The organism is Marinobacter sp. es.048, assembly GCF_900188435.1.
Taxonomy (GTDB): domain Bacteria; phylum Pseudomonadota; class Gammaproteobacteria; order Pseudomonadales; family Oleiphilaceae; genus Marinobacter.
This window is the reverse complement of record NZ_FYFA01000001.1, coordinates 1,654,406-1,885,091: the sequence shown is the minus strand read 5'-3', so window position 1 is coordinate 1,885,091 and position 230,686 is coordinate 1,654,406. Positions and strand designations below refer to the sequence as shown.

The window sequence follows — 230,686 nt, the reverse complement described above, 5'->3', positions numbered from 1 at the left end:
CAAACCACTGTACAAGACCCGGGGCTAAACTCGTCGCTCCATCTTGATGCACCGGAAGGGTCAATCACGCATTGCCAAGAACCCGCACTACTTCGCTCAAACCGAACAACAACCCCTGCAAGATTTGGGTGAGCATTGTCCCCCAAGGTCACCTGAATGTGACCTGAACCGTCAGCATTGACAGAACCAATGTCGGTAGCAGCGCTTCCATTTGTGAGCCGCGATGGAACATAGCCGAGATCCGTATTGGCGACAGCACCCCCATTGGCCACCTGAACCTCAAAGGCCGACTTGTATGCAGCCAACTCGCCCACCACCCTATTTACCTGTGTTTTCATGATATTACCTTGATAGAGCGGAATGGCCACTGCAGCCAAAATCCCAATGATTGCCACTACAATCATTACCTCTATCAAAGTGAAGCCAAAATGCTGCTCTTTCATAATCAACTCATTACCACGTTTCTTTGTCAGTTTCCTAACAAACAAGCAAAACCTCGGCCAAAAATCCGACGTTAGAGGCTTAATACTTATCATTGATTGTCGAATAGAATTAATCAATTTCAACGAGCGCATCAGATACCAAACTTCAAGTAAAGCTGGATAGCATCCGCTTCATTTACTCTTCCGGCGTTTCGCAATGCTCTTTCCAGCGCTTCAAAAATCGCCCTACCCTCCTCTTGCAGGACTTCCCTAAATCTAATTCGATCCACACCCGCATTCAGAATATCAATAGCCCGATTCGCATAACCTTCCCTTGTAAGAGCATCTGCCAGCACAACCCGTGCCTCAACGCAATCTGGCGCCTTCTCTAGATTATTTTCAAGCACTTCTATGGCCTTATCTTTCTCGCCAAGCATCCAATAAAGGCGGGCTTCCGTTGTGAACTGACTACAGTTTGGCGCTTTTAGTAACGATTGAAACTCGATTCGATGTATGGTCTTTCTCGCGAGCTCTAGCCCAAGATCCATATCCGCCATTGAAATAGCGGTGTTAGCCTCAGCTTGGATTAAATAATTCGATACCGAGGTATTCAGCGGAGAGAGGTAGGAGAAAGCCAGCAGCTTGTAATAGGCATCCCTTGATAAAGAGGGTGAGAGTTCCGACGAACCTGCACGCGCAATTTCTCTTTTTGCAAACTGATCCACTATTGATGAAACAAGCCCGAAAAATCCGATCGATAAAAACATAGTCAATGCCGCCCACTTCAAAACTTTCGAACTTTTAGACGGGGCAAGGAAAGCCTTTTTTTCAACAGCAAATTCAGCTACGCCTAAGCCAAGGAAGCTGCCAAAAATAAATGCGAGAAGTGGTTGATAAATAATAAAATTTACAAAAGAATGAGATGCGACAGTAAACAGAATAGCTACGACGAATAATCCGTCGATTCTACGATCATCATTCGCTTTTATAACTCCTGAAAGTGTCCTTGCAAAAGCGAGAATCGGTAAAATCAGACAAACCAAAAAAACCAGAAAACCTAGCTCTAAGAGAAGCTGTAAATAATCGTTGTGAGCAAAAAAACCGACACTGCCAACCTCACTGGGCTCGCGAACAGCCGGATAAAGCAGAGAGAAAGTTCCTAACCCTGACCCCACCCAGGGAGAATCAGAGAAAAGCTTTAAACTCGACAACCACATATCAAAGCGGTATGAAAGTGATTCCGGCCGACTCAGAGGATTGACACCTTCTGAGATCCCACCAGAAAAAATGAAAAATGACACCAAATAGCTTAAAAGAATCAGCCCAAAAACACTACAAATAGCCTTTTTGTATTTCTTTTCAGAAAAAACCAGAATTGCAAATAAAGATAGACTTAAAAGCAGTATCGCGGCCCTTGATTGCATTGAAAACATTGCAACACTTAACAGCAGCAACGAGGCCCAACACAAAAGGTTGAACTTTTGAGTCTTAACAACAGAGTTCGAAAGAGTCAGGATCGCAACTACCGATAGGTTTGCCGCTATATTAGCATCGGCAAACAGCCCCCCATTACGCCCATCAAAATTATACAACATTACCATCGCATATAGACCATTAAAAAGAGCAATGGTTACGATGGATATTTGAAAGTACTTTTTTGCATCCTCCCCGTCTTGGTTCAGAAAAAGCATAAATCCGACAGCAAGCAAGCTAAGCGAACAGGCAACCCAGAACGACACCCACATCCATTGACTGAAAACAACAGATAGGAAAATAACAAACAAAAAAATCAGGGCCCATACTTCAATCCGCTGGATGCTTTTTCCTTTTTTAAGCCATAACAAGCAGCAAACTGAGGTCAACCAGAAGATGGCGACCCAAACACCATCGGAAGGGATAGACTGAAAACCAACCAGGCCGGCTAAAAAAGCAAAAACCATAAGTTGTGGCCATCTCAGCTTCGACTCAAGCACCATCACCCCTCCGAGTACAGATTCGCTGACATTAAAAAGGGAGGGGCGAACCCCTCCCTTCAATCACAAAGCTCTGAAAGCTTGCAAAATGCTTACGGCACTGCAGGCGTACCATTCGAGCAGCTTGACGGACGGTAGTCTGCGTTTACGTCAGTTACGCATTCCCAGCTTCCGCCGGTGGTGCGCTGGATACCGATAACACTACCGTTAAGGATAGCGCTCGCATCCTGGCCAAATGTTGCGATGATAACGCCAGCGCCATTGTCCGCTGAGTTGAAGGTGATGGTGCTCGGAACGTCGCCGACCATCAGGTTGGACGAAGTCATACCAAGGTCTTGCGCATCTGCAGGGAATGAGCCACGGTTGAGCTGTTCTTCAGCGGCTGTTTTTGCAGCGGATATTTCACCTAAAACCCGGTTTACCTGTGAACGAGCAACGTAATCTTGGTACTGAGGAATGGCGATTGCAGCGAGAATACCAATGATCGCGACCACGATCATCAGTTCAATCAGGGTAAAACCCTTCTGAGCATGGTTGATTTGGATGTTCTTCATTCTTGACCTCTGTGTTTGTCGTTGATCAACGCTTTCTGGCCCGGGCCCGGTGGAGCATTGCCCCGCGACCGGAATTGAGAGCCTAACCCCAGTATGCACTACCCGTGCCAAGACCCAGAAATTTATTTTTATCTTTTTATTCCAGATAGTTAAAGATTCTCCTTATAACGGATCAGCTAAAAATGTTCTGCAAACCCTGCCTTCAAACGTCAGTGGGTGACAATTTGCGTCACCCGACTTTAAATACGGCCAACTTCAAACGGTTGGTGTTAACAGCCATCCTCTAGTGTTTTTCTTGCAGCAGGCATCCATGACCTCCTATGGAAAGAAACTTTCCAAAAGGCAGCCACCCATCTAAACTCTTCCCAATTGACAAAACATCCGTTTCAGTAACTTAGGCAGAGTTTTTTAATTAATTTATGTCTACCAACAAGAGCAACATCACGCTTACTGGTTTGGCGAGACGTTTCGTTGACGATGGACTCCTTGACGAGACAACTGCCAAAGATGCTTTTCTGCAAGCCTCCCAGAACCGCATTCCACTCATTACCTATCTTACGCAAAACAATCTTGCTGACAGCTCGAGACTGGCATTCTCAGCGGCGATGGAATTTGGGGTTTCAGTATTGGATCTATCATCCTTTCTGCCGGAGATGATGCCGGAAAAGGTGGTAGACGAGAAACTAGTGCGGAAGCACAACGCGCTCCCTCTATACAAGAGAGGCAATAGGCTGTTCATTGCTGTTTCCGATCCGACTAACATCCAGGCCTTGGATGAAATTAAGTTCAACACAGGCTTAAGCACCGATGCGATATTGGTGGATGATGCCAAACTTCGGGAAGCCATTGACAAGTATCTGGAATCCCAGGACACCACTATGGGTGATCTGGATGACTCCGATCTTGAGGGGGTTGAGACTGAAGGCGGTGAGCAAGAGGACGATGGCGCTGTTGTTGCCAGTGAGGTGGACGACGCCCCGATTGTAAAGTACGTCAACAAGATGCTTCTCGATGCGATTCGCGGCGGGGCGTCGGATATTCACTTCGAGCCCTATGAAAAAGTCTATCGGGTACGATACCGGACAGATGGCATTCTGAAAGAGGTGTCTAGGCCCTCTATCAAGCTCGCGCCCAAGATCTCAGCTCGAGTGAAGATCATGGCCCAGCTCGACATCTCTGAGCGGCGGGTACCCCAGGACGGCCGAATAAAGATGAAGCTGTCAAAAACCAAGGCTATCGATTTCCGGGTAAACACACTACCCACCCTTTGGGGCGAGAAGATCGTTCTGCGGATTCTTGACCCGAGTCAGGCAAAACTGGGCATTGATGTGCTCGGTTATGAGGCGGACCAGAAAGAGATGTACATGGATGCCCTAAAACAGCCACAGGGCATGATTCTTGTGACTGGCCCCACCGGCTCGGGTAAAACCGTTTCTTTGTATACCGGGCTGAATATTCTTAACACACCAGACATCAACATCTCCACTGCGGAAGACCCGGCAGAAATCAACCTGGAGGGCATAAACCAGGTCAACGTAAACAACCGCGTAGGGCTTGGCTTTGCAGAAGCATTGCGAGCCTTCCTGCGTCAGGACCCTGACGTAATCATGGTGGGTGAGATCCGGGATCTGGAAACGGCAAATATCGCGATCAAGGCGGCACAAACGGGACACCTGGTTCTATCGACGCTCCACACCAACAGTGCCGCAGAGACTCTCACGCGGATGATGAACATGGGCGTGCCATCTTTCAACATCGCTACCTCCGTAAGCCTGATTATTGCCCAGCGCCTGGGCCGGAGACTTTGCAGTGCATGCAAGCAGCCCTTTGAAGTCCCGAAAGACGTGCTTTTGGAGGAAGGGTTCACACAGGAACAAATTGATACAGGCTTCACGTTGTACCGTCCCAAGGGCTGTGATAAATGCAATGGAGGATACAAGGGCCGCGTCGGGATTTACGAGGTGGTCAAGATTACCGACGAGCTGGCGAGCATGATTATGGAAGAGGCCAGTTCCATTAAAATTGCAAAACAGGCTCAGGCAGAAGGCTTCCGTAATTTGCGTCAATCCGCACTTATGAAGGTGATTGAGGGCGTGACAAGCCTTGAGGAAGCCAATCGCGTGACGAAGGACTAAGCATGGCAGAGAAAGCACAGAAACTGGAAGCGTACGTTTGGGAAGGGAAGGACCGAAAAGGTAATAGGTCCAAGGGGGAACTCACGGGCTCGAACCTTGCCCTGGTCAAAGCGCAGTTACGCAAGCAGGGCATCATTCCAGATAAAGTCAAGAAAAAGCCCAAGCCGCTTTTCGGTGGCAGCAAGAAGATTACCCCCTTCGACATTGCCATGCTGACTCGTCAGCTTGCGACCATGATGAAGGCGGGCGTACCTCTGGTGCAGAGCTTTGATATTGTTGCGGATGGTTTGGAGAACAAGGGGCTTCAGGAATTGGTTATGAGTATCCGAAATGATATCTCATCAGGCACAAGTTTTGCCGGCGCCCTACGCAAGCATCCCAAATACTTCGATGATCTCTATTGTAATTTGGTCGATTCCGGTGAGAAGGCGGGGGCACTTGAAGCGATGCTTGATCGCATTGCAACCTACCTTGAGAAAACTGAAACTCTCAAGAAAAAAGTAAAAAAAGCGATGACATATCCGATAGCAGTAATTGTTGTGGCTATCATCGTGACGGCAATTCTGCTTGTAAAAGTAGTTCCGCAGTTCGAGAGTTTATTCAAGGGCTTTGGAGCAGAGCTTCCCGTGTTTACTCAAATGGTAGTAAATCTGTCTGAATGGCTGCAAAGTTGGTGGTTCGTGGTTCTTTTAGGAATTGTAGGAACAATTTTCTTGTTCAAAGAAGGGAAGCGCCGCTCTCGGAAGTTTTCTGACTTTGTTGATAAATACACACTCAAACTTCCTGTAGTAGGCGAAATATTGGATAAGTCGGCCGTCGCAAAATTCGGTCGTGTTCTATCGACTACGTTCGCTGCTGGTGTTCCGCTGGTCGACGCCCTCGATTCTGTTGCCGGAGCTACCGGCAACGCTGTCTATCGAGATGCTATCGACCGCATCAAAAACGATGTATCCAGCGGTACTCAATTGCAGGCCTCAATGCGCCAACAAGACGTATTCCCCGTGATGGCGGTCCAGCTAACGGCAATAGGCGAAGAATCCGGTAACCTGGATGAAATGCTGGCAAAAGTTGCCGAGCACTATGAAGCTGTGGTCGACGACATGGTCGATAACCTCACAGCACTCATGGAGCCGATGATCATGGCGGTGCTGGGTGTGCTCGTAGGCGGCTTGATCATTGCCATGTATCTGCCAATCTTCCAGATGGGCCAGGTTGTTGGTTAAACAGCCTTCTCTTACGCCCCTCAGCATTAAGGCGGGGTCAGAAGAAAGTTTCTGCTGACCCCGAGTTCGCCCGCCTGATTCTCGGATAATTGATGATTACTCTGGACGCCTTTCTCGCCACTCCCTGGCTTCTTTTCCTCTCTGTCACGCTCGTTTCCCTCTGCATCGGCAGCTTCCTGAATGTTCTCATTCTCAGGCTGCCGAAAATGATGCATCAGGACTGGCGCTGCCAATGCGAGGAGTTTCTGGAGCTGCCGGAGAAGCAGCGCAAGCAGGAAGATAGGATTACGCTCTCCAAGCCAGCGTCCACCTGCCCTTCCTGCGACCATGGCATTCGCGCCTGGGAGAATATTCCCGTGGTCAGCTGGCTGGTCCTGCGGGGCAAATGCGCTTCCTGCAAAGCCCCCATCTCGCCCCGCTATCCGATTATTGAGGCCGTTACCGCGATTTTCTCGGTAGCGACCATTGTCGTGATCGGACCGAACGAGTCGGCGCTCTGGGCTCTGCTGCTGGTTTGGTCTTTGGTAGCCCTGACGGTTATTGATTTCGACACTCAGCTTCTGCCAGACAGTATTACCCTGCCCCTGATGTGGCTGGGTCTGGTGCTGAATTATTTCGGCGCATTGACGGACTTCAACAGTGCCTTTTGGGGGGCGGTAGCCGGTTATCTCTCGCTTTGGTCGGTTTATTGGCTGTTCAAGCTGGTCACCGGCAAGGAAGGCATGGGGCACGGGGACTTCAAGTTGCTGGCCGCGCTGGGCGCCTGGCTGGGATGGCAGTTGTTGCCGGCGGTGATTCTGCTTTCTTCGGTGGTTGGTGCGGTTGTCGGTATCAGTTTGATGGTGTTCAGGAAGCATGGGCGCGAGGTGCCAATTCCGTTTGGGCCTTACCTGGCGACGGCGGGGTTGATTTGTTTGTGGTTTGGCAGTGAGATTCAGGAGTTTTGGTTTGGGTTTTTGGGGGTCTAAGTAATTTGTCGGATTACGCTTCGCTAATCCGACCTACGCCGAACTTGTAAAACATAATTCTAATTCGGAGATTCAATGGCAGTAATCGGCCTTACCGGCGGGATAGGTTCCGGAAAATCCACTGTTGCTCGCTTATTCGGTGACCTTGGCGTGCACTGGGTGGATGCGGATGATGTTGCCCGGGAGGTGGTTGAGCCGGGGACGCCTGCGCTGGCAAGGATTGCGGAGCATTTCGGGCATGAGATTCTTACTTCTGACGGCACCCTGGATCGCGCCCGGCTTCGCGGAATAGTCTTTCAGGAGCCGGAAGAGCGTGTTTGGCTGGAGTCGCTGTTACATCCCATCATTCGTGAAGAATTGATTCGGCAATTGAACCCGGAAAATTACCAGCTTCCCTATGTGCTTCTGGTCTCCCCTCTCCTCCTGGAGACCGACCAGCATGAGCTGGTTGATCGCATTATTGTGATCGACGTACCCAAGGACGTTCAACTTGAACGCACCATGGCCCGGGATACCAATTCCCGGGAACAGGTGGAGCGGATTATTGCGGCTCAGATGTCGCGTGAGGATCGGCTGGCGCGGGCGGATGAGGTGGTTGATAATAACCGACCTCTGGATGATGTAATGCGTCAGGTGCGGGAGCTGCATGAAAGGTTGCTGGTGGACTTTGGCTGACTGTTTTTTCCGGTATCGTTTTGCAGGTCTTGCGGCTGCGCTTGCTCTAACCCTTTCTCCCCCAAGCCACAGTATCGAGCCGGTGTTTGAGGTTCGGGAGCGCTCTGTGGCTGAGATTCTGTCTCCGGCCGACCTCCCGATCGGCTTCTACACGTTCGAGCCGGACGAATACTGGGCCGATCCTCGGGACTCCTACTGGCTTAAATTCAGTAACTGGGTGCTCCGCCAGGAACGTCTTCATGGGCAGAAGATCCAGTCTGTTGGCCAATGGGCAGACCGCACGCTTTCTGGCAGCTCCCAGAGCCTGCCAAACAACGAGAGCTATCTCCGAGTCGGCTTTGCGACGGAATCCGAGTACGGGGATCCTGCACAGTTTGAACCAGAGGCGCGATTCCGGCTGGACATTCCCACCACCCGGCGCAAGCTGCGCCTGGTTATCGAAAGCGAAAGCGAAGACCTGATTCCGCTGGGCGAACGTCAACGGGACCGCCAGCTTACCGAGCCGGAACGTTCCGACACGCAAGCCACAGGTGCACTGCGCTATCTGACACAAATTGGCGACGCCATCAATTTCTCCAACGATGTGGGTGTGCGCCTGCGGCTTCCTCCAGACGCCTTCTGGCGGGCAACAGCGGAGAAACGCTGGCGCCTGGACGATAAGTGGATTCTGAACGCCCAGCAACGGTTCTATTATTTTCATCAGGACGGTTGGGGCGAGCGGACCTGGATTGGCGTTGGGCGCCCGGTGGGCAATGACTGGTATTTCCGCTCGTCTTCGGAACTGGAGTGGGTGCACAACAACAAGGAATTTGTTGCGGCTCAGATATTCAGCATGCGTAAGCGCATGAATAACCGCTTGATTGTAACGCCCCGGCTGGGCGTACTCGGGGAAAGCAAACCTTCCTGGCGCACCACATCAGCGTTCGGGGATCTCACGTTTCGCTACCGTCTACACAGCAACTGGCTCTATGCGGAGCTGATTCCAGCACTGGAATTCCCCCGGGAGGAGAGCTTTAAAGACCGTGCTTCTGTGGTGTTTCGGGTGGAAATGTTTTTCTCCGGCATCATTGAGGATGATCGTTTGTAATGCCAAGACACCCCTCGAAACCCGCGACCGAGGCCCTCACTCTCACGCCTATCGCCATTACCCGGTCCTGCTTCCAGGACAAATTCGGGGTGCCGCGCCAGCCGGGGCTGACCCGTCATGCCCGGGCCGACCTGATCATCCAGCCACCGTTTGACCGGGAGGACGCGTTCCGCGGGCTGGAAACCGCCAGCCACCTCTGGCTGACCTTTCAGTTTCACGAGGCGGTGCGGGCAGAATGGCGGCCAGTGGTTCGTCCTCCCCGCCTGGGCGGCAACCGTAAGATGGGTGTGTTTGCAAGCCGTTCACCGTTTCGCCCCAACAGTCTCGGCCTGTCAGTGGTTCGCAATGAAGGGCTGATTCGCAGAGACGGCGAGCTTATCCTGCGCATCAGCGACCATGACCTCATCGAGGGCACACCGATACTCGATATCAAACCCTACCTGCCCTTCGCCGATTCCGTTCCGGAAGCCACCCTGGGCTGGGCAGACTCCCCGCCCACGGAAAGACTGGAGGTGGTTTTTCTGCCTGAAGCAGAGGCCCAGATCAGTGGGCTTTCACCCGAAGATTACCCGGAACTGCGCCCACTGATTGAGGATGTGGTGGCCTACGATCCACGCCCATCCTTTCGTCGAGGGCGGGAGGAAGAACGCATTTACGGCGCGCATCTATACGATCTGAATGTGCGATTCCGATTCGTGAATGATCATTCACGGAAACGTGTCGAAGTGCTGACGGTCTGTTAAACTGCTTTTGGTGATTTTGTAGTCGACACAGGGAATATGTGCCTTGCCTTCAAAGCGGTTCTTCAAACGATTGGGAATACGACCATTGGCGGCAAGGTTGCTCGCCTACGTATTGCTGTTCAGCATTTTTCTGTCTCTGGTGGCAACGGGTGTTCAGCTGATTGGAGAATTCGAGCGACGCAAGAACGATCTTCTGAACGACCAGACTCGAGCCGCAGAGCTGGTCTCTGGCAGTATGAGCAACAACGTCTGGCTGATGAATTTCAGCGAGGTGGCCAACAGTCTGGATGATATGAAGGCGGTGCCCGCTGTCCAGTACGGGCGGGTGGTGACCAGCACCGGTGAAACCTTCAGTACCGGCACTTACCCCGAGGGTCGGGTAATCTCACAGACCTTTCCACTGGTTTTTGACCGCTCCAGCACCCGCACTCCAGAGAACGTGGGCACACTGACGATTACCTCTTCCATCGACCAGATATACACAGACCTGCGCAATCGGGCCCTGGTGAACCTGCTGTTCCAATCCATTGTGGTCATGCTGGGCACCCTGGGGCTGCTGGTGATCGTGCGTCTGACGCTGTCCCGGCACCTGGAATCCATGGCCGATTACGCCGCCCGGCTGAACCTGGACGCCTTGGTGGATCCACTGAAACTCAAACGCAAAGCCCGGAAAACGCCGGATGAGCTTTCAGAGCTGGAACAGGCTTTGAACAAGATGCGCCTTCAAATTCTGGAAGACACCCGCTCCCTGCGCCAGACCACGATCCAGTCCCAGGGCGAGCGGGACGAGGCGGTGCGGGCCAACCATGCCAAGAACCAGTTCCTGGCCAATGTCAGTCACGAGCTGCGCATTCCGCTGCAGTCTGTACTGGGCTACGCCAACCTGTTAACAGACACGCCCCTGGATCAGGAGCAGCGGGAATATGTTCAGACACTGCTGAGCGCCTCCGAGAGCCTCTCTGCCATCATCAATGATCTGCTGGACATCTCCAGCATGGAAGCCGGCAAGCTGGTGCTGGATGACATTCCATTTGATCTTCGGGAAACCCTCAATGATCTGGTGCACATGCTCGGTGCCCGTGCTCGGGAGAAAGGGTTAGCGCTGGAGCTTCGGATTGACGAGAACCTGCCCTGGGCACTGAAGGGCGACCCGGTTCGAATTCGCCAGATCCTGCTGAACCTTACCTCCAACGCCATCAAGTTTACCGATTCCGGCCATGTGCTGATCAGTATCGAGGTGCTGGGCCGCCGGGACGACAGGGCACGTATCCGCATTGCCGTGGAAGATACCGGCGTGGGTATCAACCCGGAGGATGTTCCCCTGGTTTACGAGCCCTACGTACAGCTTGGCCAGCAGTTCCAGCGCCAGTTACCCGGGGCCGGCCTGGGCCTGACCATCTGCCGCCAATTGGTGGGCCTGATGGACGGCTCCATGGACCTGGAAAGCCGCCCCGGTGAGGGCTCGACCTTCTGGATCGAACTCACCCTGCCGGTGGCCCCGGAGAACGCAGCCCGGGTAAGGCCGGATACCCGAATGGTGAAAAACCGCCGGATTCTGGTGGTGGATTCCTACGAGCTGTCCCGCAAGATCACCCTGGAAATGCTGTCCCGCCACGAGGTACACATTGAAGCGGTGAAATCCGCCGGCGAGGCGCTGACGTCCCTGCGCACCGCGTTTGATGGTCAGCAGCCCTTCGACGCTATCATTCTGGATGGCTTTGTGCCGGATATGGACAGCGACCTGCTGTGCCGGCAGATCCGCAGCAATCCGCTGTGGTCGGATATGCGCCTGCTGATTCTTTCATCCAACCCTCAACGGGGCGATGCCGAACACTTCCGTCAGGCTGGCGCCGACGCTTTCCTCAGTAAATCGCTACGGGAATCCTGCCTGACCCCGATTCTTAACCAGTTGTTTGCCGATGCCGCCAAACAGGAACGACGTTTCCTTACCCGGTTTTCCCTGCAGGCAGTCACCGACACCGCCCGGCGCCGCGAGCTGCCCTGTGGCCGCATGAAAGTGTTGCTGGTGGAAGACAACCCGGTTAACCGTACCCTGACCCGTCGGCTGCTCGAGAAACTCGGTTGCGACGTGATGACCGCCAATGACGGCGAGGCTGCTGCCAGCCTATGGCAGTGGCATCCCTTCGACCTGGTGTTCATGGATTGCGTGATGCCCCGCGTGGATGGTTTTGAAGCCACCCGACGCCTCCGTGAATGGGAGAAAACCCACAACCGGGCCCACATACCCGTGGTCGCCCTGACCGCCAGTGCCATGGAAGAAGACGAAGAACGCTGCCGCCGGAGCGGTATGGATTCTTTTGTTGCCAAGCCTGTCAATATTGAAATGTTGCGGGCAGTGCTGGAACAATACTGTCAGGCGTCTGCTGCCTCCTGAAAGCTGTTTTCTTAAATCGGGGCACAGACATCCAGACACGTTTCCAATACCCGAAGGCAACCATGAACGTTGAATGCCCAACCTGTAAAAAGTCCGTGGAATGGACCGAGACCAACCCCTGGCGCCCCTTCTGTTCCGAGCGCTGCAAACTGATTGATCTGGGGGCCTGGGCCAACGAGGAATACCGGGTACCGGCAGAGAACGCATCACCGGAGGATCTGGACCAGGGCGGCGAGACCACCCGGCACTGATCTGCGAAAACCGAAAGTTAACGGGTACTTACTGGCATTTAAGTTGAGTGGTCCCGAACACCCCGTTAACATACCGCCAATCCTGCTAATCACGTAACGAAGGTGCACACATATGAAAGCGTCCCGGATTTCCCTGATGGTTCTCTCACTGGCTGCCGCGCCTGCCTTTGCAGGGGATGTCGACCTCAGCCTCACCAATGATTCGGTGAAAGGCCAGGTGAATTTCTTCGATACAAACAATGACGTCCAGCTTGGCACTGGTTACACCTATCACGAGGGTGGCCGCGACATCTTCAACGCGGATTTCCACGCCCAGGGCCGCACCGCTATCGGTAACCTGCCCACCACCGCCGGCATCGGTATGCGCGGTATCTTCTGGGATCAGAACCGCGCAGATGGCGGAGCTCTGGGTCTCGGCGGTTTCGCGACCGTGAACATCCCGAATGTTCCCGGCCTGTCGTTCACAGGCGGCCTGCATTACGCGCCCAGCATTCTCTCATTCGGCGATTCCGATGACATGACCAGCCTGGAGCTGCGGGGCAGCTATCGCGTGATCCGCAACGCTGAGCTCTTCGCCGGCTATCGTTACCTGAACACCGATATCGAGAACTCCTCGCGAGACGTCAACCTCGATGAAGGCATTATGGCGGGCATGAAGATTTTCTTCTGATTGCTGCTTTTTCCGGAACGGGCTCCCTCCTGGCGGAGCCCGTTCCGCACCCCTTCCATAACTCTTTCGTGCTTTCCCTCACGCTTTACCGAGAATCCGACTGTTAGACTGTTTGCCTGTTTTTTCTGCACGGATAGCCAGGCATGCGATTTACTCTCGGTTTACTGCTCTCTTCGACTCTGCTGCTCACCGCGGGATGCGGAAGCGGCGAAGATGCCATTGAGGGGGCAGCCAGTGAGCCCAATGACTTCGCCGGTAACAAAAACCCCGTTGACGATTTCAGCTCCGGCAGCACGGGCGATTCCACCAACGCCGGCGGCCTTGCCAGCAACGAAGTTCGGGTAACCATGGAGGTACCGGGTGGCGTCACCAGCGAGGGCGAGCCTACCCGGCGAAACCTGAGAATCGTAAAGCCGGACAGGGTGAGCGTTTACTACACGAATCAGGCCCTGTCGGTGCTGGGTGAACCCGCGGTTTCCACCCGAACCGACAGTGACGGCTTCACCATCATCGAATTCACCAACGGCCTGCCCCTGGGGCCGGATGTAATTATCGATGCCAGTTACGGCAATACTCGTATGCGCGCCCTGGCCGCCGATGCCGACCGGGATGTAAAGGTGAATCCTTTCTCCGAGTACCTGGTGCGCAATACCCTCAGCCGCTACACGGCTGGTGAGTTCCAGACCATTATGGATTGCGTTGCCGATGAGGGTGGTGAGCTGTGCCTGAACAAGTATGTATGGTCTACCCTGGCCGATCAGGTGCACGACTTTGAAATTGATATTCCCTCCAATGTTGGTCTGAGCGGTGCAATGGATGTGCTGGAGAATCGGGGAGACTTTGCCCGTTACGTGAGCGCCATGGCCGGCTATGCCGTGCTGGGTGAGGCTTCCTCGGGCAAAATCAGCGCCAGTTCCGCAGACTACAATTCGGTGTTCCTGGGCATTGAGCTGGGGCAGACGTTTCTGGAGCCTTCCGTCAGCGGATCGGGACAATGGGGTGTGCGTACCGCACAGGAGGAGGTGCTGACGGATGAGAACGGCACCGGTTACGTTTACCCAGCCCTCACGCTCACGAGTTTCGATGCATTCAATATTCGCGTCACCTCGCTTGCCAATGACATTCCCTATGACCGGGAAACGTTGATCCATCAGAGAGGCAATGACTTCTTTGTGCGCGGCTCAGAGCAATGGGAGCGGAACACCCACTCCTCATCACCCGGTGCAGCCACCCTGCTGGAAGATACTCGTCTGATGGCCGGTCGGGCGCTGTTCCAGAGCATTACCGGCCGGGGCAGCTCCAAGATCATTGGTTGGACTCGCAATCCCTACTACCTGGATGCCTTCACCAGCGCTCCCGTGGATGAGACAACCGGCCCAGACCGGGTTATCAGCGGCTATTTCAGTGCTGGCAAGGCGATCGGACTGGAGGCTGATGGTGATCAGTTGAGGCGGCTGGGTACTCTGGAAGATCACTATCTGTCGGTTCTTGAAGTCAACCTGCTCCGAAAGGAAGGCTTCGACGCCGACACCCTGAATGGCCGCGCATACAACGTGGTTTATCTGGGAACCCGGTTCAGCGATGAGACAACGCCCCTGGCCATTGAAACAGGCATTGGCCAGTGGCAGATCAGTGGCGGCACTGTCAGCCAATCCCAGAGCTTTACAACGGTAGAGCGCGGTAACTCGGGCACTGTCACCACTGACCCCACCGGCACCCGAACAGAATCCTGGACCCTGAGCAACCGAACCTCACGGCTCAGCAAGGGCGATGTGGATATCGGCCGATTGAATCTGGACATCTCCACCGCCTCCGGTGATTTCCGGGAGCCGGATATCGGAGTCGGTGCCAGCGCCCCCGATGGCAGCCTGATGGCGTTCAATCTGGACGACAGCCCCCTCGGTGACGGCATTTTGATCGCGGCCGAGCAAACCGCCAACGGCGCACCAGCCATGGGTCAGTTCCGGCTTCAGGGCGTCGCCCTTGCCCTGACAACGGACACCAACCGGCTCCGGCATTTTGACAATGCACTGCTGACCATCGATTCCACCAGCGCCGCGACACTCTCGCCGGTCTCGTTGACCAGCACCCATTCCGTCGACAACGAGTCGGTGACAAAACCCGCTCTTGACAGCCTTCCAGACATTGCCCTGACTTACAGTCAGTCCGGCGACGGTCAGGTGCAGTTCACTGCCGGAAACCTCGTACTCGAAGGCTTTCACACCGCCAGCCAGGACCAGTTCTACCTGCGTTTCCGAACCTCGGAGGGCAACGAGGAACAGATTGGCCTGGTGATTGCGACCCGCTTGCCCTGACCGCAGAAACAGCCAACGAAACCCAACAGGCAGACGCTCTCGTATAACCTGTTATAATCATTGGTATATCGATTTAAACGAGAGGTTTTATGTGTGCGGGTAAACGGGCGATCATGCTGATGGTTCCCTTGATCGCGTTTGCGATCGGGGGTGGCTTCTATATGCCACAGGCGAACGTTGACCGGGGCAATTCTGATAACTCGGGTTCCGAGCCTGCGCTGTCCTCCCTGCCTCCTCTGCCACGTTGGGCCAATGACGACCTCCCGGATTTCTCACAGTACCGGGACACCACCGAGAAAAAGGCCGCATTCTTTTCGTTTCTCTACCCAAGGATTGTTCTGGCCAATTCCCGGATTCTGATCGAACGGAATTACCTGGATAGCCTCGCCGACAAGGGAACCCTCACCAGCAAGGAGTACAACTGGCTGGCTCAGCAATCCGAACGGTTAAGGGTAGATGCCGAGCCCGGCAGCGACGAGCAATTTGCCCTGCTGCGCAAGCGCCTGGACGTGATTCCCCCGTCCCTGATCCTGGCCCAGGCCGCCAACGAATCTGCCTGGGGCACCTCGCGGTTTGCCACCAAGGGCAACAACCTGTTCGGGCAGTGGTGTTTTTCCAAAGGCTGCGGTCTGGTTCCCCTTAGTCGTGCCGAAGGCGCGAGCCATGAAGTGGCGAAGTTCTCTTCACCCTACCGGTCGGTTCGGGCCTACATCCAGAACCTGAATCGCCACCCCACCTACCAGCTGTTGCGGGATGTTCGGCTTAAAGACCGCCGCAACAATGCCCCCCTGTCGGGCCTGGAGCTCGCCGAAGGCCTGCTCGGCTATTCCGAACGGGGCGAAGACTATATAGAAGAGATCCGGGCAATGATTCATTACAACAACCTGGAATTCTATGATGACGATTTCCGTAGCGTGGTTCGCAACCTTGAACCTGGCAGCCTGGAGCAACTGGCCTCCACAGAAGCGGAAACCGGGTTGTTACCCCGCCAATCATCCCTGAACAACAACCCGGCTGAAGGTTAGAGACCCTACCCCATGCTCGATTTTCTCCCCGCGCCGCTAAAGGGGACTTTGGCGGCCCTGCTTATCCTGTGTAACACATTTGTGCTGTTTCCGGTTCTTCTGGTATTCGCCCTGCTTAAACTGGTGCTGCCGATTACCGCCGTTCGCAAGGGCTGCACGGTGATTCTGAACAACATCGCGTGGGTCTGGATCGGTTTCAACAACCTGCTGATGGATCTTCTGCACAAGGTCCACTGGGATGTGCGGGGCGTAGAGAATCTCAGCCGGGAGCACTGGTATTTTGTCACCTGCAACCACCAAAGCTGGGCCGACATTCCGGCCATTCAGTATGTGCTCAACAGCCGGATTCCACTGCTGAAGTTCTTCCTGAAGAAGCAGCTGATCTGGGTGCCGTTTCTGGGGATTGCCTGGTGGGCGCTGGACTTTCCTTTTATGCACCGCCATACCAAGGAACAGATCGCCAAACGCCCTGAGCTGAAGGGAAAGGATGTGGCCGCCACCCAGGCCGCCTGCGAGAAGTTCCGCTACACTCCGGTGACGATTTTCAACTTTATGGAAGGCACCCGGTTTACACCAGAGAAGCATGACCGGCAGAATTCGCCGTACAGGCACCTTTTAAAACCAAGAGCCGGTGGTACCGCGTCTGTGCTCGGCGCTATGGGTGAGATGATCCATACCATGTTGGATGTCACCATCGTGTATCCGGACGGCCGCGCCGGCTTCTGGGATTACCTGTGCGGGCGGATCCGCAGGATTATTATTGAGGTGCGGACGCGGGAAATTCCCGGCGAGTTTCTGGGGATGGATTACGAAAACAACCGGGAAACCCGAGTCGCGTTTCAGCGCTGGGTGAGTGAGATCTGGGCCGAGAAGGATGGGAGAATTGAGGAGTTGAAGACCGAGGGAAAAGCTGAAATTGGGGTCTGACCCCCTTGGGGTCAGACCCCGTCTTCAGAGCAAACCGAGTTCTCTGGCGCGCACAATAGCCTGAGTCCGGGATTTTACTTCCAGTTTGGCATTGATTCGGCGGGCGTGGGTTTTCACCGTGTGCAGGGAAATGTGCAGTTTGTCGGCAATTTCCTGGTTCGACAGCCCTTTGGCGATCAATTCAAGCACGCCCTGCTCCCGCTCACTAATGGGTTCGGCCAGGGCATCTACAACACCTGCCACCTCCTGCAGCTCGAACAGCTCACCCAGCGCCTCTTTGAACGCACTTTCAGGAAGCTGACCAAAGCCTTTCACCATCAAAACCTGGAGTTCGCTCCGAAGCTCCCTGAAGGGGCTGATAAAGTGCTCCTCGGACGCTTCAGCAACAACCGTGGACAAAATCTTCTGGGCAACCACCGGCCCCTTTTCATCCAGAACGATCACTGCCTCCAGCAAGCGCATATGCATTTCGACGCCCCAGGGAATAGCACCCTCATAGCGCTCGCGGATGCCCTGGAGTGTTTCTCGCGCCTTTATCAGGTCACCACGGGCCAGATCAACCCGTACCTGAAGGCAATCCAGCAGGCCCGGCATCATGGGGAAGAGCTCCGGTACACAGCCGGCTTCCCGATAGGGGGCCAGCTTCCGGACCGCCTGATCGGCACTATCGATCTGGTTCTGGGATAGCCAGCAATTGGCTTTCAGGGCCTCAAGAACGGGCACGAACAGTGATTCGTCGACTTGCCACGAGTGCATGGTGCGTTCCGCCCGGCCAATCCAGACAAAGGCATCCTCGAGCCGGCCCTGGGCGCGGCACATCAGTACGCGGATCGTCATCGCAAGCAACAGCCCCAGATCCCGGGTCTGTTCGGCATGGCGCCCGCAAGTAACCAGCAAGCGGTCTGCCTCTGCTTCCCTGCCCTGATGCCAGAGCACCAGCACCAGGTTCAACTGAAGCCGGGTTTCACCGATTCGGGCGGGACGGGAGAGTTCCTGCATCGCGGTATCCAGACCGGTACGTAACAGCTGCTCTGCGTGTTTGAGGGCGCCCTTGCCAAGCTCAATCCGGGCATGGGCGTAGACCGCCAGGGCTTCTGAACCGGAATCGCCAGCTTCCCTGGCAAGTCTCGACGCAGCCCGATTGGCTTCCCGCGCTTCCGGGAACCGACCCGCTGCGCACAGGGCACTGGAGCGTACCATCTGGGTAACCAACTGCCCCTGCGTACTGAGCTCGCCCTCGCCCAGGGCCCGGTCTGCCATTTCCAGGGCCGGGCCAACGCTGCCCTCACCCCGCAAAATAAAGGCTTTCAGAGCACAGATACGTGCAGCCTGTTCTTTCTGGTCAGGCTCGGCCAGACCGTCAATCAGGGCTCGCGCGTGACGAAATTGGCCCCCGATCGCATGAACCCAGCTATAGACAATCCTGAGCCGCACGCTCCGCTCCAGTAGCTGTGCCGGCAAGCTCTTGCGAAGACGAAGAAGTGAAGCGGTATCCTGCCCCAGCAACAGGGCCTCTGACCCTTCAGAGGCAATGCGGATAACCTCCTCGGCATCGCCAGCCAGCAGCGCGTACTTGAGCGCTTCCGGGAATTGGTCACGCACGCCAAACCACCGACTCGCCTGCAGCATTCGCTCCGAATAACCAGCCATTACCGGCGACTTCAGCCATTCCTGCAACAAGGGATTAATGCGGTACCAGCGCCCACGACCCGGCATGGGCTTCAGCGGCAGCCCCCGATCAACAGTCTGGGAGGGAACGAAACCGGTTTCTGGCAAGAGGGGCTCAAGCGCCAGGAACAGTTCATCGGAACACAGCTCTAGTTCGGCAATGCCGCGCATGGAGCGTATCTGACCCGGTGTCAGGTTGCCAAGAACCGATTCCTTCAGGAACCGCTCAACGCTTGGTGTTTCCTGAATCGGTTTTCGCTCAATATTCTGGAGAACCTCTCGGCGATACAGCGCTAACGGCGTCGCCCAGCCCTCAGTCATATAATACAGATTGTCGACAGCAACACTGGTGAGTTCGCTGTTCGCCGTGGCGGACCGGAAAAACTCGAAGGTTTCTGAACGAGAGAACTCAAGCGCTTCGGACCCCAGGCGTGTAAACCGGTTTTCCAGCTCGAGGCTATGTGTTTCGAAAGGCAGTGCCTTTCGCGAAATCAGAACAATGGATGAACCGGACGGAAAATCCACTACCAGTTGCTGAAGCAGATCTACAACGGCAGGGTTGCTGAGATTCTGGAGGTTATCCAGCACCAGAACCCGTGGCTGACCTGAATTTTTGCGGGCCAGCGCTACCTGCATCATCGAAAGGGTATCCGCGAAGGTCGCGCCACTCTGCAAACCCTGCTCAGGGGTTTCGGGCAGATCCAGGGCGATGGCAAGCAACGTCAGAAAACGGGAGGGCGCATTGTCCTGGGAGTTCAGTGCAACCCAGCGAACCTGATCAGCGTCCAGTTCTGCGCTGCCCAGAGCATTGACTATGGCATGGGATTTTCCGTAGCCACAGGGCGCCTCTATAAAAAGAACGCTTCTGGAAGTCAGAGCTTCAGAAATTTTGCCATCGAGCCTGGGCCGGGCCAGTGAGTCAGACGGAACCGGGGGGATTTGAACCCGCTGCCTGAGCAGGTCCCTGACCAGCTCACCTCGCTGAAGACCACTATTCGCCGACTGAAATTCATCGTTGGCTGCACAGCCATCATTGAATGGTTTCACGCACTGCCCCATTTAACTCCGGCCTGAGCTGCCTTGCACCGCCGGAAAAGTGGATCTTGCACTGACTTTTGAGTGGCGACCGTCAATGGGTACGCCTTTAGTATGACAGGAAGGTTAAACCAATTGAGGGGTGGGCTGCAAAATTTTGACGTGAAAGGATTTTCTCAGGTGTAAAAAAAACGGCGGGCCCGAAGGCCCGCCGTTTTCAGGTCTGCAGATCAGCGCTTACCGGGTACCGGCACGGCGCAGAGCAGAAGGCGTGTAATCCCTTGAGCGACGCTCAACGCCAAACTCATACGGGTTTTCTTCTTCGTTGGTCAGGCCAAGCGCAAGGTAGCGGCCAGACAGCAAGTCATACAGAGTTTCGATGGCGTACCAAGGTACGTTCTGATCGTAGAACTGCATGAAGTGGGCTTCAGCAACCCGCCAGAGCTCACCGCGACCATCATAGTGGTCAATGACGGCTGCCTGCCAGGAGTCCTCATCAATGTAGAAGTCACGCTGGGCATAGATGTGGCGGGAGCCTTCTTTCAGGGTTGCCCGAACATGCCATACGCGATGCAGTTCATAACGGGTGTACTCCTGATTGATATGGCCAGCCTGGATGATCTGATCATAGCTCAGGTTACGATCGCCCAGCTTGTAAGAGTTGTACGGGATGTACATCTCCTTCTTGCCGACCAATTCCCAGTTGTAACGATCCGGAGCACCGTTGAACATGTCGAAGTTGTCAGACGTGCGCATGCCATCCGACGCGGTACCCGGTCCGTCATAAGCAACCTGGGGAGCACGGCGCACACGACGCTGACCGGCGTTGTAAACCCACGCACGACGGGGCTCTGCTACCTGATCAATGGTTTCGTGAACCAGCAGTACGTTACCCGCCAGACGTGCCGGTGCGGTAATGGCCTGCTTGAAGTAAAACAGAACGTTCCCGTCTTCTCCTGGGTCGTAATCAGCGAGATAGGTCCGCCAGGTGAGCTCATCCTGGAACTTCACCACCGAGAAATCGCCACCTTCGGTCGGGGTTACCTGTCCCACTGTCCGTTGGACTGAACCACCCCGATATCGGGTGATGTGATTCCAGATCGCTTCAAGACCGTTCTGAGGGATCGGGAACGGAGTGGCAGATTGATAGTTACCCAGCCCGTTGCCATCTTTGATCAACTCAACCGAGGTTGCGTTCTCAACGGTCTTATCCATGACCTCTTTGGGGTAGGCGGCAGTACGATGGGTTTCGTACACCGGCATGAAGTAGTCATCGTAGCGCTCAATCATAGCAACCTGTCCAGGGGACAGATTGTCTTTGTACTGCTCGACGTTACTCTGATCGATGGTGAACTGGGGCTGCTCATCCGCGAACGGATTCACATAGATGCCATCGCCTTCATAACCGGCCGGCGGAGTCGTCAGACCGCCGGTCCAGGCCGGAATCGCACCACCGTTACCGGCTTTTTCTGCACCCATCGGTGTCAGTGTATCACCCAGTTTGGCCGCTTCTTCAGCAGAAACCGCACCCCAGGCCTGGCCGGCAAACATGCTCGCTGCCAGAACGCCTGTGGCCAGTAGTTTCTTGTTTAGTTTCATTTAAATTCCCTCGTTCAACGAATTCTTTCCGGGTTCAGAATGAGTATGAAACGCTAGCACTCACGAAATCGCGGTCAGTCAACTCGTTATACGGCTTGCCGCCGAAAAAGTTTGTGTAACCGATGTTGCCGGTAATCTTGTTCTGGTAAACCGCTTCCAGAGACAGACCGATGGCCTTGCTTCCCTCGTTGAAAGCGCCGCCAGGTTGCGGGCTGTAACCCTGCACGTCGTGGCTCCAGGCCAGCTGCGGTGACAGGTTAACACCGGCCAGCGCGTTCGGGTAATCCCAAACGAGGCGTGCACGATAACCCCAGGAGAAGTCGGTTGTGTAGCCATCGTTAGTACAATAACTGGCATTCAGATTAAGTTTTTGGCCAGTTGCCCCAGTGCCTGCACAGGCACCACCAGGAAGCTCACCGATCCCGAATGTACCTGAGCGGCCGTATCGTGCCTCGTCCGTATCCGGAAAGTCGTGGATATAAGTGGCACCAAATTCACTGATGAAAGAGAGCCGTGAAGCACCCATTACCTGATCGAAGAACTTGATCAAAGTGAACTGGGCCTGGGATACGTTGAATCGGTCATAGCCATCAACTTCGCTTCCGCGAAGGTCTACGCCAGGATTCTCAGCCTCACGCTGCTGCTGGAGCAGACTAGCTGGATCACCAGTCTCGTCGTTAATCTGTTGAATGCCTCCATAGATCAATTCAAAGGCGTTCCACTGCAGCGGCACTCCGTCCCGATAGCTGTATTCAGCACCGAGCGACCAACCTCCAGGGGTTGTGGTGTTGATACTCACACCGTATAGATCGATGTTTTCCGGGTACTCAATGAAGTAGCTCGGGAAACGCTCGCCCTCCCGGTCATCTCGAACCGTACCGCTAACGTATGGAAGGCGACTATTGTATTTGATGAAATAAAACCCAATCTCAGAGTCATTGAGTTGCGGGACATACCAACGCATGGCCACACCAAACTGATCTTTGGAATCGGCTTCACGATCCCCTAGCCGAGGAGCTATAAATTCGCGGTCATAGGCAACTTGATCAGGGAACTGGCCCGCCAGCAAAACTGGTCCACAACCGTCCGGCGCGAAGTCGTTTGTCGAGAAGAAGGTTCCACAATCGTCTGGCCGGATCGGTTCCCAATCCGCCTGAACAAAGGTTTCCAGGGTAATATTCTCAGTCACACCCGCCGACATGTAGAACATCTCAACCGGCAGAAGTGCGTCTTTTAATTCCGAACCAGGAGCCCGAAAGGCAGGGACATCAACTGGGTTAATGACATTGATACCGCCCGGAATAAAAGTACTTTCCCCCCAACTTACCACTTGCTTGCCGTAACGAAGGCTGACGGGAACATTGCCGAAGTACCAATCGGAGAATACGTAAGCATCAAGAAGTTCGCCTCCTGACGCATTGCCTGAGGCCTCTTCATTCAACTCAACATGCTCACGACTTTCGTCCTTCAGCTCAAAGTCATACCAATAGCGACCTCGGACGAGAGCTCCAACCCGCGTCAGGTAAGGGTTATCGACATAATAATTGAGATATAGCTCACTGTTACCCTTGACGATCTTTGAGTAGGTATCGCCCTTATCGAAATTGAGGTTGCCGTCATCATAGTTGTTGGTGGATGACCCAACAGTCGTGTTAACAAATTCGGGGCCCAGATTGCCCTGAGCGATCAAGCGGCTGTCCCGATCTTCTACCCGCCAACCCACACCTGCGGACAGCGTGGTGTTGAACTGGGCTTCCACATCACCCACATAGAACGAATAGGCGGTTGCCTGACCGGATACGCCGGCGGCAACTGCCACGGCCAGCGGTAATTTGGTCCAACGCTGCCATTGATGTGTTTTTCTTGTCATTGGAAGGCTACTCCATTGTTGTTCTGAGTCGCTGCTCTGATTATTGGTGTTCACGATGTATTGGAGGCTTCAAGCACAGTGCTCGTGATGTTGGCACTATAGCTAACGCCTTCAGGCGCTTTGATCAGTCAAAAGTATGATTTTGCTATCATCCCTCTGTTAACGCCGTTTGCCGCCGGGTTTCTTCGCACAGAATCACTATAGACAACAAATTTGGATGCAACCACTTTGGTTTTGGTGGTTTTTTTCGGCGGCTGTCAGTTGCGGGGAGCGCCAAGGTGGTGAGGGTTCCTCCGAGAACCGCTACTAGCACATCCATGTGCGCTTGGCGTCGGCCATCCATGGCCGCCGACATTCTCGGAGGAACCCTCGCCACCTTGGCATCGGGCTTTGGAGTTCGCTTTCAACCCCTTCCAAACTCCCGAGTTCAAAGCATCTCAATAGCCATGGCAGTAGCTTCCCCACCACCAATGCAAAGGGCTGCAATGCCCTTCTTTTTGCCGTAACGCTGGAGAGCGTACATAAGGGTTACCAGCAGACGGGAGCCGGTGGAACCGACCGGGTGACCCTGGGCACAGGCGCCGCCGTGGATGTTGACTTTCTCGGGGTTCAGGCCGAGTTCGCGGATGGGCATCATGGCGACCATGGCGAAGGCTTCGTTAATCTCGAAGAGGTCTACGTCGTCTTTGCTCCATCCGGTTTTGCCGAACAGCTTTTCGATGGCGCCAACCGGGGCGCAGGTGAACTCGGACGGATGCTGGGATTGGGTACTATGGCCAACGATGCGGGCCAGGGGTTTGAGGCCGCGTTTTTCGGCTTCGGATTCGCGCATCAGGAGCAGCGCGGAGGCGCCGTCGGAGATTGAAGACGCGTTAGCAGCGGTAACGGTGCCGTCTTTGGCAAAGGCCGGGCGCAGGCTCGGGATCTTTTCGATGTTAGCGTTGTGGGGCTGCTCGTCGTCCTCGACGACCACGTCGCCTTTGCGGCCTTTCACGGTTACCGGGACGATTTCGTCTTTCAACAGGCCCGTTTCAATGGCTTTCTTGGCCCGTGTGAGTGAAGTGATGGCGTACTCGTCCATTTCTTCCCGGGTGTAGCCTTTCTTGTCAGCCATTTCCTGAGCAAAGGCACCCATCAGGCGACCGGTTTCGGCGTCTTCCAGGCCGTCCAGGAACATGTGATCCTGGGGTGCCTGGCCCGGTCCCATGCGGTAGCCGCTACGGACGCCCTGCAGGATATAGGGTGCGTTGGACATGCTCTCCATGCCACCGGCAACCATGATGTCGTTGCTGCCCGCTTTGATGAGGTCGTGAGCAAACATGGCGGCTTTCATGCCGGAGCCGCAGAGTTTGTTGATGGTGGTGGCGCCGGTGTTATCAGGCAGCCCCGCCTTGCGCATGGCCTGGCGTGCCGGGCCTTGTTTGAGGCCGGCAGGCAGGACGTTGCCCATGATGACTTCCTGCACATCCGCAGGCTGCAGGCCGGCGCGTTTTACGGCTTCGGTGATGGTGAGTGCGCCCAGGTCGGTGGCGCTGACACTGGCCAGGCTACCCTGAAATCCACCCATGGGGGTGCGGACACCGCTTACGATTACGACGCTGTCTGTGCTCATTTCTGAATCTCTCTGTTGGTTGTCTGGTAGTTTTTTTGTCGGGTTACGCTTCGCTAACCCGACCTACTTTGAGTGAAACCTTGTAGGTCGGATTAGCGAAGCGTAATCCGACGCCACCTACGGTTTATGCGGTGCTTCGAGATATTCCCGGGACTGCATTTCGAGCAGGCGGGACTCGGTGCGCTCAAATTCGAAGCCAAGGCGACCGCCGGTATAGAGCTCGGTAATCGGGGCAGATGCCGAGATAATGACTTTGACGTTACGGTCGTAGAATTCGTCAATCATGTTAATGAATCGGCGAGCCTGGTCGTCTTTCTCTTTACCCAGAACCGGCACATTGCTGACGATGATGGCGTGAAACTGCCGGGCCATTTCGATGTAATCGTTCTGGCTCCGGGGGCCGTCGCAGACGTCTTTGAAATCAAACCAGACCACGTCGTCTGCGTGGGCCTGGGCCGGAATTTTACGGCCGTTGATTTCCATGGTTTTGCTGTGTTTACCGGCCTCAACCGCGAGGGCATCGAAGCTTTTGCGAAGGCTGACATCCGCGTCTTCATCCAATGGCGAGTGAAAGAGCTCCGCCTGCTCCAGGGTTCTCAACCGGTAGTCCACGCCGCCATCCACGTTGACCACATCGGTGTGCTTCTTGACCAATTCGATAGCCGGCAGAAACCGGGCGCGCTGGAGACCATCCTTGTAAAGACCATCCGGAACGATATTGGAGGTGCACACCAGGGTGACGCCGCGGCTGAACAAACCGTCCATGAGGGTTGCGAGGATCATGGCGTCGCCAATGTCAGACACGAAAAACTCGTCGAAACATATAACCCGGGTTTCATCGGCAAACTTCCTGGAGACCAGTTCCAGCGGGTTTTTCTCGCCCTTGAGGGATTTGAGTTCGCTGTGGACACGCTGCATAAAGCGGTGAAAGTGAACCCGCATCTTGCGATCAAAGGGCAAGGACTCGTAGAACGTATCCATCAGGTAGGTTTTACCGCGACCTACCCCGCCCCAGAAATACAGACCTTTGACCGGCTCCTCCTTGCCTTTCTTGAGCTTACGCAAAAGTTTGACCTTGGGCTTGCTGCGATCCCTTTCGGCTTCCACCAGTTTGTCGTACAGTGATTGAAGGCGCTTGACCGCATCTTCCTGGGCCGAGTCCTTCTGGAAATCCGGGCGTTCAAGATCCTTCTGGTAACGTTGCCAAGGGGTCATGGTCGCACTGGTTTCGGAGGACATCGCAGCTGTCATCAAGGTATTCCCGGAAGTTGATCGTAAATTTGGGCGCCATATTGTCTCGCATTTGGCGATTTTTCGCCACGTTGGCCGCCTCGGCAGCAATACGACGATTGGCTCAGGCCACAATCATGGGATGATGGAGCCTGGGGCGTTATACTCTTCTTACAGGGGCTTGGCTCACTTCTAGGTAATAAGGACGACACAGCATATGACAAACCTGATTCTGGCAGCGATTGCCGCATTGGTTGTTGGCATTGTCATCGGGGTAATTGTTGGCCGTTCCGGTCAGGGAACGTCGCTTCGGCAGCGTCGGGCGGAACAGCAGATTGAGGAACTGAGAAGCGAATATACCCGCTACCAGGCCCAGGTGAATGAACATTTCATGGAATCGGCCCATTTGCTACGCCGCTTCAACGATGCCTACCGCGATGTGAACCAGCACATGGCCCGCGGAGCCAACCGTCTTTGCAATGACGAAGACTGGATGGAGGAATTGGCGCAGGAGACTTCGAAGAAGCGCCTGGAGGAGGTTCGCGAGGACGCTTCCGAGCCGCCGCGGGACTATGCGCCGAAGACGGATCCCAAGGACTCTGGGACGCTTGCTGAGGACTTTGGGCTCAAGAAGGGTGATAAGGCTCAACAGGCCTGATTTATTGAAGGCCTGACCTTACTCTGGCGCTCGGGCCATTTTAAGACTTCTAGTTTCGGTGAACGGGCGGGGCGGACACCCCGCCCAGTCAGATTCTGTGCAATTCGCTTCGAGAATGAATCACCGCTCAGATGAAGGCTTCAATCTCAGTCCGTACTAACCTTTAAACCGGGTTATCACAGTCAATAAACTTGTGGGTTACCCCAAACTCCTTCACTAGCGCCTTTCCGAGAGCCTGAACGCCGTAGCGTTCGGTCGCGTGATGTCCGGCAGCGTAGTAATGAATGCCGCACTCCCTTGCCGTGTGTGTCGTCGGCTCGGAGATTTCACCGCTTATGTAGGCATCGAGGCCGGCATCCAGAGCCGTGTTAATAAACCCCTGTGCAGCACCGGTACACCACCCTACCCGTTTGATCGCAGTCGGACCGTCGCCGACCCAGAGCGGCTCGCGATGTAGCTGTCTGGCGATGTGAAGACCGAAATCCTCGGGAGACATTGCTTCTTCAAGCTCGCCTTCCCAGACCAGACCGCCGAGCGGGCGTGGATTCCTGATATCGAGAACGTCCGCCAGCTGACGATTGTTGCCGTATTCGGGGTGGTCATCCAGGGGAAGGTGATAGGCGACCAGATTGATATCGTTGTCGAGAAGCTGTTTCAAGCGTTCTCGTTTCATCCCCTGAATGCGCTGGTCCTCACCTTTCCAAAAGTAGCCATGGTGGACCAGGATCATATCGGCGTTTGCTTCAATGGCGGCTTCGATGAGCGCTTTTGAGGCAGTTACGCCGGAGATGACAGTATTAATTTCGGATTTGCCTTCAACCTGTAGGCCATTTGGGCAATAGTCCTGGAAATCTCCAGGCTGGAGCCACTCATTGATTTTCTTCAAGATGTCGTTTCGTTCAGCCATCAGTAATCGCTCCGGACTATTTCTGAGAAGTTCGACGAGCGAGGCAGGCACCCCTTTCCGGGAATGTCGGCGGCCAAGGATGGCCGACGTCAAGCGCAGATGGGTGAGGCCGAGCGTTTATGAAGCTAAGCTTCATGCGACAGCCGAACGACAGCAATCTGCGATTGCTGGCTGGACCCGCCTGCGGGTGCTCGTAGCGGTTCCCGGGAAGGGGTGCCTGCCTTGCGCTGCCCGCTAGCTCCAAAGGCTAGAGTGATTCGAGTCCAGCAATCAACGCATCATTCTGATCGACAGTACCAATCGTAATTCGAAGGAAGTCGCTAATCCGGGGCTTGTTAAAGTGCCGGACGATAATTCCCTGTTCCCTCAGGCCCTTTGCCAAAGCCTCACCCGGCTGGCCTTTATGACGGGCAAAGATAAAGTTTGCCTTTGAGGGTAACACTTCAAAACCCAGCCGCTCGAGAGCAGCCGTTACGCGCTCCCGCTCGGAGATCACGCCATCGCAGCACTTCCGGAACCAGGCCTCATCTTCATAGGCCGCCTTCGCACCGGCCAGGGCCAGGCGGTCCAGCGGGTAGCTGTTGAAGCTGTTCTTGACTCGGTTCAGGGCCTCGATAAGGTCCGGATGACCAACGGCGAAACCTACTCGCAAACCGGCTAGTGACCGCGCTTTGGAGAGCGTCTGGGAAACCAGCAGGTTGGGGTACTTGTCGACCAGGGTAATCGCCGACTCGCCACCAAAATCGATGTAGGCTTCATCCACCACAACAACGCGATCCGGGTTGGCAGCCAGGATTTCTTCCACATGCTGCAACTCGAGGTACCGACCGGTTGGCGCATTCGGATTCGGGAAGATGACGCCGCCGTTGGGTTGCTTGAAGTCATCCGGGTTGATTTCAAAGCTTTCTGTCAGCGGTACTTTTCTGCTCTCGATGTTGTAGAGACCGCAGTACACCGGGTAGAAGCTGTAGGTGATGTCCGGAAACAGGATCGGTTCGCCGTGCTGGAACAGGCCAAAGAAGATGTGGGCCAGGACTTCATCGGAGCCGTTGCCGAGGAAGATCTGTTCCGGCTTTACCTTGTGGTAGGCGGCGATGGTCTGGCGCAGGCCTTCGCCTTCCGGATCTGGATAGAGACGCAAGCCGTCGTTCAGTTCGGCCTGGATGGCTTCGATGACTTTTGGTGAGGGGCCGAAGGGGTTTTCGTTGGTGTTCAGCTTCACCAGGTTGGCCATTTTTGGTTGTTCGCCCGGGACATATGGAACCAGGTCGTTTACCAAAGGACTCCAGAATTTGCTCATAGATCAGTCCTTAATCCGATATTCCGCCGACCGAGCATGGGCGGTTAAGCCCTCGCCACGAGCAAGAACCGATGCCACTCGCCCCATGCGGTCAGCACCGGCAGCGCTGAAGCCGATGATGGAGGACCGTTTCTGGAAGTCGTAAACACCCAGCGGTGAGGAGAACCGTGCGGTGCCACTGGTGGGCAGCACGTGGTTCGGGCCGGCGCAGTAGTCGCCGAGGGCTTCCGCGGTGTAGCGGCCCATGAAGATGGCACCAGCGTGGCGGATGTCTTCGAGCATGGCCTCCGGGTCTTCGACCGACAGCTCCAGGTGTTCCGGTGCGATGCGGTTGGACACTTCGGCGGCTTGTTTAAGATCGGCGACCTGGATCAATGCGGCGCGGTCGGTCATGGAGGTGCGGATGATGTCAGCACGCTCCATGGTTGGCAGCAGTTTGTTGATACTGGCCTCAACGGCATCCAGGAATTCGGCATCGGGGCTGACCAGGATGGACTGGGCCTGTTCGTCGTGTTCTGCCTGGGAGAAAAGGTCCATGGCAATCCAGTCGGGATCAGTTTGGCCATCACTGATCACGAGGATTTCCGAGGGGCCGGCGATCATGTCGATGCCGACCACACCAAAGACTTCCCGCTTGGCGGTGGCAACAAAAATATTGCCGGGCCCGACGATTTTATCGACAGCCGGAATGGTTTCTGTGCCATAGGCCAATGCCCCTACGGCCTGCGCGCCGCCAACGGTAAATACACGGTCGACGCCCGCAATCGCCGCGGAGGCCAAAACCATGTCATTCACCACACCATCCGGTGTCGGGACGACCATCACCACTTCGCTGACACCGGCAACTTTCGCGGGAATCGCGTTCATGAGCACGGATGACGGGTAAGCGGCTTTGCCGCCGGGCACGTACAAGCCCGCACGGTCCAGAGGCGTTACTTTCTGGCCAAGCACGGTTCCGTCTTCGTCCTCATACTGCCAGGACTTCTGGTTCTGACGCTCGTGGTAATCGCGGATCCGCTCAGCCGCTTTTTCAAGGGCAACACGCTGGTCCTCGGGAATCGCGTCCAGAGCCTGTTGCAAACGGCCTTGATCCATTTCCAGCTCGGCGACAGAGCCAACCTTCAGGCGATCGAACTTCTCGGTAAACTCCAGAACCGCCTGGTCACCACGGGTTTTCACCTCATGCAGGATATGACGCACCGACTCGTTCACCTGATGATCAACGCTGTCGTCCCAGGCCAGCAGTTTGGCCAACGCATCATAAAAGTTACTTTGGGAAGCGTTCAATCTGGTGATCTTGGCGGTCATAACTCATATCCTGCTCTAGGTTACCGGGGGCAGAAGAACACTTTCTTCTGCCCCCTACTTCACTGAAGACCGGCTCTGACTCAGAGCCGGCGCTTGTCCACGGCAGCGGACATCTTTTCAATTATGGGGTTAATACGCTCGTGTTTCATCTTCATGGACGCGCGATTAACCACCAACCGGCTGCTGATGTTCTCAATCAGCTCACGGGCTTCAAGGCCATTCGCCTTCAGTGTATTGCCGGTATCAACAATGTCGACGATCTCATCAGCCAGACCCAGAATAGGTGCCAGTTCCATCGCGCCGTAGAGCTTGATGATGTCTGCCTGGCGTCCCTGGGCCGAGTAGTATCGGCGGGCCAGATTCACGAATTTTGTTGCCACCTTGATACGACCGGGTGGCGGAGTCTGATCTTTCGGGCCGGCGGTCATCAGGCGGCAACGGGAAATATTCAGATCCAGTGGCTCGTAAAGCCCTTCCCCACCGTGCTCCATCAGAACATCCTTGCCGGTGACGCCAAGGTCCGCCCCGCCATACTGAACATAGGTCGGCACGTCTGTGGCCCGGATGATCAACACCCGGACATTGGGATCCGTTGTCGGAAACACCAGTTTGCGCGACTTCTTGACGTCGTCGACCAGTTCAATTCCCGCTTCCGCCAACAGCGGCAGGGTTTCTTCCAGAATTCGCCCCTTCGACAAGGCGATGGTTATGGAATCTGTCATGGATTCTTCCGGTTTCCCGTATTGTCTGGATGGATGTCTTTCACGCTGGCAGGCGGCGGATGGTGGCACCCAGCAACTGCAGTTTCTCTTCAATACATTCGTAACCGCGATCAATGTGATAGATGCGGTCTACAATGGTATCGCCGTCAGCCATGAGCCCTGCAATCACCAGGCTGGCCGAAGCCCTCAGGTCCGTGGCCATGACCGGGGCACCGGTAAGGTGGTCTACGCCCTTGATGATGGCGGCGTTACCCTCAAGCGTGATATCCGCACCCATGCGGATCAGCTCCTGCAGGTGCATGAACCGGTTCTCGAACACGGTTTCCACGATGGTTCCGGTGCCTTCGGCCACGGCGTTCATGGCGGCGAACTGAGCCTGCATGTCCGTCGGGAAGGCCGGGTAAGGTGCTGTGCGAAGACCCACCGCTTTCGGGCGATTGCCCTTCATGTCCAGCTCAATCCAATCCGGGCCGGTGTTGATGTGGGCGCCGGCCTCTTCGAGCTTGAGGACAACGGCTTCCAGCAGGTCTTCCCGGGTATCCTTCAGCTTGACCCTACCGCCGGTTGCAGCCGCAGCCACCAGATAGGTACCGGTTTCAACACGGTCTGGCAGCACGTTGTAATGGCAACCGTGCAGGCGCTCAACACCGTTGATTTCGATGGTGGCAGTACCGTGGCCTTTGATGTCCGCGCCCATGGCGATCAGACACTCGGCAAGGTCAACAACCTCCGGCTCGCGGGCCGCGTTTTCCAGGATGGTTTTTCCGTCTGCCAGGGCAGCGGCCATCATCAGGTTCTCGGTGCCAGTTACGGTGACGGTATCCAGGAAGATGTGGGCGCCCTTCAGTCGACCGTTGGTCTTGGCCTTGATATAGCCATTCTCGACCTTGATATCCGCACCCATCATTTCCAGGCCGTGGATATGCAGGTTCACCGGACGACTGCCGATTGCACAGCCGCCTGGCAGGGATACTTCTGCTTCGCCGAAGTGAGCCACCAGCGGACCCAACACCAGGATAGAGGCGCGCATGGTTTTCACCAGCTCGTACGGCGCGTGGAAATGCTCGATGGTATTGGCGTGAATTTCCACGCTCATTTTCTCATCAATAATCACTTCAACACCCATGCGCCCGAGAAGCTCGATCATGGTGGTTACGTCGTGCAGGTGCGGCAGGTTGCCTACGGTCACCGGCTCGTCCGCCAGCAGGGTTGCTGCCAGGATTGGCAGTGCTGCGTTCTTGGCACCGGAAATCCGGATTTCGCCATCCAGAGGCTTGCGACCCCTGATCAGAAGTTTATCCACAATAAATATCCTGTTTTGTCCGGGCCGCTCAGCCCTGGCGCTCGGCCCATTCAGCCGGAGTAAAGGCTTTCGGATGCAGTGCGTGAATCGAGCCATCCATGATCTGTTGGAACAGCGCCTTGTTAATCAGCTGCTGGCGCTTGATGGTCGGCAGGCCTTCGAAGACATCACCCACCACGACGACCAGATAATGGGTACCATCAACCTGTACCTGAACTTCGCAGTCGGGCAATGCTTCTTTGACCAACTCGGTGACTTGGGCGGCATCCATAAAAAATCCTCGGGTGTTTTGAAATCAGGGGCGAGATTGTAACCAATTCCGGCGCTCGGGTCAGCTTTACCGTCCGGCAAACAAAGGGACCGGGGCCGGGAAAGTCAGTGGGCGGGATGGGCCGATTCCGGACCAAACCCCGCGAGCTGGTCATCGAGGTTGCTCAGGGCCGCCAGAGAGGCCAGGCGACCACTGACACCCCGGAATGACAAAGAAATACCTGTCTGATGTGCCAGGCGTTGCCAACAGAGCAGCATGGAAAGCACCACGCTGTGAGCGGTGACCAGACCATCCAGGTCGACCACCAGATCGGCGGATACCGAACGGATCAGCTTCTCACCCTCGTTTCTCAGGCTGATGACAGTATCTGTGGTCACCTCACCTGAAACCATAAGAGCTCCGTCAGAAAGCTGGACCCTGGGCACCGCTGTGGTCATGATTTGTCCACTTCCTGGTCCAGATTCAGGGATTCAACAGCGTCGCTCCAGCCGTCGATCACCGCCTGAATCTGTCCGCGGCTTTCTTCCATTTCCTGACTGAACCGATCCCGAAAGGCCAGACCGATGTTCACGCCCTCAACGATGACATTTTCCATCAACCATTTGCCGTCGGAGTTCTTGTACATCGAATAAGTTACCGGGTAGCGGGTACCGGATGCACTGATCACTTCCATCTGGACAGAGGCGCGTTCCTCACTCTGTGGATTGATGGTTGCCTCCTTGACCTGGATCTCAAAATTTTCCGCACTCACCAGAGCCTGGGCGTAGCTGTCAAACAGGCTGCGCTTGAACTTCACCACAAACTCGTCCCGCTGTTCGGGCGTCGTCTGGCGGGCGTAACGCCCCATCACCCGCGCAGCAATACGGCGGAAGTCCACGAAGTCCGTCAGGGTCTGATCCATGCTCTCATAAAAAGCTTCCGGGTCGCGCTCGTAAAGGCCGCGCTCTTCGTTGAGCTTTTCAACCAACCGTTGGGTATTCTCATCCACATACTTGCGGAGTTCCTCCGCTTCGCTCGCCTGTACCGGCGCAACCAGAACCAGGGCCATCATAAGGCCAAGCAGAATGTGGTGTTTCAGTGCAAACATCAGGATCTCCTGTTGAATCTTTCCGGCCCGAATCAACGGCCCGATGCAAAGTTGCTTATCAGTCGCTCCAGGTTCATGGCCGACTGTGTTGAATAGAAGGTATCGCCTTCTTTCAGCGAATCCATCTCGGCCCCAATCGATATATCAATGTACTGCTCACCGAGCAGGCCGGATGTACGTATAACTGCGGAACTGTCCGAAGGGATGTTGTCGACGTCCGAATGAATCGACATTTCCACCCGAGCCTGGAACGTCTCTTTGTTCAGACTGATGGTTTCAATGGTGCCAACAGTCACCCCGGCCATCGAGACCCGACCGCGTGGCGTGAGCCCGCCGGTATCGTTGAAATTGGCGTAAATAGTGTAGGTGCTCTCGGCCGATTTCGGCGACAGGCCGCTTACCTGCAATGCCAGGACCAACAAGGCTGCGCAGCCTGCGATCATGAACAGGCCAACAATGATTTCAGTGGTTCTCTGTGCCATTTCCGGCTCCGGTATTATCTCGTTGATCAATGAATCAGAAATCGCCAAACATGACAGCGGTCAGTACAAAATCCAGCCCCAGCACCGCCAGCGATGAATACACCACAGTCTTTGTGGTCGCCGAACTGATACCTGCTGATGTCGGCACACAGTCATAGCCCTGATAAACCGCAATCCAGGCGCAGACGAAGCCGAAAACGACGCTTTTGATGACCCCGTTGAGGACATCATCGACAAAATCCACCGACGATTGCATGTTGCCCCAGAAGGAGCCCTCAAACACGCCCAGCCAGTCTACACCCACCAACATGCCGCCCCAGATGCCGACCACCGAGAAGATGACCGCAAGCACCGGCATGGCGATAAACCCGGCCCAGAGGCGCGGGGCAATCACCCGTCGCAGCGGGTCCACGCCCATCATTTCCATACTGGATAGCTGCTCGGTGGCTTTCATCAGGCCGATTTCCGCCGTCAGCGCGGAACCCGCACGACCCGCGAACAGCAATGCAGTCACAACCGGGCCGAGCTCGCGCACCAGAGTGAGGGCAATCATCTGGCCTATGGCAGCTTCAGAACCGTAATCACTGAGAATCGTGTAACCCTGCAGCCCCAGAACCATGCCGATAAACAGGCCCGAGACCACAATAATGGCCAGGGAAAGAACGCCAACGGCGTAAAGCTGTTTGATCAGGAGGGGGAATCCGGTTGCCGGCCTGGGCACGCCACCCAGAACGCCCGCAAGAAACCGGCCTGAGCGGCCAAATGATGAGATAATGTTGAGCCAGAGACGCCCGAACGCTGCGATTCTGTCGATCAAGACGCACCCCCGGGAAGCCCGAAATCCTGGGCAGCGCCTTCGGCCGGATAGTGAAAGGGTACCGGGCCGTCCGGCTGCCCCTGCAGGAATTGCTGCACCTGCTGCGAGGGGTGCTCCCGAAGCTCTTCGGGTGTGCCTGCGCCGATCACTTTTCCGTCCGAAATGATGCAGGCGTAATGGCAGATGCTGAGGGATTCAGGCACATCGTGGGAAACAAGAACACTGGTCAGGCCCATGGAGCTGTTCAGATCCCGGATCAGTTTGACGAGCACGCCCATGGCAATGGGGTCCTGGCCGGCGAATGGCTCGTCGTACATGATCAGCTCCGGGTCTAGCGCAATACTGCGGGCAAGAGCAACCCGGCGGGTCATGCCTCCTGACAGTTCCGAGGGCATCAGGTGGCGTGCACCACGCAAACCGACCGCTTCAAGCTTCATCAGAACAATGTCGCGAATCATGTCTTCCGGCAGCTTTGTATGTACCCGAAGCGGGAAGGCGACGTTCTCGAACACGCTCAGATCGGTGAACAGAGCTCCGCTCTGGAACAGCATGCCCATCTTTTCCCGAAGGCTGTAGAGGGCCTTGCGCTTGAGCTTTGGCACTTCGTGGCCGTCCACCACAACGCTGCCGGAATCCGGCTTGAGCTGACCACCAATAAGACGCAGAAGCGTGGTTTTCCCGGTCCCGCTGGGGCCCATGATGGCGGTAATTTTCCCGCGGGGAATATCCAGGCTGACACCATCGAAGATACGGCGCCCAGAGCGGGAGAACACGACATCCTTGAGCGATATGTAAGCCGGTGAATCCATAGTCCCTACCTTTCAAAGAGGCGCTACATTATGCCATGGAGCGCCCGAGCTCAATCCAAAGAGCGCAAAATGTACTGATAGCAATGATCAGTTTGACTGAACTTTCGTTAACCGGGCATCGTTGCCGGATGAAAATGGTATACTCTGCCCCACATTTTCAATGTCCAGACAGCCAGGCCCAAAGCCCGATGACCGAACAGACTCCCAGCGACTTCAGAACCTCCGCCATCCGCGCCATTCGCATCGAGCGCGACGCCATTGACGCCCTGGAGAGCCGGATTGACGACCAGTTCACCCGGGCCTGCGAGGTTATCATGGGCTGCAAGGGCCGCGTGGTTGTGACCGGCATGGGAAAATCCGGCCACATCGGCAACAAGATCGCAGCAACCCTGGCCAGCACCGGCACACCCTCGTTTTTCGTTCATCCGGGTGAGGCAAGCCACGGCGACATGGGCATGATCACGCCTCAGGATGTGGTTATCGCCATTTCCAACAGTGGCAACACCAGCGAGGTGGTTACGATTCTGCCGCTGATCAAACGCATGGGCGCGCCGCTGATCAGCATGACCGGCAATGCCGGGTCCACCCTGGCCCGGGAAGCCGTCGCCAACCTGGACGTGAGCGTCATGGTTGAAGCCTGCCCGCTGGGCCTGGCACCCACTTCTTCTACAACGGCCACCCTGGTCATGGGCGACGCTCTTGCGGTTGCCCTGCTCGAGGCCCGCGGCTTCAGTGCCGAGGATTTTGCTTTCTCCCATCCGGGCGGCAGCCTGGGCCGCCGGCTGCTACTCCGGGTATCCGACATCATGCACACCGGTGATCAGATTCCGGTCGTCAACGAGGGCACCCCCCTCAGCGGCGCTCTCCTGGAAATTTCCCGCAAGGGCCTTGGCATGACAACCGTCGTCGATCAGGAAGGCACTCTCACCGGGATATTTACGGACGGTGACCTGCGTCGGACTCTGGATCGATCGGTGGATATTCATAATACGCCCATCAACGAGGTGATGACCCGGAATGGCAAAACCATTCAGGCCGATCATCTGGCGGCGGAAGCACTCAATATCATGGAAGAAATGAAGATCAATGCCCTGCCGGTAACCGACGAAAAGGGTGCTCTCATTGGCGCCATCAACATGCATGACCTGCTGCGAGCCGGCGTAATCTGAGGGGGCTATGAGGAGCTATTTGACATGAAGCACCAATGGTCGGACTCCCTGCTGGCAAAAGCCGCCAAGATCCGCCTGATTGCCCTGGATGTCGACGGCATCATGAGCGATGGCAAACTCTATTTCAGTGCCAAAGGCGATGAGCTCAAGGCGTTCAATATCCTGGATGGTCTGGGACTCAAGCAACTCATGGCAGCCGGCATTACCGTGGCCGTTATCACCGGGCGGCAGTCGCCGTTGACCGAGAAGCGCATGCGGGATCTGGGCATCCCGCATCTGATGCAGGGGCGTGAGGACAAGAAAGTGGCCTTGCAGGAACTGGTCAGCACTATGGATATCAGCCCCGAGGCCATCGCTTACATGGGCGATGATCTGCCAGACCTGCCGGCGCTCAGATTCGCGGGGCTCGGCATCACCGTGCCCAACGGTTATTGGCTGGTGCAGCAACATGCCGATTACTGCACCCGGGCCCGCGGTGGCGAAGGCGCAGTGCGGGAAGCCTGCGATCTGCTGCTGACTGCCCATGGCAAGCTGGACGCAGCGCTCGCGCCCTATCTGGAGCCTGAGGCGTGAACTGGGCCTCGGACCGGCCCTGGCTGCGCACACTGGCGCTGGCAGGCACCCTGGTGGCAGCGGTCTTTCTGCTCTGGCAAAGCGATGAGCCGCCGGTCATTGATGATGACGCAGCGGCTCTGCGAGGCGATGCGGAACCGGACGGCTTCGTGGTAAATGGCCGGTACACATCCTTCGACGAATCGGGCAACCTGAAGATCCGGTTCTCCAGCCCCCGCATTGAACAGTTTGAGGAAGGCAATCTGGCCACCATGGAATCCCCCCGAGCCGAGCTGTATGGCGGCGAGGATGCCCTTCCCTGGATTGTTGAAGCCGAGAATGGCAGCCTGCTGCAAAACCAGAATCTGGTGTACCTGACGGACAATGTCCGGATTCAGCGCACTATTGGCGAACGGGACGCCATCCTGACAACATCAACCCTGACCCTGGATAACGACCGGGGCATGGTATATACAGACGCACCCGTAGAAATACGCGACGTTACCGGTGTTACCCGGGCCACGGGCATGAAGGCGTGGATAGACGAGCGGATTCTGGAACTGAACTCCCAGGTGGAAGGACGCTATGAAACCGGAAACTAACCGATACCGGAGCCTGCTGGCTGCCCTGCTGACGGTCGCGATGGCCGGCCCGGCGGCCGCTTTCGACCTTGATTCCGACACCCCCATCAAGGTCACAGCCGACAACGCCCGCCTGGACGACGGCCAGGGCATTGCCACTTACACCGGGGATGTAGAGCTTGAGCAGGGCAATACCCGCCTGAACGCAGAACGGGTGGTGCTGTACCGGACAGAGGGCGGCCTCAGCCGGATCGAGGCCACCGGCACTCCGGCGAGATATCGGCAGCCGGCCCGAGAGGGCGAAGGCGAAACCGACGCCCGCGCACTGAACATTACCTGGTCTGCCACCGACAGCCGGCTGACCTTTGAACGGGAAGCGGTCATCGAGCAGAATGGCAATCTGTTCCGCGGCGACGTCATTCATTATGATACCGCTGGCCGGGTTGTGACCGCTGAAGGCGGCGCAGACACGGGCGAAGGCAGCGGCCGGGTAGAGATGGTAATTCAGCCACGCAGCGCCGACAGACGTTCTGACAGACAGGAATCCGATGGCAGTTCTGAGAGCCAGTAATCTGGCAAAGAGTTACAAGCAGAAAAAAGTGGTGCTCGATGTCTCCCTGGAGATCCGCAGTGGGGAAATCGTCGGACTGCTTGGCCCCAACGGCGCCGGCAAAACCACCTGCTTCTACATGATCGTGGGGCTGGTGCCCGCCGATCGTGGCCGGGTCACCATCGACAGCCGGGATATTACTCCTCTGCCCATGCACGGCCGTGCCCAGCAAGGCATCGGTTACCTGCCCCAGGAAGCCTCGGTATTCCGCAAACTATCGGTACGCGACAACATCATGGCCATCCTCGAAACCCGCCAGGGTCTGAGCAAGGCCGATAGGGAGAAAAAGCTCGAGGAGTTGCTGGAGGAGTTTCACATCACCCATATCCGGGACAGTGTTGGCATGGCACTGTCCGGCGGCGAACGCCGACGGGTCGAAATCGCCCGAGCCCTTGCCATGGAGCCGGCCTTCATCCTTCTGGATGAGCCCTTCGCCGGTGTCGACCCCATATCCGTGAGTGACATCAAACACATCATCCGGCACCTGCGGGACAAGGGTATCGGCGTGCTGATTACCGATCATAACGTGCGCGAGACCCTGGACATCTGCGAGAACGCCTACATAGTGTCCGGCGGCCACATCATCGCCTCCGGCAATGCCGAGGCGATCCTTGCCAACCAGCAGGTCAAGGAAGTCTACCTGGGCGACGAATTCAGGCTGTGACACCGAATGGCTCATTGTTTTGATGACCTGTAGCAAGTAAACTCGGCAAAGAACTTGCTAGGGTAAAGTTAAATCACGGCAAGTAACCGACATATAAAGATTTTTTTCACAACTTATGACACAAAGCGCTGATGAGTGACGGATCCTGAACCATGGTTATGAAAGCCTCCTTACAGTTAAAGCTGGGTCAGAGCCTGACCATGACACCCCAGCTGCAACAGGCGATCCGGCTTCTCCAGCTCTCTACCCTCGACCTCCAACAGGAAATCCAGCAGGCACTGGAATCCAACCCCATGCTGGAGACCTCCGAGGACGACGACCAGACAACAGACGCTGCTACCGCTAATGACGAGCGCGAAGCCAACGCCACCGAGTCTGCCGCTGAAACTGCGCCGGAACCGTCCAAAGACTGGGACGAATCCGAAAACGGCCCGGACTGGTCCTCTGAAAACGAAATTCCGGACAATATTCCGGACGATCTGCCGGTAGACACTGCCTGGGACGACATATACCAGTCCGCCCCTGCTCCTGCAGCCCGCAATGACGACGAAAACGATCACGATTTCGAAACCCGTAACTCGCCCACTGAAACGCTTCAGGATCACTTGGAATGGCAGCTCAATCTGACCCCACTGAGTGAACGGGATCAGGCCATTGCACATGCCCTGATGGACGCGGTGGATGAGCGCGGCTATCTGACAAGTGCCCTGGAAGAGATCCATGCCGGGATGCTGGATGAAAACGACGAGGACCCCCTTGAGCTGGATGAAGTGGAAGCGGTTCTTCACCGACTGCAGCATTTTGACCCTCCTGGCGTTTTCGCCCGGGATCTTCAGGAATGCCTGCTGATCCAGCTTAACCAGCTACCACCGGAAACGCCCTGGCTGGCCCAGGCACGACTGGTGATCACTCACTACATCAACCTGCTGGGCAACCGGGACTACGCCCAGTTGCTGCGCCGCAGCCGCCTGAAAGAAGACCAATTGCGGGAGGTCCTGGCGCTGATCACCGGCCTGAATCCGCGTCCGGGCGACGTTATTGACCGCGCCGAACCCGACTACGTCATCCCAGACGTCATCGTTCGCAAGCACAATGGTCGCTGGCGTGTTGAGCTGAATCCGGAAATTGCTCCGCGCATCCGGGTGAATGCCAGCTATGCTTCACTTATAAGGCGTGCGGACAGCAGTGCAGACAACACTTACCTGCGCGATCAGTTGCAGGAGGCCAAGTGGTTTATCAAAAGCCTGCAAAGCCGCAATGAGACCCTGCTAAAAGTGGCGACCCGCATTGTCGAGCACCAGCAGGGATTCCTGGATCACGGCGAAGAAGCGATGAAGCCGCTGATCCTTTCAGACATCGCCCAGGCGGTAGAAATGCATGAGTCGACGATTTCACGGGTAACGACCCAGAAATACATGCATACCCCCCGGGGCATATTCGAACTGAAGTATTTCTTCTCCAGCCATGTCAGCACTGACGAGGGCGGGGAATGCTCTTCCACGGCCATTCGCGCGATGATCAAGAAGCTGATTGCCGCCGAAACGCCGAAAAAGCCGTTGAGCGACAGTAAAATTGCAGCCATGCTAGGGGAACAGGGAATCAAGGTTGCGCGACGCACCGTTGCCAAGTATCGGGAGGCCATGCACATTCCGCCGTCTAACGAGCGCAAGCGATTGGTCTGAATACCCCTGGGGCGGGACGCAATACCATATTCGCCGGCGCACAATGCGTCAGCACCCAGACCGGCTCCCGGGAGCCGGCATGATGACAACAGGAGACGCCTATGCAACTCAATATTTCAGGCCATCACGTAGAACTGACTCCCGCACTGAAGGATTATGTTTCAGAGAAGTTCGAGAAGCTCGAGCGTCACTTTGACCACATCAGTAACTGCCAGGTAACCCTGGAAGTGGAAAAGGTGCGCCAGATTGCGGAAGCCACGTTGCACGTGGTTGGTGGTGAGATTCACGCAAAGGCAGAAAACGAGGATATGTATGCGGCCATCGACTCCCTGATCGACAAGCTGGACCGCCAGATCCTCAAGCATAAGGAAAAGAATGTAGACCGGATGCACGGAAACGGCTCTCGCTAACTGGTTGTTTTCATGCAAGTCATCTAATCGAGCTGCGACATGAGCAACGTGTCGCAGCCTTTTTTTTAACGGAAACGCAGTCGATCCATGAGCGACACATCCCTGACCATAGACAACATTCTTGCTCCGGAGCTCACCCTCTGCAGGGTACCTGCGTCCAGCAAGAAACGGGCCCTGGAGTTTATTGCCGAGCAAATAAACCATCAGGACAACACGCTCAGCGAGACCCAGCTCTTCAACAACCTGATTTCCCGTGAGCGCCTGGGCAGCACCGGCATTGGACAGGGAATCGCCATTCCCCACTGCCGCCTGGAGGGACTTGATCACGTGGTGGGCGTGCTGATGACGCTTGAAGAAAGCGTGGAGTTCGATGCAATCGACAATCAGCCGGTCGATCTGATTTTTGCCCTGATCGTCCCGAAAGAGGCTACCAGCGAACATCTGGAGCTGCTCAGCCAACTGGCCGAGAAGTTCAATGAGCGGTCGTTCTGTGATCGCCTCCGGCAATGCGAGGACGCCAGTACGCTGTACCAGCGCATGACCGCCTCGGGCGGATGATATTCATTGCAGTGGAGGTAAGGTGGTCATGAAGCTGATTATCGTCAGTGGCAGGTCCGGTTCGGGCAAGAGTACCGCACTTCATGTGCTGGAGGACCTCGGGTTCTATTGCATCGACAATCTTCCCATTGGTCTGCTCTTCCCCCTTACCCGGGAAGCAGCCAGCCAGACCAAGCCTGGTCGACTGGGCAAGATGGCGGTCAGTATCGATGCCCGCAACCTGTCCGGGGAGCTGGCCAATTTCGAGGAGATATACCGCCTCAGGACCGTATCATCTCTGACCCGACGAGCAGTCGCTCTGCACGTCCACGCACCGCAGAGCATCCGTAGTGACAGACCTCACTCCGGAGCCATACCAGCGAGATCTGCTGACCCTCTCCACTCCGACCTGTACACCACCGCATCCATGTACACTGCGGACATGTAGCACGTCGTCGTCGAAGATCAGACTGCCCTTGTAGTAGCCCCCATTTAAACCGGACACCTTGGTAGAAGCAAAGGCCTAGGCATAGACCTAGTGCAAAGGAGTGTCCAAGGTGGAGAGAATCGAAGTCATAACCGGAGTGCAACGTCGTCGCCGGTATTCCGCACAGGAGAAGGCATTCATGGTTGCTGAGTGTGAGCGGCCAGGCATGTCAGTGTCGCTTGTAGCGCGACGTCATGGTATATCAGCAAGTCTGTTGTTCCGTTGGAAGAAGCTGATGAAAGACGGTGGCATGTCCGCGATTGAATCCGGTGATGAGGTTGTCAGTGCATCCGAGGTGAAGGCCCTGAACAAAAAGGTTCGGGACCTGGAGCGGATGTTGGGCCGCAAGACGATGGAAGCTGAAATACTCCGGGAAGCTCTGGAGGTGGCTCAGTCAAAAAAGTTGATCTCGCGCATGCCGTTGCTGCCACCGGACGATACCCTCTGAAGCGGGTAGCGGAGGTACTGAAGGTATCGCGCTCCAACCTTCTGGATCGCCTTCACGGCCGCCAGAAAGGTAGATGTCCCAGATACAAAAAACAGGACGATGACCGGCATTTGCCGGTTATCAGAGAGCTGTGTGAAGTCCGTGCGGCCAATGGCTATCGAAGGATTACGGCACGCTTGAATCGGTTGCTTGCAGCCAACGATGAGCGAGTGAACCACAAGCGTGTGTACCGGCTGATGAAGCAGGATGGGCTGTTGTTGCCCCGTTACACGGGCCGGCCTCAGGAGCGTTGTCACAACGGCCAGGTCATTACGTTGAAGCCGGACCTCCGTTGGTGCTCAGACGGCTTCGAGATCCGCTGTTGGAATAAGGAGGTGGTTCGCGTGGCCTTCAGCCTGGACTGCTGTGATCGGGAACTGATGCGCTATGTGGCGACGACCGGGGGAGTCACCGCTGAGATGGTCCAGGACCTGTTGCTGGAAAGCCTGGAATACCGCTTCGGCCAGTCAGAGCATGTTCCACACCCGCTGGAATGGCTGACGGACAATGGCAGCTGCTACATTGCCAAAGAAACGCGAGCGTTCGCATCTTCTCTGGGCTTTGTGGTGTGCACTACGCCTGTGAGAAGCCCGCAGAGCAACGGCATGGCTGAGGCCTTCGTGAAGACGTTCAAAAGGGACTATATTTACCTGAACGATCTTCCCGACGCCGCCTCTGTGATGGCGAAGTTGCCGGAATGGATCGAGGACTATAACCGCAGTCACCCACACAAGGGACTGAAAATGAAATCGCCCTGGGAATACCGGGCGGAACTGGCATCAAATGAATGAGGTGGTGTCTGGTTTAGCGGGGGCAACACATCGAGGAGATACGCGCTCAGGAACGGTATCGTGAATCATCTTCTGACGCGACAGCGCTCTGCACGTCCACGCACCGCAGAAGCATCGTAGTGATGACAGACTCACTCGAGCATACAGCGAGAGATGCTGAGCTCTCAGCTTCGACTGTATGTAACACCGCATGTCATGTACGACTGCGGACATGTAGCAACGTCGTCGAATCAGACCCTTTTGTTCCAATCATTTGGCTTTAAACACGGGGTGCCTCTGGATTCCGACTACGTCTTTGATGTCCGCTGTCTGCCGAACCCTTACTGGGACACGAGCCTGCGCAAATACGTCGGTACGGATCAGCCGGTGATCGAATTTCTGGAAAAAGAACCGGCAAGCCGGAAGATGATCGAAGACCTGAAGGCATTTCTGGATACCTGGCTGCCCTCTTTCGCCGACAGCAACCGAAGCTATATGACGATTTCCATTGGTTGTACCGGCGGCCAGCACCGGTCAGTCTACGTATGCGAGCAATTGGGTGAATACTTCCGGCAACGGTACAGTAATGTGCAGGTTCGCCATACCGAACTGCCACACCTCCAGACCCGGGAAGAGATCTGATCGAACCATGATTCGCCGCCCGATTACAATTATCAACAAACTGGGCCTGCACGCGCGTGCTACGGCGAAGCTCGTCAACACGGCATCCGAATTCGACAGCGCCGTGCGAATCAGCGGCAAGGGCCGGGATGTCGACGCCAAGAATATCATGCAGGTGATGATGCTGGCCGCCAGCAAAGGGACTGATGTGGAGCTGATTGCCGAGGGACCGGACGAAGAACAGGCCATCGAGGCACTGGTGGAACTGATCAACGACTATTTCGGCGAAGGCGAATAATTAAGATGGGGCCAGTTCACTCTGACCCCTTTTTCATCTGTCCCCGAGTAAAAAAACCTACAACACAGCCTCACCGATTGCGCCTAACTCCGCTATAATACAGGCGTTTTCTGACGCCGGGTGATTCATGACCGATATTCTGGAAAAAAGCCAGGCCCGCCAGCGCCTTCGCTCCCTGAGCGAAGCCCTGGACAGTGGCGCACTGAAGCAGGTTGCCCGCATCCTGAACGGTGGCCTGAGCCCCAGTGATATTGCCCATTTGCTGGAATCCTCCCCGCCCCGGCAGCGCGCCCTGCTGTGGAACCTCGTCGACAAGCAGTTGGAAGGGGAAGTTCTCCAGTATCTGAGCGACGATATCCGTGGTTACTTCCTGAGCCAGCTGAACGCCCAGGAACTGGCGGATATCATCGAGGATTTCGAGTCGGACGACCTCGCCGACTTGCTGCAGCAGCTACCGGATACGGTGATCCAGGAAGTTCTGGACACCATGGACGAGCAGGACCGTCAACGGGTGGAGGAAGTGCTCTCCTACCCGGAGGACACCGCTGGCGGTCTGATGAACACGGACACCATTACGGTGCGTCCGGACATCAGCATTGACGTTGTGCTGCGTTACCTGCGCCGGCACCGCACTCTGCCACCCATGACCGACAGCCTGATCGTGGTCAGCCGGCGGGACGATTTCATTGGCATGCTGCCCATTACCAAAATGCTGGTATCCAACCCTGCCTCCACCGTGCGGGAAGTGATGGATACCGACATCGAGCCTATTCCCGTAAGCCTCTCCGACACCAAGGTAGCGACACTGTTTGAACGCTACGACCTGATCTCGGCGCCGGTGGTGAATGAGGAAGGCCGACTGCTGGGTCGCATCACCATCGATGACGTGGTTGACGTTATCCGGGAGGATGCCGACCATTCATTGATGAGCATGGCCGGCCTGGATGAAGACGAGGATACCTTCGCGCCGGTGTGGAAAACCACCCGTCGCCGTGCTGTCTGGCTTGGCATCAACCTGATTACGGCACTGACCGCATCCGCCGTGATCGGTCTGTTTGAAGAAACCATTGCCAAAGTGGTGGCGCTTGCAGTGCTGATGCCAATTGTTGCCAGCATGGGCGGTATTGCCGGCAGCCAGACCCTGACCCTGGTCATCCGGGGCATGGCAGTGGGTCAGATCAGCGGTGCTAACGTTGGCTGGCTGCTTAACCGGGAGTTCCTTTCCGGGATACTTAACGGCCTGCTCTGGGCCGCCGTGGTGGCAGGCGCCGCCATGCTCTGGTTCCAGGACGTGCTGATCGGTGCCATCATTGCAGCCGCACTGGTGATCAACCTGGTGGCCGCCGCGTTTGTGGGAACGGTTCTGCCACTGTTTCTCAAATCGCGCAATATCGACCCGGCCCTGGCCGGTAGCGTGATTTTGACGACCGTCACAGATGTGGTTGGCTTCATGGCCTTTCTTGGCCTTGCCACGATTTTCTACGCTTAAGCGGATCTCGGATTTATGAAAGACCATCAAGACAACGACGCGCCGGAATACGACGGCCCCAGCAAATCGCAGCTAAAACGGGAAATGCACGCCCTGCAGGACCTTGGCAAGCGGATGCTCGATCTGAGCAATGATCAGCTGGAAACGCTGCCGATCAGCGACACTCTTCGTGCTGCCATCGAAGAATCCCGGCGCATCCGCCAGAACGAGGCCAAGCGCCGGCACCTGCAATACATCGGCAAGGTGATCCGTCAGGAAGACGATCCAGAAGCCCTGGCGAAAGCCATCGACGCTTTTGATGCCGGTAGCGAGGAACATACCCGTCGGCATCATCTGGCGGAGCGCTGGCGGGACCGGATGATTGCCGATGGCGATTCCGTGGTTGGCGAGTTCTTCAGTTATTGCCCCAGTGCCGATATGCAGCACCTGCGAAACCTGGCCCGCAACGCCCGCAAGGATGTCGAGAAGCAGAAAAACACCGGCCAGGCCCGGAAACTGTTTCGCTATCTCCGGGAATGCATCGATGACGCAGAGGCAGCGTGAATTTGTGAATTACCGGGCATGAATCAGAGGGGCAGAAGAAACGTTCTTCTAACCCCACTTCCACTGCCTTCAACCTTTGAGCCGACGGTGCCCCCATACCGGCATCTGAGTGCGCAGCTTGGCCACCTGCTCCAAGTCCAGCTCGGCGGTAACCAGCCCCGGGCCTTCTCCCATTTCCGTCACCACACGGCCCCAGGGATCACAGATCAGGCTGTGGCCATAGGTCCGGCGCCGCGTGCTGTTCTGGCCGCCCTGCCCCGGTGCCACCACCCAAACCTGATTCTCGATGGCTCGTGCCCGGATCAACGGGTACCAGTGGGCATCGCCGGTCTGCCAGGTGAAGGCACTTGGCAGGCAAATCCAGTCCACCTCCTGCTCTCGCAATAACCGGAAAATTTCCGGGAAGCGCAAATCGTAACAGATAGCCAGACCCAACTTCCCCGCCGGCGTATCCACTGTGACCACCTGCTCGCCGGGCTCAAAGGTGTCGGATTCCCGGTACTGGCCATGGGCGTCTTCTACCATGGCATCGAACAGGTGAATCTTGTCGTAGCGGGCCACTTCCCGGCCCTGATCGTCAAACACCAGGCAGGTTGCGCGGACCCGGTCCGCGATCTCCGAACCGTCCGGGCGCTTGGCCACGGGCATTGATCCACCGACAATCCACATACCCAGTTTACGGGCCTGTTCCGCAAGGAATGTGCGGATAACGGGTTCTGTGCCGGCTTCCTTGCGGCCACACTCAATCATCTGGCTGGTTGCCAATACCGCGAAATTCTCTGGCAGCACCGCAACAGACGCTCCCTGTCCAGCGGCCTCCGCCAGCAACCGCTGTGCTTCCGCCAGGTTGGCTTCGATATCATGACCGCTGACCATCTGGATGGCTGCGACCCGGTTGGAAACACGCTTGCTCATGACTGCCTCCGATGTTGCCAAACGAAAAGTTATTCGCCGGTGTCAAATACCCTTTGCAGGTCCACTTCCGGTTCGTCCCACGTGCCGGTCACACTGTAGGTTGCGCTGGTCAGTCTGCTCAAAGGATCACCCAGAATCTTGTCCAGCACAAACAAAGCACCACCAATCGGCGCTCCTGCCCCCATGAGGAGTGCCGCCAATGGCAGGTTCTGGGTCAGCGGTAACACAACCACAAGCCGCATATCCAGCTCCTCGCTGGCCATATTGGTCGTGCCACTGAGCTTGAAGGCCCCTGACGGCCCCGCAATCTGCAGTTCCGGATCCATAGTCAGCAACCCATTGATAATCTGTGCCTTGCCCGAGATCGCGTCAAAAGCCACACCACGCTCATACAGATCGGAAAAGTCGAGCTTCAGCCGGCGCCATAGTGTATCGGAGTTCAGCAGGTTGAAGACCCGGAACAGTTGGGCCGTGTTGTTTCGTTCGAGGATCACACCCTCATCCAGTCTGAGGCTAACCGAGCCACTGAGCTCCGGTATGGAAAACTCATCCGGACGGCCGGGCCACTCCAGATCCAGCTCGATGTTGGTGCCCTGATTGGTGACCGGCATCTCGGTATTTAACAGTTTATTCAGATCTGCCAGCGCACCGCCGCTGATTGAGCCCTTGAACCGGCTCGTTTCACGGTCGCCGACGATGCTCCAGGTCATATCCCCCAACAGCGTCAAGGAATTCAGGCGACCTTCTATGTCATTCACTTTCAACCGGAAGGGTTCGGGGCGAAGCCGGAAAGCCCATTGACCGAGGGATTCCTCATTCAGCTGAAGTTCAACGATCGACACATCAATCTCGGGCCAGCTGCCCATATCCAGCGCCCGGAAGGCTTCCAACTGCTCTTCCAGCGTCAGTAATTCCGGCGAATCATCACGGGGTGCCTCGCTGCGAACAAGCCGAAGCCGCTGAAAATCGGCCTTCACGGTATCGCCGTTCTGCGGGATTACCAAGCGGCCTTCTGCGCGTTGCGAACTGGTGTTAACCACCCAACGATCATCAAGATCGAGCGCGTTTATATCGATGTCGTTCAGGACCTGTGTACCGACATGGAGGCGATCCAGGCGCAAATCAAATCCGGTCTCCTTCCACAACAGATCGAAAGTGGCCCGGTTCGCCCAGTCGCCGGCAATCCCAAGGCCGCCACTGGCGGATGGATTGATGGTCGCCCGCAACGGCGCCGCCTCACTCGCTGTTTTTGACAGCGGTTCTGGCCAGTCAACTGCCAAACCCTCGAGACTGGAGCGCACACGGATACCGGACGTTGACTGGGCCCCCACTTCCAGTTCCGCGGTATAGGCGACCTTGCCCTGCAGGCCAAAGCCGGAGTCGGTTGACAGCCCAGCCCTGGCGAAAACCTCGGGCACGAGGAGCGAGCCGGACTGGCGAATGCTGAGCGCATTCCCGGCGCGAGCCTTGCTGAAGGCTATGGTTACCGGCTCACCGAAAAATTCCGCAGCCAGGGGGCCGCCGGAGAATCCGTCTTCACTGTGATAGGTCAGCTCACCACGAACCGATTGCCAGGCTAGCCCTGCAGCCTGATAGGATACTGCCCCCTTCTCGACATCAATACTCGCCTCAACCACAGGCGGCTGTTCAGAACCCAGCGGCAGATCAATACCCAGATCCAGTCGATACTCACCGTCATACTGCAGTTTCTGTGCCTCAGTCCCTGCGATGTCACCCAATGGACTGTTCTCCATCCAGTAACCAACCGACTCACCGGGCACCAGAGCCGAGGCATCCACCTTTATCCGGGTACCTTGATCTGACGGAATAACACGGACGTTTCCGGATCCAAGGTCCAGGCCTCCGGTCCGGCCTGACTCGAGACGGACCAGGGTGTTTCCATTATGAACCCTGACATTGCCCCGGGCACCTGTGACTTCCGGCCAGGCGTCATCATAGCGGACGGATGCCTGATCAAATTCAAAGATCATCGAGGTCACGAAAGCCCCCTTCGGCGCATCCGGGCCTATCTGGCCGTGGCCGAAGAAGGTTCCCGAGGTGATATCTGCCTCGAGAATGGCCGTGGTGAGCCAATCATACAACCCCTGGTTGACCGCTTTGACCGGAACAAAATCTGCCAGCATTCCGGCGTTGCCGTTTTTCACCGAAACCCTCAGACCAAGGTTATCCTCGCCCTCGCGGTCCATCCTCAGATCAAAAGCACCGTCGAGTTCTGTGGTCTCGCCGTAACGCATCCGAACACCATCTGAAAACACCCGGGTAATGGCGCCATCCAGCTGCCAGGCCACCGCGCCCTCGAACACCGGGAATGACCAGGCGCCACCGAAAAGCCTGGGAAACTCGAGAGAGACAGGCGACTCTCCGGCCGCAACCCGAACATAACCCTTCTGCCGGTCCAGAAAGATGTCTCCGTTCACCGCGGTGACGCCCGGTGCGCCGCCGTGGGCTCTGACACTGACCTCACGCAAACGTCCGGAGAGCTCAAAGTCCTCCGGTGCGCCCTCGGGGAAGAAGATGTTCAATTGATCCAGATAGCCGCCGGGCCGATAGTCTCGCAAAGCCCTGAGTGCGCGCTCCGGCAATAACGGAAGCCGCGCTGCGAGGCGGCGGGTGGGCGCAAGCGGCAGGGCATCGGCAATAACGGACATACCTCCCTCCGAGGGCGCCAGGCGGAGACTGAAAGGAGAAACCACATCGCCGTCCCAGGTCCACTGGAGCTGCTTCAGATGCCACTCCCCGAGAGCAAATGCGCCGGACTCGACCAGGGTCTCATCGGTCATCACACTGTCGTGGCGACGCCAGCCAAATCTTGCCTGGATGTCTTCCAGGGGCGCCAGGGATTCATACCCGACACCCAATTGCAGATAAGGTGTTCGAACCGTTCCGGTCACCTGTTGCAGAAGGCCGTTGCGAAACGTTAGCCAGGCCTCACCGCCAAGATCGAACCCTTCCACCCGGAGCGTCCGCCACTGGTATTCGTCGATCAATCCGTCGAACAGCCGGCCCGAATCCACATCAAGATACAATTGGCCGGTGAAATCGCCCCGGAAAAAGTGCCGGCCTACCAGGGCAAAGCTGGCCAGCTGCTGGGTAGTACCGGACTGCATGGCCCGGCCTGAGGCATGGAAGAGCCCGCGCCGGTAGTCCAGATCCAGTTGGGGAATGTCCAGGTGGCGAAGATTGCCCTGATTGTCCCGGATACCCAGATTAACGCGGGTAATCTTGACATAGGGGTCGGACAGCCAGTTGCCGGCAAGCTCCAGCCATTCTTGAAGCTGGTTACTGACAGGTTCCGGAATCTCAGCACCCCGGACCGCCACATCGCCGCCGCGCTCCTGATTCACAGTGAGTTCCAGGCCGTCGGCCTGAAAATCCTCAAACACGATTCTCAGGCGCGTCAGCGAAGCGAGCGCATCAAAGCGGATATTCAGGTGCTGAAGGTCGGCAACAACAATTCCGGTATCAGGATGACTGATCTGGATGTCACTGACCGTGAACGAGGGATCCAGCCAGTACCATTGGGAGGAAAGCCCCCCGATGGTGACATCGTGACCCAGCCGATCTGAAAGCTCGCGCGCCAGATCTTCCCGGAAGTTGTCCACGTTCTGGGTCAACTGGCGACCGAGCCCTGCGTACAGGGCCAGCAACACGAGCAGCGTCAACAGCATCCACCAGATCAGGCTGGCCAGCCGCGCCAATAGCCGAACGGGAGGACTCTCGGGCAGGTTCTCCGGAAGCGGCGGTTCGTGATCAGCAGAGGACATCCGGGCCCCTTAATCCAGTACCCGGCACACGTTCCCGGGGTCAGAGCAGAACAACATCGTACTGCTCCTGGCTGTAGAACGGCTCCACCTGGAAGCGAATGGTCTTGCTGATAAAGGTTTCAAGATCGGCCACATTGTCCGACTCTTCATCCAGCAGGCGATCTACTACACTCTGGGAAGCCATCACAAGATAGCTTTCGGCATCGTAGGCGCGATTTACCCGCAAAATTTCCCGGAAGACTTCATAGCAAACGGTTTCGGTGGTTTTCAGGAAACCGCGTCCGTCACAGATCGGGCAGGGTTCGCAAAGCACCTGGCCAAGACTCTCGGTGGTGCGCTTGCGGGTCATTTCCACCAGGCCCAGCTCGGACACCCCGGTGATCTTGGTCTTGGCGTGATCCCGCTCCAGCATCTTTTCCAGCATCCGGTGCACCTGGCGCTGATGCTCCGGATCTTCCATGTCGATAAAATCGATAATGATAATGCCGCCCAGATTTCGCAGGCGCAGCTGACGACTGATGGACCGGGCCGCTTCCAGATTGGTCTTGAAGATGGTTTCTTCCAGGTTTCGATGCCCGACGAACGCCCCGGTATTGATATCGATGGTGGTCATGGCTTCGGTCTGGTCGATGATCACATAACCACCGGACTTGAGCTGAACCTTTCGGCTAAGGGCTTTCTGGATTTCGTCTTCCACCGAGTAAAGGTCAAAAATGGGCCGTTCGCCCGGGTAGTACTCCACCTTGTCGGCAAATTCCGTAACGAACTCTTCGACAAACTCCATCACCCTCTGGTGGCTCTCTCGGCTGTCGATTCGTACCTTTTCGGTCTGCGGCCTGATCAGGTCACGGATGGTACGAATGAACAGCGGCAGATCCTGGTACACAACTGCCGGCGCCTGAACCCGGGCAATCCGCTCATGGATGGACTGGCTCAACCGGTGCAGATAGGCCATATCGCCAATCAGGTCCTCAGGGGGAGCGGCTTCCGCGGCCGTCCGGATGATATAACCACCCTGAACATCCTTATCCTCCGCTGCGGCCTCTTCAACCAGGGTTTTCAGGCGCGCCCGTTCGGTGTCGTCCTCAATCCGCTGCGAAATACCAACGTGACTGACACCCGGCATAAACACCAGATACCGGGACGGAATCGAAAGCTGGGTGGTCAGGCGAGCGCCCTTGGTTCCAATTGGGTCCTTGGTCACCTGAACAACCAAAGACTGCCCCTCACGGAGCAGACTTCGAATATCGGGAACGGTTTTAGGGGTATCTGCAGGCTCATCGCCATTGGACTGACTCGGAACCACATCGGAGGCATGGATAAATGCAGCCCGTTCCAGACCAATATCGACGAACGCCGCTTCCATGCCTGGCAAAACACGCACCACTTTGCCCTTATAGATGTTACCGACAATGCCCTTCCTGCTGGTGCGTTCTATGTAAGCTTCCTGCAGCATGCCGTTTTCAACCAGGGCCACCCGCGTTTCCACCGGGGTGACGTTGATAAGAATCTCTTCGCTCATAATGTTTGGCTCTCCAGACTGCGCGGCCAGTTTTTCCAGACCGGGTAACCGGCACCAGCCAGCAATGCGGCGGTTTCCTGCAGCGGCAGACCAACCACGGCACTGTAGCTACCCCGGAGCTCACTAACAAAAATACCACCAAGGCCCTGAATTCCATAACTTCCGGCCTTGTCCATGGGTTCGCCGCTGGCAACGTAGGCTTCGATCTCGGCGGTAGAAAGCAGCCTGAAACAGACCTCGGTAATAACCAGGACTGACTCGCATTGCCCTTCAGTGGCCAGCGCCACGGCCGTCATGACCTGGTGGGTCGCACCGGAGAGGCGGGCCAGGGTTTCCCGGGCAACTGCCGGGTCTGTCGGCTTACCGAGTATCTTGCCGTCCAGCACCACGGAGGTATCTGACCCCAGAACCAGACATTCCGGCGAAGACCCGGCCACAGCCAGCGCCTTCTCCCGAGCCAGTCGCTCGACATACTGTTCCGGGGTTTCATCGGGCTCCGGTGTTTCATCAATGTCCGCCGGGCGAACCGAAAAATTCAGGCCAATTTGCTGCAACAGCTCCGCCCGGCGTGGCGAAGCCGAAGCGAGAATGATTGATGCCATGGCTAACCCAGTTTGCGGTTAATGTTGTCCAGCAGGATACAGAATACCGGCCACACCAGCGCACTGGTCAGGGCCGGCCAGAGATAGCTGAAACCGGCGTCATCGGCACCCAGCAGCTGCTTCACGAAATGCACCAGCATCTGGTTGATGCCCAGCAACAGGAACACCATCAGGCACTGCTGGGGCATCGGATACATGCGCAAACGTTGATGGATGGTTAACACCAGAAAGGCGATCAGCGCCATGGCCATGGCGTTCACGCCAAGGGGGGTGGCTTCCAGCACATCCAGCAGCAGGCCAAGACACCAGGCCAGCACGATGCCGAACTGGGCAGGCGCCCGGAACGTCCAATAGAAAACCACCAAGCCCAGCCACTCAGGGCGGAACTCGAACCAGCCCACCGGAAACAAGGAGATGCTGAACACGAGGGCAACGATCACGGAGAGTACGAAAACCGGATAGCTGATTACCGATAACATCAGTCCTGCCCTCCCTGACTGCTCTCTTCCCCAACATTGACGACCGGCTCGCCCCCATCCGTCTCGACTTCGATCGGGTCGGCGTTTTCAGGCGGGAAAACCACCAGCACCAGACGGCTCTGGTTCAGCTGAGCCTTGGGCGTGGCTTCAATGGAAACAAAGGGTTCGCCCGGCTCCTTGGAAATGCGGCTGACCTCGGCGACCGGATAGCCCCTTGGAAACCGGCCACCAAGGCCGGAGCTGACCAACAGATCGCCCTCACGGATATCCGCCGTGTCCGGCACATGAACGAGATCCAGGGTATCGGTATCGCCGGTACCCAGCAGTATCGCCCGCAACCCGTTGCGCACAACCTCCACGGGTACGGCGTGGCTGCTATCGGAGACCAGCAAGACGCGAGAGGTGATCTGGCTGCTCTGGACCACCTGCCCCATCAGACCATGGGCATCGAGGATGGCCTGACCCGGCGACAGGCCATCGCTACGGCCCTTATTGATGATAATTTCGTGGGAGAAAGGATCCGGGGAAACGCCGACCACCTCGCCAACGATGACGCGATCATCCAGCACTTCAGACGAGTTCATCAGGCGGCGCAGCTCGTTGTTCTCGGAAGCGAGAGCAGCGTATTTCAGGGCGCGACGCTCGAGGATAAGCAAACGGGCCCGAAGATCTTCATTCTCTTCCTGAAGATCCTGTTTGTTTTCGAACAATCCAGCGAACCAGTCGGAAAATTCGTAGGGCGCGTTCCCCAGCCAGTAAACTGGTGCCAGACCGGTTGCAATGGTACTTCGCACCGTTGAGAGCTTGTCGAAACGCGCATCGGCAACCACCAGGGCTGCCGATACGAGAAGAACGATGAGGAGTCTGAAGCCGGGAACAGGCCCCTGGACAAAGATGGTTTTAATGGCGAGCCCTCCCCACAGGATTATCCCTCCTGGGAGAACATTCCGATGCCACCCCGATCAATCACTTCCAGCGCCTTGCCACCACCACGGGCCACACAGGTCAGCGGGTCTTCAGCAATGATTACCGGCAGGCCGGTTTCCTCGCTGATCAGTTTATCCAGCCCGCGCAACAGGGCGCCGCCACCGGTCAGAACGATACCGCGCTCGGCAATATCAGATGCCAGTTCGGGCGGAGACTGCTCGAGAGCGCTCTTGACGGTCTGAACGATCTGCGCCAGGGATTCCTGCAGAGCGTCAAGAATTTCTTCGCTGTTGAGGGTGAACGCCCGGGGCACACCCTCGGCAAGATTGCGACCGCGCACATCAATCTCGCGGATGTCGAGACCCTCATAGGCGCAACCGATTTCATGTTTGATACGCTCGGCGGTCGAATCACCGATAAGACTGCCGTAGTTGCGGCGCACGTAGGTGACGATGGCTTCGTCGAACTTGTCACCGCCAACACGCACAGACTCCGCATAAACAATGCCGTTCAGGGAAATGATGGCGATCTCGGTGGTACCACCACCGATGTCCACAATCATGGAGCCGCTGGCTTCTTCAACCGGCAGACCGGCACCAATGGCAGCAGCCATGGGTTCTTCAATCAGGAAGACTTCCCGGGCGCCGGCACCAAGGGCGGATTCGCGAATGGCCTTGCGCTCTACCTGGGTGGACTTGCTGGGAACACACACCAGCACTCTCGGGCTCGGGGTAATGAAGCTGTTCTCATGCACTTTATGGATAAAGTGCTGCAGCATCTTTTCGGTTACCACAAAATCTGCGATTACCCCGTCTTTCATGGGGCGGATGGCAGTGATATTGCCCGGTGTGCGGCCAAGCATGCGCTTGGCTTCGGCGCCGACAGCGGCAACCATTTTCTGGGAGTTGTTGGTGCGAATGGCCACTACCGAGGGCTCGTTCAGCACGATTCCGCGCTCACGCACGTAGATCAGGGTATTGGCGGTGCCCAGGTCGATGGACAGATCGCTGGAGAAGATGCCTCGGAGTCTTTTTATCAACATTCGTGTAGTTTCAACCTGAGAGTTGCAGTCGCAAAGAAAAGATGCGGCAACTTTAGCAGTGAGCACCCCTGCAGGCAAGGCGCTAACGGGCCTCACGCCTTACGGTTCACACATTTACCTTATGGGCTGGGGCCTCCCGCCATTGTTCGAATCTGTTACCATACTCGCTTTGGTTTTCTGGCCCTGGTGAAGGGCCATTCGGGGAATCCTTTTCAAAACACGCTACGAGCACATCCCTGTGGGCTTGTTTCGGGCCATCCATGGCCCTCTACAGTTTTAAAAAGGATTCCCCGAACGGCCCCGAAGCTCAGGATTGGCCCGCGTTTTCAAAAGATTTATTACCGACATTTCACTTACCTGGGAGGCAATGCGTGACCATTTCCCGTGAGGACATTGAGAAAGTCGCTGTACTCGCCCGCATTCGTGTGGACGACGAGCAGGTTTCGGCGCTGGAGAAGGATCTGGGCAACATCCTGGATCTGGTCGATCAGTTGGGTGCCGCCGACACCGATTCGGTTGAGCCTATGGCCCACCCGTTGAATGCAGTCCAGCGTCTGCGAGCTGACGAAGTAACCGAGACCAATCAGCGGGAGGCGTTCCAGGCGATTGCGCCGGCTACCGAGAACGGCCTTTATTTGGTTCCGAGAGTGATCGAATAACCCTTTGGGTGAGCCATCGAATGATTCATGGGAATTGAACGATCTGACGAACAGCGATTTCAGGATTCATCATGCATAACAAATCCGTAGCAGAGCTTTCCCGGGACCTGGAGAGCGGCCAGGTGTCCAGCGTGGAGCTGACCCAGGAGTTCCTCGACCGCATCAAGCGGGAAGATTCGAAGTACAACAGCTTTATTACCGTGATCGAAGGGCAGGCTCTGGCCGATGCCCGGGTAGCGGATGAGAAGCGGGCAGCCGGAAATGCGACGCCGTGGACGGGGGTTCCGTTCGCGCATAAGGACATTTTCTGTACCAACGGCGTTCGGACCACTTGTGGTTCTAAGATGCTGGAGAACTTTGTTCCGCCTTACGACGCCACCGTTACGGCGAATTTCCGCCAGGCGGGTGCGGTGTGTCTGGGCAAGACCAACATGGACGAGTTCGCCATGGGGTCGTCCAACGAGAACAGTTATTTCGGTGCGGTGACTAACCCATGGGGATTGAGCGAGGGCAATAAGCGAGTGCCAGGCGGGTCTTCTGGCGGGTCGGCAGCGGCGGTTGCCGCTCGACTGATTCCGGCGGCTACCGCCACGGACACTGGTGGCTCGATCCGTCAGCCGGCGGCGCTGTGTGGTGTTACCGGGCTGAAGCCGACCTATGGCCGGGTGTCCCGGTACGGGATGATTGCCTTTGCCTCCAGTCTCGACCAGGGCGGTACGATTGCCCGGAGCGCAGAGGATAATGCGCTGATGCTGAATGTGATGGCAGGCTTTGATCCGAAGGATTCGACGTCGATTGACCGGGAGGTGCCGGATTACACCGCGACGCTGAACGAACCGCTTAAAGGTATGAAGATCGGCCTGCCCAAGGCGTATTTCAGCGATCAGCTAAGCCCGGCAATGGAGCAGCAGGTTCGCAACGCAGTAAAGGAATACGAGAAGCTGGGCGCCACGGTTAAAGAGGTGTCGCTGCCAAACGCGAAGCTGGCGATTGCTGCCTACTATGTAATTGCTCCAGCAGAGGCGTCCGCCAACCTGTCCCGTTTTGACGGGGTCCGTTATGGCTATCGCTGTGAAGATCCGAAGGATCTGATGGATCTTTACACCCGCTCCCGCGCGGAGGGTTTTGGCGCCGAGGTGAAACGTCGGATTCTCGTGGGCACCTACGCTCTCTCCGCCGGCTATTTCGATGCCTATTATCTCAAGGCCCAGAAGGTTCGGCGGCTGATCCAGCAGGATTTTATCAATGCCTTCAAGGAAGTGGACGTGCTGATGAGCCCCACCACGCCCTCGCCTGCGTTTATCCAGGGCGAGAAGACCAGCGATCCTGTGACCATGTACCTGGAAGACGTATTCACTATCGCCATCAACCTGGCGGGTGTTCCGGCCATGTCGGTACCGGCCGGTTTCGTGGACGGTCTCCCGGTGGGTCTTCAGATCATCGGGGATTATTTCTCCGAGGCCCGTTTGCTGAATGCCGCCCATCAATTCCAGCAGGTGACCGACTGGCACCAGCGTGAACCGCAATAAGCCCGGGACAGGAGAAAGACTATGCAGTGGGACATTGTGATCGGGCTGGAAATTCACGTTCAGCTCGCCACCAAGACCAAGATTTTTTCAGGCTCCAGCACCGCTTACGGCGCCGAGCCTAACACGCAGGCCAACGCCGTTGACCTGGCCATGCCCGGCACGCTGCCGGTCCCCAACGAGCAGGCTTTCCGCTACGCGGTCATGTTTGGCCTGGCAGTGAATGCGGAGATCGAGCGCCGCTCCATGTTCGAGCGGAAGAACTACTTCTACCCGGACCTGCCCAAGGGCTACCAGACCACGCAGCTGGAGCGGCCGATTGTCGGTCCCGGCTTCGTGGACATTGATCTGCCGAACGGTGACTCCAAGCGCGTTCGCATTCACCACGCCCACCTGGAAGAGGACGCCGGCAAATCCCTGCACGAGGACTTCCACGGCATGACTGGCGTCGACCTTAACCGCGCCGGCACCCCACTGATCGAAGTGGTCACCGAACCGGATATGAACAACGCGGAAGAAGCCGTTGCCTTTGCCAAGAAGCTGCACAGCATCGTGACGTCCCTGGGCATCTGCGACGGCGATATGTCCCAGGGCTCCATGCGTTTCGACGTCAATATTTCCCTGAAGCCCAAGGGCTCCGACACTCTGGGCACACGGACCGAGACCAAGAACCTGAACTCGTTCCGGTTCATGGAACAGGCCATCGCCCACGAAGTCGAGCGGCAGATGGACATTCTGGAAGACGGCGGCACTATTGTGCAGGAGACCCGCCTGTACAACGGCGACCGCGACGAGTCGCGCTCGATGCGCACCAAAGAAGAAGCCAACGACTACCGCTACTTCCCCTGCCCGGACCTGCTGCCGGTGGAAATCGATGATTCCTTTATTAAGGAAGCTCGCAACAGCCTTCCGGAACTGCCGGACGCTCGCAAAGCCCGCTTTATGGAGCAGTACGGTCTGAATGACTACGACGCCGGCCTGCTCAGCGGCGACTCGAAACTGGCCACTTTCTTTGAAGAAGCGGCCAGCCAGGGCAAAGACGCAAAACTGGTAGCCAACTGGATCCAGGGCGAATTCTCTGCCCGACTGAATGCGGAGGAGAAATCGGTGGCCGACTCGCCGATCACCGGCGCTCAATTGGGTGATCTGGTAGTGCGGATTGCCGACAATACGATCTCGTCTGCCGGAGCGAAGAAGGTGTTCGAGGCACTCTGGTCTGGCGAGAACGATAATGTCGACGCAATTATCGACGCCAAGGGCCTGAAGCAGGTTTCTGATACCGGCGCCCTGGAGGCGATGGTGGATGAGGTTCTGACCGGCATGCCGGATCAGGTGGCGCAGTATCAGAATGAAGAGGATCCGAAGAAGCGCAAGAAGATGCTTGGTGGCTTCATGGGGCCTCTGATGAAAGCTTCTAAAGGCCAGGGGAACCCCAAGCTGTTCAACGAGATTCTTGTTCGCAAGCTGGGGGGATAAGGCCGCCATCTTGGGTCGGGACTTCTTGTTTCGGCCCTAGCCTGATTGGTTGGGGGCAGCCCCGGCAGGTAACTTCTCCCGAAAAACGCTACGAGCACATCCATGTGCGCTTGGCTGTGGCCATCCTTGGCCACAGACATTTTCGGGAGAAGTCACCTGCCAGGGCGTGATACCCTCCGGAAAACGCATGAAAGAAACTACCGTAGGTCGGATTAGCGAAGCGTAATCCGCCATCGCTGAGTGACCCACTTCTTTGTCGGATTACGGCTTTGCCTAATCCGACCTACTAATCTGATCCATCCGGCCTGTTTATCCCCGATATCTGAAGATTCTGAGGCCTTGGTGGCCAACTCGATCATCATTAAAGAAGCCGAGCCCAGAGATCATGCTCATCGGCATGCTCAACAACCGCCTGAACAATTTCGCCTGGAACAAGGTCGGTCTCATCATTGAGGTAAACCATGCCGTCGATCTCCGGCGCATCGGCCTTTGAGCGACCAATCGCACCTTCCTCGTCAACCTCATCAATCAGCACGTCGATAGTCTGACCAATCTTGGCCTGCAGACGAGCTGCGGAGATCTTCGCCTGTTTTTCCATGAAGCGGGCCAGACGCTCTTCTTTTACTTCCTCCGAAACCGCGCCTTCCAGTTCGTTGGCCCTGGCGCCTTCCACCGGGCTGTACTTGAACGCGCCTACCCGATCCAACTGAGCCTCGTCGAGCCAGTCCAGCAGGTACTGGAAGTCTTCCTCGGTTTCGCCCGGGAAGCCGACAATAAACGTGGAGCGGATGGTCAGCTCGGGGCAGATTTCCCGCCACTTGCGGATGCGCTCCAGGGTTTTGCTGTCGTGGGCCGGGCGTTTCATGGCCTTGAGGACTTTCGGGCTGGCGTGCTGGAACGGGATGTCCAGGTACGGCAGGATTTTTCCCTCGGCCATCAGGGGAATGATGTCGTCGACATGGGGATAGGGATAAACGTAGTGCAGGCGTACCCACACACCCATTTCGCCGAGCGCTTCGCATAGTGACTGCATCTTGGTCTTGAGCGGTCGCCCCTGCCAGAAGCCGGTGCGGTATTTGGTGTCGACGCCGTAGGCCGAGGTGTCCTGGGAGATGACCAACAGCTCCTTTACACCGGCATCCACCAGGCGCTGGGCTTCGTCCATCACATCACCAATTGGCCGACTGACCAGATCACCGCGCATGGAGGGAATGATGCAGAAGGTGCAGCGGTGGTTACAGCCCTCGGATATCTTGAGGTAGGCATAGTGCCGCGGGGTCAGCTTGATTCCCTGCGGCGGAACCAGATCGGTGAATGGATCGTGCTGTTTCGTCTGGGGCACGAACTGGTGGACAGCACCAACCACTTCCTCGTAGGCGTGGGGACCGGAAACGGCCAAGACACCGGGGTGGGTGTCGCGGATCTTGTCGGCTTCAACACCCATACAACCGGTAACAATGACCTTGCCGTTTTCGCTTATGGCCTCGCCAATGGCGTCCAGGGATTCCTGCTTGGCTGCGTCGATAAAGCCGCAGGTGTTGACCACAACAACATCAGCGTCGTTATAAGTCGGCACAACATCGTAACCGTCGAGCCTCAATTGGGTGAGGATGCGTTCGGAGTCTACGAGGGCCTTGGGGCAACCGAGGCTGATGAAGCCGACTTTGCCGTTACCGGAGGCGGCGGGGTTCTGGGTGTTGTCTGTCATAAAAGGCTTGAAATTCCCGGAGCTCGGCATGAGCCCACAAATGAATGAAGGGCTGCATTTTACACCAGCTACGGGACCGGCTGCAGCAAAAGTCCGACCAATAAAACCAGTGGAATAATCTGACAGACATCAAATTTTGTGACACCTTGTTCAGAAAGATTTAACAATTCTGCCACTATAGACGGCAGGCTTCTTGCTGATCACAAAGTAAACAACTACACTTTTTTGCGCTTATCATGCGTTTAAGTGTTTTTCTGGAAGGGATTTATGGGAAAGGCAGCATCATTCGCAACCAGACACGCCAGAAGAGTCAAAATGAAACCTGTCGCCGCCAAACTGAATTTGCGCAACCAACAGCGAGTGGACGTAGCCACCGACATTACTATTGAGAAATCGGACGGCTGCTGCCTGACCTGTTCGGTATCCAACCTCTCCCGCACGGGCGTGATGATTTCCTGTAACCAGGAAACGGTGAAGGAGCTCATTCCCGAGCAAAAGGCTCCGGCGCCCGGCAACTGGATTGCCGTGAAGACACGATTCGCCGTACCGGTCGTTGCCACCCAACCGGTTTCCATTATTGCCGAGGGCAACATCGTTCACATGCGACGCATCGCACGGGATGAATTTCAGCTCGGCATCCAGTTCGCAGAGTTTGAAGGCAACGGCTTCGATTACGTCGACCGCTACGTGGCAAAATTACTGGCCGACTCCCGCAATCCGGCCTGAGCTTATCCCTCCGATACCCTGAGGCCGAGAGCCCGCCGCTGCTATATTGTTATAACGCCAATGTCTAGTTGGTCATCTTCTTATGCCCTTACCCCCTCTGATATAGTTGCCGTATTCATTCGCATAGCCAAAACGGCCCGCACGGCGGCAACGGATTATCATGACCTTATACAACCTCACGCACCTGAAACAGCTGGAAGCGGAAAGCATCCACATCATCCGGGAAGTGGCAGCCGAGTTCGACAATCCGGTAATGCTGTACTCCATCGGCAAGGATTCCGCGGTAATGCTCCATTTGGCCCTGAAGGCCTTCTATCCAGGCAAACCGCCCTTCCCGTTGATGCACATTGATACCACCTGGAAATTCCGGGAGATGATCAAGTTCAGGGACAACGTCGCTGAAAAATTTGGCCTGGACCTGATCGTGCACACCAACCAGGAAGGCGTGGATCAGGGAATCGGGCCGTTCACTCACGGTAGCGCGAAACATACCGATGTCATGAAAACCCAGGCCCTGAAACAGGCCCTGGACAAGTACAAGTTCGATGCGGCCTTCGGCGGTGCCCGCCGCGACGAGGAGAAATCCCGGGCCAAGGAGCGCGTGTATTCATTCCGGGATGAGTACCATCGCTGGGATCCCAAGAACCAGCGTCCCGAGTTGTGGAACATCTACAACGGCAAGATCAACAAGGGCGAGAGCATCCGTGTGTTTCCGCTGTCCAACTGGACAGAGCTGGATATCTGGCAATACATCTACCTCGAGAACATCGACATCGTTCCGCTCTACTACGCCGCCGAGCGTCCGGTCGTTGAACGCGATGGCACCCTGATCATGGTGGACGACGACCGCATGCCATTGAAGGAAGGCGAGAAACCGATGATGAAATCGGTCCGCTTCCGGACCCTGGGCTGCTACCCGCTTACGGGCGCCATCGAGTCCGAAGCCAACACGCTTCCAGACATCATCCAGGAAATGTTGCTGGCCAAGAGCTCCGAGCGTCAGGGCCGGGTGATCGATCACGATTCGGCCGGTTCCATGGAACAAAAAAAGCGGGAAGGGTACTTCTAAGATGTCACACCAGTCTGATCTGATTGCAGAAGATATTCAGGCCTACCTGAAACAGCATGAAAACAAGGAACTCCTGCGCCTGCTCACCTGTGGCAGCGTGGACGACGGCAAAAGCACCCTGATCGGTCGCCTGCTCCATGACACCAAGATGATCTACGAAGATCATATGGCCAGCCTGAAAACCGACAGCGCCAAGATGGGCACCACGGGCGAGAAACTGGACCTCGCCCTGCTGGTAGACGGCCTGCAGGCCGAGCGCGAACAGGGCATCACAATCGATGTGGCCTACCGGTACTTCTCCACCGACAAGCGCAAGTTCATCATCGCTGACACCCCGGGCCATGAACAGTACACCCGGAACATGGCCACCGGCGCATCCACCGCCCAGGTCGCGATCCTGATGATCGACGCCCGCCACGGCGTACTGACCCAGACCCGTCGCCATTCCTACATCGCCTCTCTGCTGGGCATTCGCCATATTGTCGTGGCGGTTAACAAGATGGACCTGGTGGATTTCAGCGAAGAACGCTTCAACGAAATCAAAGACGATTATCTGGCCTTTGCCGCCAAGCTGGGCCTGAAAGATATTCGCTTTGTGCCGCTGTCCGCCCTGGAAGGCGACAACGTGGTAAACAAAAGCGAGAACACGCCCTGGTTCACCGGCCAGCCCCTGATGGAGATTCTGGAAACCGTGGAAGTGGGCCGGGACAAGAATCTGGAGCATTTCCGCTTCCCAGTTCAGTACGTTACCCGCCCGAACCTCAATTTCCGGGGCTTCTGCGGCACCATCGCCTCCGGCGTGATCCGCCCGGGCGAACAAGTGATGGCCCTGCCCTCGCGGCGCACCAGTACGGTCAAAGAAGTCGTCACGTTCGATGGCAATCTCGAAGAGGCCTATATCGATCAGGCGGTTACCCTCACCCTGACCGATGAAATCGACATCAGTCGCGGCGATATGCTGGTTAAAGTGGAAGACGAGCCGGAAGTTGGCAACCGCTTCAACGCCAACATCGTGTGGATGACCGATGCACCCCTGGAAACCGGTCGCCTGTATGATATCAAGCTGGGACCAACCTTTGCCTCCGGTACGGTGAAAAAGATCCACCACCAGACCGATGTAAACACCCTCGACCAGCAGGCCAATCCGAGCCAGCTCCAGCTGAACGAGATTGGCCTTTGTGAGCTGACGCTGAATCAGCCGATTGCCTTTGATGCCTACCAGCGCAACCATGCCACCGGCAGTTTCATCGTGATCGACCGGCTGTCCAACGTCACCATCGGTGCAGGCATGGTGGCCGGCCTGGCCGATTCCGGCGAATCTCTCGATCCGGTTTCGGTAGAAGAACGCGAGCGCCGACTGGCCCAGAAACCGGCCATCATTGCCTGTAATGGCCGTCAGGCGCCGGCACTGGCCCTCGCCGTTGAGCGTGCGCTGTTCGACCAGGGCAAGACCGCCGTGGTGGTCACCGAAGAAAACGCCGGCGATGCCGACGAACGCCGCCGCGTTGCCCAGCTTCTGACCTCCCACGGTCTGATTGCCATTGCCGTTAACCTCGGCACTGACATCGCCAACGCGGCCACAACCGCCGACAGCGAGCAGGAGATTCCTGAGGCTGTGAACAAACTTGTGCAGGAGTTGATTCGCAGCAAGCGGGTTTGATTTCTGACTTCTGAGTACACGAGAGATATCCCTGCTTTGGTGGCTGGCGCCGGGGTGGGGATATCTTTTTCTTTGTGAAAAGCAACTCGCTTCGCTCAGACATTTTTTTCTACAGAAAAAGATACCCCCACCGCCGGCAAACTTTGTCGATAATCCCCAAAGCAAAAGCACGGCAAAGCATGCATTCCTTTTTAAGCGGACCACTGAAAGGCTCGTGGACCTGGGGTAGGTGATTCTTTTTCGGTAGAAAAAAATGTCTGAGCGAAGCGAGTTGTTTTTTCGGAAGAAAAAGAATCACCTGCCCTGCGGCCCACCCCAGAACCCGCAGACCAGGAATGAATCCATCACCAATACATGGCAGAATCCCGCCCCTCTGAGTCAACCGAAACAACGAACAGGAGCCAAAAATGGCCATCAAACACCTCCGCACTGCCTTCGCCAGCCAGTACCAGCCGGGTCAGCCTGCCCGCCTTGTGACCGGTGAGGCCCTGCAGGAGCCCGGTGGCGATTACGAGGGCCTGCACAAGCAGATGAAGCGCCTGTTCAACAGCAAACCCGGCAAGAAATACGGCCGGTTTTCCGAAGACCTGGGCGAGTGCCCGTTCAGTGCCTGGCTTAAGGACTACCTTGAAGACAAGCAAACCTTCGGCGCCATGACCGACCGCCTGTTCGGGCAATGGCAGGAACTGCTCACCGGCAGCCAGGAAGAGTTCGATGGCCATCTAATGATCGTCCACGATGCTCTGGCGGACGCCGAGGTGGTTTACCTGTTTATCCTGGAAACAGACAGCGCCATGCGCTTCGATGGCAAGCAATCATTGGATGCGACCGACGTTCTCAGCCTGTCCCGCCTTAACCTTGCCGTTCGCATTGAGCTGGACGACTGGCGGGGCAACAACCCGGCAGAGAACTATCTCACCCTGGTGCATGGCCGTGGAACGGGTGAGCCGGGCGAGCTGTTTATCCGTTTGTGCGGGTTTACCAATCAGGTAGATGTGGAAAAGGAAACCATGACCTTTCTAGATGCGGTGGAAGCTTTTGCCAAGTCCTCCGAGCCAGAGAAAGCCTGCGAGGTTCGCAACAAGGCTTATGAGTTCTGCAAGGAACAGCATGCCCTCGGGGAACCGGTGGAAATTGAGGCACTGTCCGGCTACCTGGATGAGAGCGAGCCGCAGCGATTCAAGGAGTTTGCCTCGAAAACCGCCGAACTTCCGGAAAGCGGTGTGCTGCACCCGGATCACCGCAAGGTGAAGAAGCTGGTGCGTATTGCAGGATCCGGTGGCGGAATGAGTGTGTCGTTTTCTTCCGACCTGGTGAATCAGGCGGTTTACTATGACCGTGACAAAGATGCTCTGACGATTACCCGGCTTCCCAAGGCTTTGCGGGAACAGCTTCAGCGGTATCTTGAGGCTCGCGAGGAGTGATGGGCTCGTCGTCCCATCGTGGTCGATTCGCCCGCAGTTTTCTGACCTCCTGCATCCAGCCTACGCCATCGATGAGCTCCCCGGTTTCCGGGTCGATCGGCGGGTACGGCAGGTTGCGGTCGTCACAGTAGCGTTTAACCGTGGGCTGACACCAGCGGAACAGTAAACGGTTGTATTCGTCATCAGGCAACCGGCGCTGGTCGAACATGCCGGCCAGCTTTCTTTGCCGCTGGGCTTCCGACAGGACGATTGCGCAGGCAGACGAGACATTGAGCGACTCCACCATCCCCATCATCGGGATCACGATGTGCTCGTCGGCCTGGGCCGCGGCGTCGGCGCTGACGCCGTCAACCTCGTTGCCCATAATCACCGTACAGGGCACCGTGTAGTCCGCCTCCCGGAAATCAATCGCCCGGTTGGAGAGCTGCGCGGCATAAAGCTTGTGGCCCTGCCCTTTCAGACTTTCAATCGCTTCGTCCATACTTCGATAGGTGTGGGTGGTCACCCAGTTGTAGCTGCCACCGGCGGTTTTGCGGAACGCCCTGAAGCCTTCCTTTGGCCAGACCACGTGCATGTTCGCCAGCCCGAAGGCGTCGCAGGATCGGATAATGGCGGAGAGATTCCGCGGTTTGTGGACCTGGTCGGTTAGGACGCTCAGGTCCGGTTGCCGGGTGTTCAGGGTTTCTTTGATTCGGGCGAGGCGTTCGGGGGTCATGATCTTCTTCGGGCTTGATTGTCGATTTAAAGAACCAAAAATAATACCACAAGCGGACTAGCAACTAGCCGAGACAAAGGTGGTTGAAGTTTAAGCACCCCGTTATAATACGCAGTTCCTTTTTGCTGGCGCCCCTTCAGACCATTCAGTTCCCGGCGCAACATCCATCAGATTACGTGAGACCCATGGCCAAGAAGCTGTACATCAAAACCCACGGCTGTCAGATGAACGAGTATGACTCTGCCCGCATGGCAGACCTGCTCAAAACCGGTGAAACCGTCGAAATGACCGATTCACCCGATGACGCCGACATCCTGCTGCTAAACACCTGCTCCATTCGGGAAAAAGCCCAGGAGAAGGTGTTCCACCAGCTTGGCCGCTGGAAAAAGCTGAAAAGCAAAAAACCCGAGATGATTATCGGCGTGGGCGGCTGCGTGGCTTCCCAGGAAGGTCAGGCCATTCTCGACCGCGCCCCGTATGTCGACATGGTCTTCGGCCCGCAAACCCTGCATCGCCTGCCCGACATGATTACCGAAGTGCGGGCGAAGGGTAACGGTGTGGGCGTGGTGGACGTCAGCTTTCCGGAGATCGAGAAATTCGACAACCTGCCCGAACCCGGCGCAGACGGCCCCTCCGCGTTTGTTTCGATCATGGAAGGCTGCAGCAAGTACTGCACCTTCTGTGTAGTGCCTTACACCCGAGGCGAAGAAGTCAGCCGCCCGGCCGACGATGTAATCGCCGAAGTGGCCCATCTGGCCAGCCAGGGCGTTCGCGAAGTGAACCTGCTGGGCCAGAACGTGAACGCCTACCGTGGCGAAACCCACGACGGCGACATCATGGACCTTGCAGAACTGATCGAACTGATCGCCACCATCGACGGCATCGACCGCATCCGTTACACCACCTCCCATCCGGTGGAATTCTCGGATGCTCTGATCGACGTCTATGAGCGCGTTCCGGAGCTGGTCAGCCACCTGCACCTGCCGGTCCAGAGCGGCTCTGACCGGATCCTGGCGGCCATGAAGCGTGGCCACACGGCATTGGAGTACAAATCCAAACTCCGCCGCTTGCGCAAGATCCGCCCGAATATCAGTTTCTCGTCGGACTTCATTATCGGCTTCCCGGGTGAAACAGAGAAAGATTTCGAGGACACCATGAAGCTGATCAACGACATCGGCTTCGACATGTCCTTCAGCTTCGTCTACAGCGCCCGTCCGGGCACGCCCGCGTCCGATCTGCCCGATGAAACTCCGATGGACGTCAAGAAGCAGCGTCTGAGCATCCTGCAGGATCGCCTGAATCAGAATGTGATGGACATCAGCCGCAAGATGGTTGGCAGCACCCAGCGGATTCTGGTGACCGGCCTGTCCAAGAAGGACCCCGGAGAGTATGCGGGGCGTACCGAGAACAACCGGATTGTGAACTTCCGGCATGAGAATCCGGAGGTTGTCGGGCACTTTATTGATGTGGAGATTGTGGAGGCTTATGCCAACTCTCTTCGCGGGGTGCCCGTGAACTCAGAGATGTTTTAGGCCTTATTCGGGATTTGTCCGGCTTGGGAGTTTGGCGAGTGGTGGGGCCTTCTTCCCAAAAACCGCTACGAGCACATCCATGTGCGCTTGGCGTCGGCCATCCATGGCCGCCGACATTTTTGGGAAGAAGGCCCCACCACTCTCCGCTGATTGCTCCATTGCATGCCAAAACCAGAAGGCAATGCACAGGAATGCACAGGAATGCACAGGGCTGCAGGTTGGATTAGACGAAGTCGTAATCCAACAATGTGGCTGTCACGAATGAACCTGTCGGATTACGCCTCCGGCTAATCCGACCTACTTGTTTTTTCATATTCGGACCTGCACATAGACTTATCAGGGCAAGGGCCGGAGGGGCTTTCCAAAAACGTGGAGCGCCATGGATGGCGCGACCGAGCCCTACAGGGACGTATTCACGGGCGTTTTTTGGAAAGCCCCTCCGGCCCTTGCCCGTTAACCGAACATCAGAAACACGTACTCCCAAACGAAAAACCAGGGGGGAGTAAACCAAAACGGAGCACTTTTGAACGCCAACGATCACAGACAATTTGACCTGCACCCGGTGGACCAGCGTCGGCTGGCGACGCTTTGTGGCCAGTTTGATGAAAACCTGAAGATGATTGAAAAACGCCTGCACGTGAAAGTCGGCAGGCGCGGCCATCATTTCCGAGTTGAGGGTGAGACCGAGCACGTGGCAGCGGCCGTTGAGGTTATCCGGCATCTGTATCGGGAGACCGAAGCCACGGATGATATTGCGCCGGATACCGTGCATCTGTTTATCCGGGAAACCGGCTTTGAACGCTTACCCGAAGACGTGCCCTACGACGGTGCCGTGACGGTTATCAAGACGCCGAAGCTGCAGGCAAAGCCCCGGGGTGCAAACCAGCAGAAGTATGTTCATAACATCCGCACCCACGATATCAACTTCGGGATCGGCCCGGCGGGTACCGGCAAGACCTGGTTGGCGGTGGCCTGTGCCGTTGAGGCCCTGAAAGACGAGCAGGTGAAGCGGATTTTGCTGGTTCGGCCAGCGGTCGAGGCCGGTGAGAAGCTTGGCTTCCTCCCAGGTGACCTTGCCCAGAAGGTGGACCCCTATCTGCGTCCGCTGTACGACGCTCTGTATGAAATGCTTGGGTTTGACCAGGTTACCCGGCTGATTGAGAAAAGCGTGATCGAGATTGCGCCGCTGGCGTTCATGCGCGGCCGCACGCTGAACAACTCATTCATTATTCTGGACGAAAGCCAGAACACCACCCGGGAGCAGATGAAGATGTTTCTGACCCGGATCGGCTTCGGCTCCACAGCGGTGATCACCGGCGATACTACCCAGGTGGATCTGCCCCGGGGCCAGAATTCCGGGCTTATTCACGCAGCCGGAGTTCTGAGCAAGGTGCCAGGTATCGGGTTTACCCGGTTCGAAGCAAAAGACGTTGTTCGTCACCCGCTGGTTCAGCGGATTGTTGAAGCCTACGATTCCTTTGATGACGGGAGTGCGACCGGCCAGTGAGCGAGCTGACAGTGGATTTTCAGCAGGTTTTCGAGGCGCCGGGGATACCTTCGGAGACGAAGGTTCGAAAATGGGCGCAACTTGCCTGGCAGGGCGAGGATCCGTCCGAGGTGACGGTCCGTATTGTCGGAACCGAAGAAAGCCAAGCCTTGAATCATCAGTACCGGGGCCGGGACTACCCGACCAACGTGTTGTCCTTCCCATTTGAGGCGCCAGCCGGTATAACGGTGCCATTGGCCGGAGATCTGGTGATTTGCGCACCGGTTGTCGAGAAAGAGGCCACAGAGCAGGACAAAACCCTGGACGCCCATTGGGCTCACATGGTGGTGCATGGCATGTTGCATCTCCGGGGTTTTGACCATATTGAAGACGATGATGCCGAGGTCATGGAAGCCCTCGAAATCCGGCTGTTGGCGCAGCTCGGATTTGGCAATCCCTACGAAGCAGAGGAAACGGATAAAGACTCATGAGCGACGATCAGTCGAGTCGCAGTCAGGGCGGCAAGTCCTGGCTGGAACGTATATCACAGGCCTTCTCCAGCGGGCCTGAGTCCGTTGAGGACGTGCTGGAAATCCTGCGGGACGCCGAGTCCCAGAACATCATCGATGTCGATGCCATGAGCATCATCGAAGGTGCCATGCAGGTGATCGACATGCGAGTGGATGAGATCATGATTCCCCGCTCACAGATGGTCACCGTCAAGGCTTCCCAGGAGCCCAAAGAGTTCCTGGGCGAAATCATGGATTCTGCACACAGCCGGTTCCCGGTCATCGGGGACAGCCAGGACGACGTGATTGGCGTTCTTCTGGCCAAGGACCTGCTTCCCCTGGCCCTGAACAACGATCTGAACTGGAACCGTATCCGGGAAATACTGCGCCCGCCCACCTTCGTGCCCGAGAGCAAACGCCTTAACCAGCTGCTCAAGGAGTTCAAGGAAAACCGCAACCATATGGCCATTGTGGTGGATGAATACGGCGGCACCGCCGGGTTGATCACCATTGAAGACGTGCTTGAACAGATTGTTGGTGAAATTGAAGACGAGCACGATTTTGATGAAGAAACCCACATCAAGGCCCGGGGCGATGGCAGCTACGCCGTAAAAGCAGTAACCCCCATTGATGATTTCAATGAGTTCTTCGAGACCGAAATGGACGAAGAGGAATTCGATACCATTGGTGGTGTGGTTCTCAAGGAATTCGGACACCTGCCCAGACGGGGCGAATCGGTTGAATTTGGCGGCTTGCGCTTTACCATTGCCAACGCCGATAACCGCGTAATCCGTCTGCTGCAGGTAACCCGAAGTGAACAGTGACACCACCAACGCCAGAGCTCTGAACACTCCGCTTTCTTCCAACGCCTGGCTTGGCGCGGCAGCACTTGTGGTCGCCGGTGCCCTGCAAACCCTGACCTTTTCACCGTTCAACCTCTGGTGGCTGGGACCGGTCTCGGTTGTGCTCATTCTGCTGGTGACAGTGCCCCTGGCTCCCGAGAAGCTATTCCGCGCCGGATGGCTCACTGGCCTGGGGCTGTTCGGCAGTGGCGCCAGCTGGGTCTACATCAGCATCAGCGAACACGGCAACACGGCGATTCCCGTTGCCATTCTGCTTACGATCCTTTTCGTGGCGGGCCTGGCCCTGTTCCACGGTCTGGCTTTCTGGTTCTGGGGCAAGCTTGCCAAGGAGAGCCCGGCCAGGCGTCTGATATTGTTTCCCGCGATCTGGATTCTTGGCGACTGGCTAAGGGGTTGGCTGCTGACCGGCTTTCCCTGGCTGTATCTGGGCACGGCGCACACCGACGGCCCCCTGGCCGGGCTGGCACCGTTGACCGGGGTACATGGCATTACTTTCTGGATTACCGCCACCGGTGCTGCACTCTATGGCGGCTGGTGGCTTCTTAAACACCTCAAACCGGTTGCTGCTGGCGTAACCCTGGTGGTGGCCCTGATTCCCTGGTTAGTTGCGCCAGCCATGAATCGCCTCGACTGGACGGATCTTACTGAAGACCCCACAGCCTTTGCCGCCATGCAGGGCAATATTCCCCAGCAGATCAAATGGGACCCGGAATTCCTGAAGGACCAGATCGTCACCTATCTGGGGATGACCGAAGACCACTGGGACACAGACCTGATCCTCTGGCCGGAAACCGCCATTCCGATCCCCCAGGATCAGGCCGGCAAAATCATCGATCACATCAGTGCAGAACTTGGTGAAAACAGCACCCTTATTACCGGAATACCCTGGTACGGGTTCAGCGACCGTATTGAAGATTTCACGTTTCACAACAGCATCATGGCCATCGGCAACGGCGAAGGTATCTACCACAAGCAGAAGCTGGTGCCATTTGGGGAGTATGTCCCACTGCAGAGTGTGCTGCGGGGATTGATCGGTTTCTTCGATTTGCCCATGAGCGATTTCAGCCGGGGACCGGCGTGGCAGGACCCACTCAAGGCAAATGGTGTCAATGTGATGCCGTTCATCTGCTACGAGGTCGCCTACCCGGATTTTGTCGCCTTCAACGCCCGGGGCGCGGGCCTGTTGCTCACCATCAGCAACGACGGCTGGTTCGGGGATTCCATCGGCCCGCTGCAGCACTTGCAGATCGCGAGAATGCGGGCACTGGAGACTGGCCGTTATATGCTCCGCGGCACCAACAATGGCGTGACCGCGATTATCAATAATCGGGGCGAGCTCACTGAAACCATTCCCCAGTTCGAGCGCGCCACCCTGACCGGCGAGGTGTTCACCGCCACGGGCAGCACGCCTTACATGCAGACTGGCTCTTGGCCTATCCTGACCCTGGCTGTCATTCTGATCGTTTTTGTCCGGGAGCGGATCATTCCTCCTGTTTCGGCCAGCGGCTCGTAACCCGCTCGTAGTAGTGGGAGCCGCAGGCTTCGCAGGGTTCCAGGTGGCTGGTGGCCGTCAGGCAACGCATGTGCCCGCAGTTAAGGCACTGGAACATCCCTGCGGTGGCCACCTCGCCTGAGATATACTGGCCCACTTCCTTGTTTTCCAGTTTCTGCTTGAGTTCCAGGAAGTCTACGACGGTTTTATCGGCAACGGAGAACAGGCTATCCGCCAACTGGTGTTCCAGCAGCGCGATATCGAGCTGCAACCATTCACTCAGGCCCTCGCCGGTCTCCTCCACAAAATGCAGCAGATGTTCAAGATCCCGCTGCAGATAGGCACCGAGAAGATTTGCTTCATCCCGGGTCATTTCCCCCAGTTCGTACTCGAACTCCACCGCCTTGTCGACCTCTTCCTCAAGGTTCTGGAGCGATGTTTCTTGCAGGTCATGGAGACGCGTTTTTACCCGCTCCAGCATACGGTCATACACTTCCAGTGCCTTTCCTGAGAGATGACTTCTTTCTGGTGTTGTCATATTGACTCCTTTAATACCGCAGTTGGGTGCAAGAGCCGCGCTAGCCGCCTCCCGCCAATACTACAAGTCTGGCACAAGAACAGAAAATTGGCAGACTACCTGTAAAGGCTAGTGTGCGTTAGAATGTTCGGCCCGCTCCGGACGTGATTTTGACACAGGCTTTTATTTTTCCACACAAGGTAATTTCGGTAATGGCAGGAATGGACGAGCAATACAATCCCCGTGACGTAGAACAGAATGCCCGTAATTTCTGGGAAGAGAACAAGACCTTTATGGTCAAGGAAGAACCGGGCAAACCCAAGTACTACTGCCTGTCCATGTTCCCCTACCCCAGTGGCAAGCTGCACATGGGGCATGTCCGTAACTACACCATCGGCGATGTCATTTCCCGCTACCAGCGTATGCAGGGCAAGAACGTGATGCAGCCCATGGGCTGGGATGCCTTTGGCCTGCCCGCCGAGAACGCTGCCATTGCCAACAAGACCGCACCGGCCAAGTGGACCTACGCCAACATCGAATACATGAAAAACCAGCTCAAGCAACTGGGCTTCGGCTACGACTGGGAGCGCGAGCTGGCGACCTGCAAGCCGGATTACTATCGCTGGGAGCAGTGGTTCTTCGCCCGCCTGTATGAGAAGGGCCTGGTGTACAAGAAGATGTCCACGGTTAACTGGGACCCGGTGGACCAGACGGTTCTGGCCAACGAGCAGGTTGTGGACGGCCGGGGCTGGCGCTCCGGGGCGCTGGTGGAACAGAAGAAGATTCCCCAGTGGTTTATCCGCATTACCGATTACGCCGAAGAACTTCTGCACGATCTGGATGAGCTGGAAGACTGGCCCGAGCAGGTCAAGACCATGCAGCGCAACTGGATCGGCAAGTCGGAAGGTACCGAGCTGACCTTCCCACTGAAAGGCCGGGACACTGGCCTGACCGTTTATACCACACGCCCCGACACCCTGATGGGCGTGAGTTATATGGCCGTGGCGGCTGAGCATCCGCTGGCCAAAGAGGCGGCGGAGCGTCATCGCGATGTGGCTGAATTTGTCGAGGAGTGCCGCAACAGCAAGACCGCGGAGGCCGAGCTGGCGACCATGGAGAAGCGCGGCATCGACACCGGTTTCAAGGCTGTCCATCCGCTGACCCAGGAAGAAATTCCGATCTGGGTCGCCAACTTCGTTCTGACCGATTACGGCACAGGCGCCCTGATGGCCGTTCCGGGCCACGACGAGCGGGACCATGAATTCGCCCGCAAGTACAAGCTGCCCATCAAGCAGGTTATTGCCGCCCGGGATGGCCATGAAATTGATGTGCAGGAAGAGGCGTTTACCGAAAAAGGCACGCTGGTGTCTTCCGGCAAGTACAGCGGCCTGACTAGCGAAGAAGCCTTCGACGAGATCGCCAGTTACCTGGAAGAACACAACATTGGTAAGCGCACCGTGAACTACCGCCTGCGCGACTGGGGCGTATCCCGCCAGCGTTACTGGGGTGCTCCGATTCCGATGATGACCCTGGAAGACGGCACCGAGATGCCGGTGCCTGATGACAAGCTGCCGGTCCGTCTGCCGGAAGATGTGGAAATGGACGGCGTCCAGTCTCCCATCAAGGCCGACCCCGAATGGTGCAAAACCGAATTCAATGGCCAGCCGGCAACTCTGGAAACCGACACCTTTGATACGTTCATGGAGTCCTCCTGGTACTACGCCCGGTTCTGCAGCCCCAACTATGACAAGGGCATGCTGGACCCCTCTGCGGCCAACTACTGGCTGCCGGTGGATCAGTATATCGGCGGCATTGAGCACGCCATTCTGCACCTGCTGTACGCCCGTTTCTTCCACAAGCTGCTCCGGGATGTCGGGCTGGTAACCAGTTCCGAGCCGTTTAACCGGCTGCTTTGCCAGGGTATGGTTCTGGCCGAGACCTATTACCGCGAGGACGGGAAAGGCGGCAAGGTGTGGATCTCCCCAGCCGACGTGACCGTTGAGCGGGACGAAAAAGGCCAGCCTGTTCGGGCGGTGCACAAGGAAGATGGTGACCCGGTGGTTTCCGGCGGCGTCACCAAGATGTCGAAGTCCAAGAACAATGGTATTGATCCCCAGGCCATTATTGATGAGCACGGCGCCGATACCGTTCGCCTTTTCATGATGTTTGCGGCCCCGCCAGAACAGTCCCTGGAGTGGTCAGACAGCGGTGTCGAAGGAGCACACCGGTTCCTCAAGCGGGTCTGGCGTCTGGTGAATGAGCACGCCGCCGCTGGTGCCGCGCCCGCTCTCGACGCGGCGAGCCTGAACGATAACCAGAAAACCCTGCGGCGCAAGACTCACGAAACCATTGCAAAAGTCAGTGACGACATCAGCCGTCGGCTAACCTTCAACACGGCCATTGCCGCCGTGATGGAGCTGCTCAACGATGTTGGCAAACTCCAGGGTGACGAGCCACAGACCCGGGCGGTCCGCCAGGAAGCCCTTGATACTGCGGTGCTTGTGCTGTCGCCGATCGTTCCTCACATCTGCCATACCCTCTGGCAGGCGCTCGGTCATGAGGAGCCAGTCGTTGATGCAACCTGGCCAAAAGCCGATGAAGCGGCCATGGTTCGCAGCCAGATCCAGGTAGTACTGCAGGTGAATGGCAAAGTTCGCGCCAAAGAAGATGTGCCTGCCGACATTAGCAAGGCGGACCTCGAAAAGCTGGCTTTGGAGAACGAGAACGTCATGCGCTTTACCGAGGGCGCAACGGTGCGCAAAGTTATCGTGGTCCCCGGCAAACTCGTGAACGTGGTGGCGAACTGATATGCCCCGGCACGCCCCTCTGAAATCCTCAGCTCACCTGATGTTGACCGCTGCTATGGCGGTGCTGCTTGCGGGCTGCGGATTCCAGTTGCGGGGTGCTCCACCGGTTTCTTCGGCCCTTGAGCCTCTTGCTGTCGATTGCTCATCACAGGTGCCCGATAACCTGTGCCGTTCCTTACGTGAACAGCTCAGTCTAGGCAACATCCGTGTCGCGCCAGTTGCAGACGCCGACTACATTTTGCGGCTGAAAAACTTCGAGCGGGACCGTCGGGCAAGTGCCATCACAGCCCAGGCCGCAGCGGCCGAATACACGCTGCGTCACTCCGTGGACCTTGAAGTGGTCAGCGCAGACCGGGTTCCCATGGTAGCCACAACACGCCTGACCACCAGCGAAAGTTACCGGTACGACGAAACTAACGTTCTGGCAAGACAGCGGGAAGAGGAAACCCTGCGCCAGCAAATGGACGATCGCCTTGCGCAACAGGTGATATTCCGGCTGGCACCTTTGACCCCACAGAGAATCGACGCCATTCGGGCAGAATACCAGCGTAACCAGGAAGCCGACGCCCAAGCCACAGGCCAGCCATGAAAACCAATCCGGGACAGTTATCCCAGCTCCTGAAAAAGGGCCTTTCTCCCGTCTATCTCATATCCGGTGACGAACCGCTGCTGGTCCAGGAGTGTTGTGATCAGATTCGAAAGACTGCGAAAGAAGCAGGCTTCCACGACCGCCTGACCTTCCATGCAGACCATCAGCTGGACTGGAATGCCGTTGGCGAAGAATTCAGTGCCATGTCGCTGTTCGCTGAGAAACGGCGCATTGAGATTCATCTGCCAACCGGCAAGCTTGGTGACGGCCGCGCAGTACTGGAACAAGTGCTGGCTGACCCTCCCGAAGATATCATCCTGCTGCTGATCAGCGCTCGCCTGGACGCACCGGAAACCCGCCGCAAATGGTACAAGGAGCTCCAGGGGAAAGGGGTGCACGTACCGGTTTGGCCGGTAGATGCCGACAAATTCCAGGGCTGGCTCCAGCAGAGAGCCAGCAACCGTGGTCTGAGCCTGACCCGGGGCGCCCTGGCCATCATGAGCGAACGCCTCGAAGGCAATCTGCTTGCCGCCAGTCAGGAGCTCGACAGGCTATCGCTGCTGGCGAACGGCAACACCATCGACGAGGAAACCGTTGAGCAGGCAGTCCAGGACAGCTCCCGGTTCAATGGCTTTGAACTGGTGACAGAATTGATCAGTGGCCGGGCACCTCACGCCGGTAAGATGATCACCGTTCTGCAGCAAGAGGGAGAAAACCCGCTGGGCCTGTTGTCCGTCCTCAGCCGCGACCTGAACCTCCTGCTTGAATTGAAGTCTTCAGGCGGTCAGTCGGAAAATCCCGCCGCCTTTCTGAAAAAGCGGGGGGTATTTCAACCCCAAAGAGCCCGAGCCCTGGAGCAGGCCGCGCGCCGACTGAACCGCTTCCAACTGCTCGAGGCCATCACCCTTTGCAGCCAGATTGATCGGGCCGCCAAAGGCTTCGACACCCTGACACCCTGGCATTATTTGCGAGACATGTCCGCGCTGCTAGCCGGCCGTTCCTGATCTGCATCAAACTCCGCTCTCCTAGTGCGCTTTTGGCATGTCCACCCCCTTGACAGTTTTTCACGATCGGGCGCATTGTAAGCACACCAACAATTCAAGGAGGTGCTTGATATGAGTCTTCAAGAAGAGCTCAAGAAGCTGTCGGAAAAGGTAAAACAGTACCGGGATGAGGCGCGCGTTCAGATGCATCTCGCCCGGGAAGACGTGAAAGACGAGTGGGACGACCTTGAGCAGGACTGGGATCGATTCAGAGCGAAGATCGATGAGGTTCTCCACGACGCCGACGATGCTTCCCAGGAAGCGCGCCAAACTGCCTCAAAACTGGGCGAAGATCTGAAAACCGGTTACCAGAACATCCGCAACAAACTAAAGTAAAACTGTTAACCTGCTAACACTACGCCACAAATTTCTGTCCCAGAGGCTCCGTGGTTTGGAGCCTCTGTGCCATACTTCACAGTATCAGTGAACAAAGCGTCATAGTTTTGACCCGCTTGATCAACTCCTGACCGGTCCTGATCAACAGGGCCCGATTTACCAGGACGCTTGAGCATACTGCGAGGTATAAAAGGCGTATGAAAAAATTCTTACTGATACCCACAGCAATCTGTCTGTTGCTTACCACCACCCTCGTTATTGGTCAGAATACCCGGTTCAGCGATCCGGAGACCGTTGTTTCCGATCATTTCTGGGGCGACTTATACGCCAGTGGCGGCAACTCCTTCTTCTGCAACACCGCTTTCACAAGTAAAGGTTTCGTGCTGACAGACGGCTACGTATACCCATTGGCAGATGTTCGCAGCGCACTCGACTGCGGCACATCACGTGAATGTGAACAGGACAATCGCTACCGTCAGATCGCGTCCGACATGCATAACATGGTACCGGTGCGTAGCCGGACCGAGATGCGGCGCCGCAATGCCCGTTACGAGGACCTCGGATCGTCGGTCAGTGAGGATGAGTGTGGCATCCGCCAGAGCGCTCAGTTCTTTGAGCCGCCTGTCAGGGTCAAGGGCGATGTTGCGCGCACCGTTGCGTATATGGTGGACACCTATGACCTGCCCTGGCTGGGCTCCTCTGCGGTTTTCAAGGGTTGGAACCGCCTGGACCCGCCTGATGATGGCGAGCTCACCCGTCACCGGCGCATTGCCGAAATCCAGGGCAACGACAACCCTTTCGTCACCAATCCAGAGCGGATGGAGCGACTATAAGGTTTTGAGGCACCAGCCTGATTATCCATCAACAATAAAAAAACAGGCCAGAAGGCCTGTTTTTTTGCGTGACTAATGCTTTCAGACTCAGAATTCTTCTGCAGTCAGCGCCATCATTGAGTCACTGCCACTGCGAATACCTTCAGCCAGCGAAACCGTCTTTGGCAACAGACGATCAAAGTAGAAGCGCGCTGTCTTCAGTTTACCGCTATAGAAGCCAGAAGTATCCGCCTCGGCCTGAGGTGCCGCTGCTTTGACGATCTTCGCCCACATATAACCCAGAGCCGTCAGACCGAACAGGTCCAGATAGTCGACGGACGCGGCACCAACGGCGTCCGGATTGTCGCCGGCCTGCTTGATGACATGCTCGGTGACATCATCCAGGCGCTCAACCGCAGCCGCAAGGGGCTCGAGAAACGGGCGCAGGTACTCGTCACCGCTGTTCGCCTCGAGGAAGTTCGCCACATCCTGGGCAAACAGTTCGTAAAGCTTACCCTGGGTCCCGACCACCTTCCGGCCCATCAGGTCCAGCGCCTGAATACCGTTGGTCCCTTCGTAGATCTGGGTAATGCGGCAGTCACGAACCAGTTGCTCCTGACCCCACTCCCGGATGAAACCATGGCCACCGAAGACCTGCTGGCCCATGATACAGGCATCCAGGCCGCGATCGGTCAGGAATGCCTTGGCGACCGGTGTCAGCAACGCCACCATGCCCTCAGCGTGCTTGCGACGCTCATCATCTTCTGCGTACTTGGCGATATCCAACCACTGGGCCACGTAGGTTGAGAAGGTACGACCGCCTTCAACATAGCCTTTCATGGTAAGCAGCATGCGGCGGACATCCGGGTGCACAAGGATTGGGTCTGCGGCCTTCTCAGGCTGTTGAGCCCCGGTTGGGGCACGGCTCTGAATACGGTCCAGGGCGTATTCCCGGGCACTTTGCAGAGAAGCCTCGGCAGCGCCGATACCCTGGATACCGACACCCAGGCGCTCGTAGTTCATCATGGTGAACATGGCAGCCAGGCCCTTGTTCTCTTCGCCGACCAGCCAGCCTTTGGCGCCATCGAAGTTCATCACGCAGGTAGCAGAACCCTTGATGCCCATTTTCTTCTCGAGCGAGCCACAGCTGAAGCTGTTGCGCTCGCCCAGAGAGCCGTCTTCATTCACCGGGAATTTGGGTACCAGGAACATGGAAATGCCCTTGGGACCTTTCGGTGCGTCCGGGAGCTTGGCCAGCACCAGGTGGACGATGTTCTCCGCCATGTCGTGCTCGCCCCAAGTAATGAAGATCTTGGTGCCTGTGACGCTGAATGAGCCGTCGTCATTGGGCTCGGCCTTGGTGCGGATAATACCCAGATCGGTCCCGGCGTGGGGCTCTGTCAGATCCATGGCACCGGACCAGACGCCGGAGTACATGTTGGGCAGGTATTTTTCTTTCAGCTCATCACTGCCGTGGGCGTCCAGAGCCAGACAGGCACCGGCCGTAAGCATAGGGGCCAGCCCAAACGCCATGTTGGCGCCCTGCATCATTTCCTCAAACTGAGCCACCAGGGTCTTGGGCATGCCCATGCCGCCAAAGTCCGGGTTACCGCCGAGGCCGTTCCAGCCGCCTTCAACGATGGTCTGGTAGGCCTCCTTGAAGCCGTCCGGCGAGGTCACCTCACCGTCGTTCCATTTGCAGCCTTGTTCGTCGCCCTCGCGGTTCAGGGGCGCAAGCACACCACTGCTGATCTTGCCGGCTTCTTCAAGAATCGCGTCTGCGGTTTCCGGGTCCACATGCTCAGCAACCCTGGGCAGTGAGGCCCACAGGGCGGAGGCATCGAAAACCTCGTTCAGAACGAAACGCATGTCACGTAGGGGTGCCTGATAATCAGCCATCTAAAACTCTCCAAAAATCCTGTCAGTCTGTTCAGGTGGCAAAAGGGCCGCGATTTGGGCCGGTCACACCTGCTCGGGCTATGTGTCCGCTGAAGATTATTTTTATGGGCACCTATTCTACCCTAAAAGCGGACCGCAACTCATGAAAAAAGCCCGCCTCCGAGGAGCACGGGCTTTCTGTTCCTTGGAACTGTCCTTCGGTGCCCGCGCCTTAGATGGCGAAGGCTTCCTCCGGCATGTCCATCAGGCTGTCGGCGCCGGCCAGCATGCTTTCTGCGTGGCCCTTGGCCCGGGGCAGCATGCGCTTGAAGTAGAAGCGCGCGGTCTGGATCTTGGCGTTGTAGAACATTTCCTCGGTGGTGCCCTCAACCATCTTGTCCAGGGCAACCTTCGCCATACGGGCCCACAGGTAGGCGAACACGGCGTAACCGGAATACATCAGGTAGTCCACGGAGGCCGCACCCACTTCCTCACGGTTCTTCATGGCAGACATGCCGATCTTGGTGGTCAGCTCGCCCCATTCCTTGTTCATGGCTGCCAGCGGCTCGATGAATTCCTTCAGCTGCTCGTCTTCCGCGTTTTCCTTGCAGAACAGGTGCACCTGCTTGGTGAAGCCCTTCAGGGATTCGCCCTGGGTCATCAGAACCTTGCGGCCCAGCAGATCCAGCGCCTGGATACCGGTGGTGCCTTCGTAGATCATGCCGATGCGGGCGTCACGAACGTTCTGCTCCATACCCCACTCGGAGATGAAGCCGTGGCCGCCGAATACCTGCATACCCAGGTTGGCTGCCTCGTAACCGATCTCGGTCAGGAACGCCTTGGCGATCGGTGTCAGGAAGCCCAGAGCTTCGTCTGCAGCGCGACGCTCTTCTTCGGTTTTTCCGCTTTTTACAACATCGGCTTGTTGAGCAGTCAGATAAATCAGGGCACGAGCGCCTTCGGCAACGGCTTTCTGGGTCAGCAACATGCGACGCACGTCCGGATGCACAATAATCGGATCAGCAATACCCTCCGGATTCTTGGCGCCACTCAAGGAACGCATCGCCAGACGCTCCTTGGCGTAGGCCAGAGAGCCCTGGAAGCCCAGCTCAGCCGCTCCAAGACCCTGAATTGCGGTCCCAATTCTCGCCACGTTCATGAAAGTGAACATGCAGTTCAGGCCTTTGTTCTCAGGCCCGATCAGCCAGCCCTTGGCGCCATCGAAATTCATTACGCAGGTGGCGTTGCCGTGGATACCCATCTTGTGTTCGATGGAGCCACAGGAAACCGCGTTGCGCTCGCCGGCAGAGCCATCTTCATTCGGCAGGCACTTGGGCACGATGAACAGAGAGATCCCCTTGGTGCCTTCGGGTGCACCCGGCAAACGCGCCAGAACGATATGGACGATGTTCTCGGCCATGTCGTGCTCACCAGCAGAGATAAAGATCTTGGTACCAGTGATGGCGTAAGTGCCGTCGGCATTCGGCTCTGCTTTGGTGCGAAGGGTGCCGAGATCAGAACCGCAATGCGGCTCTGTCAGACACATTGTGCCAGTCCACTCACCACTGATCAGCTTGGTCAGGTAGGTCTGCTTCTGCTCTTCGGTACCATGCTCTTCGATGGTGTTGGTTGCACCGTGGCTCAGACCGGGGTACATGCCAAAGGACCAGTTGGCGGTACCAACCATCTCGCTCATGACAAGGCCCAGGGAGCCCGGCAGACCTTGCCCACCATAGTTGGGGTCAGCGTTCATGGACGGCCAGCCGCCTTCAATGTATTGCTTGTAGGCTTCCTTGAAGCCAGTCGGCGTCTTGACGCCGTCTTCGCTCCAGGTACAGCCTTCTTTGTCACCTACCTGGTTCAGAGGAGACAGAACCTGCTCACAGAACTTGGCACCTTCCCCGATAATGGCATCCACCATATCCGGAGTGGCGTCTTCGGCACCTTCCAGGTTGGCGTAGTGCTGCTCGCTGTTCAGCAGCTCGGTCATTACGAATTTGATGTCACGCAGGGGCGCTTTGTACTCAGGCATGGAATCCACCTCGGTTCTCGGTCTCAGCTGAATCAGGTTTGACAGCTTCTGGCCTTGGGTTTGCTCAGACACCGCAACGCAATGCGCTGCAGCCTTAATTAAACACTTGTTTGAAACATACGTTTACAGACACAGAATTGTCAATAGCCGGATGCAAAATTTGTGTTGCGAACTGTCACCGGATCACGCGCCACCACAGTGCATGCAGCCGGATCACAGTTATAAGTGCCGGATATCTATGGAAGGACCTGGGAGTTGGAAAATAACCGGTCAGGCAGACACCGGTTCGAAGGAGGTAGCACGGTTTTCGTCACCGCTCTGATCAGACTCTCCCATGGCGGAGACCTCACGATAGGCATCACTGGCAGCCCTTGATGAAGTTCCTGTTTCGGCGGCGAGCTCCGATTGGGCCTGAAGCATGATCTGCATCGCCTGAGCAGCCACCGCACGATCCTGACCAGAGGGCTCCGCCGGCGCCATCGCCGCCGCCCGGACAATCCGCATCTTCTCGATGGTCCCCTGGGGATCCCCCTGCACGGGAGACAGATCGATAGAGACTTCCCCACCTACCGCATACTGTGCGCCGTCCGGCCCACGCTGATAGGTGAAGGACATGGCGCCTGCATACTGGCCTCCAACCGCCTGGTGCGCAGCTTCATGTGCACGGACTTCACGGTCCCGCGCTTTCAGCTCGGTCAGCTGTTTCAGCTCTTGTTCAGACAACCCCTGAGGATCATCGCCCCCCCTGTCACCGGGTTTGGACTCGGGATTTTCCCGTGCAGACTCGGCTTTGCCCGAAGCCTCAGTGGATTTGGCTCCGGCGGTCGGCAGCTCTGGCTCAGCCGCTGCTGAGCCTGGGGTCTGGACGCGTGGAGAAACCTGGCCCTGGAAAGAAGTCCCGGAAAAAGGTGGGAGAGCAGGAGGGAGAGATGAAAGCACGAGCCAGGCGCCCTTTCAGTATTCAAGCCATGATATCAAGAAGCGTTCCCAGTGTTTCGTCGGCGGTTTTTACCACCTGCGCGGACGCTTCAACACTGCGCTCATATATCTTGAGATCAACAATCGGTTCAATGAGGCTGCCCGCGCCTTCTGAGGTTCCCTGAGGGCCGTCAGCGCCACCACGGGCAATCTTTCGGGCGGCATTTTCCATGCCGACCATGCCATCCTGAATGCCCTGAATTCCAACTGAGAGGGTGTTATTGATCATAACCGCGCTGCCCGATGACCATTTATTGACTTAATTAAGCCACAAACCTGGTCAATTTTCAAACAGCCCGTCGATATTCAGATAACCAGCCAGCATTTCAGCCCGAGACTGCTCCAGCCACGGCAGAATACCCAGGCAGGGCGCGCCCATGTGGTTTACCAGATAGTTCAGGGTGTCCTGTTCGCAACTCATGGGCTCAGGTTCGGTTCGGTTGGCGACCCACCCGGCCACTTGCAGACCGTCACCCCTGATGGCTTCTGATGTCAGCAGGGCATGGTTGATACAGCCGAGGCGGAGTGAAACTACCAGAATAACCGGCATGTTCAGTTGGCGCGGAAAATCCGAGTAGGTTTCCCTATCGTTAAGAGGGACCCGCCAGCCACCGGCACCCTCAACCAGTAGCAGGTCTGCCGGACGAATCTGTAAGCCACGGCAGAACCCGACAAGGCGATCAGAGGTGATGTATCGCCCGGCCTGTTCAGCCGCAACGTGCGGTGCAATGGCAGGCTCCAGCGCTACCGGGTTAATCAACTCATAGGCCAGTGGCTCAGTAATGGCGTTCTGCAGAATCAGGGCATCTTCGTTGCGGAGGCCTTCGGGCGTCCTATCGCAACCAGACGCAATGGGTTTCATAGCCAGGGTGTGCTTGCCCATGGCCCTGGCCGCGTGAAGAATGGCTGCGGATACCAGGGTTTTTCCAACCCCCGTGTCCGTGCCCGTTACAAAGAAGGATTGCTTGGCCATTATTATTCCCAGTTAACGAGTCCTATGGTTTCTGCCAGTAGACCCATGCAGATTCATAACTTGCCATGATAGTGCCGTCTGGCTCTCTAGGGTACTGCTTGCACATTGCCCGCATTCTGCCGGGAGCCGTGACCACTCTTCGCCGTCCAGCGCCGCGGAAGCCCGCACCAAGGTGGCGAAGCTCACCTGCCAGGGCCATCGGAGAATCGTAGGAAAGCCTGATGGCGCGGTTTTCAACAACGGCACCCGGCAACTCGGCGCGTACCTTGGCCTGCAAAGCGAGGTCGGTCTCGAAGCGATTAACGTGCTGATGATCAGGGTCCACCGCCTGCCAGGCATCTTTCAGCTCTCTCAACGTGCCATCCAGCAGCGTGGAGACCATGAGAAATCCACCGGGACGCAGAATACGCCGACATTCCCGGAGCACCGCACCGGGGTCACCACACCACTGAATCATGAGATTGCTGAAAATTACATCGATGCTTCTATCCGGCAAAGGCAAGTGTTCGGCATCGCCCACAATCCAGCTAATTCCCGCAGGGCCCTTCTCCCGAGCCTGCGCCAGCATACCCGGCGACAGATCAACCCCGCTCAGCGACTCAATCTGCTCAAAGTCTGCGAACTTTCGGGTAAACCAACCGGTGCCACACCCCAGGTCCAGCACTGTTAAATCGGGAGCCGGGCTTTGCCGGAACTCAAATTTCTGCAGCATGGTATTGCCCATGAAGCGCTGCAGTCTGGAAGCAGTTTCATAGGTGCCACTGGCAGTGCCAAAACCCCGGGCAATATCCGATTTGAGCGTTTCAGAAACGCCAGCCGATGCTCCCGGCGAACGGCTCATAACGCCCATGACAGATCCCTTCGCGATGCCAAAAACGTCTGCATTGCACCCCAGCAATCCGAGGCCGAGCATCCCCCCGGCCAGTGCGCCATACCCGAAACCACCACATGGCTGCTTGAAGCTGGAACCGAGAGATCCTCGGCCCGGGACCGAACCACAATAACCCTCTCTCCTATTATGTGAAGTGCGGGCGTGGTTAGCGAACGCCACAACGCCCGCTGGTCCCCGGCTTCCAGCCACGCGAGGCTCTTGCAGAGATGTTCGTGAGAAACCAGGGTACCTTTTTCGCGCCAGGGCTTGAGGCGTTGTCGCTCCTGTTTCTCGTCCACCGCACCGTTGATCATCAACAACAGGAAATGCAGCCAATGCCGCTGGGGGTCCCGCCGGATACCAAGGGCGAACGCCTGGAAATCCCGTGCCGGCATCCCATGAGGCCAGCTGCCATCGGCAACAAACTTCGGGAAACCGCCCAGCGTTATGGCGACAGATACCGCGCCGGTCTCACGCGCGGCAGCCTCCATGACCACCTGACTGCCCAGAGACCACCCCATCCACACCGACGGTTCCGGATAGAGCGACAAAAGCTCATCCGTTACTTCTGAAAGGGAACGGCAACGGACCAGCAACTCATCGTCCAGAGATACCTGCACAACTTTCCCGGGCCAGTAGCCATAGAGCTCCGACAGCATCTCTGCACGAACGCCCCAGCCAGCAACCACCACCAGACGCGGACAGACCCTACAGGAACTCATATCGCCATGTCCGTCTTTTGAACCAGATGACGGCACTCAGAAAGTGCGCTCAACAGACAATCAAGGTTCTCCTGAGAATGTGCGGCACTGAACGTTACCCGCAGACGCGCTTCACCCACCGGAACCGTCGGCGGGCGAATGGCCGACACCAGCAAACCACGCTCCTCCAGCGCCTGACTCAGCGCCAGTGCGTCATGATTATCGCCAATCATGATCGGCTGGATCGGCGTGCGCGAGGGCATCAATGCATACCCCATGGCCGAGGCCTCCCACCGGAACCGGGAAACCAGGCTCAATACATGCTCGCGACGCCCCTGATCCCGCTCAATAAGATCCAGACTCGAGATAGTTGCCATGGCAAGAGCCGGCGGCATCGCCGTCGTATAAATATAAGTCCTGGCCTTCTGAACCAGATAATCCATCAACATCGACGGCCCGGCAACAAATGCGCCGCTGGTACCAACCCCCTTGCCGAGGGTACCGATCAGCACAGGCACATCCTCTTCAGACAGCCCCGCCTCGGCAACGCTGCCCCGCCCCTCAGGCCCGAGCACGCCGATTCCGTGAGCGTCATCAACAATCAGAAGTGCATCATGGGCGCGACAGACCCGGGCCAACTCCGCCAACGGTGCAATATCGCCATCCATGCTGAACACACCGTCCGTTACCACCAACTTATGCCCGGACGTTTCCGCCAGCATCGCCTCCAGCGCCGCCACATCGCCATGGGCATAACGCCGGACCCGGGCCCGGCTCAGGATACAGCCGTCAATGATGGATGCATGATTCAGCCGATCCGAAAAAATGGTATCGCCCCGCCCGGCGAGCGCCGAAATAACCCCCATATTGGCCATATAACCGGTGGAGAAAAACAGCGCCGAACTGCGCCCGGTAAACTCCGCCAGACGTAGTTCAAGCCGGTGATGGGCATCATGGTGACCACAAATCAGATGAGAAGCCGCGCCGCCGAGACCTGTCTCGGGAAGTGCATTACGCAGTGCCTCGATATTGGCAGGGTTATTGGCAAGACCAAGGTAATCGTTGCTGCAAAACGACAACAGAGGCTTGCCGTCAGCAATCAGGGAAGGCCGCTGAGGACCGGCTACATGCCGACGCGTCCGATATAGACCGGCCTGTTTACGCTCTTCGAGTTCAAGGGCAAAGTCCCGCACAGGCATCGCTCCAGGTTAACCGTTACGCGTTGAATCAGCTTTGATGCCATGAAGGCACCCGAAGGTTCGGGCAGGCTGCGTGCAGGGCTCTCCGGGATTGTAGAGGGCCATGAATGGCCCGAAACAAGCGCACATGGGTGAGGCCGAGCGCCGATGAAGCGAAGCTTCATGCGACAGCCGAACGACAGCAATCTGTGATTGCTGGCTGGACCCCACCGGAGTGCTTGTAGCGTATCCCGGAGAGCCCTGCACGCAGACTGCTCCCCCGAACTTCAGCAATTCTTCTGAAACTCAGGCAGATTCGCGGGTAGCGTCATAAAACATGTGACGAGTCGCCTCATACTCCACGGCCTCGGCAATCGCCTCCTCTTCCTGCTCCTCAGAGGCACACTGCTCCCGCTGCTCAGGGCGAATACCCAGCCGTTTGAACAGCAGCATATCGGCATCAGCCTCCGGATTAGCGGTGGTCAGGAGTTTTTCGCCGTAGAAAATCGAGTTGGCGCCAGCCATGAAACACAGAGCCTGCATCTGCTCATTCATGTTCTCACGCCCTGCCGACAGGCGAACGTGAGAAGCCGGCATCAAGATCCGCGCCACGGCAATGATCCGGATGAACTCGAACGGATCCAGATCCTCAACGTCCTCCAGGGGCGTACCTTTTACCTTCACCAGCATATTCACCGGCACACTTTCCGGATGATGAGGCAGATTTGCCAGCTGAACCAGCAGACCAACCCGGTCATCCTCATCTTCGCCCATGCCCATAATGCCGCCGCAGCAGACTTTCATACCGGCCTTGCGAACATTGTCGAGCGTGTCCAGACGGTCCTGGTAGGTACGCGTGGTTATAATGTGGCTGTAATACTTCTCGGACGTATCCAGATTGTGGTTGTAGTAATCCAATCCGGCATCAGCCAATTCTACGGCCTGTTCTTCTTTCAGCATGCCGAGGGTCATGCAGGTTTCAAGGCCCAGGGATTTCACCTGTTTGACCATGTCCAGAACATAAGGCATGTCTTTTCTGGAAGGACTGCGCCAGGCGGCGCCCATGCAGAACCGGGAAGCGCCCTTCTGTTTTGCGGCCCTGGCTTCAGACACCACCTTTTCAATTTCCAGCAGCTTTTCTTTCTCAAGGCCGGTGTTGTAATGACCGCTCTGAGGGCAGTATTTGCAATCCTCGGGGCAGGCGCCCGTCTTGATCGACAGCAGGGTGCTTACCTGCACCTCGTTGGGATCGAAATACTGGCGATGCACGCTCTGGGCACGGAAAAGAAGGTCGTTGAAGGGAAGCTCGAAAAGCTCGCGGGCTTCCTGCAGTGTCCAGTCGTGGCGGAGTTCTGTAGCGGTCATGTAAAAGTCCTGTTAACCTTTCCCGGTCTCTGGGTTTACGGATGAATCAGATGATAAAGGGACTGAACTGGCTGTCAACCTTCATGGACAAAAAGGTTAACAGCGTCCAACAAGGTGGACTCTGTGTCGCATGCCTTTCAGCCGACGCTTTCAACGGGTTATGCCAACCCTGCCGTAACGAGTTACCGGTCAACCGTTGGCGCTGTCGCTGCTGCGCCCTGCCGCTGGCTTTTCCATCGTCGGAACTGCTTTGTGGCGACTGCCTGAAGCGCCCGCCACCCTTTGATACGTCCTTTGTTCCCTGGCGTTACCAGTACCCGCTGGACGGCATGATTGGCCGTTACAAATACAATGGCCAACGCAAATTCGGCCGGCCGTTGATGGCGGATTTCAACGGGCTTCTTGAGAAGGCATTGCACAGCGGTAGCATCACGAAGCCAGAGGCGTTGGTGCCCGCACCAATGGATGCAAGGCGACGGCGCCAACGTGGGTTCAATCAGGCTCAGGACATTGCTGAGACCATCGGAGGCCACCTGAAAATTCCTGTGGCTACCGGGCTGGTGCAGCGCGTCCAGCGGGTTCGGGCGCAGCGGGAGTTGAATCGTGAGGCGCGCCTGGCGAATCTTTGCGGGGTGTTTAAGGTCATCTCGCCGGCGCCTGAGAGAGTGGCCATTGTGGACGATGTTGTAACGACGGGAGCGACAGTTCGGGTCTTGGCATCAGCACTCCGGGAAGCCGGGGCCCGGGAGATTCAGGTCTGGGCTTTGGCGCGGACGCCCGGTTAAGACAGTATAGCTTTGACACGTTCAGCAATTGCCAGACAGGATGTTAACCCGGGCGATTCGATCCCAAACAGATTCACCAGTCCGGGCAAACTGTGCTCCTGAGGCCCATCAATTTGGAAATCCGCAAAGCCCCCGTCAGGACCCGTCAACTTTGGTCGGATGCCGGCGTAGGCGGGTTGAAGTCGGGTCGCGTCAAGGCCTGGCCACCATTGGCGGACGCCTGTGGCGAAGGTTTCAAGGCGGCTGGGGTCCACGGTGTAGTCTTCCTTGTCGATCCACTCCACATCCGGGCCGAAACGGACCTGACCGGCGAGATCGAGGGTGAGGTGGACACCCAGGCCACCGGGTTCAGGGACCGGGTAGATCAGGGTTTTGAAGGGTATTCGGCCCCTGTAGCTGAAGTAGACGCCCCTGGCGAACCATTGCTGTGGTTTGTATTCTTCGGGCAAGCCAGCCCAGTTGTTTGCCAGCGGGACAGCGCCGAGCCCGGCGGCATTGATGACGTTTTTTGTTTTCAGAATCAGCGGATGTTCGCCTCCCACGTGCAGAAGGTGCCGCTGGTTATCTGATTCAGCGGCTACCAGCGGTGAACGGAGAACCAGTTGACCACCAGCATCCTGGAGCTCGCCGAGCAGCGAGAGCATCAGCCCATGACTGTCGACAATACCGGTTTCCGGCGACCAGAGCCCCGAGCTGGCGCGGATTTCCGGAACATCTCGGGCGACTCTGTCTTCATCATACAGGTCGAGTTCAACGCCATTGCGCGCTGCAGCAGCCTGAATGTCTCGCAGCTTGCCATTTTGCTGCTCCTCGGGAGCCACAATCCATTTGCCGCACCTCCGGTGTTCGACCTTGTGGGTTCGGCAATATTCGTAAAGCCGCTGTCGGCCTTCAACGCACAGTTCCGCCTTCAGTGACCCTTCCGGATAATAAATACCTGCATGAATGACTTCGCTGTTTCTTGAGGAGATGCCCTCACCAAACCGGTCTGCGGCGTCCAGCACAATTACTTCATGTCCAGCTCTCGCCAAAGCGCGGGCAATGGCCAAGCCAATGACACCGGCGCCTATTACAACAGTTTGAGCCTCCAGCACTTCTGTCGACACTTACGCTTGCCCCTGCTCCACTGACAAGACACTGAGCATACCCTATCCCGCGATCCCGACGAAAACCGGCGCCAGTAGGCTGAACACATTACTCAAGAGCCCATAACGGTTATACTTGCTTCCGGAAAGTAGTGCGTGGAGCCCGGCTTATGATGTCTGACAGGAAGCAGTTTGTTCTGGTAATGGTTGTGGCGGCCCTTTTTGTCGGGTGGCTCGGCTGGCGTGGTTTTGAAGTAATCAGCCTGAACGAGCGACTGAAAGCCGATGAGGTGGTTGCCAGTTATCCCTACAAGCATCGGGTGCTCAGGGTGGAGGGTGATACGGCCATTATGAGCTCGCTGCGCTCCCATACTACATCGACCAACAAGGCACTGAGTGCGGTCTTTCCGAGCATGCGCAATCTTGGGGACAGCCATCGGGACTGGCAGCGGGCAGAGCGCGAGTTGGCTCAGGTGCAGGCCCGCGCCGGAGACGTTGTTCTTGGGGCCTCAGGGATCGGCCGTATCCGCTGGGAGCTGGATGAAAACTGGTACCATCTGCAATCCATGAAATCCAAATACGACACAAGGCTCTGAAACGTCCCTTTATGACCCATGATCCATCACTCCCGGCATCCACCCACCCCTACGATTCCCTGAAGCCGGATATCATTCTGGATGCGATGGAGGAAGCCGGGTTTGCGGTAAGTGGCCGGCTGTTCGCACTGAACAGCTATGAAAACCGGGTTTATCAGGTGGGACTGGATGAGGGCGCGCCGGTCATCACCAAGTTTTATCGGCCGGGCCGATGGAGCGAAGCGGAAATCCGGGAGGAGCACACCTTCACCCTGGAACTCCTGCAAGCGGACATTCCGGTCGTAGCTCCCATGAAACTGGCGTCCGGTGACACCCTTGGGTGCCATGGTGAATTCCTGTTCGCGGTTTTTCAGCAGCGCGGCGGGCAGGCGCCAGACACCAGTGTAACCGATACCCTGTACCGGCTGGGTCAATGGCTGGGCCAGATCCACAACATTGGCGCCAAAAAACCTTTTGCCCACCGCTCCACCATGGACTTGCTTGACGGCATTGAAGCCAGCAACCGGCTTCTGGTGGAAGGTGGCTGGATACCTGCAGATCTCAGGCCCGCCTGGGACAGCCTGATACCGGACCTGAAAACGCTCTGTGCCGCTCGGGTTGATGAAGCCGGCCCGGTGGAAACCTTGCGAATTCATGGCGACTGCCATGCCGGTAACATTCTTTGCCGGGACGAGCAGATGCTGTTTGTGGATCTTGACGATTGCCGCACTGGGCCTGCTATCCAGGACATGTGGTTGCTACTGAACGGCGACGACTTCGAGCGGGGAGCCCAGCTCGGCGAACTGCTGGAAGGTTACGAAATGTTCCGTGATTTCAATCGCCGTGAACGCCACCTGATTGAGCCGCTGCGCTGCTACCGGCAGATTGCGCATTGCGCCTGGCTGGCAAAGCGCTGGGACGATCCCGCATTTCCGCGTTTCTTTCCCTGGTTTGCCCAGCCACGGTTCTGGTCAGACCAGGTTCTCTCGCTCCGGGAGCAGTTATCAGCCTTGCAGTCTCCGGCCATCACGGTGCCGGGACAGTACTGACCAACACTTTAAATTCGTTTGATTCGAGGTAGGCATGAGCCAGAATGAGGCCCGTTACACCGTCCGTAGCCTGATTGTAACCGCCCTGGTTGCGGCTATTGGCACCGTTCTTGTACTGGAAATGAGCGGCAAGATCAGTCATAGCGAGAACAAGGATCACATGCCTGTTGGCGATTTCCAGGCCATCCATGTAACCGAGGAGGATCCGTTCCGTATGTCACCCAAAGCCTCGGAACTACACGCCGTTTGCGAAAATGGTTACCTGGCAATTGCCGCCGATGTAGACCCCTCGTTCAGGGGAATCCTGGTGGACTATAAAAATCGCGGCGTACGCTGCGCCAGACCGTCACCCACGGGACCTGCCGTTCCGCCCGCCCCCAAGGCACCCGACACCAATGAATAAATCCCGGAAGCCGTCGGAGGCACCCGAGCAGGTGACGGACCGGCTGTTTGCAACAGAACGCCGGCCGGAAGATTTCCGGTTCGACGCATCTGTGGCCAGGGTCTTCCCGGACATGATTCGGCGTTCCGTGCCGGGTTACACGACCATCATTCCGATGATTGAGGTAATCACCGAACAATACGCCCAACCGGGCTCCCACTGCTATGACCTCGGTTGCTCCCTGGGCGCCTCAACCCTGGCAATGCGCCACGGCATATCCCATGCCGATTGCACCCTTGTCGGCGTGGATAACTCCAGCGCCATGATCGAAAGCTGCGAGCATTACATCGCCCTGGACGACAGCGCTCTCCCCGTTACCCTGAAGTGCGAAGATATTCTGGACACTGAACTCAGCAAAGCCTCGGTGACCACTCTGAATTTCACGCTACAGTTTGTCGACCCGGAAAAGCGGGCCAGCCTGCTCGAACGAATTGCTGATGCCACTCTCCCCGGCGGCGTTCTGATCCTGTCCGAGAAAATCCGCTTTGAGTCTGAAGGCGAGCAGGCCATTCAGACCCGACTGCACCACGAATTCAAGCGCGCTAACGGCTATTCGGATCTTGAAATCAGCCAGAAACGCACAGCCATCGAACAGGTGCTGATCCCTGAAACATTGGCAGCCCACAAGGCACGACTGCTGGCGGCAGGCTTCAATGATGTGGTGGTGTGGTACCAGTGCTTCAACTTTGTTTCCATGCTCGCCATCAAGGCCAACCAAACCACCGAATGATCATGGCAGATTTTGACTGGAAAGCCCGTTTCGGGCCAATCATCAATGAACTTGCAGACGACGGCCTGGATCACTGGGCGGTGCAACTCCAAAAGCAACTGACCCACCGCTTTGAAGACCGCCCCCACGGCGATCTCGATCGCTGGCAAGCTGCCCTTGACCAGCTACCTTACCTTGCACAGGTAGAAGCGCAACTGGACCGATCCGCCGTATCCCTGACCTCCATGCAACCCCTGACCGTGGCACAACAAGAACAACTGGAGCTGGGATTACGCGGCCTGATGCCCTGGCGAAAAGGCCCCTTCGATTTCTTCGGTACCTACGTCGATACCGAGTGGCGCTCCGACTGGAAGTGGGACCGGGTGTCTCCGTACCTCTCAGACCTTTCGGGTCGTCGAATACTGGATGTAGGTTGTGGCTCTGGATACCACTGCTGGCGCATGCTGGGAAAAGGTGCGAGCCGGGTGATCGGCATCGATCCCGGGCTCCTTTTCCTGTTTCAGTTCTTCAGCGTCAAAGACTACCTCGGCGATGTCCCTGTCGACCTGCTTCCAATCCGGATGGAAGACCTGCCGGCAGACCTTGAAACCTTCGACACCACCTTTTCCATGGGGGTCCTTTATCATCGTCGTTCGCCGCTGGATCACCTGTTAGAGCTGAAGGGAACACTACGCCGGGGCGGCGAGCTGGTGCTGGAAACACTCGTAGTCGAGGGGCCTGAAGGCTTCAGCCTGATGCCCGAGGATCGCTACGGGCAGATGCGAAACGTCTGGTTCCTGCCCAGTTGTGACACTCTGCTGCGCTGGCTGGACCGTACCGGCTTCCGAAATGCTCGGGTGGTGGATGTGACCGCGACCACCACGGACGAACAGCGAAGCACCGACTGGATGCGTTTCAACTCCCTCCAGGATTTTCTCGATCCGGACGACCCGTCAAAAACGGTGGAGGGATACCCGGGGCCGCTTCGGGCCACCGTGATTGCCGAAAAGCCCTGAACGCAAAAAACCGCCGTGCCTTATGGCAGGGCGGCTTTTTTAAGTTGGCAATTACTCGCCGAAGGGGTGACGCAAAGTAATCGTCTCGATACGATCCGGACCAGTGGAGATCACGTCGATTGGCGCCTCGATCTGCTCTTCCAGGAAACGGATATAGGCCTTGGCATTCTCCGGCAGCTGATCAACGCTGGTCAGGCCAACGGTGCTCTCACTCCAACCCGGCAGCTCCTCATAGACCGGCTCGATGTCCTTGTAACTGTCGCAGCCAATGGGCGGCCGGAAAATCTCGCCGTTCGGGGTCTTGTAGCCCACGCAAACCTTAACCGTCTCCAGACCATCAAGGACATCCAGCTTGGTCAGGCAGATGCCGGATACGCTGTTGATCTGGATAGCATGGCGCAGGGCTACCGCATCAAACCAGCCACAACGGCGGGAGCGACCGGTTGTCGTACCCACCTCATTGCCTTTGACGGCCAGGTGCTGACCCATATCGTCGAAAAGCTCGGTCGGGAAAGGACCAGAACCGACACGGGTGGTGTAGGCCTTGGTGATACCCAGCACATAATCCAGGAACAGCGGTCCGAAACCGGAACCGGTGGCGGTTCCGCCGGCGGTGGTGTTGGAAGAGGTCACGTACGGATAGGTACCCAGGTCGATATCCAGCAGCGAGCCTTGCGCGCCCTCAAACAGGATATTCTCCCCACGCTTGCGGAAGTCGTGCAGCATGTCGGTCACGTCCGCCGCCATCGGCAGGATTTCCTCGCCCATCTGCTTGAGCTCTTCAAGAGCCGCATCGATGTCTTCGGCTTCTTCCTTGAAGTACTCGGTCAGGATGAAGTTGTGGTAGGACATGATCTCCCGCAGCTTCATTTCGAAGTCGGCGGGATTGCACAAATCACCCAGGCGAAGACCACGGCGGGACACCTTGTCTTCATAGGCCGGCCCGATGCCGCGACCGGTTGTGCCGATCTTGTCGACACCGCGGGCTCTTTCCCGGGCCTGATCAATGCGGACGTGGGTACGCAGAATAATCGGGCAGGCCAGGCTGATGCGCAGGCGATCGCGAACCGCCACGTCATTGGCTTCCAGCTCACGCACTTCTTTAAGCAGAGCCTCCGGCGACAGGACGACGCCGTTACCGATAAGGCAATAGACGTGCTGCCGCAGGATACCGGAAGGAATCAGGTGAAGCGCTGTTTTCTTGCCGTCAATCACCAGGGTGTGACCGGCATTGTGCCCGCCCTGGAAGCGAACAACCGCTGCAACCTTGTCGGTCAGCAGGTCAACAATCTTACCCTTGCCTTCATCACCCCACTGGGTGCCCAGCACAACAACATTTTTACCCATGATTCTCTCTCAGTGCGGCTGCCCCGCAGGACAAGCGTTTCGCAAGTTTACCTGTAAATGAATTCAACGAGGCCCGTGAGGCGTCAGCCCAGCGTCTGCACGACCCATTGGCCATTCTGTTTAACCAGCTCCCGGTCACAGCCTCTGGCAGCCGGATTCACGCCGTCGTCTTCGGGCAAGGCGCGAACAACGGTTTCCGTCATTCTCAAACCGGAAATCACGCCTTCCAGGGCCGGGTCGTCATCGGCCGGCGCCCAGACTGCACCGGCACTGCGTACCACCCTCTCTCCAAGAGAGACGAGCGACCGTATATCAAGACTGAACCCGGTTGCCGGGCGGGCCCGGCCAAAGTCACTGCCGATGGCATCATAGCGGCCACCCTTGGCAACTGAATCGCCATGGCCTGGAACATAGGCCGCAAACACCAAGCCAGTGTGGTAGTTGTAGCCACGAAGCTCACAGAAATCGAATCCGAAGCTGATATCCGGATAATCCCGTCCCAACATGTCAGATACGCGCCCAAGCTGGTCGAGTGCCGCGTCCAGGTTATCAGACGCACCCTGCAGGATCCGGCGGGCTTCGCTTAAAGCCTCCGGGCCACCGCTGACCCGGGCCAGCTCCCGCAGACGAGCGCCAGCGGAGCCAGACGGGCACTCACCGAGCAGTTGATCAAGCTCAGGCACCGATTTACGGGCCATGGCGTCAAAAATCGCGTTCTCCGTATCCCGATCAAAATCCGCTTCGCCAATCAGGCTTTCATAGATGGCCACATGGGCCAGATCCAGATGGATACGGGGTAAACCCGCCACCCGAAGGGTTTCCAGCATCAGGCTGATCACTTCCATATCCGCCGCTTCGGAGCCACTGCCAAACAGTTCGCAGCCGGCCTGGATGGGTGTGCGACCTGTCAGCATATGCCTCGGGCGGGTGTGGAGTACGTGCCCGGCATAACATAGACGGGTGATCCCTTCCTGGCCCAAGGTATGGGCATCAATGCGCGCCGCCTGAGGCGTCATATCGGCGCGAACACCCATCATCCGCCCGGTCAGCTGATCGGTGAGCTTGAAAGTCTGAAGCTCCAGATCGTTCCCGGTTCCGGTAAACAGGGATTCGAGATATTCAATGAGCGGTGGGATTACCAGCTGGTAGCCCCAGCGCTGGCAGGTATCCATTACATCCCGACGCAGGGATTCGATCCGTCCGGCCAGCGGGGGAAGAATATCCTCTACCCCGTCTGGCAGTAACCAGCGATCAGATACTGTCATGAGATTCCGTTGTCCGTTATATCCGCTCCGGCACAGTCGGCTGGGGGGATCACACAGGATTTAAGGCGGCACTCGGCAAAAGCCCGACACAAAACCGGCAGAATTTTACACGGTTGGCGGGCACAAAAAAACCGGAATACGGGGGTATTCCGGTTTTTGGTCTCATCCTGCAGGGTTAACGGGCACCCTGCGGATCGTTCAGGAACTTCATGAACGCACTCTCGGAATCGATCACCATGATGTCATCCTTGCTCATGAAGGTGTTGCGATAAGCCTGGAGACTCCGGTAGAAGCTGTAAAATTCAGCATCCGAGCCGTAGGCATCGGCGTATATTCTGGCCGCTTGACCGTCGCCCTCACCCCGAGTCTCTTCTGACTGGGCGAAAGCTTCCGCAAGAACAACCGTTCTCTGGCGATCGGCGTCGGCACGAATACCTTCTGCGAGCTCCCGGCCCCGGGAACGGAATTCCTGAGCCAGCTTCTCGCGCTCGGTCGCCATCCGGCGGTAGACGTTTTCGCTCACCTGACCAGGGAATTCGATGGCCTTGACACGAATGTCCAGGACTTCAATACCGAATTCGTTCTGGGCCGTCTGGTTTACGCGATCCCGCAGGGTGTGCATCAGCTCATCCCGCTGGCCGGAGACGACTTCGACCATGGTCCGGATACCGAACTCGTCCCGCAGCCCGTTATCGACACGGGAAGAAAGCAGAGACTGAGCGCGGAACTCATCACCGCCTGTCGCCCGGTAGAACTGATCCACGTCCCGGATCTTCCAGGCAATATAGGAATCCACATCCAGCGGCTTCTTCTCCACGGTCAGATACTGCCTGGATGGCAGATCCATGGTCAGAACCCGGATATCGAATTCACGAACCTGGTCGATGACCGGGACCTTGAAATGGATACCGGCCTGGATATCGGTCTCTACCAGCTCACCGAACCGGAGCAGAACACCCCGATGGGTTTCCGGAATGATGTACACACTGGACAGTACCAGCAGGACAACGATCAGAGCGCCTGCAAGGCCCACTACACCTTTAGGTCCCATAATTATCTGCTCCTCCGAACGGTAGTATCCTGCCTGCTTCGCAGTTCCTGAAGAACCTGATCAGTCAGGGTCTGGATGTCCACATTGCCCTGGCTGCTGCCGGAGGACGATCCTCCGGTGCGGGGCAGCGAGCCCTGGGTCAGTCGATCAAGCGGCAGGTACATCATGTTGCCACTGCTCTCCGTATCCACAAGAATCTTGCTGCTGTTGGCCAGGACCTGCTCGACCGTCTGCAAATACAAGCGCTCGCGCGTCACTGTCGGAGACATCTGATAGACGGCCAGTAGCTCGAGGAAACGCGAGGTCTCACCACGTGCCCGCTCGATAACCTCTTCCTTGTAGGCGTTGGCTTCTTCGATCATACGCTGGGCCTCACCACGAGCCTCCGGAACGATCCGGTTGCGGTAGGTCTCAGCTTCTTCCTTAACCCGCTGCTCGTCCTCACGGGCCCTCTGGACTTCACGGAAGGCATCCTGGACCGCTGGTGGTGGCTGGGTGCTTTCGACGTTAACCCGCACCAACTCCAGACCGGTGCCGTATTCCCGCAGGAACATCTGGAGTCTCTGCTCTACCCGCACGGCCAGTTCCGCACGACCTTCGGTCAGCACGTCGTCGAGTGTCGAGCTGCCGACCTCGTGACGAATCGCACTATCGGTCGCAAAAGCCAGTGCCTGGTTGGAGTCACGCACATTCAGCACATAGGCTTCAGCGTCGCCCACGCGATATTGAACCTGCAGGTCTACCGTGACCAGGTTTTCATCCTGGGTAAGCATCTGTCCACTGGACTCGGCCGTACGCACGTTGGTGACACGCACCTTGGTAACGTTGTCGATCAGAGGCACCTTGAATCTCAGGCCAGGATTCTCGGTCTGATGGTATTCACCAAAGCGAAGAACAACCGCCCGCTCCTGTTCGTCAACCGTATAAAAAGACTGGAAGATTACGTAACCAACCGCCAGGATGGCTACCAGCGCGAGGATCGCCCCGAAACCACCGGCGCTTCCGCCGCTACTGCCACCGCTGCCGCCGGATTTTCCACCCTTGCCGCCCAGCATCTTGTTGAGCTTGTCGAGACCTTTTTTCAGCGCCTCATCAAGGTCTGGCGGCCCCTGATCATTGCCGCGTCGACCACCACCGGTACCCCAGGGGTCATTGTCGTTACGGTTTCCACCCGGTTCGTTCCAGGCCATAGTGCTCTCCGTTACTGACTTATAAATAGAATGGCTGCAAATACTAGGGATTTATCTCCGCCCCGGCAATAGCCGCTGCGGTTTCAGGCGTGCCCAAGGTCCAGCCTGACTGATTTTTCGTTTACTCCGGCCCGGCTCAGCAGTTGCTGCCAGTCCCGATTCTGCAAGCGCACCTCGACAACGGTATCGCCCGTCTCACGGTGTTCCTCGGTCAGCACGGAGCCGGCTTCGTGCAACAGCGCGCGCAACTTGCCGTCCGCCGGACCCAGCAGAACGAAGTGGTGGACAACATCTTCGGCGACCCGTTCAACGATCGCGTCGAACAGGCCGTCCAGTCCCTCGCCGGTTACCGCAGACACCCAGGCCCGCACCGGGATACCCTCTTCATTGCGCTCGATTCTCGGGGTGAAATTTTCCAGCAAATCGATCTTGTTGAAAACCTGCAGCATGGGAATGTCATCGGCCCCGATCTCGGCCAGAACCTCTTCGACCTGCTCGATGTTCTCGTCACGCCGCGGGTCGTGGCTGTCGATAATATGCAGCAGAAGCGTCGCCTGCGTGGTTTCCTCCAGCGTGGCCCGGAAAGCTTCAACCAGCTTGTGGGGTAGATGCCGGATGAAGCCCACGGTGTCCGCCATTACGACCGGCCCGATATCCGGAAGTTCCAACCGCCGCAGCGTCGGATCCAGCGTGGCGAACAGCTGATCTGCAGCATATACGGAGGAAGTTGTAATCCGGTTGAATAGCGTCGATTTTCCTGCGTTGGTGTAACCGACCAATGAAACCGTGGGTATGTCGGCCCGCTGGCGGGCTCGGCGACCCTGGTTCCGCTGCCGGCGAACCTTTTCAAGACGCTTGTGGATGGATTTGATCCGCTCCCGCAACAGGCGGCGGTCAGTCTCCAACTGGGTTTCACCCGGCCCCCTGAGACCAATACCACCCTTCTGCCGCTCAAGGTGGGTCCAGCCCCGCACCAGGCGCGTCGACATATGGTCGAGCTGGGCCAGCTCGACCTGCAGTTTACCTTCATGGGTCCGGGCGCGCTGGGCGAAGATATCAAGGATCACGCCGGTACGGTCAAGCACCCGGCACTTGAGCTCCTGCTCAATGTTTCGCTCCTGACGCGGACTCAGCGCATGGTTGAACAGCACAACGTCCGCTTCATTAGCGGCTACGGCATCGCGAATCTCTTCCAGCTTGCCCTCACCAACAAAAAATCTCGGGCTGGGCTGCTTGCGGGACCCGGTAACCGTGGAAACAGGCTCTACGCCGGCGGACGTTACCAGTTCCCGGAACTCACCCGGGTCTTCGGTGCCATCATGGGCAGTAAAATCGATGTGGACGAGTACCGCGCGCTCACCAACATCAGGACGTTCAAACAATTGTTATCAACTCCGGGGCCATCAGATTTTGAGTTTCATAAAAACAAACACCCGCGGCCAAAAGAACCTTGGACGGGATCTTACGGAACGCGGGTAGCAAAACCGGGAAATTGGCTGAATCAGTCTTCAGACTCGCCCTCTCCTCCCGGAGCCTGCTGCGGAATGCGTACATTACGGGCAGGTACCACAGTGGAAATAGCGTGCTTGTAGACCATCTGGCTGACAGTATTTTTCAGCAAAATCACGAACTGGTCGAAAGACTCGATCTGGCCCTGAAGTTTGATACCGTTGACCAGAAAGATGGAAACCGGAATGCGTTCCTTGCGCAATGCATTAAGGTAAGGGTCTTGTAACGAATGCCCTTTTGACATGTGTTTTCTCCTGTTTTTAGTAAATGCAGATCGTCATTTGTCAAAATTAAATGTGGTGCGAAGTCGGATTATTTTCAAGGCTGCCTCGACGATATGTTTGTCGTCGCTGTCCAGCCAGCCCACATCGGACCATTTGCGCAACCAGGTCAGCTGCCGCTTCGCCAGCTGGCGTGTCGCTGCGACTCCCTTGCTGACAAATGTCTCGTAATCGTCTTCCCCGGACAAATAACTCCAGGCTTGGCGATATCCGACACAACGCATGGAAGGGAGATCGGGGTGCAAGTCTTCCCTGAGCATCAGTGCCCGAACTTCATCAACAAAACCCGCCTCAAGCATTTTCAGAAAACGCAGGCGAATCCGCTCATGAAGCACTCGCCGCTCAGGCGGCGTCATAGCGAGCTTGATAACAGTATACGGAAGCAAATGTGTTTCGTCTGCCTGCCAGCGAGTGAAATAGGTGTAATCCTTAATATCACCACCCTGCACCATTGCCTCTGGTTGTTCACCAGCATCCGGTTCGGCTCGCCAGAATTCGGAAATCGGCTTGCCTGTGAGACGCAGCACTTCCAGGGCCCGCATCAGACGCTGCCGATTGTTCGGATGGATCAGCTCGGCTGCAACCGGATCATTGCTTCGCAGCTCCTCGTGCAAGCTCTCCCAGCCACGCTCTTCAGCCTCTTGCTCCAGGGCCCTTCGCACGGCCGGGCTGGCCGATGGCAGGCCAGACATTCCATGGAGCAGCGCTTTGAAATACATCATGGTGCCGCCGACGAGCAGCGGGATCTTGCCCACGGCCGTTATTTCGGCCATCGCTGCCAGTGCATCCCGGCGAAAGTCCGCAGCGGAGTAGGTTTCAGCTGGATCGCAGATATCAATCAGCCGATGGGGCGCCCGCGCGAGCTCTGACGCAGTCGGTTTGGCAGTCCCGATATCCATACCCCGATAGATCATCGCAGAGTCCACGCTGATGATTTCGCAAGGCAGGTGATCGCAGAGCGCCATGGCAAGGTCTGTCTTGCCTGAGGCCGTTGGCCCCATCAGGAAAATGGCAGGCGGCAGAGACACCTCAGCGCCCCCTGAGAAACAGCTTGTCCAGTTCAGACATGGTCACCAGGGTCCACGTGGGGCGGCCATGATTGCACTGGCCGCTTCTCTCAGTGGCTTCCATATCCCGGAGCAGTGAATTCATTTCGGGAATGGTTAGCTGTCGATTGGCACGAACGGAACCATGGCATGCCATGGTTCCAAGCAATTCGTGTGTCACCGCCTCAACACGGTCACTCTGGCCATGCTCAATCAGATCCGCCAGTACGTCACGCACCAACTGCTCGGTGTCAGCACCACGCAGGAGCGCGGGCACCTGCCTCACAGCAAGGGTTTCCGGTCCAATGCGCTCAATCTGGAGACCGAGTTTCTGCAATTCTTCACCATGACTCTCCGTCAGGGCTGCTTCTTTCTGGCTGACCGCCAACGACAGCGGTACCAGCAATGGCTGGCTTTTCAGATCCTGCTCGGCAAGTGCTCTCTTCATTCGCTCATAGGTAATGCGCTCGTGAGCTGCGTGCATGTCCACCACAATGAGCCCTGCCCGACCCTGGGCAAGAATATAGATCCCGTGCAGCTGGGCGATGGCATACCCGAGCGGCGGCTCCTGGTCACTGTCCGCAGGTGGAGTCGGCATTGGAGTAGCGACGCTATCGCGTGCGGACATGGCCTGCTGTCCGTCACTCCCGCCGCCGGCATTCAGGGACTGATAAAAGGCCATCTGATCGCTGGCGCGCCACTCCTGCTGCGGCTGTAACTGTCCGCCAAAGCCGGCGCCTGAGCCACCGGTATAACCGTAATTGGGTGTCGACGACTGGCCGTTCCAGCCCGCTTCTTCAGGAGCACCGGTTGCCGACACTGCTTCCTGACCCTGGGTCCCGGCTTCGCGACCAAAGGACTGCGCCACAGCACCGCGCAAATGATCGTCCGGCCGGACATCGGCCAACGCCTTGTGCAGGGTTCTGAAAATGAAGTCGTGAACCAGCCGACCATCCCGAAACCGGACTTCGTGCTTGGTCGGGTGGACGTTTACATCGACGGTGGCGGGGTCGACTTCCAGATAGAGCACAAACGCCGGATGCCGGTTGTTGTAGAGTACATCCCGATAGGCCTGGCGCACGGCATGGGCCACCAGGCGGTCACGGATAACGCGACCGTTGACGAAGAAATACTGGAGATCGGCCTGGCTACGCGAAAACGTGGGCAGTGCTACCCAGCCCCACAGCCGCAAACCAGTGGCTTCCGCATCAATAACCACCGCGTTGTCGATAAATTGCTGGCCGCACAGGGCGCCAATACGCCGCTCGCGGTCGAGAGCCGATTCGGCCGGCCTCAGGCTCTGTACAACGCGCTGATTGTGGCGCAGAGTAAAACCGGCGTCGAAACGGCTCAGCGCCTGCCTGCGCACGCACTCCTCAACATGGTTGAATTCGGTCTTCTCGGTACGTAGGAATTTCCGACGGGCGGGGGTGTTGAAGAATAGGTCCCGCACTTCCACAGTCGTTCCGACCGGGTGTGCAGCAGGCGAAATCCTCGCGTCCATTTCCCGACCCTCGACTTCCACCCGGGAGGCCGCTTCCTGCGATTCGGTTCTTGAGGTCAGAGTGAGCCGGGACACCGAACTGATACTGGCGAGCGCTTCCCCGCGAAAGCCAAGAGACGCCACTGCCTCCAGGTCATCCAGACTGGCGATCTTGCTGGTGGCATGACGACTGAGAGCCAGGGGAAGGTCGCCTTCCTCAATCCCGCTCCCGTCATCCCGAACACGAATCAGCTTGGCGCCGCCCTGTTCCACCTCAACATCGACGCGGTTAGCACCGGCATCGAGGGCATTTTCGACCAGTTCCTTGACGACAGATGCAGGTCGCTCCACCACCTCGCCCGCGGCAATCTGGTTCGCGAGCCGTGGTGACAGCAATCGAATGGGGGGCATGTTACGGAAAAACCTCTTGATCAGGACGCGGGAATACGAATGGTTTGCCCTACCATAACACGGTCGTCCCGAAGGTCGTTAAACTGCATCAGCTCACTGACGGTGGTCTGGTTTTTCCGGGCCACGCCGGAAAGCGTGTCTCCCCGCTGTATACGGTATTGGCTGATACTGTTTCCACCCTGACGGTTCTGTTTCTGCCACGCGAGCAGAGTCCCGGGCGGTGGCGTTTTCTGAAAATAGTCATCAATGCCTTTCATGATGGCGCCGGCCAGCTTGTTGCGATACCACTCTGTGGCCAGATTTTTCTCTTCCTGGGGATTCGAGATAAATCCGGCCTCCACAAGAATGGAGGGGATATCCGGCGATTTCAGAACCGCAAACGCGGCCTGCTCTACACCGGGTTTATGCAACTTCGCCACACCGCCCAGTTTGCCAAGGATCGAACTGCCAACACCCAGACTTGCGTTAATACTCGCCGTCATGGAGAGGTCCAGCAGCACACCGGCAAGCATGTCGTCACGGCCGTCGAGGGACAGCCCGCCAGCACCGCCGATCAGGTCAGACCGGTTCTCACTGTTGGCCAACCATCGGGCCGTCTCACTGGTGGCACCTCGCTGGGACAGAGCGAAGACCGAGGCACCCTTGGGCTGCGGCGTCCGAAAAGCGTCGGCGTGTACTGAGACAAACAGGTCGGCGCTGTATTTCCTGGCCAGAATCGTTCGATTGCGAAGGCCAATGTAATAGTCACCGGTTCTGGTCAGTTTGGCGGTATAGCCCTGCCGATCATTGATCAGGTCAGCCAGGGTTTTCGCCATTTTCAGAACCACATCCTTTTCGCGGGTTCCCCGCGGACCAATCGCACCCGGATCTTCGCCGCCGTGCCCGGCATCGATGACCACAATGACGTCCCGCTTTCCGGATGAGTCCTGGGTCACGGTGGGCGTGGTCGCCTTCTCAAGCCGACTGCCGCTTTCATCAATTAAATCGACCACCAGCCGGTGGCCATACTGCTGGTTCGGCTCAAGCTGGAAGCTCCGCGGCTTGATGTCGGCCTTCAGATCGAGGACCACGCGCAAATCGGTCCCGTTCCTTGGCGCACTACGGATTCGCTTGATCGGACTGCCGGAAAGGTCCAAACCGGAAAAATCGGTTTTCAGGTTGGCATTCTTCAGATCAATAACCAGCCTGGCCGGACTATTCAGGGAGAAGATGTTGTGCTCCACCTGCCCGCCAGTATCCAGAACCAAACGGGTGTGATCGGGCGCAGGCCAGATACGGGCGCTCTCGACCTGCGTTGCAGCCGACACCTGAAACACCAGCGTGGCGAGCAATGCCGCAAGCGGCCAGACCAGTTGTTTACTCAGCTTTGCACAATTCATAAAGCTTACCTGCCAGTTTATTCCCGGGTCTTGGACTCGCTAATGTCCAGGTCCGATCAGCTCAAGTTCGTTAAGTATATGGGCACCCTGCTCTGACCGGGCTCTGATCACCACAGAGCGGCCTTCGGCCTGAACCTCCAGATGAATCTCCAGATCCGGCTCTGGCAAAACACCTTTCCCGCGCTCGGGCCACTCAATCAGGCACAAATTTTCTCCGGAGAAGTAATCCCGGATGCCCATATATTCCAATTCTTCTGCATCGCCGAGGCGATAAAGGTCAAAATGGTAAGTCGGAGGGTTCAGGGTTTCGTAGGGCTCAACCAGCGTATAGGTTGGACTCTTCACAGCTCCTTCGTGACCAAGCCCGCGCATGACGCCCCGACTGATGGTGGTTTTACCCATACCGAGATCACCATCCAGATAGATAACCAGGCCGTGGTCAGATTCTGCGACCGTTCTCGCCAGCTCACGGCCAAGATGTTCGGTTTCAGCCTCGTTTTCCAGAAAAAGCCGGCGCTCGTTACCCATTATGCTCATAGTTCTCTCGCCTCCGGGCTCCTTTCAGACTCCCGAAAAACCAACGGCAGCGCATCGATCACATCGTTGGGTATCAACCCGATAAACCCATTGATTTCTGCAGCCCTGTCCGCCGCCGCCATGTGGGCCGACGCTCCGAACACGGCAGCTTTCTGTCCATCGCCAATCTGTCCCAGAATCGCCCCGATAATGCCCGAGAGCACGTCACCCATTCCGCCAGTGGCCATGCCCGGGTTGCTGCCACTGATAACATCAAGGGCGCCGCCTTCAGAAGCGACAATGGTGCCCGCGCCTTTCAGCAGAACCGTTCCGCCATACAGCGCCTGCAATTTTCTGGCGGCAGCCATCCTGTCTGCTTCTACCTCCGGCACCAGACAATTCAGCAGCCTGGCTGCCTCGCCCGGGTGGGGTGTCAAAATGTGATTGTCCGCCGGCACGGCAACCCGGCCTGATAAAAGATTCAGGGCATCTGCATCCAGTACCCTCGGCTTGCCGCTGGCAATGACCTGCTCCAGCATCTGCTGTCCCCAGGCACTCCGGCCGATACCGGGGCCACATACCACCACCGAAGCGGCGTCCAGCAGTGACGGCAATTCTGAGCCATGAATCAGGCCATGAACCATCACCGACGGGCATCTGGCCAGGGCAGCCGTCACGTGCTCAGGTCGGGTTGCCAGCGAGACAAGCCCTGCCCCGGAGCGAGCAGCGGCCTCGGCTGCCAGCAGGCCGGCTCCGCCAAAGCCACGATCACCAGCTACCACCAGCACATGCCCGAAACGACCCTTGTGGGCGTTGGCCGGCCGGGGCGGCAGCCAGGGCATTACTGACCTCCAGTCACGGCGGCAGGCTATTGGCCGCTGACCACTGCCAGCGATTCCGTCGGCGGTATCCAGAGACTCGAAAACTACCTCGCCGCACACTGCTGCACCCTGTCCGGTAAACAGGCCAGCCTTGAGGCCGATAAAAGTCACCGTCATGGCGGCATTGACCACATCCCCTTCGGCTGCTCCGGTGGTGGCGTTAAGCCCGGAGGGCAGATCCACCGCAAGGACTGGAGCTGGTGCACTGTTACACCGGCCTATCAGGGCGGCAAAGGGTTCTCGGGGCGCGCCGGACACACCGGTACCGAGCATGGCATCAACAATCAGGCCTGCACCGGCAAAAAGATCATCCTGCGATGACTCGCTAAGAGCCTCCAGGTCAAGAACATCGACACCGTCCGCCAGCGCCTTTTGCCAGGCTTTACGGGCGTCGCCGGACAATTTGCACGCTGGTGCAACGGCGACACAGCTAACCTCCAGGCCATGCCTCTTTGCGCTGGCTGCGACCAGGTAGCCATCACCACCGTTATTACCTGCACCGCACAGAACCAGCACCGAGCCACAGTTTGGCCAGTGTCGTACCAGGCAGCGAAAAGCGGCGTGGGCGGCGGACTGCATAAGCTCAAAACCATCAACGCCTTGTTGATCAATCACATAGCGATCGATCTGCCTCACCGCATCGGCGGAAAAGAGTGCGTCTGGTAAACTGTGCCCAGCGGACGGCGGCATGAACCTTTGCTCCCGTTACAGAAACCGGTTTAAGAAAATTGGCCAGCTACCTGTAAAGCATAGCAAAACAGTACGAAAGGTCATAACTTAATCAGATTAAATATCCGTACCCGGGTTCGCCAGCGAACTCCAGCACCGGCAGTGACTATGAGCACCACATCATCGTGCACGACAACACACCCGGAACTCGCTGATCTGCCAGCGCTTATCCGCCAGTGGGCAGCCGAATTCGGTTTTGCCGATGTGGGCATTACCAACGCGGACACCGGCGAGCACGCCGACCATTTGCGAAACTGGCTGGCAGCAGGTTATCAGGGCGAGATGGACTACATGGCCCATCACGGTGACAAGCGTTATACGCCCACCTCCCTGATGCCGGGTACCACGCGGGTCATCTCCGTGAGAATGGACTACCTGCCCTCACCGGACAGCCCGAAAGAAGCGCTTACTGACCGGGAGGGCGCCTACGTTACGCGCTATGCGCTGGGGCGGGATTACCACAAGCTGATCCGCAAACGGCTTGCGCAGCTGGCAGCAAAGATTAATGAGGCTGTTAGCGGATACGATTACCGCGCTTTCGTGGACAGTGCTCCGGTGCTGGAACGCGCCCTGGCGCAGAGAGCGGGTCTCGGCTGGATCGGCAAGAACAATATGCTGATCCACCCGAAGGCCGGCTCGTTCTTTTTCCTCGGGGAAATCTTCACCAGCGCGCCCCTGCCCATCGATGACCCCTTTGAAACCGACCATTGCGGCAGTTGCTCCTCCTGCCTGGACCTCTGCCCCACTGATGCCTTTGTCGGCCCTCACAAGCTCGATGCCCGACGCTGTATCAGCTACCTGACCATCGAGCTGAAAGGGAGCATTCCAGAAGAGCTGCGACCGCTGATGGGCAACCGGGTTTTCGGTTGCGATGACTGCCAGCTGGTTTGCCCCTGGCAGAAGTTCAGCAAGCCCACCGGCGAGAAGGATTTTCAGCCCAGACACGGGCTCGACAACAGTTCCCTGGCAGAACTGTTTCTCTGGACCGAGGAGCAGTTCCTGAAACGCACCGAGGGATCCGCGATTCGGCGAACAGGTTATGAAGGCTGGCTTCGCAACCTGGCTGTCGGGCTGGGCAATGCGCCCTCAACCATTCCGGTGATTGAGGCCCTGAAAAAGCGCGCGGATTGCCCCTCAGAGATGGTCCGCGAGCATGTACAGTGGGCATTGAGGCGGCACGGCCTATAGTTTGAAGAAGTGTTCCCGGTAATGGCGCAGCTCGTTAATGGAGTCGCGGATGTCGTCCAGAGCAAGATGGCTGCCTTTCTTTTTAACCCCGGCCAGGACATCCGGGCGCCAGCGGCGGGCAAGTTCTTTGACCGTCGATACATCAAGGTTCCGGTAGTGGAAGAAGCCTTCAAGTTCGGGCATGTATTTGACCAGGAACCGGCGGTCCTGACCGATGCTGTTGCCGCACAGCGGGGACTGACCGCTTTCTATGTGCTTTCTCAGGAAGTCGATGGTCTGCTGCTCGGCTTCAGACTCGGAGATATCGCTTTTCTGCACGCGCTTGGTAAGCCCACTTTCACCGTGGGTTCTGGTGCACCATTCGTCCATGGAGTCCAGAAAGGATTGTGGCTGATGGACGGCAATAACCGGTCCTTCCGCGACAATATTGAGTTCTGAATCGGTGATAATTGTGGCCATTTCGATGATCCGTTCTTTTTCCGGATCCAGGCCTGTCATTTCCAGATCAATCCAAACTAGGCGATTGCCTTCTGCCATTTTGTTACCAGCCTTCTAGATTTGAGTCCGCGGGCCTGGGGTTGTTGATCCGGGAAACGCTACGAGCACATCCATGTGCGCTTGGCGTCGGCCATCCATGGCCGACGCCATTCCCGGATCAACAACCCCACCCCCGCAGCAAAGTTAAGAGATATACAAGAAAAACGTCATTGCCGGTCAATGTTAATGAGATTACACCGGTCTGATTTGTCTTTGTATTGTGGACGATTAACGTATGATGTAACACCTCACGCACACCAAATCTGGCATCAGCTAACTTCATGGCAAAACGGCGACTGAACAAACAGCAACAATTCCGTATCAAGAAAGTCCAGGAAGAGCGTGCGGCCCGGGCGGCGCGCAAGGAGAAGAAGGTTCAGGAGCAGGCTGACGCCGGAGAGCTCGGGCCAGAGCAGGAAGGGTTGGTCATTGCTCACTACGGGCAACAGCTGGATGTCGAAGCGCTCGAGGGCGATCAGGAAGGCGCTGTGGTGCGCTGCTTTGTTCGCGCAAACATTGATAGCCTGGTGACCGGTGACAAGGTTGTCTGGCGCCCGGGAAAGAACGAAACCGGGGTTATCGTTGCCCGGAGTGAGCGTCGCAATCTGCTGCAACGGCCGGATAACTTTGGTGCCCTGAAGCCGGTGGCCGCGAATATCGATCATATTATTCTAGTGATCGCGCCGGAGCCGGAGCCTCACGATAACCTGATCGACCGGTATCTGGTGGCCTCCGAGATCACGGATATTCCGGCGGTGATTCTGTTGAACAAGACCGATCTGATCACCAACAGCAACCGGGAAAGTATCGACGCGCTTCTGGGGCGGTATGAGGCCCTGGGTTATGAGGTGGTTCGAACATCTGCCGCTGAGTCTGGTGGTAAACCTTCGCCAGAGGTTGAGGCGCTGGTTAAGGATCAGACCAGCGTTTTTGTTGGCCAGTCCGGGGTGGGCAAGTCGTCTATCATCCAGACCCTGATGCCTGATGAGGCCATTCGCGTTGGGGCTGTGTCAGAGAGCACCGGCAAGGGAATTCATACCACAACCACGGCCAAACTGTTCCACCTGCCCCTTGGCGGTGAGTTGATCGACTCGCCGGGCATTCGTGAGTTCGGGCTCTGGCATATGACAGCGCAGGAAATCGAGTATGGCTTCCGGGAAATCCGGGAGGTGATTGGCACCTGCAAATTCCGCAATTGCCGACACATGCGTGACCCTGGCTGTGCCATCGACAAGGCGGCAGATGAGGGGAGAATCAGTCCTGAGCGGCTGAAAAGCTTCCACCGGATCCTTCAGGATATGACTGAAAAACAGGCCCGGGGACTGAAACTCGACTGACGACCCCGAACGGCCTTACCAGTTAAGCTCGCCAGGTGCGGGCTCTTCTCTTTCCTGCAGCCATTCCCCGCTTTCCAGACGCTCGCGAGCCGCTCCCTGCTCTGCCTCAGCCGGCTGAGTCAGATCAATCAGCGGCTCATTCGACTGGCCGGCAGTGCTCTGAATATTATCGACGGCCTTCTTGTTCAGAACGATAATTGAGATGCGGCGATTAACAGGCGCATTGGGGTCTTCCTTGTCAAACAGCACGGAATCGCTCAGCCCGACAACGCGAGCGATCTGCTGCTGCCGAACGCCCCCTGCAACCAGGGCCCTTCGGGCAGTATTTGCACGGTCTGCCGACAACTCCCAATTGGTGTAACCGGGCCGGCCGCTGAATGGTGTGGAGTCGGTGTGTCCGGTGATGCTGACTTTGTTGTTTACTGAACCCAGCGTCTTCGCCAATTCAAACAGAATATCCTGGGAGTAGTACTTGAGTTCGGCCCGACCGCTGTCGAACATCGGGCGACCCGAGCGATCGACGATCTGAATGCGCAAGCCTTCGTCGGTTATATCGATCAGTAACTGATCCTTGAACTCCTGCAGAGTCGCATCCTGCTTGATTTGCTTCTTCAGCTCCTGAAACAATTCCTGCATACGGCGCTGTTCAAGAGTTTCAGAGAGCTCGTCTACTACTTCGTCTTCAATCTGGATCTGGCTCGATTCGATATCGGGACTCGCCTCGTTAACCACCGAGGCACTACCCTCAAGATCAACCGGGTTTGGCGAGCCACCTTCAGTGAAACCAACAGGATCCCGAAAATAGCCCTCAACTGCTTTCTTTTGTTCTGGAGAGGCTGTCGCGGTTAGCCAGAGCACCAGGAAGAACGCCATCATCGCAGTGGCAAAATCGGCAAAGGCGACTTTCCAGGAGCCGCCGTGATGGCCTGCGACAATTTTTTTCTTGCGTTTGATGATGATCGGCTGTTCTTCCACGAATCGGCTCCGGGGTCAGGTGCTTGCAATTTTACTTGGAGCGAACGTGATCGTTCAGTTCCTGGAATCCGGGGCGCTTGTCCGTGGGCAACGCCTTGCGGCCGAACTCAATGGCCATCTGGGGTGCCTGCCCGGAAACAGTCGCAACAATAGCTGATTTGACGCACTCGTATGCCTTCAGCTCATACTTCGCAGAATGCTCCATGGCAATGGAAGCAGGACCCACAAAACCATACCCCATGAAAATACCCAGAAAAGTACCCACCAAGGCTGCGGCAACACTGAGACCGATCTTTTCCGGCCCTTCGGTGAGAAAGTTCATGGTAATTACGATACCGAGAACCGCTGCAACGATGCCGAGCCCCGGCAGCGCATCGGCGATTTTGTTGACAGCGTGGGCAGGCTCCTCAAGCTCGTGCTGACGACTGTCAATCTCGTTCTCCATCATGCCCTCCAGCTCATGTGTCGCCATATTGCCGGAGCTTATGATCCTGAGGTAATCAGTAATGAACGCCAACAATTCTTTGGATTTCATGACTGCCGGGTATCGACTGAAAATCTGGCTGGCCTCGGGATTGTCGATGTCCTCCTCTATCGCCATGACACCCTGTTTGCGCGACTTGTCGAAGATTTCATAGAGCAAACTCAGGAGATCCATATAGAAAGCCTTTTTGTAGGGCGAGCCCGTGAGCAGCTGAAGGCTTTTTCCAAAGACCTCTTTAAGAGTGTGCAGGGGGTTGGCAATGATGAACGAACCCAAGGCTGCGCCGAAGATAATCAGCACTTCGGTTGGCTGCCAGAGCACCATCAAATTGCCGCCGTGTAGAACATAGCCAGTCAACACACTGGCCATCACGATAATTGAACCGACGATCAGTAACATAGAATCTACGCACGCCCTATTTTTCTTGGTTAACGGCCTGAGCCGGAATCAGCCTCGCAAAAGGTGACCTGATAATAGCAAGGCCGCGCCGCAACCGCGAAGCCATGAAACAATTTCTATACAGGTGGCAGTCTTTGGTAAACTTCGCGCCTTTGAGCGTAAAGGATCACATCTAATGTTCGACAAGCTTTTTGTTCTGAGCCAGTACATCACGCCGCAACTGGGGGTATCCAACCTGGCCGGCCGTCTGGCGGACAATGACCGCTCCCCCGCGCTCAAGAACCGGGTGATCAAGTGGTTTATCGGCCGCTACGGCGTTGACATGAGCGAAGCCGCCGAGCCGAACCCTGAAGCCTACGCCACGTTCAACGATTTCTTCACCCGGGAGCTGAAGCCTGGCATCCGCCCCCTGGCCGACGGCGAAAAAACCCTGATCAGCCCCGTCGACGGCGCTATCAGCCAGCTCGGTCAGGTCACTGGAGACCGGGTTTTCCAGGCCAAGGGCCAGTCTTTCAGCCTGAGCGAACTGCTCGGTGGCGAGGGGGCGACCACTGCTCCGTTTGCCGATGGCGAGTTTTCGACAATCTACCTCTCTCCCAAGGATTATCATCGTATCCATATGCCTGTGGCAGGCACGCTGCGACAGATGATCCATGTTCCCGGCAAGCTTTTCTCAGTCAATCCGGTAACCGCCGAGAATGTCCCGAACCTGTTCGCCCGCAATGAGCGGGTTGTCTGCATCTTCGACACCGATTTCGGCCCCATGGCCCTGGTGCTGGTTGGCGCCATGATCGTTGGCAGTGTGGAAACCCGCTGGGCGGGCGTTGTTGTACCCGGCAGCAAGCAGGTTACTGCAACCCGCTATGAAGGCGAGCAGGCCATCAGCTTCGCGAAGGGCGAGGAAATGGGAAGGTTTCGACTGGGTTCCACCGTCATCATGGTCATGCCCAGGGGCGCCGTGGCCTGGAACGGCGATCAGGTAGCAGGAAAAACCGTTCGCATGGGCGAGGCGTTCGGCGCCCTCGCTTGATCATGCCCGTTCGAACGGAAATGCCAATACCTCACTGATATCCTGAACCCCGAGCTTGAGCATCAGCAATCGGTCCAGCCCGAGCGCCACACCGGAGCACTCGGGCAACCCCCGCTCAAGCGCAGCAAGAAATGCCTCATCCAGCACCATTTCCGGCTTACCAGACCGCCTGCGCAACTCGTTGTCGGCCTCAAATCGCAGCCTCTGTTCCTCTGGATCGGTTAATTCCCAGTAACCGTTACACAGCTCCAGGCCGCCGATATAAAGCTCGAAACGGTGCGCTGTTTCAAAGCCATCGGATCTTGAAACCCTCGCCAGCGAAGCCTGAGACGCCGGATAATCGGTTATGAACACAGGCTTCTCCCGGCCAAGGTGCGGTTCCACGGCAAAACTCATCAGAAAATCCAGGCAGCCGTCGCGCCCAAGACCCGCCAACTGCTCAGGCTCCAGCCATTGCTCACAGCGCTGCATCAGTTCGCCATCGGTTGCGGCAAACGGATCGATGCCTGCCCAGTGTTGCAGTGCCTCCCGGTACTGAATAGTGACCGGCCGCTCACATTGCAGCCAGCCGCAAACAAGATCCGACACTTCGTCCATAAGCGCCACGTCATCGAACCCGGTCCGATACCACTCCAACATCGAGAATTCCGGGTTATGGCGGCGTCCCTTTTCGCCATCACGGAACACTCTGGAGACCTGATAGATCGAGCCGGAGCCGGCCGCAAGCAAGCGCTTCATGTGGTATTCGGGAGACGTCTGGAGCCAGCCCCCGGTTCTGGAGCCAGCGGTGACCTGCGCATGAATGCCGTCCAGATTGGCGTCAGTGACGCCGCACCGCCCCAGAATCGGCGTCTCCACCTCAAGCACGCCTCTTTGCGCAAAAAAGCCGCGCACAAACGCCAGTTGCTGTGCGCGGCTTTTCAAAGCAGCCTGTGAGGCAGAAGGCTGCCAGACAGGGTCGCGAGTCATGACTGGTTTAACTGCTCTTGACCCGGCTGACGTATTCGCCTGAGCGTGTGTCGACCTTGAGCACTTCACCGATCGTTATGAACAGAGGTACGTTGACCACGGCTCCGGTTGAGAGGGTCGCGGGCTTGGAGCCGCCCTGGGCGGTGTCGCCTTTCATGCCCGGGTCGGTATCAACCACTTCGAGTTCGACGAAATTGGGGGGCGTTACCGACAGCGGCGAACCGTTGTAGAGGGTCACTGTGTAGACGTCCTGCTCTTTCAGCCACTTCAGGGCATCGCCAACTGCCTTGGCATCTGCAGGATACTGCTCGAAGGAGCCGTCAGTCAGCATGAAGTGCCAGAACTCACCGTCGGTATAGAGGTATTCCATGTCCTGATCAATGACATCTGCGGCTTCCAGACTTTCGCCGGACTTGAAAGTGCGCTCCCAGACCCGGTTGGTCATGAGGTTACGCAGCTTTACGCGGTTGAAGGCCTGCCCCTTACCGGGTTTGACAAACTCGTTCTCGAGAATGATGCAGGGGTCGCCATCCAGCAAAACCTTAAGACCGCCGCGAAATTCGTTGGTAGAATATGAAGCCATGAAATGTCCACCTGACAAAATACTGTTTAGAATTCGAAGGGCGATATGATACAGCGAACCCCCGCCCGTATAGAAGCCCACCTTTCCGACCATGAGCATCGCAGCTGGCAGCAATTGCTGTCGGAGTCTGTGACGTCGCCGGAAGAGCTGCTCCGTCGCCTGGAGTTACCCGAGGAACCATGGCTAACAGCAGCACGGCAAGGTCACCGCCTGTTTTCGGTTCGCGTGCCCGAGCCGTTTCTTGCGCGCATGGAAAAGGCCAACCCGGCCGACCCCCTGCTCAGGCAGGTGCTTCCCCTTGCCGAAGAAACTGCACACGCGCCGGGTTTCGTCAGCGATCCACTGGAAGAGTCGGGCGCCGTTGCCACCACCGGGCTTATCCGCAAGTACCGCAGCCGCGCCCTGCTCATGGTGACGGGGCAGTGTGCGATAAACTGCCGCTACTGTTTCCGCAGGCACTTTCCCTACGATGAACAACGCCTGAACCCGGACGACCGGCAGCGGGTGATTGACACCCTGGGCGCCAGCCCGGAGATCAATGAAGTCATTTTCAGCGGCGGCGACCCGCTGGCGGTCAATGACCGACTGCTGGCCCAGTGGGCAACCGCAATTAGTAGCATCCCCCACATCCGCCGCCTGCGCCTGCACACACGCCTGCCAGTGGTTATCCCACAACGGGTCTGCAACGAGCTTTTGAAGTGGCTTTCGACGACGCCGCTTCAGGTGGTTATCGTCCTGCACGTCAATCATCCCGCGGAAATAGACACAGCCACGCGCCGCGCCCTGGGCTATCTCCGGGCGGCAGGAGCGACGCTGCTCAACCAGAGCGTTATCCTGAGGGGCGTGAATGATCGGGCGTCGGTGCTTGAAGAATTGAGCGAGACTCTGTTTGAGGCGGGCGTCCTGCCCTACTACCTGCATGCGTTTGACCCGGTGGCAGGTGCCCACCACTACGATGTGCCGGATGAAGAGGCACGAAACCTGGTCCGCGAACTGCTGTCGCGATTGCCGGGGTTCCTGGTGCCGAAGCTGGTGAGAGAGGAACCAGGCAAGGAAAGCAAGACCCCGATCAATCTGTTCCCGTGACAGGCTCCGCAAAAAACGGCCCAAATTCACTTGTCAAAGATTGTCAACTCATGATCTTCTCGCTTTTTACAACTGGTTTGATACTTTAAAGTCCAGTAACGTTGCAGATAAAAATATGTATTTACGGCGTTTTCCTGACAGGCCGGCGGACATTAAGCAGCCGCCAGCTGGGCAGGGCCAACCCCGGAATACCACCTGTGGTCCAGACATTGGCAAGCATTCATGGAAGGTAAGACCCTGAAACCCGATCTCCGCGTTCCCGAACAGAAAACGGCCAGCCTGTCCTTCTGTGACACGACGCCCAAGGCGTTCCGGGTCTGGATCGACCAGTTGCCGATGGCCAATATCGGCGAGGTATCACGGCAGCTCTACCATGCCATTATCGAGTTGAATCACCTTTTCCTCGCACCCCAGCAACGCATGCAGTTCCTGGAACTTATCCGGGAAAAGATTCATTTCGTCTGTAGCGAGCTTGCCCGCCACTACTTGGGTCTTGCCGTGGCCCTTCCTGAGAAGCAACGAAAAATCGCCAATCTGTCTCAGGCACTCCAATTGCATCTGGCCGGCGGTTACAAGCTGTGTGTTCTGGAATTCATCGACAATGGCGGACTGGACAAAAATCGCCGCCAGATTGCCACCGCCTCGCATCGCGCCATTTCCGAGCTGTCGGCAACGATTCTGAGATCGCATCAACTCTACTGCCCGAGCCCTTCCCAAAGCTGGCTGGAGTGTCACCGGCTATTCCGGTTCGCTCATCGCAACAAGCTCTCTGTGGTTCAGGTGGAGGACGATACGCTTCAGCATCGTCATACCAGCTCGGTTGCCGACAGCTACAAGCGAATCCTCCTGCTAGGCTGCGCGCGCCCGAACCAGCTGCGCCAGGCCGAACTTCTGCACGTTTATGAACTCTTCGAATCCTGGACTGACCACACCCGATGCGGGCCGGATATTGAGGACGACAGCCTGTTTGTGATCAACATGGAGCGAGACAATCCGCCGTTTTACCGTAGCCTCCTCGAACAGAAGCCCGGGGACGACAGCTTCGGCTTTGACACGCGGGATCTCTCGGCGATGCTTTCGGAAACGCTCCACGCCCGTCGCGAGCATAAAGAAACCGATCACGAGCTTACTGTACCGGCAAAGGTTAGCGACACCCTGCTGACCCATCTCAGCCAGGCTCTGGGCATTCTCGCGAAACGGAACTTCAACCGCATCGCGAGCCAGGGGTCCCTTGAGGTCTGCGTCGGCCTCACAGCTGCGCACTACTTCATTGCCGGCGAGAAAACCTTTACCGAATTCGTGAATGGCAACGACAACGGGCACCATGAGGAAGAGAACCTTTTCGAACGATCCTCACGCCAGAAACAGGATGCCTGGTCAGGCGCTCACGATGCCGCCCCCAGCGACGACAGATTACATGCGGGCGACACGCCGATAAATTTCAAAGGCGCTTACGGTAACTCACAGGCCCCGTCGACGGACAGGAACCGGCCAAAATCGCACCATTCCCTGCTGATCAACACCAGCCCTGGCGGCTATTGCGTTGCCTGGGAAAGCAACGTGCCCCCCTCTTTGCAGGCAGGCGAGGTTCTGGGCGTTCGGGAGCAAAGCTCACACCCCTGGAGCGTGGCTGTGGTGCGCTGGATTCGACAGATCAAGAACCAGGGCACTCAGGTGGGCATTGAGCTGCTCGCCCCGAGCGCGTCACCCTGCGGGGTCCGCCTTATCCAGAAGGTAGGCAACAGCAGTGAGTACCTGCGTGGCCTGCTGTTACCGGAAATCAGCGTGGTCAACCAGTCCGCCACACTGATTACGCCTCGCCTGCCATTCCAGTCGGGAAGCCGCATCTCGCTGCTCCACGATGGTCGGGAAGATCAGGGCCAACTGTCCCGCAAGGTCTCCTCCACTGGCAGCATCAGCCAGTTCGAACTCAAATTGCAGAACGCAGCGACGTTGAATGCTGGTGCACCGCGGGCATCATCCGGAGCCAGCGAGGATGAATTCGACTCGCTGTGGCCATCTCTATAAGGTCGCCAAACTGAGACACCGGAACGCCGCAGAGGGTTGTTATTGATCGGCAACCCCTGCATCATTCAGCGTTAGTGAATGAACCGTGTATCACGAGACGCCCTTCGAATGCAGAAAAAGAACGCGACCGTACACCTGCTGATTCTTGATCCATCCCAAAACGATGCCGAATCGCTGGTCAGCCTGCTCCGGAACTCTGGCAAGGCCACCCGGGCCCATAGAATTACCTCAGAAGAAGATCTGGAAGAAACGCTGAAGACCGGTAACTGGGATCTCCTTCTGGCCCGCGACCTGGACCAGGAATTCTCGGCCGATGATGCCCTCGCCATGATCCGCAGGATGGACAAGGACATTCCGTTTATCCTCCTGACGGAAGAGGAAAGCCGCGAACGCACGGTTGGAATGATGAAAGCCGGTGCCCAGGACACGGTGTCGTTCGAGCACCCCGACCTGATTGTGCTCAAGGTTAACCGGGAGCTGGCAGCCCTTGACGAACGGAGGAGACGTCGTGTTCTGGAGTCTCACCTTCGAGAGGCGGAACAGCGTTGCCAGCTACTTCTCGAAAGCTCCAAGGATGCGATCGCCTATATTAATGATGGCATGCACATCTACGCCAACCAGTCGTACATGGAGTTTCTCGGGTACGACGATATCGACGATCTTATCTGCGTTCCGGTGCTGGACACCCTTACTCCGGAAAGCCAGGAGAAGTACAAGGAGTTCATGAAGTCGTTTGCCGAAAATGGCGAAGACGGCATGACCATGAACTGTACGGCACGGCGCAGTGACGACCACGAGCTGAACGTTACCATGTCCGTGTCGGCGGCCACCTACGACGGTGAAGCCTGCACGCAGATTGTTCTGCAACCGGAGCACAGCGATGCAGAACTGGAAGAAAAGCTGCGCCAGATCAGCAGCCAGGATCTTCTCACTGGTCTCTATAACCGTCAGTACCTGATGGATGCACTGGCTGAAGCCATTGCCAACGCGGGGAAGAAAAACGAAACCGGCGCCCTGGCCTATATCGCCCTTGATAACTTCATGAGCATGAAGGGCCAGGTAGGCATCTCTGGTGCGGATCTGCTGCTCGGCGATCTTGCGAAATTGCTGCAGGAACAGGCAGGAGATGAACTTGCCCTGGCCAGGCTCAGCGACGATGCGTTCAGCCTTCTGTGTCAGCCCTGCGACGAGACGGTCATGGCAGGACACGCCGAACGAATTCGCAAAGCCGTAGAGGACCATCTGTTCGATATCAACGAACGAACAATCCAGCTGACTGTCAGTATTGGTGTCGCGTCCATCACTGAAAACTCACCGAAAGCCGAAGAACTAATGGCTCGGGCCCATACCGCATCCGCCGAAGTTCGAAAACTCGAGGGGCATGCTGAGGGTAATGGCGTGGTGGTGTACAACCCCGCCGATTTCGAAGAACTGGATCAGAGCAATTCGGTGGAAGCAATTCAGAAGGCCCTGGAAGAAAACCGCTTCCGGCTGCTGTTCCAGCCGATCATCAACCTGCGTGGCGAAGGCGAGGAACATTACGAAGCCTTCGTGCGCATGCTCGACAAGGACGATGAGGAAGTCTCACCCTATGACTTCCTGCCGCCAACAGGTCCGAGCGACACCGCGATCAAGATTGACCGCTGGGTCATTCTGCAAACCATCAAACAGCTGTCCAGCCATCGCTCACGGGGCCACGATACCCGCCTGTTCCTCAATGTGACGGCCGAAACCCTGCAGGATAAAACCTTCACTCCCTGGCTGAGCGTTGCTCTGAAAGCCGCACGGCTGCCGGGCGATTCCCTGATCTTCCAGATCAGGGAAGGCGATGCCAACAAGTACATGAAGCAGGCGAAAGACTTCACCAAAGCGGTTCACGAGCTTCACTGCAAGGTATCCATCGCCCAGTTCGGCTGCGCCCTCAATCCCTTCAACACCCTGAAACACATCGATACGAACTATGTGAAGATCGATGGCTCCTTCACGGAAGAAATCCAGAAGAACGACGAGGCCAAGGAACAGGTCAAGGAAATGGTCAAGAGCCTGCAATCAAACGGCAAGCTCACTATCATTCCACTGGTGGAGAACGCAGGCGTCCTCGCCACTCTATGGCAGGCTGGTGTGAATTACATTCAGGGCTACTACCTGCAGGCACCGGTACCCGAAATGAACTACGACTTCGGCGACAACTGAGCCTGAATGGCTCAGAAGTCGGCGTTTTCCAGGCTCTGATTGGTTTCACTTTCACGGAAACCAATCAGATACAGGATTGCATCCAGCCCCAGCGTCGAAATCGCATGACGCGCTGATTCCTTGACCAAAGGCTTGGCCCGGAAGGCCACACCCAGGCCGGCCTGGCTCAGCATGGGAAGGTCATTGGCGCCATCACCTACCGCAATGACCTGCTCCCTTGAGATGTGCTCCTTCTCGGCGATCTCCAGCAGCAACTCCGCTTTCCGTTTGCCGTCCACGATCTGCCCGGACACCCGGCCGGTCACCTTGCCGTCCTCAATCTCGAGTTCGTTGGCGTAGATGTAATCGATACCGAGTTTGCGCTGAAGGTGGCGGGCAAAGTAGGTGAAGCCGCCCGATAGGATTGCGGTGCGATATCCCAGCGCCTTGAGACTGAGGATCAGGTGCTCTGCACCCTCGGTCATCCGCAACCGCGAGGCGATTCCCTCGAGGACCGATTCATCCAGGCCTCTCAGAAGTGCCAGGCGCTCGGCAAAACTCTGGCTGAAATCGAGCTCGCCCTGCATGGCCCTTTCGGTTATCTCTGCCACCTGATCCCCGACTCCGGCCTCCGTGGCCAGCTCGTCGATCACCTCGGCTTCGATCAGCGTGGAGTCCATGTCAAAGACCACCAGACGACGATTACGCCGGAAAATGGAGTCCTCCTGGAAGGCGATATCCACATTCATCTCGCCGGCAATATGCAGGAAATCCGCTCGCAGTTGCTCGAGATCCGAGGGCGTTCCACGCACCGAAAATTCAACACACGCAATGCGGTTGTCGGAGGCATTCAGCGAGGGCCTGGCAGAGAGCCGTGAAATGTTATCGATGTTCAGACCATGACGCGCCGTGATGGCGGAAACCCGGGCAATCTGCTCGGCTTTGATATCCCGGGCAAGCAGCGTCACGATGTAGCAGGCGCGGTTCCTGGCGGCGGCCCAGGACTGGTACTCTTCCACGGTGATCGGCGCAAAACGCACCTGCAGATCCAGGGCGTGGAGCCGGAACAGCAGATCCCGAATAACGGGCGAGGATTTGGATTCATCCGGGATTTCGATCAGGATGCCCCAGGTAAGATGATCGTGAATGACCGCCTGACCAATATCCAGGATCCGCACATCGTAGCGCCCCATGATGCCGGTGATTTCCGATGTCAGGCCCGGCTTGTCACGGCCGGAGACATTAATCAGTACCAGCTCACTCACCGTCGGCACCCTCGCTATCAGAGCCCGCCTCTTCCTGCGCCCGGGTGGCGGAAGGAATCACATCAATGCCATCAACCCGTTGCAGCCCTCTGGGCAGCTTGTGGCCACGACGGCCTCGCTCACCCAGGTAGTGTTCAAGGTCACTGAACTGCAGTCCCATCTTGCGCTTGCCAGCCCGGATCTCCAGCTGGTCGTCCTCGGCAAATACCGCTACCGCCACCACATATTCCTCACGGTTCTGGACCCGGGCAGAGGGAATGCTGATGATCTTGTTACCCTTACCCTTTGCCAGCTCTGGCAATTCGCTTAGCGGGAACACCAGCATCCGTCCTTCGTTGGACACCGCCCCCAGATAAAGTGTTTTTTCGGTGGTCGGTATGGTCATCGGAGGCATGATCTTCGACCCCTTGGGGACACTGACCACTGCCTTGCCATTGCGGTTCTTGCTGATCATGTCGTTTAGCGACGTAACAAACCCATAGCCACCGTCGGTAACCAGCAAGGCCTTACGGGACGGATCTCCCATCAACAGACCTGAGAAGCTTGCACCGGAAGGTGGGTTGATGCGCCCGGTCAGCGGCTCACCCTGGCCTCTGGCAGACGGAAAACTGTGAGCCATCAATGAATAGGCGCGCCCGGTAGAATCCAGGAAAATCGCCTGCTGGTTGTTCCGTCCCCGAGCCGCGAGGGAGAAACGGTCACCGGCTTTGTAGCTCAGACCTTCCGGCTCAATGTCGTGGCCCTTGGCGGCGCGAACCCAGCCTTTTTCAGACAGCACAACCGTGACAGGGTCGTTCGAGATCAGGTCCACTTCACTAAATGCCTTGGCCTCCTCACGCTCGACTATCGGTGAGCGACGGTCATCGCCAAAGGTCTCGGCATCCGCTTGCATCTCGCTCTTGATAAGTTCGCGCAGTCGATCCTCGGATCCCAGAATGGATTGGAGCTCATCCCGTTCAGCCGAGAGTTCATCCTGTTCGCCCCGGATTTTCATTTCCTCAAGCTTGGCCAGGTGACGCAGCTTCAGTTCGAGAATGGCTTCGGCCTGATCGGCGGACAACCCGAAACGGGCCATCAACTCGGCCTTGGGCTTGTCTTCGGTTCGGATAATCTCGATCACTTCATCAATATTGAGATAGGCGATCAGCAAGCCTTCCAGAATGTGCAGTCGAGCAAGAACCTTATCCAGACGATGTTGGAGCCGGCGGATCACGGTGGTGCGACGGAAAGTCAGCCATTCGGTGAGGATCTGGTGCAACCCCTTCACGCCGGGCCGACCGTCGTTACCGATCACATTGATGTTAACCCGGTAAGTTTTCTCAAGATCGGTGCTGGCAAACAGGTGCGCCATCAAACCATCCAGATCAACCCGGTTGGAACGGGGCGCAATCACCAGTCGAGTCGGGTTCTCATGATCAGACTCATCACGAAGGTCGGCCACCATGGGTAGCTTCTTGGTCTGCATCTGATGAGCAATCTGCTCCAGCACCCGATTACCAGACACCTGATGCGGGAGGTCCGTGACTACGATCTCGCCGCTCTCCCGGATCCAACGGGCGCGCATCCGCAGTGATCCGCGGCCGGTTTCGTACATCTGCCGGATGTCCTTCCGAGGGGTAATGATCTCCGCCTCAGTCGGAAAATCCGGTCCCTTGATGTGTTCACAGAGCTCTTCAACCGTCGCCTCGGGCTGATCCAGAAGGCGTATGCAGGCCGCAGTCACTTCCCGTACGTTATGCGGCGGGATATCCGTGGCCATACCAACTGCGATACCGGTGGTGCCATTTAGCAGTACATGGGGCAACCGGGCGGGGAGCACTGACGGTTCTTCCATGGTGCCATCAAAGTTGGGCACCCAGTCGACCGTGCCCTGCCCGAGCTCGCCCAATAGTACTTCGGCGAAAGGCGCAAGGCGGGATTCGGTGTAACGCATCGCCGCAAAGGATTTGGGATCATCCGGGGAGCCCCAGTTTCCCTGCCCGTCGACGAGAGGATAGCGATAGGAAAAAGGCTGAGCCATCAGCACCATGGCTTCATAACAGGCACTATCGCCGTGGGGATGGAATTTACCCAGCACATCGCCAACGGTACGGGCAGACTTCTTGTACTTCGAGGTGGATTTCAGCCCCAGCTCAGACATGGCATAGACAATTCGCCGCTGAACCGGTTTCAGACCGTCGCCGACATTGGGAAGTGCCCGGTCAAGAATGACGTACATGGAATAATCGAGATAGGCCTTTTCCGTGTAATCCCGGAGCGCGACCCGCTCGAAACCTTCGTCCGTTGTCTGAAACTCTGGCATGGATGCCTCTTTGATTGCCTGTATTGCCTGATTTGAATAATGTCCGTGATGCTACTCCCTGCGCCCGGATTAATCACCGGTTAACAGGAGCGCACATTATATGGAGCAAGGCGCCGATACACCAACAACCTGCGGATTTATTGGCCAAAATCGGTCAGCTGTCGCACAGACGACTGATTCCAATAGCGGAATTCCCGCATGGAGAGTCCGTGAGGTGAGCCGTATTCTCCATTTCAGTAGATAGAAGACCGTTTTACTTCTCTGACAAGCGGAACACTATGAAACCCAACATCAAAGCCTGCGGGCAAGCCATGGTGACAGCCATGGTAAATGCGGTTCTGGCGGTGACGCTGATGCTTTTGGTTGAGTTTGCAATCAGTGGTAGCTTCCAGATTCCCGAGACTTATCTCTGGGCAGGATTACTGATCTGGGTCGTTATTTTCGCGGGACAGTTCTGGCGCCAGAGGCACCTGTGCAGATCCGGTAACACCCACCGTGAATCACCTGGCCCTTCCAGATAGCCCGCCCCCACTCCCGGCGAGAACTCCGCTTCATTGACCGGGAGCAATTGCTCTACTGTTTCTCAAATCTATCTCCTTCCCGATGCTATATTGGCAATAAGCCATTCTGGCAACGCGGGAGAAACGTATGGATTTTGGTAAGCGCCTGGGGCTCCGGGTAAAAATTGCTTTGCCTTTCGCTATCACGGCTCTCGCCCTGGTCATTATAGGGTTGTTTGCCGTCAGCACCGTCCGAAACCTGGTATCCGACACCGATAATATTGCCGACACCTATCTGCCGTCCGTCAGCGAAATCCTCAACGGTGACCGAGACCTCTACCAGGCATTGGTAGCCCAGGTCGCCTATGTGGACGCGCAGCTCAACAATGAGGAAGGTGAGAATTATCTGGCCAGCTTTGATGAAAATGCAGGCCAGGCACTGGACCGCTTCAACCAGGCGGTTGCCAGGCTTGAGGGTACCGGCGTCTCCGATGTAGCTCGAGGATTCGATGCGGCCTATGAGCGCTGGCTGGGATCCGCCCAACGGGTTCTTGAGCTGGCAGAAGCAGGCGATCCAGAGCAGGCGAGAACCCTGGCAGGCAGTGAAACCAACAACCTCTTCGACAATCTCAGAAATTACTTCGACGAGGTCGGCGCTCACGCAGATGCCCAGGCCCAGATTCGCGCTGGTGAAGCCTCTTCGGAGGGCCAGAGCAGCTCAGTCACCATCCTGCTAGTCACAGCCGTCGCTATCCTGATCAGTATTGGGCTGTTTGCTGTGTTCCTGAAAATGATCATTGGCTCTATCGCGGCGCTTCGGGATCAGCTAGACAATATTGCCCAGGGTGAAGGCGATCTGACCCAGCGGATTCCTGTGGAGATGGATGATGACCTGGGCAAGCTCGCAAAAAGCTTCAACCTCGTTCTGGAGAACCTGCAATCCATGATTGGCTCCATCCAGCAGTTGACCCGGGAGCTTGGCACCGGAGCCACAGATCTCGCCCGGGCGGCGAAGGACAACAATGATGGCGTGACTCGACAGACCGACTCCATTTCCATGGTTGCCACTGCCATCAACGAAATGCAGAGTGCGATCGAAGAGGTAGCCGGCAATGCTTCCAGGGCCGCCGAGATTACCCGGGAGGCCGAAGAAAAGGGCAAGAACGGCGCACGAATTATCCGCAGCTCCTCAGAGCAGGTGCACCGGTTGGCCGCACAGATTTCAAAAGCTGTGGAGGTTATCCGGAAGCTTTCTGACGATTCCGACAACATCACATCCGTGCTGGACGTTATCAGGGGAATCGCAGAGCAGACCAACCTGCTGGCGCTGAATGCCGCCATCGAGGCAGCGCGTGCCGGTGAGCAGGGACGGGGCTTTGCAGTGGTAGCCGATGAAGTCAGGACCCTGGCTCAACGGACCGGACAATCGACGGAAGACATCCAGAAAATGATCACGACGTTGCAGGAGGGCGTTGCCGACATCGTGTCGGTGATGGAAACAGGCAGCAAAGAAGCGAGCGAAACCGAGAAGCTGGCCACCGATGCAGAGTCTGAGCTCAAAGCCATTCTTGAGGCCATGGCAAATATTGCAGACGTGAATACCAGCGTTGCGTCGGCCACCGAAGAACAGACTCAGGTAGTGGACGAGATCAACCGCAGTATTACCGAGATCAACGATCTGGCCACAGAGAGCGCAAACCGGTCGCGGGACATCGACGGAATCAGTGAATCCCTCGAGGGCTATGCGAGGGAACTGCAGAGTCAGACCGGCAGATTCCGGGTCTAGGCCCGGAATCTGACAGTGGCAGGGTCAGCCAGTATTACTGCCGGATACCCTCGACAGAAATGATGATCTCGACGGTCTCGGAGGCCTTTCCGAGACCCATCGGGATGCCGAAGTCTTTGAGGCGAAGCTCGGTTTCAGCTTCAAAACCCATGCGGTAGCCACCCCAGGGATCTTCCCCGTGGCCCAGCATTTCCGCGTCGAGGGTCACTTCTTTGGTCACACCACGGAGGGTCAGGTCGCCGATGATGTCGGCCTCGCCTTCTTCATCCAGAACAACGCGCTTGCTCTTGAAGGTTGCCTCAGGAAACTCGTCGACGTACAGGAAATCTTCACTGCGAAGATGCTTGTCCCGCTCGGCGTGATTGGAATCCACGCTCGCGGTGTCAATCGTGACGTTAACGGTGCTGTTTTCCGGGTTCTCGGCGTCATACACGAATTCGCCATCGAAATCGTTGAATCGACCGTAAAGCCAGCTGTAGCCAAGATGAGAAATCTTGAAGGTAATGAACTGATGGGCGCCTTTGGTATCAAACGCATAGGTGCCGCTGTGCTCGTTGGCATGAGCTGCACCGACAAGCGCCATCGACACGGCAGAGGCGAGCAGAACTTTTTTCATGGTTATCTCCCTTATTTCATTGGTGCCCGACTCCCGGGCGTTAGACGATGAGTAAACAAACGGCAGGCGGATCACTTACCTAACATACGCCGTAATGTGCGGTCACGATCAAGCAGGTGGTGCTTGAAGGCGCCAGCCGCATGAACCACGGCAAGGCACACGATTGCCCAGGTCGACCAGTAGTGAACGGTTCCAGCGATGTCTTCCATGCCCTTGATCTGGCCGGTGACCGACGGTACTTCGAACCAGTCGAACACGCTGATTGAAGAGCCATCCGCTGTCGAAATCAGGTAGCCACTCACCATGGCAACGAAAATCAGTACATACAATAGAAGGTGGGCCATATGGGCGCTGCGGACCTCCCAGCGCTTATGGCCTGGCAGTGGCTCCGGCGAGACGTTCCCCACTCTCCAGAACACCCGGAAGAGCATGACCATCAACAGCAGGATGCCAATGCTGCGGTGAATATCCGGTGCTCTGCGATACCAGTCGTCGTAATAGGACAGGTCCACCATCCAATAGCCAAGCCAGAACAGGCCAAAGACAGCCAGCGCAACAAGCCAATGAATAGTGATAGCTACGAGCCCGTAGCTGGCCGCTGTGTTCCTGATTTGCATGATGAGAAATTACCCCGCTCCCTGGTTCAAATGATGCTACAGAGTCTAGAAACCCGAACCGACAAAGAAAATCAAAATCTTTTGCAGCGTTACATCAGAATTTCTGACCATTGCCCGGGCCTTGCCTTTGGTCGCATACGGGTTTTACGGATTGCTCAAAATCATAGCAACGATAGACTTGTTACATATTTCGATGCCCCGTCTGGGGCCTCATTGACCGAGAGGACAGGACATGGAACTCGATTTCGACGAAAGCGTGGTTGTACCCAGTAACAACTGATTCTCTGGCGGTCCGCCCGGACCGCTGGGCTCCTCCCTCCTTAGCTCTTCAAGACAGGCAAAGATACAAACCGTTTCCAGTTTCTACATGAAACAGTGGTAATAAACGCGTTTTTTTGGCAGTCTTCCTTCCAATTATCAGTAACTTCGCGATTTTTTTGCGATATCTGTACTGATAAAAGACAGATCAGACGCCAGACTGGGGCGACTGATGCGTTCGTTAAATCAACCAGAATCATCTATGTCGAAACGCCTCCCTGAAAAGCTGACAGCTCCGGAAGTGGAACTGTTATCCCCTATGCTGAACAGGGAAGGTGACACATGGACTGCCGATTTCCGCGGACTGACCCTCAGAACAGCGCTCCAGCCGATCTACAGTATTTCCCACAAGCGCATCGTTGGTTACGAGGCCCTGATCCGGGCCTTTGATACCGATAACTCTGCAGTCCTCCCGCTCCATCTCTTCCAGCTGCCGGCCTCCGAAGCGGAGAATCTGCTCCTTGATCGTCTCTGCCGCTACCTGCATATACGCAACTACAGTGGCATCCGGGATCAACTGAACTGGCTCTTCCTCAATGTATCGCCACAAGTGGTGACCAGCGGTAGCCAGGCCGACTCGTTTTTCGGGCAACTGCTTGCCAAAACAGGCCTTCCACCGCACCGCATTGTGATGGAAATTGTCGAGCAACCAACGGACGACGCAGAAAGGCTGCGGGAAACGGTTGCCTACTATAAAAAGCTGGGCTGCCTGACCGCCATTGATGATTTCGGCGCCGGCCATTCCAATTTCGAGCGGATCTGGAACCTGTCACCGGACATCGTGAAGCTGGACCGAAAGCTGCTGACCCGGGCGACGAACGATCACAAGGCCCGCCAGATTCTGAACGGCATTGTGTCACTGCTGCACCAGTCCGGCTGCCTGGTTCTTCTGGAAGGTGTGGAAACCCGGGATCAGGCAATGATTGCCATTGATGCTGGCGTTGACTTCGTACAGGGCTTCTATTTCCGCAGACCGAGTACCGACCTGGATCAGTTGGCCCATGCGCCCGCAGACTTCGACCACCTTTTGCAGGAATACAAGACCCGTAACCAGGTTACCCTGGACCCGACACGGCAACTGGTGGATTTCTTCAGTGGCTTTTTTGACCATGCCATCACCAAGCTTCGCAGCGGAATGAGCATGCAACAGTCCTGTCTGGAACTGCTGAATCACCCTGCGGTATCCCGCTGCTATCTGGTCGACGATAAAGGCGTTCAGATGGATGACACCCTGGTTTCCGACGCCGGCACCCGCAGCATGGACCCGCGTTTCAAACCCCTGGAAAGCACCAGTAGCGCCGACTGGTACCGCCAACAGTACCTTCGTCAGGCACTTGCCCAACCGGAAAGCCTGCACGTCACCGCCCCCTACCTCTGCGTTACCGGGGCTTATATGTGCGTGACCCTGTCACTGGGGTATTACCAGGATGGAAAGCTTAAAGTGCTGTGCTGCGACATTCTCGCCAACCCGAAAGAACAGTCCTTATAAGCCGAGACTGATGTCGTAAACCAGGGCGATGACCACGACTGTGACCGCACCAATAAACACGTTCATTGGCAGTCCCACTCGCACAAAATCACTGAACCGGTAACCACCGGGCCCGAATACCATCATGTTGGTCTGATACCCCAGTGGCGTGGCAAAGCTGGCAGACGCGGCCATCATCACCGCGATCACAAATGGCTCAGCGGCCACGCCCATACTCGTCGTCATGGAGAGAACGATTGGGATTACCAAGACAGCCGCCGCATTATTGGTAATCACCTCAGTCAGCACCGACACCACAAGGTAAACCAGCAGGATCGTTAACAACATGTTGCCCTGGCTGAATTCAAGGATGCCTTCCGCCACAAAGCCTGCCGCACCGGTCTGCTCCAAAGCCGCGCCCATAGCGAAGGAAGCCGCAATGGTAAGAATGACCGGCACGTCCACCGATTTCTGGGCCTGGCCAACCGAGCAACAGCCGGACACAATCATACCCGCTGCACCCAACAAAGCCGCATTCAGCATGCTCAGCGTGCCGCAAGCGGCAAGCCCCACCAACACCAAAAGGATCCCCCATGACAGCCAGGCACGGTCATGCCGAGGTGTCTCGGTTTCCAGATCATTGATCAGCAGAAAATCCTTGTTATAGCGCTGACGGCTGACAAACGCGGGGCGGGCTTCCAGAAGCAGGACATCGCCGGGTTTCAATCGAATATTTCCAAGGTTGCCGGATACCCGCTCCCCACCCCTGGCAACGGCCAGCACGACAGCACCATAACGGTCCCGGAAGCGCGCATCCCGGATGGTCAAGCCCAGCACATCAGACTGGGGCGACAATGCCGCCTCCACCAGGCGCCTTTCTGCACGATCCTTGCTCAGACTCGGCTCGTCTTCATGGACTGACGGGACGATACCGTTTATCCGCAGGAGGTCGGAAATGGCCTGGGTATCACCGGCAAACACTAGACGATCGCCACCCCGAAGCCGCTCCTCCGAGGGCACCGCCGTAACCACGCTGCCGTCGCGTTCGATCTCGACCAGATAGAGTCTCTCCAGCTCCCTGAGCCCAGCCTCGCCAACGGTTTTGCCGACAAGCGGACCGTCGAACGACACCGCGACCTCAAGGGTAAATTCCCTCATGGCCCCGAATTTCTGCTCATCCTTGCGATCCGGGAGCACCCTAGGCATAACCAGCAACAGCGCAGCGACACCGATGATTGCCACAGGCAGCCCGACGGCCGTAATAGAGAAAATGGAGAAGCCCTGCTCTCCGGTTAGCTGCTGATACTGGCCATTGACGACCAGATTGGTACTGGTACCGATCAGTGTGAGGGTGCCCCCTAGGATGGCGGAGTAGCTCAGCGGAATCATCAATTTCGACGGCGAGATACCGATCTTCCGGGACCAGGCATGCACCGCCGGAATCATGGTCGCGACGACCGGGGTATTGTTGAGAAAACCACTCAGAAGGGATACCGGGAGCGCAATCCTTGCCTGGGCAGACCGGACGGTCCTGGGATTGCCGAGCAAATGGTGCACCAGCAGATCGACACCACCGGAATGATGAATGCCCGCTGCCACCACAAACATGGCAACAACGGTGATCAGGCCACTGTTACTGAATCCGGCAAGGGCCTGGTCAGCAGAAACAATCCCGCTGGCACTGAGCACCACGAGTACGCCCATCATAACCAGATGGGGCGCAAATCGCCCTGCACTCATCAGTATCAACGCGGTGCCTGCGAGGCCCAGCGCAAACCAGCCCTGCCAGTCCATCAACGGTTCTTCCCGATCAGAAAACTGGCAGGATAACGAGCTTGAAGAATGCAGAGAAAGAATAAAGGATGCTTTTTATAGCACCTTATAGAATATTAGACCTCAATGTCGGCCATATTGCCGTAGGTCTCCAGCCACGCCCTTCGGTCAGACGCACGCTTCTTGCCCAACAACATATCCATACGGCTGTCGGTATCGTCACCGTCCTCGATGGTCAGCATGACAAGGCGACGGGTGTCCGGCGCCATGGTGGTTTCGCGTAGCTGGAGTGGGTTCATCTCACCCAGGCCTTTGAAGCGGGTGACAGAAATCTTGCCCTTGCGCTTCTCAGCCGCAATACGGTCGATAATGCCCTGCTTTTCATGCTCGTCGAGGGCATAGAAGGTTTCCTTGCCCAGATCCACCCGATAAAGCGGCGGCATGGCCACGAACACATGGCCGGCCGCTACCACAGGGCGGAAGTGTTTGACGAACAGCGCGCACAGCAGCGTGGCAATGTGAAGGCCATCAGAGTCCGCATCTGCAAGGATGCAGATCTTGTTGTACCGAAGGCCATCCAACTGGTCAGAACCGGGATCTACACCGATGGCAACGGCAATATCGTGAACTTCCTGGGACGCCAGGATCTCGCCGGAATCCACCTCCCAGGTATTGAGGATTTTGCCCCGCAACGGCATGACCGCCTGGAATTCACGGTCCCGGGCCTGCTTGGCAGAACCACCTGCGGAGTCACCCTCAACCAGGAACAGTTCGGAACGCGCGGTATCGCCGCCGGAGCAGTCAGCCAGCTTGCCCGGCAGGGCGGGGCCCGACGTGACTTTCTTGCGAGCCACCTTTTTGCTGGCTCGCAGCCGACGCTGAGCATTGCTGATGAAGAGTTCCGCCAGCGCCTCAGCTACATCGGTATGCTGGTTGAGCCACAGGCTGAAGGCATCCTTGACCACGCCGGAGATGAAGGCCGCCGCCTCCCGTGAGGAAAGACGCTCCTTGGTCTGCCCCGAGAACTGGGGCTCCTGCATCTTGAAGGACAGGACGTAGGCTGCCCGTTCCCAGATATCCTCCGGCGAGAGCTTAACGCCACGGGGTAACAGGTTACGGAACTCGCAGAACTCGCGCATGGCTTCCAGCAGGCCGGTGCGCAACCCGTTAACGTGGGTTCCGCCCTGGGCCGTGGGAATCAGGTTAACGTAACTTTCCATGATCGCTTCGCCGCCCTCGGGCAGCCACTGGATGGCCCAGTCCACCGCTTCCTTGTTCCCGGAAAAGCTGCCGGTAAACGGCTCAAGTGGCACCACCTCGATATCGGCCAGGGCAGTGCGCAGGTAGTCGCGCAACCCGTCCTCGTATAACCATTCGTCTTTCTCGCCGGTTTTTTCCTGGAGGAAGGTGACCGTCAGGCCCGGACACAGAACCGCCTTTGCCCTCAGGTTGTGGCGAAGCCGGCTAACGGAAAAATTGGGGCTGTCGAAATAGGTTACGTCGGGCGTGAACTTCAGGCGGGTACCGGTGTTGCGCTTGCCCACGGTATCGATCACTTCGAGCTCAGACGCCTTGTCGCCATTGGCGAACGTCATCCGGTGCAATTGGCCATCGCGCTTGATGGTCACTTCCAGATGGGTGGACAGTGCGTTTACTACGGAAACACCGACACCGTGGAGACCACCGGAAAAATTGTAGTTGCCCTGAGAGAATTTGCCGCCGGCGTGGAGGCGGGTGAGGATCAGTTCAACGCCAGGCAGGCCCTCCTCTTTGTGCAAATCCACCGGCATGCCCCGGCCGTCATCCTCAACGCTGAGCGAGCCATCGCTGTACAACACCACGTCGATGCGTTTGGCGTGCCCTGCCAGCGCCTCATCCACACTGTTGTCGATAACTTCCTGCGCCAGGTGATTGGGCCGACTGGTGTCTGTATACATCCCCGGACGCTTACGCACCGGATCCAGGCCGCTAAGTACTTCAATAGCATCGGCGTTATATTGTTGCTGGCTCATGGGCAGGAACTGACTCCGCGATTGATATGAAAAGCTGAGCCATAGCTTAGGGATTCGTGAGGAAAGATCAACGGTTGTTTTCGGCGCGGGTGATCTGGATATCATCCCAGCCTTCTGCGGTCACAGCGATGACCGCGCAGGGGGTGGTCAGGGCCTGCGTGACTATCGTCCCGGGAGCGGGTTCGGCCACTCTGACCCTCAATTCCAGAGTTCCGCGATGGATCTCAGCGGAATCCAGAGTGACGCTATAACCGCCAGTTGGCTTCTGACCAATAGCCGCAAGAACTATGTGTTCTCTGTCAAACTCGATCATTTTCAGAGACTCAAGGGAGAGGTTTCGCCCAGGCAGCGCTTCCAGACGCTCAACCTCCTGCCGACTTGTCAGGTGGACATGACCGGGAGCCGTGAGACCACAGTGTGCCGACTGAGTGATCTGGCGGGCCAGCGGCCCACCTTCTGCGGTTTCCGAACGACTGCTTGCACATCCGGATACCAGCAGCGTTGCTATCAGCATACACCCGGCGCGAAAGTGAATGGGCATCAACGATTGGCCTCCAAGTTTCTCACTGGCTCCGCAGCTGTGTTTCCATGGTTTTTCAAACGGTAACCCTCGAAGCCGATGCGAGGCAAACCCATGGAAGCAATGGTTGGACGCCGGAAGCTTGTGCTGAGCGTGACTCCGGTGACACGCTCTTCCCCGATAACAATCTTCTCTGGCAAACCGTTCACGGGGTACTCGGCACATGCCTCGCCGCTCTCGCAGATGAAGCCATTGTTGTCCATGTCCGTTCCGGCCACCAGGAAATACTCCCCGGGTTCCATGTCATCGAACGAGAAGCTGTAGCTTCCATCTCGGGCCGACACCACGCTCTGCTCTATGGTTTCGCGGCTTTCATCAGTGCTTACCAGTAATACGTAATGACGACCTGCGTCCCGCTCATCAGCTAATGCTCTGAGGTCTATGGAGACCGGGATCTTAATGGTTCCCGAATCGCTCCCGGCACTATAGTCAATTTCGATGGTAGTGGCATATGTCTGCCCTTCGACAACATTTTCCTCTAGTACCGAGACTGCCACCGAGCCAGGCAGAGAATCTCCGGGCGTTAGAGCGGGATCAAGAGCTATCAGGTCAGTATTAAAGGCAACACCGTCAACTTCGACTGATTCCCCTTCAGGATAAACGGTAAAGTCAAGATCACTACTGAAACGCGCCAGATCAAACTCGATTGCTGAAGGCGAAGGCAGGACAATCGTGTTGACTGAGCCATCAAGGGCGGCGTCAACCGACTTGAGCGCATTCATCAGGCCGGCACCATATTCGATACTGCTTCCTACGTTTTCTGTCAGCAGTCCGTTGGCGAGCCATGCGCGAAAGCTTGCGGGGGTAACCGTTTCACCGTTAGCACCTTTCATTAGGGCATAAACACCAGCAACGTGCGGAGCAGCCATCGAAGTGCCCTGCAGTCCGGCATAAGAGCGGATGAATTCGCCACCGTCATCAACACCCCAGGTGCTGATGACCAGATCGGCATTGCCATCCAGATTCGCGTCCCTGGTTGCATCGCCGCCCGGAGCAACGAGATCCACAGAACCACCAAAGTTGGAGTAGGAAGCCCGCACCTTGCCGGCATCGACTGCACCAACACCAATCACCCGCTCAAAGGCTGCCGGATAGGTCAAATCATCGGTACCCTGGTTGCCTGCCGCAGCGACGACCAGTTTTCCATTTGAATCCGCCCGGTTGATCGCTGCCTCCAACACAGTGCTTGGACCAACGCCTCCAAGACTGAGGTTGATGACATCGATATCAGGATTGTCGGCGGCCCAGTTCATCGCAGCGACAAGATCATCCAGAGTTCCGGCACCGTCTCTACCCAATACCCTGACTGGCCATAAGGTAACCGCTGGAGCCACCCCATTCACGCCTTCGTCATTTGCCAACGCGGCAATAATGCCTGCCACGTGGGTTCCATGGAAGTTACTGCTCTGAGGTTTGCCATCACCTGGATCCGCAGGATTATTGTCATAGCCCAACCGGTCATTGAATTGTGGATCTATGTCCAGATCGGCGGAAACATAATCCAGAATTCTGCCGGAATTGAACGGAACCACATTCGCATCCAGATCAAGGTGCCAGTCACCGTATGTTTGCGGAGTAGACGTAAAGAGACCGGTATCCATCACAGCGACCCCGATAGCATTACCTCGGGATGGGGCGGCCTGCCAGGCAAGCGGCAGACTGATGAGGGGCAGATTCCACTGCAGAGAGGAAAGATCCCGGTCCGCCTGGGCCCGATAGATATAATTAGGCTCAGCAACCTGAACCCCGGGCTCCGACTTCAGGTCAGCGATCCAACGAAGCGTCTGTTCCCGTAGGGCACCTGACGCGCTCGACGATTGGGAAGCCACGAAACCAACAGGCTCACGCCTTACTAACCAGGCCCCCTGCCCCAGTGATTTCGCAGAGGAGGCCGACAAGGCTCCGGCGAGGCCCTGCGAATCCAGACCATCCTGCTCTTCTGGCGACATCACCACAATGGCCTGATCCGGAACAAACTCTGGCTCGCTGTAATAAGAGCTCTGAAAATTGGTGACGCCGGTTGTCGAAACAGACAGCACATAACGGAACGGACCGCCACCGGCGGTTCGGAGGCTGATCTCTGCGGGCCCTTCAGCGGGTGCAGTTACCATTAAAGGTGTATCGCCGGCACCGGAATCTGAGTCCGAGGCGCCGCCCTGATCAACCGACAGCGTAATCGAGGGGGCTAAAAAGTCCGAATCCCTGAAAACCTGAACCGCAATCATGCTGCCCGCTGCGAGATCGGCGCGAAATGTATCCTGCCCATCAACCACATATTGAAATACAAACTCGCCGGAATCGGGATAGATGCCTGAGTTAGCACTCAAATAGCCGCCCAGGATACCTGTTGCAGGGATTAACTGAGCTGTGCTGGGAGAATCATTGGATACAGCTTCGTTCAGACGACTGTCATCAGCCGTATCCGAATCCACTCGTGTTCCACTTTCGATTGTAATAGTTCCGCTCAGTCCGGGTTCCTGCGAATCCAGGCCATCGCCACCACCACTTCCCCCGCAACCCGCCAGGAGAAACAGAGCTGAAAAAACCGGAATCAATTTAGATGGGGCATCAGAAAACATAGGTCAGGCCACTGGCTGCAGATCAATCTTATTTCCTAGGGTATAACAAACACGTTCCTTGCGAGTGTTCGGTTTCGTTCAAACTACGTTTCCTCTTGTATTCCAGATGCAAAAAGCCGCCTGAAGCTTCCCTCAGGCGGCCTTCTTTATCTCATTTGAACATTACAACGAGTAGAACAGCATCGGCACAAAGGCCACGAACAGCAGTGTTGGCCCCATCACCGCCAGGGGCAGTAGCAGACGTTCGTAGCGATGCCAGAATGAGCCTGTACGCTCTGCTGCCAATACCTCCGTCTCACCCACAACCTGGCGGGTGAGCAGGTGGTTCAGCGCCACCGGCGGGCTCAGATAGCCAAGCTCGAACGCCACCAGGCAGACAATCCAGAAGTGCAGCGGATCAATGCCCAACTGTATAGCGGGCTGGGCTACCGTAGCAGATACCAGAATTACCGCGCCGAACGGGTCCATGACCATACCTATTACCGTGAGCATAACCACAATCACCAGCATGGCGATCCAGGGACTGGTCAGATCCTCCGGGAAGAGCGCATGAACGATATCGGAGCGCTCCAGGATTCCCCCCAAGCAGATGGAAAACCCGATCAACGCCAGCAGCGCGCCAATGTGCACTGCCGAATCGCTGGCAGCGGCCGAGCTGCGAACCCAGAACACCTGCGAACGGGTCTGGCCCTGCTCACCACTACTCCGGCCAGAATCCAGCAACACAAGCGCGAGCATAACCAGCGGCAGGATCAAAGGAGCGCTGTACTCGTTGAACTTCAAGCCGAGAAAAACCCAGATCGACAGGATAACCTGAGCTGCCACGGCCACATAAGGCAGCAGGGCCCGGCTTTCCGAGAGAGCCGCACGGAAAGCGCCGGGCGCCGGACGAGGTTTCCAGTTTCCCTGGGTCTTGCAGACAATCAGTGAAAACAGCGTTGCCGACATGATGAAGACCCAGAAGCCCCAGCTGTACATCTCAGTGGTCGTCACTTCCTTATTGAGAGCCGCGACGACAACAATCAGCAGGCATGGGTTGAGGACCACGCCGAGGCTTCCCGACATTGCGGTCGTTGCCAGGGATAGCTGCCGCCCTGCCCCGGCCCGGCGCAGCTCGTCATAGACAACACCACCCACAGCCAGGATGAAAATACCCGATGCACCGGTAAACGCTGTCGGAAACGCCGTTGCGAAGATGATCACCGAAGCCAACATCGGCGCTGGCAGATTGAAAGGCTTGATGAGATTGAGCAGGAGTTCGGGAATCCGGGTCTGCTTCAGCATCATGCCCACCAGCACGTAAAGGCCGATATTGATGAACATGGACGACAGGTTGGACATCATTCCGAAGTAGATGGCAAGGCCCGAGGCGTACCCGTCTACCAGGAAGAAATAACTCATGGCGATCAGGCCCATGGCACAGTATAGAGGAATCACCAGACCGGACGAGGCGGAGAGACCACCGGGGCGGATGCGTTCCGGAACGTTCAGGAAGCGCAGTGCATTGATCACCATGAAGAGGCCAAAGACCCCGCCCCAGGCATATTGAAGGCTCATCGTACCGTCCGAACCCGGCGAGTTGGCCAACTTGCCCAGGTAAGCGTTCAGCGACAGCATCATCAGACCGTTAACCACGAACTGCATACCCTGGCTCAGCCGCCATTCGGCACGATTGCGGGGCAGGCGCAACGCTATGTGGTCCGTGTCCAGCGCAGCGATTGCCGCAGCCATCGCGAACATCGCGATGAACAGGTACTTGGTAAGCTCAATGTTCTCGAGCAGAAAATTCGCGAGACCCTGCTCTACCGTCTTGAACGCCCCCAGGGCTGGCGTAGCGTGGGCCAGGTTCTGTTCATAGATATCGTATTGCTGCTGGCAGAGTTCCAGATTGCTCTGCAGCGATTTGCGGATGGCATCAGGATTAGGCGATGAGCTGAACAGATCATCGGGGTCGGGCTTGTAATTGGCCACCCGGCGAGCCACCTCAGCATCAACATCCATTTCCAACTGACAGGACGGCTCTGTCGCATCGGGATTCAGCAAATAATAGTTCGGCCAGGTCTGTTCGCCGACCCAGAGCAACCGGGAATGGAGCGAGTTGCCCATTCCCAGCAGCAGGGTAAATAGCAGCAGGAGCAGCAGAACGGCCCCATACACCCGATGTACGGGGTAGAGTGTTCGTGCGGCCGGGGCGGTGATTGCTCGCCAGTTCATGATGGTTCCGCCCTGTTATTCGCGGTTGGCCGCAGTGCACTCGGCCGCAGCGGGGTTACTTGCGCAGCGGATCTTGCTGAGCAGCCCCATCATCTTCGGGTGATACACGTCCGGAGCGCCATTAATGCCGTCGCGCATTTCGATCCGGTTCTCACGGAACATTTCCTGATAGCCCCGGATGTCTTTTTCCGGTATGCGCACCCATTTTTCTTCGGGAATTGCCGCCTCCTGGCCTTCAATCAGCCCCATGGCCTGCGGGAACATATTCCAGGCAACTTCCCGGGCTTTCTGGCCAGTGTTGTCATCCAGCACGTCATCACGGGCAACAATCTGAAGTGTTAGCTGTGCCAGAGGATAGTCCACCACACCACCGCTCTCGCCGATACCCTTGTAAAGCTCCAGAGCTTCATAAGCGAAGGCTGGCGCATAGGCAGTATCCACCGAACCGTTGTTAAACTTGCCCGCGAAATTGGTGATGTCGGACGGCACCACCGTGGCCTTGACGAAGTTCACCATGTGGATCGCGTCTTTCTGATAGTCGAGGGTCGCCATCCGCTTGCCCGCCAGCTCGCCGGCGGTATCAATACTGCGGTCATTTACAAACAGGTAACCGGCACCCACTGGTATGATCCCGAGCACTTCGTACCCGTTATCCTTCATCAATGGCGCGGCTTTCGGTTGTGCCAGCGTGGCCAACAAGGTTTTCAAGTTGTCGTAGGTGGGCAGCGCTCCCACAGCGCTGATGCTGCCCGTGAACCTGTTGAACGGACGAATGCGAATGTCCGTGGCGGCAACGGCATCGCATTGTCCGGCGTTAAAATCACCGATCGCCACACCCTCATCGGTGTAGGGTTTAAGCTCGAAATCCACGCCGTGGCCCTTCATCTCAAGCGCATAGTCTTTGACGAAGTTGTAGAAGTCCCCATTTGCGCCGATGACATCGAACACGCACATGGAAACAGACTGCGCCGATGCCAGCGGAGCGGCGGCCACAAGGGCCATGGCAGCTAGGGATTTGCGGATCATATCGACCTCCGGGTCATTCTTGTGTTTGTCAGTTTTCAGAGGATGTCGGCAACCTGCCTTACAACAGGTCGTCCAGATTCATGGTTTCGACGTTTTCGGTTTGCCGATCCGGGCTCATCCTGCCGAAGAAGGATTGCGGGGTCCGATGGCCGTAATTGGCAGTCCAGTGCTTGTCAGAAGAGAAGCGCACCACACCCGCCGCGACTTCATCCACCAGACGGTACTCGTCCCAGACCTCAATCGTTGCGTCGGCCTCGGCGAAACTTGCGATGGCTTCCTCAAGCTTTTCCGGTCGGCCAAAGGTTTCGGCGGCGACAGCCTGGAGGGCATGAGGAACCCGAATGCCTTTTTCAACGGCCAACTCCCTGCTGTGTTCGAGCACATGCCACGGATCCGGCGCAAGCTCCGGGCGTGTTTCCGGCAGCAGCAGCCAGACCAGCGCCCGGATGGCATTGGGCATACCGCCCCACTTTTCATTGTCCAGACAGGTAGCGGCACGCTCGGCCTGAGGGGCAATATTTCTGGGCACTCCAGCCATGGCGCCGGAATTGGCATCGTTGACGATAGCCTGCATGCCGGTCAGCAGGCCAAGCAGAAAGGTAATTTCATCCTGCTCGGTGAACAGGAAGGGGCATTCAAGGGGTTCAGCGCCGGGATCGAACTCGTAGGCAGCCATCGCTCTCTGAAATGACGCATAGCGGCGCTTTGCGGTCAGCGCGTTCAATCGCTTGGCCATTTCCCTGGCATCTTTGGCCGCTTCCACATCACCCTCGTAGTCCGCTCTGAGGTAGGCGAGCTCGGCCTCCCAGGCCTCGTACTCGGCGCAATTGCCTGCCAGGAGCATCAGTAAGGAGCCGGTACTGTCAGGGGCATCGGTCACCCGTGAGAAGGAATAGAGCAGCGGGTCAACGCCCTCACCCAATGCACAGGCCATCTGGGCGTCGGACATCTGCAATACGTAGGGTGTGGCTTCGCCCTCCGAATAATTGGAGAGTACAACGCCGGTGGTGGTATAGATGGGATTGGCTGAGCAACCTGCGAGAATGGCAACTGCTGCCAGTGAAAGAGCCTTGAGGCGAGCCGCAAAGACCTGCGGTCCGAGCCTTGCCAGAGAGGAGATCATATTTCACCCTGCATCACGTTGTTTTTGTTTGCCCGATCTGAACTCGGTTTTTGTCAACGGGTGCAAGAATGCAGTGAAAACTGTCCTACAAAAATGGCTCGAATGCCGTTTTTGTTATGCCGATCGGGCCAATGGCCCGGAAGGAAAGGAGTTAATCTGGATATTGTTGATATAAAACAATGACGTTTGAAAATGCCAATCCGCTTACAAAGCCATCATCGCCATTACCTGATCGGTCAGGCCATCCAGTGTCAGGCCTCCCCGCTCCGGTTTGTACCAGGTTACTGTCCAGCTGAGAGCGCCGGTCAACATCCGTCGAACAACAAAGGGATCCGCCTCCAGGGCGCCCTCGCGCTTCAACGATTCCAGCACATCCAGCCACAGCTTCTCGTAGATATCCCGAAGTTCCAGCACTTCAACCTGGGAAGCGGCCGACAGACTCCGCCACTCGAATACCAGGACCGCCATAGCCTCACCGGTCTGGCCATTGATCGACTCGAGCTCGGCACGGACCAGGCCACGCAGTTTCTGCCTGTTGGTATCGGCAGCCTCCAGAGCCGCCTGCATGAGCGCGGTATTCAACCGGATGGTCTCGACCATGACCGCTTTCAGAATCTCTTCCTTGGTCCGGAAGTGGTGGAACAGGCTACCGGACTGAATACCCACGGCGGCCGCAAGATCACGAACCGTGGTGCGCTCATAGCCTTTTTCCCGGAACAGCCGGGCGGCTTCAGTGAGCAGGCGGCCGCGGGCGCCACTGGGGTCTGATACAAGGTTTTCGGAGATCAGGGACTGAAGGATCTGGTTCTGGCTCACTAAAACTGTCCGGTTGTCATAAGAGGCCCTTGATTCTACCTCAAACTTGCCTGTTTACAAACCAAGCGCTTGCTTGGTATTGTCAGCTTCATCATGAGACAAAACCGGGATTACCAAAGGCATCGAATCGGTAATCATCAACAGGACAAAGGAATATGGCTGAATCCCCCAAAACTGTTCGCATCGGATGCTCCGCCGCTTTCTGGGGCGATACGGAAACCGCTGCTGCGCAACTGGTTCACAAAGGCAACATCGACTATCTCGTTGCCGATTATCTGGCCGAAATCACCATGTCGATTATGGCGGGCCAGAAAATGAAGGACCCGTCCCAGGGGTATGCGCGGGATTTCGTCCAGACGGTCATGGCCCCCTTACTTGGAGACATCAAGAAAAAAGGCATCCGCGTGCTGGCCAACGCCGGCGGCGTGAATCCGGTGGCCTGTCGCGACGCCCTCCAGGCACTCTGTGAAAAAGCAGGCGTGGACATGAAGATTGCCCTGGTGCTGGGCGACGACCTGCTTATGAAAAAGAAAAAGCTCGCTGATATGGGCATCACGGAGATGAGTTCCGGCCAACCAATGCCACCGATGATGGTAAGCCTGAACGCCTACCTGGGTGCGCCTGGCCTGGTTGCGGCCCTGGAACAGGGCGCTGACATTGTTATTACCGGCCGGGTTGCCGACAGCGCCCTGGTGCTGGCGCCGCTGGTGCACGAATTTGGATGGAGCTGGGGAGACTACGACAAACTGGCTCAGGGTAGCCTCGCGGGGCATCTTCTGGAGTGCGGTGCCCAGTCTACCGGTGGCAACTTTACCGACTGGGAAGCGGTAGCCGGAGGCTACGCCAATATGGGCTTTCCGATTGCCGAAGTGAGTGCCGACGGCGGCTTTTCAATGACCAAACCCGAGGATACTGGCGGCCTCGTCAGTCGGGGTACTGTGGCCGAACAGCTGGTCTATGAAATAGGCGATCCCAGGGCCTATCTGCTTCCGGATGTCACCTGCGATTTCACGGAGGTTGAGCTGGAAGAAACCGGTAAAGACCAGGTTCAGGCTCGGGGCGCCCGGGGGCTTCCGCCCACGGGCAGTTACAAGGTATCGGGCACCTGGCCGGATGGTTTCAAGTGTACGGTCACCTTCCTTCTGGCTGGCATGAATGCCAGGGCCAAGGCTCAGACAGTCGCCCAGGCCATTCTGGCCAAAACCTCACGCATGTTCAGCGAACGTGGTCTGCCAGATTACAGCGAAACCAGTATTGAGCTTCTGGGTACTGAAACGACCTACGGTCCTCATGGCCGTGGCGAGGATTGCCGCGAAGTGGTGGTCAAGATCAGCACCGCCCATCCCAAGAAAGAGGCCCTTGTGCTGTTTTCCCGCGAGATTGCCCAGGCAGCCACGGGTATGGCACCGGGCATCACCGGGATTGTGGGTGGGCGGCCGACCGTGTGGCCGAAGATCCGGTTGTATTCATGCCTGGTGCCGAAAACCGAAGTCGATGTGTCCGTGGATCTGGGCGGCGAGCGGCAAACCGTTGAGGTTGAGACAAGCGGCGGTTTCGATAACAGTGACCTCCAGCCCCAGTCGTTCACACACGAGACAGGCGATACGGATACCACTGTGCAGCTGGTGAAGCTTGCCTGGGCCCGCAGCGGCGACAAGGGCGACCACACCAACATTGGCGTGATCGCCCGCAAACCGGAATTTCTGCCGTTCATTGAAACCGCGCTGACGGAATCGGCGGTTGCGGACTGGATGGCCCATACCCTGAATCCGGAAACCGGCCGGGTGACCCGCTGGGCCATGCCTGGGCTGCAGGCCATCAATTTCCTGCTGGAGCACAGCCTTGGCGGCGGTGGCGTGGCCAGCCTGCGGATTGATCCCCAAGGGAAGGCGTTTGCGCAGCAATTACTTGAGTTTCCGGTACCTGTTCCCGCTAGCTTGGTTAAAGATTGATTTATAGGTGCATGCACTCTGGTGGGGCGGGCGCTCCACCAGAGTGCCCGAACATTGGAAAAGGTCGTTGAGATATGAGCTACCAGTCTGTTTTTCATCCCGACTTGTTTAAGGGCCGGGTGTTTATTGTTACCGGCGGCGGTTCTGGTATTGGCCGGTGCACGGCCCATGAGCTTGCCGCATTAGGTGCCCGAGTTGCCCTCGTGGGCCGTAAAGCCGAAAAAGTGGAATCTGTAAAAGCAGAGATCATCGAGGATGGCGGTATTGCGTCCGCCCATGTCTGTGATATCCGTGAAGAGGACTCGGTCAAGGCCACGGTGAAGGCGATCATTGCCGAACACGGAGGCCTGAATGGTTTGGTGAACAATGCCGGCGGGCAGTTCCAGGCGCCGCTGACCGGGATAAACCAGAAGGGCTGGGAAACGGTGGTTCGCACCAATCTGACCGGCGGCTTTCTAATGGCACGGGAAGCCTACACTCAGGCTCTTTCCAAAACCGGCGGCGCCATCGTCAATATCGTGGCCGACATGTGGGGCGGCATGCCCGGCATGGCACACTCCGGCGCAGCCAGGGCCGGTATGGTGAACTTTACCCAGACAGCCGCCGTTGAGTGGGGCGCGTCCGGGGTTCGTGTAAATGCGGTCGCTCCGGGCTGGATTGCCTCAAGCGGCATGGACAATTACCCCGAACACATGAAGCAGTGGATCCGCAGTCTTGGCGACAACGTGCCCATCAAGCGAATGGGGACAGAATCCGAAGTCAGCTCGGCCATCTGCTTTTTGCTCAGTCCTGGGGCGGCGTTCATCAGCGGCGACTGCCTGCGGATCGATGGCGGCGCTTCCCAGGGCGGCCGGGTCTGGCCGTTGCCTAAAGCCAAGAACAACGAGCCCTACAACGGCTTTCACCGGGCTGTCACCCCGAAAGTTCTGAGCGACGACTGAGGAGCCGAACATGCAGGAACTTGAATCAACCGTAAGCTCCCAGTCCGAAGACTTCCGCACCAACGCCGAAGCCATGGAAGCCCACATCACCACATTCCGGGACGTTGAGCAGAAGGTTCTGGATCTGGCGGAAGCGGCCCGGGAGAAGTTCACCAAACGGGGCAAGCTGCTCCCAAGAGACCGTATTAACCGGTTGCTGGACCGTGGTGCACCGTTTCTGGAGCTCTGCTCCCTGGCCGGCTACAAAATGCATGACGACAAGGACGGCAGCCAGGCCGGCGGCGGTATCATCGCCGGTATTGGTTATGTCAGCGGCATCCGCTGTCTGGTGGTGGCCAGCAACAGCGCCATCAAAGGCGGCACCATTACGCCAGCCGGCCTGGACAAGACCCTCCGGCTGCAGCAGATCGCCATGGAGAACAAGCTCCCCGTGGTCTCCCTATCCGAAAGCGGCGGCGCCAACCTTAACTACGCTACCGACATTTTTGTGCTCGGCGCCCGGGGCTTTGCCAACCAGGCCCGCATGTCAGCGGCCGGCATTCCACAGGTCACCGTGGTCCACGGCAACGCCACAGCAGGCGGCGCTTATCAGCCAGGCCTGTCCGACTATGTGATCGTGGTTCGCGAACAGGCCAAGATGTTCCTTGCCGGCCCGCCACTGCTGAAAGCAGCGACCGGTGAAGTTGCCACCGATGAGGAACTTGGCGGCGCGGAGATGCATGCCACTGTGGCAGGAACGGCAGAGTACCTGGCCGAAGACGATGCCGATGGCATCCGCCAGACCAGAAACATCCTCGAAGCCCTGCCCTGGAACGAGCAGTTTCCACCCCGGCGCGAACTTCAATGGGAGGAGCCACTCTACCCGGTCGAGGAGCTGTTGGGTGTAATCCCGGCGGATTCCAAGAAACCCTATGATGTGCGCGAAATCCTCGCCCGCATTGCCGACGGCTCAAAGTTCATGGACTTCAAGAACGAGTTCGACGATCAGACCGTCTGCGGCACCATCCGGATCGAGGGCCATTCGGTGGGCATCATCGGCAACAACGGCCCCATCACCCCGGCCGGCTCCGCCAAGGCCGCCCAGTTTATCCAGCTCTGCGACCAGGCCGGAACGCCCCTTCTGTTCCTGCACAACACCACCGGTTTCATGGTGGGCACCCACTCGGAGCAGAACGGCATCATCAAACACGGCTCGAAAATGATCCAGGCCGTTGCCAACTGTCGGGTGCCAAAGGTCGCAATTGTCATCGGCGGTTCCTATGGTGCAGGTAACTACGCCATGTGCGGACGCGGTCTGGACCCAAGGTTCATCTTCGCCTGGCCCAACAGCCGAACCGCGGTTATGGGGCCGGCGCAGGCAGGCAAGGTGATGCGTATCGTGGCCGAAGACAAGCAGCGCCGCGGCGGTATGGAGCCGGATCCGAAGACACTGGATTTTCTGGAGCAGGCCACGGCGAAGAAACTGGAGGAAGGCTCAACGGCGCTGTTTGGCACCGCGCGGCTATGGGATGACGGGTTGATTGATCCGCGGGATACCCGGCGGGTTCTGGCTCTGGTTCTCGATGTTTGCCGGGAGGCAGAAGCTCGGCAGTTGCGGCCCAATACGTTTGGGGTGGCCCGCCTGTAGGTCTGCTTGTTTTGCGGAAGGAACCGGTTGGGACACCCTGTCCAAAAAACGCTACGAGCACCCGCAAGCGGGTCCAGCCAGCAATCATAGATTGCTGTCGCTCCGCGGCACGCGAAGCTTCGCTTCTAAAGCGTTTGCTCCGCCCATGTGCGCTTGGCGTCGGCCATCCTTGGCCGCCGACATTTTTGGACAGGGGGTTCCAACCAGTTCGTCGAAATGCAGAGTTAACGCTTGAAACAAGCATGCTTTTCAACGACAGCATGCAAAAAACAACCGTAGGTCGGATTAGCCAAACGCTTAATCCGACGAAAATGCCAGGCCACCCCGCCAATCTGTCGGGTTACGCTTTCGGCTAACCCGACCTACAAAAACAACAAAACTGCCAGCAGGCAGCAAACAGTTTGCAAACATAAGCGGCTGTGTGGGATCGGTTTCAGAAAATGTCGGCGGCCATGGATGGCCGACGCCAAGCGCACAGGGATGTGCTCGTAGCGGTTTTCTGAAACCGATCCCACACAGCCGCCACCCAAGCTAGTGAACGTGCACCAGCAAACAGAAGGCACGAACTAACATCCAGGAGAACAAGAACGTGAAATTCACAGCCGAACACGAAGCCCTTCGAAAAACCGTCCGCGATTTCGTGGAGAAGGAAATCAATCCCCACTGCGACGAATGGGAAGCCGCCGGAGAATTCCCGATTCATGAGCTGTTCAAAAAGCTCGGAAACCTCGGAATCCTGGGTATCCAGAAGCCCGAAGAATACGGCGGTATGGGGCTGGATTACAGCTACAACCTGGTGGCTGCGGAAGAGCTTGGCATGGCCCATTGTGGTGGTGTGCCGCTGGCCATCGGGGTCCAGACCGATATGTGTACCCCAGCCATTTCCCGGTTTGGTTCCGATGAACTCAAACGCAGCTTTCTCGCCCCGGCCATTGCCGGCGACATGGTGGGCTGTATTGGCGTCAGCGAGGTCGGCGCGGGTTCTGATGTGGCGGGGATGAAAACCACCGCCAGGAAAGACGGTGACGACTACATCATCAATGGCTCCAAGATGTGGATCACCAACAGTCCAAGGTCCGACTTTATCTGCCTGCTGGCCAACACCTCGGACGACAAGCCCCACAAGAACAAATCCCTGATTATCGTGCCCACCAAAACCCCGGGCATTACCTTCAGTCCGCATCTGAACAAACTGGGCATGCGCTCTTCAGAAACCGCCCAGATCTTCTTTGACGACGTGCGCGTGCCCCAGCGCTACCGCATTGGCGCCGAGGGCACCGGTTTCATGATGCAGATGCTGCAATTCCAGGAGGAGCGCATCTGGGGTGCGGCCAACGTGATCAAGGCGCTGGAGAACTGCATCACCAAGACCATTGAGTACTGCCGCGAGCGCAAGACCTTCGGCCAGCCACTGATCGACAACCAGGTGATCCACTTCCGGCTGGCCGAACTCCAAACCGAAGTGGAAGCCCTGCGCGCCCTCACCTACCAGGCTTGTGAACTGCATGTTGACGGCAAGGATGTAACTCGCCTCGCTTCCATGGCCAAGCTCAAGGCCGGACGTCTAGGGCGTGAAGTCACGGACAGCTGCCTGCAGTACTGGGGCGGTAATGGTTACATGTGGGATAACCCGATTTCCCGGGCACACCGGGATGTTCGGCTGGTGTCTATTGGCGGTGGTGCCGATGAAATCATGCTCGGGATTATCTGCAAGATGATGGGAACCCTTCCGGGCAAGAAACGCGACTGAGAAACGGACGGTGGAGTCATTTATGGACCAGGTACCGCATTGCGAAACACTGATTCTGGAAAAACAGGGCCCCACCCTGTTTATCACCATCAACCGACCAGACGTTCGGAACGCCATGAGCCTGGAGATGGTGGCGGAATTGTCCGCGGTGTTTACGCAGATCGAAAACGACCTGCATATCCGCGCCGTCGTCATGCGGGGCGCTGGTGGTCATTTCTGTGCGGGCGGCGATATCAAAGACATGGCCGGTGCCCGCGGCCAGAAAGCGGCCGAGGGTGAGGCGGACCCGTTCTATCGCCTGAACCGCGCCTTCGGCCAGATGATTCAACAGGTTAACGAATCCTCGAAAGTGGTCATCGCTATCACCGAGGGAGCCGTCATGGGCGGTGGATTCGGTTTGGCCTGCGTCTCCGACGTCGCCATCGCCGGGCCATCAGCAAAATTCGGCATGCCGGAAACCTCACTTGGTGTGATTCCCGCCCAGATTGCGCCCTTTGTGGTTGAACGGATCGGCCTCACTCAGGCCCGGCGGCTGGCCCTGCTGGGTTTGAGAATCGATGCAAACGAGGCATGCAGTCTTGGAATCGTTCACCAGGCGGCATCTTCCAATGATGAACTGGAAGCGATGCTGGCCAGCGCTCTGGATCGTGTTCGCCATTGTGCACCGGTTGCCACCGCTGAAACCAAGGCGTTGCTGCATCGGGTTGGTCATGAACCCATGAGCGGTTTGCTCGACAGTGCGGCGGAGAAATTTGCGGAAGCCATTCGGGGAAGCGAAGGGACAGAAGGCACTATGGCGTTCATGCAAAAACGTCCACCAGCCTGGGCAAGCGAATCGGACTGATGCGGCCCTCAGCCTCGCGGCTTACTCCAAAGGAGAGAACAAGAACATGTTAAAGAAACTACTAGTGGCCAACCGCGGCGAAATCGCAGTCCGGGTGATCCGCACCGCGAAAGCCCTGGGTTACCGCACCGTGGCCGTCTACTCAGAGGCCGACGCCAGGGCCATGCACGTGGAACTGGCCGACGAGGCCGTCTGCATTGGCCCCGCACAGGTATCCGCCTCCTACCTGAAAAGCGATGCAATTCTTGAAGCCGCCCGCAAAACCGGCGCCGACTGCATCCACCCGGGTTACGGCTTCCTCTCCGAGAATGCCGCCTTCGCCAACGCCTGCAAAGACGCCGGATTAGTGTTCGTTGGCCCGCCCGCCTCGGCCATCGAACTCATGGGCAGCAAGCGCAGATCAAAGATCGCCATGCAAGAGGCCGGCGTGCCGGTGGTGCCCGGCCACGAAGGCAACAACGCCAGCGACGAAGAACTTATCGCAGCTGCCAAAGACATTGGCTACCCCCTGATGATCAAAGCCTCTGCCGGCGGCGGTGGCCGGGGCATGCGTCTGGTTGAGAGCAAATCCGAACTGGCCGAAAATATTAAACGAGCGCGGTCCGAGTCGAAACAGGCCTTCGGCGACGACGAGTTGATCCTCGAGAAAGCCGTAATTGAGCCCCGCCATGTGGAAATCCAGGTATTCGCGGACAGGCACGGCAATGCCGTGTACCTGGGCGAACGCGACTGCTCGGTACAGCGCCGACACCAGAAAGTGGTTGAAGAAGCGCCCTCTCCCTTTGTGACGCCCGAACTACGCCAGGCCATGGGTGAGGCCGCGGTTAAAGCAGCTCTGGCCTGCAATTACGAGGGTGCCGGCACCGTCGAGTTTCTGGTGGACAAGCACCGGAACTTCTATTTCCTGGAAATGAACACCCGCCTGCAGGTGGAACACCCGGTCACCGAGCTCATTACCGGCCAGGACCTGGTCGCCTGGCAGCTCAACGTGGCCGAGGGACGCCCGCTGCCACTCGGCCAGGACGATATTCACCTGAATGGCCATGCCATTGAGGTTCGACTCTATGCAGAAGATCCTGCCCACGGATTCACACCCCAGACCGGGCCGCTATTCGCCTTTGAACCAGCCGAAGGCGAAGGTTTACGGTTTGATACCGGGGTACGATCTGGAGATGCTATCACTCCCCACTACGACCCCATGCTGGCCAAGGTAATTGCCTGGGGCCAGACCCGAGATCAAGCCCGCCGGCGGCTGATCCGCGCGCTTGAGGACACGACCGTGTTCGGTGTAACCACCAACCGCCATTTCCTGAGCCGGATTATCGCAGACGAGACTTTCGGGGCCGGCGAAGCAACCACGGCCTTCCTCCAGCGGGCCTTCAAGGACGATCCCTCCCTGCAGCCACAGACTCTGGACATTCGCCAGCTGGCGCTGGCCGCTTGCGTGCTCGACCATGGCAGTTCAGGCCAGAGCGCCTGGAGCAATGCGCCGGCCACCATGACGCCGATCAAACTGGAAAGCGGTGACACCATTGTCGAACTCCTGGTCACTCGCAGCGGTAATCAGTTGGCATTCAATATGGGTGAGACACACCATACCCTGATGCTTGAAAGCCAAAGCGATGGCCTTTTATGCATTATCGACAACGGCGTTCGTCAGACTTGCCAATATCACCGCCAGGGCAATTCCCTATATTTGCAGGCGTTTGGGCAATCCTGGTCCGTACGGGACATAACTCACCAACCGGTCCAAGGTGCCGGTGGTGCGGGCAGTGGTCGCATTCAGGCAACCATGGACGGCGCTATCATTGATGTGTTGGTCGAGGCTGGCCAGAGCGTTCGCCAGGGCGATACGCTGGTGATACTGGAAGCCATGAAAATGGAGCATCCGGTTAAAGCCGACCGCAACGGCGTTGTCGGCGAGGTTCTTGCCAGCAAGGGTGACCAGGTGAAGCGCAGTCAGTTGCTGGTCGAGATCACCGCCAACGAGACGGCCGAACAGGAGAATGAGGCATGAGCACATTGCGTAACCGCACCGTTTTTATTACCGGCGCCAGCCGTGGCATCGGCCGGGCTATTGCCCTCGCCGCTGGCCGACAAGGCGCGAACGTAGTGATTGCCGCCAAATCGGGTACGCCCCATCCAAAGCTGCCGGGCACGATTCATACGGTGGCGGAGGAAGTGCGCCAAGCCGGCGGCCAGGCACTGCCGCTGGTTCTGGATGTCCGGGATGAAAAGCAGATTCGCCAGCGCATTGATGAAGCCGGAGAGCATTTTGGCGGCATCGATGCTCTGGTGAACAACGCCGGCGCCATTCGCCTGACCGGGGTGGAAAACCTCAAGGTCAGCCGATACGACCTGATGCACCAGGTCAACGCCCGGGCAGTCATGGCCTGCAGTCAGGCCGCCCTGCCCTGGCTGAAGGAGTCGGGCCAGGCCCATATCCTGAGTCTTTCACCGCCTCTGAACCTGAATACCCGGTGGTTTGCCCAGTACGGCCCCTACACCACCACGAAGTATGCCATGACAATGCTGAGCCTGGGCATGGCGGAAGAATTCAAACGCTACGGCATCGCGGTTAACACCCTGTGGCCAAAGACGCTGATTGCCACGGCAGCCATCGAATTTGAAGTTGGCGGACCCCAGATGATGGCCCAGGGCAGGAAGCCCGACATCATGGCCGATGCCGCTGCCAGCATCCTCAAACGTTCGCCTGAAACCATGACTGGTCAGAACCTGATCGACGAGGAGCTGCTACGGCAGGACGGTATCACCGACTTCGAGCATTACCGTTACGAGCCGGGCGATAAACCCCTGATGCCGGACCTGTTTCTGGACTGAGCCCGCGGCATGCGTTGTTCCGGGCTCAACGTCCACACAATAAAAGGGACCAATGGAAAAACCATGAGCCAAGACAACGTATCCGCACTGGACATAGTCCGCAGCCTGCCCGGGGTTTTTCGCCGACTGCCGGCGATTACCCGGGGCCTGTACTACTACGCCCTGAAAGACGAGAACCGTGAGCTTACGCTCGGCACGCTTGTCGAAAACAACGCCCGGAATGTCGGTAACCGGCCAGCCATTCTGTTTGAGGACCGCTCGATCACCTGGAACGAGCTCAATGGCTGGGCCAACCGTATCGCCCGCTACCTGCAGGACCAGGGGCTCGCCAAAGGCGATGCCATCGCGGTATTCCTTGAAAACCGCCCCGAGCTGCTGGCCGTCGTGGCAGGCGCGGCCAAACTCGGCGTCGCCTGCGCCATGCTCAACACCTCCCAGAAAGGCAAAGTACTCGAACACAGCATCAGCCTGATCGAACCCAAGATGATTGTTGTGGGCGAGGAACTAGTGGACACCTTCGACGGCATCAAGGCAGAGCTCAAGACCGACCACCCCGAGCCATTCCAGTTTCTGGCGGATACCAACACTCTAAACGTCTTTGCCGATGCTCCGGACAGTTACGCCAACATGGCCGAGGGGGTGAGCACTTTCAACAGCGATGCCCCGGTTCTGAGCGATACGCCAAAAATGGGCGACACCGCCATCTACCTTTTTACCTCCGGCACCACCGGCCTGCCCAAGGCGGCCCCGGGGTCACACCGCAAATTCATCATGGCCTACGGCGGGTTTGGCCTGATGTCTCTAGCCATGAAGCCGGAGGACGTTCTTTACTGCACACTCCCCCTTTACCACGGCACTGCTCTGCTGGTCTGCTGGGGTTCCGTCCTGGCCGGTGGCTCCGCCATTGCCCTGCGCCGTAAGTTCTCCGCCAGCGCCTTCTGGGACGACGTTCGCTACTACCACGCCACCACCTTCGGCTACGTCGGCGAACTCTGCCGCTACCTGTTGAATCAACCACCGAGCGAACAGGACCGGAACCACAGCCTCACCAAAATGATCGGCAACGGCCTCCGCCCCTCTATCTGGAGGGAATTCAAGGAGCGCTTCGGGATAGAAACAGTCGCAGAGCTTTACGCCTCCAGCGAAGGCAACATCGGCTTCAGCAACTTTTTCAATATGGACAACACCGTGGGCTTCTCTACCGCCCCCTACAAACTGGTGAAATTTCACGACGGCACACGGGATCCGGTTAGAGACTACAAGGGCTTCATGAAGGAAGTAGCCAAGGGCCAGCCCGGCCTTTTGATTGGTGAGATCACCAAGAAGTGGTCGTTCGAGGGCTACACCCAGCAAGAAGCCACGGAAAAATCCGTCCTCCGCAACGCCTTCAAGAAAGGCGATGCCTGGTTTAACACTGGCGATGTCCTGAAGGAAATTGGCTGCGGCCACCTGCAGTTCGTCGACCGCATGGGCGATACCTACCGCTGGAAGGGAGAAAATGTCTCAACGACGGAAGTGGAGAACATCATCGACGGCTCAGGATTGGTTGAGGAAGCCATCGTCTACGGCGTCGAAATCCCCGGCACCAATGGCAAGGCTGGCATGGTGACTCTGGTCCCGAAAAGCAACGGCACACCGTTCGACGTCAACAAGCTGTTCAGTTACTTGCAAGAGAACCTACCTGCCTATGCAGTGCCAGTATTCGTGCGGGTAACCCACGCCATCGAAAAAACGGGAACCTTCAAGTACCGGAAGGTGGATATCCAGAAGCTCGGATATTCGCTTCGGGACGGCGAGGACGTCTATGCTTGGCTGCCCGGGACTGACGGGTATACCCTGCTGACGCGGGAGCTGGTTTCGGAGATTGATGGCGGGAAGATCAGTTTTTAATCTTCGACCGATAGTTCGGCCCCAGCCTTCTGGGTCAGTGGTGTGGCAAGGGCGGAGTGTCAGGCTTTGATATTTTCGGTATATCTCGAATATCAGAAGTTGCCGGCTGGAAGCCCTTCCCAAAAATGTCGGCGGCCATGGATGGCCGACGCCAAGCGCACATGGGTGAGGCCGAGCGTTTATGAAGCGAAGCTTCATGCGACAGCCGAACGACAGCAATCTGTGATTGCTGGCTGGACCCCGCAGGGGTGCTCGTAGCGTTTTTTGGGAAGGGCTTCCAGCCGGCAACCTCCCAAAGCTTTCAGGCTACGACAATACTCAGGAGCCGACCTTCAACACCACCTTGCCGGTCGCTTTCCGCTCGGTCAAAGCTCCCAGTGCCTTTGCGTAATCCTCAAATTCGTAAACCGCACTGATCTTCGGATCAATCTTGCCTTCGGCGTAGAGCTTCATCAGCTCCATCATGTTCCGGGCACTGGCCTCAGGTTCACGCTGGGTAAAGCTGCCCCAGAACACGCCAACCACGGAACAACCTTTCAGAAGAGTCAAATTGGCCGGAATTTTCGGGATATCGCCGGCGGCGAAGCCGATGATCAGGTGGCGGCCATTCCAGCCCATAGCTCGGAGAGCCTGTTCGGTGAAGTCACCGCCGACGGGATCATAGATCACATCCACGCCTTTGCTGTGAGTCAGTTTCTTGACCGCGTCTTTGAGAGGCTCCTCGGTATAATTGATCAGCTCGTCAGCTCCGGCTTCCTTTGCGACCGCAAGCTTTTCGGCCGAACTGGCTGCTGCAATAACCCTGGCGCCCATCGCCTTACCCAGCTCAACCGTTGCCAGGCCGACGCCACCACTGGCCCCCAGAACCAGAAGCGATTCGCCAGGCTGAAGGTTACCTCGCTGCTTGAGCGCGTAATAGGAAGTCCCGTAAACCATGGTGAAGGCCGCGGCCTTCTCGTCAGACATACCATCGGGAACGGGTAGGAGGTTCTGTTCCGGCACGATGACTTCTTCGGCAAAGGCGCCGTAACCGGTAAGCCCTGCAACACGATCGCCCACTTTGAAACGGGTTACCTTATCACCAACCTCGATCACCTCACCCGCCATTTCGCCACCCGGGGAAAAAGGCAGACTCGGTTTCAACTGGTATTTGTTTTCAATGATGAGGGTGTCCGGAAAATTGAGGCCGGCGGCTTTGACGCGTACTTTTACACCGCGGCCTTTCACTTCGGGGCTTGGGACTTCTTCGATGACCAGCTTCTCTGCCGGGCCATATTCTTTACAGAGGATGGCTTTCATGAGCGCTCCGTTTTTGTTTGATCGTCTTCCAGGCGGCAATCGCCTGTGATTGTTATCCGTCAAGCTAAACAGAGTCTTATCATGAAGCAAATAAAGTTCTTTTATCTGAACGCATAAACCGCGCTTATTTCTTTCAGCAATTCAATCAGAGCATGGTCCCGCCAATTACCAGAGCCCCTACCAGAACCAGGCCGGCCACAATCAGACCTACTTTCATCCCGGAGGACAGCACCTGAGGCGCGTCGCCGACAGATTTGGGACCATCACGGTTGACCAGATTCTGATCCTGACTCGAGTTGCGTACGAGTTCGATCATTTTCTCACACTGATCGGAGGTGAAAGAGGACGGATCAAAGGATTCGAGTCCCTGATCGTCCAGAAATTTCTGAACGTCCCTCGACAGGGGCACGTATTTCATGGACCAGTTACTGAAGGTGCGGCTTTCCAGAGGTTCTTCTATCAGAGTGACAATATTGTGATGGCGGTCGTCCTTCAGGATTCTGTCGTAAGTGCGACGGACTGCATCCTCTTCACCTTCCAGATACTGGAAAAACCGATCGTTTCCGTAATAAAGACCACCGACCAACTGATCTTTGGCGTTATTTTTTCGGGAGGTCATCAGAATTCGCGCGACGTGGGGCTCTACACCTTTTTCCACCGGTTTGGCTTCGAATGTGGCTTCACTGGCATAGGCCAGACGCATTAGGGACATAACAGCTCCGTACAACAGTATAGAGGTAAGATGAATGCACCATACGCTTGAAAGTGTCGTTATGGATCACAGTCCCGGCTGGCCGTGAAACCTGCCAGCTCGGATCTGTAGATGAAAAAAAGGGTGGTTTCCGCTATCCTCCGCGCTCAAAACTACGCTACAAGGCCATTCTTCGCCTCTCCCGGGTTTCGCCATGCTCGACATCATCTACATACTTGAAATGATTGGGATCGTTGCATTCGCGATTTCCGGCATGATCGTAGCGCGCTCCAAAAACATGGATCCCGTGGGTGTGTTTACCATTGGATTCATCACAGCCCTGGGCGGCGGTACCTTGCGGGACCTGATCATGGACAACCACCCGCTCTACTGGATCAAGCATGAGGAGCAGCCCATGCTGATTCTGGCCATGGCTATTGTCTTTAGTTATTGGCAAGGGGCTGAGCGGCTTCGAGAGTCCAGAATCGTATTTCCGGACGCCATCGGACTCGGGGTTTTTTCAATTCTTGGCGCTCAGTTGGCCCTCGACCTGGGACACTCCTGGTTTATCGCTTCCCTGCTCGGGGTCATGACCGGTACTTTTGGCGGTGCACTGCGAGACACCCTGTGTAACGAAGTGCCCTACATCTTCCGTAAGGACCAGATTTACGCGTCGATTTCCTTTGCCGGGTGCTGGTTGTATTTCGTGTGTCAGTGGTTCCTCGATAACGAAGCTCTGCCTCTGACCATCGGCCTGCTTTTCATCGTGATTGTGCGGATGCTGGCTGTAAGGTTTGATATCCGGCTGCAGCGGGATCCGCACTAAAGCCAGAGCGGCCATCACAGTGTGACGAACTGTCAATCATTCCTTGGCCTGAGGCAGCTGAGCCGGTAATATTGCCGTTTTTTCACGCAATTCAAGAATTCCGTCCAGACCAGACCCCCAAACACAAACTTTTAGCATCCTGTGAGGCAGACACCCGTCATGCTTGAACGACTGTTCCAACTCCAGGCCCACGGCACCACTGTTCGTAAAGAAGTGGTTGCGGGCATTACCACCTTCCTGACCATGGCGTACATCATTGTGGTCAACCCGAGCATCCTGTCATCGACCGGCATGGATTTCGGGGCTGTGTTTGTTGCTACCTGCCTTGCAGCCGTGATCGGCACCCTGATCATGGGACTGTGGGCCAATTACCCGATCGCCATGGCGCCAGGCATGGGCCTCAACGCCTTTTTCTCTTTCACAGTCGTTGGCAGCATGGGCTACAGCTGGCAGATAGCGCTCGGAGCGGTATTCATTTCCGGCTTCCTGTTCTTCCTGCTGAGCATCTTCAAGGTCCGGGAATGGATCATTAACAGCATCCCCATGTCCCTGCGTTTCGGTATTTCTGCCGGTATTGGTTTCTTCCTGGCGCTGATTGCCCTGAAGAACGCCGGCATCGTTGTGGACCACCCCGCCACCCTTGTGGGCCTGGGCGAAGTGAAGGTTGCAGAGAGTCTGTTGTTCTTCGGGGGCTTCGTACTGATTTGTGCACTGTCCTTCCGCCAGGTAACCGGCGCCGTCATGATTGGCATCATTGCGGTTACTGGCGTTGCCATGGCACTGGGAATGGTGGAGTACAATGGCCTGGTTTCCGCTCCCCCCAGCATCGCGCCGACGTTCATGCAACTGGACCTGGCCGGCGCCCTGAATATAGGCATGATCAGCGTGATCTTCGCCTTCCTGTTCGTCGATCTGTTTGATACATCCGGCACTCTGATTGGTGCCGCACAGCGCGGTGGCCTGCTCGACAAAGACGGCAAACTGCCGCGACTCGGCCGGGCCCTGATGTCGGATTCGGTTGCCACCATGTCCGGCGCCGCTCTCGGTACCTCGACCACTACCAGCTACATCGAATCCACGGCAGGAATCTCCGCCGGCGGGCGTACCGGCCTGACGGCTGTGGTTGTTGCCGCACTGTTCCTGGCGTGCTTGCTGCTGTCACCCATCGCCAGCATCATCCCTGCCTACGCCACCGCCCCGGCTCTGCTTTATGTGGCGGTTCTGATGGCCAGCGGCCTCAAACTGATTGATTGGGAGGATGTTACTGACGCAGCCCCGGCTGTGGTCACTGCCCTGATGATGCCTTTGACCTTCTCCATTGCCAACGGCATCGCCCTGGGATTCATCACCTACGCCATCCTGAAGGCACTCAGTGGCCGTTGGGCGGATCTGAACGCCAGTGTTGTTATCATTGCGGTTGTCTTTGTTCTGAAATTCATTTTCCTTGATGCGGCCTGATCCGCATAAAGGCAATAACCGGAACGTTTATGGATTATTTCTCTGAGAGCATCAAAAAGGCCATTCGCACGGTCCCTGACTGGCCAAAGCCGGGCGTGGCCTTTCGCGATATCACCACGGTACTGCAGGACAAAACTGCCTTCCGGAAGCTGATCGATGCCTTCGTACACCGTTACCACGGCCACAACATTGATGCCGTGGCGGCGGTGGATGCTCGCGGCTTCATCATCGGCTCTGCACTGGCCTATGAGCTCAACGCCTCCCTGGTGCTGGTCCGCAAAAAAGGCAAACTGCCGTTCGATACACTGGTTGAAGACTACGAGCTTGAGTACGGCACGGCCTCTGTGGAGCTGCACAAGGACGCTTTCAAACCGGGCGATAACGTGGTCCTGGTGGACGACCTGATTGCCACCGGCGGCACCATGCTGGCGGCTACCCGCCTGATTCGCCGTATCGGCGCGGAGATTGTGGAAGTGGCAGCCATGATTGACTTGCCCGATCTGGGGGGCTCCCGCAAGCTGCAGGATGAAGGCCTTCAGGTTTATACTGTTTGCTCGTTTGAAGGGGAATAATCAACAGCAATAAGGAGGCGACCATGCCGGATTACCAACACCACTGGAAAGACGGCACTCCCGTCCATCTGCCGCTCGGGAAAATAGTCTGCATTGGTCGCAACTACGCCGAGCATGCCCGGGAGCTCAACAACCCGGTGCCGGATGAACCATTGCTGTTCATCAAACCCGCAACCTCGGCAGTGCACATCACCCGCCCCCTTGATTTTCCAAGAGACCAGGGGGAAGTTCACTTCGAGACCGAACTGGCGGTTCTGATCGGTCGCCCCCTGACCCGGGCGTCAGCCAGCGAGGCTGAGTCCGCGATACTTGGCTACGGTCTGGCGCTGGACCTGACCCTGCGGGATCTCCAAAGCAAACTCAAGGAGAAGGGCCAGCCCTGGGAAAGGGCGAAGGGTTTCGATGGCGCCTGCCCGCTGTCGCCATTTGTCTCAGCCGATAAGTTCTCCCATGCCCCCATCCACTTCACAATGGACATCGATGGCAACCGCCAGCAAACTGGCGATACCGGCGATATGCTCAACCCCATTATCCCCCTGATCGCCCACATCAGCAGCCAGTTCACCCTGCTTCCCGGCGATGTGGTGCTGACGGGCACACCGAAAGGCGTCGGCCCGCTGATCTCTGGCCAGACCCTGTCGCTTGAACTGGAAGACCTGCTGTTCGTGGAGACCAAAGTGGTTTAACGTGCAGGGCCGGCTAAACCCAAATCCGGTCAAAGGCGTACATCTGTTTATGGCAAAGAAACCGGTAACCTCCCGACGTGGTCGCTTCTTCAAACTCGCTGGCATGACTGCCTCTGTGGCAGGGCAGTATGCGGGCCAGCGCGCGCGCCGAATATTTCGCTCGGAGAACGATGAAGGCGCCCAGAGCGAAAGCTATACCCGCATGGCCGATCAGATTGCTGATACCCTTGGCGAACTTAAAGGCGCGGTCATGAAGGTGGGCCAGATTGCTTCCCAGACCCAGGATTTTCTGCCTAAGGAATTCTCGGACGCACTGGAGAAGCTTCAAAAAGAAGCCCCGCCCATGCCTTTCGAGGTTATAGTCGGGCAGATCGAATCGGAACTGGGCAAACCGGTTTCCGAGCTTTTTGAGTACCTTCAGGAGACACCCTACGCCGCCGCTTCCATCGGCCAGGTGCATAGGGCCCGGCTTCACGACGGCACCGACGTTATTGTCAAAATTCAGTACCCCGGCGTAGACGAATCCTGCGATTCTGATCTGAAACAACTTCGCATGGCCCTGAGACTGGGCGGCCTCCTGAAAATGCCCAAGGAGTCGGTCGACCGTCTATTCGCTGAAATCCGGGAGCGACTGAAAGAGGAACTGGATTACGAGAACGAAGCACGAAACATTGAGCTGTTCCGGGAGTTCCACAAGGACCAGCCCTGGGTTCTCATACCTGAAGTCGCGCAAAGCCATTCGACCCGCCGGGTTCTGACCATGGAGCTGGTTGAAGGCGATCACGTTAGCAAGATCACAAAAGAACGCTACGACCAGGACACTATCAACCTGATCGGCCAGCGTATCTTCACCCTGATGGCGGACCAGCTTTTTCGCTTCCAGTGCATCCATGGTGACCCCCATGCCGGCAACTTCGCCTATCGGCCCGATGGCTCCATTATCATGTACGACTTCGGCTGCGTGAAAAAGCTGAAGCCGGAGATCATCGAGGCCTACCGGAACGCCCTGGTTTCAGCCCTGGACGAAGATTACGAAGCACTGGATCGCCATCTGATTGACCTTGGCGCGCGGGTCGGCAGCCAGCCGGCCGTGGATGAAGCCTACTACGCCATGTGGCGGGATATTCTGGTGGTGCCTTTTGAACAGCGGGATGTGCCCTACGACTTTGCCGAGGCCGACATCCACAAACGCGTCGCTGAGAAAACCAGCACCGTGTTCAAATACCTGGATTACTTCAAGCCACCGGTGGAAAGCATCTTTATCGACCGGATGATTGCCGGCCACTACTGGATGCTGAAGCGGTTGGGGGTTCAGGCGGCGTTTCGGGAGGAGCTGGAAAGATATCTCAAAGCCTGAGGACCGAAGAGCTGCCTACAGGTATTTGGCAACCCACTCGGCAACACCCTCAACAGCACCCTTGCGAATAAACCGGGCCCGTGACACCGAAGCCGGCTCGCCGGGGTCAATCACTGTGATGGGCACATCCCTGTCCACTTCGTACACCAGCCCGGCAGCCGGGTATACCTGGAGAGACGTTCCTACTATCAGCAGATGATCGGCTGTGCGGACTACTTCGGCGGCTTTGTCCAGCATAGGGACTTCCTCGCCAAACCAGACAATATGGGGACGAAGCTGGGCACCGCGGTCGCAGGTGTCGCCTGGATTGATATCACGGTAACCGATGTCGTAAACGAGCTCCGGATACTTTGAACTGCGGGCCTTGGTGAGCTCTCCGTGGAGATGAATCACATTGCTGGCGCCACCCCGTTCATGGAGGTCGTCCACGTTCTGGGTAACGACCGTCACCCGGTAGCGCTTCTCAAGTTCCGCCAGCAGGCAGTGGGCCTGATTGGGTTGTGCGGACTCCAGCTGGCGTCGGCGATCATTGTAGAACCGCAGCACCAGTTCCTGATTCCGGGCAAAGGCCTCGGGCGTGGCAACATCGTAGACACTGTGCTGCGCCCACAACCCACCGTTATCCCGGAAGGTTGAGAGGCCGCTTTCGGCGCTGATACCTGCGCCTGTCAGTACTACGATATGGTCCTGCATCAGTCGAAAATCTTGCCGGGGTTCATGATTCCGTTCGGATCGAATACCTGCTTGATTCCTTTCAGATAAGCGATTTCCGCCTCACTACGCGTGTACTTGAGATAGGGCTTCTTGGTCATGCCTACGCCGTGCTCGGCAGAGACGCTGCCCTGATAGCGCTCAACAATCTCGAACACCCACTTGTTGACCTGCTGGCACTTCTCGAAGAAATCCTCGTTGGCCATATCCTCGGGCTTGAGGATATTAAGGTGCAGGTTGCCGTCGCCGATGTGGCCGAACCAGATAATCTCGAAATCCGGATAATGCTCGGTAACCACTGCATCGATTTCCTGAAGGAACCCGGGAACTTTGGAAACCACCACAGATATGTCGTTCTTGTAGGGTGTGCGTGGAGCGATCGACTCAGAAATGCGCTCCCGCAGCTGCCACAGGTTCTGGGCCTGGGTTTCGCTCTGGCTGATGACGCCATCCAGCACCCAACCGTTCTCCACGCACTGCTCGAACAGGGTCATGGCATCGTCCATCACCTGATCGGAGACCGATTCAAACTCCAGCAATGCGTAGTAAGGCGCTTCGGTTTCAAAGGGCGCCTGTACCTGGCCATGGGCCAGCACGTGCCCCATGGCCTGATGGGAGAAGAACTCATAGGCAGTGAGATCAATCTTCTTCTGGAAGGTTTGCAGCACATCCATGGTATTGGTCAGGTCATTCAGGCCAAGCACCAGTACCGTCAGGTTGTCCGGTTGACGGGAAAGCTTCATAGTGGCTTCAGTGATGAACCCCAGGGTACCTTCCGCACCGATAAAAAGATGCCGTAGATCATACCCGGTGTTGTTCTTCTCCAGATCCTTGTTCAGATCCAGGATATCGCCCTTACCCGTCACGACCTTGAGGCCGGCAACCCAATCCCGACTCATGCCATAGCGGATAACTTTGATACCGCCAGCGTTGGTAGACAGATTACCCCCGAGCTGACTGGAACCGGCGGAGGCGAAATCCACCGGGTAATAGAGACCGTTCTCCTCGGCTGCATTTTGCAACTGTTCCGTCACAACGCCGGCCTGGCAACGAACCGTGCGGTCACTGGCGTTGAAATCCAGGATCTGGTTCATATTATCGAACGCCACAACCACCTCGCCGTTGGCCGCCACCGCACCGGCACTCAGACCTGTACGGCCACCGGATGGCACCAGTGCCACCTGGTTCTCATTAGCGAATTGCACCAGTGCCTGCACCTGCTCGGTGGTCTTGGGCAACGCGATCGCCAACGGCTTGGGTGGATAGATCTTGGTCCAGTCCTTGCCGTAAGTATCCAGATCCGCCGGGTCAGTCAGCACCTTTCCGGGCGCATCACCGGTAGCCATCAGGTCTTTGAGGGAAGCAATGATCTGTTCAGAATTCATGGATTTTTCGGTCTCGTCAGGTTTGGGCCGGAGCGTCCTGCAACAGGAATCACAGACAGTTGGTTCAGGCAAACCGGCGCGCTGTGAAAATCTGCGTTTATGGTATCATACCGCCCCTGTTCTGTGAGCCAGCCCTGACGATCACTGGCCACAGGTCATTTCACGTGACGAAAGGTTCGGAAGCAAGCCCATGTCAAATACCTCTCTTGAGAAGAGCAAAATCCGTATCCTGCTGCTGGAAGGCGTGCATCAATCTGCCATTGATACCCTGAACGCCGCGGGCTATACCAACATCGAGTATCTGTCTCACTCGCTGGCCGAGGAAGAGCTGGTCGAGAAGATTGCCGATGCACACTTCGTCGGCATCCGCTCCCGCACACAGCTGACCGAGAAAGTATTTGAAGCCGCCAAGAAACTGGTGGCTGTGGGTTGTTTCTGTATTGGCACCAACCAGGTGGATCTCCAGGCAGCCACCCGGCGCGGTATTGCCGTCTTCAACGCGCCTTTCTCCAACACCCGAAGCGTTGCAGAGCTTGTTCTCGCTCAGGCGATCCTGCTCCTGCGCGGTGTGCCTGAGAAAAACGCCAAAGCCCATCGCGGCGAGTGGCTGAAGTCTGCAAAGGACAGCTACGAAATCCGGGGCAAAAAGCTGGGCATTATCGGCTACGGCAACATCGGCACCCAGTTCAGCGTTCTGGCTGAAGGCCTGGGCATGGACGTTTACTTCTACGATGTGGTCTCCAAGCTGTCAATCGGTAACGCCACCCAGGTGGGCACCCTCCAGGAGCTGCTTAATATTGCCGATGTGGTCAGCCTGCACGTACCGGAAACACCGGCCACCAAGTACATGTTCAAGGCCGAACAGTTTGCCCAGATGAAGCCCGGCAGCATCCTGATGAACGCCTCCCGTGGCACCGTTGTCGACATCGACGCCCTGGCCGACGCTTTGGGTAGCGGCAAGCTGCTGGGCGCAGCCATCGACGTATTCCCGGTTGAACCGAAGTCCAACGATGAGGAGTTTGTTTCTCCGTTGCGGGAATTCGACAACGTGATCCTGACCCCGCACGTGGGCGGTTCCACCATCGAAGCCCAGGAAAACATCGGTCGAGAAGTAGCGGAAAAGCTGGCCATGTACAGCGACAACGGCACCTCTGTTTCTTCCGTGAACTTCCCTGAAGTGGCTCTGCCGTCCCACCCGAACCAGCACCGTCTGCTGCACATTCACGAGAACGTGCCGGGCGTAATGTCCGAGATCAACCAGGTTTTTTCTGAGAACGATATCAACGTGTGCGGCCAGTATCTGCAAACCAAGGAAGACATTGGCTACGTGGTAGTGGATGTGGATAAAGAGTACGGCGAGCTGGCACTGGAAAAGCTGCTCAAAGTGAAGGGAACAATTCGCTGCCGCGTCCTGTTCTGATTGGCAGTGAGCTGAAACGAAAAAACCGGAGTTAATGCTCCGGTTTTTTATGGCTTAAAGTGCCCGGCTTGTTGCTGTGCTGCCTATTGCATAGGAACCAGGGTCAGCTCAACGCGGCGGTTCTGCTCACGGCCGGCAGCCGTATCGTTGGAAGCAATCGGATAGCGCTCACCGTAACCAACAGCGCGGGTACGCTTGGGCTCGATGCCCTGGTTCAGCAGGAAGTCGCGGACAGAAGAAGCGCGACGCTCACTGAGCAGCTGGTTGTAGCTGTCTGAACCAGAGCTGTCGGTATGCCCCTCAATCTGGATAATGGTCTTGTCATATTCCTTCAGAACCAGCGCCACAGATTCCAGCGTTCCACTGAACGACGGCTTGATGCTCGACTCATTCAGATCAAAGGTGATATTGCCCGGCATCACCAGTTCAATTTCATCACCGTTACGCACTACGCGAACACCAGTGCCTTCCAGCTTGCGCCGCAGCTCGGCTTCCTGCTTGTCCATGTAATAACCGATACCACCGCCAATAGCCGCACCACTGGCAGCACCGATCAGTGCCCCTTTGCCTCGATCGCTGCTGCTGGAGGTTGCCGCGCCAATGGCTGCGCCGCCAATGGCGCCAATGATACTGCCTTTGGTCGCACTGGAGGTTTTCTCCTCGCCGGTGTATGGGTCGTAGGTCATACAACCACCAAGACCAACAGTGGCCACTGCAAACGCGAGTATTGTCTTTTTCACAACTATCTCCTGTGCCTGATATTCCTGGCAAAGACCGCTAGCGAGTCTATGATGCCGAGTTCGTGAATGTATCAATGATGGTATTGAATACGGTTGCCTGCAAATCCTGAGCTTCATTCACAAGATGATGACGTCCGTCAGGGATCTTCAGTTCCTCAACCAAGGAAAATTTATTCCGGATAATGCGCAAATTGTGTTGCCAGTCGACGGTAAGATCCTTTTCACCTTGCACCACAGTCACGGGAAAATCGACAGGCCGGGCAGATTCGATATGCGGCACCCACTTCCGCAGCGCACTTACCCAATCCACATGTACCGCCCTGGCCTGGAGCGGATCATATTCCCGCAAAAAACGGAGGAAGCGGCTATTGCCACTGTTCTCCGCAAACACCCGGCGCCACCGGGATATAAACGGTTTTGCGATGCTATGAAGCACCTTTGCTCCTAACCAGCCCGCAGGTCTTACGAGAGGAGCGAGAAGCACCACTCTCTGAAAGTCGGAGGTCTGCTGGTTGTGCTGGTTGGACAACAGGTAGTCGATCAGGATCGCACCACCAGTGCTCTGACCGACCGCGAACCAGGGCTGACGCAACTTGTCCCTGACCTGGGCCATCACGTCTGCCAGAACCCCCTGGTACTCCAGGAAACTGCCTATGGCCGCCGGCGTACCGCTGGAAAGACCATGGCCTGGCTGATCGTAGGCCAGCACATCAAAACCGGCGCCCAGACAGCGGTCAATCAACTGGCTATACAATCCGACATGATCGAAGTAGCCGTGCAGAATGAACACGGTACCTCGCTCAGTTGCCTGCTCCGGCAACCGGAAATAGTGCACCATAACCTCGTGATCACACGCTTTGACGTAACCCTGATGATAAGCAACGTCCGGATGTTCCACCCAGAGATCCAGACCGTAAAAGCGGCAATAAGCCACCATTTCATCACTGAGATCCCGGGAGGATGCCGGATCGAACGGTTCGAGTCTGTCCAGGAGCGAGTGTCTGTCCCAATTCGGTATTTCTATGGTATCTGTTTTCCAGTACACGTAGAGTTAAACGCCTGTCATGAATGAGTTATAAATTTTGGCCTCCAATCCTAACCCATAGCAGGGGAAAGACACAGATGTTGCAACACCTTCTGGAGAGTGCGTTGCGCCAGACCATGAACCGGTTGGTCAGACCGGTACTTACCCCGGCAGTGCCTGTTTCACTCCAGCGACGCATTGTGCGTCAGGCTTACCGGAGTTCTATACCACCGCGAGGGGCAAGCTTCGAAAACACCACGGTGGGCGGCATTCCCGCCACGAGGACCAGCTTCGGCAACAATCCTCACGGCGCCGTTCTCTATCTGCACGGCGGAGGCTATATCATCGGTTCCTCTGCCACGCATCGGGGCATAACCGGGCACCTAGCCAGAACCAGTGGCTGCACCATCGTCACACCGGATTACCGACTGGCGCCGGAATTCCCGTTTCCCGCCGCACTGGATGATGCCGAAGCTTGTTGGAACGGATTGCTGACGGAGGGATTTAAACCGGAGCATATCGGTGTCGCGGGCGATTCCGCCGGTGGGGGCCTCGCAGTTGCCCTCGCAATGCGGCTACGCGACAAGAACCAGCCGCTTCCGGCATCGCTCACGGTATTTTCACCCTGGGTGGACCTCACCCAGGAGAAGCTCTACGCGCCGGAATGCGAACCGGTGCTCCAGGCCAGTTGGACCAGCAAGGCTGCAAAGCTCTATGCCGGCCAGGAATCCCTGACCCATCCACTGGTATCACCGATATTCGGGGATCTGAGCGGCCTGCCACCCTTGTTGATCCAGGTGGGCAGCCAGGAAATTCTGCTGAATGATGCCGAACGGCTGGCCGAAGCGGCAAACCGGCACGATGTGGAAACCCGGCTCGAGGTTTACAACAGCCTTTGGCACGTTTTTCAGGTGCACAGCGGTCAACTCGACCGGGCAACCGCAGCAATGGAAACCGCCGGCGAACACATCAGACGTCATCTGGCAGGCTGAGCTCGCCCCGGGCCAGGGCCTCTTTCCTGGGCCGGGGCCACTGTTTGATGTGCCACTCCAACCGTGAAGCCCGGCTTCTGTCCCCGGCCGCAGCACTGAACACCAGTTGCAGTGGCCCCTTGCCTCTCAAACTACGCGCTCCCCTGGGGGCTCCCGCCTGATGTTCATTGAAACGCCGCTCAACGTCGGTGGTTATGCCGGTATAGAGCGCCCCCCTCGCGGTTCGAACCATGTAGACAAACCAGCTAGCCAAGGTTCAGGGCCTCTTCCCGATCCTTCACTTTTTTCTGCTGAATCCAGAGCCCCATCATGATCAGGACCAGACCGATGTAGGTGGAGGGCAGAATATGCTCGCCGAGAATAAAATAGATGAACACCAGCGAAAGGAACGGAGAGATAAAAATCAGATTGCTGACTTTCGAGGTATTCTCCGCTTTTTTCATGGCATAGGACCACAACACGAAAGCGATACCCATCTCGAACACGCCTACGTAAACCGCTGCAGCCAGCGACGTTCCCGGGGCAAAACTGAGTCCCTCCGTCCACCAGCAAATCAGCAGAATCACCGGTAGCCCGCACAGAAAATTCAGGAAAAGACCAACCACCGGATCACGGGTATCCCGGGTGGCAATAATCCAGTAAGACGCCCAGACCACTGTGCTGCCAAGGGCGAGAGAGACCCCAAGCGGATCCTCGAAGCTCAGCGAAGTTACAGCCCCACGGGTGGCAATCACCACCACCCCGGCATAGCAGATCAGGCCCGCGACAATATCCAGTTTGCGCAGCCGGTGCCCCAGAAAGGGTACCGACATATAGGCCAGCACCAGAGCCCAGGTGTAATTCAGCGGTTGCGCTTCCTGGGCGGGCAGTCGGTCAAAAGCACCGAACAACAGAAAATAGTACAGACAGGGATTGATCAGCCCCATGCCAAAAGACTGGGCGTACTGTTTGCGACTGAGCGAAAACACCAGATGCCATCGACCCTGAAGCATCAGGATGACCGCCATCACAACCACCGACGCACTGCATGCAATCAGCAGCATCTGAACGGGAGCCAACTCCCTGAGAGACAGCTTGAACGCGGTTGCTACCGTCGACCACAACAGCACCGTGCCGAGGCCATAGAGCATTGCTTGCTTCTGGTTAGTCATTCGCGGCCTCCTGCCAGTACCTGAAACTCCATCGATTCTCTCCTGTCTCCACTGGATCGTTGGGCCGACAGTGTAATCGAATCGAACCCTGTTACCCACGGCAGCGCGCATTCTTGTGTTACCTTGTATATCAATATCAAACAAGGATTGAGAAAACTGGAGTCCCCGTTATGCCCACCGCCCGTTTCAGGTTATGGCCATTGAGCCTCGCATTGGCCATTGCACTGACCGGTTGCTCAGACAGCCAGACCGACCGTGGGGACGAGACCTCCGAAGCACCGAAACCGCCCGAATATCCTGTTACCTGGCGCTTCGCTCTCGAAGAGATCGAGGGTAGCGTTCAGCACGCCTATGCCGAAGCACTGAAAGAGCGTATTGAAGAGCGTTCCGACGGCAAGATCGAAGTCGATATCTTTCCCTATGGGTCTCTGGGTACCTCGGCTCAGCTTACTGAACTGGTCCGGAATGGTTCAGTCAACCTTGCCTTCGCCTCCCCGGGACATCTTGCCAACACCATCCCGGAGGTCGGCCTTTTTACCCTGCACTATATTCTGCCGGAAGACGCAGAGGTTACCCGACAGCTTCTGGCGAGCCCGGAATTGCTCGAGCTTTTCGAACCATCCTATTCCGATCAGGACATGAAACTGCTGGGCTTTGTGCCCGAAGGCTGGATGGCGTGGACCGCCAACAAAGCGCTTCGCACCCCGAAAGACTTCAATGGCCAACGGATCCGAACCATGACATCCGACATGGCCGAGGAAGCCTTTAGGGCCTATGGCGCCGAACCCAGTCAGGTCCCCTATTCTCAGGTTTACAGCGACCTGCAACTGCGCAAGATCGATGCCCAGAGCAATCCGGTTTTCGCCATCGAGGAAATGGATTTCTACGAAGTGCAGACCACCATGACCCTGGCGCGACCGGCCCAGTTCGTCGCTTCCGTGGTCTCGAATCTTGAGTGGTACAACGCCTTGCCCGAAAACCAACAACAATGGCTCGACAACGGACTCAATGACGTCGCACAGATTGCCTGGGAGACCCAGGAAGAGCTTAACCAGACTCGGCTTGAACAAATGCTGGAAGAAGGTCATATGAAGGTTGTCCGCCTCACCGATGCAGAACGTGAGGCGTTCCGGCAAGCAAGCATGCCCGTGCGCGACATCTACCTGGAACGCACGAAAGAAAGTGGCCGACGTATATTTGATCGGTTGCAGCAGCTGATCGAAGAGATGGAAGCCAACAAACCGGAGTAGGCTGCCGGATTACTCCGGCACCAGCCACCCGATATCGTGAGCCAGGTTGAGAACATCAGGCCCGGCAACATCGTTCATCATTGCGGATAACCGGGAATCAAAGCCCCAGGGCGGATTAACCACCAGCATGCCTGATCCGACCATGCCTCGCTCTGGCGGATTGTCCAGATGCACCTCACTGCACAGTATCTTGCGTGCTTCGGTATCCCTGACAGCGTCTTTCAACTGCTCCTGAAGGCCACTGGTGAGTATCGGATACCAGACAAGATAAACCCCGTGACGGCACTTTTGCCATGCTTTTCCCAGGGTTTCAGCCACCTCAACGTAATCGGATTTGATCTCGTAAGAGGGATCAATCAGCGTGAGTAGCCGCGGCTGTTTCGGTGGCAACTGCCTGAGCAGACCCGACAGGCCATCCTGCCTGAGTACGCGAACGGGTGCCTCGGAGGCCCAACCCGCCAACTGCTCGCTCTCGGCAGGATGAAGCTCGAAGAGCGTCAGTGCATCTCCGTCCCTGAGAAAATGCTGGAACCACGCAGGAGAACCGGGGTAAACGGACAGTTCTCCCTTGCCGGCATTGAATCCTGACAGCACGTCCAGAAACGGCTTCCAATCCTCGGACCGAAGTCGATCTCTGGCTCCCCAAAGCTTCTGAACGCCATGATCGGCTTCTCCGGTCTTACGGGCCCGCTCACTACGCAGGTCGTATATGGCGCTTCCGGCATGTGTGTCAAAAAAGGCAATGCCGGAGGCCTTCGCCTGCATCATGGTGTGGACCAGTGCCAGGGCCCCATGCTTCTGGACATCAGCGAAATTGCCGGCGTGGAAGGCGTGCAGATAACTCAACATACAAGAATAGCTCCCTGGTGACGGGGCCATTAAGCCCGATCACGGCTGCCCAGGGCAAGAGCACTATCTTCAATCCTGATCACACCGGTCCCTTTCCCGCTTGCGCTTTCATAAACTGGCACCCATAATACGTAACGCAAATCGTTCTTATTCGCAAATCAATTACCAGAACTTGGAGAAAGGAATGACGTCCATGTTTCGTCCAGCCCCGCTGGCATTGACAGTAACCGCTCTGCTGACTGCAGGCTGCGCTAATCATCCCTGGTCCGCCAAGGATCCTCAGCCGGCAACCAAAGCCTCAGTGGTCAATCACTACGCCGACCTGGCTCACGCCAACTATGAAGATGCCATGACCACAGCACGAGCCCTGGACGAAGCTACTGACCGGCTGATCGCCAACCCGACGGAAGCCAATCTGGCTGCTGCGAAGGAAGCCTGGCTGGCAGCCCGCGTTCCCTACCAGCAGACCGAGGTATTCCGGTTTGGCAACGCTATTGTCGATGACTGGGAGGGTCAACTGAACGCCTGGCCACTGGATGAAGGCCTGATTGACTATGTGAAGGCGGATGGATATCACCACGAACTCGGCAACTCCGGAGCAACCGCAAATATCATTGCCAGCAACAGCATTAATGTAGGCGGCGAAACGCTAAACGTGTCCTCCCTGTCTCCTTCATTGCTGGCCGACCTGAACGAAGTGGGCGGATCTGAAGCGAATGTCGCCACGGGCTACCATGCGGTTGAATTCCTTCTGTGGGGTCAGGACCTCCATGGTTTTGAAACCGGCGCCGGAAAGCGTCCGGTTACGGATTACGCGAAGGGCACCGATTGCACCAACGGGAATTGCGAGCGTCGCGGGGAATACCTGGATGCGGTAACCGACCTGCTGGTATCCGATCTGGAGTGGATGGTGGCCCAGTGGGCGCCGGGAGCTAACGACAACTATCGAACAAAACTTACCACTGCCGACGCCAATCAGGGTGTTCAGAAAATGCTGTTCGGCATGGGCTCCCTGTCCCTGGGTGAGCTGGCTGGCGAACGGATGAAGGTAGCCCTGGAGGCCAACTCCTATGAGGATGAACACGACTGCTTCAGCGATAACACCCACAACTCACATTACTACAACGGCCAGGGCATTCAGAACGTTTACACCGGCACATACCGTCGTGTAGATGGCAGCCTGGTCACGGGGCCTTCGCTTTCCGACCTGGTTGAGCAGACGAATCCCGAACTGGACGCCCGCCTGAACATCCAGCTGGACGCCTCCATGGAAGCCCTTGCAAAGATGAAGGCCCGTGCAGAGAGCAGCGAAAACCCCGTGGCGTTTGACACCATGATCGCACCGGGGAATGCCGAAGGTACCCGGATTATCAACGGCGCTATCATGGCACTGGTTGCACAGACCGGCTCTATTGAGCAGGCGGCCCGTGAGGTCGGGATTGAGGCCCTGTCTCCGGACGACGCCGGTCACGCGTTCTGAGCATGATGAGACGGCTTGCTATCATCGGTGCGCTGGCGATTGCCAGCGCACCCGTCTCGGCCCAGACCCACGCGGGCTACCCGATCCAGACATCGCCTGCCACCGGTGGCGATGGTACCGTGCACCAGTCAGACACCAACGCCTACTCGCTTCCCCAGGGCAACTTGTCCATGACCAAGCGTCTGGATTTTAGCGTCGGCAACAGTTTCTTCCGGAACCCTTGGGTGGAGGCACCGGCAAGCACCGATGCCCGTGATGGGCTTGGCCCCCTGTTCAACACCAATTCCTGCCAGGGATGTCATATCAAGGATGGTCGTGGACATCCCCCTGGTGTCGACGAACCGCCAGTTTCCCTGTTTCTGAGGCTGGCAGTTCCTGCTGACCCCGAACGGGATGCGGAGATCCTGCGCAAGCATGGTTTCAAACCGGCTCCGGTCTACGGTAGCCAGCTACAAACGGCAGCGCTTCCAGCGGCAAAGCCGGAGGCTGATCTGATCATTGAATGGACACCGGTGAAAAAGACCCTTGCAGATCGCACGGTCGTGGCACTGCGCAAGCCCGTATACCGCATCGAAAACCCGAACTACGGCCCTCTTCCTGACAACCTGCTGGTCTCGCCGAGGGTGGCACCGCAAATGATTGGCTTGGGGCTGCTAGAAGCTATCCCCATCGACGACTTGCAGGCTCTCCATGACCCTGATGATGCGGACAATAACGGCATTTCCGGAAAGCTCAACCAGGTCTGGGATCTGGCCACGGAACAGACGCTGCCCGGCCGTTTCGGCTGGAAGGCGGCGGAGCCGGATGTGCACCAGCAGAGCATGGGTGCTTTTGCGGGGGACATGGGCCTTACTTCTTCGATAAAACCCACTACCGACTGCATGCCTGAGCAGAACTGCGAGCGGTTTACCCATGGTGGCGAACCGGAGGTAAGCGACAAGGTCGCCAACTTCGTAACCTTCTATGCCAAGAGTCTCGCCGTTCCGGCCCGGCGCAATCTTGAATCCGACTCGGTTCAACAAGGAGCAAAACTGTTCAACGAAATTGGCTGCGCTGGCTGTCATACCCCGCGACACCAGACGGGTCAGGTAGCCGACCGCCCGGACCTGAGCAATCAGACTATCTGGCCCTACGCGGATCTGCTGCTCCACGATATGGGCGTGGCCCTGGCGGATGGACGTGATGAGTTCCTGGCCAATGGCAACGAATGGCGAACACCGCCGCTCTGGGGCATTGGCCTGGCCCAGGTGGTGAATCCACAGGCCGGGTTCTTGCACGACGGTCGTGCCCGCACACTGGAAGAGGCCGTACTCTGGCACGGTGGCGAGGCCCAGGCGGCGGCCGAACGCTACCGCCAGATGTCGTCGGAGGATCGTACGGCCTTGATCAACTTCCTGAATTCACTCTGAGGATCTGCCATGCAACCGATCACCAGACTACTGTGCACATCTATTCTGGCCGTGATCTCGCCTCTGGCGTGGGCAAGCGATGCCAACACCCAGGCCCCCCATCAATGGCATGAGGGCATTGCGTCCGGCTATCAGTCGCTCGCAACAGGAACGGTTGAGTTGGCCGAGTCTGCCCGGGACTACTGTGAAAAGCCCGCCAAGGACAGTCGGGCGCGCCTGCAAGCCGCCTGGCTGAATGCCTTCCTGGCCTGGCAAAGAGTGCGTTTTGTCGATTTCGGCCCGGTCGAGAACAACAATCTTTCCTGGCAGTTCCAGTTCTGGCCCGATCCAAAAAATCTGGTTGCGCGCAAAGCGTCCTACCTGATCGGAAACGAAGAACCGATCACGGCGGACGTGATCAGCCAGTCAGGCGTCGCCGTCGAGGGCTTCCCGATGATGGAATACCTGCTTTTCGATCAGCAGCTCAATGCGGGGAGCAATGCGCTGCCCGCCGCGCGGACCTGCGAACTGCTGACCAACGTCGCTCTGCACGTAAAGAGCAACAGTGAAGAGTTGATGGCTGAGTGGCAGGCTTTCAGGCCCCACTACCTGGAGACCGATCAGTACCGCGACACCACTATCCGTGCGGGGATGGCAGCGCTGGAAATCCTGGAAGAGCGCCGCCTCGGCCAACCCATGGGACTTCGCGGGAATGGCAAACGCAATCCCTACATCACGGATGCCTGGCGCAGCGGCAACACCCTGATGACTGTCGAAGCAACTGTGTCTGGCCTGCGACAGTTCTTTATGCCGGGGTTCGCTTTATCGCTCGAAGCGGAGGAGTCCGATCTGGCAGAGCGCATTCGTGAGCAATTTAACGAGGTTCAGCAAAACTTTCCCGATGCCCACCTGCCCATGTCGACGGCCCTGAAAGAAGAAGACCAGTTTCGTATCCTGCAGAACCTCTATGTTGATATTTCCCAGTTGACCACATTGGTAAATGACCAGGCGGCAGTTGCACTTGGCGTAGTAAGAGGCTTCAACTCGAGCGACGGCGACTGAGGAGACTGACGCTATGCCTTTGAACCGAAGAGACCTTCTTAAAATCTCGATTGCCAGCAGTGTTGCCGTGGGCCTTACCGGATGTTCCTTGCTTCCCCGAAAGGCCTCTGGCCAACCTGACAGCTTCGTCGGCGCCGTGGGATTAAGGGATGGCAGCTTTGGAGTTAGCGCGTTCGACCGTAGCGGCAGCATCCTCTGGCAAACGCCGGTCGAAACCCGCTGCCATAGTGGATGCAACCGGCCTCGCATGGGTGAAACCGTCTTCTTTGAGCGCCGACCCGGATGGTCGTTTTACGTGTTCGACTCAACTGCCGGCAGCAAAAAACACCGCATAGAAGCTGAAGCCGGAGAGCACTTTGTCGGCCACGGCGTGTTCTCGATGGATGGCCGCTGGCTCTACGTCACTGCCAGCCGGTACGAACAGGCTGAAGGCATTATTGCGGTCTATGACGCCGAAAGAGGTTACCTGCGAACCGATACCTTTGGCCTGACCGGTATTGGGCCCCACGAGCTGACCCTGCACCCCGATGGGGAAACCCTGGTGATCGGACTCGGGGGCATCCTGTCCCACCCGGATTACAACCGCATGAAGCTGAATCTGGATACCATGGATCCCGCCCTGCTGCTGATGGATCGTCATTTCGGCAACATCGTTGGCCGCTTCAAGCCACCTCACCATCACCAAAGCGCCCGCCATGTAAGCGTCAGCGGCAGTGGCCGCGTTTATGTGGCCTATCAACACCAGGGCCCGCTGTACGAAACGCCGTCCTTGTTGGCGCAACTTGAAAAGGGACAACTTCGGGAATACCGGTTCGACGAGGATACCCAGAGAGCTCTGGCCAACTACATTGCCAGCGTGGTTGCCCATCCCGAAAACGATCTCGTGGCCGCAGCTTCGCCTGTTGGTAGCACGGCCATCATCTTCCGGGGCAGCACCGGAGAGCTGGTCAACTGCGTCACCATAGCTGATTGCGCCGGCATCCAGGCCATTGCCGGGGGCGACTTTCTGGTCTCGTCAGGCCGAGGAAAGCTGGTTCGGCTCGGGGCCGGCAGAACGGCTAGAGAACTCGCAGATCTCCCCGTTCACTGGGACCACCATCTGGTCTGATTGCTCGCAGCTGACGTAATCCGGACTTAAGGATATCTGGCCACACTGTTATCCTTTCCAATTACTTTTCCGGAGGATAGCAGTTTGCCCGAGAGCAGAAAGGACACCATTGACCAGCTTTACAGCCTGATTGCCAACGAAGAAGATGCACGGGTCTGCAAAGACATTCCTGAGGAAGCCTGTCGCGAGGTACCCCGTAATTTCTTCCTGATTCTCGCCAGTAACGTGCTGACTAAATTGGGCGATCTGCTCATCAGCCCAAAAACGGTGTTGGCCTGGTTAATGAGTGCCATCGGTGCACCCGCCCTGGTGGCCTGGCTCGTGCCCATCCGGGAATCCGGTTCCCTGGTACCACAAATGGTCATTGCGGCCTGGGTGCGCCGCAAACCTGTTCGCAAGTGGTTCTGGACGCTGGGAAGTTTCGGCCAGGCCGCCAGCGTTATCGCTATGGCAGCCAGTATCTGGTTTCTTGAGGATTATGCAGCCGGCTCGGGGATAATTGCCGCCCTGATCGTATTTTCCCTGGCCCGTGGCTTCTGCTCCGTATCCATGAAAGACGTTCAGGGCAAATGTATTCCGAAAACCCGCCGGGGGAGGCTTGGCGGGCTGGCGTCCACGATCGGCGGCATGGCCACTGTAGTCCTGACAGGACTTCTGTTCTGGGAACGTGGCGACCCAACTATTGCCTTCTACACAGTGCTGCTGCTTCTGGCCGGTGTGCTCTGGGTGATTGCCGGTTTTCTCTTTGCCGGAGTGGAGGAGTATGAAGGTGAAACCGGTGGTGGCGGAAACGCAATCAACGAGGCGTTCCGGAGCCTTTCCCTGCTCCGCGATGATGTTCCCTTCAGAAACTTTGTAATCACCCGGGCGCTGTTGCTGTGCTCGGCCCTGGCGTCGCCTTACTTCGTGGTCCTGGCGCAAAAAGAATCCGACATTGGCTGGATGCTGGGTATTTTCCTGCTGGCGAGCAGCCTGGCCAGTTCGCTAAGTGCCAGCTTCTGGGGCTGGGCTGCAGACACTTCCAGCCGTAGAGTCATGATCCGTGGTGCCGCGATGGCCAGCGGTGTTTGCCTGATCGTCGGTTTTACCGCGCTCTTTATCGGGACGGAAATTGGCAGCGTCTGGTTCTACCCGGTCGCCTTCTTTGTCCTGAGTATCGCCCATGCGGGCGTAAGGCTCGGTCGTAAAACCTATCTGGTGGATATGGCAGGGGGTAACAAGCGCACCGATTACACGGCAGTGAGCAACACAGTCATTGGTGTTCTTCTGCTGGTTACCGGCGGCCTGACAGCCCTCGTATCCATGATCTCGGAAGTGGCGGTCATTATTGTTCTGGGCCTGATGGGCCTGGCGGGGATGTTCAGTGCGATACGGCTAGAGGAAGTTACGGAAGACTGATTAAAGGCGCCTGATCAGGAAGGCGCCTTGCCATCATTCAGGGCGAGCGCCCCTTTCACAATCCGGTAGATAATCCAGATCGAAATACCGAGGATGATGAACCAGCCGATGATCAGTGGCGTGGTGACAATACCGATCACGGTCCAGAGCAGACCTATCCAGAACGTACGAATCTGCCAGCGGAAATGCCTTTCCACCCAAGTGTTACGCACATCATCCAGTTTGACGTAATTGATGATCACGCCAACCAGACCAGTGATCCCACCCACGAAAAAGGATAGCGCCTGCAGGATGTAGACCACCACCGCCAGGTTACGGGCGGGGTCTGAGCGTCGGGACGCGGGGTCCGAATCGGCAGGAATAAATTCCGGTTCAGCCAAGATGGTTCTCCTGTTTCATGATTACCCGGAGTCTACCACAGCCTCCGCGGCCGGAAATTCCCGGGCGGTCAGTGATTATCCGGACGATAACCCACACGGAATCCACCCCAGTGTTTGCCATTCACATAGATTGGCACAGAGAGGTCATGCATGATTTCGCCGGTATCCCGACGATAAGTTTGCAAGAGCATGTTTTCTGTATGCTGACCACAGCGAATACCGGTACGGTCGTTGAACAGCCGCTTGCTCCTGCTCTTGACCAGATCCACCTTGGGATCTCCGGTTGGCGCGTGGGCGAAATCGCGGTTGTGGGTGGGCACATATCCGTCGGGGGCAGCGGCAATGGCAAAGACAATCGCCTCGTGAGCATTTTTCACCTGCTCCTGAATGGCAGGCAGATATTGGTCGGTAAACTTGTCAAAGGTGCTGGAGTATTTTGGCGGGTGAGTATTCGGGATCGGCGTACGGGCCTTGTCGAACAGCGCCTTTTCGGAGAGTTTGCCGTCGCGTATGGCCTGCTCGAACATCTGACCAATCTGGTCTGCGCCGGCTCTGGCCTGATCGAAGAACGGCCGGTGATAACTGGCTTCGCTGTTCAATGCGAATGACGCGTTGGCTTTTTCAGCAAGCTCCATCAGCGTCGCCGCCTGCTCTGCAAGCGATGAAACACTGGTATCGCTTTCGGAAATCTGGTCGCGCACTGTTTCAATTGCGGAGAAAACCTGGACCAGACTCTGCTCGTTGTTCTGGTCAATCTCGGCTATCCGCGCGACCTGCTGCTGTACACGTTCCGACTGATCGCTGATCTGTTCCAACCTCTCCCCAACGCTCTCCACCGAATTCAGCCCCTCCTCGATGCTTCGGGCCAGGTCTTCAATACGGGAGACGATCAGCGTAGTGTCTGAGCGTATTTCCTCCAGGGTTTCTGCGACTTCACCGGTTGCCTGGGCGGTCCGACCAGCGAGCTGGCGTACTTCATCGGCGACGACCGCGAACCCGCGCCCTTGGTCACCAGCCCTCGCCGCCTCAATGGCGGCATTGAGTGCAAGCAGATTGGTCTGTTCAGCGATACCCTGGATGGTGGTGGTCACACCCTGGATCTTGTTGGACTTCTCGTTCAGCTCCTGGATCAGCCGCAGGTTTTCCCCGGACTGCTGGTGCACCGCCCTAACACTGTCGATGGCGGAGATCAGGGCTTCACGACCCTCGGTGCTTACCTGTTTGTTCTGCAGCGCCATGGTGGCTGCCTCGGTGGCCTGCTCCGAGGATTCCCGCACGGTTTCAGTAATCTGCCCCGCGTAATCGGCCATTTGCGCAGTTTCTTCAACCTGGCGATCCAACCGCAGCTTCAACTGGTCGGCCGCGAAAGACACCTGGGCGGCGGAGATCGCGTTCCTGTCAGCGCTACCGGAAAGCGTTTCGACGAGCGCGCGCCCCGCCCTCGCATCGGCTAATAGCCGGTGACATTGAGCATGCAGCGGATGATCGTCAGCCAGGGTGCCGTCATTCAAGGCCTTGAGGCCACGCTCAGTCGGCTCCAGGACGCGAACAATCATGAATCCGCCGGCAGCCACGAGACCTACGACAAGCCCTATGAGCAGTGAGGTAATTTCAAGACCTAGCAAAGGAGCCACCGCTGCGCAGACGACTGCAAGAAGTCCGGCAACCGCCGCCCCCCATGAAATTGAAGCCCTGTCCAGTAACCCCATGGAAACCTCTTCTTTTTTGTTGTTTCTGCAAGCATCTTGTTATTAAAGGCCATTGTGGAGACTAAAGAATTGACATGAGTTTATAACTCATACTTTAGTGTATTTAATAACTATATCGGCGGGGAACAGAGTTTCTGAAACAAAAAACCGCAAACCCGACTCACTCTGTTACCGAGTGGGCCGGGTTTGCGGTGTTCTCAGCCTGAGCAGAAAACGGTGTATTGATTACCAGTCCAGGCGGATATCCCAGTGGTTCACCCTGCTACCAGCCTCAAGCGGCGGCGCTTTTTCGGGATCAACGTCCCTGAACACGTTTTTCGCGGGTACAACCGTGGCGTCACGACCGTACACAAAACTCTGCTCATCGACGATGACTTTGTAGGCTTTGTTCAGTGCGAGTGCCCGCTCCCGGCTTGGGGTGATCAGGGTATAAACATCCGCTGCCACGACCTCTGCCGTTTTTACCGAACCATCCTCATTAAACCAGCGGGCGTTCATTTCCGGGTTTTCGCGGAACTCGTTGCCACCGCCTACACGTTCAAGGTACTGCAAGATTTCGCCCTTTTTCTCACCACGGTTTGGCGCATCAATCATACCTTTCAGGTCAATGTAGCCCCAGCCACCGGCGCCGGTTACCTTCCTTGGAAACGCAAAGGTCTGGTCAACGGTGGTGCCAATCGTGCCGTGGCATCCCATACAAAACATCTGCTCCTGGTAAGTCTGTTTTCTCAGTTCCCCGTCACCGTCTTCAATGAAACCGAGGACCTCCCAGCCCATTCCGTTATTCAGACCTTTATCGCCATGATCTGAATAAACCGGCAGGTTGCCATCGATTTTCTCCTGCCGCTCATTACCGTACAGGGAAGCCAGTTCCGCTACCGAGTAATGTTTTACCTTTTTCATGTACCGAACTTCCTTCATTCGTTTTGAAGGGACAATGTCGTCGCCGTCGAAACCGATGTAACGCACGGTATGAATAAACTGGGTGCCCTCCGGATAAGACATCTGCTCGACTTTCTGGCCGGAAGCTGCGCCAACATACTTAGGCCTGGCTGCAATGCTTGTGACTTCGGAAAGAACCCCGTCACTGTTCAGGTCTGCACACACGCTGTTTTCATCAATCGGTGGCGTGGATATGTTGGACAGGTCCTTCATCGCCATTTCGAGCAGGGCGAGATTGGTAAAATACACGTCCCGGGAAAACTCATTGGCATCATCACCACAAGAAGCCATGCGGAAAGCTTCGGGCAACCGGATGATTACATCGTCGGTAGAACCATTGGTTGGCCAGAAGGTACTGGGAAGAGGTTTGTAGTTGAAGGCCACCCATCCACTGCCGTCTCTCGCCAAGCCATAGTCGTCGAAGGCGGCAGCCCCCTCTGCCAGGTCTTCAATCGCTGGAACCGGGCCAGACCAGTTCTCGTCCTCCTGCAAGCGTTCGATGAAACCGCTGTAGTTATCTTCCTCGACGTAATCTTCAATTTCGTCATTGCTGATTTCGGCAATCTCGTCACGACGGTCCACGAACAGGTTGGACCAATGATTATGAACACCCAGGTCCGAGAAATTGTAATCCCCTTGGAGGAACCCATCGGCCATGCTGTTGGGCCGCTTCGTATCCGAATAGGTTTGATGGCAGGTGTAGCAGGGATTGTTAACGCCCTCGGTTTTGGTATAGCACTGTGGCGGAATCACGGCTTCCCGGTTATAGAGGGTATCCGCTGCAATTGCCGGGCGTGCCGGCTCATCGGTAGTCGACTCATAGTCATCAGGGACCACGACAGCCGGCATGTCATCGTCGCCACAGCCGGCCAACAGGACGGCATGTCCGACTAGAATTGAGTAAAAAACGCGCTTCATGATTTGCCCCATCTCCAGACGCAAAAGGGGGAGGCCAAACGGCCTCCCCTGATTTCCCCAACAAACAGCAGCTGATCAGGCTTCCGGATCAAACAGCCAAAGCATGTTGTTCTCATGCTCACCGGTATCCTCGCCAATCAGTACCCGACCGTCCCGAAGAACAAGCAGGTTATCCGGCTCGGAAATGTTGTCAGCGCTGCAGTTGTTGGCGGTTGCGCTTTCGTCGTAGGGGCCGCCCACGATGGCCGGTACCATTCGGGTGATGTCGAAAGTAGAAGACAGCGGCATCTGGTAGACCACACCGCAATCACCATTGGTGTCATCCAACTGGATGTCGCCTACATCATCGCCCATGGTTTTGTTGAAGTTTGCCATGGCCATATAGGCATAAGGAACAGATCCGTCCTTGGCCCCTTCCAGGTTGATGTTTACGCCTTCCATCTTGCGGAACTCGGCCGTGGCGCCCAGTGCTGCAGCCGCCTTGCGGGACTCGAGAAATGCAACCCGGTCATCCGCTGCGCTCTCGACCGTTCCGTCGCCATCGAGATCCTGGTTCAGTTTCCCTTCTGCCCAGTCGTTGATCTCGTCATCGGAGATATAGTTGGTGCTGCCATCTACGAAGTCGGTCTGGTCAATACCGTCGTAATCGCTCACCCACCCCTCAATTGTGGCATTGTCGCCCGAAGCCAACTCGATCCACTCAAGGTCAAAGCCAGCGACAGCCGGATCGTTTGAGTCATCCTGCGTCGCTTTGGCGGCAAAGAGTGTGCCACTGGACAAGTCGCCAGCAGTGTCCGCCACGAACTTAAAAAAGACGGTACCTGTGCCGTCATCGCTCAGGTAGACCGTTTTCTCATCGGGCATGACAACGGCGTTTTCATGGGAGAAACGCCCCAGAGCCCGCATTTTCACCGGTACGGGTTGCGCAGCCGTCGGCTCGGTAATCTCAACAATGTAACCGTAATCATAGGGATTAGGGTAAGTGCCACCCAAGTACTCCTGCAGACGTTCGATGCCGCTGATGTACTGATAGCTGCCATTGTTCCAGTCGGACGTATCGTCAAAGTAGAGTTCTTCAGAGGTAAGCGGTGTACCCCATGGAGAAAGCGTACCGAAACAGTTCACCCAGGTTCCGGAGACGGGACCAAAATCAATCATCATTACGTCGTTGTCGACGACGTTCCAGTTGCCGTTGTCATCCTTACGGATTTTCATACGGCTCATACCGCCCGGGCGATCCTCCCAATTGGTGAACAGGTAGCCCTCGCCAGCATCCGTGCTTATAAAGGCGTTGAAATCCGGATCATTGGATACCTTGATAGTTTCTGTGCCATCCATGGTGTTGATCGCACCCATGCCCCCCGTCGGTGCACCAGCCCATGCATCGCCATTCTGGGCGAGTACATCGTAGGAACCAATAGCTGTGCGAACCAGTTCCTTTTCCTCCTCACTCGCGGGCATGGAAAGCTCGTTAAAACCCATGTCCTCAGCGGAAAAGTCGGCGTTGCGCACCACGCCGACGGCAGCGGCAGAGAAAATCTTGCCATCCGCATCTGCCACAGTGTTGCTGTCAGACGGATGCTGCACGTTGAAGAACAGGTCCCCTTCCTCAGAAAGGAACAGACCGGTGACCTCGGCACCAAGCGGTACGGTGGCCAGGCGGGTCAGCTGCTGATTGTCCGAATCATAGGTGCTCGTCTCCGCGGACGAGTTATCGTCATCATCCGAGCAGCCGGCCACGAACGCAGTACCGGCAACTGCCAGCGCCAACGCGGAGAGCTTAAAAAGAGATTTTCCATTTTTCTGATACATAGTCGTTACCCTACTTGGTCTCAATCAGGTGTTATTGCTCTGAGACTCAGAGAGTGGACGGTTTGTGTTTCACTTAGGTTTACGAGCCGTTACCAACCTGTGACGTTTTGGAGACAACCTCGGGGTGGGCCAACAAGCAATCAAACTGTAATACCCGTCCGGATATAGTGACGCCTGTCAAAGGCTTATCTCAGGGTATACTTCCATCCATGCAACAGGTTTTTGAAGCCAAAACACATGCCCACTCACTTCGCGAGCCGGATGCTCTCAGGGATTGCACGCCGACGGATGTAGTTGGTTCGACACCCCGGGAGGCAGTTCAGGTAACGCTGTTGGGGATGGCCGTTGATGTATTACTGGGGGCAGCAAAAATTGTCGCCGGCAGTGTATCGGGAAGCCACGCTCTGGTGGCCGATGGAGTTCACTCATTCTCCGACGCGGTCACCGACATCATGGTCATCATCATGATGCGGTACTCACGGCAACCGCCCGACAATGACCATCCCTATGGCCACGAACGGTTCGAGACCCTCGGCACTGTCATGATGGGGTGTCTGCTGGTAGCCGTTTCCCTCAGACTAGCCCTGGACAACATCCGGGCCTGGCTGGAAGGTTCGTCAGCAATCGAAACCGGTTGGCTGGCTGTGACCATTGCCATCCTGTCGATCGCCTCCAAAGAGTGGCTGTTCCGGTATACCAAACGGGTGGGTGAACAAATCCGGTCAGAGCTTATTGTCTCCAATGCATGGCACAGCCGGACCGATGCCATTTCTTCAGCCATCGTCCTGATTGCCATTGTCGGAGCCTCGGCAGGCCTGGAATGGCTGGATTTCGTTGCAGCCATCGCCGTGGCGGCCGCAATCGGAAAAATAGGGCTGGGGATGGCACTTGATAACATCAAAGAGCTTGTCGACACAGCCATAGCACCCGACAAGCGCTCCCGACTGCTTACTCTGATGGAGCAGCACCCAATGCTGGACAATGTGCATTCACTCAGGAGCCGTCGTATGGGAAAAAAATACTTGGTGGAATGTGTTGTTGACTTGCCAGGACATCTAACTATTCAGGAAGGTTCGGGCGTCATTGAGGAAGTCAGGGCAAAAGTCATGAGTGTTTTTCCGGAAATAAGGGAGTTCAGTTTAAGGGTAGAGGTCTCCCCTACCCGTTAACAGTACAAGGCGCCTACTGGGTGGCTTCTTCGTAGCCTTCTTCGATTGAATCGCCGGCTTCTTCGGCAGCGTCGCCCATTGCTTCACCGGCCTCTTCTGCCCCTTCCTGTAACTCGCCCATGGCACTTTCATCCTGGCCGGTGGCTTCTTCCAGGGTTTCCTCGGTGGAATCAGCCGCGTCTTCCATCATCTCTCCGGCGTTATCAGCAGCCTGCTCGACATCCACTCCTTCGTTGTCTTCTGAACTGCAGGCGGCAAGGCCGAATGTGAAAACCATCAAAAGCGCACTCAATGTGAGCTTGTTCATAACATATCCCTCTGTTGGCAAGTATTTACAACGGGGCACAGAGTACGGCGAGCACGGACCCAGGGCAATTACCGGGCGATTACCCTTTCGTTAACCGGCTCTGTCCGAGAGCAGCTGGCCGTCAATGGTAATCACGTGATCGAACGGAAGCATCGTCCCCCGCCCAAGTAGCAGAAAGTCCTGGCCGGCCCGGCTGAAGAGCTCGCGAATGACATCATGAACCAGGCAGATCTGGCCGGCGCTGTCGCGGTACACCACTTCGGTCAACCTGCCGGAAGACAGGTACTCACGAAGCATCCCCTGAACAGAGTATGAAGCAGTGGCAGACGAAGGGTTAGTCATGGCTGATTCTTCCTTGTGATCAGGCTCTTCTTGTCTAAGTGAGTCTGGCCCAGAAACCTGCTTTCTGCCAAAGAAATGGTGTTTGTCATTTTGAGCCAAGGTTCCATGGGTCCTTCGACGACCGTTGCATTGTTCGATTGTCCGACATAAATTGCAGGTACGCGCACTGCAAGGGAGAAAACAATGAACGCCAAAACCCCAGATAACCTGCAATCACACAAAATCTCAGCGCCTGCTGAACAAGACGCCCCTAGCAACTGGAAAGACCCGAAGCGCTACATGTGGCTACTCGGTCCCGCACTGCCAGGAATCGGACTGGCCGCACTGACCGGTTATGCCCTGGCTCCAAAAAAACTGAAAGCCCTGGCATGGACTGGCCCGGCGCTGGTACACGGCATCATCCCTGCCCTGGATCGGGCCATCGGCGAGGATAAGAGCAATCCACCGGAATCGGCGGTGAAGACACTGGAGCAGGACAAGTACTACGACCGGATTGTGAAAGCGTTTATTCCGACCCAGTACGCCATGACCTTCATGGGTGCCTGGCTTGCCAGCCGCAAAAGCACGCCCCTGGATGACAAGATAGGGCTCACGCTGACGGTTGGCGCCATCAATGGCGTCGGGATCAATACCGCCCATGAGCTAGGCCACAAATCCAACAAAATGAACAAGTTGCTGGCAATGGCAGCCCTGGCGCCCACCGGCTACACCCACTTCGTTGTTGAGCACAATTTTGGTCATCACAAGCGAGTAGCCACGCCGGAGGATCCCGCCAGCAGCCGTATGGGTGAGAGTTTCTGGAAGTTCCTGCCGCGCACAGTGCTCGGTGGCATCAAATCATCCATCAAAATCGAGAAGGCGAGGCTTGCCCGCAAGGGCAAGACCTTCTGGAGCCTGGACAACGAGCTGCTGCAGGGATGGGCTATGAGCGCCGGGTTCTTTGGCGCGACAACGCTGGTTTGCGGCCCAAGAGCGGTTCCGTTCCTGGCGGCCCAGGCGGTTTACGGTGCCAGCTTGCTGGAGAGTGTGAACTACATTGAGCACTATGGTCTGCTGCGTCAGAAGGACAAGCATGGCAAGTATGTGCGCACGCAACCAGAGCACAGCTGGAACAGCAACCACATTGTGACCAATCTGTTCCTGTATCAGCTGCAACGACATTCCGATCATCATGCGCATCCTCAGCGCAGCTACCAGGCTCTGAGGCATTTCGAGAAGGCACCACAGTTACCCGGCGGTTATGCCTCAATGCTGCTGCCAGCCTACCTGCCACAGTGGTGGTACGAAACCATGGACAAGCGGGTGATTGATCACTACGAAGGGGATCTGAGCAAAATCAACTGGGATCCGGATCGGAAGGAGGAGCTGATGGCCAAGTATGCGGATTATGCTGCGGAGGTAGGGGTCGAAGCGAAGGCTCGTCGGGAATCCGAGAATTCCGAAGCCGCCTGAATTCTTGCCCCAGCCTTGACGTTGTGGCGCATGCAGCCAACCGGGGTCTTCCTTCCGGGAGACGCCGTGAACCCATCCATGGGGGCTTGATCGCAGCATCCCTGCTGCTCACACTCCCGGAAGGAAGACCCCGGTCGGCTGCCCCGAGTTCTGACGATATAGTCAGATTTCTTTTAAACACTGAAACCAGTGATTGCTGACTAGGTTGAGTCGTCACTTACCTTGAAAGACCGCCTCTCGCCGTTCCAGGAAAGACTGGATTCCCTCTTTGACATCTTCACTGGCCATCACCGGCTGCAGGTCCGGGAACAAACGCTCCTTCGCAGCCTCTTGTCCCTCGGTGACAGCGATCTTCGAGGATTTCAGACTGCCTTGCACACCCAGCGGTGCTGCCTTGGCAATTTTTTCGGCGATTTCCAGAGCAACGTTAAACTGCTCGCCAAGCTCCACAAGTTCCTGTATCAACCCCCATTGATACGCCTGATCGGCGGTCCACTCATCACCAGTCAGCAGGTATCGCTGGGCATTGCCCCAGCCAATTTCACGCTGGAGGCGGATGGTGGCGCCACCGCAGGCAAAGATGCCGCGTTTTACTTCCAGTTGTGCGAAGCGCGCACCTTTGGCCGCGACTCGCACGTCGGTGTTGAGCATCATTTCCACGCCGCAGGTAAAACAGATGCCCTGCGCGGCAAAGACCACAGGTTTGCTAAGCGCCTGACCGGTAATGTGGAACGGATCCAGCTCGCCCTCGTTCGGCTCAATACCTTTGCCATTGGCAAACACGCCCGCCCAGTCGTCCAGTTGCAGGCCGCTGGTGAAGTGGTCGCCCTCCGCATACATCAGGCCGACCCGCAGTTCCGGGTCGTTTTCCAGCTGGTAATAGGCCGCCGCGATCTGATGATACATCTCGCGGTTCATCGCGTTCATTTTTTCAGGGCGGTTCAGCCCGATCAGCAAAATGTGGTTTTTCTTCTCAACACTTACCAGAGCCATTGCTCTCACCTTATGTATCTTATTTCTTGTCCGAGGTTCGCACACAAGTCTGGGCGCAATCGGCCGGGATCGCTTTCAGGGACCGTCTGTGGCCACGGATGGCCACAGTCGAGCGCACAGGGATGTGCTTGTAGCGTGTCCCTGAAAGCGATCCCGGCCGATTGTGCCTGCTCCACACTCAAAACCACTCAGATTTCATATTCAGACAGGTATCGTCCTGATTGCGCAGCAGAACCAGATCCTGAGCCACGGTTGGCAATTCCCAGTGGAAGAAATACTGGGCCGCCTGGAGCTTGCCCTGGTAGAAGTTGCGCTCTTCATCGGTGTTCGCAGAACCTAAAGCATGGGCAGCTGCGTTAGCCTGGCGGAGCCACATCCAGGCCACTATGATGTGGCCGAACAAATGCAGGTAGCAGGAGGCGTTGGCCAGGGTTTTGTCGGGATCGCCTTCCATGAGGGATTTACCCAAACTCTGGGTGACCTTTACCGCCTGCTGCAGAGTTTCGCTCAGAGACAGCGCCCACTGCTGGCAGCGATCGGTGGTGGCTGCCTGCAGATCCACCTGCATTTCCTGCATGAGCAGCTGCAGGCCGTGGCTCTGATCCTGCCAGATCTTCCGACCCAACAGATCGAGGGCCTGGATGCCGTTGGTGCCCTCGTGAATCGGGTTCAGGCGGTTGTCACGCCAGCATTGCTCAGCCGGATACTCCCGGGTGTAGCCCGCGCCACCATAGACTTGAATGGCCAGGTCGTTGGCCTTGGGGCCGTATTCGGATGGCCAGGCCTTGATGACCGGAGTTAGCAGGTCCAGCAGCTTTCCGGCTTCCTGGCGCTTCTGTTCGTCCGGATGGGTATGCTGGTCATCCATGAGTCGGGCGCCATAGAGGCAGAGAGCCAGGCCACCTTCACTGTAGGCTTTCTGGGCCAGCAGCATGCGCCGGACATCGGCGTGATCAATGATAGGCACCTGTGGGCTTTCCGGATTCTTCTCGCTGGCTTTGCGGCCCTGCAGGCGATCTTTGGCGTATTCGAGGCTGTGCATGTACCCGCGATAACCGATCACGGCAGCGCCGAAACCCACGCCAACCCGCGCTTCGTTCATCATCTGGAACATGTATTTCAGGCCCTGGTGGGGCTCGCCGACCAGATAGCCGTGACAGGGAGCATCATCACCGAAGCTCAGTGCGGTGGAGGTGGTTCCACGGTAGCCAAGCTTGTGAATCAGGCCGGCGAGGCTTACGCCGTTGCGCTCGGTGGGGTCGCCTTCGTCATCCACGAGGAACTTGGGCACGATGAACAGTGAGATGCCCTTCACGCCCGCCGGCGCGCCTTTGATCTTGGCCAGGACCATGTGGACGATGTTGTCCGTGATGGATTGCTCACCACCGGAGATATAAATCTTTGCGCCCTTGATCAGGTAGTGCCCTTCGTCGGTTGGAGACGCCGAAGTCCGGATATCCGCGAGGGAGGAACCGGCGTGGGGCTCGGTCAGGGCCATAGTGCCGCTGAAACGCCCGCTGAGCATGTTCGGAAGGAAGGTGGTTTTCTGCTCGTCGTTACCAAAAACCCGGATCAGATTGGCGGCGGCGGTGGTGAGAAACGGGTAACCCGCGGTGCCCGGGTTGGCCGCGGTGAAGAAACCGTTGCAGGCGGCCATGACCGATTCAGGCAACTGCATGCCACCAAGTTCATAGTCGTAACGTCCTGCGATAAAGCCCGCCTGAGCATAGGCGTCAAAGGCTTCCTTCACCTGCGGCAGCATCTCGACCTGGCCGTTGAAGAACTTTGGTTCGTCCTTGTCGGCAGCGCTGTTATGGGTCGCGAATTTTTCCCGCGCCATTTTGTCGGCGGTTTCGATGACGGCATCGAAGGTGTCGCGGTTGTGTTCGCTGAAGCGCTCGCGGGTGGTGAGGTTTTCGGTATCAAGAACTTCGTAAAGCTGGAACGCCAGGTCGCGGCGGTCGATCAGGGTGTCGGTCATGCTTGGTCTCCTGTTTGTTGTCGACAGCCTCTCACAACTGGTTTTTTCTGGAAACCGGCGTTTATGACATAATTATGGTCAATATTGCCAAGGCTTGAACGTAGATCGATTTATACGGTGCTCGCTGGCCGACTGTGGGATGGGGGCGTCTGCCCCAAAGCCTACTCAGGAGAATGTATGCGGAGAGTTTCTGTCATCGGTTTTGACGGGGCACTTGCAAGTGCTATTACCGGCATTATTGATCTCTTCCGGCTTGCCGGGGTGACCTGGGCGCGGATTAACGATGAAACGCCGACGCCCCAGTTCACAACCCGACTTCTCACGAAGGACGGAGCGCCCTGTCGTTGTATTAACGGGCTGACTATTCAGCCCGACGGAGCCTGGAATGAGCTTCTGCCAGATGACGATGGAAGTGACCTGGTGGTTATCCCGACTATCGGTGGCCCCATTGATGTCGTCCTGGCCGGAAACACGGAGTTGATTAAGTGGCTCGGCGCTTTTCGTACTTCCAACGCCGAGCAGGTTCGGGTAGCCAGTAACTGTACCGGTGCGTTTATGCTTGCCGAAGCGGGGCTGCTGGATGGTCGTCAGGCGACGACGCATTGGGGTTTTAGTCATCAGTTCCGGCAGCGTTTCCCGGCGGTGAACCTGCAGCCGGACAAGCTGGTGACGGTGGACGGCGACATTGCCTGCGCCGGGGGTGGGATGGCCTGGTGGGATCTGGGGATTTACCTGGTGGAGCGGTACGCAGGGGCCCAGGTAGCTCGGGAGCTGGCAAAAGCGTTTGTGATTGATGCCGGGCGAACCAGCCAGGCGCCTTACAGTGCCCTGCAGGCCCGGCGCTATCATTCCGACGCTGCCATTCTGAACCTGCAGGACTGGTTGGACAGCCATTACAGCGAACCCGTCACTCTGCAACGCCTGGCGTCACTGAGCGGATTAACGGAACGTTCTCTGATTCGCCGCTTTAAGACGGCCACCGGCGATACGCCCACCGGGTACCTGCAACTTCTGCGGATTGAGGTTGCTCGTCAGCATTTGGAGAAATCGCGGTTACCCATTGATGAAATCACGCAATTGGTTGGGTATGAAGACGTGAGTTCTTTCACCCGATTGTTCCGCAAACATTCCGGACTTTCCCCGGGTGCCTACCGGTCACGCTTTGTCAGGTAATGCGGGGATGCGCCCAAATGGCCCGGGTTATGCATCTGTTTTCAGGGAAGGCCAATGTTCGGCCTGAAACGTAAAGAAGACCGACAGGTGTCACTATGGGGAGGTCCGCCATGAATGCACCGATCAGACAAAGCCAGGCAGATATTTTGAGCAAGCTGTACGACATGAAGCGCAAGCAGATCGAGCAGGCACTCCAGCAAGGAAACAGCCTGCGCTGTCAGGTACTTGAAGCCGAAGCCGAGGCGATTTCCAACGCACTGAAAACCGCCCGTTAACCCGTCCAGCCCCTTTTATCCGGAGCCATACTTCTTCAGGCGTCGGCTCCAGCGCTGCTTCGCATACCGGCGAAGGTTAGAGACATTATCGGTTTCATCCATAATTTCCGTGCCCAAAAGTGTCTCCAGTATGTCCTCCAGCGTCACTATTCCCAGCCAAGTTCCCAGTTCGTCATAGACCACCGCCAGGTGTTGCCGTTCTCGCAGCATGTCCGAGAACAGGAATTCGATGTTTGTGTTGCCTTTAACTCGCTTTATTTTCCGCATGTGTTCCAGCAAGTCGACGTCGGCATCGAGGTTGATCAGATCTGCCCGATGCAAATATCCGAGCGCCTCGCCCTCTTCATCGATTACTGGATAGCGGGAGAACGGTGATTTTCTGACCTGTTCCCGAAACTGTTCGTAGGTGATATCCGGATCAACGTATTTGCAGACCGTCCGTGGTGTCATCACGGAACTGACCTTGATCTCGTGGAATCGAAGAACGTTGTGAATCATCCGCCGCTCGTCTTCGTCCAGAGCCTGCTGATCCTTTCCTATCTCCGCCAGGGCACTAATCTCCGCACGGATATCAACGTCTGCCTCACCGGACCCAATTCGGCGAGTGACCTGTTTCGACAACCAGATGAACGGCAGCAGCGCCTTGATCATGAAACCCAGAATGGCTGGCAGCCGTGGCGCAATGCTCCGCCAGTACTTGGCGCCAATGGTTTTAGGAATAATTTCCGAGAGGATCAGAATGGCCAGGGTCATCACCGCAGAGGCAAGCCCGAGCCAGGCTTCCCCAAAAACCACCGTTACCTGGGCTCCGACGCCGGTAGCGCCCACCGTGTGGGCAACGGTGTTCAGTGTAAGGATTGCGGACAGCGGATCATCGACGTCGTCTTTCAGTTTGCGCAACCGGGCGAACAGCTGCGGCCTCTCTTTTTTCAATGAGGCGATGTAGCTCGGAGTCACCGAAAGCAGAGCCGCTTCAAGAATGGAACACAAAAAAGAAATGCCAATCGAAAGTACTGCGAAGGCGATAAGTAATGTCATAGTTTGGCTGCGACTTCCGTTCCCTGCCGGATGGCCCGTTTTGCGTCCAGTTCTTCGGCAACGTCTGCGCCGCCGATAAGATGTGCGTTCACTCCAGAGTCCGACAACTGGTCGAAAAGTTCCCGGAAGGGTTCCTGGCCGGCGCAAATGATCACGTTATCCACAGCCAACACCCGGTTTTCCGTTACCTTGCCGTCTTTGTCGGTCACGGAAATGTGCAAGCCCTGATCGTCAATCCGCTCATAGCGACAGCCCCTGAGCATTTCCACTTCTCGGTGCTTCAGACTATTGCGGTGGACCCAGCCCGAGGTCTTGCCCAGACCGCCACCGACCTTGCCGGTTTTTCGCTGCATCAGGTAAATCTTTCGGGGCGACGGTGTCGGCTGACGCTCGGCCAGGCCACCGGGGCCATCAAAGTGCGGGTTAACACCCCATTCTGCCTGCCAGTCGGCAACGCTGACCTGTTCGCCCTCGGGATGATGGCTGAAATCATGGGTCAGGAATTCGCTGACATCGAAACCAATGCCGCCAGCACCAATAACCGCGACATTCTCGCCAACGGGTTTGTTATGGCGAAGGACATCGAGGTAACCCAGCACCATGGGGTGATCGATGCCCTCAATTGTCGGTGTTCTTGGCTTCACGCCAGTCGCGATCACCACGTCATCAAAACCTTGCGCCTTCAGTGAATCCGCGTCGACGCGGGTGCCAAGCTTGAGGTCAATCTCCAATAGCTCGATCTGGCGCTGGTAATAGCGAAGGGTTTCGTAGAACTCTTCCTTGCCCGGGATTCGTTTTGCGTAGTTGAACTGGCCGCCGATCTGGTCATCCGCTTCGAAAAGAGTTACCTGGTGGCCCCGTTTCGCGGCGGTTGTCGCTGCCGCCAACCCCGCAGGTCCGGCGCCTACCACCGCGACGCGGCGCACAACAGGCGCTACCGTCAACACCAGCTCGGTTTCGTGGCACGCTCGCGGGTTCACCAGGCAGGATGCCCGCTTGGCCTGGAAAGCGTGGTCCAGGCAGGCCTGGTTACAGGCAATACAGGTGTTGATTTCATCACTGCGGCCCTGTTCGGCCTTGCGCACGAACTCGCTGTCTGCCAACAGAGGCCGGGCCATCGACACCATATCGGCCTTGCCCGCGGCGAGGATTTCTTCCCCTTTCTCCGGGGTGTTGATGCGGTTGGTGGTGCACACTGGAATATCCACTTCGCCATAAAACTTGGCGGTGACATCGGCGAAGCCGCCACGGGGCACTGAGGTGACAATGGTGGGAACCCTCGCTTCGTGCCAGCCAATACCAGTATTGATGATGGTGGCTCCGGCCTGTTCGATGGCCTTGCCCAGAGTCACGATCTGGTCCCAGGTCTGGCCGCCCTCAACCAGGTCCAGCATGGACAACCGGTAGATGATGATGAATTCAGGCCCAACGGCTTCACGCATACGGCGGACAATTTCCACTGGCAGGCGCGTACGGTTTTCGTAAGGGCCGCCCCATTTGTCTGTCCTCTTGTTCGTCCGCTCACACAAAAACTGGTTGATAAAATAGCCTTCGGAGCCCATTACCTCGACGCCGTCATAGCCGGCAAATTTGGCGAGCTTCGCGGCACTGACGAAATCGTTGATCTGCCGCTCAACCCCTTTGGAGGAGAGGGCGCGGGCCTTGAACGGACTGATCGGCGCTTTGGTTGCCGACGCTGAGACAATCAGCGGCTGGTAGCCATAACGCCCTGCGTGCAGAATCTGCATACAGATCTTGCCGCCTGCCTCATGCACCGCGCTGGTAACATGACGATGTAGCAGGGCCGTTGCCCGGTTGTTCATGGTTGAGGCAAGGGGGGCCAACTGCCCCACCAGATTGGGCGAGAAGCCACCCGTGACCATGAGCCCAACGCCGCCTTCTGCGCGCTCGGCAAAGTACCGCGCGAACTTGTGGATGTTCCAGAACCGGTCCTCAAGGCCCGTATGCATGGACCCCATCAGCACCCGGTTCTTCAGTTCAGTGAAGCCGAGATCCAGGGGTTTCAGAAGGTTGGGATAGGTGTCGCTCATGAGAGTCTCTCTATAAATATTTATCGCGAGTATACACTTGATCAATGGCAAGTTGACTTGACCTTCCAGACGGGGCACGTATCATCGGCAATCAAGTTTGACTGACGGAGCAACCATGACCGCAAGGTCCTACGGCTGCACAAGAGTTACCCGCCCACCTGTTACCGCTGACATCGCGCGGCACCGGGGACGTTTACCGTACTTCCCGGACCCGCCTGCTTTCTGCTGATCCACCCCACCCCCAATGCCGTAAAGGCGTCGGCGCTCAATGTGCAGGGTGGCTGGCCGGAGACTAGACTCAGGCAAACATGCCTTCAATACTCACGTAAAAGAAAACCAATAACGAGGTTGCGATGTCGCTACCGCTGGTTGTTTTACTGCCTTTTCTGGGTGCCATAGCTGCACCTCTGTTCGCCCAGGGCGGCAGAACGGCGATTGCCGTTGCATCTTCTGTACCCGCTTTGATCGCACTCGCAGCCCTTTTCCCGCATTGGGAAACCCTTGCTGACGGCGGCGTTGTACTGCACAGCTACGAATGGCTTCCCGCACTCGGCCTCTCTTTCAGTTTTCGTCTGGACGGGCTGTCCCTGCTGTTCGCTCTGCTGATCCTGATCATCGGGCTGCTGATCATTCTCTACGCTCGCTATTACCTGAAAGCCCATGAAAACGTCGGCAAGTTCTACGCCCTGCTGCTGTGTTTCAAAGGATCGATGCTCGGCATCGTCCTCTCAAGCAACCTGCTACTGATGATGATTTTCTGGGAACTGACCAGCCTGACCTCATTCCTGCTGATCAGTTTCTGGACCCATAAACAGGACGCCCGCCGTGGCGCCCGGATGGCACTCGCGGTAACCGGCGGCGGCGGCCTTGCACTACTCGCCGGCATTCTGATCATCGGCAACATTGTTGGCAGCTTCGAACTTGATGACGTGCTGGCAGCCGGAGACCAGATAAAGGCTCATGCCATGTATCCGGTCGCTCTGACCCTGGTACTGCTGGGCGCGTTCACCAAATCGGCCCAGTTCCCGTTCCATTTCTGGCTGCCTCACGCCATGCAGGCACCGACACCGGTATCTGCCTACCTGCACTCGGCCACCATGGTCAAAGCAGGTATCTTTCTCATGGCCCGGCTGTATCCGGCCCTGGCAGGCACTGAACAGTGGTTCTACATGGTCAGCTTTACCGGCATGGCCACCCTGCTGATTGGCGCCTATGTGGCCATGTTCAAGCATGACCTTAAGGGACTTCTGGCGCACTCAACGGTCAGCCACCTGGGCCTGATCACCCTGCTGTTCGGTATGGGCACGCAGCTCGCCGCCGTGGCCGCAGTCTTCCACGTGATCAACCACGCCATCTTCAAAGCCTCTCTGTTTATGGCGGCCGGAATTATCGATCACGAGACCGGCACTCGGGACATGCGCCGCATCAACGGCCTGTGGCGCTACATGCCCCACACCGCGACCCTGGCCATGGTGGCCGCTTCGTCCATGGCCGGTGTTCCACTGCTGAACGGCTTCCTGAGCAAGGAGATGTTCTTCGCCGAGTCACTGGAGTTGAACCTGCCGGGTCTTTGGGCCTGGCTACCACCAATTGTCGCCACTCTCGCCGGTATTTTCGCTGTGGCGTATTCAGCCCGTTTTGTCCACGATGTATTCTTCAATGGTAAACCCGTGGATCTTCCTATTTATCCACCTCATGAGCCTCCTCGCTACATGAAGTTTCCGGTTGAGATCCTGGTATTTGCCTGCATCATGGTCGGTGTTTTCCCTGCTATCTCTGTCGGCCCTCTGCTCCATATCGCCGCCTCGGCCACGCTCGGCGGCGACGTGCCGGACTACACGCTTTCTGTCTATCATGGCTTCAACCTTCCGCTAATCATGAGCTTTGTCGCGTTCTTCGGTGGTCTGTTGATGTACAGCCAGCGCCAGCGCTTCTTCGACTTCCATGCCCGATTCAAGGAGATTGATGAGAAGGCGGTGTTTGAAGCGGTGGTCCTGCGAATTGTCGATCTGGCCAACAGATTCACCACGCGCATCGAAAATGGCTCGCTTCAGCGATACGTCATGCTTCTTTTGGTAAGCGCCACAGCGGTCGCAGCCATGCCGCTTCTTGGCCTTGGCATTTTTGTTGGCGAAAACGGGCTAAGCCCGGTAGATTTGCCAACAGCGATCGCGGCCGGTCTGTTGATCCTCTGTGCACTGACAACAGCCATCCTGCACCGGCAGCGGTTCTATGCGCTTGTTCTTCTGAGCGTGGTCGGCCTGATCGTGGCTCTGGCTTTCGCCCGCTTCTCAGCACCAGATCTCGCGATGACACAGCTTTCCGTCGAAGTCGTGACCATTGTTCTGCTGATGCTGGCGATCTTTTACATGCCTGCATGGACTCCAATCGAGACACCGCTGAAACGTCGGCTGCGGGATATTGCCATTGCCGCGGTTGCCGGGATTGGCATGACGCTGGTCACCCTGGCCATGCTGACCCAACCGTTCAGCTCGATTTCTGATTTCTTCCTCGAAAACAGCAAATCCGGCGGTGGCGGTACCAATGTGGTCAACGTGATCCTGGTGGACTTCCGGGGCTTCGATACCCTGGGCGAGATCACCGTTCTGGCCATTGCGGCTCTGGGTATTTACGCCATGCTCAAGGACACTGCCCTGACGCCACCGCCCAGCGACGGCGAGGGCCATGCGTGGACACGCGATTCCCACCCGCTGATGCTACGGTTGATTGCCCGGCCCATGCTGCCACTGGCACTGATGGTATCCGCATTCATTTTCCTGCGGGGCCACAATTTGCCCGGTGGCGGCTTTATCGCCGGCCTGGTCACTTCGGTTGCCCTTATCCTCCAGTACATTGCCAGCGGCATGAACTGGACCGAGGACCGAATCACTTTCCGCTACCACAACGTTATCGGCCTGGGCCTGCTGTTCGCAACGGTTGCCGGCGCCGGAAGCCTCGCCTTTGGCTATCCGTTCCTGACCTCCACGTTCGATTACATAACCTGGCCCGTGGTTGGCAAATTTGAGGTCGCGTCCGCCCTTATATTTGACCTGGGCGTCTATCTCACCGTGATCGGCGCTACCCTGCTTGCGCTGGTCAGTATCGGCCGAATATCCCCCCACTCCGCCATAAAAAGTAAAAAGGAGGGTGCGTAATGGAGCTTGTTTTTGCGCTGGTCATCGGTGCGCTGACGGCCTCCGGCGTTTATCTGATTCTGCGGGCTCGCACCTTTCCTGTGGTAGTGGGCCTGACCATGTTGTCCTACGGCGTGAATCTTTTTCTCTTCTCCAGCGGACGCCTGGCAACCGGCCAGCAACCGGTCCTCGGTACCGCGGCGAGCTATTCCGACCCTCTGCCACAGGCACTGGTACTGACTGCTATCGTGATTGGCTTCGCCATGACCGCGTTCGTTGTCGTGCTGTCACTGCGCAACCTGGCAGACAACGAGGACGACCATGTGGATGGCAAACAACCGTACAAATCGCCTGCCCCGGAAGAAGAGGAGGTAACCGGTAAATGAACCACTGGCTTACCGCTCCTGTTCTGATTCCTCTGTTAGGCGGCATTCTTCAGGCTTTCATGGGCTATGCGCCCATCAGTCTTCGCCGCACGCTGGCATTGGCTACAACCGTCCTGATGCTGGTTTCTGCCATCGTGCTTCTGGTAATGGCAGACGACGGCAGCTATCGAATCTATGCATTCGGCAACTGGCAGCCACCGTTCGGGATCGTATTGGTTCTGGATCGCCTGGCGGCCCTGATGCTGATCATGACGGCGGTTCTGGCGCTGTTCTGTCACATCTATTCGATCGGCGGTGCTGACGACGGCAATCGCCAGTTCCATGCACTTTTCCTGTTCCAGCTGATGGGGCTGAACATCGCCTTCCTGACCGGTGACCTGTTCAACCTGTTTGTTGCTTTCGAGGTACTGCTCATTGCCTCGTACGGTTTGCTAATGCATGGCGGCGGCACGATAAGGACCGTTCCAGGCCTGCACTATGTTGTGCTGAACCTGATTGGTTCTGCCGTATTCCTGATCAGTGTCGGCATGATCTACAGCGTCACCGGCACCCTCAACATGGCAGACCTCGCCGTCAAGATTCCGCAGGTTTCCGGCGAAGGTCTGAACATTGTCAAAGCCGGCGGCATGATGTTGCTGGTGGTTTTCGGTCTGAAGGCCGCAATTCTCCCCCTATGCTTCTGGCTACCCCGTGCCTACTCCAAAGCCACGGCGCCCGTGGCCGCCCTGTTCGCGGTTATGACCAAGGTTGGCATCTATGCCATTCTGCGGGTATATCTGCTGATCTTCGGCGATGACGCCGGCGAACTCGCCAATCTGGGCATGGACTGGCTATTCCCGATTGCCCTGGCCACCCTCGCCATGGGGGTTATCGGTGCGCTGGGATCCGGCAGCCTGAAAACATTGGTCGCCTGGCAGGTCATCATTTCCGTGGGTACATTACTGGCGCCGATTTCCCTCGGTTCCGAAGCAGGCTTGTCTGCTGCCCTGTTCTATCTGTTGAGCACCACCTGGACGGTTGGTGGTCTGTTCCTGGTGTCGGAGCTGGTGGCCAACCAGAGGGGCTCGGCCCGGGACCGAATCATTACCGCCCCCAAAATGCAGAACCGCACCTTCCTGAGCGTGCTGTTCCTGATCGGTGCCGTTGCAGCGGCTGGCCTGCCGCCACTGAGTGGCTTTTTTGGCAAGGTACTGATTCTGCAATCCGTGCAGTCGGGAACCGAAATGGCATGGCTCTGGTCAGTACTTCTGATCGGCAGTTTCCTGACCGTTATCGCGTACAGCCGCGCTGGCAGTATAGTTTTCTGGCGCACGGTGGATGGCCACCTGGAAAAACCAGATCCGCTCAACGGCCGGATTTCTGTCGCAGCCGGTGCCCTGACCGCACTTGCAGTGGTGATCGTTGTGCTTGCCGGCCCTATTACCCGCTACACCGATGCCACGGCAGAACAGTTGCACAACAAGGATGCCTATATTGAGATCCTGCAAACCAAGATGGTCAGGGAGGATAGCTGATGCTTGATCGCCTGAGTTTTCCCCAGCCCTGGCTAAGCCTTACCCTTTTTATCACCTGGCAGTTTCTGAGTGACGGAATAAGCGGCGGCAGTGCGGTACTGGGCCTGATCCTGGCGTGGGCAATACCGCAGATAACCCAGGGCTTTTGGCCGGATCCGCCGGCATTCATCAAGGCCTGGAGAGTGCCCGCCTACCTCCTGCGCGTTATCTGGGATATTGTTATCGCCAGTGTTGAAGTGGCAAGGCTCATCCTCAGCCCGCGGCCGGCACGTCCTGCATTTGTCTGTTATCCCCTGGAGCTGGAGCACCCTCTGGCCATCACAATTCTGGCCAGCACCATCTCGTTGACGCCAGGCACCGTGAGCGCTGACGTCAGCGATGACAACAAGCTGCTACTGATTCACGCGCTTGACGCGGAGGACGATCAGACAGTTATCAATACGATCAAAACCCGCTACGAGAAGCCTCTGCTGGAGATGTTCCAATGATAGTTACCGCCCTCTACATCACCATTGCCATGGTCACTGTGGCGGCGCTTTTGAATGTATACCGTCTGATCAAGGGACCGGATGCACCCGATAGAGTGCTGGCACTCGACACGCTCTACATCAATGCCATTGCTTTGATTATTCTGCTCGGCCTCACACTCGGAACACGCATGTACCTTGAGGCGGCTCTTCTGATTGCTGTAATGGGCTTTGTTGGCACCGTCGCCATGGCCAAATATCTGAAGCGGGGCAGCGTCATTGAGTAAGCCCACACCCGGCAAACAAATGCTCCTGGAGGAAACACCCGATGAATCCCTACGCTGAATTCGCCATCTGCCTGCTTTTGATCATCGGCGGCGCATTTACCCTGATCGGCGCTATTGGTCTGGCTCGCCTACCCGACTTCTTTACTCGCCTTCATGGCCCCACCAAAGCCACCACGGTTGGAGTGGGCGCCATCGTGATCAGCTCTGTGATCTACTTCAGCACACTTGGACAGGGTATTGGTATTGAGGAATTCCTGATCACGGCCTTTCTGTTCATGACGGCGCCTGTGAGTGCCAACTTCCTGGCAAAAGCTGCCATGCATTTGAAGGTTAACACCACAGAAAACACCCGGGGCCATCCCTGGGACCAGTAATTCAATCAACAATGCCAAGAACTTTTTGTGCCAAGGAATCGTATTAAATACTGATTATAAAAACCGCCGTTAACTGCAGGACGTTTTCACTTGGGTCTTAAAGGAGCACCCTTGCATGATGTTACTGGCTGTGCTTTCGGGATTTTTACTGGCCGTGGCGGTTCCCGCGCTCTATCGCGTGGCAGGCAAACACATCGGCTGGGTGCTGGCCCTGCTCCCCGCATTGCTCACGGCCTACTTTGCCAGCCTGATCCCGGCGGTCAGCGGTGGTGAAACTCTTCTGATTCGTAACCAGTGGATGCCCGGACTCGGCGTCTCGCTGGATTTCATGGTTGATGGCCTGGCACTGGTCTTCGCGCTTCTGATCAGCGGTATCGGAACCTTTATCCTGATCTATGCCGCTTCCTACCTCGAGGGCCACAAGGATCTCGGCCGATTCTACGTCATCATGCTGTCGTTCATGGCGTCGATGCTGGGGCTGGTGTTATCCGATAACCTCATCACTTTTTTCGTGTTCTGGGAACTGACCAGCATCACTTCCTACATGCTGATCGGCTTCAACCATGAAGATGCAGAAGCCAGGAAATGCGCTCTGCAAGGACTCTTCGTCACAGCGGGAGGCGGCCTGGTACTGATGGCCGGTCTGATTCTCCTGATCTTCATCACCGGCAGCTATTCGTTCTCCGAGATACTGGCATCCGATCTCGCCATTCACGAACATGGTTACTACACCGCGGCAGCGGTTTGCATACTCATCGGAGCCTTCACCAAGTCTGCGCAGGTACCATTTCACTTCTGGTTACCCAATGCCATGGCTGCGCCCACTCCCGTTTCTGCCTACCTGCACTCGGCGACCATGGTCAAGGCCGGCGTCTATCTGCTGGCGCGTCTGAATTCATCCATGGACGGGGATGCGCTTTGGAGCAACTCCCTGATGTTTTTCGGCGCTGCAACCATGCTCACTGGCGCCTACCTGGCTTTCAGTAGCACCGGCATCAAGAAGGTGCTGGCATACTCCACGGTCATGGCGCTGGGCACCCTGACCATGCTCATCGGGGTCGGCACGGAAAAGGCGATCATCGCTTTCGTCTGCGTTCTGGTGGCACACTCGCTGTATAAGGGCGCCTTGTTCATGCTTGCGGGTGCGCTGGACCACGAAACCGGCACCAAAGACATCACCAAAATGGGCGGGCTATGGCGCAGCATGCCGAGGACAGCGGTTATTACCGGGCTGGCTGCATTGTCGCTGGCAGGGCTTCCGCCACTCTTCGGCTTCGTTGCCAAGGAATTGATGTTCGAGTCGGTTATCAACTCGCCGGTGTGGCCCTGGGGGCTCCTGACGGCGGCTGTCGCTTCTTCGATTCTGGTCGTGGCCGTAGCGGGACTGGTTTTCCTGAAGCCGTTTTTCGGTCCCGTTCACACCACCCCGAAACAGCCCCACGACGCGCCCGTCGCCATGTTGATTGGCCCGGCCGTATTGGCCCTTCTGGCGCTGATTTTTGGCGTGGCGCCGTTTTTGCCCGCAACCTTTGTGCTGGATGCCACAGTCTCATCCGTCTATGGCAGCGGGGTAAAGACGGCCCTCGCCTTGTGGCACGGCGTGAATGTTCCGTTGATGCTGTCTGGCGCCAGCCTCCTCGCAGGCTCCCTGCTTTTCGTAACCTGGCAGCGACTGCATCCGACGCTTTATGCCGTCAACACCGCCGCCAGCCGCGTTGGCCCTGAGGCGGGGTATTTCCGATTCATGCTCGGGATCACCCAGGTTGCAAGCTGGCAAACCCGAGTCCTGCAGAACGGGGTTCTCGGCATCTATCTGCTGATCCTCGTTCTGGTCACCTTCGGCCTGACTGGCTACACGCTGTTCACCCGCCACGGTTTTCATCTGGATTTCGATTTCAACAATGGCTACTTCTACGAGTTTGGCATCGCTCTTCTTATCGTTGCGGCAACCGTGTTTGCCAGTGTCACCCGGTCCCGGCTTGGCTCCGTTGCCTCGGTCGGTGTGCTCGGTTTTGGCGTGGCCCTGATATTTATCCACTTCAGCGCCCCGGATCTTGGCATCACGCAGCTCCTGGTGGAGACTCTGACTGTTATCTTACTGGTGCTGGTGCTCTTCAAACTGCCGCCTTTCGTCAACCTCTCATCGCCCTGGGAACGTTTCCGGGACCTGGCGGTGGCTGTCTTTGCCGGCGCGATCATGACCCTGCTGATGCTTGCGGTACTGGATATCCAGTACTTCGACAGTATCTCCAGTTATTACATTGAAAACAGTTATGGCCTGGCCTTCGGCAAAAACATCGTCAATGTAATTCTGGTGGATTTCAGGCAGCTGGACACCCTGGGAGAAATCTTTGTTCTGGGCCTTGCGGCGATGGGTGTTTACTCGATGGTCAAACTCAGGGCGGAGGACCAGCACAAGCCATGAAAACCAACACGCTCATACTCCACACCGCCGCTCTCGCCATTATGCCGCTACAACTGATGTTTTCGGTGTTCCTGCTTTTGCGCGGGCACGACGAACCTGGCGGCGGTTTTATCGGTGGACTGGTGGCGGCAAGTGCTTTCGTGCTTTATGCCTTCGCCTTTGGCGCTGAATCAACACGCAAGCTGCTGCGTGTCAGCCCGCGGGATATTCTGGCGGCCGGGTTGCTCTTCGGTCTCGCCTCAACAATCCCTGCCTTCTGGACTGGCCAGGCCATGCTTACCGCTCTCTGGTGGGAGGTTCCACTCCCAGGTGAGGGCTATCTGAAACTATCAACCGTTCTGATTTTCGACATTGGCGTGTACCTGGCCGTCCTGGGCACGCTGATGACCTTTGTGATCAGCCTGATGGAGTCGGAAGAATGAACAGTGCATTCATTGACAGGGAGATGGCTCAGTTATGGAAACCTTGATGGCCTATGTCGTTGGGCTGCTTTTTACAGCCAGCATATACATGATGCTGCGCCGCTCTATCGTCAAACTCGTCATTGGCCTGATCATTCTGAGCAACGCGGCCAACCTTCTGATTTTCGTCGTCGCGGGTTTGACCCGGGGCGCGCCACCGCTGATTCCCGAGGGGGCGAGTGAAGTCGTTGGAGCAGTGGCCGATCCACTGCCACAGGCCCTTATTCTCACCGCCATTGTGATTGCTTTCAGCGTCCTGGCGTTCGCCGTGGTTCTGATCCGTCGTGCCTACGACGTGGTCGGAACCGATGACCTGGACAAGATGAAGGATACGGATACTTGAACCCGGAACTCGTTCTCCCGATCCTGATACCCCTGACAGCCGGAGCTCTGTCCCTGGCATTCTGGCGATCCATCAATCTTCAGCGGGTCCTTGCAGTTGTTGCCACCGGGCTGTTGCTGGCGGCCGGCATCTGGCTCATGCGCTCAACCATTGAGCAGGGATTTCTGGTGGTGGAAATGGGCAGTTGGCCTGCGCCCTTCAGCATCGTGCTGGTGTCCGATGTTCTTGGCGCCATCATGATAGTGCTAACCGGCATTATCGGCCTTGCCATCGCAATCTATTCGCTGGCCTCAACACCGAGAGGTCATGAAAAATTCGGTTATTACCCCCTGATGCACCTGCTGCTTGCCGGCGTGGCCGGAGCCTTTCTGACTGGCGATATATTCAACCTGTTCGTCTGGTTCGAGGTGATGCTGCTCGCATCGTTTGCCCTTCTGACCCTGGGCGGAGAGCGAGCCCAGATGGAAGGCGCCATCAAGTACGTGACCCTGAACCTGTTCTCGTCGGCTATTTTTCTCTCCGCCGTGGGCCTGCTTTACGGGATGGTGGGCACCCTGAACATGGCAGACATCGCCCAAAAACTGAACAGCGTGGAAGACCCGGGCATGGTGACAGTGGTCTCCCTGATGTTCATGGTATCGTTCGGCATCAAGGCGGCGGCGTTCCCCCTGTTTTTCTGGCTCCCCGCCTCCTATCACACGCCGCAAGTCGCCGTCTCAGCGCTGTTTGCAGGGCTGCTGACCAAGGTAGGGGTTTACGCACTCTATCGGGTATTCACGCTGATCTTCACGCAGGATGTCGCCTACACACACACCATATTACTCTGGGCCGCAGCCCTGACAATGCTGACCGGCGTGCTCGGCGCGGCGGCGCAGTTCGAATTTCGGCGAATCCTGTCTTTCCACATTGTCAGCCAGATCGGCTACATGCTGCTGGGGCTGGCGCTATTCACGCCTCTGGCCCTGATTGGTGGCGTGTTCTACATCATGCACCACATCATTGTGAAGACGAATCTGTTCCTGGTGAGCGGCATTACCTACCGTCTCCTTGGGAGCTATGAGCTGAAGAACCTGGGAGGAGTTTACCGTCAGCGCCCTTACCTGGCTCTGTTGTTTTTGATCCCGGCGCTGTCGCTCGCCGGTATTCCGCCTTTGTCCGGCTTTTTCGCCAAGTTCATTGTCGTGAGAGCAAGCCTGGAAGCCAGTGAATATGTCATCTCCGCCATCGCTCTGCTGGTTGGCTTGCTGACCCTGTACTCAATGATCAAAATCTGGGCGGAAGTGTTCTGGAAAAAGGTTCCCGACCATGTGACCGATGTCGACCGGCTCAACGGCGAGGTAAAAGATGCGCACAATTGGGCCTACTATGTGCCGGTGGTTGGGCTTGCGGCTTGCACGCTCATTATTGGTCTTTACGGGCAGCCGATTTACGTTCTGGCCGAGACGGCCGCAGACCAGTTGATGAACCCGCAGCTATACATAGAAGCGGTTCTTGGAGGGATGCCGAAATGATCGGTCTGTTCTGGAATGTGCTGCTTGCAATCGCCTGGGTAGTGCTCAGTGGCAGCGTCACTGCCATGAACCTGCTGGCAGGTTTCTGTTTTGGCTACATCGCGCTCATGGTACTGCAAAACCAGGTGCCTGCCTTGAAGGGCTACTCCCAGAGGATTCCGCGATTAGTCGCTTTCCTGGTCTTTTTTCTGAAGGAACTGGTGAAATCGAACCTGCGGGTTGCTTACGATGTTGCCACACCGGTTTGGCACATGAAGCCCGGTGTCATCGCATTCCCGCTGCAGGCAAATACCGACATGGAGATCATGTTTGTCAGTAGCGTCATCTCCCTGACACCGGGGACCCTCAGCCTGGATGTTTCCGATGATCGACGGGTGCTGTTTATCCACGCCATGTTTCTTCAGGACGAGGAGCAACTCAGAAATGACCTGAGGGAACTGGAACACCGAATCCTGAAGGTTATGCGCTAGGGGTCACCATGCTTGTAATCGCCATTAACATTGTTTATCTCATGCTTTCCCTGGCGCTGCTCTTTGCCTTCATCCGACTAACCCGGGGCCCTTCTCTGGCGGACCGTGTGGTTGCACTGGAGCTGATTGCATCCGTGGTGGTTGGCTACGTTGGAGTTCACGCCATCGATACCGGTGTCTCCAGTTTTCTTGATGTGGCTATCGTGATATCCCTCACAGCCTTCCTTGCCGCGATAGGGTTCGCCAGATTTCTCGAGCGCGGAGGTGTCAAGGATGAGTGAAATTTTCGTTTCTATCCTGTTACTGGCAGGGGCCTCGTTCATGGTGCTTGCAGCCATCGGTATCGTAAGGTTGCCGGACCTGCCAACACGCATGCATGCATCCACCAAAGCGGGCGCGATGGGCGCCATACTGACGATGGCCGGGGTGGCGCTGCATTTCTCCGACAGCGCCGTCGCGGCACGGGCGATCGCGTTCATTGTGTTTATCCTGTTAACGGCACCGATCGCTGCTCATGTCATAGGGCGGGCGGGTTATTTCACCGGTATTTCGCTCTGGAGTGGTACCACCAAAGACGAACTGCGGGAACGATACGATCCAGACACTCACAAGCTTTACAGCGGACTTGAGGCTAAAACAGAGCGACCAGTGCTCCACAACGGTAAGGACGCCTCGGACTGATTATTTTATCATTGGAAGTGCACAAAATTCCCGTATAGTAGGCCCCCAAACTTATTCCAGGAGCCCAGCACATGCTGCAAGTAAATGAATATTTCGACGGCCAGGCCAAGTCGATTTCCTTCCAGACCTCGACCCTGCCAGCCACCGTTGGTGTGATTAGCCCGGGCGAATATGAGTTCGGTACCAGCAAGAAAGAAACCATGACTGTCATCAGCGGTGCGCTCACAGTCCTGCTCCCGGGCATGGAAGAGTGGATGACCTACGGTGCCGGCGAGAGTTTTGACGTAGCGGGCCAAGCCAGCTTCAAAGCAAAGACCGACATCGATACCGCTTACCTCTGCACTTACGAGTAATACTGCCGCCCTGACGGGCGTGTCCGCAGAGCGAAACGGACATTACATCTAAGCTACCGTTGGCTCTGAATTTTTTCACTATTACCGGTTCCTGTTTCAGCCAATCTGTGTCAGATTTATTCCTGTTTCTCGCGATAACACCAACAACTGGGAAAGAGGAAACAAGTAATGGCACAGACCCGCATCCTATCTCCGGCTGACAACGCCTATCAGTACCCACTACTGATCAAACAGCTCCTACTTTCCGGACCTCGCTATAACCCGGATCAGGAAATCGTCTACTCCAACCGCAGCAAGTACACCTATACCGATCTGGTTGAACGCATCCACCGCCTGGCAAACGCCTTGACCGATGCCGGTGTAAAACCGGGAGATACGGTTGCGGTGATGGACTGGGATACACCCCGGTACCTGGAGTGCTTCTTTGCCATTCCGATGATTGGTGCCATTCTGCACACGGTTAATATCCGGCTATCTCCAGACCAGATTGTCTACACCATGAACCATGCAGAGGACGATGTGGTTTTGGTGCACGATGACTTCCTCCCGATCATTGAGGCCGTCAAAGACGAGATAAAAACGGTCAAGACCTGGATTCAGCTCACCGACAGCGATGCCGCAAAAAAGGCACCTGTTGACGCTATCGGGGATTATGAGGGTCTGCTCGCCAAGGCCAATGACAAGTTCGACTTCCCCGACTTCGACGAAAACAGCGTAGCAACCACCTTCTACACCACGGGTACCACCGGCAACCCGAAGGGCGTTTACTTCAGTCACCGCCAGCTGGTCCTGCATACGCTGGCCATGACAGGCACCGTGGCATCGTTCGATGAAATGCCATTGATGCGCTCCTCGTCCGTGTACATGCCGGTGACGCCCATGTTTCACGTGCATGCCTGGGGTGTGCCCTATGCCGCCACCATGATGGGCATCAAGCAGGTGTATCCCGGCCGCTATGAGCCTGAGCTGCTGGTCGACCTTCTCAAGGAACACAAAGTGACCTTCTCCCACTGCGTGCCCACCATCATGCAGATGATGATGGCCACAGAGTCCATCAAGACGGCCGATCTGAGCAACTGGCACGTGCTGATCGGTGGCAGCGCCCTCACTAAAGGCCTATGCGATGCGGGGGCCAAGCTCGGCATCAAGATGTACACCGCGTACGGCATGTCTGAGACCTGTCCGCTGCTCTGCGCTTCGCACCTGAAGCCCGAAGATCTGGAGCTGCCTCTTGAGCAGCAAACTGCAATCCGGGTGAAGACCGGCATTGCCACGCCCATGGTTGAGCTGGAAATCGTCGACCCCGAGGGCAACCCGGTACCCCACGATGGCGAGGCCAAGGGCGAAATCGTGGCCCGCGCGCCCTGGTTGACGCAGGGGTACTTCAAGGAGCCCGAGAAAGGCGAACAGCTCTGGGAAGGTGGCTGGCTTCACACAGGCGACGTTGCCTCTATGGAGCCGGACAACACTATCACCATCAAGGATCGCATCAAGGACGTGATCAAGACCGGCGGTGAGTGGCTGTCTTCACTGGACCTGGAAAACCTGATCAGCCAGCATTCCGCTGTCGCCGGTGCTGCCGTGGTGGGTGTACCCGATGAGAAATGGGGCGAACGCCCGCATGCTCTGGTCACCCTGCAGCCGGGCGAGCAAGCCAGTGCCGAGGATATCCAGAACCATCTGAAGCAATTTGTGGAAAGCGGCGAGATCAATAAATGGGCGATCCCGGAGCATATTGATTTCGTGGAAGATATTCCGAAGACCAGTGTTGGCAAGATTAACAAGAAACTGATTCGGGATCAGTTGCAATAACTCAACGGATTGCCACCCGGTTAAGGCCGGGTGGCAATAACGTCCAGTTCAACCAGTAATTCTGGCAGTGCCAGCGCTGAAACTCCAACTGTGGTATCCGCAGGCCAGGGTTTCTCGAAGTAGCGCTCTCGCATCTTCATAACACTTTCAAAGTGATTCACGTCGGTAAGGTACACGGTTATCTTGAATATCCGCTCGACACCCGATCCTGCCGCGCTCAGCGCCCGCTCAATGTTCTTCATTGCCTGATCTATCTGAGCATCAATGTCTCCCGGACCAACGATCTGCCCACGCTGGTCGATCGCTGCCTGCCCCGAAAGGAATATGAGATTACCCACGCAGTGTCCTTGCCCGATGAGAAAATTGTCAAAGGGATCGGGATCGAGAACGATCGGTTCTGTGCCAATTGTCATATCATTCTCCGGACTGATCATCGCCCACTGCACGGGGATCGGCGCTTATCTGCTTCAACCGCCGCCAGAGAGTTGTCTGGCTGATACCAAGGTATTCCGCTGCTTTGGTCTTGTTGCCCCCGAAGCGATCAAGCGCCTTAAGGATTTCCTCCTGCTCTACGGACTGAAGATGACCGCCCTCCGCAAACCCGGAGTGGCCACGATCTGTCGATTCGAACAACTCCGGGGCCAGGCTTTGAAGCTGGGAAGCGAACTGTTCCGTTGATGAATAGAGCGTGGAAGACACCAGCAAACGCTCCATCAGATTTTCGAGCTGACGAACATTACCGGGCCATCGATAGCGCCTGAACCGGGGAACCAGAACCTCTGCTAGGGCATTTTCATCGGCATCAATTCCGTACTGTCGGCCGAGTGACTGGATAAAGTGGCGGGTCAGGGGTTCGATATCGTCTGGCCTCTCCCGCAGTGGCGGCAGATTCACTATGAACACGTTGAGCCGATAGTAGAGGTCTTCCCGAAACCGCCCGGCGCGAACCTCTTCCAGAAGATCGTGATTACAGGCAGCGACAAACTTGATGTTGAGTGCAATGGACTTGCGCGAGCCGACCGGCCGCACTTCCCGCTCCTGCAGCACCCGCAGCAGTTTAGCCTGCTGCGGCACGGGCAGAGAATTGATTTCATCCATGAAAAATGTTCCGTTGTTGGCGGTTTCCAGCAAGCCGGATTTACCACCACTACGCGAACTTGTGAAAGCACCATCCGCATAGCCGAACAGTTCTGACTCAAACAGTTCACTGGGAATGGCGGCACAGTTAATCGCAACAAAAGGTCCTTCTTTGTTGGCACTGGAATCGTGAATCATCCTCGCCGCGAGCTCCTTACCTGTCCCGGTTTCCCCTCGAAGCAGTACTGCGCCCGGAGTCGCACCGTAAACTTGAAGAAAATGCGTGACCTCCGCCATGCGACCAGACTGGTATATAAGCCCGCTGGCCTTGACTTCAGAACCGGATTTGCTCTGAGGCGCCGCAGTTACGGCATACAGGTGCCCCACTCGCCGGCCATCGATTTCAAAGGCGCTTTTCTGGACCCGGCACAGCCGGTCTCCGACTGGAATACCCTCGGCAACCGTATCTGGTATTTGCAGAAACCGGCTATCCAAAAACCGATCAATCCGCTTATTTCGAGCCAGTCCCTTTACCAGATTCAGGGCACTTCGGTTGAATCCGATGACCTGTTCGTCCCGGTTGGTGATGATGGTCGGACTGCTTGCACTATCCATAAGGAACTGCACAAACGCTCGGCGTTCGCCTTCCCGTTTGTGCTCGCCGGCGACGGCGATCGCCTTACGAACCATGTGTCGACAGGATTCGCGGGAGTAGACCATGACAAACGGCAGGCCTTCCTGCTCCGCCAGATCACAGATAAAACTGGAGCCAATCACTACACCGATGCCGTCTTTCTCAATACCATGGAAGGTTTCCCGCGCTTCCTCTGCTGTCTTGTAGGTACGGTGCACGATGTCGACACCTTCCACGTAGTCGAGGAATTCGGTCCATGTGCTCTGGTGCTCGTAGGTCAACAGGAGAATCTTGTTGCTGATCTGCCTGGCCTTCAGCACGGCATTGACCAGATCGGATTGCCTGAGCTCCAGTGCCACGACCGGCACCGGCAAGGTGTCTTTCAGGTAGTGCGCGTTTGCGCCGGCGCTGATAAACACATCCACGGCGTCGTGCTCAACCAGACGCCGCGCAGACATGAGGGCATCGCTGAAGATGCTGTCGATGATGATAATTTCAGCGATTGACTGGAATTCCGGGATCAGGGAATGGACCATTTTGCTGAGCTTGGAGTTGCCAATCAGGCAAACCTTCACCCGAGCCGCTTCAGCGTTATTGAACTCCATCATCACCTCCTCACTCCGGTTCTACTCAAAAAGCCAGGGCTCCAGGGCTCTTCGGTTCGCCTCGTAGGCCTGAATAGACTCTGAAAAAGTCAGGGTACGACCTATCTCATCCAGCCCGTTGAGGAGGTTCTCCCGCCGACCCGATTCAACCACGAAACGCCAGGTTTTCTTCGGACTGCGAATCTCGAAGTGCTCCAAATCCACCGTCAGTTCCAGACCGTCCGTGTCACTGGCCAACTCGAATAACTCGTCAATGGTTGCCTCGTCGAGTATTACCGGAAGCAGGCCATTGTTAAAGCAGTTGTTGAAGAAAATATCACCAAAACTGCTGGCAATAACCACGCGAACGCCAAAGTCCTTCAGCGCCCAGACCGCGTGTTCCCGGGACGACCCACAGCCAAAGTTTGCCCTGGCCAGCAGGATGGAAGCACGGTCGAAGGGCGCCCGGTTCAAAATGAACCCGGGATCCGGCCTGCGCTCCGAGGCAGGGATGTCCACATCACCCGGGTCCACGTATCGCTCATCATCAAAGAGGAAGTCTGCAAACCCGGTTTTCTCCAGCATTTTGAGATACTGCTTGGGCAGAATTGCGTCGGTGTCCACATTCGACCGGTCGAAAGGAACCACCAGACCGGTGTGTGTTTTGAATGCCTCCATCCTAAACCCCCCTCACATCGGTCAGTTCGCCTGCCAACGCAGCCGCAGCGGCCATCAGCGGACTCATCAGATGCGTCCGACCGCCCTTGCCCTGCCTGCCCTCAAAGTTCCGGTTAGAGGTGGAGGCACAGCGCTCACCAGGGTTAAGGCGATCGTCATTCATACCGAGGCACATTGAACACCCCGCCGCCCGCCACTCGAATCCAGCATTGCGAAAAATCATATCCAGACCTTCCCGCTCTGCCTGCAGTCGAACCTGGCCAGACCCGGGAACAATCAGAGCCTGTTTCACCGACCGGTGCACCTTCTGTCCTTGCACCAGGTTGGCGACGGCCCTCAGGTCCTCCATACGGGCATTAGTGCAGGAACCAATAAAAACCTTGTCAATGGCCACGCCTTTCAGAGACTGACCCGGCTCAAGCCCCATATAGTCCAGAGCACGCCTGACCGATTCCCGTTTGTCCGGTGCCAGTTGAGACAGATCCGGGGTCTTGCCGTCGATGCCGGTAACCATCTCAGGGGACGTTCCCCAGGTAACCTGGGGAACCAGCGCTTCCAATGAGAAATGCTCCTCGCGATCGAACTGTGCGTCCGCGTCCGATACCAGCGTGCGCCAGTACTCTCGCGCCTGCTCCAGACGCTTACCCGTGGGTGCCTGCGGTCGGCCCTGAACGTACTGTTCGGTCGCCTTGTCGTAGGCCACCATGCCGGCCCGGGCACCGGCCTCGATACTCATGTTGCAGATTGTCATGCGCCCCTCCATGGAAAGGTTCCGGATGGCTTCGCCGGCGTATTCAATGGCGTAACCCGTTCCACCTGCGGTACCGATGCGGCCAATCAACGCCAGGATCAGGTCTTTGGGTGTCACCCCGAATCCGGGCTGGCCCTCGAACACCACACGCATGTTCTTCTGTTTTTGGGTCCGCAGCGTCTGGGTGGCCAGTACATGCTCCACCTCACTGGTACCGATGCCCATAGCCAGAGTCGCGAAAGCGCCGTGGGTCGAGGTGTGGGAATCGCCGCAGACAATGGTCATCCCCGGCAGCGTAAGACCTTGCTCAGGCCCCACCACGTGTACGATGCCCTGTCGGGCGTCTTCCAGTTCGATCAACGAAACCCCGAATTCCTCGCAGTTGCGGGACAGCGTTTCCACCTGCTTTCGCGCGACTTTATCGGCAATTCCAGAAATACCGAGTTCCCGCTTTCGGGTCGGTACGGCATGATCGGGCACCGCGACGTTGGCGGCGATGCGCCAGAGTTTTCGGCCGGTCGCCCGCAGGCCGGAAAAGGCCTGGGGCGTGGTCACTTCATGCAGCAAATGGCGGTCGATGTAGAGCAACGCCGAACCATCAGGCAGCTCATCCACCAGGTGGCGCTGCCAGAGCTTGTCGTAAAGCGTACGCGCAGCCATGTTGTTATCCTCGTTATTGGCGTTGCACCGCAGCCTGAACGGTCTCCCAGTCAAGCCATTGGTAGAGTTCCTCGCCCCTGTCGGCATCCAGACGGTAGCCGCACCAGGTATCGAGCTTGCCTTCCTGAAGCGGTTCGATGATGCAATAGGGTCGTGCACAGTCGGGCTCACTCAGGCCGGCCGCCAGCAGACGGTCGCGGGCCCGAGCAAGCACGAGCTCAGCCTCGGCCTGACCGGCCGCATCGCCCTTTGCGAGAGCATTGACGTTCTGCTGAAAACCGCGCACATAGGCCTCGCGGTAGGTTTGACAGGCCTTCGGATCGGATGAGAGCCGTTCCAGAAACGCCTGTCTGTTGCTGTCGTTCTCCTGGCCCGAGGGTGTTGCTGCGCATCCTGCGAACAAGGCCACAGCGCCGGCCATCAGCGAGCTAGTCAAGAAACGCGAGCAGTTCGCTGAGAGACATAACGTCCGCATATTTGATCCCCAGATCCCGCAAATTCGCTTCGTGGGCGTCAGGATCCCTGTCTCCTACCGCTTCCCGCGGAATCAGGGTCCGATAGTTATGCTGAAGGCTGTCCAGCGCCGTGGCACGCACGCAGCCACTGGTTGTCAGGCCAGTAACCACTGTGCCGTCCACGCCGGCCGCCTTGAGCCGGTCATCCAGATCGGTTCCAAAGAACCCGCTGGCCCAATGTTTTACCAGGACCGGCTCGTCGCTCCGGGGTCGCAGCCTGAAGTCGATCTCCACGAGCCCGGAACCGGCCTCCAGCACGTTGAGTGCCGGCAGCTTTTCCCGGAATACCGAGGCCTGGGACGGCTCCGAATACGCAACGGTGGTGAAAAACACCGGCCAGCCGCGTTCCCGAAAACGCTCAAGCAACACCCGGTTGGCTTCAACCACGTCGTCCGACTGGGACGCCAGTGGGCTCTGTGACGGGTCGGTAAAACCGACGCTGAGATCCACGAGGATCAGCGCATAGCGCTGCCCCCGTTTCAGCACGTTGGACGACAGGGCCATCAGAGCACCCCTGCGGTGTTCCAGACCGGCGTTGCCGGCGCCGGCAATCCCGTCTCAGCCTCACAACGGGCCTTGATCTCCTCGATGGTACCACCCCGTGAGAACAGGGCGTCGGTATCACGACTGCTGGCCATCTCGGTGCGCAGGGCCTCGGTGGCCGTCTGGTCAATCGCGCCTTTCGCATCCAGGACCACACCATATCGAAGGGCACCCTCAACGCTGATCAGCCCCTTCACAACATCGGTTGCCACTGCCGCCGGATCCCGCTCCAGAGGGTTGCCCCAACCGCCGCCACCCCAGGTGTCGAAGACAACCAGGTCGCCTTTTTCCACCTTTATATGATCGCACTTGGAGGGCAGTACCTGGCGTTCGCCGTTGGCCTTCGCCAACTCCTTCCGGCTGCGCATACCGGGATCGCCACCGTTGACGCCCCAGGGATAGGTCAACCAGCGATCGTCGTGGATGGAAATTTCACCGTCCGCCAGCAAGCGATAGCCTACCCTTATGCCGTTGCCACCGCGGTGTTTACCGGCGCCACCGGAATCAATGATGGTTTCGTAGGTTTCGATGCGCAGCGGGAAGTAGGCTTCCACGAATTCATTAGGCACATTAGTGAAACCGGGCCAGAGGCTGTGGCCATCCGGGCCGTCGCCCACCGGCCGACCGGGAATACCACCAAAGCCGATCTGGAACAGCTGGAACCATTCGCCTTTTTCGTCATAACCGGAATACATGAAGTGAGGCGAATCAGAGAAGCCCGCGGCACTCATGGCATCCGGTGTGCCCTGACCCAGCAGACCGCCCATCACGTCAAAGATACGGCCGAGCAGATGGGTCCGGCAGGACAGCGCCGCCGGGAAATTCGGCTTGAGAATACTGCCCTGGGGAATACGAACCTCCACCAGATCGTAGAAGCCGTCGTTGAACAGGATCGATGGGTCAAACAGGTTGATGGTAAAGGCCCCAAAGAACATCTTGAACATCTCCTCGTTCAGGTAGAAGTTCACTGAAGACGGCGCCTGAGGGTCGGTACCCTCGAAATCAAAGATCGCCTTGTCACCTTCCCGCCACATGGTGCAACGGATGGTATAGGGCCCCAAACCGGCGCCGTCGTCACAGATGTAGTCCTCGAACGAGCGCTTGTCCTCTGGCACCACGTTGCGGATGATTTCCCGCATGGCGATATAGTTACGCTCCAGCATCATGCCCAGGGCACTGCTGAAGACGTCGTCACCGAAGCGCTCGGCAAATTCTACGCAGCGGCGTCCTGCGGTGCGGCAGGAAGCGACGATGGCGTTGAAATCCGAGCGGTTCCAGCGCGGCATCCGCACATTATGTAGGATCAACTCCAGCACATCATGGTTCAGCTCACCTTTCTTGTAGATCTTCACAGGCGGGATGCGAATTCCCTCCTCGAAGATGGTCTGGGCATCAGTGGGCAGGCTACCAGGCACCTTGCCACCGACATCCGACATATGGCCGAACATGGCGGCCCAGTTGATCAGGCGGCCGTCCTTGAACACCGGCACCAGCACCAGCCAGTCCGGAAGGTGGCTCACCGCGCCGTCACACATATAGGGGTCGTTTGTGAGGAAGATATCTCCTTCTTCGATGTCGCCACTGTAGGACTGGATGAAGCCCGTGATGAAGGAGCCGAACTGCCCCACCACCATCTTGCCCTCGTGATTGGCAATCATCGGGAAGGCATCACCCTGTTCCCGGATGCCGGGGGACATGGCGGTCCGGAACAGGACTGCATCCATCTCGTTGCGGGCGTTCGCCATGGCGTTCTCAATGATGTCGAGGGTCACGGTATCCACGTCGACCTTTTGCAACGGGTTGCTGTTTGGCTGAATGATATTGGCAGGCATACGATTACTCCTTGCCCTGGCGGCCGACAGGTTCAATCAAAAGGTTACCCACCTTGTCCACCTCCGCCCGATAGCCGGGGAAGACGACGGTGGTGGAATCCATTTCGGTCACGATGGCCGGCCCTGGCACAACATGCCCCGGGCAAAGTCGCTCGCGATCGTAAAGCGTGGCGTTATGATCGGCGCCGTTGAAGTAGATTGGGCTCTCACCGGTAATGGCCGCCGCCAGATCAGTTGCCTCGGCCGCCCACTCCCGTTCTGTAATATTTGGGCGCGGCGCTCGGGCGATGGCACGCAGGTTCACCAGTTCGTGCTCTTCGTCGAGAGAAAAGCTGAACAGCTGCTCGTGCTCGGCATCGAATACGCTCTGGACAAGACCAAGGCCCTGCTCCCGGAGGTCGTCTGGCGACACATCCTGAGTCAGGAGCAGTGCCTGGCCTTGGTAACGCAGGTCTGCCTGCCAGGTGATGGTCTGCTGCTCGGCCGGGATATCCTGCTTCTCCAGGGACTCGGTGACCTGACGGGTTAGCCCTTCCAGAATGCCGACTACACCGTCTTTATCAAGCTGGGAGAAACCCTTGATCAGGGATCGGGACGCCTCGTCTTTCACACGGGTGGTGGCATCGCCATAAGCGCAGAGCACACCGGGGGATGGCGGCACGATCACGGGCCAGGCATCCATCAGGATACCGAGGGCGTTGGCGTGCAACGGACCCGCGCCACCAAAGCCACACAGGGCGAATTCCCGCGGGTCATAGCCCTGTTCGACGGAAATCAGTCGAAGGGCCCCGAACATGTGCTCATTGGCAATTCGTACAATTCCCTCCGCCGCTTCTTTCAGAGGCACACCCATGGCATCCGCAACTTTCTGAACCGCGGCCTCCGCCAGATCCTTCCGGATTTCCATGTCGCCGCCAAGTTTCTGATTGGCAGGCAGGTAACCCAGAACCACGTTCGCATCGGTCACGGTAGGCTGATCACCCCCCTTGTTGTAGGCTGCCGGCCCCGGCTCTGCGCCGGCGCTGTCAGGGCCCACACGGAGCGCTTTAGTCAGTTCCGGTACAAACGCGATGGAGCCACCGCCGGCACCCACGGTCCGAACATCGACCGATGGCGCACGAACGGCCACATCCCCGACTCGGGTCTCCCGGCGCAAGCGTGCGTGGTTATCTTCGATCAACGCCACGTCCGTGGAGGTTCCGCCCACATCGAAGGTAAGCACTTTGTCAAAACCGCCCCGGGAACAGAACCAGATCGCACCGGCAACACCGCCGGCGGGGCCTGACAGGAGCAGGTTCACCGGTGTGTAAGATGCCGAGTCACAGGTGGCCAGGCCACCGTCCGAGCGCAGAATCGAAAGCTGCACGTCATCGGCCAGACGAGCCTGGATCTCCGCTTCGAGATGGTCCAGGTAGCTGGAGACCTCTGGACGCACGAAACTGTTGACCACCGTCGTCTCGGTGCGCTCATATTCCTGCATTTCCGGGACCACACGGGAGGAGAGTGATACCGGGATGCCCGGCATCACTTCCTCGGCAATCTCGGCTATGCGCTCTTCGTGCACGCCGCTGGCGTAGGCATTGATCAGCGAAACCGTCAGTGCCTCGATGCCGGCGTCACGCAACTGCTCGAGCTTCGCCCGAATATCCGCCTCGTCCAGCTGTGTTACCACCTCACCGCTGGCGCTCAGGCGCTCGACCGCCTCCACCGTGTGCTCCAGAGGTGCCAGCAGCGGCTGTTTGTTAAAAATAACCCAGCCGCCCAGGCCGCCGGGCACAAACGAGCGGGCAATATGCAACACCTGCTTGTAACCTTGGGTGGTAACCAGGCCCACATTGGCACCCTTTTGGGTGAGAATCGCGTTGGTGGCGACCGTGGTTCCGTGCATCACCGAGCGGATCTGCTTCGGGTCGATGCCCGATGTGCGGCAGATCTTCTCGATCCCGTTCAACACCCCCACGGACGAATCCGAGGGGGTTGAGGGAACCTTGGCGGTATAGGTTGCGCCGGTGTCATCGTTGATAAGGAGCAAGTCCGTGAAGGTACCGCCCACATCAACCCCTAGTCGAAAGCTCATACGTGTCTCCTGACTTTTTTCTGTCGGGTTTGGGCCGGGTCAGCGAACTGCTGCCTGCTCAAGCTCGCGCAAACTGATGGAATTGCCATCAAAACCATCGGTGTTGAGTTTGGCGCTGGGCGCCAGAACAAAGATGGTGGCGTGACGGCGCTGGTAATCGATCGTGAAGCCTGCGTTGGAGACAATGCCCCGGTCGCCATCCTCGGTCTCGATGGTGCGCAGGTTGTAGTTCATCCATTTCCAGAACTCGCCTTTCCGGTCATAGACGTCTGCCATGTAGAATCGCGGGAACTGGGCATCCATGTACATGACTTTCTTGCTGTACGGGTGCTCCGGCGGAGCAACAGCCTCGATCACCCAGACCTCACGGGGCTCCCACTGATCCTTCGGGTTCCAGTAGGGGGCGTTGTCCAGATCAACAATCGGGAACGCAGCACTGCCGCTGGCGTCCTCATTCCAGGCAGTGGACTGGCTATTGGCCACAACCAGGACCTTGCGCTTGCCAAGCAGCTTGTACTCCGGATACCAGGTGGGATGGGCGTTAAAGATCTCGATGTCGTCATTCAGCTGGTCGGTACCGCCGATCGGGTCCATCCAGGTGCCACCGGAGAGGCGGCGGGTGCGGCGGACCGATTTGATGTACGCCCAGCTGTCGTCCAGTTTCGGGCTGTCATAGCGAACGGTGAAAAGGCCCAGGCCACGGATGTCGGCAGGATAGGTGGCGTAAAGCAGCTGCTTCCACAGCACATCGCCGTCGCCTTCTACGGTGCTTTCCTCACCCAGACGCCCCTTCATGTAATAACGGCGCAGCACCCACTCCTGGGTACGCTCCAGGCCCCGTTCGTCATCCACAAACAGGTAGGCAAACTCCGGGTAGTCCTGGAAGTTCTTGGTGGGCTGGGCAACATGATGGTTCCAGATGAGTTTTTCCGCAGCGTAGTCGGTGTTCTCGTCCACGTTCGGGAACGGCATGCCGGCCTGCCAGCCTTCCATCATTCGGGTGTCCGGATTGAACGTGGCGCTGGCCGAATACTGCTTGGTGGCCGCCATGTAATCCTCACCCAGTTTGATGGGCTCCGGATCCTTCAGGGTGATCTCCAGGCCCTCTTCCCGGATCAGTCGCTTCTGCAGATCAGTCAGCAGACCGTCAACGCTGTCACCGTGGAAGGTATCTGACAGACGCTGGTCCAGGTTACCCGCATTGATGGTGTCCCCGGCCGACAGTTCGGCGGCCTGCAGGAAGCTCGAGCCGGCCATAAGGCCCACAGCGAGGGCGAGACTCTTAACGGATATCATTGTTTTCATTGTTACTCTCCTCATGTGCTCAGAACTGGTAGGTCAACCGGGCAAGCAGCTGATCGTTGCCGGAGAAGTACCCGAACAGGTTGGTATCGTTGAAACCCTGAAGAGGGCGCTCCTGATCCTTCTCGTGGAAGAAGATGTCCGCCTCCAGGCGCACGCGGATGTGGTCGCCGTAGGCCAGCTCGACCGCCGGAATGACAAAGCCACCGCCGTAGGTCAGATCCGAGCCGATGGCCAGGGACGGGTTGATCTGGTCGTTGGCGTAGTTGGTGGCCAACACAGCGGTGATGATGCTGCTGAATTCCTCGGTCTCGCCGCCGAAGCCAGCGAGATTCACCAGTTGCTCCTCTTTCTCGTAGTCGGTAATCCAGTTGTTAAACAGCTGAACCGTGAAGAAGGAGGGCCGGCTGGTGCCCAGGTATTGCTGCAGATCAAGCTGCTTGTCGATCCGGAACATGGACCGGAACAGCTTTTTCTCTTCAATGCCACAGAAGCCCGGAAAGAAACCACATCCGGGACCTTCGGCGATACTCTCGATGCCGACGTTGTAGGGAGCATTCGGGATGTAGGCCAGTTCGGTGCTGAACACCAGGTCCGGACCCGCGAAGTAGTTGTTGGCGGTTACGCCAAAGACATCAATGAACGGATAGATGAACTCACCGGCCTCGGTGGCGCCGCCCTCGTAAACGCCCTCATAGGGTCCGGTCTGCAACTGCGGCTGGCCCGGATTGGTGGCCGGATTGGGATTGACCACCGGATTCGGGTTGGGACCCCGGAACCAGCCCACCGAGTATCCCCAGTCGCCAGCCAGACCACTCCAACGAAGGCCGAAGGAGTCGTCATCCATGTCGGCGTCCGGGTGGTCGTAGTTGTACTTCACGTTGGCGCCAAACGGGGCCGAGGCAAAGGTGATGCCCTTGTTCGGATTGTTAGCCCAGCGGCCGCCTTCCACGTCGTAGCTGTTGCCGCGGTCTTCGCCATCATTGAGTTTTCCGGGGATGTACAGCACCTGCAGGCTGCCATCAAGGTCGAAGAACTGCTGGGTCAGGTTGATCATGTTAAGGGGTTTGCGAAGTTCCTCGTTTTCCGGCTCCAGGAAGGAGCGCCAGCGAAAGTCGTAACCGTGCACCACATCCAATAGCTGGAAGAAGTCGGTTTCGCCCCAGACCACCTGCTGGCGACCCACCTTGATGTTGGTGGAATCGGTAAGGTCACCCTGCACCCAGAATTCCCGGAGTTCCTCATCGTCGTAGACGTCATCGCGAAGGTTAACGCTGGAGCCTGCGGCACCACCGGTAGCCGCCCACTCATCCATTACGTCCTGAAGATCCTTACCGTAGTCGGTCGGTGATTCGCGGGAAATCCGGCCAGTTATCTTGGTCCGCCAGTTACCGAAGTCACGGTACAGATCTAGCTTGCCAACGGTGCGCGCCATGGACAGGTCGTAGCGGTAGTCGTCCCTCTGCTCGCCGTCCGGGCCGATCAATGTCGGATTCTCGAGGTTCCAGGAGAGGTACTGGCGAATGTACCCGCTGACCTCCCAGTCCTTGGTCAGCCAGTCTTCCTCGGCTGAGGCCACCTGAGGCATACCCACCGACGCTGCCAGCACAGCACCGGCCAGAAGGCCTCGCTGCAAGGGGCGGTGAATCGAGGTTGAGTTTTTGTTTTCTCTCTTCATGTTGGTACCCATCATCAGTGAGTGGATTGCGCCAGCCGTTCCATACCTTGATCGGATTCGGCCTTTAATGGGCGGTCACCGAAGATGAACTTCGGCTTCAACACCCGAACCAGGGATGGCATCACGAACAGCGAAGTGAACGCTGAAACGAGCAACCACAGCCCAATTAAGGTGCCCATCTCCGCCTGGAATCGCAGCGAAGACAGGGACCAGAACAAAACGCCGGCCGCGAGGGTCACAGACGTGAGGAGCACGCCGCGGCCGGCCGAAAACAGGGACTGGCGGATCGCATCCATGGGGTCCGCCTCGGGATCTTTTTCCAGGTACTCCTTCACCGAATCGACGATGTAGAACGCGTAGTCCACGCCCAGGCCAATGCCGAGGGCCACCACCGGCAGGGTGCTGATACTCATGCCGATGCCCTGCCACGCCATGAAGGCAAAGGTCACCACGTTGGAGATCAACACCGGAACAATGAAAAAGATGCCGCTGGCCGACGAGCGGTAGACGGCAAGGCAGGAAAGAATGACCACCAGCAGGGCCAAGGCGATGGCCTCGATCTGGTCGGACAGCAGGATTTCGTTGACCGCGGCAATAATGCCCAGGGAACCACCGGCCAGGCGCACATCAACGCCTTCCAGGGGATTATCTTCAATATATCGACGGATCTGATAGGTCGCCTGGCGCAGGGTTTCGCCCTGACGGTCCCGGAAGAACAGAATCACCGAGCCGTTCTGGAACAGTGGGTCGGCGAACTGTGCGAGATCGTCTGGAGCTGCGCCCTGCATATAGAAGCTGATCAGTTCGCCATTCTCCAGTTGGGTCGCGCCCAGCTCCCGGTAGCGGGGGTTGCCCTCGTACAGGTTGCGGCGCACATCCACCACAATATCAGCCAGTGAGACACTGCCTCCCACTGAGGGCAGGCGCTCCATACGGCGCTGGAAACCCTGCATCCAGGCCAGGACATCCGGGCGCTTGAGCGCGTCCTCCTGCTCGCCCTCCAGCACTACGAACATCTGCTCGGTGCCGGGGTAATTGGCGTTGATCAGGGCGCTGTCCCGGTTGAACTGGGAATCTTCCCAGAGGATGGGCGAACCGGTTGTAGCGTCGCCGATGGTCAGATCCGTGGCCTTGAACACGAGAGCGGCAACAAGTATCAGCGTGACTGGCAAGACGAAGAACCTGGCCCGGGTCTCGACCACCTTCACGGCCACAGACAGCACAGCATTCAGTAGGAAGCGCAGGTTCAGCGGATGGGCATTGCGCAGAGGCGCCTTGACCCAGCTCAACAGCACCGGCGTGAGAATCACCGCAGAGAAGCCGATGGTCATCACCCAGATCGCGCCGATGATCGATACTTTCTGCAGAAGCGGAATGGGTGTGAGCACCACGCAGAGGATGGCACCCGCATCGGACACCAGCCCAAGCAGACCGGGACGGAACAGTTCCTTCATGGTCTGCTCGGCGGCCTTGCGCGGCTGCACACCTTCGCCGTCACAGAGGTCGTCAAACCGGGTGATTAACTGAACTGCGTGGCTAAAGCAGCGCGCGGTGATGATAAACGCCACCACAATCACCAGTGGATCGAAGTTGAAGCCCAACAGAACTCCGATACCCAGGGCCCAGATGGTCGACACCACGCCACTGAGTAGAGGCAGCAGGGTGCCGCGCCAGGTGCGGTTCAGCAGGAACAGGGCAAACAGCATGGCGCCGAGGGAAATCAGGGCAATGGAGACCGTTTCATCCAGATAGAAGTCGACCCAGCCGTAGAGAATAGGCTCCCCCACCACATGATGCGTTACCTGATCGGCCACCGGAGAGGCATCCAGAATGGCCTGGACCTGGGGGAAAATTTTGCTGTAGTCCACCAGATGGTCATAGAAGTCCATCTGGATCAGGGTCGAGGACAGGTCGTGCTCAACGTAGATGCCGTAAACCAGCGGGTTGTTGATGATGGCCTCGCGAAGGGCCTCGATGCCGGCATCGGTTCCAGGAACATCCGGCCACATCAGAGGTACGCTCTCGATACCCATGGACGAAGCGCTGACGGACTTGAGCTTGCGAGAAGCCAAAGAGACCACTTGGAACGGGTTCACGCCGCTCACCTTTGCCAGCTCCCGGGTAATCCGTTGGACTTCCTCCAGGATCGGCTGGGTCATGATATCGCCATCACGAGCCTGGACCAGGATCGACACCTTGTTGCTGCCGCCGAATGTATCCTTGTAGGTCTCGTGCACGTCCACGTATTCATGGTTGCTGGGCACCATATCGCTGAACACGGTTCGTACGTCGATCTTCAAAAGGGTCAGCGCCATTAACAGAGTGGACCCGAAGATAATGGCAGTCACCCAAACCCGGTGACGGATGCAGAATTCGGACAGGGAACGGGCAAATACACTGATCATGATCAGATCCCCCCTGCCATGGCATCCGGCCAGTTCTGCCAGCTGTCATCAGAAAGCAGTCCAATCGTCTGGCCCGCGATCAGAACACCATTCTCTACCGGCTGGAGTCGTGCGTGGTATCCGTTGGCAAAATTACCGGGCTGCAGCGCCTGCCAACGAACGCCGTCCTCCGAGCTGAGCAGCACGCCGCCATTGCCGGTGGCAAGCCAACGCTGCTTGTCATGGACTACATCGTAGAGGTGCTCGGTGGTGGGTGATCGGGCTTCTTCCCAGGTCTGGCCACCGTCCGCGCTATGGAAAATTACGCCACCATTACCAACCACCACTCCGTGGTCGCCATGAAAGGCCACCGAACGCAGGCTCTCGTAGCCCAGTTCCTCGCCCTGCCAGGACTGTCCATTGTCCCCGGAATGATAGAGGGTGCCGAACTCGGCGGTAATCCAGATTTCACCGCCCGTGGTCCTGGCGATGTCGTTGAGAGCAACGTCCCCTTCGATACCGAGGTTCTGCCATTGGGTGGCTTCGGCATCGGAGCGGAACACCGCGCCCATTTCTCCGATAGCCCAGAAATGGCCATCGATCCACGCTACTTCAATCAGCTTGCCGGCAATGTCGGACACTGGCAGCTGCAGCGGCTCCCACTCACCGTCGCCATGATGCCGGAAAGTCCAGCCAGCGTTTCCGACCGCCAGAACGGTGCCATTATCAGCGGAGGCAATGCCCTGCAGGTTGACGTCCTCGGGCATCACATGCCGACGCCAATCCTCGAGCGTTTCCCCGCCTTCAAGAACCAGGCCGTTGTTGCCCGCAAACCAGTACCGGCCAGCTTCTGACGCGCTGACGTCGTAGAACAGATCCCTCGGTTCATTCAGCGGCTGGGGCAGAGGCAGAGGCTCCACACCAGGCTTGATGAAAGCCGCGGCGTAGGCCAGGCCACCAACAATGGCCCAGGGTGCCAGCTGCGCGGTCATGCCAAGCACCTTAGCCACCATGACCAGCCTCCCCGCGCAGCTTGGCACTCTGCTGACTTAACCAGCGGAAACTTTTTCCACCGAGGGAGACACCGGTAAGCTCTTCGGCCAGATGAACCACCGGAATCAGATCCAATGGGTCGATACCCGTGTCGTAGCCCATGCTGTTAAGCAGAAGCACCACATCCTCGGTGGCGACATTGCCGGTAGCACCTGGTGAAAATGGGCAGCCGCCGAGGCCTCCGATGGAGGAATCGAATTCACGGACGCCCCGATCCACCGCCACTGTAATATTGGCAAGCGCCATGCCTCGGGTATCGTGAAAATGACAGGACAACCGGTCGGCGCCCACCTCCGGGACAACCAAGTCGAGTACCTGCCGAACCTGTGTCGGATTGGCGGCTCCGATGGTATCGGCAATGATGATCTTGGCAGCGCCAGCCGAACGCATGAGCCGGGCGAATCGGGCAACCACCTCGGGATCGACCAGCCCCTCGAAAGGACACTCGAACGCGACCGCCAGATATGCCTGCACCTCGACACCTTCACGGTGACCTCGTTCCACGATGGTTTTACAGACGTCGGCAGTTTCGTCCAGGGACATCCGTATATTTTTCTGATTCATGGTGTCGGTCACTGACAGCACCACGTTGACGACTTTCGCGCCCGCGGCCGTCGCCAATTGGTATCCTTTCATATTGGGAACCAGCCCGGCGTAGCGAACTTTGTCGACCGCCGGCAGTCGGCCAAACAGCTGATCGGTACCCGCCATCTGGGGGACGGCTTTCGGAGAAACGAAACTGCCGACTTCAATGTTGCGCAGCCCGGCACCCACAAGTGCCTCGATCAACTGCGCCCTGCCGTCCACACTCAATGTCTTGCCCTGGCTCTGTAGGCCGTCGCGGGGTCCGACGTCGTTGACACGTACCTTCATGGCTGTCTCCTTATCCGATGGCCTGCATGCCTTTGAGTTCTGCAATCCGCTCGTCGCTGTAGCCAAGCGATTTAAGAACATCTTCGGTGTGCTGCCCCAGCAGAGGCGGCGCAGTGTAGGAGTCTGAAGAGTCGACGCTGAGCTTGATCGGATTCCCCGGCGCCTTGACAGAGCCGCCGTCAAACTGGGGAATGTCCACCACCATGTTGCGGAACAGAACCTGGGGATCGCTCAAGGCATCGGAGAACTTGTTGACCGGGGCGCAGGGAATACGGGCGCTAGAGAGCAACTCCACCCAATGTTCCGTGGTGTTGGTCTTTAAAAGATCGGTCAGAATGCCGTTGATCTTGTGCTTGTCTGCAAATCGACCGGGCTGGGTCTTGTAGGCCGGATCCCGCAATTCATCGATACCCAGAAGCTCGACCAGGTTGTCCCAGAAACTGTCGAAAATGACCGCAATAATCACAAAGCCATTGCTGGTGCGGAAGGCATCGTAGGGAACATGGACAAAGTGGCCATTACCGATCGGAGACGGGTTGTCGCCGCTCAGGAAATACATGGTGGCCATGTAGTTGAGCATGCTGATCTGGCAATCGAGCATAGAAATGTCGACGTGCTGGCCGTAGCCGTTCACCGCTCGGGAGTGGAGGGCTGCCAAAACGCCCATCACGGCAAACATGCCGCCGCCAAGGTCGCCAATAGGAATGCCTGCCCGGGCCGGATGCTCGGCATCGTGCCCGGTAATAGACATGCCGCCACCAATGCCCTGCACCACCTGGTCAAACGCCGGGCGCTTGAAATTGGGACCGGCCTGCCCGAAACCAGTTACCGAACAGGTGATGATGCGAGGATTCACTTTCGACAGGTGCTCGTGATCAATCTTGAGCTTGGTAGGCACGCCGGCGGAAAAATTATCAAGCACAACGTCGGCATCCTTGACCAGATCGTAAAAAGTCTGAAGGCCAGCCTCGGATTTCAGGTCAATGCAGACGCTCTTCTTGTTGCGGTTGAGAGTAATGAAATAGGCGCCGTGACCGTTGTAGGAATTGCGGGGATCCTTGGCGAGTAGTGAACGGGTGCCCTCGCCTTTCAGGGGCTCTACCTTGATGGATTCTGCTCCCAGGTCGGCCAGCAGCATTCCTGCGTAAGGGCCGGACAGCATGTGGGTCAGATCAATTATCCGGACGCCTTCCAGTGGTTTAGTCATAGTCAGTCAGCACACGGTTGTTGGATTGGTGTTGTTGTTCATCAACTGGACGAACCGTTTACACCCAACATCGCAAAGCCGGTGCCAACTCTTGATAGACACAAAAGGAATCTTTCAAGCCATTGAAAAATAGGTATTATTTCGTAGGTAGAAACACGTAACAGAGGGCTGTCAGATAAAGAAAACCATTTCACTTTGAAATTCTTTAATTCAAAGTGAAATGGTTTTGAGGCTTGACCAAGATGCTAACTCCGGACTGGAGGTAGCCAGACCTTCTAGAGCCCGGAGAACGTAAAATCCACCTCCGGCTTGCGGCCGTCGATAATATCCGCAAGGGCCGCGGCGGAACCACAGGAATGGGTCCATCCCAGGGTACCGTGTCCGGTATTCAGATAGAGGTTGGCGAAGTGGCTTTTCCCGATGTACGGCACGTTGGAGGGCGTCGCAGGCCGCAAACCGGTCCAGAACTCGGCCTGATCCCAGTAACCTGCTTCGGGCATGACTTCCGCTGTGCGGCGCACGATAGCGCGGCAGCGGGTGTAGTTCAGTTTCCGGCTGTAGCCGTTCAGTTCGGCCGTACCCGCCACACGCATGCGATCGCCGAGGCGGGAATAAACCAGCTTGTACTCGTCGTCAGTGAGGCTGACATTGAACGCCGCCTCCTCGTTCTTCACCGGCACCGTAATCGAATAGCCTTTGGCCGGGTAGATGTTGAGGAAAATACCCAGCTGCCGGGCAAGCGCCGCGCTGAAGCTGCCCATGCTCAGCACATAGGCATCGGCGCGCAGCGTCTCATGATGGCCGTCTCGGAGGGTCTGGATCCCAAGTACCCGCTCGCCGGCGCGTTCGAAGCTCAGAATTTCAGTGCCGTACCGGAACTCTACGCCGGCCTCCTCGCAGCGTTTTGCAAGATTCTGGGTAAACATCCGGGCATCACCGGATTCGTCTTCAGAGGTGTAGGTTGCCCCGGCGATCCGGTTGCGGATCGGCTTGAGTGCCGGTTCCAGTTCAACCGCCCTGTCCGCATCGATAATCTGACGGTCACACCCCAGATCCTGCATGATCCGGGTCGGCTCCATGGCGCCGTCAAATTCCTCAGGATTGGTGTAGAAGTGCAGGATACCCTTCTCAAGATGGTCGTATTCTATGCCCGCTTCCTTTCGCAGAGCCTGCAACTGGCTGCGGCTGTAGGTGCCAAGATTCACCATCTGGCGGATGTTGTGGGCAGCCCTGGCTGACGTGCATTGACCCAGAAAAGAAAGCGCCCAGCGCCACTGGGCGGTATCCAGGTTTGGCCGGAACAGCAAGGGCGCGTCTGGCTGGAACAGCCATTTCAATACTTTCAGAGGGGCTGACGGGTTGGCCCAGGGCTCCGCATGGGAAACAGAGATTTGACCGCCGTTGGCATAACTGGTTTCCAGGCCGGCCTGGTTCTGGCGATCAACCACGGTTACCTGGTGCCCCTGCTTTTGCAGATACCAGGCCGTGGTAGTACCCACAACGCCTGCACCCAAAACCAGTATATGCATGCTTGCCTCCGGTCGAACGGAACCCACCATCCCACAGGATATTCCCGGGAATTTCCGGCCAGATTCCGGTTGATATAAAACTAGGGATTCGTTGTTCGAGGGCTCTATTGTAACGTGAGCATGCGGGAATTGCGTGTTATACCATCAGCCACCAGCGCGCTTTACTGTCCACCCCTTCTGTTCAAGCAACGGAACCAGAAGGTCCCGCTGGTCACCCTGGATTTCGACCACACCATCTTTTACTGTGCCACCGGTGCCGCATTTGGCTTTCAACACCTTGGCGTAGGCTTTGAGCTCTTTTTCATCCAGAGGAATGCCGGTAATCAGGGTGACACCTTTGCCTTTGCGGCCCTTCGTTTCCCGGCTCACCCTGACTATGCCGTCCCCCACAGGTCGTGATGCTTTGCTGCAGATACACTCATTCACCGGGTTGCGGCAATCCGGGCACATGCGGCCCTGCTCGGTCGAAAAAACCAGTCCGCCCTCAGATCGCTTCTTCATTCTGTCTCCGTGCTATTCCTTTCTTATAACGCCTTCAATCCAGACCGGGAGGATACTTGGTAAACATTTCGGCCACGACCTCGTCGATCAATTCTCTCCGGGTCTCGGGTGACTGGTTTTCATTAAGATAGCGCCGACTGGCGGCGCGCCAGACAACTTCTTTCGACTTGCTGTCTGCCAGTTCTACAACCAACTTTCCCTCTTCAATTTCACGCACCGGTGGCGGTGCAGACAGAGCCCAGCCGAAATGTCCGCTGCCAAAACCAAATCCGAGTCCCAGCCCCGTCTGCTCAAGCCTCTCTTCCGGCACAATCTGCCAGCTGACCAGCAAATCCGCCTCTACTGCAGGTACCTGTCGCAGCGCCTTCCGGTTCAGCTCACGCTCCACGGCGCTGCGCACCCGGGTTCCGTCCAGAGACGTAAAGGATGATGAGTCAGTGCCAGTGGCGAACGCCCAGGAGGAATAGTTCCCGAAAACCACAGACGAGTTGTAGTCGGTTACTACATTGCTGGCGCAACCGGTCATGGCCAATGTAAGAACCGCTAACATCAGAAAACGCATCATGATTTCTGTCCTCAATTTAGAAGGTCGCTATTGAAACAGTATACGCATAGCAGACGTGTGACGATGCCCCCGGGATCCATCACCTTTCAAAACTGTAATCCAGCTTCTGGGCATCGCAGAAAGCCCCGAACTCAGCCTGGAGGTCCTCCGGAACCAGTACCCGCGCACGAACGGATACCCCATAATCGACAGACTCCACCGATGCGCCGTTAACATCGCACCAATGGCGCAAGGGCTGTTCATAGGCAAAGGACAGGGAAACCTGCGCGTCTTTCATGGGTTTCTGCACCACCCGGCCAACCGCTGACAGAACACTCTCAGCCGCGCCGGCATAGGCCCGCACCAGTCCGCCGGCACCCAACTTGATACCGCCAAAGTACCGGATAACCATCACCAGGACATCGCCCATATCCTTGTGCTGAATCACATTCAGAATTGGCTTGCCTGCCGTTCCTGAAGGCTCACCATCGTCGTTCATGCCGGCCTCGGCGGCGGAACCGGGACGACCGATCTGGTAGGCCCAACAGATATGACGGGCGTCCGGATGGTCCCGGTGGGCATGTTCCAGCCAATCCTTCACTTCTTCGCGTGAGCTCACGGGCGCTACCCGGGCAATGAACCGGCTTTTCTTCACTTCCGTTTCACGCTCAAGGTATCCTGCGGGAACGGGGTAATCTTTTTTCATGGACACCGACCTATGGCCTCTGAAGACGAATACAACAACCCGGGCATTGCCAAACCCGCAAAAATCCGCAAAGCGGCCTGCGGGATCCGCTTTGACGAGGACGAGCTGCAGGAGGGTATCGACTTTTCCGGGGCAGAGAAACTGAAGCCCTGCAATCCGGAGCCCGAATCAGCCGCCCCCGAAAAACACCGGAAGGCGAAGCGTCACCCGTAAGCCACCACGCTCACCGGCCTCTGCCGCTATTGCCCCATCGTGGGCGGCAACGATGTCTCTGGCAATCGCGAGGCCCAGCCCCCAACCCGTGCCTCCACGGGACTTGTCCGCTCGAAAGAACGGCTCGAAAAGCTGGCCGATCAGTTCATCCGGAACGCCCGGCCCCTCGTCATCAACCGTCAGAATCAGCCAGTCATCGGAAACCGCTACGGTCAGATGAACCGCCCTGCCAGGCGGTGTGTGATCGAGGGCGTTTTGAAGGATGTTGTCGATAGCTCTCTGTAGAAGCCCTTCATCACCCAGCACCGATGCCCGTGAACTTTCCGGTGAGACCACGAGTTTGCAGTCCACACCCTGATGTTCGGCGTAGTCTGCGGCATCCTTGAGGACCTGATTGATCACATGCACCAACCTGAGGGGCTCCCGCTCAATATCGCCGCCGGCTTCGGTAACCCGGTATAACGTCAGTATCTGGCCGGTCATGGTTTCAAGCCGTTCATTCTGACGCAGAATGCTCGCCATCAGTTCCTCATCCGCACCGGCCTCGTTTGCCAGCTCAATGGCAATACGCTGGCGGGTGAGCGGCGTCCGGAGATCGTGGGAAATATCCCGAAGCAGGTGTTTCTGGCGCTCCAGCAGACTGCAGAGCTGTTCGGTCATGGCATTAAAGGCGGTTGCCAGCTGCCCCACCTCATCCCTGCGTTGTGCGATCTTTTCGCTGACCCTGAGGGAATTATCCCCGCCCGCAATCGCCTGGGCCGTGGTTTCCATATGCCTCAACGGTCGTGATACCAGGCGGGCGATCCACCAGCACGCCAGGGAAATCATCAGCAGGGCCAGCCCGAGCTCGATAGCCCTGAAGAATCTGGGGTTGAGCCAGCCGGCGCCCTGTACCCGGGGCCAGGCCACCAACCGGTAACCACCGCCCACATCCAGAACCGCAGGTTTCTGCGGATACCAGCCGGATTTCATGCGGTCGCGAATGAACGAGGGCAGCTTGCCATCGTTTTCATCCTGTTCGAGCAGCACCAGAAACAGTTCAAGACGTTCGCCCTCGTCCCGCAGAAAGCGCCACGCGCCGCCACGATCACCGGCCTCACGTATTGCAATGGCCTCTTCGGCCAGATCCCTGAGACCTGCCTGGCGCTCGATGGCTTGCCGCTCCCGGTCCAGAAGCATCCTGGTCGCAAGGTTACTGGCCACCACGGTGACCGCCATGGCCAGCCAGATCGACAGGAAAATCCGCCAGAACAGAGGGAACATGGGCCGCCGCCTCATTCCGGCACCCGATAGCTGTAACCCAGCCCCCGAACGGTTTCTATTCTGGGCGGGTCGTCGTTGCCCAGTTTTTTGCGAAGATTGCTGATGTGCATATCAAGAGTGCGGTCGTAAGCCTCCAACCGTCGACCGAGGGCCCATTGCATGAGATCGGGTTTGCGGACCACGCTGCCTGCGTGCGCCAGGAGAACCTGCAGAACTTCGTATTCGGTAGCCGTCAGCTCCATGGCCACATCGCTCTGATAGATACGGCGATGGCCGGGTTCTACCCGCAGGTCGCCATAAGTCCGGGCAGCATTGACTTCGGTTTTCTGGTCCCACGCTATCCGTCGCAAAAGCGCCTGCAGCCGGGCCACCAGCTCACGGGGATTGCAAGGTTTCGGAATATAGTCATCGGCCCCCACCTCGAAACCGACGATTCGATCTGTTTCATCTCCCCGGGCGGTCAGTAGTACCACAGGCAGATGGGTCTCTGCTCTCAGCTCGCGCAATACCTCAAGGCCGCTGATATCCGGCAGCATGATGTCGAGCACGACAATATCGCAGTCCTGACCCAGCGCCAGGGCCAGGCCATCACGGCCATTGGCGGCCTCACGGACGGTAAATCCCTGATTGCTCAGGTAACGGCCCAGCAATCCCCGCAATTCATCATCGTCCTCGACCAGTAACACCCTGTTCTGCATCTCGCCTCTCCACCTGTCGTGCCGGCCACGGTTGCTGCCTGAAGTCTAACACGCTACCCGCAAGCCGCTGATTCGGGCCTGGCCACTTTGCAGAACCTTTACACTGGCTCCCGGGGTGATCAAAAGCCGTCTTCTGACGTATGGTATCGGGTACACAAAGGAGTTTTCTCTCACCATGTCAGAACCCGGACCAGCGACTCTTACACTGGAAGCCTGCACCAGCATCAACGATATTCCTGCCCGCGACTGGGAGCGGCTGGCA

The 230,686-nt window shown here is 57.1% G+C and carries 205 protein-coding genes and 2 pseudogenes (2 of these 207 cut by a window edge); 101 read left to right on the top strand and 106 right to left on the bottom strand.

The window, feature by feature from the left end; genetic code table 11:
* From CFT65_RS08715 to CFT65_RS08705, 3 genes are all read right to left on the bottom strand, one after another.
* Positions 1-443 carry the 5' portion of a pilin gene (locus CFT65_RS08715; RefSeq protein WP_088828196.1) on the bottom strand. It extends 1 nt beyond the left edge of the window, so the window shows 443 of its 444 coding nt (coding positions 1-443); its start codon is at positions 441-443; the stop codon is cut by the window's left edge — 2 of its three bases fall inside, at positions 1-2.
* A gap of 131 nt (positions 444-574) precedes the next feature.
* Positions 575-2,398, bottom strand: coding sequence for an O-antigen ligase family protein (locus CFT65_RS08710; RefSeq protein WP_088827657.1), 1,824 nt, complete (start codon positions 2,396-2,398; stop codon positions 575-577).
* Between the two features lie 89 nt (positions 2,399-2,487).
* Positions 2,488-2,949 (bottom strand): pilin, encoded by a 462-nt coding sequence (locus CFT65_RS08705; protein WP_088827656.1) that lies wholly within the window; start codon positions 2,947-2,949, stop codon positions 2,488-2,490.
* 419 nt (positions 2,950-3,368) lie between these two features.
* On the opposite strand from CFT65_RS08705, the gene pilB reads away from it, so the two are divergent.
* The 12 genes from pilB (at position 3,369) to CFT65_RS08645 (ending at position 17,363) form a co-directional block, all read left to right on the top strand.
* On the top strand, positions 3,369-5,084 hold the full coding sequence (gene pilB / locus CFT65_RS08700) for a type IV-A pilus assembly ATPase PilB (protein ID WP_088827655.1): 1,716 nt from the start codon (positions 3,369-3,371) through the stop codon (positions 5,082-5,084).
* Between the two features lie 2 nt (positions 5,085-5,086).
* Positions 5,087-6,307: a type II secretion system F family protein gene (locus CFT65_RS08695; protein ID WP_088827654.1), complete on the top strand. Its 1,221-nt coding sequence runs from the start codon at positions 5,087-5,089 to the stop codon at positions 6,305-6,307.
* Between the two features lie 92 nt (positions 6,308-6,399).
* Entirely contained in the window at positions 6,400-7,275 is an 876-nt protein-coding gene (locus tag CFT65_RS08690; RefSeq protein WP_088827653.1) for a prepilin peptidase, read from the top strand.
* A gap of 75 nt (positions 7,276-7,350) precedes the next feature.
* A complete protein-coding gene (gene coaE, locus CFT65_RS08685) occupies positions 7,351-7,950 on the top strand; it encodes a dephospho-CoA kinase (RefSeq protein ID WP_088827652.1) in 600 nt (199 codons plus the stop codon).
* Positions 7,943-9,037: a hypothetical protein gene (locus CFT65_RS08680; protein WP_088827651.1), complete on the top strand. Its 1,095-nt coding sequence runs from the start codon at positions 7,943-7,945 to the stop codon at positions 9,035-9,037. Before coaE ends, CFT65_RS08680 begins: the two co-directional genes overlap by 8 nt.
* Positions 9,037-9,780 (top strand): tRNA (N6-threonylcarbamoyladenosine(37)-N6)-methyltransferase TrmO, encoded by a 744-nt coding sequence (gene tsaA, locus CFT65_RS08675; RefSeq protein ID WP_088827650.1) that lies wholly within the window; start codon positions 9,037-9,039, stop codon positions 9,778-9,780. The genes CFT65_RS08680 and tsaA overlap by 1 nt, the downstream gene beginning before the upstream one ends.
* Before the next feature lie 43 nt (positions 9,781-9,823).
* Positions 9,824-12,175: a response regulator gene (locus CFT65_RS08670; protein WP_088827649.1), complete on the top strand. Its 2,352-nt coding sequence runs from the start codon at positions 9,824-9,826 to the stop codon at positions 12,173-12,175.
* 62 nt (positions 12,176-12,237) lie between these two features.
* Positions 12,238-12,426 (top strand): DNA gyrase inhibitor YacG, encoded by a 189-nt coding sequence (yacG, locus tag CFT65_RS08665; RefSeq protein WP_008170214.1) that lies wholly within the window; start codon positions 12,238-12,240, stop codon positions 12,424-12,426.
* Between the two features lie 112 nt (positions 12,427-12,538).
* Positions 12,539-13,096, top strand: a complete 558-nt coding sequence (locus tag CFT65_RS08660) for a YfaZ family outer membrane protein (protein ID WP_088827648.1) — start codon at positions 12,539-12,541, stop codon at positions 13,094-13,096.
* A gap of 143 nt (positions 13,097-13,239) precedes the next feature.
* Positions 13,240-15,411, top strand: coding sequence for a hypothetical protein (locus CFT65_RS08655; RefSeq protein ID WP_088827647.1), 2,172 nt, complete (start codon positions 13,240-13,242; stop codon positions 15,409-15,411).
* An 89-nt stretch (positions 15,412-15,500) separates the two neighbouring features.
* Positions 15,501-16,436, top strand: a complete 936-nt coding sequence (locus tag CFT65_RS08650) for a glucosaminidase domain-containing protein (RefSeq protein WP_088827646.1) — start codon at positions 15,501-15,503, stop codon at positions 16,434-16,436.
* A gap of 12 nt (positions 16,437-16,448) precedes the next feature.
* A complete protein-coding gene (locus CFT65_RS08645; protein ID WP_088827645.1) occupies positions 16,449-17,363 on the top strand; it encodes an acyltransferase in 915 nt (304 codons plus the stop codon).
* A gap of 24 nt (positions 17,364-17,387) precedes the next feature.
* Here the strand turns inward: CFT65_RS08645 and CFT65_RS08640 are convergent, their stop codons facing one another.
* The 5 genes from CFT65_RS08640 to zapE all read right to left on the bottom strand — a co-directional run bounded on the left by CFT65_RS08640 (position 17,388) and on the right by zapE (position 26,362).
* Positions 17,388-20,090, bottom strand: a complete 2,703-nt coding sequence (locus CFT65_RS08640; RefSeq protein ID WP_088827644.1) for a LuxR C-terminal-related transcriptional regulator — start codon at positions 20,088-20,090, stop codon at positions 17,388-17,390.
* A 213-nt stretch (positions 20,091-20,303) separates the two neighbouring features.
* Positions 20,304-21,665, bottom strand: a complete 1,362-nt coding sequence (locus CFT65_RS08635) for a DUF1329 domain-containing protein (RefSeq protein WP_088827643.1) — start codon at positions 21,663-21,665, stop codon at positions 20,304-20,306.
* Positions 21,666-21,699: 34 nt separating this feature from the next.
* On the bottom strand, positions 21,700-23,535 hold the full coding sequence (locus CFT65_RS08630; RefSeq protein ID WP_088827642.1) for a DUF1302 domain-containing protein: 1,836 nt from the start codon (positions 23,533-23,535) through the stop codon (positions 21,700-21,702).
* Positions 23,536-23,962: 427 nt separating this feature from the next.
* Complete coding sequence (locus CFT65_RS08625) at positions 23,963-25,147, bottom strand: thiolase family protein (protein ID WP_088827641.1); 1,185 nt, start codon at positions 25,145-25,147, stop codon at positions 23,963-23,965.
* Positions 25,148-25,264: 117 nt separating this feature from the next.
* Positions 25,265-26,362 carry a cell division protein ZapE gene (gene zapE / locus CFT65_RS08620; protein ID WP_172408478.1) on the bottom strand — a complete coding sequence of 366 codons (1,098 nt, stop codon included), beginning with the start codon at positions 26,360-26,362 and terminating at the stop codon, positions 25,265-25,267.
* Between the two features lie 232 nt (positions 26,363-26,594).
* On the opposite strand from zapE, the gene CFT65_RS08615 reads away from it, so the two are divergent.
* Positions 26,595-27,035, top strand: coding sequence for a YhcB family protein (locus CFT65_RS08615; RefSeq protein ID WP_088827639.1), 441 nt, complete (start codon positions 26,595-26,597; stop codon positions 27,033-27,035).
* A 163-nt stretch (positions 27,036-27,198) separates the two neighbouring features.
* Here CFT65_RS08615 and CFT65_RS08610 read toward each other — a convergent pair whose 3' ends face one another.
* The 11 genes from CFT65_RS08610 to CFT65_RS08560 all read right to left on the bottom strand — a co-directional run bounded on the left by CFT65_RS08610 (position 27,199) and on the right by CFT65_RS08560 (position 36,041).
* Complete coding sequence (locus tag CFT65_RS08610; protein WP_088827638.1) at positions 27,199-27,942, bottom strand: Nif3-like dinuclear metal center hexameric protein; 744 nt, start codon at positions 27,940-27,942, stop codon at positions 27,199-27,201.
* Between the two features lie 247 nt (positions 27,943-28,189).
* Entirely contained in the window at positions 28,190-29,242 is a 1,053-nt protein-coding gene (hisC, locus tag CFT65_RS08605) for a histidinol-phosphate transaminase (RefSeq protein ID WP_088827637.1), read from the bottom strand.
* Between the two features lie 3 nt (positions 29,243-29,245).
* A complete protein-coding gene (gene hisD, locus CFT65_RS08600) occupies positions 29,246-30,550 on the bottom strand; it encodes a histidinol dehydrogenase (RefSeq protein WP_088827636.1) in 1,305 nt (434 codons plus the stop codon).
* An 80-nt stretch (positions 30,551-30,630) separates the two neighbouring features.
* Entirely contained in the window at positions 30,631-31,272 is a 642-nt protein-coding gene (gene hisG, locus CFT65_RS08595; RefSeq protein WP_088827635.1) for an ATP phosphoribosyltransferase, read from the bottom strand.
* 40 nt (positions 31,273-31,312) lie between these two features.
* Complete coding sequence (gene murA / locus CFT65_RS08590; protein ID WP_088827634.1) at positions 31,313-32,575, bottom strand: UDP-N-acetylglucosamine 1-carboxyvinyltransferase; 1,263 nt, start codon at positions 32,573-32,575, stop codon at positions 31,313-31,315.
* Between the two features lie 28 nt (positions 32,576-32,603).
* Complete coding sequence (locus tag CFT65_RS08585) at positions 32,604-32,846, bottom strand: BolA family protein (RefSeq protein ID WP_088827633.1); 243 nt, start codon at positions 32,844-32,846, stop codon at positions 32,604-32,606.
* 104 nt (positions 32,847-32,950) lie between these two features.
* Positions 32,951-33,283 (bottom strand): STAS domain-containing protein, encoded by a 333-nt coding sequence (locus tag CFT65_RS08580; protein WP_088827632.1) that lies wholly within the window; start codon positions 33,281-33,283, stop codon positions 32,951-32,953.
* Positions 33,280-33,933 (bottom strand): MlaC/ttg2D family ABC transporter substrate-binding protein, encoded by a 654-nt coding sequence (locus tag CFT65_RS08575; protein ID WP_088828195.1) that lies wholly within the window; start codon positions 33,931-33,933, stop codon positions 33,280-33,282. The genes CFT65_RS08580 and CFT65_RS08575 overlap by 4 nt, the downstream gene beginning before the upstream one ends.
* Positions 33,934-33,965: 32 nt before the next feature.
* The gene (gene mlaD / locus CFT65_RS08570; protein WP_088827631.1) at positions 33,966-34,415 is read right to left on the bottom strand and encodes an outer membrane lipid asymmetry maintenance protein MlaD; all 450 of its coding nucleotides are present in this window, start codon (positions 34,413-34,415) and stop codon (positions 33,966-33,968) included.
* A 34-nt stretch (positions 34,416-34,449) separates the two neighbouring features.
* A complete protein-coding gene (gene mlaE / locus CFT65_RS08565) occupies positions 34,450-35,232 on the bottom strand; it encodes a lipid asymmetry maintenance ABC transporter permease subunit MlaE (protein ID WP_088827630.1) in 783 nt (260 codons plus the stop codon).
* Positions 35,229-36,041 carry an ABC transporter ATP-binding protein gene (locus tag CFT65_RS08560; protein WP_088827629.1) on the bottom strand — a complete coding sequence of 271 codons (813 nt, stop codon included), beginning with the start codon at positions 36,039-36,041 and terminating at the stop codon, positions 35,229-35,231. Before CFT65_RS08560 ends, mlaE begins: the two co-directional genes overlap by 4 nt.
* Positions 36,042-36,229: 188 nt before the next feature.
* Between CFT65_RS08560 and CFT65_RS08555 the strand changes: the two genes are divergently transcribed.
* The 14 genes and pseudogenes from CFT65_RS08555 to yjgA all read left to right on the top strand — a co-directional run bounded on the left by CFT65_RS08555 (position 36,230) and on the right by yjgA (position 46,941).
* The gene (locus CFT65_RS08555; RefSeq protein WP_088827628.1) at positions 36,230-37,210 is read left to right on the top strand and encodes a KpsF/GutQ family sugar-phosphate isomerase; all 981 of its coding nucleotides are present in this window, start codon (positions 36,230-36,232) and stop codon (positions 37,208-37,210) included.
* 24 nt (positions 37,211-37,234) lie between these two features.
* Complete coding sequence (gene kdsC / locus CFT65_RS08550; protein ID WP_088827627.1) at positions 37,235-37,783, top strand: 3-deoxy-manno-octulosonate-8-phosphatase KdsC; 549 nt, start codon at positions 37,235-37,237, stop codon at positions 37,781-37,783.
* Positions 37,780-38,364, top strand: coding sequence for an LPS export ABC transporter periplasmic protein LptC (gene lptC, locus CFT65_RS08545; RefSeq protein ID WP_088827626.1), 585 nt, complete (start codon positions 37,780-37,782; stop codon positions 38,362-38,364). Before kdsC ends, lptC begins: the two co-directional genes overlap by 4 nt.
* Positions 38,348-38,914 (top strand): lipopolysaccharide transport periplasmic protein LptA, encoded by a 567-nt coding sequence (lptA, locus tag CFT65_RS08540; protein WP_088827625.1) that lies wholly within the window; start codon positions 38,348-38,350, stop codon positions 38,912-38,914. Before lptC ends, lptA begins: the two co-directional genes overlap by 17 nt.
* Entirely contained in the window at positions 38,892-39,617 is a 726-nt protein-coding gene (gene lptB, locus CFT65_RS08535) for an LPS export ABC transporter ATP-binding protein (RefSeq protein WP_088827624.1), read from the top strand. The genes lptA and lptB overlap by 23 nt, the downstream gene beginning before the upstream one ends.
* A 158-nt stretch (positions 39,618-39,775) precedes the next feature.
* Positions 39,776-41,299 carry an RNA polymerase factor sigma-54 gene (locus CFT65_RS08530; RefSeq protein ID WP_088828194.1) on the top strand — a complete coding sequence of 508 codons (1,524 nt, stop codon included), beginning with the start codon at positions 39,776-39,778 and terminating at the stop codon, positions 41,297-41,299.
* A 101-nt stretch (positions 41,300-41,400) separates the two neighbouring features.
* On the top strand, positions 41,401-41,709 hold the full coding sequence (gene hpf / locus CFT65_RS08525) for a ribosome hibernation promoting factor (protein ID WP_088827623.1): 309 nt from the start codon (positions 41,401-41,403) through the stop codon (positions 41,707-41,709).
* Positions 41,710-41,796: 87 nt separating this feature from the next.
* Positions 41,797-42,267: a PTS IIA-like nitrogen regulatory protein PtsN gene (ptsN, locus tag CFT65_RS08520; protein WP_088827622.1), complete on the top strand. Its 471-nt coding sequence runs from the start codon at positions 41,797-41,799 to the stop codon at positions 42,265-42,267.
* Positions 42,268-42,295: 28 nt separating this feature from the next.
* Positions 42,296-42,526 (top strand): annotated as a pseudogene (locus CFT65_RS08515) (RNase adapter RapZ); the annotation flags it as partial.
* Positions 42,527-42,803: 277 nt separating this feature from the next.
* Positions 42,804-44,011 (top strand): IS3 family transposase gene (locus CFT65_RS08510; RefSeq protein WP_088826071.1). Its coding sequence is split into 2 segments (ribosomal slippage): positions 42,804-43,131 and positions 43,131-44,011, totalling 1,209 coding nucleotides; the frame shifts between segments, so codons are not numbered across the junction.
* Positions 44,012-44,248: 237 nt separating this feature from the next.
* Positions 44,249-44,632, top strand: a pseudogene (locus tag CFT65_RS08505) (RNase adaptor protein RapZ); the annotation flags it as partial.
* A gap of 7 nt (positions 44,633-44,639) precedes the next feature.
* Positions 44,640-44,909, top strand: a complete 270-nt coding sequence (locus tag CFT65_RS08500) for an HPr family phosphocarrier protein (RefSeq protein ID WP_088827621.1) — start codon at positions 44,640-44,642, stop codon at positions 44,907-44,909.
* Positions 44,910-45,036: 127 nt separating this feature from the next.
* Positions 45,037-46,398 carry a magnesium transporter gene (gene mgtE / locus CFT65_RS08495; RefSeq protein ID WP_088827620.1) on the top strand — a complete coding sequence of 454 codons (1,362 nt, stop codon included), beginning with the start codon at positions 45,037-45,039 and terminating at the stop codon, positions 46,396-46,398.
* 15 nt (positions 46,399-46,413) lie between these two features.
* Positions 46,414-46,941: a ribosome biogenesis factor YjgA gene (gene yjgA / locus CFT65_RS08490; protein WP_088827619.1), complete on the top strand. Its 528-nt coding sequence runs from the start codon at positions 46,414-46,416 to the stop codon at positions 46,939-46,941.
* 69 nt (positions 46,942-47,010) lie between these two features.
* On the opposite strand, the gene CFT65_RS08485 is transcribed toward yjgA, so the two are convergent.
* Genes CFT65_RS08485 through CFT65_RS08455 form a run of 7 tightly spaced genes read right to left on the bottom strand, consistent with a single transcriptional unit; the run spans position 47,011 to position 56,210 of the window.
* Positions 47,011-47,856 carry a carbon-nitrogen hydrolase family protein gene (locus CFT65_RS08485; RefSeq protein WP_088827618.1) on the bottom strand — a complete coding sequence of 282 codons (846 nt, stop codon included), beginning with the start codon at positions 47,854-47,856 and terminating at the stop codon, positions 47,011-47,013.
* A 29-nt stretch (positions 47,857-47,885) separates the two neighbouring features.
* Positions 47,886-51,641: a YhdP family protein gene (locus tag CFT65_RS08480; RefSeq protein ID WP_088827617.1), complete on the bottom strand. Its 3,756-nt coding sequence runs from the start codon at positions 51,639-51,641 to the stop codon at positions 47,886-47,888.
* Between the two features lie 40 nt (positions 51,642-51,681).
* Positions 51,682-53,163, bottom strand: a complete 1,482-nt coding sequence (gene rng / locus CFT65_RS08475) for a ribonuclease G (RefSeq protein WP_088827616.1) — start codon at positions 53,161-53,163, stop codon at positions 51,682-51,684.
* Positions 53,160-53,765: a Maf family protein gene (locus tag CFT65_RS08470; protein WP_088827615.1), complete on the bottom strand. Its 606-nt coding sequence runs from the start codon at positions 53,763-53,765 to the stop codon at positions 53,160-53,162. The genes rng and CFT65_RS08470 overlap by 4 nt, the downstream gene beginning before the upstream one ends.
* Positions 53,766-53,767: 2 nt before the next feature.
* Positions 53,768-54,244, bottom strand: a complete 477-nt coding sequence (gene mreD / locus CFT65_RS08465) for a rod shape-determining protein MreD (protein WP_088827614.1) — start codon at positions 54,242-54,244, stop codon at positions 53,768-53,770.
* Positions 54,244-55,140, bottom strand: a complete 897-nt coding sequence (mreC, locus tag CFT65_RS08460) for a rod shape-determining protein MreC (protein WP_088827613.1) — start codon at positions 55,138-55,140, stop codon at positions 54,244-54,246. The genes mreD and mreC overlap by 1 nt, the downstream gene beginning before the upstream one ends.
* Positions 55,141-55,169: 29 nt before the next feature.
* Positions 55,170-56,210: a rod shape-determining protein gene (locus CFT65_RS08455; RefSeq protein WP_088828193.1), complete on the bottom strand. Its 1,041-nt coding sequence runs from the start codon at positions 56,208-56,210 to the stop codon at positions 55,170-55,172.
* 374 nt (positions 56,211-56,584) lie between these two features.
* On the opposite strand from CFT65_RS08455, the gene gatC reads away from it, so the two are divergent.
* The 3 genes from gatC to gatB all read left to right on the top strand — a co-directional run bounded on the left by gatC (position 56,585) and on the right by gatB (position 59,874).
* Positions 56,585-56,872: an Asp-tRNA(Asn)/Glu-tRNA(Gln) amidotransferase subunit GatC gene (gene gatC, locus CFT65_RS08450; protein ID WP_008170132.1), complete on the top strand. Its 288-nt coding sequence runs from the start codon at positions 56,585-56,587 to the stop codon at positions 56,870-56,872.
* Positions 56,873-56,943: 71 nt separating this feature from the next.
* Entirely contained in the window at positions 56,944-58,401 is a 1,458-nt protein-coding gene (gene gatA / locus CFT65_RS08445; RefSeq protein WP_088827612.1) for an Asp-tRNA(Asn)/Glu-tRNA(Gln) amidotransferase subunit GatA, read from the top strand.
* A 21-nt stretch (positions 58,402-58,422) separates the two neighbouring features.
* A complete protein-coding gene (gene gatB, locus CFT65_RS08440) occupies positions 58,423-59,874 on the top strand; it encodes an Asp-tRNA(Asn)/Glu-tRNA(Gln) amidotransferase subunit GatB (protein ID WP_088827611.1) in 1,452 nt (483 codons plus the stop codon).
* A 361-nt stretch (positions 59,875-60,235) separates the two neighbouring features.
* Here gatB and rimO read toward each other — a convergent pair whose 3' ends face one another.
* Positions 60,236-61,582 (bottom strand): 30S ribosomal protein S12 methylthiotransferase RimO, encoded by a 1,347-nt coding sequence (gene rimO, locus CFT65_RS08435; RefSeq protein WP_088827610.1) that lies wholly within the window; start codon positions 61,580-61,582, stop codon positions 60,236-60,238.
* A 315-nt stretch (positions 61,583-61,897) separates the two neighbouring features.
* Here rimO and CFT65_RS08430 point away from each other — a divergent pair, with 315 nt between their 5' ends.
* From CFT65_RS08430 to CFT65_RS08415, 4 genes are all read left to right on the top strand, one after another.
* Entirely contained in the window at positions 61,898-62,308 is a 411-nt protein-coding gene (locus CFT65_RS08430) for a PilZ domain-containing protein (protein ID WP_088827609.1), read from the top strand.
* Positions 62,309-62,468: 160 nt separating this feature from the next.
* Positions 62,469-63,377, top strand: coding sequence for a sulfate adenylyltransferase subunit CysD (cysD, locus tag CFT65_RS08425; protein WP_088827608.1), 909 nt, complete (start codon positions 62,469-62,471; stop codon positions 63,375-63,377).
* 1 nt (position 63,378) lies between these two features.
* Positions 63,379-65,037 (top strand): sulfate adenylyltransferase subunit CysN, encoded by a 1,659-nt coding sequence (gene cysN / locus CFT65_RS08420; RefSeq protein ID WP_088827607.1) that lies wholly within the window; start codon positions 63,379-63,381, stop codon positions 65,035-65,037.
* A gap of 407 nt (positions 65,038-65,444) precedes the next feature.
* The gene (locus tag CFT65_RS08415) at positions 65,445-66,461 is read left to right on the top strand and encodes a nucleoid-associated protein (protein ID WP_088827606.1); all 1,017 of its coding nucleotides are present in this window, start codon (positions 65,445-65,447) and stop codon (positions 66,459-66,461) included.
* Here CFT65_RS08415 and trmH read toward each other — a convergent pair.
* The gene (gene trmH / locus CFT65_RS08410; protein WP_228705809.1) at positions 66,397-67,176 is read right to left on the bottom strand and encodes a tRNA (guanosine(18)-2'-O)-methyltransferase TrmH; all 780 of its coding nucleotides are present in this window, start codon (positions 67,174-67,176) and stop codon (positions 66,397-66,399) included. The genes CFT65_RS08415 and trmH overlap by 65 nt on opposite strands.
* Before the next feature lie 185 nt (positions 67,177-67,361).
* On the opposite strand from trmH, the gene miaB reads away from it, so the two are divergent.
* The 5 genes from miaB (at position 67,362) to lnt (ending at position 73,079) form a co-directional block, all read left to right on the top strand.
* Positions 67,362-68,708: a tRNA (N6-isopentenyl adenosine(37)-C2)-methylthiotransferase MiaB gene (gene miaB, locus CFT65_RS08405; protein ID WP_088827605.1), complete on the top strand. Its 1,347-nt coding sequence runs from the start codon at positions 67,362-67,364 to the stop codon at positions 68,706-68,708.
* Between the two features lie 523 nt (positions 68,709-69,231).
* Complete coding sequence (locus CFT65_RS08400) at positions 69,232-70,215, top strand: PhoH family protein (protein WP_088827604.1); 984 nt, start codon at positions 69,232-69,234, stop codon at positions 70,213-70,215.
* Entirely contained in the window at positions 70,212-70,685 is a 474-nt protein-coding gene (ybeY, locus tag CFT65_RS08395; protein ID WP_088827603.1) for an rRNA maturation RNase YbeY, read from the top strand. Before CFT65_RS08400 ends, ybeY begins: the two co-directional genes overlap by 4 nt.
* Entirely contained in the window at positions 70,682-71,527 is an 846-nt protein-coding gene (locus CFT65_RS08390) for an HlyC/CorC family transporter (protein WP_088827602.1), read from the top strand. The genes ybeY and CFT65_RS08390 overlap by 4 nt, the downstream gene beginning before the upstream one ends.
* Positions 71,517-73,079, top strand: a complete 1,563-nt coding sequence (gene lnt / locus CFT65_RS08385; RefSeq protein ID WP_088827601.1) for an apolipoprotein N-acyltransferase — start codon at positions 71,517-71,519, stop codon at positions 73,077-73,079. Before CFT65_RS08390 ends, lnt begins: the two co-directional genes overlap by 11 nt.
* On the opposite strand, the gene CFT65_RS08380 is transcribed toward lnt, so the two are convergent.
* The gene (locus CFT65_RS08380) at positions 73,048-73,596 is read right to left on the bottom strand and encodes a zinc ribbon-containing protein (protein ID WP_088827600.1); all 549 of its coding nucleotides are present in this window, start codon (positions 73,594-73,596) and stop codon (positions 73,048-73,050) included. The two genes, lnt and CFT65_RS08380, sit on opposite strands and share 32 nt — an antisense overlap.
* A 200-nt stretch (positions 73,597-73,796) precedes the next feature.
* Here CFT65_RS08380 and leuS point away from each other — a divergent pair, with 200 nt between their 5' ends.
* The 5 genes from leuS (at position 73,797) to CFT65_RS08355 (ending at position 79,183) form a co-directional block, all read left to right on the top strand.
* Positions 73,797-76,382, top strand: a complete 2,586-nt coding sequence (leuS, locus tag CFT65_RS08375) for a leucine--tRNA ligase (protein ID WP_088828192.1) — start codon at positions 73,797-73,799, stop codon at positions 76,380-76,382.
* A gap of 1 nt (position 76,383) precedes the next feature.
* On the top strand, positions 76,384-76,971 hold the full coding sequence (gene lptE / locus CFT65_RS08370) for an LPS assembly lipoprotein LptE (protein ID WP_088827599.1): 588 nt from the start codon (positions 76,384-76,386) through the stop codon (positions 76,969-76,971).
* Positions 76,968-77,975 (top strand): DNA polymerase III subunit delta, encoded by a 1,008-nt coding sequence (gene holA / locus CFT65_RS08365; RefSeq protein ID WP_088827598.1) that lies wholly within the window; start codon positions 76,968-76,970, stop codon positions 77,973-77,975. The genes lptE and holA overlap by 4 nt, the downstream gene beginning before the upstream one ends.
* 111 nt (positions 77,976-78,086) lie before the next feature.
* Positions 78,087-78,350: a hypothetical protein gene (locus CFT65_RS08360; protein WP_088827597.1), complete on the top strand. Its 264-nt coding sequence runs from the start codon at positions 78,087-78,089 to the stop codon at positions 78,348-78,350.
* A gap of 197 nt (positions 78,351-78,547) precedes the next feature.
* Complete coding sequence (locus CFT65_RS08355) at positions 78,548-79,183, top strand: endonuclease (RefSeq protein WP_088827596.1); 636 nt, start codon at positions 78,548-78,550, stop codon at positions 79,181-79,183.
* Positions 79,184-79,270: 87 nt separating this feature from the next.
* Here CFT65_RS08355 and CFT65_RS08350 read toward each other — a convergent pair whose 3' ends face one another.
* From CFT65_RS08350 to bioB, 9 genes are all read right to left on the bottom strand, one after another.
* On the bottom strand, positions 79,271-81,061 hold the full coding sequence (locus CFT65_RS08350; RefSeq protein ID WP_088827595.1) for an acyl-CoA dehydrogenase C-terminal domain-containing protein: 1,791 nt from the start codon (positions 81,059-81,061) through the stop codon (positions 79,271-79,273).
* 211 nt (positions 81,062-81,272) lie between these two features.
* On the bottom strand, positions 81,273-83,072 hold the full coding sequence (locus CFT65_RS08345) for an acyl-CoA dehydrogenase C-terminal domain-containing protein (protein ID WP_088828191.1): 1,800 nt from the start codon (positions 83,070-83,072) through the stop codon (positions 81,273-81,275).
* Positions 83,073-83,342: 270 nt separating this feature from the next.
* Complete coding sequence (locus CFT65_RS08340; protein WP_416376640.1) at positions 83,343-83,795, bottom strand: putative metalloprotease CJM1_0395 family protein; 453 nt, start codon at positions 83,793-83,795, stop codon at positions 83,343-83,345.
* A gap of 238 nt (positions 83,796-84,033) precedes the next feature.
* The gene (locus tag CFT65_RS08335) at positions 84,034-84,279 is read right to left on the bottom strand and encodes a flagellar basal body rod C-terminal domain-containing protein (protein ID WP_088827594.1); all 246 of its coding nucleotides are present in this window, start codon (positions 84,277-84,279) and stop codon (positions 84,034-84,036) included.
* Positions 84,280-84,330: 51 nt separating this feature from the next.
* Positions 84,331-85,023, bottom strand: a complete 693-nt coding sequence (bioD, locus tag CFT65_RS08330) for a dethiobiotin synthase (RefSeq protein WP_088827593.1) — start codon at positions 85,021-85,023, stop codon at positions 84,331-84,333.
* A 22-nt stretch (positions 85,024-85,045) separates the two neighbouring features.
* On the bottom strand, positions 85,046-85,873 hold the full coding sequence (gene bioC, locus CFT65_RS08325; protein WP_088827592.1) for a malonyl-ACP O-methyltransferase BioC: 828 nt from the start codon (positions 85,871-85,873) through the stop codon (positions 85,046-85,048).
* The gene (locus tag CFT65_RS08320) at positions 85,861-86,616 is read right to left on the bottom strand and encodes a carboxylesterase (protein WP_088827591.1); all 756 of its coding nucleotides are present in this window, start codon (positions 86,614-86,616) and stop codon (positions 85,861-85,863) included. The genes bioC and CFT65_RS08320 overlap by 13 nt, the downstream gene beginning before the upstream one ends.
* On the bottom strand, positions 86,613-87,788 hold the full coding sequence (gene bioF, locus CFT65_RS08315) for an 8-amino-7-oxononanoate synthase (RefSeq protein ID WP_088828189.1): 1,176 nt from the start codon (positions 87,786-87,788) through the stop codon (positions 86,613-86,615). Before bioF ends, CFT65_RS08320 begins: the two co-directional genes overlap by 4 nt.
* 291 nt (positions 87,789-88,079) lie before the next feature.
* Entirely contained in the window at positions 88,080-89,138 is a 1,059-nt protein-coding gene (bioB, locus tag CFT65_RS08310; RefSeq protein ID WP_088827590.1) for a biotin synthase BioB, read from the bottom strand.
* A 41-nt stretch (positions 89,139-89,179) separates the two neighbouring features.
* Between bioB and CFT65_RS08305 the strand changes: the two genes are divergently transcribed.
* Complete coding sequence (locus CFT65_RS08305) at positions 89,180-89,923, top strand: ComF family protein (RefSeq protein ID WP_228705808.1); 744 nt, start codon at positions 89,180-89,182, stop codon at positions 89,921-89,923.
* On the opposite strand, the gene CFT65_RS08300 is transcribed toward CFT65_RS08305, so the two are convergent.
* Positions 89,920-91,029, bottom strand: a complete 1,110-nt coding sequence (locus tag CFT65_RS08300) for an NAD(P)/FAD-dependent oxidoreductase (RefSeq protein ID WP_228705807.1) — start codon at positions 91,027-91,029, stop codon at positions 89,920-89,922. The two genes, CFT65_RS08305 and CFT65_RS08300, sit on opposite strands and share 4 nt — an antisense overlap.
* 152 nt (positions 91,030-91,181) lie before the next feature.
* On the opposite strand from CFT65_RS08300, the gene CFT65_RS08295 reads away from it, so the two are divergent.
* From CFT65_RS08295 to cmoB, 5 genes are read left to right on the top strand one after another with little or no spacing between them, the layout of a single operon-like run.
* A complete protein-coding gene (locus CFT65_RS08295; protein WP_172408443.1) occupies positions 91,182-91,604 on the top strand; it encodes a hypothetical protein in 423 nt (140 codons plus the stop codon).
* Between the two features lie 11 nt (positions 91,605-91,615).
* Positions 91,616-92,632, top strand: coding sequence for a serine/threonine protein kinase (locus CFT65_RS08290; protein WP_088827587.1), 1,017 nt, complete (start codon positions 91,616-91,618; stop codon positions 92,630-92,632).
* Between the two features lie 34 nt (positions 92,633-92,666).
* Complete coding sequence (locus CFT65_RS08285) at positions 92,667-93,035, top strand: kinase (protein ID WP_088827586.1); 369 nt, start codon at positions 92,667-92,669, stop codon at positions 93,033-93,035.
* Positions 93,028-93,804: a carboxy-S-adenosyl-L-methionine synthase CmoA gene (gene cmoA / locus CFT65_RS08280; RefSeq protein ID WP_088827585.1), complete on the top strand. Its 777-nt coding sequence runs from the start codon at positions 93,028-93,030 to the stop codon at positions 93,802-93,804. The genes CFT65_RS08285 and cmoA overlap by 8 nt, the downstream gene beginning before the upstream one ends.
* A gap of 2 nt (positions 93,805-93,806) precedes the next feature.
* Complete coding sequence (gene cmoB, locus CFT65_RS08275) at positions 93,807-94,799, top strand: tRNA 5-methoxyuridine(34)/uridine 5-oxyacetic acid(34) synthase CmoB (protein WP_172408442.1); 993 nt, start codon at positions 93,807-93,809, stop codon at positions 94,797-94,799.
* Between the two features lie 51 nt (positions 94,800-94,850).
* On the opposite strand, the gene CFT65_RS08270 is transcribed toward cmoB, so the two are convergent.
* The 11 genes from CFT65_RS08270 to CFT65_RS08220 form a co-directional block, all read right to left on the bottom strand.
* The gene (locus CFT65_RS08270) at positions 94,851-96,146 is read right to left on the bottom strand and encodes an adenylosuccinate synthase (RefSeq protein WP_088827583.1); all 1,296 of its coding nucleotides are present in this window, start codon (positions 96,144-96,146) and stop codon (positions 94,851-94,853) included.
* An 83-nt stretch (positions 96,147-96,229) separates the two neighbouring features.
* Positions 96,230-97,411 carry an ATP phosphoribosyltransferase regulatory subunit gene (locus tag CFT65_RS08265; protein WP_088827582.1) on the bottom strand — a complete coding sequence of 394 codons (1,182 nt, stop codon included), beginning with the start codon at positions 97,409-97,411 and terminating at the stop codon, positions 96,230-96,232.
* Between the two features lie 175 nt (positions 97,412-97,586).
* On the bottom strand, positions 97,587-98,462 hold the full coding sequence (gene hflC / locus CFT65_RS08260; protein WP_088827581.1) for a protease modulator HflC: 876 nt from the start codon (positions 98,460-98,462) through the stop codon (positions 97,587-97,589).
* A gap of 2 nt (positions 98,463-98,464) precedes the next feature.
* Positions 98,465-99,652 carry an FtsH protease activity modulator HflK gene (gene hflK / locus CFT65_RS08255; RefSeq protein ID WP_088827580.1) on the bottom strand — a complete coding sequence of 396 codons (1,188 nt, stop codon included), beginning with the start codon at positions 99,650-99,652 and terminating at the stop codon, positions 98,465-98,467.
* An 83-nt stretch (positions 99,653-99,735) separates the two neighbouring features.
* Positions 99,736-101,034: a ribosome rescue GTPase HflX gene (hflX, locus tag CFT65_RS08250; protein ID WP_088827579.1), complete on the bottom strand. Its 1,299-nt coding sequence runs from the start codon at positions 101,032-101,034 to the stop codon at positions 99,736-99,738.
* A 119-nt stretch (positions 101,035-101,153) separates the two neighbouring features.
* Positions 101,154-101,405 (bottom strand): RNA chaperone Hfq, encoded by a 252-nt coding sequence (gene hfq / locus CFT65_RS08245; protein ID WP_008170056.1) that lies wholly within the window; start codon positions 101,403-101,405, stop codon positions 101,154-101,156.
* Between the two features lie 33 nt (positions 101,406-101,438).
* Positions 101,439-102,443 carry a tRNA (adenosine(37)-N6)-dimethylallyltransferase MiaA gene (gene miaA, locus CFT65_RS08240; RefSeq protein WP_216360428.1) on the bottom strand — a complete coding sequence of 335 codons (1,005 nt, stop codon included), beginning with the start codon at positions 102,441-102,443 and terminating at the stop codon, positions 101,439-101,441.
* 28 nt (positions 102,444-102,471) lie between these two features.
* Positions 102,472-104,382 carry a DNA mismatch repair endonuclease MutL gene (gene mutL / locus CFT65_RS08235; RefSeq protein ID WP_088827577.1) on the bottom strand — a complete coding sequence of 637 codons (1,911 nt, stop codon included), beginning with the start codon at positions 104,380-104,382 and terminating at the stop codon, positions 102,472-102,474.
* A gap of 20 nt (positions 104,383-104,402) precedes the next feature.
* Positions 104,403-105,761: an N-acetylmuramoyl-L-alanine amidase gene (locus tag CFT65_RS08230; RefSeq protein ID WP_088827576.1), complete on the bottom strand. Its 1,359-nt coding sequence runs from the start codon at positions 105,759-105,761 to the stop codon at positions 104,403-104,405.
* A 39-nt stretch (positions 105,762-105,800) separates the two neighbouring features.
* Positions 105,801-106,298 carry a tRNA (adenosine(37)-N6)-threonylcarbamoyltransferase complex ATPase subunit type 1 TsaE gene (gene tsaE, locus CFT65_RS08225; RefSeq protein WP_088827575.1) on the bottom strand — a complete coding sequence of 166 codons (498 nt, stop codon included), beginning with the start codon at positions 106,296-106,298 and terminating at the stop codon, positions 105,801-105,803.
* Positions 106,295-107,848 (bottom strand): NAD(P)H-hydrate dehydratase, encoded by a 1,554-nt coding sequence (locus CFT65_RS08220; RefSeq protein WP_088827574.1) that lies wholly within the window; start codon positions 107,846-107,848, stop codon positions 106,295-106,297. The genes tsaE and CFT65_RS08220 overlap by 4 nt, the downstream gene beginning before the upstream one ends.
* A 147-nt stretch (positions 107,849-107,995) precedes the next feature.
* On the opposite strand from CFT65_RS08220, the gene queG reads away from it, so the two are divergent.
* Entirely contained in the window at positions 107,996-109,075 is a 1,080-nt protein-coding gene (gene queG, locus CFT65_RS08215) for a tRNA epoxyqueuosine(34) reductase QueG (protein ID WP_088827573.1), read from the top strand.
* On the opposite strand, the gene orn is transcribed toward queG, so the two are convergent.
* The gene (gene orn, locus CFT65_RS08210; protein WP_088827572.1) at positions 109,070-109,612 is read right to left on the bottom strand and encodes an oligoribonuclease; all 543 of its coding nucleotides are present in this window, start codon (positions 109,610-109,612) and stop codon (positions 109,070-109,072) included. The genes queG and orn overlap by 6 nt on opposite strands.
* 281 nt (positions 109,613-109,893) lie before the next feature.
* Here orn and rsgA point away from each other — a divergent pair, with 281 nt between their 5' ends.
* Positions 109,894-110,949, top strand: a complete 1,056-nt coding sequence (gene rsgA, locus CFT65_RS08205; protein ID WP_088827571.1) for a small ribosomal subunit biogenesis GTPase RsgA — start codon at positions 109,894-109,896, stop codon at positions 110,947-110,949.
* 15 nt (positions 110,950-110,964) lie between these two features.
* Here the strand turns inward: rsgA and motB are convergent, their stop codons facing one another.
* Both motB and motA read right to left on the bottom strand, forming a co-directional pair.
* The gene (gene motB, locus CFT65_RS08200) at positions 110,965-111,924 is read right to left on the bottom strand and encodes a flagellar motor protein MotB (protein ID WP_088827570.1); all 960 of its coding nucleotides are present in this window, start codon (positions 111,922-111,924) and stop codon (positions 110,965-110,967) included.
* 31 nt (positions 111,925-111,955) lie between these two features.
* Complete coding sequence (gene motA, locus CFT65_RS08195) at positions 111,956-112,807, bottom strand: flagellar motor stator protein MotA (protein ID WP_088827569.1); 852 nt, start codon at positions 112,805-112,807, stop codon at positions 111,956-111,958.
* A gap of 175 nt (positions 112,808-112,982) precedes the next feature.
* Between motA and asd the strand changes: the two genes are divergently transcribed.
* Positions 112,983-113,837 carry an archaetidylserine decarboxylase gene (asd, locus tag CFT65_RS08190; protein ID WP_088827568.1) on the top strand — a complete coding sequence of 285 codons (855 nt, stop codon included), beginning with the start codon at positions 112,983-112,985 and terminating at the stop codon, positions 113,835-113,837.
* On the opposite strand, the gene epmA is transcribed toward asd, so the two are convergent.
* Positions 113,838-114,806, bottom strand: coding sequence for an EF-P lysine aminoacylase EpmA (gene epmA / locus CFT65_RS08185; protein WP_088827567.1), 969 nt, complete (start codon positions 114,804-114,806; stop codon positions 113,838-113,840).
* Between the two features lie 7 nt (positions 114,807-114,813).
* Positions 114,814-115,389: an elongation factor P gene (gene efp, locus CFT65_RS08180; protein WP_041645387.1), complete on the bottom strand. Its 576-nt coding sequence runs from the start codon at positions 115,387-115,389 to the stop codon at positions 114,814-114,816.
* Positions 115,390-115,434: 45 nt separating this feature from the next.
* Between efp and epmB the strand changes: the two genes are divergently transcribed.
* The 3 genes from epmB (at position 115,435) to CFT65_RS08165 (ending at position 120,696) form a co-directional block, all read left to right on the top strand.
* Positions 115,435-116,475: an EF-P beta-lysylation protein EpmB gene (gene epmB / locus CFT65_RS08175; protein WP_088827566.1), complete on the top strand. Its 1,041-nt coding sequence runs from the start codon at positions 115,435-115,437 to the stop codon at positions 116,473-116,475.
* A 222-nt stretch (positions 116,476-116,697) separates the two neighbouring features.
* Positions 116,698-118,503 (top strand): GTPase, encoded by a 1,806-nt coding sequence (locus tag CFT65_RS08170; RefSeq protein ID WP_088827565.1) that lies wholly within the window; start codon positions 116,698-116,700, stop codon positions 118,501-118,503.
* Between the two features lie 108 nt (positions 118,504-118,611).
* The gene (locus CFT65_RS08165) at positions 118,612-120,696 is read left to right on the top strand and encodes an EAL domain-containing protein (protein ID WP_088827564.1); all 2,085 of its coding nucleotides are present in this window, start codon (positions 118,612-118,614) and stop codon (positions 120,694-120,696) included.
* Between the two features lie 11 nt (positions 120,697-120,707).
* Here the strand turns inward: CFT65_RS08165 and serB are convergent, their stop codons facing one another.
* Complete coding sequence (serB, locus tag CFT65_RS08160) at positions 120,708-121,940, bottom strand: phosphoserine phosphatase SerB (RefSeq protein ID WP_088827563.1); 1,233 nt, start codon at positions 121,938-121,940, stop codon at positions 120,708-120,710.
* A complete protein-coding gene (gene parC / locus CFT65_RS08155) occupies positions 121,933-124,242 on the bottom strand; it encodes a DNA topoisomerase IV subunit A (RefSeq protein WP_088827562.1) in 2,310 nt (769 codons plus the stop codon). Before parC ends, serB begins: the two co-directional genes overlap by 8 nt.
* A gap of 278 nt (positions 124,243-124,520) precedes the next feature.
* Between parC and CFT65_RS08150 the strand changes: the two genes are divergently transcribed.
* Both CFT65_RS08150 and CFT65_RS08145 read left to right on the top strand, forming a co-directional pair.
* Complete coding sequence (locus CFT65_RS08150; RefSeq protein ID WP_088827561.1) at positions 124,521-124,763, top strand: hypothetical protein; 243 nt, start codon at positions 124,521-124,523, stop codon at positions 124,761-124,763.
* Between the two features lie 127 nt (positions 124,764-124,890).
* Positions 124,891-126,528, top strand: coding sequence for a methyl-accepting chemotaxis protein (locus CFT65_RS08145; protein WP_088827560.1), 1,638 nt, complete (start codon positions 124,891-124,893; stop codon positions 126,526-126,528).
* A 34-nt stretch (positions 126,529-126,562) separates the two neighbouring features.
* On the opposite strand, the gene CFT65_RS08140 is transcribed toward CFT65_RS08145, so the two are convergent.
* Together CFT65_RS08140 and CFT65_RS08135 are read right to left on the bottom strand one after the other, a co-directional pair.
* Complete coding sequence (locus CFT65_RS08140) at positions 126,563-127,144, bottom strand: YceI family protein (protein WP_088827559.1); 582 nt, start codon at positions 127,142-127,144, stop codon at positions 126,563-126,565.
* A gap of 71 nt (positions 127,145-127,215) precedes the next feature.
* The gene (locus CFT65_RS08135; protein ID WP_088827558.1) at positions 127,216-127,761 is read right to left on the bottom strand and encodes a cytochrome b; all 546 of its coding nucleotides are present in this window, start codon (positions 127,759-127,761) and stop codon (positions 127,216-127,218) included.
* A 520-nt stretch (positions 127,762-128,281) separates the two neighbouring features.
* On the opposite strand from CFT65_RS08135, the gene CFT65_RS08130 reads away from it, so the two are divergent.
* On the top strand, positions 128,282-129,568 hold the full coding sequence (locus CFT65_RS08130; RefSeq protein ID WP_088827557.1) for an EAL domain-containing protein: 1,287 nt from the start codon (positions 128,282-128,284) through the stop codon (positions 129,566-129,568).
* On the opposite strand, the gene CFT65_RS08125 is transcribed toward CFT65_RS08130, so the two are convergent.
* From CFT65_RS08125 to CFT65_RS08090, 8 genes are all read right to left on the bottom strand, one after another.
* Positions 129,563-131,341 carry an SLC13 family permease gene (locus CFT65_RS08125; RefSeq protein ID WP_088827556.1) on the bottom strand — a complete coding sequence of 593 codons (1,779 nt, stop codon included), beginning with the start codon at positions 131,339-131,341 and terminating at the stop codon, positions 129,563-129,565. The two genes, CFT65_RS08130 and CFT65_RS08125, sit on opposite strands and share 6 nt — an antisense overlap.
* A 95-nt stretch (positions 131,342-131,436) precedes the next feature.
* Entirely contained in the window at positions 131,437-133,332 is a 1,896-nt protein-coding gene (gene parE / locus CFT65_RS08120) for a DNA topoisomerase IV subunit B (protein WP_088827555.1), read from the bottom strand.
* Between the two features lie 67 nt (positions 133,333-133,399).
* The gene (locus CFT65_RS08115; protein ID WP_172408440.1) at positions 133,400-133,873 is read right to left on the bottom strand and encodes a protease complex subunit PrcB family protein; all 474 of its coding nucleotides are present in this window, start codon (positions 133,871-133,873) and stop codon (positions 133,400-133,402) included.
* The gene (locus CFT65_RS08110; protein ID WP_172408439.1) at positions 133,873-136,344 is read right to left on the bottom strand and encodes a S8 family serine peptidase; all 2,472 of its coding nucleotides are present in this window, start codon (positions 136,342-136,344) and stop codon (positions 133,873-133,875) included. Before CFT65_RS08110 ends, CFT65_RS08115 begins: the two co-directional genes overlap by 1 nt.
* Positions 136,345-136,653: 309 nt before the next feature.
* On the bottom strand, positions 136,654-138,705 hold the full coding sequence (locus tag CFT65_RS08105; protein WP_088827553.1) for a TRAP transporter large permease subunit: 2,052 nt from the start codon (positions 138,703-138,705) through the stop codon (positions 136,654-136,656).
* 15 nt (positions 138,706-138,720) lie between these two features.
* Positions 138,721-139,731, bottom strand: coding sequence for a putative solute-binding protein (locus CFT65_RS08100; protein ID WP_088827552.1), 1,011 nt, complete (start codon positions 139,729-139,731; stop codon positions 138,721-138,723).
* Positions 139,732-139,789: 58 nt separating this feature from the next.
* Positions 139,790-140,854, bottom strand: coding sequence for a hypothetical protein (locus CFT65_RS08095; RefSeq protein ID WP_088827551.1), 1,065 nt, complete (start codon positions 140,852-140,854; stop codon positions 139,790-139,792).
* Between the two features lie 204 nt (positions 140,855-141,058).
* Entirely contained in the window at positions 141,059-141,670 is a 612-nt protein-coding gene (locus tag CFT65_RS08090; protein ID WP_088827550.1) for a TetR/AcrR family transcriptional regulator, read from the bottom strand.
* A 155-nt stretch (positions 141,671-141,825) separates the two neighbouring features.
* Here CFT65_RS08090 and CFT65_RS08085 point away from each other — a divergent pair, with 155 nt between their 5' ends.
* The 8 genes from CFT65_RS08085 to CFT65_RS08050 all read left to right on the top strand — a co-directional run bounded on the left by CFT65_RS08085 (position 141,826) and on the right by CFT65_RS08050 (position 153,515).
* The gene (locus CFT65_RS08085) at positions 141,826-143,622 is read left to right on the top strand and encodes an acyclic terpene utilization AtuA family protein (protein ID WP_088827549.1); all 1,797 of its coding nucleotides are present in this window, start codon (positions 141,826-141,828) and stop codon (positions 143,620-143,622) included.
* Positions 143,623-143,696: 74 nt separating this feature from the next.
* Positions 143,697-144,563, top strand: a complete 867-nt coding sequence (locus CFT65_RS08080; RefSeq protein ID WP_088827548.1) for an SDR family oxidoreductase — start codon at positions 143,697-143,699, stop codon at positions 144,561-144,563.
* A gap of 10 nt (positions 144,564-144,573) precedes the next feature.
* The gene (locus CFT65_RS08075) at positions 144,574-146,190 is read left to right on the top strand and encodes an acyl-CoA carboxylase subunit beta (protein ID WP_088827547.1); all 1,617 of its coding nucleotides are present in this window, start codon (positions 144,574-144,576) and stop codon (positions 146,188-146,190) included.
* Between the two features lie 589 nt (positions 146,191-146,779).
* Positions 146,780-147,940 carry a citronellyl-CoA dehydrogenase gene (gene atuD / locus CFT65_RS08070; protein ID WP_088827546.1) on the top strand — a complete coding sequence of 387 codons (1,161 nt, stop codon included), beginning with the start codon at positions 146,780-146,782 and terminating at the stop codon, positions 147,938-147,940.
* A 22-nt stretch (positions 147,941-147,962) separates the two neighbouring features.
* On the top strand, positions 147,963-148,784 hold the full coding sequence (locus CFT65_RS08065; protein ID WP_088827545.1) for an enoyl-CoA hydratase/isomerase family protein: 822 nt from the start codon (positions 147,963-147,965) through the stop codon (positions 148,782-148,784).
* Between the two features lie 46 nt (positions 148,785-148,830).
* The gene (locus tag CFT65_RS08060; protein ID WP_088827544.1) at positions 148,831-150,801 is read left to right on the top strand and encodes an acetyl/propionyl/methylcrotonyl-CoA carboxylase subunit alpha; all 1,971 of its coding nucleotides are present in this window, start codon (positions 148,831-148,833) and stop codon (positions 150,799-150,801) included.
* Positions 150,798-151,625 carry an SDR family oxidoreductase gene (locus tag CFT65_RS08055; RefSeq protein ID WP_088827543.1) on the top strand — a complete coding sequence of 276 codons (828 nt, stop codon included), beginning with the start codon at positions 150,798-150,800 and terminating at the stop codon, positions 151,623-151,625. Before CFT65_RS08060 ends, CFT65_RS08055 begins: the two co-directional genes overlap by 4 nt.
* Before the next feature lie 63 nt (positions 151,626-151,688).
* Positions 151,689-153,515, top strand: a complete 1,827-nt coding sequence (locus CFT65_RS08050) for a long-chain-acyl-CoA synthetase (RefSeq protein WP_088827542.1) — start codon at positions 151,689-151,691, stop codon at positions 153,513-153,515.
* A gap of 318 nt (positions 153,516-153,833) precedes the next feature.
* Here the strand turns inward: CFT65_RS08050 and CFT65_RS08045 are convergent, their stop codons facing one another.
* Together CFT65_RS08045 and CFT65_RS08040 are read right to left on the bottom strand one after the other, a co-directional pair.
* Positions 153,834-154,814, bottom strand: a complete 981-nt coding sequence (locus CFT65_RS08045; protein WP_088827541.1) for an NADPH:quinone oxidoreductase family protein — start codon at positions 154,812-154,814, stop codon at positions 153,834-153,836.
* A 145-nt stretch (positions 154,815-154,959) separates the two neighbouring features.
* The gene (locus CFT65_RS08040; RefSeq protein WP_088827540.1) at positions 154,960-155,526 is read right to left on the bottom strand and encodes a BLUF domain-containing protein; all 567 of its coding nucleotides are present in this window, start codon (positions 155,524-155,526) and stop codon (positions 154,960-154,962) included.
* Positions 155,527-155,719: 193 nt separating this feature from the next.
* Between CFT65_RS08040 and CFT65_RS08035 the strand changes: the two genes are divergently transcribed.
* The 5 genes from CFT65_RS08035 (at position 155,720) to CFT65_RS08015 (ending at position 160,404) form a co-directional block, all read left to right on the top strand.
* Positions 155,720-156,331, top strand: a complete 612-nt coding sequence (locus CFT65_RS08035) for a trimeric intracellular cation channel family protein (RefSeq protein ID WP_088827539.1) — start codon at positions 155,720-155,722, stop codon at positions 156,329-156,331.
* A gap of 159 nt (positions 156,332-156,490) precedes the next feature.
* Positions 156,491-157,789 carry an NCS2 family permease gene (locus CFT65_RS08030; RefSeq protein ID WP_008174056.1) on the top strand — a complete coding sequence of 433 codons (1,299 nt, stop codon included), beginning with the start codon at positions 156,491-156,493 and terminating at the stop codon, positions 157,787-157,789.
* Between the two features lie 29 nt (positions 157,790-157,818).
* Positions 157,819-158,361 (top strand): adenine phosphoribosyltransferase, encoded by a 543-nt coding sequence (locus CFT65_RS08025; protein WP_088827538.1) that lies wholly within the window; start codon positions 157,819-157,821, stop codon positions 158,359-158,361.
* A 23-nt stretch (positions 158,362-158,384) separates the two neighbouring features.
* Positions 158,385-159,047, top strand: a complete 663-nt coding sequence (locus tag CFT65_RS08020) for a fumarylacetoacetate hydrolase family protein (protein WP_088827537.1) — start codon at positions 158,385-158,387, stop codon at positions 159,045-159,047.
* A 49-nt stretch (positions 159,048-159,096) separates the two neighbouring features.
* Positions 159,097-160,404, top strand: a complete 1,308-nt coding sequence (locus CFT65_RS08015; RefSeq protein WP_088828186.1) for an ABC1 kinase family protein — start codon at positions 159,097-159,099, stop codon at positions 160,402-160,404.
* A 15-nt stretch (positions 160,405-160,419) separates the two neighbouring features.
* Here the strand turns inward: CFT65_RS08015 and CFT65_RS08010 are convergent, their stop codons facing one another.
* On the bottom strand, positions 160,420-161,097 hold the full coding sequence (locus CFT65_RS08010) for an SIR2 family NAD-dependent protein deacylase (protein WP_088827536.1): 678 nt from the start codon (positions 161,095-161,097) through the stop codon (positions 160,420-160,422).
* Positions 161,097-162,500, bottom strand: a complete 1,404-nt coding sequence (locus tag CFT65_RS08005; RefSeq protein ID WP_088827535.1) for an FAD-binding oxidoreductase — start codon at positions 162,498-162,500, stop codon at positions 161,097-161,099. The genes CFT65_RS08010 and CFT65_RS08005 overlap by 1 nt, the downstream gene beginning before the upstream one ends.
* Positions 162,501-162,690: 190 nt before the next feature.
* Here CFT65_RS08005 and serA point away from each other — a divergent pair, with 190 nt between their 5' ends.
* Positions 162,691-163,920, top strand: coding sequence for a phosphoglycerate dehydrogenase (gene serA, locus CFT65_RS08000; RefSeq protein WP_088827534.1), 1,230 nt, complete (start codon positions 162,691-162,693; stop codon positions 163,918-163,920).
* An 83-nt stretch (positions 163,921-164,003) separates the two neighbouring features.
* Here serA and CFT65_RS07995 read toward each other — a convergent pair whose 3' ends face one another.
* Both CFT65_RS07995 and CFT65_RS07990 read right to left on the bottom strand, forming a co-directional pair.
* Positions 164,004-164,660 (bottom strand): OmpA family protein, encoded by a 657-nt coding sequence (locus tag CFT65_RS07995; RefSeq protein ID WP_088827533.1) that lies wholly within the window; start codon positions 164,658-164,660, stop codon positions 164,004-164,006.
* Between the two features lie 46 nt (positions 164,661-164,706).
* Positions 164,707-165,705, bottom strand: coding sequence for an alpha/beta hydrolase (locus CFT65_RS07990; protein ID WP_088827532.1), 999 nt, complete (start codon positions 165,703-165,705; stop codon positions 164,707-164,709).
* Between the two features lie 77 nt (positions 165,706-165,782).
* Here CFT65_RS07990 and CFT65_RS07985 point away from each other — a divergent pair, with 77 nt between their 5' ends.
* A complete protein-coding gene (locus CFT65_RS07985; protein ID WP_088827531.1) occupies positions 165,783-166,676 on the top strand; it encodes an alpha/beta hydrolase in 894 nt (297 codons plus the stop codon).
* On the opposite strand, the gene CFT65_RS07980 is transcribed toward CFT65_RS07985, so the two are convergent.
* Complete coding sequence (locus tag CFT65_RS07980) at positions 166,654-166,908, bottom strand: GIY-YIG nuclease family protein (RefSeq protein WP_088828185.1); 255 nt, start codon at positions 166,906-166,908, stop codon at positions 166,654-166,656. The two genes, CFT65_RS07985 and CFT65_RS07980, sit on opposite strands and share 23 nt — an antisense overlap.
* Before the next feature lie 13 nt (positions 166,909-166,921).
* The gene (locus tag CFT65_RS07975; protein ID WP_088827530.1) at positions 166,922-167,827 is read right to left on the bottom strand and encodes a DMT family transporter; all 906 of its coding nucleotides are present in this window, start codon (positions 167,825-167,827) and stop codon (positions 166,922-166,924) included.
* 170 nt (positions 167,828-167,997) lie between these two features.
* Here CFT65_RS07975 and dctP point away from each other — a divergent pair, with 170 nt between their 5' ends.
* On the top strand, positions 167,998-169,077 hold the full coding sequence (dctP, locus tag CFT65_RS07970; RefSeq protein ID WP_088827529.1) for a TRAP transporter substrate-binding protein DctP: 1,080 nt from the start codon (positions 167,998-168,000) through the stop codon (positions 169,075-169,077).
* 9 nt (positions 169,078-169,086) lie between these two features.
* On the opposite strand, the gene CFT65_RS07965 is transcribed toward dctP, so the two are convergent.
* The gene (locus CFT65_RS07965) at positions 169,087-169,926 is read right to left on the bottom strand and encodes a 23S rRNA (adenine(2030)-N(6))-methyltransferase RlmJ (protein ID WP_088827528.1); all 840 of its coding nucleotides are present in this window, start codon (positions 169,924-169,926) and stop codon (positions 169,087-169,089) included.
* 184 nt (positions 169,927-170,110) lie between these two features.
* Here CFT65_RS07965 and CFT65_RS07960 point away from each other — a divergent pair, with 184 nt between their 5' ends.
* The 5 genes from CFT65_RS07960 (at position 170,111) to CFT65_RS07940 (ending at position 176,362) form a co-directional block, all read left to right on the top strand.
* Complete coding sequence (locus CFT65_RS07960) at positions 170,111-171,406, top strand: imelysin family protein (RefSeq protein ID WP_172408438.1); 1,296 nt, start codon at positions 170,111-170,113, stop codon at positions 171,404-171,406.
* 2 nt (positions 171,407-171,408) lie between these two features.
* Complete coding sequence (locus tag CFT65_RS07955) at positions 171,409-172,815, top strand: di-heme oxidoredictase family protein (protein WP_088827526.1); 1,407 nt, start codon at positions 171,409-171,411, stop codon at positions 172,813-172,815.
* A 9-nt stretch (positions 172,816-172,824) separates the two neighbouring features.
* Positions 172,825-173,856 carry an imelysin family protein gene (locus CFT65_RS07950; protein ID WP_088827525.1) on the top strand — a complete coding sequence of 344 codons (1,032 nt, stop codon included), beginning with the start codon at positions 172,825-172,827 and terminating at the stop codon, positions 173,854-173,856.
* A 13-nt stretch (positions 173,857-173,869) separates the two neighbouring features.
* Positions 173,870-174,964: a DUF1513 domain-containing protein gene (locus CFT65_RS07945; RefSeq protein WP_088827524.1), complete on the top strand. Its 1,095-nt coding sequence runs from the start codon at positions 173,870-173,872 to the stop codon at positions 174,962-174,964.
* 84 nt (positions 174,965-175,048) lie between these two features.
* Complete coding sequence (locus CFT65_RS07940; protein ID WP_088827523.1) at positions 175,049-176,362, top strand: MFS transporter; 1,314 nt, start codon at positions 175,049-175,051, stop codon at positions 176,360-176,362.
* A 14-nt stretch (positions 176,363-176,376) separates the two neighbouring features.
* Here CFT65_RS07940 and CFT65_RS07935 read toward each other — a convergent pair whose 3' ends face one another.
* From CFT65_RS07935 to CFT65_RS07920, 4 genes are all read right to left on the bottom strand, one after another.
* Positions 176,377-176,742 carry a DUF4870 family protein gene (locus CFT65_RS07935; RefSeq protein WP_088827522.1) on the bottom strand — a complete coding sequence of 122 codons (366 nt, stop codon included), beginning with the start codon at positions 176,740-176,742 and terminating at the stop codon, positions 176,377-176,379.
* Positions 176,743-176,810: 68 nt separating this feature from the next.
* A complete protein-coding gene (locus CFT65_RS07930; protein WP_088827521.1) occupies positions 176,811-178,451 on the bottom strand; it encodes a methyl-accepting chemotaxis protein in 1,641 nt (546 codons plus the stop codon).
* Between the two features lie 225 nt (positions 178,452-178,676).
* Positions 178,677-180,311, bottom strand: a complete 1,635-nt coding sequence (locus CFT65_RS07925; protein WP_088827520.1) for a hypothetical protein — start codon at positions 180,309-180,311, stop codon at positions 178,677-178,679.
* A 75-nt stretch (positions 180,312-180,386) separates the two neighbouring features.
* The gene (locus CFT65_RS07920) at positions 180,387-182,123 is read right to left on the bottom strand and encodes an alkaline phosphatase PhoX (RefSeq protein WP_088827519.1); all 1,737 of its coding nucleotides are present in this window, start codon (positions 182,121-182,123) and stop codon (positions 180,387-180,389) included.
* Between the two features lie 209 nt (positions 182,124-182,332).
* Here CFT65_RS07920 and CFT65_RS07915 point away from each other — a divergent pair, with 209 nt between their 5' ends.
* Positions 182,333-183,292, top strand: coding sequence for a cation diffusion facilitator family transporter (locus tag CFT65_RS07915; protein ID WP_088827518.1), 960 nt, complete (start codon positions 182,333-182,335; stop codon positions 183,290-183,292).
* 13 nt (positions 183,293-183,305) lie between these two features.
* Here the strand turns inward: CFT65_RS07915 and CFT65_RS07910 are convergent, their stop codons facing one another.
* Together CFT65_RS07910 and CFT65_RS07905 are read right to left on the bottom strand one after the other, a co-directional pair.
* Positions 183,306-183,599 carry a hypothetical protein gene (locus tag CFT65_RS07910; RefSeq protein ID WP_088827517.1) on the bottom strand — a complete coding sequence of 98 codons (294 nt, stop codon included), beginning with the start codon at positions 183,597-183,599 and terminating at the stop codon, positions 183,306-183,308.
* Between the two features lie 90 nt (positions 183,600-183,689).
* Complete coding sequence (locus tag CFT65_RS07905) at positions 183,690-183,941, bottom strand: hypothetical protein (RefSeq protein WP_088827516.1); 252 nt, start codon at positions 183,939-183,941, stop codon at positions 183,690-183,692.
* 183 nt (positions 183,942-184,124) lie between these two features.
* Here CFT65_RS07905 and CFT65_RS07900 point away from each other — a divergent pair, with 183 nt between their 5' ends.
* Positions 184,125-185,393, top strand: a complete 1,269-nt coding sequence (locus tag CFT65_RS07900) for an alkane 1-monooxygenase (protein ID WP_088827515.1) — start codon at positions 184,125-184,127, stop codon at positions 185,391-185,393.
* A 213-nt stretch (positions 185,394-185,606) separates the two neighbouring features.
* Here CFT65_RS07900 and CFT65_RS07895 read toward each other — a convergent pair whose 3' ends face one another.
* Entirely contained in the window at positions 185,607-186,386 is a 780-nt protein-coding gene (locus CFT65_RS07895; protein ID WP_088827514.1) for a crotonase/enoyl-CoA hydratase family protein, read from the bottom strand.
* Positions 186,387-186,564: 178 nt separating this feature from the next.
* Positions 186,565-188,367 carry an acyl-CoA dehydrogenase gene (locus CFT65_RS07890; protein ID WP_088827513.1) on the bottom strand — a complete coding sequence of 601 codons (1,803 nt, stop codon included), beginning with the start codon at positions 188,365-188,367 and terminating at the stop codon, positions 186,565-186,567.
* 177 nt (positions 188,368-188,544) lie between these two features.
* Between CFT65_RS07890 and CFT65_RS07885 the strand changes: the two genes are divergently transcribed.
* Together CFT65_RS07885 and CFT65_RS19020 are read left to right on the top strand one after the other, a co-directional pair.
* Complete coding sequence (locus CFT65_RS07885) at positions 188,545-189,540, top strand: GlxA family transcriptional regulator (protein WP_088827512.1); 996 nt, start codon at positions 188,545-188,547, stop codon at positions 189,538-189,540.
* A 110-nt stretch (positions 189,541-189,650) separates the two neighbouring features.
* Positions 189,651-189,815 carry a hypothetical protein gene (locus tag CFT65_RS19020; protein WP_172408437.1) on the top strand — a complete coding sequence of 55 codons (165 nt, stop codon included), beginning with the start codon at positions 189,651-189,653 and terminating at the stop codon, positions 189,813-189,815.
* A 15-nt stretch (positions 189,816-189,830) separates the two neighbouring features.
* On the opposite strand, the gene CFT65_RS07880 is transcribed toward CFT65_RS19020, so the two are convergent.
* Entirely contained in the window at positions 189,831-190,853 is a 1,023-nt protein-coding gene (locus CFT65_RS07880) for a CNNM domain-containing protein (protein WP_088827511.1), read from the bottom strand.
* Positions 190,850-192,904: an NADPH-dependent 2,4-dienoyl-CoA reductase gene (locus CFT65_RS07875; RefSeq protein WP_088827510.1), complete on the bottom strand. Its 2,055-nt coding sequence runs from the start codon at positions 192,902-192,904 to the stop codon at positions 190,850-190,852. The genes CFT65_RS07880 and CFT65_RS07875 overlap by 4 nt, the downstream gene beginning before the upstream one ends.
* 353 nt (positions 192,905-193,257) lie before the next feature.
* On the opposite strand from CFT65_RS07875, the gene CFT65_RS07870 reads away from it, so the two are divergent.
* From CFT65_RS07870 to CFT65_RS07800, 15 genes are all read left to right on the top strand, one after another.
* Positions 193,258-196,059 (top strand): monovalent cation/H+ antiporter subunit A, encoded by a 2,802-nt coding sequence (locus CFT65_RS07870; RefSeq protein ID WP_088827509.1) that lies wholly within the window; start codon positions 193,258-193,260, stop codon positions 196,057-196,059.
* Positions 196,059-196,424 (top strand): Na+/H+ antiporter subunit C, encoded by a 366-nt coding sequence (locus CFT65_RS07865; RefSeq protein WP_088827508.1) that lies wholly within the window; start codon positions 196,059-196,061, stop codon positions 196,422-196,424. Before CFT65_RS07870 ends, CFT65_RS07865 begins: the two co-directional genes overlap by 1 nt.
* Positions 196,421-197,938, top strand: a complete 1,518-nt coding sequence (locus CFT65_RS07860) for a monovalent cation/H+ antiporter subunit D (RefSeq protein ID WP_088827507.1) — start codon at positions 196,421-196,423, stop codon at positions 197,936-197,938. The genes CFT65_RS07865 and CFT65_RS07860 overlap by 4 nt, the downstream gene beginning before the upstream one ends.
* A complete protein-coding gene (locus tag CFT65_RS07855; protein WP_088827506.1) occupies positions 197,938-198,426 on the top strand; it encodes a Na+/H+ antiporter subunit E in 489 nt (162 codons plus the stop codon). The genes CFT65_RS07860 and CFT65_RS07855 overlap by 1 nt, the downstream gene beginning before the upstream one ends.
* Positions 198,423-198,692, top strand: coding sequence for a K+/H+ antiporter subunit F (locus CFT65_RS07850; protein ID WP_088827505.1), 270 nt, complete (start codon positions 198,423-198,425; stop codon positions 198,690-198,692). Before CFT65_RS07855 ends, CFT65_RS07850 begins: the two co-directional genes overlap by 4 nt.
* Before the next feature lie 41 nt (positions 198,693-198,733).
* Entirely contained in the window at positions 198,734-199,066 is a 333-nt protein-coding gene (locus tag CFT65_RS07845) for a Na+/H+ antiporter subunit G (RefSeq protein ID WP_014577869.1), read from the top strand.
* Positions 199,067-199,181: 115 nt separating this feature from the next.
* Entirely contained in the window at positions 199,182-201,491 is a 2,310-nt protein-coding gene (locus CFT65_RS07840) for a putative monovalent cation/H+ antiporter subunit A (RefSeq protein WP_088827504.1), read from the top strand.
* A complete protein-coding gene (locus CFT65_RS07835) occupies positions 201,488-201,913 on the top strand; it encodes a Na+/H+ antiporter subunit B (RefSeq protein ID WP_062781697.1) in 426 nt (141 codons plus the stop codon). Before CFT65_RS07840 ends, CFT65_RS07835 begins: the two co-directional genes overlap by 4 nt.
* A gap of 34 nt (positions 201,914-201,947) precedes the next feature.
* A complete protein-coding gene (locus CFT65_RS07830) occupies positions 201,948-202,295 on the top strand; it encodes a Na+/H+ antiporter subunit C (protein WP_088827503.1) in 348 nt (115 codons plus the stop codon).
* A complete protein-coding gene (locus CFT65_RS07825) occupies positions 202,292-203,806 on the top strand; it encodes a Na+/H+ antiporter subunit D (RefSeq protein WP_088827502.1) in 1,515 nt (504 codons plus the stop codon). The genes CFT65_RS07830 and CFT65_RS07825 overlap by 4 nt, the downstream gene beginning before the upstream one ends.
* A complete protein-coding gene (locus CFT65_RS07820; protein ID WP_088827501.1) occupies positions 203,803-204,276 on the top strand; it encodes a Na+/H+ antiporter subunit E in 474 nt (157 codons plus the stop codon). Before CFT65_RS07825 ends, CFT65_RS07820 begins: the two co-directional genes overlap by 4 nt.
* Positions 204,277-204,284: 8 nt before the next feature.
* On the top strand, positions 204,285-204,557 hold the full coding sequence (locus CFT65_RS07815) for a monovalent cation/H+ antiporter complex subunit F (protein WP_088827500.1): 273 nt from the start codon (positions 204,285-204,287) through the stop codon (positions 204,555-204,557).
* On the top strand, positions 204,550-204,957 hold the full coding sequence (gene mnhG, locus CFT65_RS07810; RefSeq protein WP_088827499.1) for a monovalent cation/H(+) antiporter subunit G: 408 nt from the start codon (positions 204,550-204,552) through the stop codon (positions 204,955-204,957). Before CFT65_RS07815 ends, mnhG begins: the two co-directional genes overlap by 8 nt.
* A gap of 71 nt (positions 204,958-205,028) precedes the next feature.
* Complete coding sequence (locus tag CFT65_RS07805; RefSeq protein WP_088827498.1) at positions 205,029-205,310, top strand: pyrimidine/purine nucleoside phosphorylase; 282 nt, start codon at positions 205,029-205,031, stop codon at positions 205,308-205,310.
* Positions 205,311-205,478: 168 nt separating this feature from the next.
* A complete protein-coding gene (locus tag CFT65_RS07800; protein WP_088827497.1) occupies positions 205,479-207,122 on the top strand; it encodes a fatty acid--CoA ligase in 1,644 nt (547 codons plus the stop codon).
* A gap of 20 nt (positions 207,123-207,142) precedes the next feature.
* On the opposite strand, the gene CFT65_RS07795 is transcribed toward CFT65_RS07800, so the two are convergent.
* The 18 genes from CFT65_RS07795 to CFT65_RS07710 form a co-directional block, all read right to left on the bottom strand.
* Positions 207,143-207,535, bottom strand: a complete 393-nt coding sequence (locus tag CFT65_RS07795) for a RidA family protein (protein ID WP_228705805.1) — start codon at positions 207,533-207,535, stop codon at positions 207,143-207,145.
* Between the two features lies 1 nt (position 207,536).
* Positions 207,537-209,438 (bottom strand): sigma 54-interacting transcriptional regulator, encoded by a 1,902-nt coding sequence (locus CFT65_RS07790; RefSeq protein ID WP_172408436.1) that lies wholly within the window; start codon positions 209,436-209,438, stop codon positions 207,537-207,539.
* A 21-nt stretch (positions 209,439-209,459) separates the two neighbouring features.
* Positions 209,460-210,095, bottom strand: a complete 636-nt coding sequence (gene leuD, locus CFT65_RS07785) for a 3-isopropylmalate dehydratase small subunit (protein ID WP_088827495.1) — start codon at positions 210,093-210,095, stop codon at positions 209,460-209,462.
* 1 nt (position 210,096) lies between these two features.
* Positions 210,097-211,506, bottom strand: coding sequence for a 3-isopropylmalate dehydratase large subunit (gene leuC / locus CFT65_RS07780; protein ID WP_088827494.1), 1,410 nt, complete (start codon positions 211,504-211,506; stop codon positions 210,097-210,099).
* A gap of 13 nt (positions 211,507-211,519) precedes the next feature.
* The gene (locus CFT65_RS07775; RefSeq protein ID WP_228705834.1) at positions 211,520-211,915 is read right to left on the bottom strand and encodes an isopropylmalate isomerase; all 396 of its coding nucleotides are present in this window, start codon (positions 211,913-211,915) and stop codon (positions 211,520-211,522) included.
* 19 nt (positions 211,916-211,934) lie between these two features.
* Entirely contained in the window at positions 211,935-212,525 is a 591-nt protein-coding gene (locus CFT65_RS07770; protein WP_088827492.1) for an isochorismatase family protein, read from the bottom strand.
* The gene (locus tag CFT65_RS07765; RefSeq protein ID WP_088827491.1) at positions 212,525-214,396 is read right to left on the bottom strand and encodes a hydantoinase B/oxoprolinase family protein; all 1,872 of its coding nucleotides are present in this window, start codon (positions 214,394-214,396) and stop codon (positions 212,525-212,527) included. Before CFT65_RS07765 ends, CFT65_RS07770 begins: the two co-directional genes overlap by 1 nt.
* A gap of 4 nt (positions 214,397-214,400) precedes the next feature.
* Positions 214,401-216,473, bottom strand: a complete 2,073-nt coding sequence (locus CFT65_RS07760) for a hydantoinase/oxoprolinase family protein (protein WP_088827490.1) — start codon at positions 216,471-216,473, stop codon at positions 214,401-214,403.
* 39 nt (positions 216,474-216,512) lie between these two features.
* Entirely contained in the window at positions 216,513-217,778 is a 1,266-nt protein-coding gene (locus CFT65_RS07755) for a DUF1329 domain-containing protein (protein ID WP_088827489.1), read from the bottom strand.
* 19 nt (positions 217,779-217,797) lie between these two features.
* Positions 217,798-219,453 carry a DUF1302 family protein gene (locus CFT65_RS07750; RefSeq protein WP_228705804.1) on the bottom strand — a complete coding sequence of 552 codons (1,656 nt, stop codon included), beginning with the start codon at positions 219,451-219,453 and terminating at the stop codon, positions 217,798-217,800.
* Between the two features lie 14 nt (positions 219,454-219,467).
* Positions 219,468-221,858 carry an efflux RND transporter permease subunit gene (locus CFT65_RS07745; protein WP_088827487.1) on the bottom strand — a complete coding sequence of 797 codons (2,391 nt, stop codon included), beginning with the start codon at positions 221,856-221,858 and terminating at the stop codon, positions 219,468-219,470.
* A gap of 2 nt (positions 221,859-221,860) precedes the next feature.
* Positions 221,861-222,850 carry a WD40/YVTN/BNR-like repeat-containing protein gene (locus tag CFT65_RS07740; protein ID WP_172408435.1) on the bottom strand — a complete coding sequence of 330 codons (990 nt, stop codon included), beginning with the start codon at positions 222,848-222,850 and terminating at the stop codon, positions 221,861-221,863.
* Positions 222,840-223,763: a hydroxymethylglutaryl-CoA lyase gene (locus CFT65_RS07735; protein WP_088827486.1), complete on the bottom strand. Its 924-nt coding sequence runs from the start codon at positions 223,761-223,763 to the stop codon at positions 222,840-222,842. Before CFT65_RS07735 ends, CFT65_RS07740 begins: the two co-directional genes overlap by 11 nt.
* A 10-nt stretch (positions 223,764-223,773) precedes the next feature.
* Positions 223,774-224,970 (bottom strand): CaiB/BaiF CoA transferase family protein, encoded by a 1,197-nt coding sequence (locus CFT65_RS07730; RefSeq protein WP_088827485.1) that lies wholly within the window; start codon positions 224,968-224,970, stop codon positions 223,774-223,776.
* A 275-nt stretch (positions 224,971-225,245) separates the two neighbouring features.
* Positions 225,246-226,529: a D-amino acid dehydrogenase gene (locus CFT65_RS07725; protein WP_141103806.1), complete on the bottom strand. Its 1,284-nt coding sequence runs from the start codon at positions 226,527-226,529 to the stop codon at positions 225,246-225,248.
* A 114-nt stretch (positions 226,530-226,643) separates the two neighbouring features.
* Positions 226,644-227,000: a translation initiation factor Sui1 gene (locus CFT65_RS07720; protein WP_088827483.1), complete on the bottom strand. Its 357-nt coding sequence runs from the start codon at positions 226,998-227,000 to the stop codon at positions 226,644-226,646.
* A gap of 34 nt (positions 227,001-227,034) precedes the next feature.
* Positions 227,035-227,562, bottom strand: a complete 528-nt coding sequence (locus CFT65_RS07715; RefSeq protein ID WP_172408474.1) for a DUF4136 domain-containing protein — start codon at positions 227,560-227,562, stop codon at positions 227,035-227,037.
* An 82-nt stretch (positions 227,563-227,644) separates the two neighbouring features.
* Complete coding sequence (locus CFT65_RS07710) at positions 227,645-228,250, bottom strand: YigZ family protein (RefSeq protein ID WP_088827481.1); 606 nt, start codon at positions 228,248-228,250, stop codon at positions 227,645-227,647.
* 12 nt (positions 228,251-228,262) lie between these two features.
* Between CFT65_RS07710 and CFT65_RS07705 the strand changes: the two genes are divergently transcribed.
* Positions 228,263-228,463, top strand: coding sequence for a hypothetical protein (locus tag CFT65_RS07705; RefSeq protein WP_088827480.1), 201 nt, complete (start codon positions 228,263-228,265; stop codon positions 228,461-228,463).
* Here CFT65_RS07705 and CFT65_RS07700 read toward each other — a convergent pair.
* On the bottom strand, positions 228,419-229,741 hold the full coding sequence (locus CFT65_RS07700; protein ID WP_088827479.1) for a sensor histidine kinase: 1,323 nt from the start codon (positions 229,739-229,741) through the stop codon (positions 228,419-228,421). The two genes, CFT65_RS07705 and CFT65_RS07700, sit on opposite strands and share 45 nt — an antisense overlap.
* A complete protein-coding gene (locus CFT65_RS07695; protein ID WP_088827478.1) occupies positions 229,738-230,424 on the bottom strand; it encodes a response regulator transcription factor in 687 nt (228 codons plus the stop codon). The genes CFT65_RS07700 and CFT65_RS07695 overlap by 4 nt, the downstream gene beginning before the upstream one ends.
* Before the next feature lie 175 nt (positions 230,425-230,599).
* Between CFT65_RS07695 and CFT65_RS07690 the strand changes: the two genes are divergently transcribed.
* On the top strand, positions 230,600-230,686 hold the 5' portion of the coding sequence (locus CFT65_RS07690) for a GNAT family N-acetyltransferase (protein WP_088827477.1). It continues 1,080 nt past the right edge of the window; 87 of the gene's 1,167 nt are visible here — the first part of the coding sequence; its start codon is at positions 230,600-230,602; its stop codon lies off the right edge, out of view.

What these genes read in the sequence shown, in the direction of transcription:
- CFT65_RS08710 (WP_088827657.1), bottom strand. Translation starts at nt 2,398, where the DNA reads ATGGTGCTTGAGTCGAAGCTGAGATGGCCACAACTTATGGTTTTTGCT.
- CFT65_RS08705 (WP_088827656.1), bottom strand. Translation starts at nt 2,949, where the DNA reads ATGAAGAACATCCAAATCAACCATGCTCAGAAGGGTTTTACCCTGATT.
- pilB (WP_088827655.1), top strand. Translation starts at nt 3,369, where the DNA reads ATGTCTACCAACAAGAGCAACATCACGCTTACTGGTTTGGCGAGACGT.
- CFT65_RS08695 (WP_088827654.1), top strand. Translation starts at nt 5,087, where the DNA reads ATGGCAGAGAAAGCACAGAAACTGGAAGCGTACGTTTGGGAAGGGAAG.
- CFT65_RS08690 (WP_088827653.1), top strand. Translation starts at nt 6,400, where the DNA reads ATGATTACTCTGGACGCCTTTCTCGCCACTCCCTGGCTTCTTTTCCTC.
- coaE (WP_088827652.1), top strand. Translation starts at nt 7,351, where the DNA reads ATGGCAGTAATCGGCCTTACCGGCGGGATAGGTTCCGGAAAATCCACT.
- tsaA (WP_088827650.1), top strand. Translation starts at nt 9,037, where the DNA reads ATGCCAAGACACCCCTCGAAACCCGCGACCGAGGCCCTCACTCTCACG.
- yacG (WP_008170214.1), top strand. Translation starts at nt 12,238, where the DNA reads ATGAACGTTGAATGCCCAACCTGTAAAAAGTCCGTGGAATGGACCGAG.
- CFT65_RS08660 (WP_088827648.1), top strand. Translation starts at nt 12,539, where the DNA reads ATGAAAGCGTCCCGGATTTCCCTGATGGTTCTCTCACTGGCTGCCGCG.
- CFT65_RS08655 (WP_088827647.1), top strand. Translation starts at nt 13,240, where the DNA reads ATGCGATTTACTCTCGGTTTACTGCTCTCTTCGACTCTGCTGCTCACC.
- CFT65_RS08650 (WP_088827646.1), top strand. Translation starts at nt 15,501, where the DNA reads ATGTGTGCGGGTAAACGGGCGATCATGCTGATGGTTCCCTTGATCGCG.
- CFT65_RS08645 (WP_088827645.1), top strand. Translation starts at nt 16,449, where the DNA reads ATGCTCGATTTTCTCCCCGCGCCGCTAAAGGGGACTTTGGCGGCCCTG.
- CFT65_RS08640 (WP_088827644.1), bottom strand. Translation starts at nt 20,090, where the DNA reads ATGGGGCAGTGCGTGAAACCATTCAATGATGGCTGTGCAGCCAACGAT.
- CFT65_RS08635 (WP_088827643.1), bottom strand. Translation starts at nt 21,665, where the DNA reads ATGAAACTAAACAAGAAACTACTGGCCACAGGCGTTCTGGCAGCGAGC.
- CFT65_RS08630 (WP_088827642.1), bottom strand. Translation starts at nt 23,535, where the DNA reads ATGACAAGAAAAACACATCAATGGCAGCGTTGGACCAAATTACCGCTG.
- CFT65_RS08625 (WP_088827641.1), bottom strand. Translation starts at nt 25,147, where the DNA reads ATGAGCACAGACAGCGTCGTAATCGTAAGCGGTGTCCGCACCCCCATG.
- zapE (WP_172408478.1), bottom strand. Translation starts at nt 26,362, where the DNA reads ATGACCCCTTGGCAACGTTACCAGAAGGATCTTGAACGCCCGGATTTC.
- CFT65_RS08615 (WP_088827639.1), top strand. Translation starts at nt 26,595, where the DNA reads ATGACAAACCTGATTCTGGCAGCGATTGCCGCATTGGTTGTTGGCATT.
- CFT65_RS08610 (WP_088827638.1), bottom strand. Translation starts at nt 27,942, where the DNA reads ATGGCTGAACGAAACGACATCTTGAAGAAAATCAATGAGTGGCTCCAG.
- hisC (WP_088827637.1), bottom strand. Translation starts at nt 29,242, where the DNA reads ATGAGCAAATTCTGGAGTCCTTTGGTAAACGACCTGGTTCCATATGTC.
- hisD (WP_088827636.1), bottom strand. Translation starts at nt 30,550, where the DNA reads ATGACCGCCAAGATCACCAGATTGAACGCTTCCCAAAGTAACTTTTAT.
- hisG (WP_088827635.1), bottom strand. Translation starts at nt 31,272, where the DNA reads ATGACAGATTCCATAACCATCGCCTTGTCGAAGGGGCGAATTCTGGAA.
- CFT65_RS08585 (WP_088827633.1), bottom strand. Translation starts at nt 32,846, where the DNA reads ATGGATGCCGCCCAAGTCACCGAGTTGGTCAAAGAAGCATTGCCCGAC.
- CFT65_RS08580 (WP_088827632.1), bottom strand. Translation starts at nt 33,283, where the DNA reads ATGACCACAGCGGTGCCCAGGGTCCAGCTTTCTGACGGAGCTCTTATG.
- CFT65_RS08575 (WP_088828195.1), bottom strand. Translation starts at nt 33,933, where the DNA reads ATGTTTGCACTGAAACACCACATTCTGCTTGGCCTTATGATGGCCCTG.
- mlaD (WP_088827631.1), bottom strand. Translation starts at nt 34,415, where the DNA reads ATGGCACAGAGAACCACTGAAATCATTGTTGGCCTGTTCATGATCGCA.
- CFT65_RS08560 (WP_088827629.1), bottom strand. Translation starts at nt 36,041, where the DNA reads ATGGATTCACCGGCTTACATATCGCTCAAGGATGTCGTGTTCTCCCGC.
- CFT65_RS08555 (WP_088827628.1), top strand. Translation starts at nt 36,230, where the DNA reads ATGACCGAACAGACTCCCAGCGACTTCAGAACCTCCGCCATCCGCGCC.
- kdsC (WP_088827627.1), top strand. Translation starts at nt 37,235, where the DNA reads ATGAAGCACCAATGGTCGGACTCCCTGCTGGCAAAAGCCGCCAAGATC.
- lptA (WP_088827625.1), top strand. Translation starts at nt 38,348, where the DNA reads ATGAAACCGGAAACTAACCGATACCGGAGCCTGCTGGCTGCCCTGCTG.
- lptB (WP_088827624.1), top strand. Translation starts at nt 38,892, where the DNA reads ATGGCAGTTCTGAGAGCCAGTAATCTGGCAAAGAGTTACAAGCAGAAA.
- CFT65_RS08530 (WP_088828194.1), top strand. Translation starts at nt 39,776, where the DNA reads ATGAAAGCCTCCTTACAGTTAAAGCTGGGTCAGAGCCTGACCATGACA.
- hpf (WP_088827623.1), top strand. Translation starts at nt 41,401, where the DNA reads ATGCAACTCAATATTTCAGGCCATCACGTAGAACTGACTCCCGCACTG.
- ptsN (WP_088827622.1), top strand. Translation starts at nt 41,797, where the DNA reads ATGAGCGACACATCCCTGACCATAGACAACATTCTTGCTCCGGAGCTC.
- CFT65_RS08500 (WP_088827621.1), top strand. Translation starts at nt 44,640, where the DNA reads ATGATTCGCCGCCCGATTACAATTATCAACAAACTGGGCCTGCACGCG.
- mgtE (WP_088827620.1), top strand. Translation starts at nt 45,037, where the DNA reads ATGACCGATATTCTGGAAAAAAGCCAGGCCCGCCAGCGCCTTCGCTCC.
- yjgA (WP_088827619.1), top strand. Translation starts at nt 46,414, where the DNA reads ATGAAAGACCATCAAGACAACGACGCGCCGGAATACGACGGCCCCAGC.
- CFT65_RS08485 (WP_088827618.1), bottom strand. Translation starts at nt 47,856, where the DNA reads ATGAGCAAGCGTGTTTCCAACCGGGTCGCAGCCATCCAGATGGTCAGC.
- CFT65_RS08480 (WP_088827617.1), bottom strand. Translation starts at nt 51,641, where the DNA reads ATGTCCTCTGCTGATCACGAACCGCCGCTTCCGGAGAACCTGCCCGAG.
- rng (WP_088827616.1), bottom strand. Translation starts at nt 53,163, where the DNA reads ATGAGCGAAGAGATTCTTATCAACGTCACCCCGGTGGAAACGCGGGTG.
- CFT65_RS08470 (WP_088827615.1), bottom strand. Translation starts at nt 53,765, where the DNA reads ATGGCATCAATCATTCTCGCTTCGGCTTCGCCACGCCGGGCGGAGCTG.
- mreD (WP_088827614.1), bottom strand. Translation starts at nt 54,244, where the DNA reads ATGTTATCGGTAATCAGCTATCCGGTTTTCGTACTCTCCGTGATCGTT.
- gatA (WP_088827612.1), top strand. Translation starts at nt 56,944, where the DNA reads ATGCATAACAAATCCGTAGCAGAGCTTTCCCGGGACCTGGAGAGCGGC.
- gatB (WP_088827611.1), top strand. Translation starts at nt 58,423, where the DNA reads ATGCAGTGGGACATTGTGATCGGGCTGGAAATTCACGTTCAGCTCGCC.
- rimO (WP_088827610.1), bottom strand. Translation starts at nt 61,582, where the DNA reads ATGACAGACAACACCCAGAACCCCGCCGCCTCCGGTAACGGCAAAGTC.
- CFT65_RS08430 (WP_088827609.1), top strand. Translation starts at nt 61,898, where the DNA reads ATGAAACCTGTCGCCGCCAAACTGAATTTGCGCAACCAACAGCGAGTG.
- cysD (WP_088827608.1), top strand. Translation starts at nt 62,469, where the DNA reads ATGACCTTATACAACCTCACGCACCTGAAACAGCTGGAAGCGGAAAGC.
- cysN (WP_088827607.1), top strand. Translation starts at nt 63,379, where the DNA reads ATGTCACACCAGTCTGATCTGATTGCAGAAGATATTCAGGCCTACCTG.
- CFT65_RS08415 (WP_088827606.1), top strand. Translation starts at nt 65,445, where the DNA reads ATGGCCATCAAACACCTCCGCACTGCCTTCGCCAGCCAGTACCAGCCG.
- trmH (WP_228705809.1), bottom strand. Translation starts at nt 67,176, where the DNA reads ATGACCCCCGAACGCCTCGCCCGAATCAAAGAAACCCTGAACACCCGG.
- miaB (WP_088827605.1), top strand. Translation starts at nt 67,362, where the DNA reads ATGGCCAAGAAGCTGTACATCAAAACCCACGGCTGTCAGATGAACGAG.
- CFT65_RS08390 (WP_088827602.1), top strand. Translation starts at nt 70,682, where the DNA reads ATGAGCGACGATCAGTCGAGTCGCAGTCAGGGCGGCAAGTCCTGGCTG.
- CFT65_RS08380 (WP_088827600.1), bottom strand. Translation starts at nt 73,596, where the DNA reads ATGACAACACCAGAAAGAAGTCATCTCTCAGGAAAGGCACTGGAAGTG.
- leuS (WP_088828192.1), top strand. Translation starts at nt 73,797, where the DNA reads ATGGACGAGCAATACAATCCCCGTGACGTAGAACAGAATGCCCGTAAT.
- lptE (WP_088827599.1), top strand. Translation starts at nt 76,384, where the DNA reads ATGCCCCGGCACGCCCCTCTGAAATCCTCAGCTCACCTGATGTTGACC.
- holA (WP_088827598.1), top strand. Translation starts at nt 76,968, where the DNA reads ATGAAAACCAATCCGGGACAGTTATCCCAGCTCCTGAAAAAGGGCCTT.
- CFT65_RS08360 (WP_088827597.1), top strand. Translation starts at nt 78,087, where the DNA reads ATGAGTCTTCAAGAAGAGCTCAAGAAGCTGTCGGAAAAGGTAAAACAG.
- CFT65_RS08355 (WP_088827596.1), top strand. Translation starts at nt 78,548, where the DNA reads ATGAAAAAATTCTTACTGATACCCACAGCAATCTGTCTGTTGCTTACC.
- CFT65_RS08350 (WP_088827595.1), bottom strand. Translation starts at nt 81,061, where the DNA reads ATGGCTGATTATCAGGCACCCCTACGTGACATGCGTTTCGTTCTGAAC.
- CFT65_RS08345 (WP_088828191.1), bottom strand. Translation starts at nt 83,072, where the DNA reads ATGCCTGAGTACAAAGCGCCCCTGCGTGACATCAAATTCGTAATGACC.
- CFT65_RS08335 (WP_088827594.1), bottom strand. Translation starts at nt 84,279, where the DNA reads ATGATCAATAACACCCTCTCAGTTGGAATTCAGGGCATTCAGGATGGC.
- bioD (WP_088827593.1), bottom strand. Translation starts at nt 85,023, where the DNA reads ATGGCCAAGCAATCCTTCTTTGTAACGGGCACGGACACGGGGGTTGGA.
- bioC (WP_088827592.1), bottom strand. Translation starts at nt 85,873, where the DNA reads ATGGGCGTTATGAGCCGTTCGCCGGGAGCATCGGCTGGCGTTTCTGAA.
- CFT65_RS08320 (WP_088827591.1), bottom strand. Translation starts at nt 86,616, where the DNA reads ATGAGTTCCTGTAGGGTCTGTCCGCGTCTGGTGGTGGTTGCTGGCTGG.
- bioB (WP_088827590.1), bottom strand. Translation starts at nt 89,138, where the DNA reads ATGACCGCTACAGAACTCCGCCACGACTGGACACTGCAGGAAGCCCGC.
- CFT65_RS08305 (WP_228705808.1), top strand. Translation starts at nt 89,180, where the DNA reads ATGAATCAGATGATAAAGGGACTGAACTGGCTGTCAACCTTCATGGAC.
- CFT65_RS08295 (WP_172408443.1), top strand. Translation starts at nt 91,182, where the DNA reads ATGTCTGACAGGAAGCAGTTTGTTCTGGTAATGGTTGTGGCGGCCCTT.
- CFT65_RS08290 (WP_088827587.1), top strand. Translation starts at nt 91,616, where the DNA reads ATGACCCATGATCCATCACTCCCGGCATCCACCCACCCCTACGATTCC.
- CFT65_RS08285 (WP_088827586.1), top strand. Translation starts at nt 92,667, where the DNA reads ATGAGCCAGAATGAGGCCCGTTACACCGTCCGTAGCCTGATTGTAACC.
- cmoA (WP_088827585.1), top strand. Translation starts at nt 93,028, where the DNA reads ATGAATAAATCCCGGAAGCCGTCGGAGGCACCCGAGCAGGTGACGGAC.
- cmoB (WP_172408442.1), top strand. Translation starts at nt 93,807, where the DNA reads ATGGCAGATTTTGACTGGAAAGCCCGTTTCGGGCCAATCATCAATGAA.
- CFT65_RS08270 (WP_088827583.1), bottom strand. Translation starts at nt 96,146, where the DNA reads ATGGGTAAAAATGTTGTTGTGCTGGGCACCCAGTGGGGTGATGAAGGC.
- CFT65_RS08265 (WP_088827582.1), bottom strand. Translation starts at nt 97,411, where the DNA reads ATGACAGTATCTGATCGCTGGTTACTGCCAGACGGGGTAGAGGATATT.
- hflC (WP_088827581.1), bottom strand. Translation starts at nt 98,462, where the DNA reads ATGGGACCTAAAGGTGTAGTGGGCCTTGCAGGCGCTCTGATCGTTGTC.
- hflK (WP_088827580.1), bottom strand. Translation starts at nt 99,652, where the DNA reads ATGGCCTGGAACGAACCGGGTGGAAACCGTAACGACAATGACCCCTGG.
- hfq (WP_008170056.1), bottom strand. Translation starts at nt 101,405, where the DNA reads ATGTCAAAAGGGCATTCGTTACAAGACCCTTACCTTAATGCATTGCGC.
- miaA (WP_216360428.1), bottom strand. Translation starts at nt 102,443, where the DNA reads ATGGGGCCAACGGCCTCAGGCAAGACAGACCTTGCCATGGCGCTCTGC.
- mutL (WP_088827577.1), bottom strand. Translation starts at nt 104,382, where the DNA reads ATGCCCCCCATTCGATTGCTGTCACCACGGCTCGCGAACCAGATTGCC.
- CFT65_RS08230 (WP_088827576.1), bottom strand. Translation starts at nt 105,761, where the DNA reads ATGAATTGTGCAAAGCTGAGTAAACAACTGGTCTGGCCGCTTGCGGCA.
- tsaE (WP_088827575.1), bottom strand. Translation starts at nt 106,298, where the DNA reads ATGAGCATAATGGGTAACGAGCGCCGGCTTTTTCTGGAAAACGAGGCT.
- CFT65_RS08220 (WP_088827574.1), bottom strand. Translation starts at nt 107,848, where the DNA reads ATGCCGCCGTCCGCTGGGCACAGTTTACCAGACGCACTCTTTTCCGCC.
- queG (WP_088827573.1), top strand. Translation starts at nt 107,996, where the DNA reads ATGAGCACCACATCATCGTGCACGACAACACACCCGGAACTCGCTGAT.
- orn (WP_088827572.1), bottom strand. Translation starts at nt 109,612, where the DNA reads ATGGCAGAAGGCAATCGCCTAGTTTGGATTGATCTGGAAATGACAGGC.
- rsgA (WP_088827571.1), top strand. Translation starts at nt 109,894, where the DNA reads ATGGCAAAACGGCGACTGAACAAACAGCAACAATTCCGTATCAAGAAA.
- motA (WP_088827569.1), bottom strand. Translation starts at nt 112,807, where the DNA reads ATGTTACTGATCGTCGGTTCAATTATCGTGATGGCCAGTGTGTTGACT.
- asd (WP_088827568.1), top strand. Translation starts at nt 112,983, where the DNA reads ATGTTCGACAAGCTTTTTGTTCTGAGCCAGTACATCACGCCGCAACTG.
- epmA (WP_088827567.1), bottom strand. Translation starts at nt 114,806, where the DNA reads ATGACTCGCGACCCTGTCTGGCAGCCTTCTGCCTCACAGGCTGCTTTG.
- efp (WP_041645387.1), bottom strand. Translation starts at nt 115,389, where the DNA reads ATGGCTTCATATTCTACCAACGAATTTCGCGGCGGTCTTAAGGTTTTG.
- epmB (WP_088827566.1), top strand. Translation starts at nt 115,435, where the DNA reads ATGATACAGCGAACCCCCGCCCGTATAGAAGCCCACCTTTCCGACCAT.
- CFT65_RS08170 (WP_088827565.1), top strand. Translation starts at nt 116,698, where the DNA reads ATGGAAGGTAAGACCCTGAAACCCGATCTCCGCGTTCCCGAACAGAAA.
- CFT65_RS08165 (WP_088827564.1), top strand. Translation starts at nt 118,612, where the DNA reads ATGCAGAAAAAGAACGCGACCGTACACCTGCTGATTCTTGATCCATCC.
- parC (WP_088827562.1), bottom strand. Translation starts at nt 124,242, where the DNA reads ATGCCAGAGTTTCAGACAACGGACGAAGGTTTCGAGCGGGTCGCGCTC.
- CFT65_RS08150 (WP_088827561.1), top strand. Translation starts at nt 124,521, where the DNA reads ATGAAACCCAACATCAAAGCCTGCGGGCAAGCCATGGTGACAGCCATG.
- CFT65_RS08145 (WP_088827560.1), top strand. Translation starts at nt 124,891, where the DNA reads ATGGATTTTGGTAAGCGCCTGGGGCTCCGGGTAAAAATTGCTTTGCCT.
- CFT65_RS08140 (WP_088827559.1), bottom strand. Translation starts at nt 127,144, where the DNA reads ATGAAAAAAGTTCTGCTCGCCTCTGCCGTGTCGATGGCGCTTGTCGGT.
- CFT65_RS08135 (WP_088827558.1), bottom strand. Translation starts at nt 127,761, where the DNA reads ATGCAAATCAGGAACACAGCGGCCAGCTACGGGCTCGTAGCTATCACT.
- CFT65_RS08130 (WP_088827557.1), top strand. Translation starts at nt 128,282, where the DNA reads ATGTCGAAACGCCTCCCTGAAAAGCTGACAGCTCCGGAAGTGGAACTG.
- CFT65_RS08125 (WP_088827556.1), bottom strand. Translation starts at nt 131,341, where the DNA reads ATGGACTGGCAGGGCTGGTTTGCGCTGGGCCTCGCAGGCACCGCGTTG.
- parE (WP_088827555.1), bottom strand. Translation starts at nt 133,332, where the DNA reads ATGAGCCAGCAACAATATAACGCCGATGCTATTGAAGTACTTAGCGGC.
- CFT65_RS08115 (WP_172408440.1), bottom strand. Translation starts at nt 133,873, where the DNA reads ATGCCCATTCACTTTCGCGCCGGGTGTATGCTGATAGCAACGCTGCTG.
- CFT65_RS08105 (WP_088827553.1), bottom strand. Translation starts at nt 138,705, where the DNA reads ATGAACTGGCGAGCAATCACCGCCCCGGCCGCACGAACACTCTACCCC.
- CFT65_RS08100 (WP_088827552.1), bottom strand. Translation starts at nt 139,731, where the DNA reads ATGATCCGCAAATCCCTAGCTGCCATGGCCCTTGTGGCCGCCGCTCCG.
- CFT65_RS08095 (WP_088827551.1), bottom strand. Translation starts at nt 140,854, where the DNA reads ATGATCTCCTCTCTGGCAAGGCTCGGACCGCAGGTCTTTGCGGCTCGC.
- CFT65_RS08085 (WP_088827549.1), top strand. Translation starts at nt 141,826, where the DNA reads ATGGCTGAATCCCCCAAAACTGTTCGCATCGGATGCTCCGCCGCTTTC.
- CFT65_RS08080 (WP_088827548.1), top strand. Translation starts at nt 143,697, where the DNA reads ATGAGCTACCAGTCTGTTTTTCATCCCGACTTGTTTAAGGGCCGGGTG.
- CFT65_RS08075 (WP_088827547.1), top strand. Translation starts at nt 144,574, where the DNA reads ATGCAGGAACTTGAATCAACCGTAAGCTCCCAGTCCGAAGACTTCCGC.
- CFT65_RS08065 (WP_088827545.1), top strand. Translation starts at nt 147,963, where the DNA reads ATGGACCAGGTACCGCATTGCGAAACACTGATTCTGGAAAAACAGGGC.
- CFT65_RS08060 (WP_088827544.1), top strand. Translation starts at nt 148,831, where the DNA reads ATGTTAAAGAAACTACTAGTGGCCAACCGCGGCGAAATCGCAGTCCGG.
- CFT65_RS08055 (WP_088827543.1), top strand. Translation starts at nt 150,798, where the DNA reads ATGAGCACATTGCGTAACCGCACCGTTTTTATTACCGGCGCCAGCCGT.
- CFT65_RS08050 (WP_088827542.1), top strand. Translation starts at nt 151,689, where the DNA reads ATGAGCCAAGACAACGTATCCGCACTGGACATAGTCCGCAGCCTGCCC.
- CFT65_RS08045 (WP_088827541.1), bottom strand. Translation starts at nt 154,814, where the DNA reads ATGAAAGCCATCCTCTGTAAAGAATATGGCCCGGCAGAGAAGCTGGTC.
- CFT65_RS08040 (WP_088827540.1), bottom strand. Translation starts at nt 155,526, where the DNA reads ATGTCCCTAATGCGTCTGGCCTATGCCAGTGAAGCCACATTCGAAGCC.
- CFT65_RS08035 (WP_088827539.1), top strand. Translation starts at nt 155,720, where the DNA reads ATGCTCGACATCATCTACATACTTGAAATGATTGGGATCGTTGCATTC.
- CFT65_RS08030 (WP_008174056.1), top strand. Translation starts at nt 156,491, where the DNA reads ATGCTTGAACGACTGTTCCAACTCCAGGCCCACGGCACCACTGTTCGT.
- CFT65_RS08025 (WP_088827538.1), top strand. Translation starts at nt 157,819, where the DNA reads ATGGATTATTTCTCTGAGAGCATCAAAAAGGCCATTCGCACGGTCCCT.
- CFT65_RS08020 (WP_088827537.1), top strand. Translation starts at nt 158,385, where the DNA reads ATGCCGGATTACCAACACCACTGGAAAGACGGCACTCCCGTCCATCTG.
- CFT65_RS08015 (WP_088828186.1), top strand. Translation starts at nt 159,097, where the DNA reads ATGGCAAAGAAACCGGTAACCTCCCGACGTGGTCGCTTCTTCAAACTC.
- CFT65_RS08010 (WP_088827536.1), bottom strand. Translation starts at nt 161,097, where the DNA reads ATGCAGGACCATATCGTAGTACTGACAGGCGCAGGTATCAGCGCCGAA.
- CFT65_RS08005 (WP_088827535.1), bottom strand. Translation starts at nt 162,500, where the DNA reads ATGAATTCTGAACAGATCATTGCTTCCCTCAAAGACCTGATGGCTACC.
- serA (WP_088827534.1), top strand. Translation starts at nt 162,691, where the DNA reads ATGTCAAATACCTCTCTTGAGAAGAGCAAAATCCGTATCCTGCTGCTG.
- CFT65_RS07985 (WP_088827531.1), top strand. Translation starts at nt 165,783, where the DNA reads ATGTTGCAACACCTTCTGGAGAGTGCGTTGCGCCAGACCATGAACCGG.
- CFT65_RS07980 (WP_088828185.1), bottom strand. Translation starts at nt 166,908, where the DNA reads ATGGTTCGAACCGCGAGGGGGGCGCTCTATACCGGCATAACCACCGAC.
- CFT65_RS07975 (WP_088827530.1), bottom strand. Translation starts at nt 167,827, where the DNA reads ATGACTAACCAGAAGCAAGCAATGCTCTATGGCCTCGGCACGGTGCTG.
- dctP (WP_088827529.1), top strand. Translation starts at nt 167,998, where the DNA reads ATGCCCACCGCCCGTTTCAGGTTATGGCCATTGAGCCTCGCATTGGCC.
- CFT65_RS07965 (WP_088827528.1), bottom strand. Translation starts at nt 169,926, where the DNA reads ATGTTGAGTTATCTGCACGCCTTCCACGCCGGCAATTTCGCTGATGTC.
- CFT65_RS07960 (WP_172408438.1), top strand. Translation starts at nt 170,111, where the DNA reads ATGACGTCCATGTTTCGTCCAGCCCCGCTGGCATTGACAGTAACCGCT.
- CFT65_RS07955 (WP_088827526.1), top strand. Translation starts at nt 171,409, where the DNA reads ATGATGAGACGGCTTGCTATCATCGGTGCGCTGGCGATTGCCAGCGCA.
- CFT65_RS07950 (WP_088827525.1), top strand. Translation starts at nt 172,825, where the DNA reads ATGCAACCGATCACCAGACTACTGTGCACATCTATTCTGGCCGTGATC.
- CFT65_RS07945 (WP_088827524.1), top strand. Translation starts at nt 173,870, where the DNA reads ATGCCTTTGAACCGAAGAGACCTTCTTAAAATCTCGATTGCCAGCAGT.
- CFT65_RS07930 (WP_088827521.1), bottom strand. Translation starts at nt 178,451, where the DNA reads ATGGGGTTACTGGACAGGGCTTCAATTTCATGGGGGGCGGCGGTTGCC.
- CFT65_RS07925 (WP_088827520.1), bottom strand. Translation starts at nt 180,311, where the DNA reads ATGAAGCGCGTTTTTTACTCAATTCTAGTCGGACATGCCGTCCTGTTG.
- CFT65_RS07920 (WP_088827519.1), bottom strand. Translation starts at nt 182,123, where the DNA reads ATGTATCAGAAAAATGGAAAATCTCTTTTTAAGCTCTCCGCGTTGGCG.
- CFT65_RS07915 (WP_088827518.1), top strand. Translation starts at nt 182,333, where the DNA reads ATGCAACAGGTTTTTGAAGCCAAAACACATGCCCACTCACTTCGCGAG.
- CFT65_RS07910 (WP_088827517.1), bottom strand. Translation starts at nt 183,599, where the DNA reads ATGAACAAGCTCACATTGAGTGCGCTTTTGATGGTTTTCACATTCGGC.
- CFT65_RS07905 (WP_088827516.1), bottom strand. Translation starts at nt 183,941, where the DNA reads ATGACTAACCCTTCGTCTGCCACTGCTTCATACTCTGTTCAGGGGATG.
- CFT65_RS07900 (WP_088827515.1), top strand. Translation starts at nt 184,125, where the DNA reads ATGAACGCCAAAACCCCAGATAACCTGCAATCACACAAAATCTCAGCG.
- CFT65_RS07895 (WP_088827514.1), bottom strand. Translation starts at nt 186,386, where the DNA reads ATGGCTCTGGTAAGTGTTGAGAAGAAAAACCACATTTTGCTGATCGGG.
- CFT65_RS07890 (WP_088827513.1), bottom strand. Translation starts at nt 188,367, where the DNA reads ATGACCGACACCCTGATCGACCGCCGCGACCTGGCGTTCCAGCTTTAC.
- CFT65_RS07885 (WP_088827512.1), top strand. Translation starts at nt 188,545, where the DNA reads ATGCGGAGAGTTTCTGTCATCGGTTTTGACGGGGCACTTGCAAGTGCT.
- CFT65_RS19020 (WP_172408437.1), top strand. Translation starts at nt 189,651, where the DNA reads ATGAATGCACCGATCAGACAAAGCCAGGCAGATATTTTGAGCAAGCTG.
- CFT65_RS07880 (WP_088827511.1), bottom strand. Translation starts at nt 190,853, where the DNA reads ATGACATTACTTATCGCCTTCGCAGTACTTTCGATTGGCATTTCTTTT.
- CFT65_RS07875 (WP_088827510.1), bottom strand. Translation starts at nt 192,904, where the DNA reads ATGAGCGACACCTATCCCAACCTTCTGAAACCCCTGGATCTCGGCTTC.
- CFT65_RS07870 (WP_088827509.1), top strand. Translation starts at nt 193,258, where the DNA reads ATGTCGCTACCGCTGGTTGTTTTACTGCCTTTTCTGGGTGCCATAGCT.
- CFT65_RS07865 (WP_088827508.1), top strand. Translation starts at nt 196,059, where the DNA reads ATGGAGCTTGTTTTTGCGCTGGTCATCGGTGCGCTGACGGCCTCCGGC.
- CFT65_RS07860 (WP_088827507.1), top strand. Translation starts at nt 196,421, where the DNA reads ATGAACCACTGGCTTACCGCTCCTGTTCTGATTCCTCTGTTAGGCGGC.
- CFT65_RS07855 (WP_088827506.1), top strand. Translation starts at nt 197,938, where the DNA reads ATGCTTGATCGCCTGAGTTTTCCCCAGCCCTGGCTAAGCCTTACCCTT.
- CFT65_RS07850 (WP_088827505.1), top strand. Translation starts at nt 198,423, where the DNA reads ATGATAGTTACCGCCCTCTACATCACCATTGCCATGGTCACTGTGGCG.
- CFT65_RS07845 (WP_014577869.1), top strand. Translation starts at nt 198,734, where the DNA reads ATGAATCCCTACGCTGAATTCGCCATCTGCCTGCTTTTGATCATCGGC.
- CFT65_RS07840 (WP_088827504.1), top strand. Translation starts at nt 199,182, where the DNA reads ATGATGTTACTGGCTGTGCTTTCGGGATTTTTACTGGCCGTGGCGGTT.
- CFT65_RS07835 (WP_062781697.1), top strand. Translation starts at nt 201,488, where the DNA reads ATGAAAACCAACACGCTCATACTCCACACCGCCGCTCTCGCCATTATG.
- CFT65_RS07830 (WP_088827503.1), top strand. Translation starts at nt 201,948, where the DNA reads ATGGAAACCTTGATGGCCTATGTCGTTGGGCTGCTTTTTACAGCCAGC.
- CFT65_RS07820 (WP_088827501.1), top strand. Translation starts at nt 203,803, where the DNA reads ATGATCGGTCTGTTCTGGAATGTGCTGCTTGCAATCGCCTGGGTAGTG.
- CFT65_RS07815 (WP_088827500.1), top strand. Translation starts at nt 204,285, where the DNA reads ATGCTTGTAATCGCCATTAACATTGTTTATCTCATGCTTTCCCTGGCG.
- mnhG (WP_088827499.1), top strand. Translation starts at nt 204,550, where the DNA reads ATGAGTGAAATTTTCGTTTCTATCCTGTTACTGGCAGGGGCCTCGTTC.
- CFT65_RS07805 (WP_088827498.1), top strand. Translation starts at nt 205,029, where the DNA reads ATGCTGCAAGTAAATGAATATTTCGACGGCCAGGCCAAGTCGATTTCC.
- CFT65_RS07800 (WP_088827497.1), top strand. Translation starts at nt 205,479, where the DNA reads ATGGCACAGACCCGCATCCTATCTCCGGCTGACAACGCCTATCAGTAC.
- CFT65_RS07795 (WP_228705805.1), bottom strand. Translation starts at nt 207,535, where the DNA reads ATGACAATTGGCACAGAACCGATCGTTCTCGATCCCGATCCCTTTGAC.
- CFT65_RS07790 (WP_172408436.1), bottom strand. Translation starts at nt 209,438, where the DNA reads ATGGAGTTCAATAACGCTGAAGCGGCTCGGGTGAAGGTTTGCCTGATT.
- leuD (WP_088827495.1), bottom strand. Translation starts at nt 210,095, where the DNA reads ATGGAGGCATTCAAAACACACACCGGTCTGGTGGTTCCTTTCGACCGG.
- leuC (WP_088827494.1), bottom strand. Translation starts at nt 211,506, where the DNA reads ATGGCTGCGCGTACGCTTTACGACAAGCTCTGGCAGCGCCACCTGGTG.
- CFT65_RS07770 (WP_088827492.1), bottom strand. Translation starts at nt 212,525, where the DNA reads ATGGCCCTGTCGTCCAACGTGCTGAAACGGGGGCAGCGCTATGCGCTG.
- CFT65_RS07765 (WP_088827491.1), bottom strand. Translation starts at nt 214,396, where the DNA reads ATGCCTGCCAATATCATTCAGCCAAACAGCAACCCGTTGCAAAAGGTC.
- CFT65_RS07760 (WP_088827490.1), bottom strand. Translation starts at nt 216,473, where the DNA reads ATGAGCTTTCGACTAGGGGTTGATGTGGGCGGTACCTTCACGGACTTG.
- CFT65_RS07755 (WP_088827489.1), bottom strand. Translation starts at nt 217,778, where the DNA reads ATGAAAACAATGATATCCGTTAAGAGTCTCGCCCTCGCTGTGGGCCTT.
- CFT65_RS07750 (WP_228705804.1), bottom strand. Translation starts at nt 219,453, where the DNA reads ATGAAGAGAGAAAACAAAAACTCAACCTCGATTCACCGCCCCTTGCAG.
- CFT65_RS07745 (WP_088827487.1), bottom strand. Translation starts at nt 221,858, where the DNA reads ATGATCAGTGTATTTGCCCGTTCCCTGTCCGAATTCTGCATCCGTCAC.
- CFT65_RS07740 (WP_172408435.1), bottom strand. Translation starts at nt 222,850, where the DNA reads ATGGTGGCTAAGGTGCTTGGCATGACCGCGCAGCTGGCACCCTGGGCC.
- CFT65_RS07735 (WP_088827486.1), bottom strand. Translation starts at nt 223,763, where the DNA reads ATGAAGGTACGTGTCAACGACGTCGGACCCCGCGACGGCCTACAGAGC.
- CFT65_RS07730 (WP_088827485.1), bottom strand. Translation starts at nt 224,970, where the DNA reads ATGACTAAACCACTGGAAGGCGTCCGGATAATTGATCTGACCCACATG.
- CFT65_RS07725 (WP_141103806.1), bottom strand. Translation starts at nt 226,529, where the DNA reads ATGGTGGGTTCCGTTCGACCGGAGGCAAGCATGCATATACTGGTTTTG.
- CFT65_RS07720 (WP_088827483.1), bottom strand. Translation starts at nt 227,000, where the DNA reads ATGAAGAAGCGATCTGAGGGCGGACTGGTTTTTTCGACCGAGCAGGGC.
- CFT65_RS07715 (WP_172408474.1), bottom strand. Translation starts at nt 227,562, where the DNA reads ATGCGTTTTCTGATGTTAGCGGTTCTTACATTGGCCATGACCGGTTGC.
- CFT65_RS07710 (WP_088827481.1), bottom strand. Translation starts at nt 228,250, where the DNA reads ATGAAAAAAGATTACCCCGTTCCCGCAGGATACCTTGAGCGTGAAACG.
- CFT65_RS07705 (WP_088827480.1), top strand. Translation starts at nt 228,263, where the DNA reads ATGGCCTCTGAAGACGAATACAACAACCCGGGCATTGCCAAACCCGCA.
- CFT65_RS07700 (WP_088827479.1), bottom strand. Translation starts at nt 229,741, where the DNA reads ATGAGGCGGCGGCCCATGTTCCCTCTGTTCTGGCGGATTTTCCTGTCG.
- CFT65_RS07695 (WP_088827478.1), bottom strand. Translation starts at nt 230,424, where the DNA reads ATGCAGAACAGGGTGTTACTGGTCGAGGACGATGATGAATTGCGGGGA.